This window comes from Amycolatopsis sp. NBC_01307 (assembly GCF_035975215.1).
GTDB lineage: Bacteria > Actinomycetota > Actinomycetes > Mycobacteriales > Pseudonocardiaceae > Amycolatopsis.
This window is the reverse complement of sequence record NZ_CP108403.1, coordinates 1650992-1881677: the sequence shown is the minus strand read 5'-3', so window position 1 is coordinate 1881677 and position 230686 is coordinate 1650992. Positions and strand designations below refer to the sequence as shown.

General features: G+C 70.4%; 211 protein-coding genes and 4 pseudogenes (2 of these 215 cut by a window edge). 112 read left to right on the top strand and 103 right to left on the bottom strand.

Features of this window, described 5'->3' with window-relative positions; genetic code table 11:
• The 15 genes from OG439_RS08075 to OG439_RS08005 form a co-directional block, all read right to left on the bottom strand.
• On the bottom strand, positions 1-894 hold the 5' portion of the coding sequence (locus tag OG439_RS08075; RefSeq protein WP_326948737.1) for a COG1470 family protein. The gene continues 468 nt to the left of window position 1, outside the view; only the first 894 of its 1362 coding nucleotides appear in the window; the start codon lies at positions 892-894; the stop codon falls past the left edge of the window.
• A 105-nt stretch (positions 895-999) separates the two neighbouring features.
• Positions 1000-2883, bottom strand: a complete 1884-nt coding sequence (locus OG439_RS08070; protein WP_326948736.1) for an NADase-type glycan-binding domain-containing protein — start codon at positions 2881-2883, stop codon at positions 1000-1002.
• The gene (locus OG439_RS08065; protein ID WP_326948735.1) at positions 2867-3415 is read right to left on the bottom strand and encodes a phage tail protein I; all 549 of its coding nucleotides are present in this window, start codon (positions 3413-3415) and stop codon (positions 2867-2869) included. Before OG439_RS08065 ends, OG439_RS08070 begins: the two co-directional genes overlap by 17 nt.
• Complete coding sequence (locus tag OG439_RS08060) at positions 3415-5361, bottom strand: putative baseplate assembly protein (protein ID WP_326948734.1); 1947 nt, start codon at positions 5359-5361, stop codon at positions 3415-3417. The genes OG439_RS08065 and OG439_RS08060 overlap by 1 nt, the downstream gene beginning before the upstream one ends.
• 9 nt (positions 5362-5370) lie before the next feature.
• Positions 5371-5790, bottom strand: coding sequence for a GPW/gp25 family protein (locus OG439_RS08055; RefSeq protein ID WP_326948733.1), 420 nt, complete (start codon positions 5788-5790; stop codon positions 5371-5373).
• 10 nt (positions 5791-5800) lie between these two features.
• Complete coding sequence (locus OG439_RS08050; RefSeq protein WP_326948732.1) at positions 5801-7789, bottom strand: phage baseplate assembly protein V; 1989 nt, start codon at positions 7787-7789, stop codon at positions 5801-5803.
• 7 nt (positions 7790-7796) lie between these two features.
• Positions 7797-8609, bottom strand: a complete 813-nt coding sequence (locus OG439_RS08045) for a CIS tube protein (RefSeq protein ID WP_326948731.1) — start codon at positions 8607-8609, stop codon at positions 7797-7799.
• Between the two features lie 4 nt (positions 8610-8613).
• Positions 8614-9132 carry a phage tail protein gene (locus OG439_RS08040; RefSeq protein WP_326948730.1) on the bottom strand — a complete coding sequence of 173 codons (519 nt, stop codon included), beginning with the start codon at positions 9130-9132 and terminating at the stop codon, positions 8614-8616.
• Between the two features lie 3 nt (positions 9133-9135).
• Entirely contained in the window at positions 9136-9597 is a 462-nt protein-coding gene (locus OG439_RS08035; protein WP_326948729.1) for a phage tail protein, read from the bottom strand.
• A gap of 23 nt (positions 9598-9620) precedes the next feature.
• Positions 9621-12311, bottom strand: coding sequence for a DUF4157 domain-containing protein (locus OG439_RS08030; protein WP_326948728.1), 2691 nt, complete (start codon positions 12309-12311; stop codon positions 9621-9623).
• A 38-nt stretch (positions 12312-12349) separates the two neighbouring features.
• Positions 12350-12505, bottom strand: coding sequence for a DUF6760 family protein (locus OG439_RS08025; protein WP_326948727.1), 156 nt, complete (start codon positions 12503-12505; stop codon positions 12350-12352).
• Entirely contained in the window at positions 12502-12900 is a 399-nt protein-coding gene (locus OG439_RS08020; protein WP_326951507.1) for a phage tail assembly protein, read from the bottom strand. Before OG439_RS08020 ends, OG439_RS08025 begins: the two co-directional genes overlap by 4 nt.
• An 11-nt stretch (positions 12901-12911) precedes the next feature.
• A complete protein-coding gene (locus OG439_RS08015; protein ID WP_326948726.1) occupies positions 12912-13373 on the bottom strand; it encodes a phage tail protein in 462 nt (153 codons plus the stop codon).
• Positions 13374-13380: 7 nt separating this feature from the next.
• Positions 13381-14913, bottom strand: a complete 1533-nt coding sequence (locus tag OG439_RS08010; protein WP_326948725.1) for a phage tail sheath family protein — start codon at positions 14911-14913, stop codon at positions 13381-13383.
• Positions 14914-15087: 174 nt separating this feature from the next.
• Positions 15088-17568 carry a hypothetical protein gene (locus OG439_RS08005; protein WP_326948724.1) on the bottom strand — a complete coding sequence of 827 codons (2481 nt, stop codon included), beginning with the start codon at positions 17566-17568 and terminating at the stop codon, positions 15088-15090.
• A gap of 213 nt (positions 17569-17781) precedes the next feature.
• Between OG439_RS08005 and OG439_RS08000 the strand changes: the two genes are divergently transcribed.
• Genes OG439_RS08000 through OG439_RS07990 form a run of 3 tightly spaced genes read left to right on the top strand, consistent with a single transcriptional unit; the run spans position 17782 to position 20616 of the window.
• A complete protein-coding gene (locus OG439_RS08000) occupies positions 17782-18450 on the top strand; it encodes a Pvc16 family protein (RefSeq protein WP_326948723.1) in 669 nt (222 codons plus the stop codon).
• Positions 18447-19643 (top strand): lytic transglycosylase domain-containing protein, encoded by a 1197-nt coding sequence (locus tag OG439_RS07995; RefSeq protein WP_326948722.1) that lies wholly within the window; start codon positions 18447-18449, stop codon positions 19641-19643. The genes OG439_RS08000 and OG439_RS07995 overlap by 4 nt, the downstream gene beginning before the upstream one ends.
• Before the next feature lie 13 nt (positions 19644-19656).
• Positions 19657-20616 (top strand): hypothetical protein, encoded by a 960-nt coding sequence (locus OG439_RS07990; RefSeq protein WP_326948721.1) that lies wholly within the window; start codon positions 19657-19659, stop codon positions 20614-20616.
• On the opposite strand, the gene OG439_RS07985 is transcribed toward OG439_RS07990, so the two are convergent.
• Together OG439_RS07985 and OG439_RS07980 are read right to left on the bottom strand one after the other, a co-directional pair.
• Complete coding sequence (locus tag OG439_RS07985; protein WP_326948720.1) at positions 20613-22223, bottom strand: PucR family transcriptional regulator; 1611 nt, start codon at positions 22221-22223, stop codon at positions 20613-20615. The genes OG439_RS07990 and OG439_RS07985 overlap by 4 nt on opposite strands.
• A 187-nt stretch (positions 22224-22410) precedes the next feature.
• Positions 22411-23439: a C40 family peptidase gene (locus OG439_RS07980; protein ID WP_326948719.1), complete on the bottom strand. Its 1029-nt coding sequence runs from the start codon at positions 23437-23439 to the stop codon at positions 22411-22413.
• Positions 23440-23685: 246 nt separating this feature from the next.
• On the opposite strand from OG439_RS07980, the gene OG439_RS07975 reads away from it, so the two are divergent.
• The 7 genes from OG439_RS07975 (at position 23686) to OG439_RS07945 (ending at position 29476) form a co-directional block, all read left to right on the top strand.
• Positions 23686-24378 (top strand): class E sortase, encoded by a 693-nt coding sequence (locus tag OG439_RS07975; protein ID WP_326948718.1) that lies wholly within the window; start codon positions 23686-23688, stop codon positions 24376-24378.
• Between the two features lies 1 nt (position 24379).
• Positions 24380-24538: a hypothetical protein gene (locus OG439_RS07970; RefSeq protein WP_326948717.1), complete on the top strand. Its 159-nt coding sequence runs from the start codon at positions 24380-24382 to the stop codon at positions 24536-24538.
• 27 nt (positions 24539-24565) lie between these two features.
• Positions 24566-24898 carry a DMT family transporter gene (locus OG439_RS07965; protein WP_326948716.1) on the top strand — a complete coding sequence of 111 codons (333 nt, stop codon included), beginning with the start codon at positions 24566-24568 and terminating at the stop codon, positions 24896-24898.
• A 38-nt stretch (positions 24899-24936) separates the two neighbouring features.
• A complete protein-coding gene (locus OG439_RS07960) occupies positions 24937-25176 on the top strand; it encodes a cold-shock protein (protein ID WP_326948715.1) in 240 nt (79 codons plus the stop codon).
• Positions 25177-25210: 34 nt separating this feature from the next.
• Positions 25211-27376, top strand: a complete 2166-nt coding sequence (locus OG439_RS07955; protein WP_326948714.1) for a hypothetical protein — start codon at positions 25211-25213, stop codon at positions 27374-27376.
• A 140-nt stretch (positions 27377-27516) separates the two neighbouring features.
• Positions 27517-28959: an LCP family protein gene (locus OG439_RS07950; RefSeq protein ID WP_326948713.1), complete on the top strand. Its 1443-nt coding sequence runs from the start codon at positions 27517-27519 to the stop codon at positions 28957-28959.
• 130 nt (positions 28960-29089) lie between these two features.
• On the top strand, positions 29090-29476 hold the full coding sequence (locus OG439_RS07945) for an STAS domain-containing protein (RefSeq protein WP_326948712.1): 387 nt from the start codon (positions 29090-29092) through the stop codon (positions 29474-29476).
• Between the two features lie 17 nt (positions 29477-29493).
• Here the strand turns inward: OG439_RS07945 and OG439_RS07940 are convergent, their stop codons facing one another.
• From OG439_RS07940 to OG439_RS07930, 3 genes are all read right to left on the bottom strand, one after another.
• Positions 29494-30936: a putative adhesin gene (locus OG439_RS07940; RefSeq protein WP_326948711.1), complete on the bottom strand. Its 1443-nt coding sequence runs from the start codon at positions 30934-30936 to the stop codon at positions 29494-29496.
• Positions 30937-30997: 61 nt separating this feature from the next.
• Entirely contained in the window at positions 30998-33586 is a 2589-nt protein-coding gene (locus OG439_RS07935; RefSeq protein WP_326948710.1) for a hypothetical protein, read from the bottom strand.
• Between the two features lie 173 nt (positions 33587-33759).
• Positions 33760-34938: a hypothetical protein gene (locus OG439_RS07930; protein WP_326948709.1), complete on the bottom strand. Its 1179-nt coding sequence runs from the start codon at positions 34936-34938 to the stop codon at positions 33760-33762.
• A gap of 259 nt (positions 34939-35197) precedes the next feature.
• Here OG439_RS07930 and OG439_RS07925 point away from each other — a divergent pair, with 259 nt between their 5' ends.
• The 4 genes from OG439_RS07925 to OG439_RS07910 all read left to right on the top strand — a co-directional run bounded on the left by OG439_RS07925 (position 35198) and on the right by OG439_RS07910 (position 39553).
• Positions 35198-35719: a hypothetical protein gene (locus tag OG439_RS07925; protein WP_326948708.1), complete on the top strand. Its 522-nt coding sequence runs from the start codon at positions 35198-35200 to the stop codon at positions 35717-35719.
• 93 nt (positions 35720-35812) lie between these two features.
• Entirely contained in the window at positions 35813-36166 is a 354-nt protein-coding gene (locus OG439_RS07920; RefSeq protein WP_326948707.1) for a Sec-independent protein translocase TatB, read from the top strand.
• 612 nt (positions 36167-36778) lie between these two features.
• Positions 36779-37996: a serine hydrolase domain-containing protein gene (locus OG439_RS07915; RefSeq protein ID WP_326948706.1), complete on the top strand. Its 1218-nt coding sequence runs from the start codon at positions 36779-36781 to the stop codon at positions 37994-37996.
• Between the two features lie 9 nt (positions 37997-38005).
• Positions 38006-39553, top strand: a complete 1548-nt coding sequence (locus OG439_RS07910) for a hypothetical protein (protein WP_326948705.1) — start codon at positions 38006-38008, stop codon at positions 39551-39553.
• Positions 39554-40211: 658 nt separating this feature from the next.
• Here the strand turns inward: OG439_RS07910 and OG439_RS07905 are convergent.
• On the bottom strand, positions 40212-40622 hold the full coding sequence (locus tag OG439_RS07905) for a hypothetical protein (RefSeq protein WP_326948704.1): 411 nt from the start codon (positions 40620-40622) through the stop codon (positions 40212-40214).
• Positions 40623-40642: 20 nt separating this feature from the next.
• Positions 40643-42292, bottom strand: coding sequence for a putative adhesin (locus OG439_RS07900; RefSeq protein ID WP_326948703.1), 1650 nt, complete (start codon positions 42290-42292; stop codon positions 40643-40645).
• A gap of 199 nt (positions 42293-42491) precedes the next feature.
• Here OG439_RS07900 and OG439_RS07895 point away from each other — a divergent pair, with 199 nt between their 5' ends.
• The 3 genes from OG439_RS07895 to menE all read left to right on the top strand — a co-directional run bounded on the left by OG439_RS07895 (position 42492) and on the right by menE (position 46126).
• Positions 42492-43799, top strand: coding sequence for a phosphatidylinositol-specific phospholipase C domain-containing protein (locus tag OG439_RS07895; RefSeq protein ID WP_326948702.1), 1308 nt, complete (start codon positions 42492-42494; stop codon positions 43797-43799).
• A gap of 265 nt (positions 43800-44064) precedes the next feature.
• On the top strand, positions 44065-45003 hold the full coding sequence (locus tag OG439_RS07890) for a 1,4-dihydroxy-2-naphthoyl-CoA synthase (RefSeq protein ID WP_326948701.1): 939 nt from the start codon (positions 44065-44067) through the stop codon (positions 45001-45003).
• Position 45004: 1 nt separating this feature from the next.
• On the top strand, positions 45005-46126 hold the full coding sequence (gene menE / locus OG439_RS07885; protein ID WP_326951506.1) for an o-succinylbenzoate--CoA ligase: 1122 nt from the start codon (positions 45005-45007) through the stop codon (positions 46124-46126).
• A 9-nt stretch (positions 46127-46135) separates the two neighbouring features.
• On the opposite strand, the gene menD is transcribed toward menE, so the two are convergent.
• Positions 46136-47767: a 2-succinyl-5-enolpyruvyl-6-hydroxy-3-cyclohexene-1-carboxylic-acid synthase gene (gene menD, locus OG439_RS07880; RefSeq protein ID WP_326948700.1), complete on the bottom strand. Its 1632-nt coding sequence runs from the start codon at positions 47765-47767 to the stop codon at positions 46136-46138.
• 1 nt (position 47768) lies between these two features.
• Positions 47769-49001 (bottom strand): isochorismate synthase, encoded by a 1233-nt coding sequence (locus OG439_RS07875; protein ID WP_326948699.1) that lies wholly within the window; start codon positions 48999-49001, stop codon positions 47769-47771.
• A gap of 166 nt (positions 49002-49167) precedes the next feature.
• Between OG439_RS07875 and OG439_RS07870 the strand changes: the two genes are divergently transcribed.
• The 3 genes from OG439_RS07870 to OG439_RS07860 all read left to right on the top strand — a co-directional run bounded on the left by OG439_RS07870 (position 49168) and on the right by OG439_RS07860 (position 52816).
• Complete coding sequence (locus tag OG439_RS07870; RefSeq protein ID WP_326948698.1) at positions 49168-50208, top strand: methyltransferase; 1041 nt, start codon at positions 49168-49170, stop codon at positions 50206-50208.
• Positions 50205-51425, top strand: coding sequence for a 3-deoxy-7-phosphoheptulonate synthase (locus tag OG439_RS07865; RefSeq protein ID WP_326948697.1), 1221 nt, complete (start codon positions 50205-50207; stop codon positions 51423-51425). Before OG439_RS07870 ends, OG439_RS07865 begins: the two co-directional genes overlap by 4 nt.
• A gap of 374 nt (positions 51426-51799) precedes the next feature.
• A complete protein-coding gene (locus tag OG439_RS07860; protein WP_326948696.1) occupies positions 51800-52816 on the top strand; it encodes a DUF3592 domain-containing protein in 1017 nt (338 codons plus the stop codon).
• 268 nt (positions 52817-53084) lie between these two features.
• Here the strand turns inward: OG439_RS07860 and OG439_RS07855 are convergent, their stop codons facing one another.
• Positions 53085-54038, bottom strand: a complete 954-nt coding sequence (locus tag OG439_RS07855; RefSeq protein WP_326948695.1) for a hypothetical protein — start codon at positions 54036-54038, stop codon at positions 53085-53087.
• 37 nt (positions 54039-54075) lie between these two features.
• Positions 54076-54681, bottom strand: a complete 606-nt coding sequence (locus tag OG439_RS07850; protein ID WP_326948694.1) for a hypothetical protein — start codon at positions 54679-54681, stop codon at positions 54076-54078.
• A gap of 217 nt (positions 54682-54898) precedes the next feature.
• On the opposite strand from OG439_RS07850, the gene OG439_RS07845 reads away from it, so the two are divergent.
• On the top strand, positions 54899-55549 hold the full coding sequence (locus OG439_RS07845) for a hypothetical protein (RefSeq protein WP_326948693.1): 651 nt from the start codon (positions 54899-54901) through the stop codon (positions 55547-55549).
• Positions 55546-55995: a hypothetical protein gene (locus OG439_RS07840; protein WP_326948692.1), complete on the top strand. Its 450-nt coding sequence runs from the start codon at positions 55546-55548 to the stop codon at positions 55993-55995. Before OG439_RS07845 ends, OG439_RS07840 begins: the two co-directional genes overlap by 4 nt.
• Positions 55996-56725: 730 nt before the next feature.
• Here OG439_RS07840 and OG439_RS07835 read toward each other — a convergent pair.
• On the bottom strand, positions 56726-58282 hold the full coding sequence (locus OG439_RS07835) for a hypothetical protein (protein ID WP_326948691.1): 1557 nt from the start codon (positions 58280-58282) through the stop codon (positions 56726-56728).
• A gap of 365 nt (positions 58283-58647) precedes the next feature.
• Between OG439_RS07835 and OG439_RS07830 the strand changes: the two genes are divergently transcribed.
• The 6 genes from OG439_RS07830 (at position 58648) to OG439_RS07805 (ending at position 64229) form a co-directional block, all read left to right on the top strand.
• Positions 58648-59865, top strand: a complete 1218-nt coding sequence (locus tag OG439_RS07830; RefSeq protein ID WP_326948690.1) for a serine hydrolase domain-containing protein — start codon at positions 58648-58650, stop codon at positions 59863-59865.
• 462 nt (positions 59866-60327) lie between these two features.
• Entirely contained in the window at positions 60328-61125 is a 798-nt protein-coding gene (locus tag OG439_RS07825; RefSeq protein WP_326948689.1) for an ABC transporter ATP-binding protein, read from the top strand.
• The gene (locus OG439_RS07820) at positions 61122-61961 is read left to right on the top strand and encodes an ABC transporter permease (protein ID WP_326948688.1); all 840 of its coding nucleotides are present in this window, start codon (positions 61122-61124) and stop codon (positions 61959-61961) included. The genes OG439_RS07825 and OG439_RS07820 overlap by 4 nt, the downstream gene beginning before the upstream one ends.
• Complete coding sequence (locus OG439_RS07815) at positions 61958-63004, top strand: ABC transporter substrate-binding protein (protein WP_326948687.1); 1047 nt, start codon at positions 61958-61960, stop codon at positions 63002-63004. Before OG439_RS07820 ends, OG439_RS07815 begins: the two co-directional genes overlap by 4 nt.
• Before the next feature lie 25 nt (positions 63005-63029).
• A complete protein-coding gene (locus tag OG439_RS07810; protein WP_326948686.1) occupies positions 63030-63977 on the top strand; it encodes an amidohydrolase family protein in 948 nt (315 codons plus the stop codon).
• A 93-nt stretch (positions 63978-64070) separates the two neighbouring features.
• Positions 64071-64229: a hypothetical protein gene (locus tag OG439_RS07805; RefSeq protein ID WP_326948685.1), complete on the top strand. Its 159-nt coding sequence runs from the start codon at positions 64071-64073 to the stop codon at positions 64227-64229.
• A gap of 23 nt (positions 64230-64252) precedes the next feature.
• Here the strand turns inward: OG439_RS07805 and OG439_RS07800 are convergent, their stop codons facing one another.
• Entirely contained in the window at positions 64253-65272 is a 1020-nt protein-coding gene (locus OG439_RS07800) for an AraC family transcriptional regulator (protein WP_326948684.1), read from the bottom strand.
• A gap of 142 nt (positions 65273-65414) precedes the next feature.
• Between OG439_RS07800 and OG439_RS07795 the strand changes: the two genes are divergently transcribed.
• Together OG439_RS07795 and OG439_RS07790 are read left to right on the top strand one after the other, a co-directional pair.
• Positions 65415-65783, top strand: a complete 369-nt coding sequence (locus OG439_RS07795; RefSeq protein ID WP_326948683.1) for an STAS domain-containing protein — start codon at positions 65415-65417, stop codon at positions 65781-65783.
• Between the two features lie 317 nt (positions 65784-66100).
• Complete coding sequence (locus OG439_RS07790) at positions 66101-67177, top strand: iron-containing redox enzyme family protein (protein WP_326948682.1); 1077 nt, start codon at positions 66101-66103, stop codon at positions 67175-67177.
• Positions 67178-67383: 206 nt separating this feature from the next.
• On the opposite strand, the gene OG439_RS07785 is transcribed toward OG439_RS07790, so the two are convergent.
• Positions 67384-67692 carry a putative quinol monooxygenase gene (locus OG439_RS07785; RefSeq protein ID WP_326948681.1) on the bottom strand — a complete coding sequence of 103 codons (309 nt, stop codon included), beginning with the start codon at positions 67690-67692 and terminating at the stop codon, positions 67384-67386.
• A 141-nt stretch (positions 67693-67833) separates the two neighbouring features.
• Positions 67834-69522 carry a PucR family transcriptional regulator gene (locus tag OG439_RS07780; protein ID WP_326948680.1) on the bottom strand — a complete coding sequence of 563 codons (1689 nt, stop codon included), beginning with the start codon at positions 69520-69522 and terminating at the stop codon, positions 67834-67836.
• A gap of 268 nt (positions 69523-69790) precedes the next feature.
• Between OG439_RS07780 and OG439_RS07775 the strand changes: the two genes are divergently transcribed.
• The 14 genes from OG439_RS07775 (at position 69791) to OG439_RS07710 (ending at position 82681) form a co-directional block, all read left to right on the top strand.
• Positions 69791-70258, top strand: coding sequence for an Hsp20/alpha crystallin family protein (locus OG439_RS07775; RefSeq protein ID WP_326948679.1), 468 nt, complete (start codon positions 69791-69793; stop codon positions 70256-70258).
• Between the two features lie 10 nt (positions 70259-70268).
• Positions 70269-70787, top strand: coding sequence for a general stress protein (locus OG439_RS07770; protein WP_326948678.1), 519 nt, complete (start codon positions 70269-70271; stop codon positions 70785-70787).
• Positions 70787-72670 (top strand): molecular chaperone DnaK, encoded by a 1884-nt coding sequence (gene dnaK / locus OG439_RS07765; protein ID WP_326948677.1) that lies wholly within the window; start codon positions 70787-70789, stop codon positions 72668-72670. Before OG439_RS07770 ends, dnaK begins: the two co-directional genes overlap by 1 nt.
• A 9-nt stretch (positions 72671-72679) precedes the next feature.
• A complete protein-coding gene (locus tag OG439_RS07760; protein WP_326948676.1) occupies positions 72680-73219 on the top strand; it encodes a nucleotide exchange factor GrpE in 540 nt (179 codons plus the stop codon).
• Positions 73220-73225: 6 nt separating this feature from the next.
• The gene (locus OG439_RS07755) at positions 73226-74161 is read left to right on the top strand and encodes a DnaJ C-terminal domain-containing protein (protein ID WP_326948675.1); all 936 of its coding nucleotides are present in this window, start codon (positions 73226-73228) and stop codon (positions 74159-74161) included.
• The gene (locus tag OG439_RS07750; RefSeq protein WP_326948674.1) at positions 74161-74457 is read left to right on the top strand and encodes a chaperone modulator CbpM; all 297 of its coding nucleotides are present in this window, start codon (positions 74161-74163) and stop codon (positions 74455-74457) included. The genes OG439_RS07755 and OG439_RS07750 overlap by 1 nt, the downstream gene beginning before the upstream one ends.
• Positions 74448-77078, top strand: a complete 2631-nt coding sequence (gene clpB / locus OG439_RS07745) for an ATP-dependent chaperone ClpB (RefSeq protein ID WP_326948673.1) — start codon at positions 74448-74450, stop codon at positions 77076-77078. The genes OG439_RS07750 and clpB overlap by 10 nt, the downstream gene beginning before the upstream one ends.
• Complete coding sequence (trxA, locus tag OG439_RS07740) at positions 77075-77557, top strand: thioredoxin (protein WP_326948672.1); 483 nt, start codon at positions 77075-77077, stop codon at positions 77555-77557. Before clpB ends, trxA begins: the two co-directional genes overlap by 4 nt.
• Entirely contained in the window at positions 77554-77817 is a 264-nt protein-coding gene (locus OG439_RS07735; protein WP_326948671.1) for a ubiquitin carboxyl-terminal hydrolase 14, read from the top strand. Before trxA ends, OG439_RS07735 begins: the two co-directional genes overlap by 4 nt.
• The gene (locus OG439_RS07730) at positions 77814-79505 is read left to right on the top strand and encodes an FAD-dependent oxidoreductase (protein WP_326948670.1); all 1692 of its coding nucleotides are present in this window, start codon (positions 77814-77816) and stop codon (positions 79503-79505) included. Before OG439_RS07735 ends, OG439_RS07730 begins: the two co-directional genes overlap by 4 nt.
• Positions 79505-79954, top strand: coding sequence for a DUF1931 family protein (locus OG439_RS07725; protein ID WP_326948669.1), 450 nt, complete (start codon positions 79505-79507; stop codon positions 79952-79954). Before OG439_RS07730 ends, OG439_RS07725 begins: the two co-directional genes overlap by 1 nt.
• A gap of 13 nt (positions 79955-79967) precedes the next feature.
• A complete protein-coding gene (locus OG439_RS07720; protein WP_326948668.1) occupies positions 79968-80546 on the top strand; it encodes an STAS domain-containing protein in 579 nt (192 codons plus the stop codon).
• A gap of 41 nt (positions 80547-80587) precedes the next feature.
• Positions 80588-81487 (top strand): PrsW family intramembrane metalloprotease, encoded by a 900-nt coding sequence (locus OG439_RS07715; RefSeq protein WP_326948667.1) that lies wholly within the window; start codon positions 80588-80590, stop codon positions 81485-81487.
• Between the two features lie 75 nt (positions 81488-81562).
• Complete coding sequence (locus OG439_RS07710) at positions 81563-82681, top strand: hypothetical protein (RefSeq protein WP_326948666.1); 1119 nt, start codon at positions 81563-81565, stop codon at positions 82679-82681.
• 196 nt (positions 82682-82877) lie between these two features.
• Here OG439_RS07710 and OG439_RS07705 read toward each other — a convergent pair whose 3' ends face one another.
• The 6 genes from OG439_RS07705 to OG439_RS07680 form a co-directional block, all read right to left on the bottom strand.
• Positions 82878-83249 carry an STAS domain-containing protein gene (locus OG439_RS07705; RefSeq protein WP_326948665.1) on the bottom strand — a complete coding sequence of 124 codons (372 nt, stop codon included), beginning with the start codon at positions 83247-83249 and terminating at the stop codon, positions 82878-82880.
• 275 nt (positions 83250-83524) lie between these two features.
• Positions 83525-84085, bottom strand: a complete 561-nt coding sequence (locus OG439_RS07700; protein WP_326948664.1) for an ATP-binding protein — start codon at positions 84083-84085, stop codon at positions 83525-83527.
• Positions 84086-84802: 717 nt separating this feature from the next.
• Complete coding sequence (locus OG439_RS07695; RefSeq protein ID WP_326948663.1) at positions 84803-84940, bottom strand: ANTAR domain-containing protein; 138 nt, start codon at positions 84938-84940, stop codon at positions 84803-84805.
• A 239-nt stretch (positions 84941-85179) separates the two neighbouring features.
• Positions 85180-86082 (bottom strand): TIGR03619 family F420-dependent LLM class oxidoreductase, encoded by a 903-nt coding sequence (locus tag OG439_RS07690; RefSeq protein WP_326948662.1) that lies wholly within the window; start codon positions 86080-86082, stop codon positions 85180-85182.
• Between the two features lie 27 nt (positions 86083-86109).
• Positions 86110-86733, bottom strand: coding sequence for an NADPH-dependent F420 reductase (locus OG439_RS07685; RefSeq protein ID WP_326948661.1), 624 nt, complete (start codon positions 86731-86733; stop codon positions 86110-86112).
• Positions 86734-86988: 255 nt separating this feature from the next.
• Positions 86989-87723, bottom strand: a complete 735-nt coding sequence (locus OG439_RS07680; RefSeq protein WP_326948660.1) for an SDR family NAD(P)-dependent oxidoreductase — start codon at positions 87721-87723, stop codon at positions 86989-86991.
• A gap of 124 nt (positions 87724-87847) precedes the next feature.
• Here OG439_RS07680 and OG439_RS07675 point away from each other — a divergent pair, with 124 nt between their 5' ends.
• Entirely contained in the window at positions 87848-88441 is a 594-nt protein-coding gene (locus tag OG439_RS07675; RefSeq protein WP_326948659.1) for a TetR/AcrR family transcriptional regulator, read from the top strand.
• Between the two features lie 320 nt (positions 88442-88761).
• Here the strand turns inward: OG439_RS07675 and OG439_RS07670 are convergent, their stop codons facing one another.
• Positions 88762-89769, bottom strand: a complete 1008-nt coding sequence (locus OG439_RS07670; protein WP_326948658.1) for a YncE family protein — start codon at positions 89767-89769, stop codon at positions 88762-88764.
• A gap of 15 nt (positions 89770-89784) precedes the next feature.
• Entirely contained in the window at positions 89785-90339 is a 555-nt protein-coding gene (locus OG439_RS07665; protein WP_326948657.1) for a hypothetical protein, read from the bottom strand.
• Positions 90340-90451: 112 nt separating this feature from the next.
• Between OG439_RS07665 and OG439_RS07660 the strand changes: the two genes are divergently transcribed.
• A complete protein-coding gene (locus OG439_RS07660) occupies positions 90452-91399 on the top strand; it encodes a LysR family transcriptional regulator (protein WP_326948656.1) in 948 nt (315 codons plus the stop codon).
• A 174-nt stretch (positions 91400-91573) separates the two neighbouring features.
• Here OG439_RS07660 and OG439_RS07655 read toward each other — a convergent pair whose 3' ends face one another.
• Positions 91574-92707, bottom strand: coding sequence for an IS110 family transposase (locus OG439_RS07655; RefSeq protein ID WP_326948655.1), 1134 nt, complete (start codon positions 92705-92707; stop codon positions 91574-91576).
• 383 nt (positions 92708-93090) lie between these two features.
• Positions 93091-93669, bottom strand: a complete 579-nt coding sequence (locus tag OG439_RS07650) for a TetR/AcrR family transcriptional regulator (protein WP_326948654.1) — start codon at positions 93667-93669, stop codon at positions 93091-93093.
• 106 nt (positions 93670-93775) lie between these two features.
• Between OG439_RS07650 and OG439_RS07645 the strand changes: the two genes are divergently transcribed.
• From OG439_RS07645 to OG439_RS07635, 3 genes are all read left to right on the top strand, one after another.
• A complete protein-coding gene (locus OG439_RS07645) occupies positions 93776-94477 on the top strand; it encodes a CPBP family intramembrane glutamic endopeptidase (RefSeq protein ID WP_326948653.1) in 702 nt (233 codons plus the stop codon).
• A gap of 74 nt (positions 94478-94551) precedes the next feature.
• Complete coding sequence (locus tag OG439_RS07640; protein WP_326948652.1) at positions 94552-94737, top strand: hypothetical protein; 186 nt, start codon at positions 94552-94554, stop codon at positions 94735-94737.
• Positions 94713-95351, top strand: coding sequence for a DedA family protein (locus OG439_RS07635; protein ID WP_326948651.1), 639 nt, complete (start codon positions 94713-94715; stop codon positions 95349-95351). Before OG439_RS07640 ends, OG439_RS07635 begins: the two co-directional genes overlap by 25 nt.
• A 48-nt stretch (positions 95352-95399) precedes the next feature.
• Here the strand turns inward: OG439_RS07635 and OG439_RS07630 are convergent, their stop codons facing one another.
• The 4 genes from OG439_RS07630 to OG439_RS07615 form a co-directional block, all read right to left on the bottom strand.
• A complete protein-coding gene (locus OG439_RS07630) occupies positions 95400-96179 on the bottom strand; it encodes a transposase family protein (RefSeq protein WP_326948650.1) in 780 nt (259 codons plus the stop codon).
• A gap of 1262 nt (positions 96180-97441) precedes the next feature.
• A complete protein-coding gene (locus OG439_RS07625; protein ID WP_326948649.1) occupies positions 97442-97945 on the bottom strand; it encodes a hypothetical protein in 504 nt (167 codons plus the stop codon).
• A complete protein-coding gene (locus OG439_RS07620) occupies positions 97899-104327 on the bottom strand; it encodes an RHS repeat-associated core domain-containing protein (protein ID WP_326948648.1) in 6429 nt (2142 codons plus the stop codon). Before OG439_RS07620 ends, OG439_RS07625 begins: the two co-directional genes overlap by 47 nt.
• A 78-nt stretch (positions 104328-104405) precedes the next feature.
• Positions 104406-108605, bottom strand: coding sequence for a LamG domain-containing protein (locus tag OG439_RS07615; RefSeq protein WP_326948647.1), 4200 nt, complete (start codon positions 108603-108605; stop codon positions 104406-104408).
• 822 nt (positions 108606-109427) lie between these two features.
• Here OG439_RS07615 and OG439_RS07610 point away from each other — a divergent pair.
• Positions 109428-109853, top strand: a complete 426-nt coding sequence (locus tag OG439_RS07610) for a hypothetical protein (protein ID WP_326948646.1) — start codon at positions 109428-109430, stop codon at positions 109851-109853.
• A gap of 701 nt (positions 109854-110554) precedes the next feature.
• Here the strand turns inward: OG439_RS07610 and OG439_RS07605 are convergent.
• The 4 genes from OG439_RS07605 to OG439_RS07590 all read right to left on the bottom strand — a co-directional run bounded on the left by OG439_RS07605 (position 110555) and on the right by OG439_RS07590 (position 113685).
• The gene (locus OG439_RS07605; RefSeq protein ID WP_326948645.1) at positions 110555-110944 is read right to left on the bottom strand and encodes a hypothetical protein; all 390 of its coding nucleotides are present in this window, start codon (positions 110942-110944) and stop codon (positions 110555-110557) included.
• A complete protein-coding gene (locus tag OG439_RS07600) occupies positions 110941-111420 on the bottom strand; it encodes a hypothetical protein (RefSeq protein ID WP_326948644.1) in 480 nt (159 codons plus the stop codon). Before OG439_RS07600 ends, OG439_RS07605 begins: the two co-directional genes overlap by 4 nt.
• 448 nt (positions 111421-111868) lie before the next feature.
• On the bottom strand, positions 111869-113176 hold the full coding sequence (locus OG439_RS07595; RefSeq protein ID WP_326948643.1) for a hypothetical protein: 1308 nt from the start codon (positions 113174-113176) through the stop codon (positions 111869-111871).
• A gap of 35 nt (positions 113177-113211) precedes the next feature.
• Positions 113212-113685 (bottom strand): hypothetical protein, encoded by a 474-nt coding sequence (locus OG439_RS07590; protein ID WP_326948642.1) that lies wholly within the window; start codon positions 113683-113685, stop codon positions 113212-113214.
• 384 nt (positions 113686-114069) lie between these two features.
• Between OG439_RS07590 and OG439_RS07585 the strand changes: the two genes are divergently transcribed.
• The 5 genes from OG439_RS07585 (at position 114070) to OG439_RS07565 (ending at position 122516) form a co-directional block, all read left to right on the top strand.
• Positions 114070-116766, top strand: coding sequence for an NACHT domain-containing protein (locus tag OG439_RS07585; protein WP_326948641.1), 2697 nt, complete (start codon positions 114070-114072; stop codon positions 116764-116766).
• A gap of 707 nt (positions 116767-117473) precedes the next feature.
• Positions 117474-119258, top strand: coding sequence for a DUF6531 domain-containing protein (locus OG439_RS50035; RefSeq protein ID WP_442792289.1), 1785 nt, complete (start codon positions 117474-117476; stop codon positions 119256-119258).
• Between the two features lie 65 nt (positions 119259-119323).
• Positions 119324-120589: an RHS repeat-associated core domain-containing protein gene (locus tag OG439_RS07575; protein ID WP_442792325.1), complete on the top strand. Its 1266-nt coding sequence runs from the start codon at positions 119324-119326 to the stop codon at positions 120587-120589.
• Between the two features lie 764 nt (positions 120590-121353).
• Positions 121354-121827, top strand: a complete 474-nt coding sequence (locus tag OG439_RS07570) for a hypothetical protein (protein ID WP_326948639.1) — start codon at positions 121354-121356, stop codon at positions 121825-121827.
• A 65-nt stretch (positions 121828-121892) separates the two neighbouring features.
• The gene (locus OG439_RS07565) at positions 121893-122516 is read left to right on the top strand and encodes a helix-hairpin-helix domain-containing protein (protein ID WP_326951505.1); all 624 of its coding nucleotides are present in this window, start codon (positions 121893-121895) and stop codon (positions 122514-122516) included.
• 22 nt (positions 122517-122538) lie between these two features.
• On the opposite strand, the gene OG439_RS07560 is transcribed toward OG439_RS07565, so the two are convergent.
• The gene (locus OG439_RS07560; RefSeq protein WP_326948638.1) at positions 122539-122799 is read right to left on the bottom strand and encodes a hypothetical protein; all 261 of its coding nucleotides are present in this window, start codon (positions 122797-122799) and stop codon (positions 122539-122541) included.
• Positions 122800-123031: 232 nt separating this feature from the next.
• On the opposite strand from OG439_RS07560, the gene OG439_RS07555 reads away from it, so the two are divergent.
• The 3 genes from OG439_RS07555 to OG439_RS07545 all read left to right on the top strand — a co-directional run bounded on the left by OG439_RS07555 (position 123032) and on the right by OG439_RS07545 (position 125060).
• Entirely contained in the window at positions 123032-123595 is a 564-nt protein-coding gene (locus OG439_RS07555) for a TetR/AcrR family transcriptional regulator (protein WP_326948637.1), read from the top strand.
• A gap of 101 nt (positions 123596-123696) precedes the next feature.
• Complete coding sequence (locus tag OG439_RS07550; protein WP_326948636.1) at positions 123697-124641, top strand: NAD-dependent epimerase/dehydratase family protein; 945 nt, start codon at positions 123697-123699, stop codon at positions 124639-124641.
• 2 nt (positions 124642-124643) lie between these two features.
• Entirely contained in the window at positions 124644-125060 is a 417-nt protein-coding gene (locus OG439_RS07545; RefSeq protein WP_326948635.1) for an organic hydroperoxide resistance protein, read from the top strand.
• A 737-nt stretch (positions 125061-125797) separates the two neighbouring features.
• Here OG439_RS07545 and OG439_RS07540 read toward each other — a convergent pair.
• Positions 125798-126154 carry a hypothetical protein gene (locus OG439_RS07540; RefSeq protein ID WP_326948634.1) on the bottom strand — a complete coding sequence of 119 codons (357 nt, stop codon included), beginning with the start codon at positions 126152-126154 and terminating at the stop codon, positions 125798-125800.
• A gap of 332 nt (positions 126155-126486) precedes the next feature.
• Between OG439_RS07540 and OG439_RS07535 the strand changes: the two genes are divergently transcribed.
• From OG439_RS07535 to OG439_RS07530, 4 genes and pseudogenes are all read left to right on the top strand, one after another.
• On the top strand, positions 126487-129288 hold the full coding sequence (locus tag OG439_RS07535) for an arabinosyltransferase domain-containing protein (protein ID WP_326948633.1): 2802 nt from the start codon (positions 126487-126489) through the stop codon (positions 129286-129288).
• Positions 129289-129540: 252 nt separating this feature from the next.
• A pseudogene (locus OG439_RS50030) lies at positions 129541-129750 on the top strand (ATP-binding protein); the annotation flags it as partial.
• Positions 129665-130078 (top strand): annotated as a pseudogene (locus OG439_RS50025) (ATP-binding protein); the annotation flags it as partial. The pseudogenes OG439_RS50030 and OG439_RS50025, both read left to right, overlap by 86 nt.
• Before the next feature lie 124 nt (positions 130079-130202).
• Complete coding sequence (locus OG439_RS07530; RefSeq protein ID WP_326948632.1) at positions 130203-130403, top strand: hypothetical protein; 201 nt, start codon at positions 130203-130205, stop codon at positions 130401-130403.
• A 383-nt stretch (positions 130404-130786) separates the two neighbouring features.
• On the opposite strand, the gene OG439_RS07525 is transcribed toward OG439_RS07530, so the two are convergent.
• Entirely contained in the window at positions 130787-131359 is a 573-nt protein-coding gene (locus tag OG439_RS07525) for a nuclear transport factor 2 family protein (protein ID WP_326948631.1), read from the bottom strand.
• A gap of 143 nt (positions 131360-131502) precedes the next feature.
• Between OG439_RS07525 and OG439_RS07520 the strand changes: the two genes are divergently transcribed.
• A complete protein-coding gene (locus tag OG439_RS07520; protein ID WP_326948630.1) occupies positions 131503-132663 on the top strand; it encodes an amidohydrolase family protein in 1161 nt (386 codons plus the stop codon).
• Between the two features lie 21 nt (positions 132664-132684).
• Here OG439_RS07520 and OG439_RS07515 read toward each other — a convergent pair whose 3' ends face one another.
• Positions 132685-133122 (bottom strand): MarR family winged helix-turn-helix transcriptional regulator, encoded by a 438-nt coding sequence (locus OG439_RS07515; protein ID WP_326948629.1) that lies wholly within the window; start codon positions 133120-133122, stop codon positions 132685-132687.
• Between the two features lie 283 nt (positions 133123-133405).
• On the bottom strand, positions 133406-133726 hold the full coding sequence (locus tag OG439_RS07510; protein WP_326951825.1) for a hypothetical protein: 321 nt from the start codon (positions 133724-133726) through the stop codon (positions 133406-133408).
• Here OG439_RS07510 and OG439_RS07505 point away from each other — a divergent pair.
• Both OG439_RS07505 and OG439_RS07500 read left to right on the top strand, forming a co-directional pair.
• Positions 133667-134101, top strand: a complete 435-nt coding sequence (locus tag OG439_RS07505; protein ID WP_326951504.1) for a single-stranded DNA-binding protein — start codon at positions 133667-133669, stop codon at positions 134099-134101. The genes OG439_RS07510 and OG439_RS07505 overlap by 60 nt on opposite strands.
• Before the next feature lie 370 nt (positions 134102-134471).
• Positions 134472-134624: a hypothetical protein gene (locus tag OG439_RS07500; RefSeq protein ID WP_326948628.1), complete on the top strand. Its 153-nt coding sequence runs from the start codon at positions 134472-134474 to the stop codon at positions 134622-134624.
• A 44-nt stretch (positions 134625-134668) separates the two neighbouring features.
• Here the strand turns inward: OG439_RS07500 and OG439_RS07495 are convergent, their stop codons facing one another.
• The 5 genes from OG439_RS07495 to OG439_RS07475 all read right to left on the bottom strand — a co-directional run bounded on the left by OG439_RS07495 (position 134669) and on the right by OG439_RS07475 (position 137246).
• Positions 134669-135910, bottom strand: coding sequence for a hypothetical protein (locus OG439_RS07495; protein WP_326948627.1), 1242 nt, complete (start codon positions 135908-135910; stop codon positions 134669-134671).
• On the bottom strand, positions 135910-136083 hold the full coding sequence (locus OG439_RS07490) for a hypothetical protein (protein WP_326948626.1): 174 nt from the start codon (positions 136081-136083) through the stop codon (positions 135910-135912). The genes OG439_RS07495 and OG439_RS07490 overlap by 1 nt, the downstream gene beginning before the upstream one ends.
• 157 nt (positions 136084-136240) lie before the next feature.
• On the bottom strand, positions 136241-136459 hold the full coding sequence (locus OG439_RS07485) for a hypothetical protein (RefSeq protein WP_326948625.1): 219 nt from the start codon (positions 136457-136459) through the stop codon (positions 136241-136243).
• Between the two features lie 108 nt (positions 136460-136567).
• The gene (locus OG439_RS07480; protein ID WP_326948624.1) at positions 136568-136774 is read right to left on the bottom strand and encodes a hypothetical protein; all 207 of its coding nucleotides are present in this window, start codon (positions 136772-136774) and stop codon (positions 136568-136570) included.
• Between the two features lie 70 nt (positions 136775-136844).
• Positions 136845-137246, bottom strand: a complete 402-nt coding sequence (locus tag OG439_RS07475; RefSeq protein WP_326948623.1) for an ATP-binding protein — start codon at positions 137244-137246, stop codon at positions 136845-136847.
• Positions 137247-137481: 235 nt separating this feature from the next.
• On the opposite strand from OG439_RS07475, the pseudogene OG439_RS07470 reads away from it, so the two are divergent.
• A pseudogene (locus OG439_RS07470) lies at positions 137482-138260 on the top strand (transposase family protein).
• 75 nt (positions 138261-138335) lie between these two features.
• Here OG439_RS07470 and OG439_RS50020 read toward each other — a convergent pair.
• Together OG439_RS50020 and OG439_RS07460 are read right to left on the bottom strand one after the other, a co-directional pair.
• Positions 138336-138638: a hypothetical protein gene (locus OG439_RS50020; protein ID WP_442792324.1), complete on the bottom strand. Its 303-nt coding sequence runs from the start codon at positions 138636-138638 to the stop codon at positions 138336-138338.
• A 403-nt stretch (positions 138639-139041) separates the two neighbouring features.
• Positions 139042-140160: a zinc-binding alcohol dehydrogenase family protein gene (locus OG439_RS07460; RefSeq protein WP_326948622.1), complete on the bottom strand. Its 1119-nt coding sequence runs from the start codon at positions 140158-140160 to the stop codon at positions 139042-139044.
• A gap of 94 nt (positions 140161-140254) precedes the next feature.
• Between OG439_RS07460 and OG439_RS07455 the strand changes: the two genes are divergently transcribed.
• Positions 140255-140821: a TetR/AcrR family transcriptional regulator gene (locus OG439_RS07455; protein ID WP_326948621.1), complete on the top strand. Its 567-nt coding sequence runs from the start codon at positions 140255-140257 to the stop codon at positions 140819-140821.
• A gap of 478 nt (positions 140822-141299) precedes the next feature.
• Here the strand turns inward: OG439_RS07455 and OG439_RS07450 are convergent, their stop codons facing one another.
• Positions 141300-141500: a hypothetical protein gene (locus OG439_RS07450; RefSeq protein WP_326948620.1), complete on the bottom strand. Its 201-nt coding sequence runs from the start codon at positions 141498-141500 to the stop codon at positions 141300-141302.
• A gap of 379 nt (positions 141501-141879) precedes the next feature.
• Positions 141880-142062, bottom strand: a complete 183-nt coding sequence (locus OG439_RS07445) for a hypothetical protein (protein WP_326948619.1) — start codon at positions 142060-142062, stop codon at positions 141880-141882.
• A gap of 48 nt (positions 142063-142110) precedes the next feature.
• Here OG439_RS07445 and OG439_RS07440 point away from each other — a divergent pair, with 48 nt between their 5' ends.
• The gene (locus tag OG439_RS07440) at positions 142111-142410 is read left to right on the top strand and encodes a hypothetical protein (protein WP_326948618.1); all 300 of its coding nucleotides are present in this window, start codon (positions 142111-142113) and stop codon (positions 142408-142410) included.
• A 50-nt stretch (positions 142411-142460) separates the two neighbouring features.
• On the opposite strand, the gene OG439_RS07435 is transcribed toward OG439_RS07440, so the two are convergent.
• On the bottom strand, positions 142461-144275 hold the full coding sequence (locus OG439_RS07435) for an eCIS core domain-containing protein (RefSeq protein WP_326948617.1): 1815 nt from the start codon (positions 144273-144275) through the stop codon (positions 142461-142463).
• A 621-nt stretch (positions 144276-144896) separates the two neighbouring features.
• On the opposite strand from OG439_RS07435, the gene OG439_RS07430 reads away from it, so the two are divergent.
• Complete coding sequence (locus OG439_RS07430; protein WP_326948616.1) at positions 144897-145121, top strand: trypco2 family protein; 225 nt, start codon at positions 144897-144899, stop codon at positions 145119-145121.
• Between the two features lie 288 nt (positions 145122-145409).
• Here the strand turns inward: OG439_RS07430 and OG439_RS07425 are convergent, their stop codons facing one another.
• Together OG439_RS07425 and OG439_RS07420 are read right to left on the bottom strand one after the other, a co-directional pair.
• On the bottom strand, positions 145410-145712 hold the full coding sequence (locus OG439_RS07425) for a CoA transferase (protein WP_326948615.1): 303 nt from the start codon (positions 145710-145712) through the stop codon (positions 145410-145412).
• A gap of 42 nt (positions 145713-145754) precedes the next feature.
• Positions 145755-146075, bottom strand: a complete 321-nt coding sequence (locus OG439_RS07420) for a hypothetical protein (RefSeq protein ID WP_326948614.1) — start codon at positions 146073-146075, stop codon at positions 145755-145757.
• A 263-nt stretch (positions 146076-146338) separates the two neighbouring features.
• Here OG439_RS07420 and OG439_RS07415 point away from each other — a divergent pair, with 263 nt between their 5' ends.
• Complete coding sequence (locus tag OG439_RS07415; RefSeq protein WP_326948613.1) at positions 146339-146626, top strand: three-helix bundle dimerization domain-containing protein; 288 nt, start codon at positions 146339-146341, stop codon at positions 146624-146626.
• Positions 146627-146662: 36 nt separating this feature from the next.
• Here the strand turns inward: OG439_RS07415 and OG439_RS07410 are convergent, their stop codons facing one another.
• Positions 146663-147124 carry an SRPBCC family protein gene (locus OG439_RS07410; RefSeq protein WP_326948612.1) on the bottom strand — a complete coding sequence of 154 codons (462 nt, stop codon included), beginning with the start codon at positions 147122-147124 and terminating at the stop codon, positions 146663-146665.
• A 69-nt stretch (positions 147125-147193) separates the two neighbouring features.
• Here OG439_RS07410 and OG439_RS07405 point away from each other — a divergent pair, with 69 nt between their 5' ends.
• Entirely contained in the window at positions 147194-147655 is a 462-nt protein-coding gene (locus tag OG439_RS07405; RefSeq protein WP_326948611.1) for a MarR family winged helix-turn-helix transcriptional regulator, read from the top strand.
• A gap of 218 nt (positions 147656-147873) precedes the next feature.
• Entirely contained in the window at positions 147874-148536 is a 663-nt protein-coding gene (locus OG439_RS07400; RefSeq protein WP_326948610.1) for a hypothetical protein, read from the top strand.
• A 448-nt stretch (positions 148537-148984) separates the two neighbouring features.
• Here the strand turns inward: OG439_RS07400 and OG439_RS07395 are convergent, their stop codons facing one another.
• Positions 148985-149209, bottom strand: coding sequence for a hypothetical protein (locus tag OG439_RS07395; RefSeq protein WP_326948609.1), 225 nt, complete (start codon positions 149207-149209; stop codon positions 148985-148987).
• Positions 149210-149652: 443 nt separating this feature from the next.
• Entirely contained in the window at positions 149653-150027 is a 375-nt protein-coding gene (locus OG439_RS07390) for a dihydropteroate synthase (protein WP_326948608.1), read from the bottom strand.
• 121 nt (positions 150028-150148) lie between these two features.
• Here OG439_RS07390 and OG439_RS07385 point away from each other — a divergent pair.
• A pseudogene (locus tag OG439_RS07385) lies at positions 150149-150844 on the top strand (transposase); the annotation flags it as partial.
• Positions 150845-151055: 211 nt separating this feature from the next.
• On the opposite strand, the gene OG439_RS07380 reads toward OG439_RS07385, so the two are convergent.
• Entirely contained in the window at positions 151056-151520 is a 465-nt protein-coding gene (locus tag OG439_RS07380; RefSeq protein ID WP_326948607.1) for a DUF1707 SHOCT-like domain-containing protein, read from the bottom strand.
• A gap of 160 nt (positions 151521-151680) precedes the next feature.
• Here OG439_RS07380 and OG439_RS07375 point away from each other — a divergent pair, with 160 nt between their 5' ends.
• The 6 genes from OG439_RS07375 (at position 151681) to OG439_RS07350 (ending at position 158378) form a co-directional block, all read left to right on the top strand.
• A complete protein-coding gene (locus tag OG439_RS07375; RefSeq protein WP_326948606.1) occupies positions 151681-152379 on the top strand; it encodes a response regulator transcription factor in 699 nt (232 codons plus the stop codon).
• Between the two features lie 10 nt (positions 152380-152389).
• Entirely contained in the window at positions 152390-153787 is a 1398-nt protein-coding gene (locus OG439_RS07370) for a HAMP domain-containing sensor histidine kinase (protein WP_326948605.1), read from the top strand.
• Positions 153788-153842: 55 nt separating this feature from the next.
• Positions 153843-154466 carry a DUF998 domain-containing protein gene (locus tag OG439_RS07365; RefSeq protein ID WP_326948604.1) on the top strand — a complete coding sequence of 208 codons (624 nt, stop codon included), beginning with the start codon at positions 153843-153845 and terminating at the stop codon, positions 154464-154466.
• Positions 154463-156478, top strand: a complete 2016-nt coding sequence (locus OG439_RS07360; RefSeq protein WP_326948603.1) for a glycosyltransferase family 4 protein — start codon at positions 154463-154465, stop codon at positions 156476-156478. The genes OG439_RS07365 and OG439_RS07360 overlap by 4 nt, the downstream gene beginning before the upstream one ends.
• 104 nt (positions 156479-156582) lie before the next feature.
• Positions 156583-157131 (top strand): hypothetical protein, encoded by a 549-nt coding sequence (locus tag OG439_RS07355; RefSeq protein WP_326948602.1) that lies wholly within the window; start codon positions 156583-156585, stop codon positions 157129-157131.
• Between the two features lie 38 nt (positions 157132-157169).
• Positions 157170-158378: an alpha/beta hydrolase gene (locus tag OG439_RS07350; protein WP_326948601.1), complete on the top strand. Its 1209-nt coding sequence runs from the start codon at positions 157170-157172 to the stop codon at positions 158376-158378.
• Positions 158379-158383: 5 nt separating this feature from the next.
• On the opposite strand, the gene OG439_RS07345 is transcribed toward OG439_RS07350, so the two are convergent.
• From OG439_RS07345 to OG439_RS07335, 3 genes are all read right to left on the bottom strand, one after another.
• Complete coding sequence (locus OG439_RS07345; protein ID WP_326951503.1) at positions 158384-159214, bottom strand: undecaprenyl-diphosphate phosphatase; 831 nt, start codon at positions 159212-159214, stop codon at positions 158384-158386.
• A 124-nt stretch (positions 159215-159338) separates the two neighbouring features.
• On the bottom strand, positions 159339-159788 hold the full coding sequence (locus OG439_RS07340) for a DUF1707 SHOCT-like domain-containing protein (RefSeq protein WP_326948600.1): 450 nt from the start codon (positions 159786-159788) through the stop codon (positions 159339-159341).
• A gap of 98 nt (positions 159789-159886) precedes the next feature.
• Entirely contained in the window at positions 159887-160588 is a 702-nt protein-coding gene (locus tag OG439_RS07335) for a response regulator transcription factor (protein ID WP_326948599.1), read from the bottom strand.
• 137 nt (positions 160589-160725) lie between these two features.
• On the opposite strand from OG439_RS07335, the gene OG439_RS07330 reads away from it, so the two are divergent.
• A complete protein-coding gene (locus OG439_RS07330) occupies positions 160726-162057 on the top strand; it encodes a sensor histidine kinase (RefSeq protein ID WP_326948598.1) in 1332 nt (443 codons plus the stop codon).
• On the opposite strand, the gene OG439_RS07325 is transcribed toward OG439_RS07330, so the two are convergent.
• From OG439_RS07325 to OG439_RS07315, 3 genes are all read right to left on the bottom strand, one after another.
• Positions 161973-162983 carry a phosphodiester glycosidase family protein gene (locus tag OG439_RS07325; RefSeq protein ID WP_326948597.1) on the bottom strand — a complete coding sequence of 337 codons (1011 nt, stop codon included), beginning with the start codon at positions 162981-162983 and terminating at the stop codon, positions 161973-161975. The two genes, OG439_RS07330 and OG439_RS07325, sit on opposite strands and share 85 nt — an antisense overlap.
• A 107-nt stretch (positions 162984-163090) precedes the next feature.
• Positions 163091-163720 (bottom strand): DedA family protein, encoded by a 630-nt coding sequence (locus OG439_RS07320; RefSeq protein ID WP_326948596.1) that lies wholly within the window; start codon positions 163718-163720, stop codon positions 163091-163093.
• A gap of 83 nt (positions 163721-163803) precedes the next feature.
• Positions 163804-164256, bottom strand: a complete 453-nt coding sequence (locus OG439_RS07315; protein ID WP_326948595.1) for a hypothetical protein — start codon at positions 164254-164256, stop codon at positions 163804-163806.
• Between the two features lie 114 nt (positions 164257-164370).
• Here OG439_RS07315 and OG439_RS07310 point away from each other — a divergent pair, with 114 nt between their 5' ends.
• Positions 164371-164754 (top strand): phosphatase PAP2 family protein, encoded by a 384-nt coding sequence (locus tag OG439_RS07310; RefSeq protein ID WP_326948594.1) that lies wholly within the window; start codon positions 164371-164373, stop codon positions 164752-164754.
• A 1-nt stretch (position 164755) separates the two neighbouring features.
• Here the strand turns inward: OG439_RS07310 and OG439_RS07305 are convergent, their stop codons facing one another.
• Positions 164756-165385 (bottom strand): transglycosylase SLT domain-containing protein, encoded by a 630-nt coding sequence (locus tag OG439_RS07305; RefSeq protein ID WP_326948593.1) that lies wholly within the window; start codon positions 165383-165385, stop codon positions 164756-164758.
• Between the two features lie 101 nt (positions 165386-165486).
• The gene (locus OG439_RS07300) at positions 165487-166101 is read right to left on the bottom strand and encodes a phosphatase PAP2 family protein (RefSeq protein ID WP_326948592.1); all 615 of its coding nucleotides are present in this window, start codon (positions 166099-166101) and stop codon (positions 165487-165489) included.
• A gap of 135 nt (positions 166102-166236) precedes the next feature.
• Here OG439_RS07300 and OG439_RS07295 point away from each other — a divergent pair, with 135 nt between their 5' ends.
• The 7 genes from OG439_RS07295 to uppS all read left to right on the top strand — a co-directional run bounded on the left by OG439_RS07295 (position 166237) and on the right by uppS (position 171185).
• Positions 166237-167283 carry a hypothetical protein gene (locus OG439_RS07295; protein WP_326948591.1) on the top strand — a complete coding sequence of 349 codons (1047 nt, stop codon included), beginning with the start codon at positions 166237-166239 and terminating at the stop codon, positions 167281-167283.
• A complete protein-coding gene (locus tag OG439_RS07290) occupies positions 167280-167984 on the top strand; it encodes a polysaccharide deacetylase family protein (protein ID WP_326948590.1) in 705 nt (234 codons plus the stop codon). The genes OG439_RS07295 and OG439_RS07290 overlap by 4 nt, the downstream gene beginning before the upstream one ends.
• Positions 167985-167993: 9 nt before the next feature.
• Positions 167994-168377 carry a BlaI/MecI/CopY family transcriptional regulator gene (locus OG439_RS07285; protein ID WP_326948589.1) on the top strand — a complete coding sequence of 128 codons (384 nt, stop codon included), beginning with the start codon at positions 167994-167996 and terminating at the stop codon, positions 168375-168377.
• A gap of 3 nt (positions 168378-168380) precedes the next feature.
• The gene (locus OG439_RS07280) at positions 168381-169301 is read left to right on the top strand and encodes a M56 family metallopeptidase (RefSeq protein ID WP_326948588.1); all 921 of its coding nucleotides are present in this window, start codon (positions 168381-168383) and stop codon (positions 169299-169301) included.
• A 79-nt stretch (positions 169302-169380) separates the two neighbouring features.
• Entirely contained in the window at positions 169381-169677 is a 297-nt protein-coding gene (locus OG439_RS07275) for a PadR family transcriptional regulator (RefSeq protein WP_326948587.1), read from the top strand.
• On the top strand, positions 169674-170396 hold the full coding sequence (locus OG439_RS07270) for a hypothetical protein (protein WP_326948586.1): 723 nt from the start codon (positions 169674-169676) through the stop codon (positions 170394-170396). Before OG439_RS07275 ends, OG439_RS07270 begins: the two co-directional genes overlap by 4 nt.
• 12 nt (positions 170397-170408) lie before the next feature.
• Positions 170409-171185, top strand: coding sequence for a polyprenyl diphosphate synthase (gene uppS / locus OG439_RS07265; RefSeq protein ID WP_326948585.1), 777 nt, complete (start codon positions 170409-170411; stop codon positions 171183-171185).
• Between the two features lie 439 nt (positions 171186-171624).
• Here uppS and OG439_RS07260 read toward each other — a convergent pair whose 3' ends face one another.
• Positions 171625-172047, bottom strand: coding sequence for a hypothetical protein (locus tag OG439_RS07260; protein ID WP_326948584.1), 423 nt, complete (start codon positions 172045-172047; stop codon positions 171625-171627).
• 396 nt (positions 172048-172443) lie between these two features.
• On the opposite strand from OG439_RS07260, the gene OG439_RS07255 reads away from it, so the two are divergent.
• The 3 genes from OG439_RS07255 (at position 172444) to OG439_RS07245 (ending at position 174940) form a co-directional block, all read left to right on the top strand.
• On the top strand, positions 172444-173688 hold the full coding sequence (locus tag OG439_RS07255) for a sensor histidine kinase (protein WP_326948583.1): 1245 nt from the start codon (positions 172444-172446) through the stop codon (positions 173686-173688).
• Positions 173676-174326 (top strand): response regulator transcription factor, encoded by a 651-nt coding sequence (locus OG439_RS07250; protein ID WP_326948582.1) that lies wholly within the window; start codon positions 173676-173678, stop codon positions 174324-174326. The genes OG439_RS07255 and OG439_RS07250 overlap by 13 nt, the downstream gene beginning before the upstream one ends.
• A 116-nt stretch (positions 174327-174442) precedes the next feature.
• Positions 174443-174940 (top strand): N-acetyltransferase, encoded by a 498-nt coding sequence (locus tag OG439_RS07245; protein ID WP_326948581.1) that lies wholly within the window; start codon positions 174443-174445, stop codon positions 174938-174940.
• Positions 174941-175229: 289 nt separating this feature from the next.
• Here OG439_RS07245 and OG439_RS07240 read toward each other — a convergent pair whose 3' ends face one another.
• Entirely contained in the window at positions 175230-178883 is a 3654-nt protein-coding gene (locus tag OG439_RS07240) for an nSTAND1 domain-containing NTPase (protein WP_326948580.1), read from the bottom strand.
• 196 nt (positions 178884-179079) lie between these two features.
• Between OG439_RS07240 and OG439_RS07235 the strand changes: the two genes are divergently transcribed.
• On the top strand, positions 179080-179604 hold the full coding sequence (locus OG439_RS07235; protein WP_326948579.1) for a hypothetical protein: 525 nt from the start codon (positions 179080-179082) through the stop codon (positions 179602-179604).
• A gap of 307 nt (positions 179605-179911) precedes the next feature.
• Positions 179912-180313, top strand: coding sequence for a hypothetical protein (locus OG439_RS07230; RefSeq protein ID WP_326948578.1), 402 nt, complete (start codon positions 179912-179914; stop codon positions 180311-180313).
• A 145-nt stretch (positions 180314-180458) separates the two neighbouring features.
• Here OG439_RS07230 and OG439_RS07225 read toward each other — a convergent pair whose 3' ends face one another.
• From OG439_RS07225 to OG439_RS07210, 4 genes are all read right to left on the bottom strand, one after another.
• A complete protein-coding gene (locus OG439_RS07225; protein ID WP_326948577.1) occupies positions 180459-180761 on the bottom strand; it encodes a hypothetical protein in 303 nt (100 codons plus the stop codon).
• Positions 180758-181579 (bottom strand): hypothetical protein, encoded by an 822-nt coding sequence (locus OG439_RS07220; RefSeq protein ID WP_326948576.1) that lies wholly within the window; start codon positions 181577-181579, stop codon positions 180758-180760. Before OG439_RS07220 ends, OG439_RS07225 begins: the two co-directional genes overlap by 4 nt.
• Positions 181576-182367, bottom strand: coding sequence for a hypothetical protein (locus OG439_RS07215; protein ID WP_326948575.1), 792 nt, complete (start codon positions 182365-182367; stop codon positions 181576-181578). Before OG439_RS07215 ends, OG439_RS07220 begins: the two co-directional genes overlap by 4 nt.
• Before the next feature lie 91 nt (positions 182368-182458).
• Positions 182459-183715, bottom strand: a complete 1257-nt coding sequence (locus tag OG439_RS07210) for a hypothetical protein (protein ID WP_442792288.1) — start codon at positions 183713-183715, stop codon at positions 182459-182461.
• Between the two features lie 903 nt (positions 183716-184618).
• Here OG439_RS07210 and OG439_RS07205 point away from each other — a divergent pair.
• Complete coding sequence (locus tag OG439_RS07205; protein ID WP_442792287.1) at positions 184619-185851, top strand: cytochrome P450 family protein; 1233 nt, start codon at positions 184619-184621, stop codon at positions 185849-185851.
• A 395-nt stretch (positions 185852-186246) separates the two neighbouring features.
• Here OG439_RS07205 and OG439_RS07200 read toward each other — a convergent pair whose 3' ends face one another.
• Positions 186247-186936, bottom strand: a complete 690-nt coding sequence (locus OG439_RS07200) for an ABC transporter ATP-binding protein (RefSeq protein ID WP_326948573.1) — start codon at positions 186934-186936, stop codon at positions 186247-186249.
• Positions 186933-188015 carry an ABC transporter permease gene (locus tag OG439_RS07195; RefSeq protein WP_326948572.1) on the bottom strand — a complete coding sequence of 361 codons (1083 nt, stop codon included), beginning with the start codon at positions 188013-188015 and terminating at the stop codon, positions 186933-186935. The genes OG439_RS07200 and OG439_RS07195 overlap by 4 nt, the downstream gene beginning before the upstream one ends.
• Before the next feature lie 166 nt (positions 188016-188181).
• Here OG439_RS07195 and OG439_RS07190 point away from each other — a divergent pair, with 166 nt between their 5' ends.
• The 3 genes from OG439_RS07190 to OG439_RS07180 all read left to right on the top strand — a co-directional run bounded on the left by OG439_RS07190 (position 188182) and on the right by OG439_RS07180 (position 190501).
• On the top strand, positions 188182-189381 hold the full coding sequence (locus OG439_RS07190) for a sensor histidine kinase (protein WP_326948571.1): 1200 nt from the start codon (positions 188182-188184) through the stop codon (positions 189379-189381).
• Positions 189378-190013: a response regulator transcription factor gene (locus OG439_RS07185; protein WP_326948570.1), complete on the top strand. Its 636-nt coding sequence runs from the start codon at positions 189378-189380 to the stop codon at positions 190011-190013. The genes OG439_RS07190 and OG439_RS07185 overlap by 4 nt, the downstream gene beginning before the upstream one ends.
• A gap of 275 nt (positions 190014-190288) precedes the next feature.
• The gene (locus OG439_RS07180; RefSeq protein WP_326948569.1) at positions 190289-190501 is read left to right on the top strand and encodes a hypothetical protein; all 213 of its coding nucleotides are present in this window, start codon (positions 190289-190291) and stop codon (positions 190499-190501) included.
• 54 nt (positions 190502-190555) lie between these two features.
• On the opposite strand, the gene OG439_RS07175 is transcribed toward OG439_RS07180, so the two are convergent.
• On the bottom strand, positions 190556-191158 hold the full coding sequence (locus tag OG439_RS07175) for a hypothetical protein (RefSeq protein ID WP_371827507.1): 603 nt from the start codon (positions 191156-191158) through the stop codon (positions 190556-190558).
• A 217-nt stretch (positions 191159-191375) separates the two neighbouring features.
• On the opposite strand from OG439_RS07175, the gene OG439_RS07170 reads away from it, so the two are divergent.
• The 3 genes from OG439_RS07170 to OG439_RS07160 all read left to right on the top strand — a co-directional run bounded on the left by OG439_RS07170 (position 191376) and on the right by OG439_RS07160 (position 193414).
• The gene (locus OG439_RS07170; RefSeq protein WP_247050492.1) at positions 191376-191951 is read left to right on the top strand and encodes a dihydrofolate reductase family protein; all 576 of its coding nucleotides are present in this window, start codon (positions 191376-191378) and stop codon (positions 191949-191951) included.
• Between the two features lie 43 nt (positions 191952-191994).
• Positions 191995-192621 (top strand): alpha-ketoglutarate-dependent dioxygenase AlkB, encoded by a 627-nt coding sequence (locus OG439_RS07165; RefSeq protein WP_247050490.1) that lies wholly within the window; start codon positions 191995-191997, stop codon positions 192619-192621.
• A gap of 481 nt (positions 192622-193102) precedes the next feature.
• Positions 193103-193414, top strand: a complete 312-nt coding sequence (locus OG439_RS07160; protein ID WP_326948568.1) for a hypothetical protein — start codon at positions 193103-193105, stop codon at positions 193412-193414.
• A 63-nt stretch (positions 193415-193477) separates the two neighbouring features.
• Here the strand turns inward: OG439_RS07160 and OG439_RS07155 are convergent, their stop codons facing one another.
• Entirely contained in the window at positions 193478-194755 is a 1278-nt protein-coding gene (locus OG439_RS07155) for a cytochrome P450 (protein WP_326948567.1), read from the bottom strand.
• A 53-nt stretch (positions 194756-194808) separates the two neighbouring features.
• Positions 194809-196467, bottom strand: a complete 1659-nt coding sequence (locus OG439_RS07150) for a peptide-N4-asparagine amidase (RefSeq protein WP_326948566.1) — start codon at positions 196465-196467, stop codon at positions 194809-194811.
• Positions 196468-196611: 144 nt separating this feature from the next.
• Here OG439_RS07150 and OG439_RS07145 point away from each other — a divergent pair, with 144 nt between their 5' ends.
• Entirely contained in the window at positions 196612-197607 is a 996-nt protein-coding gene (locus tag OG439_RS07145; RefSeq protein WP_326948565.1) for a LacI family DNA-binding transcriptional regulator, read from the top strand.
• Position 197608: 1 nt separating this feature from the next.
• On the opposite strand, the gene OG439_RS07140 is transcribed toward OG439_RS07145, so the two are convergent.
• On the bottom strand, positions 197609-198451 hold the full coding sequence (locus OG439_RS07140; RefSeq protein ID WP_326948564.1) for a 1-aminocyclopropane-1-carboxylate deaminase/D-cysteine desulfhydrase: 843 nt from the start codon (positions 198449-198451) through the stop codon (positions 197609-197611).
• Positions 198452-198679: 228 nt separating this feature from the next.
• Here OG439_RS07140 and OG439_RS07135 point away from each other — a divergent pair, with 228 nt between their 5' ends.
• Positions 198680-199888 carry an MFS transporter gene (locus OG439_RS07135; protein WP_326948563.1) on the top strand — a complete coding sequence of 403 codons (1209 nt, stop codon included), beginning with the start codon at positions 198680-198682 and terminating at the stop codon, positions 199886-199888.
• Positions 199889-199900: 12 nt separating this feature from the next.
• On the opposite strand, the gene OG439_RS07130 is transcribed toward OG439_RS07135, so the two are convergent.
• The 4 genes from OG439_RS07130 to OG439_RS07115 form a co-directional block, all read right to left on the bottom strand.
• Positions 199901-200557, bottom strand: a complete 657-nt coding sequence (locus tag OG439_RS07130; RefSeq protein WP_326948562.1) for a DUF6193 family natural product biosynthesis protein — start codon at positions 200555-200557, stop codon at positions 199901-199903.
• 90 nt (positions 200558-200647) lie between these two features.
• The gene (locus OG439_RS07125; protein WP_326948561.1) at positions 200648-201541 is read right to left on the bottom strand and encodes an ROK family protein; all 894 of its coding nucleotides are present in this window, start codon (positions 201539-201541) and stop codon (positions 200648-200650) included.
• A complete protein-coding gene (locus OG439_RS07120) occupies positions 201538-204432 on the bottom strand; it encodes a glycosyl hydrolase 2 galactose-binding domain-containing protein (protein WP_326948560.1) in 2895 nt (964 codons plus the stop codon). Before OG439_RS07120 ends, OG439_RS07125 begins: the two co-directional genes overlap by 4 nt.
• Positions 204429-205871 (bottom strand): APC family permease, encoded by a 1443-nt coding sequence (locus OG439_RS07115; RefSeq protein WP_326948559.1) that lies wholly within the window; start codon positions 205869-205871, stop codon positions 204429-204431. The genes OG439_RS07120 and OG439_RS07115 overlap by 4 nt, the downstream gene beginning before the upstream one ends.
• Positions 205872-206018: 147 nt before the next feature.
• On the opposite strand from OG439_RS07115, the gene OG439_RS07110 reads away from it, so the two are divergent.
• On the top strand, positions 206019-207191 hold the full coding sequence (locus tag OG439_RS07110; protein WP_326948558.1) for an ROK family transcriptional regulator: 1173 nt from the start codon (positions 206019-206021) through the stop codon (positions 207189-207191).
• 34 nt (positions 207192-207225) lie between these two features.
• Here the strand turns inward: OG439_RS07110 and OG439_RS07105 are convergent, their stop codons facing one another.
• Positions 207226-207456, bottom strand: coding sequence for a hypothetical protein (locus OG439_RS07105; RefSeq protein WP_247050471.1), 231 nt, complete (start codon positions 207454-207456; stop codon positions 207226-207228).
• A gap of 122 nt (positions 207457-207578) precedes the next feature.
• Between OG439_RS07105 and OG439_RS07100 the strand changes: the two genes are divergently transcribed.
• The 4 genes from OG439_RS07100 to OG439_RS07085 are packed head-to-tail and all read left to right on the top strand — an operon-like array spanning position 207579 to position 210994.
• Positions 207579-208394: a class I SAM-dependent methyltransferase gene (locus tag OG439_RS07100; RefSeq protein ID WP_326948557.1), complete on the top strand. Its 816-nt coding sequence runs from the start codon at positions 207579-207581 to the stop codon at positions 208392-208394.
• 48 nt (positions 208395-208442) lie between these two features.
• A complete protein-coding gene (locus OG439_RS07095) occupies positions 208443-209927 on the top strand; it encodes an MFS transporter (RefSeq protein WP_326948556.1) in 1485 nt (494 codons plus the stop codon).
• Between the two features lie 2 nt (positions 209928-209929).
• Positions 209930-210487 carry a TetR/AcrR family transcriptional regulator gene (locus OG439_RS07090; RefSeq protein ID WP_326948555.1) on the top strand — a complete coding sequence of 186 codons (558 nt, stop codon included), beginning with the start codon at positions 209930-209932 and terminating at the stop codon, positions 210485-210487.
• 21 nt (positions 210488-210508) lie between these two features.
• Positions 210509-210994, top strand: a complete 486-nt coding sequence (locus OG439_RS07085) for a DUF3592 domain-containing protein (protein ID WP_326948554.1) — start codon at positions 210509-210511, stop codon at positions 210992-210994.
• On the opposite strand, the gene OG439_RS07080 is transcribed toward OG439_RS07085, so the two are convergent.
• On the bottom strand, positions 210991-211788 hold the full coding sequence (locus OG439_RS07080) for an FkbM family methyltransferase (RefSeq protein ID WP_326948553.1): 798 nt from the start codon (positions 211786-211788) through the stop codon (positions 210991-210993). The genes OG439_RS07085 and OG439_RS07080 overlap by 4 nt on opposite strands.
• Positions 211789-211942: 154 nt before the next feature.
• Here OG439_RS07080 and OG439_RS07075 point away from each other — a divergent pair, with 154 nt between their 5' ends.
• Positions 211943-213019, top strand: a complete 1077-nt coding sequence (locus OG439_RS07075) for a DUF2235 domain-containing protein (protein ID WP_326948552.1) — start codon at positions 211943-211945, stop codon at positions 213017-213019.
• Here OG439_RS07075 and mftD read toward each other — a convergent pair whose 3' ends face one another.
• From mftD to mftE, 4 genes are all read right to left on the bottom strand, one after another.
• The gene (gene mftD / locus OG439_RS07070) at positions 213020-214195 is read right to left on the bottom strand and encodes a pre-mycofactocin synthase MftD (RefSeq protein WP_326948551.1); all 1176 of its coding nucleotides are present in this window, start codon (positions 214193-214195) and stop codon (positions 213020-213022) included.
• Positions 214192-215622, bottom strand: a complete 1431-nt coding sequence (mftF, locus tag OG439_RS07065) for a mycofactocin biosynthesis glycosyltransferase MftF (RefSeq protein ID WP_326948550.1) — start codon at positions 215620-215622, stop codon at positions 214192-214194. Before mftF ends, mftD begins: the two co-directional genes overlap by 4 nt.
• Positions 215619-216404, bottom strand: a complete 786-nt coding sequence (locus OG439_RS07060; RefSeq protein ID WP_326948549.1) for a mycofactocin-coupled SDR family oxidoreductase — start codon at positions 216402-216404, stop codon at positions 215619-215621. The genes mftF and OG439_RS07060 overlap by 4 nt, the downstream gene beginning before the upstream one ends.
• 61 nt (positions 216405-216465) lie before the next feature.
• Positions 216466-217155, bottom strand: coding sequence for a mycofactocin biosynthesis peptidyl-dipeptidase MftE (gene mftE / locus OG439_RS07055; RefSeq protein WP_326948548.1), 690 nt, complete (start codon positions 217153-217155; stop codon positions 216466-216468).
• Positions 217156-217247: 92 nt separating this feature from the next.
• On the opposite strand from mftE, the gene mftR reads away from it, so the two are divergent.
• The gene (mftR, locus tag OG439_RS07050; protein ID WP_326948547.1) at positions 217248-217877 is read left to right on the top strand and encodes a mycofactocin system transcriptional regulator; all 630 of its coding nucleotides are present in this window, start codon (positions 217248-217250) and stop codon (positions 217875-217877) included.
• Here the strand turns inward: mftR and OG439_RS07045 are convergent.
• Positions 217863-218537: a GntR family transcriptional regulator gene (locus tag OG439_RS07045; RefSeq protein WP_326948546.1), complete on the bottom strand. Its 675-nt coding sequence runs from the start codon at positions 218535-218537 to the stop codon at positions 217863-217865. The genes mftR and OG439_RS07045 overlap by 15 nt on opposite strands.
• Positions 218538-218606: 69 nt before the next feature.
• Positions 218607-219200 carry a hypothetical protein gene (locus OG439_RS07040; RefSeq protein ID WP_326948545.1) on the bottom strand — a complete coding sequence of 198 codons (594 nt, stop codon included), beginning with the start codon at positions 219198-219200 and terminating at the stop codon, positions 218607-218609.
• 264 nt (positions 219201-219464) lie between these two features.
• Here OG439_RS07040 and OG439_RS07035 point away from each other — a divergent pair, with 264 nt between their 5' ends.
• From OG439_RS07035 to OG439_RS07025, 3 genes are all read left to right on the top strand, one after another.
• The gene (locus OG439_RS07035) at positions 219465-220424 is read left to right on the top strand and encodes an ArsR/SmtB family transcription factor (protein WP_326948544.1); all 960 of its coding nucleotides are present in this window, start codon (positions 219465-219467) and stop codon (positions 220422-220424) included.
• A gap of 96 nt (positions 220425-220520) precedes the next feature.
• Positions 220521-221408: a polysaccharide deacetylase family protein gene (locus tag OG439_RS07030; protein ID WP_326948543.1), complete on the top strand. Its 888-nt coding sequence runs from the start codon at positions 220521-220523 to the stop codon at positions 221406-221408.
• The gene (locus OG439_RS07025) at positions 221405-222571 is read left to right on the top strand and encodes a M20 family metallopeptidase (RefSeq protein ID WP_326948542.1); all 1167 of its coding nucleotides are present in this window, start codon (positions 221405-221407) and stop codon (positions 222569-222571) included. The genes OG439_RS07030 and OG439_RS07025 overlap by 4 nt, the downstream gene beginning before the upstream one ends.
• A 68-nt stretch (positions 222572-222639) precedes the next feature.
• On the opposite strand, the gene OG439_RS07020 is transcribed toward OG439_RS07025, so the two are convergent.
• On the bottom strand, positions 222640-223146 hold the full coding sequence (locus tag OG439_RS07020; RefSeq protein ID WP_326948541.1) for a type VII secretion system-associated protein: 507 nt from the start codon (positions 223144-223146) through the stop codon (positions 222640-222642).
• Positions 223136-230686, bottom strand: partial view of a hypothetical protein gene (locus tag OG439_RS07015; RefSeq protein ID WP_326948540.1) — the 3' portion only. The gene runs 5544 nt beyond the window's last position; 7551 of the gene's 13095 nt are visible here — the last part of the coding sequence; its start codon lies beyond the right edge, outside the window — the gene reads right to left on this strand; the stop codon is at positions 223136-223138. The genes OG439_RS07020 and OG439_RS07015 overlap by 11 nt, the downstream gene beginning before the upstream one ends.

The window sequence follows — 230686 nt, the reverse complement described above, 5'->3', positions numbered from 1 at the left end:
GACCAGGGTGGCGCTCGGTGCCGTCGAACTCGCGCCGCCGGCGTCGTCGGCGTGCGCGGCCTGTTCCGCCTGGCTCGCCTTGGCCGCCGCCTCCGACACCTGGGACGAGAGCGCCGCGTTCTGCTCGGCGGCGGCGGTGCGGGCGGTGGAGGCGAGGACGGGCTTGAAGAGCGTGAACCACAAGACGGTGAGCACGATGGCCGCCGTGACCAGCAAGGCCACCAGCGGGATCAGCCACTTCGGGATCATCGCGTCCTGCACGAGCGCGCTGTCCACGGTGATCGGGTCCGCCCCCTGCGGGAGCACGTCGACCTGGTAGGGCAGGGTCTTGGTCGCACCGCGCAGGAACCGCTTGTGCGGCCGCAGTTTCAGCAGCACCACCGTGGCGGTGCCGGGTGCGGTGCGCAGCGCCGGGGTGGGCGTCCGGCCGGCCAGCTGGTCCTCCGGATCCACGATCCGGACCTCGACGGGCACGTCGTGGTTGCCCTTGTTGTCGATCACCAGCTGCTGCCGGCCGGCGCGCGAACCACGGGCCGTCCGCGGCACGAGCTCGACCTCGATCTCGGAGTACTCCTCGACGAGGACCGTGCCCTCGTGCACCGTCGACCCTTCGGTGTCCTCCGAGGACATCACCCGCACCGCGAACGGCACCTCGCCGGCGAGCACGTCCGGGGACTTCGGTGGCGAGAACGTGATCGTGGCCGTTTCGCGCTCACCGGGGAACACGCTGACCGAGCCGGGACTGACCGTGACCCAGTCGGTGGCGTCGCCGACGACGTCGAGGAGGAACCGGTCCACCACCTGGCCGTCGTTGTGCACCTCGATGTCGCAGGTGACGCTGTCGCCCGGGGCGACCGACACCTGTTCGTCGGGCAGCGATGTAGTGGCTCCCATGCTCCCAGCCTTTCAGTACTGTGCGCCGGTCCCGACGGATCGAGAGCTACCTGATCGGGCAGGACCGCTGCCCGATCGGCGCGGGCACCGGCCCCGCCCGGGACCTCACTGTTCGACGAAGAACTCGATCTCCGACAAGCGGACCTCGGTCCCGCGGATGGCCCGGTAGGGCGTCTGCAGGTGGATTTCCGCCTGGGTGATCCCCTGGCCGTTCTTGAACGACACGTTCTGCTCGTCCGGCTGGTCGGTGAGGGTGATGTCCTCGGTCTTCCCCGTGGAATACACCACGTGCAGCACCCGGACCCGGTCCTGCGCCTGGAAGTTGTCCGGCGAGCCGTTCCGGACGATCGCCTTCGCGAGGTCCACCGGGTGGTCGAAGGTGACCTCCAGCGTCGGGTCGGGGATCGTGCTGGCCGCGGCCCAGTAGGTGTTGGTGAAGCCGTCGGTGGCGTCGGTCCCCTCGTGCCCGGCGACTTCGCTGGTGGCGATCACCTGGACCGGGCGCACCGGGTCGTACTGGGCCGTGAACAGGCCCACGAAGGACTGTTTGGCGGCGTCGACCCGGCTGTCGACCGCTTGCCGGAACGGCATGACCAGGCCGTACAGGATGCCGAGCAGCACCATGACGATCGCGACCGGCACCCGCACGACCTTGACGATGCCGAGCAGCGACAGCCCCCGCTTCTTCTTGACGCCGTCGCGGCCCGGTCGTTGCCCGGCCTTCAGCACCCGGTTCGACCGCCGGTAGCGCAGCGCGTGCCACCAGCGTTTCTTCGCGACCTCCGCGGTGACCAGCGAGGTGCCGCACCGGCTGCAGAACTTCCGGGTCCGCACGTTGCCTTCGCCGCATTCACCGCAGATCAGGTCTCCGGGCTCGAGCCGGCGCGTCGGCTTGGTCTTCGTGATCACCGCGGCCTGCTTGACCTTCTCCTGCGGCGCGATGGCGCCGGGCTGCGCCTCCGCCGGCTGAACCTGCGCGCCGGCCGCCACGAGCACGGGTGACTCGTCCGGATCGTCGCCGGCCGGCGGCAACGGAGCGACCAGCGCGGCGGCCGACGCCGTGGGCAGCCGCGGCGGTGGCGAGCCGAACGGCTTCGGCAAGCCGCTCAGGACCGAGGGCTTGGGCAGCGCCGCACTCCCGAAGCCGTCGTCGTCGCTGTCGTCGTCTTCGTCTTCGTCGTCGTCGTCGAGCGACGGCAGCTTCGGCAGGCCACCCAGCCGGGGAGGCTCGGGCAGCAAGTCGTCGTCCTCATCGTCATCGTCGTCGTCGAGTGAGGGCAGCTTCGGCAGGCCTCCCAGCCCCGGTGGCTTGGGCACGCCACCCAGCCCGGGCAGTTTCGGCAGGCCGCCCCTTCCCCGCGGCTCCTCGTCCTCGTCCTCGTCATCGTCGTCATCGTCGTCGTCGTCGTCGAGGGACGGCAGCTTCGGCAAGCCGCCCAGCCCCGGCGGCTTCGGCAGCCCGCCCAGCCCGGGCAGTTTCGGCAACCCACCGGCATTCGGCTCGTCGTCCTCGTCGTCGTCCAGTGACGGCAGCTTCGGCAGGGCGCCGAGGCCCGGCGGTCTGGGCAGCCCGCCGAGTCCCGGCGGTTTGGGCGGGCCCCCGAGGCCGGGCGGCTTCGGCAAGCCGCCGAGGCCGGGCGGTTTCGGGGGCCCGCCGAGGCCGGGTGGCTTCGGCAGGCCACCCGCTCCCCCGGCGGCACCGCCCGGCGCGCCCGGACGACCCCCCGGTCCGCCCAGGCCGCCGCCCATCCCCGGTTTGACCGGCCGCTCGATCGCGTCGCGCTCGCCGACGTCGAGGTAGAGCACCGACTGGATCTTCGAGATCAGCCCCTGCTTCGGTTTGCCGGCCTCCTCCTCGGCGGCCGCGAGCACCTCGGCGTCGACCTTCCGCTCGACCTTCTCGCCGGTCCATTCGAGGAAAGTCCCGCACGAACCGCAGAAGGAGTCGGAATCGACGTTCTTGAAACCACACTTACGACAGACGATCATCCTGGGTCACCTCCAGCGTGTGCGGGACGTGGGCGGGTTTCGCGGCGGCGATGACGTCGTCCAGCGACCGCCGCAGCGCACTGGTCGGCCGGTCGACGAAGACTTCGACGCGCAGGTGGGTGCGCGGGGCGGGGATGGCGCCGGTCGGCACGCGCGACCAGGTGACGCCGCCGGTGTCCTCGACCTCGACCCGGCCGCCCGTGACGATCTCGAGGTGGTCGCGCAGGCCGCTCACGGTGCCGCGGCTGGAGTGCAGGGAAACGGCCGAGGCGATGACCGAGCGCCGCCGGACGGCGGGCCAGTTCTCCTCCGGGTCCACCCCGACCCACATCGCGAGCCACTCGACGAAGTCCGCCGGGGCCACCATCGGGTCGATGTAGGCGTGCAGGCAGTCCAGCACGGACAGCACCGGCGCGAGCACCTCGTCGAGGCCGCCGGTGAAAGCCATGGCGAACTCGTCCTCCTGGTACACCGCCGGCAGGAAACCGCCGAGCGGATGGGGATTCGGGATCCCGGGGACCATGCCGCGCATCAGCTCTGCTCCACTCTGACCTGGTGTTCGTAGGAGAAGACGAGGCTGGTCGGCTCCAGTTCCAGCCGGCTGGTCGCGCCACCGCGTTCGCCGGTGAGCGGGTTGGCGCCGAACAGGCGGACCTGCTCCACCATCTCCACCCCGCGGATGCGCTGGAGCACGCCGTAGACCTCGCCCTCGTGCACGGCGCGGCCGAACGGCCAGCCCCGGCCGTCCGGGCCGCCGCTCAGCGGGTTGAAGAACCCGTACAGCGCGGTCAGCGCCTCGTCGTGCACCCGGTCGACGTCGATGCCGTGCCGGGCCGCCACCGTCGCCACCACCGTCACGCCGCGGTAGAGCGGCGGTTCGATCCGGATGCGCGTGCCGATCACCCGCGCGGTGTCGAGCCTGCTGCTGATCGAGCGCAGGCTCGACTCCTGCGGCAGCAGCTCTTCGAAGGTGATCCGGCCGTCGCGCTGCGCCGCGGCCGGGACGACGAGGACCTTGACCGTGTTGGTGGTTTCCTGCTCCCCCACCGGGACGCAGCGGACGCGGGCGATCTCCGGCGCGGCGTCGCGGATCAGCACTTCGTAGTCCTCGGCGGTCACCGCGCGGTTGCGGGTGCGGAGCATGATCGGCCCGCGCAGCCGGGCCTGCTCGAGGGTCTCCCCTTCGACACCGCCCTGGGCGGCGCGGCGGTTCTCCACGCGGGTGACGAACGGGATCGAGGTGTGCAGCGTGCTGATCGCCCCCCGGCCGACGTTGCCGCGGGTGCCGCCGCCGGTGAGGTACTGCCGGAGCCGCACCATCGCGTACTGCTCGGGAACGGCGCCGTGCTGCTGCAGCTCACCGCCCGGCGTCCGGACCGCCGGCCCGAACTCGACGACGCCGTTGACGGCGTCGAGCACGAAGTGCCGGTCGCCGGGCCCGCTGTCGGCGAAGTGCTCGACGCGGTCCCAATCCTGCCAGCCGTCGTCGGTGCTGACCTGCACCATGGCCCCTTCGAGCGGTTCGAGCACCGGCCTGCTCCGCGCGGTGAACTGCTGACCCGCGACACCTTCCGACTCACCCAGCAGCTCCGCCTCGACCACTTCGGCGTGCACGCTCGGCGTCGTCGCGCCGACGGTGCAGGCGCCGAGCCCTTCGATGATCGGCGAGGCGCTGTAGCTCGCGCTGCCGGGAGCCGGTTCGACGAGCCGCGCCCGCAGCCAGCCGGCGCGTTCGCCGCCCAGGATCGCGGCTTCGTGGCCTGGCGGCACGTGCAGGACGATCGCGCCCGGCCGGTTCAGGCCGCCGGTCTCGTCGCGGCTCAGCTCGCACCCCGTCCACTCGGTACCGTCCCAGGACTCCCAGACCAGCGGCGGGCTCTCCGGGTCGACGCCGATGCCCTCCACCCGGCACCCGACGTCGAGCTGCACCGCGCAGCCCGGCACCGCCTCGCTCAGGCCGACCAGCAGTGCGTCACCGATCTCGGGCGGGTCCCCGAACGCGCCGAACCCGGTGCCCCGCTTCAAGGCGTCGGTGCGGTCCGCGGGCTCGCCGCCGGCCGGGCGCGTCAGCACGTGGGCGACCGAACACGGGACGATGACCACCTTCTCGACGGTCGCGAACCGGATCGGCTCCTCGTTCTCCGCCCGCGGTGTCCCGGCGCGGGTCCCGCTCTCGACCACGACGGGGTTCGTGGTGGGCGCCGACAGCCAGAAGGTCAGCGGAGCCCGCGCGGGGACCGGGGGCAGCAGCCGGAGGCCGATCATCTCCAGGAACTTGAGGTAGAGCCGGTCGGGCACGCGGTTCACCCGGAACAGCAGCTGGTCGACCATGAACGCGAACGTCTCGATCAGCGTGACGCCGGGGTCGGACACGTTGTGATCCGTCCACTCCGGACTCCGGCGCATCACCATCCGCTTGGCGTCGTCCACGAGATCCTGGAACCGGCGATCGTCCAGGTTGGGCACCGGAAGCGCCATGGGTCCTCCTCAGTACTCGCCGCCGTCGTCGGGGATGGTGTAGAAGGGGAACACCAGGTTGCGCTGGTCGTTCGTCTCCTTCGGGGTGTACTGGATGTCGATGTACACGAGCGAAGCGTTGTCCGGGTCCAGGCGGACGCTCACGTCCTCGACGTCGACGCGCGGTTCCCATCGGCGCAGCGCGTGCCGCACGACTTCGACCAGGCCGCTCGCGAAGTCGACGTCGACGGTGCCGAAGACGAAGTCCCGCAACGGACAGCCGAACTCGGGGCGCATCGGGCGTTCACCGGGGTAGGTCGAGAGGATCAGCTGCATCGCCTGGACGAGTTCGGCGTGCCCCTCGGCCATCGCGATGCCGCCGGTGGGGCCGACACCGAGCGGGAACGCCCAGCCGCGGCCGATGAACTGGTCCACCACGGGCTCGGTCACGGGACCTCCATCAGTTGAGCTCGATCTGGCGGCCGTCGATCTTCACCGTGCCGCCGCTGGTGATGCTGACCCCGCCGGTGGCGTCGAACTTCAGCTGCCCGCCGGTGACGGCCACGTCCCCGGTGCCCGCGTCGATCCGGATCGGACCGTCGCCGGTCCGGAGGACCAGCTCCCCGCCGGCACCGCAGCTGATGGTCAGGGTGCCCTGGCCCGTCTTGTGCGTGCCAGGGTCGGGCGCGCAGGTCAGGTCCACCGAGCCCGCGACGTTGTCGATGACCAGGGCCAGCTTTTCGCCGAGGCCGCCGAGCACCACGCGCGACTTCTCGGCCGACTTCAGCGGCGTCGCGCCCGCGGCCGACGGCGGCAGCCCGTCCTGGAACACGAGCTGGGACCCGGTCGAGGTGTAGATCCCCCGTTCCACCACCGACCGCACCGAGCCGGCGTCGCCGAGGAAGGCGCGCTCCTCGGCGAACCGGGTCGAGGTGTTGTGGAGACCGCCCAGGACGTAGGGCCGGCGAGGATCGCCGAACTCGAACGCGACCAGCACCTCGTCGTTCACCTCGGGCAGGAACACCCCGCCGCCGCGGCCGCCGAGGCCGAACTGCGTGGTCCGGGCCCAGTCGGTGACGAACGCCGCCGCGAGCCAGGGCAGCGAGACCTTCACCCGGCCCCGCCCTTCGGGGTCGTCGACGTCGGTGACGATCCCGCAGACCACTCCGGGGATCCGGCCGACGCCGGACCCGCCGGAGGCGCCGGCGACCAGGCCCAGCGTCGAGCGGTCCTGGCGGCCGCTGACCACGAAGTGCGTGTGGTAGCCACCCTCTTCCAGGTCGAAGACGTGCCGGGCGTTGGTGATCGTCCAGACCCCGGCGAACTGGGCCGGCACGCCCTTGACGGTCATCCGGGTCCCCGCCTGGACGTCCGGGTTGCCGGCGACGGTCCCGGTGGCTTCGGCGAACGTGCTCGCGATCTGCTCGGCGAGACCGGCCGCCATCCGGTCCACCGACCGCTGGGTGTCGGCCCCCCGGGCGACGGGCTGGTCGACGACGGCGAACGTGTTCTCGCCGGCGCTGTCGGCGGCCAGGAGGGCCTGACGCTTCGCCGCCAGGCCGGGCTGACCGGATTTCGGCCGGGTCAGCGGATTCGGGGTGGTGGTGAACTGCTCGGCCAGTTCGCCGGGCCCCTGGTCCAGATCCGCCGTCCGGGTGCTCAGTTTCGCTTCGCCCACCACGGTCTTCGTCGTGTCCGGGTCCCAGACCCGCACTTCGACCTTCGACGGGAGGTTGGCCGCGGAGACCCGCGGCGCGAAGGACAGCAAGTCCTCCTTGAAGGTCGCGGTGACCTCCTTGGTCCCCGTGGCGATCGCCGCCAGCGCCGAGCCGACGCCGGCGGCCGGCCCAGCCGCTTTGCGGAAGTGGAACTTCCCGTCGGCGATGAGCACCTCGTGGCCGATCTCGCGGGCGCGCTGCTGGAGGAACTCCCAGTCGGTCTGGTCGGTCTGGGCGAGGTGGTCGTGGGTGACGCCGGTGTGCTCGATGGTGCCGATCTCGAGCCCCGCGGCCTCCGCGAGGGACCTCGCGATCCCCGAGTCGGAATCGTTGCTGAAGACGTGGCTGTGCTTGGCCCGCTGCAGCCGGTGCGTCTTCTCGTAACCCCGCGCGATCGTGTACATGACGGATTCGTCGCAGCGGGCCTCGAGCGCGGTGACCTCGCCGACGATCAGGACCACGTCCTCCGCACCGTCGCTGATCTCGACGGCCGCGCCGATCACCAGGCCGGCGTCGTCGAGCGCGGTGCCGCCGTCGGTGTCGTCGAGCAGGGTGATCTCGAACATGTCGGGGAGGTGCTGGTGGGTGTCGACGACCACGCGGACCGGCGGCTCGACGGTGTCCGGCCAGTCGTCACCGTCGACGGTGACGCGGGCCAGCACGGTCAGGGACAGCTCTTCGAGCCGTCCGGTGTCCGGGAGGAGCGAGGAAGCCGCGGCGGGCAGCGTCATCTCCGGATCACCGCCGTTCGCCGGGGTGGGGCAGGTAGAGCACCCGGCCGGGCCGGACCCGCAGCGGATCGTCGATCCCGTTGCTCTCCGCGAGTTCCCGCCACGTGCCGGGGTTGCCGTAGCGCTCGGTGGCGATCTGCTGCAGGTTCTCCCCCGCGGTCACCATGTGCCCGCTCCGCCCGGGCGGGCCGCCGGAGGTCGGGTTGGTCGGGTAGGAATCGATGAAGTTCGGTTGTTCCTTCAGGTCCAGGGAAACCTTGGCGCGGATCGGGATCCCCAGGTCGGTGAACCGGGTGTAGGAGATGGTGACGCTCTGCAGCATCACGGTGTAGAGGAACGCCGCGGTCGGCGGACCCCAGGAGAACGCCAGCATCGGCAGCCGGGTGGCGAGGTCCTGGCTGATCAGCCCGAGCTTCTTGACGTTGCGCGCCGACTTGTTCCGCGGGCCGTTGAGCGAGTTCTTGCCGGTGCGCCGCGCGACGTTGGCCGCCCCGCCCAGCGCGGCCCCCACCTGGCTGCCGCCCGGGCTGGCCCAGCCGAGCAGGGTGTCGCACCGCGGTTTGGTGTCCATCCCGGTGAAGGTGATGTCGCCGATGGTGATGGTGCTGGCCTCGCTCTTCTTGAACTGGCTGCCGGTGGCACCGCGCGGTTTGATCGTCCGCGGGCCCACCATCCCCCTGGTCTTCAGGTCGACCCGGCGTTGCAGCTGGATCTTGGTGGGATTGAAGTCGAACACGACCATGCCCGGTATCATCACGTCGAGGCTGGTCAGCATCGCCTTGGCCTGGCCGGCCCCGAGGTCGTCGAATCCTTCGGCCATCGGATCACCCTTCGCTGTGCAGGAAACCTTCGTGGACGAGTTCGAGGGCCTCGATCGCGAACTCGGCAGACTTCGCGTCCAGGTCCGGCCCCTTCCACGACTTGGGGAACACGTTCTGGAGAGTCCACTTCAGAACTTCCTGGTTCGACGCGTCGAACAACGTGATGGTCGCCGAACCGCCCCGGTACGATCCGTCGCCGTTGACCCAGTGGTCGACCATGTCCCGCAACCACCCCTGGACGGCCTTCGAGCCGTCGGGCGTCATCACGCGTTCGAGCCGGACCGTCTGGTACTTCAGCCCGTTCGGCAGGTACGCCTGGGTCTCGTAGTGCCCGCCGTCGACGACGTTCTCGGTCTCGAAGTCGACGGCGATCCCCTTGCAGCTGCGCCAGAAGCCGAGGTCGATCTTCTTCAGGTTGTCCTCGGTGACCACGCCGAAGCGCATCGTCATGCCGAGCGACGGGCCCTGGGCCTTGGCCGCGCCGGAGTGCCGGCCCGCCGGCATGAACAGATCGGACGCCACGGCTCAGCCCGCTTTCTGCTCGTCGTCGAGGAAGCCGAGGTGCTGCAGTTCCAGCGTCTCCAGGGCGACCTTGCTCGACCCGGCCTCGAACCCGGCGATGCTCCACTTGGCCGGGACGACGTTGCGCAGCTCCCACTCGGTGACCGCGTCGTTGTTGGCGTCGTACAGCTTGAGCGTGCCGGTGTAGAACTTCGGCTTGGTCGCGCCCTCGTTCAGCCACTTCTTCACCACGTTGGTGTCCTTGCACGCGGCGCGTTCCAGCTTGATCGTCTGGTACTTCGTGTTGCCCGGGTAGAACCAGCGGTGGTTCCACGAGTCACCGGCGCGGTACTCGGCGACGTCCCAGGTGACGTCCAGACCCGTGACCTTCGACCAGGAGCCCAGATCGTAGGAACCCTGGTCGATCACCACCCTGAACCGGTTCGCCATCCCGAGCAGCTGCTTGTCGTCACCCTTGATCGCCATCGCCTTCTCCTAGCTGCTCTCTCTCAGAATCGGATGTCCCGCAGCCAACCGTGCCGCTCGCGGTCGACCAGGACCTCGGAGTTCAACTTCAGCCTCACGAAGCGGTAGATCTGCGCGACCAGCTCGGCCGAGTCGATGTCCGCCGGGTCGATCTGCGGTCGTCCCGAATCGGTCAGCGTCCGGCCGGGCCCGGTGCGCACGACCGGACCGTCACCCCGGAGGCCGCCGAACAGGTACGAGTCGTCGTGCTCGTCGTCCGCGGTCTTCTCTTCGACCTTCGTCTCCGGCTCGGGCGGGAGGTCGAGGACTTCCCGCTCGGTCTTGCGGTCGAGCCGGAACCCGAGCATGCCGCCCCAGGTCTCGGCCAGGTCGAGACCGACCTCGCGGCCCCAGTGACCGAAGTCGTCGAGCTTGCGCTCGGCGCGTTCCCGCTTGGCCTCCTCGGCTTCTTCCTTCTCCGTGGCGAGCCTGCTCACCGACGACGAGCTCGCGATCGCGGGCAGTTTCCTGGTCGCGGTCGTCCCACCGGCGTCGAGCACACCGCCCAGACCGAGCGACGACTTGCCGGCTTTCGCGGTACCTCGCGAAGCCGGCGCGGCGCCCGGTGTCTCGGCGGCCTCGGGCGGGTCCGGGTCCTCTTCCCGCGTCCCGCCGAGGGTGAACCGGGGCAAGGCCGCCGGCTTCCCGGCGGCCGCGGCCGCCGCCGGATCGGCCGCTCTCCGACGTCCGGACGGCGATCCCGCCCCGGCGGGCGTCGCGCCGGCTCCGGGCCCGTCCTCGGCCTTCGCCGAGCGCTCCGTCTTCTCGTCGGCTTCCGGTGCCAGCCCGAGGATCTCGCGTTCGGCCTCCCGGTCGAACCGGAACCCGAGCATGCCGCCCCAGGTCTCGGCCAGGCCGAGGCCGACCTCGCGGCCCCACTGGCCGTACGTCTCCAGCTCCCGGTCCTTGCCGAAGACCTCCTCCCCGCTCGCCGACGCCGGATCGCCGAACACCGTGGCCTGCCTGGTCTCCCAGAGGTAGGCGGCGAGTTTCTCGACGCTGTCGTGGGACAGGACGGATCCCGGGTTGAGCAGGTTGTACTGCTTGGCGAGTTCGCCGAGCTCGTACTTGAGCTCGGTTTCGCTGGTGTTCTCCCACCTGAGCGGGACGAGGTCCTCGTTGGACGCCAGGAAGTGCGCCAGTGCCCTGGCCTGCTCCTCGGGTTCGAAAACCTGCTCGTTGCGGCGGATGTTGATGTCGCGGAACAGGTCCTTGAGCTCCGCCCGGGTCTCGTCCTCGTCGACCGCCGCGCGCTGCACGGAGTCGGTCAGCACCACGTCGGGCACGACGTCGCCGAAGACCAGTGTCGTGCCGTCCCGGTGGGCGATGCCGCGCCGGACGAGTTCTTCGGCGATGCGGTCGGCGTAGTCCTCCGGGTCGAGGACGTCCGCCGGTGCCGCGGCGGGCAGGCGCGGCGGTGCGGCCGGGTGCGTCATCCGGACGTCACCGCCGAAGTCGCGTTCGGTCTGCCGGGCCTGGTTCTCCAGCCGCCGTCCTTCGGCGCTGTGCTCGTGCGCGACGGTGGTCGTCGTGCGCTGCTGCACCACGTGGGTCAGCTCGTGCGCGAGCAGCGACCGGGCCTGCCGTCCGTCGATCGGCCCGGCTTCCGCGGGCAGGTACACCTCGCCGCGCGCGGTGAACGCGCGCGCGTTCAACGCCGAAGCCCGGTGCGAAACCTCGGGTCCGCGGTGCACCGGCACCTGCGTCACGTCGGTGCCGAACCGGCGCTGGAAGTGGTCGGCGATGTCACCGGGAACGCCCGAGGGCCGGACCGGCGCGGGCAGGTCCGCGGCGAACTGCTCCGGCCGCTCGGGCAGCCGCGCCGTGACGGGGTGGCCGAGGACCCGGTAGGCCGGGCGCGCGGGCGCGGTGACCGGCTCGGGCCGGGGCACGGGCGGCGGCGTGACCGGTTCGGGCCGCGGTTGCGCCGCCCGCGGCGGCGGGGGTGGCGGCTCGGGCTCGGGCGGGGTTTCGGGCGGCTCGCCGCCGCCGTCGTCGTCCGGGCCCTCGTCGCGGCCGTCGGCCGGGTGGACGGGCTCGGGCCCCTGCGGGTGGCTCAGCGACGGCTGGCCGAGCCCGACCCGCCGGCTCTGGCCGAGGTTGCGGCGCCGGGGCTGGGGTTCGCGCTCGGGCGGCGCGGTCGGCGACGGGTGCGTCAGGAACGCCGGGAGCGGGGCGCCCGCCACCGTATCCTCCGCCGGCGGTGGCGTGGCCCGCAGCCAGGCCGGTGCGCGGAACGGCTCGGCGGGCTCTCGTGCCTCCCCGACGTAGGAGTCCGTCGCCCGGGTGAGCACCGGGTGGGTCAGCCGCGGCGCCGCCGGCGCGGGCCGCACCGGCGGCCGGGCACCGCCGGACGGCGAAAGCCGCGACCCGCCGTCGTCATCGGGTTCCGCCAGGACCCGCGGCGTCGCCAGCCCGTGCACCAGTCCGCGCGCCACCGGCACGTCGTGCTCGACGACGTGCTTGCGCACGAGCAGCGGCCGGGTGGTGGCGATCTCGGGCTGCGCCTGCAGCCGCGTCCCGACCAGCGGCGCGGTGAGCGGGATGGTCGGGCGCAGCGGGGCGACGGCGGCCCACGACGGCCGGGGGGCGGCCGGCGACGGCGGACGGGGGGACGGCGGTGGCTCCGGGACCACGGATTCGGTGGTCCGGCGCCGGAACGGCCAGGACGGCATGGGTGCTTCCTCGGTCTGCTGCCTGGGCGGGTGGCCGCTCAGCCGGCGTTGATGGCGTCGTGGATCTTCGAGATCTCCCCGATCACGGTCAGGCGGTGCGCGTGTTCGAGGTCGAGGATCGTCTCGAGCGGCCAGTGGAAGTAGTAGGCGACGTACGCGACCTCCTCCCAGAGGCGGTCGGCCGCGTACGTCACGATCCCCCCGGGGCATCACCTGCCACGTCGACCGCGAAGGCGTGCCCGCAGGAGGGACAGCCGACCTCGACCGCGGTGTGCCCCTCCTGGTTCACGCGGCGGTAGAGGTCCTGCAGGAACGCGAGGTCGGAGGCGAACAGGCTCTCGATGACGAACGAGTCGACCGCGACCACCGAACCCAGCTTCGTCACCGTGCGCTCGAGCAGCAGCACGGTCAGGTAGGCGGGGTTCTGCCGGACGCGGGGATCGTTCTGCGGTGCCAGTTCGTCGCGCGCGGTGGCCAGGCGCATGACACCTTCGCGGTGGACGTTGCCGGCTTCGTCGACGTACCCGCGCGGGAGCGTGAACGGGTACTCCGTGCGCAGCGTCCCGGTGTCGTGGTCCGGGCGGGGCATCGCCGCGGTGCTCACGGCGACACCCGCTGGAGGTGCTCGCAGACGATGGTGACCGTCTCCATCAGCACTTCGCTGCTGCCGGCGCGCAGGGCGCCGATCTCCAGCTTGGACGGCCACGCGTTCTCGAGGTAGTACCGGGCGACCGGCTTGCCGTCGAAGTTGTACATCACCAGCGAACAGCTCTTGCGCGCGGCGACGATGTTGCCCATCAGCACCGCCTGGTGCCAGGACCACAGTTCCATGCCCATCGTCTTGCCCCGCTTGAGCACGACCGTCGGCGGCTTCGCCTTGCCGGGCAGCTTCTTGAAGCTGATCTCCCGGTCCGAAGAGGACATGTAGTCGACGGGTTCGACCTCGGTGGTGATGCCCGACAGCTCCGAGAACGAGGCGACCTCGTAGCCGTCGATGGTGATGGAGAACCGCGCCGCGGTGAGGGCGTCCTGCGACTGCTGCGGTCCGAGCCCTGCCGTCATGCTGACCTCATTCCTCGAGTGACGATCCGTCGGAGAACTGCGAGATGCGGAAGACCACGAACTCGGCGGGCTTGACCGGCGCGATGCCGATTTCGACCGTCAGGATCCCCTGGTCCCGGGCTTCGGCGGGGTTGTTCTCCTCGTCGCACTTGACGAAGAACGACTCGTTCGGGGTGCGCCCGAACAAGGCGCCGTCGCGCCACACGCCACGCAGGAACATCGTGATCGTCCGTTTGACCGAGTCCCAGAGCTTGGGGTCGTTCGGCTCGAACACCACCCAGTTCGTGCCCTGCAGGATCGATTCCTCGACGAAGTTGAACAGCCGCCGCACGTTCAGGTAGCGCCATTCGGGGTCGCTCGAGAGCGTCCGCGCGCCCCAGACGCGGATGCCCTGCCCGGGGAAGGAGCGCAGGCAGTTCACCGCGATCGGGTTGAGCAGGTCGTGCTCCCCCTTGGTGATCGACAGCTCCAGCGAGATGGCGCCGCGGACGATCTCGTTGGCCGGTGCCTTGTGGACGCCGCGGGTGGCGTCGTTGCGCGCCCAGATCCCGGCGACGTACCCGCTGGGCGGCACGTGCACCGGCCGCCCGCCGACCGGGTCCATGACCTTGACCCACGGCCAGTACACCGCCGCGAACTTGCTGTCGTAGCCGGTGATCTCGGTGCGCCAGTTCTTGACCTGCTGGGCGCCGAGCCCGGGCGGGGTGTCGAGGATGGCGACACGGTCGGCCATCAGCTCGCAGTGCGCGATCATGGCCAGCTGCACGGCCTTGACGCCGTCGAGGTCGATCGCGCCCTGCTGGTGGCTGGCCATGAGGTCGGGCACGCACAGCATGGTGATCTCGTCGATGGCCTCCAGCCCGGCGAACCCGGTGCGCTCGGCCGCGTTCCCGACGTAGTCCTGGGCCCCGACGTCCTGGCTCTGCTCGGCCACCACCCCGGCGAGCGGGACCAGTTCGTTCTTCTGCGGCACCGCGACCGCGCCGGACGACTTGGCCTCCTCGATGGCGATCAGCTTGGAGCGCTGCTTGACCGTCGTGGCGACGTTGTTGCTGCCCCGCTTCATGGACACGTTGTCGAAGGTCTCGACGACTTCGCCGGCGCGCTTGACGACCAGCTTGAAGTTGTCGTCGGTGTTCTCGCCGGCTTCGCCGATCTCCACGGAGAGCTGTTCGCCGTCGGCGCCGGCTTCGATGGCGCGCACGGTGAAGGCGCGCTTGCCGTCACCGCCGATCGCCGGCACCTCGGCGCGAGCGGCGACGGGCTTGCTCTCCCCGTCGGACCCGACGCGCACGACGTAGGCGACGCCGCCGCCGTTGAGGAAATAACCGTAGACGGCCGGGGCGAGGTAGGAGCCGGTCACGAAGTCCCCGAAGACCTGGGTGAACTGGCTCCAGTTCGTCACCAGGGTCGGTTCGTCGAGCGGTCCCTTCTCGGCGAACCCGACGAACGCGCACACGGCGGTGCCGACTCCCTCGATGGGCCTCGAGCCGGACGCGACTTCCTCCATGTACACGCCGGGTGCGAGATAGCTGGGCATTGGGCCTCCCTGGGCTGACTTCCTACCGCTGGTCGAGCTTCACATCCGCGGAGACGATCAAGGTGCTCGGTCGGTACCGCGGACCGGGCAGCCGGCACTGCCTCTTCGGGCAGTGCCCGCCGGACGGCCGCGCCGGGTCCCCGGCCGGGGACCCGGCGCGGCCCGCCGCCGGGCTCAGGCCGCGTCGAGGGGGTACGGAACGCCGTGTTCGAACGAGTCGTCGGCGCTGTGGATCCGCCACAGCAGCCCGTCGCCCGGGCTGCGGGCGTGGCCGAAGTAGAGGGGCTCGTCGGGCACCTGCAGCGGGTCCAGGTGCTTCTCGGCCCACTCCTGGAGCCCGCTGTCCAGGAGGTCACGCCAGAAGTCCACCGGTACCTCGTCCGGAACGGGCTCGAGGGACAGCCGCTGCCAGAGGAGCACGGCGAGCGGGCTGCGCTGGTCCCCGGGCTCGTCGAGCGGGTGCGGGCCGTCGGAGATCCGGGCCCGGCCCTCCGCGCTGACGGCGATCCGGGCGTGCCCCAGCAGCACCTGGCGGCCGACGGTCGCGCGCACGTGGGTCTGGAAGTAGAAGTACCCGTCTTCGTCCCCCAGGAACTGCTCGGTGAGCGTCGCCACGGTCATCGGCAGGGTCTCGTTCCGCGGGCCGAGCGCCGTCAGGAAGTACTCGTCGACCTGGAACACCTCGCTTTCCCGTTCGAACGCCTTGACGACGAGTTCGGCGGCCCGGCGGCGGTCGTCCGGGGTGAACCGGCCGTTCCAGACCCAGCCGCGTTCGCCGTTCAGGTCGACGTAGAACGCGTCGTGGCCGGCGTCGTAGCTGTGCACCGTCACCTCGCGGTCCGGGTCCTCGCCGACCGCGTCGAGCTGGGACCAGGCTTGCTGGAGCGCGGTCAGCAGCCGCTCCCGCCGCTCCGGCTCGGTGACGCGCAGCTCCTTCGGGTTCAGCTGTTCGCCCCACTTCACGATCAGGCCGAGTCCCTGGATCACCTCGCCGACCACCGGCATCGCGGCGACGACCTTCATCTTCGCGGCGTCGTCCTTGAGCGTCTTGATCGCGGTCCGGGCGGCGACGTCCAGCACGCCCGGCAGACCGGCGGCCATGCCACCGGCGACGGCCGAACCGGTACCCGGTGCGCCGTCCTCGCCCGCCGCTTCCGCGGCTTCCTTGGCGTCGAGTTCCTTCAGCTTGGCGGCGTACTCCGCGCCGAGGTGCCGCTCGACCGTCTCCCGGTCGCCGGCCGCGGAGTAGGCCACCAGGCCCCTGATCATCTCGGCGACGATCGTGTGCGCCGCGCTGATCGCCGAACTGACCAGCGCCGTGACCTCGGGCGCCAGCGGGAACGCGGCCACGCCGCCCAGCCCGGCGGACACCACGCACATCCGCAACGTCCAGACCAGCGTTTCGGCACCGAGCAGGCAGCCGTTGACCACCGGGAAGGCCGAGGCGAAGTTCTCCTTGAGCTTGCCGGCGGTGCTCTTGCGCGCCCACTCGTCGCACAGCTTGGCGGCCCGCACGGTGGCGTCGCCGAGGTTCTCCAGCGCGGCGAGGTAGTGCTGCCAGGCCCGCCCGAGCTCCTCGTACTGCGCGGGACCGATGAGCGGCCCGGGGTCGTTCCGGGTGTCGCGGCCCGCCACCCGTTTCGGGTCGAGGCCCCGCAGCACGCCCGTCGTGCGGCGCAGTTCACCCTCGCACGACATGAGGGCGGTGTAGGCGGTTTCGAGGAGTTTCGTGGCTTCGCCACGGGTTTTCCAGCCTTCGGCCTTGACGTAGGCAGAGTAGGTCTCGGCGAAGACCGGCTTGAGTTCGGCGGTGGCCGCCAGCATCTTCGTCTCGACCGTGATCAGTCCCTTGACGTCTTCCGGGCCGAACCGCGCGACGCGGCCGGCGGTGTTCGCGCCCGCCAGGCGCCGTTCGGCCTCGACGCCGGCGTCGGTCTTCTTGGCGGCTTTCACCCGGGCGTCGATCTTCTCCCGCAGCTTCGCGCAGGTGTCCAGGAAGGCCGGGAACGCGCTGTTCCACGCCGATTCGTCGGCCTTGCCCAGTTCCTTGGCCAGCGCCGTGTAGCTCCGCCCGTGGTTCCGGAACCACTTGCGGATGGCCGTGAACGACTTCGCGCTGCCGGGGTCCTGGCCGGCGAGCCACGCCGTGAAGAGGTTCCGCCAGTCGGGGTTGTCGTGCTTCATCAGCTCGCGCAGGTTCTTCGGCCGGCTCTCCTCGACGACGAACCGCACCCGCATGTCCGGTGGCAGCCAGGAGAAGCCGCCGGAAAGCGTGCCGGCGGGCACCCCGTGGCGTTCCTGCTCGACTTGCTCGGCGAGGGCCGCGAGGTGGTCACGGATCTGCCCGCAGAACTCGCGGAACCGCCCGATCGTGCCGTTCCACTCCCGCTCGTTGGCCTTCGGCAGCTTCAGGTCCGGGTACTTCCCGGTCCGGTCGTAGGTCTCGGACATCTCCGCGAACGCCCGCGCCGCACCGGGACCGGCTTCGCCGGCGACCGTCGGCAGCCAGAGCGTGAACAACCGGCGCCACCGCCGGTCCTTGCCCAGCAGCTCTTTCAGGCTGTTCGGGCGGCTCTCGCGCACCACGAAACCGAGCGTGAAATCGGGCGGGAGGAACGTGAGGTCGAGGTCGGTGGCGGATTTCGGCTTCGTCATCGTCAGGCTCCCAGCAGTCCGGAGGACCGCAGTATCACGCCGGGCGAGCCGGCTCCGAGGTGGCTCCCGGCGAAGGCGGAAGGGCACCCCGGCGTGCTCTTTCGGGCAGGTGCACCACATTCCCGGCCGGCTGCCCGACCGGGCAGCACCCGTGCACTCGCCGGTGCGCGACCGCTCGTCGGCGGCGAGCCGCCCGCCCCGCACGCTGGGGCGGTGATCCGAGATGTGGACGACGCACTGAGCACGCTGCTGCGGCGCTCCCTGGACGGCGGCACGGTCGTGAGCCTCGGCCGGCCGGCGGGCGAGCCGGGCGAGCACGCGGTCCTGCACCTGGTGCTGCACAGCATCGCCGAAGCGGTCGAAGGCCGCGGCGCCGCCGAGTGGAGCGAGGTCCGGGACGACCGCGGTCAGGTCGTCGGGCGGCAGCCGCCGCTGCGGCGGTACCGGATGCAGTACACGGTCTCGGCGCGAGCGGCCACGCCCGAGGCCGAACACGCGGCGCTCGACGCGGTCCTCACCGCGTGCGCGGTCCACGACGTACTGCCCCCGGACGTCGTCGGCGACCGGCTCGCGGCGACCGGCTTCCCGGTGACCCTGGAGCTGAACGGCCTGGTGGCGGCGAACCCGAGTGAGCTGGGCAACGTACTCGGCGGCGCTTACCTCGTCCTGGACGTGACGGCACCGCTGCTGCCGCCGATGCGCACCGAGATCCCCGCGAAGGTCGAGCAGCTGCAACTGGAGGCCGGCGCGCGCGACGAGCGGACCCGCGACCGGACGATCGCCGGGCACTGGCGGTCGGCGCGGACCGCGCCCGATTCGCGCTGGTCGCAAGTGCGCGTGCGAGAACGCGTCCGGCCGGAGAACGACCGGGAGGCCGAATGAGCACGCCGGTGAAGCGCTACATCACCCGGGAACCGGTGGTTCCGGGACGCACGACCGTGTTCGGCTACCGCCGCCCGCTCGCGCTCGCGGGCGTGTCGGTGTCGATCGCCGCGCTGGTCGCGTCCCTGGCCCTGGGCTCCGCCCGCGACACCGTGCTCTCGACGGCCGCGCAGGACGAACCCGCGCCGGCCGGGACACCCGCGCTGCCGGTGCTGCCGGTGGTGCCGGTCCTGCCGCAGCAGAACGCGATCCCGGTCGTGCCGCCGATCGCGGCGCTGCCCGACGGGTCGCTCCAGCCGGTGGTGCCGGCGCTGGCGTCGGCCGGGATCCCGGCCGTGGCCCTGCAGGCGTACCAGCGCGCCGCGGCCTTGCTGGCCGGGGCCGACCCGGGCTGCGGGCTGAGCTGGACCGTCCTGGCCGCGATCGGCCGCGTGGAGACCAACCACGGCCGGTTCGGCGGATCGGCGTTGCGCGCGGACGGCGAGACCACCGTCCCGATCCGCGGGCCGCAGCTCACCGGCAGCCCGTTCGCCCTGGTCCGCGACACCGACCGGGGCGCGCTCGACGGCGACCCGGTCTACGACCGCGCGGTCGGGCCGATGCAGTTCCTGCCCGGGACCTGGCGGTCGCTGAAGGCGGACGGCAACCTCGACGGCCGCTCCGACCCGGACAACGTGTTCGACGCCGCACTGGCCGCGGGCCTCTACCTGTGCAGCGGTCCGGGCGACCTGCGCGACGACGCACAGCTGCGCACCGCCATCCTGCGCTACAACCATTCCGACGACTACGCGGACACCGTGCTGGCGCTGGCGAAGTCGTACGGGTCCGGGTACGTCACGGCCGCCGACGGCCCGGTGCCGCCGGTGCCCGCCGCCGCCGCGGCCCGCCCCGGAACCGGGGCGGGCGGTGCCGCCGGGGTGCCGGCACCCGCGCCGGCCGGCACGGTCAGCGGCCCGGGCGCCTTCATCCCGGACTCGGGTACCCCGGAGCCCGCGGCCACGGTGCCGGGCTCCGGCCCGGGGTCGCCGGTGGTGCCCCCGCCGGCGAGCACGAGCACGCCCCCGGTCACGACCCCGCCCGCGGAAACCACCACGGCACCCACCAGCCCGCCACCCGCACCGGCGGAAACCACGAGCACACCCCAGCCCCTGCTGTCACTGTCGCTGCTCGGCGTGACGGTGAAAGTGCCCTGACCGAGGAGATGTCATGACGCAACCGCGAGAGATCCAGTTCCCCGGCTGGTGGGAGAGCACCTTCACCCGCGACGAGAACGCCGTGAAATCCTTCGAATCCGGGTCGACGCTCGTCATGGGGCGCTACGCCGAGCTTCGGGACACCTTCGCCGGGCACAGCATCGCCGAAGTGGCGGAGCAGTGGTACGACGACGCCCGGAGCGGCTTGACGCGGCTCATCGACACGGTCGTCCGGGTCGTGCAGGACCGGACGGACGACGCCCGCCGGAGCATCCCGCGGGCCGAGCGGGCCAAGGCGGCCTACGACCGGGCCGAGAAAGCGAAGACGGCCAACCGGAACTCCGAGCTGAGCGCGGAACTGGAGCAGGAAGCGGCGGCGGCCCGCAGCGGCTACGACCACCTCGTCCGGGACTACGACAGCGCGGTCGGCGACGTCCAGCGCCTCGAGGGCTTGACCACCGAGCTCTACGAGCTGCTCACCGCGCTGGACGACGCGCGGGCCCGGTACGTGCCGGTGCCGGCCGGGCCCGCCTCGGCGGACCCGGACCGGGAAGCGCCCGGCACGGAGAGCATCCAGCTCGCCGAAGGGGAGGTCGGGCGGGTCACCGATCCCGGCGAGATCACCTTCACCCCGGTCTCGAGCTGCCTCACCGTCGTGGTGACGACCACGACGCCGGCCGGGGCCACGATCCGCACCGGTGCGCACCTCAGCCTGATGCCCACCGCCGACGGGTACGCCTCGGACGAGATCCTCGACGCCTTCGTCAAGAAGTTCAACCCTGACGAGACGTACATCGACTGTGAGCTCGAGGGCGATCTGGGGTCCTGGAGCGAGGCGTACCTGGAGAAGCCGCTGTGGAATCGCGACGGAACAGCCAACTACTCCGCCGAAGAGATCGAGAAGCTGCCCGCGGGCGACATCAGGGGCATGTTCCTGTTCCGTCTCAACGACGTCTGCAAAATGGACTTCTAGTGGGTCTCGTCGGTCTCGACGATGCGGCAGGCCATGGACAGCGCCAGCCGCTCGTCCGGGTCGTCGAGGTCGACTCCCAGCAGGTCGCGGATGCGCCGCAGCCGGGTGGTGACGGTGTTGCGGTGGAGGTTCATCGCGTCGGCGGTCAGCCCGATGGACGACCGGTTGTCCAGGTACGACCGCAGCGTTTCCAGCAGCTGACCAGACTGGACCCGGCGCAAGGGGGCCAGCACCGAGCCGGCGTAGGCCCGTAGGTCGTCCGAACCCTGCCAGGACAACAGGATCCGGGAGACGCCGAGATCTTCGACGTGCTTCACCCGGCGCACCGAGCGGTCCGTGCGCGCCAGGGTCGCCGCGTCCCTCGCGTCGCTGAGGGTCGACGCGATGCCGACGATGCCGACGTGCGGCCGGCCGATCCCGGCGAAGATCTCCCACTGCGCGGGCATGGCTTCGAGGGCCTTGCGCACCCGTTCCCCGAACTCGCGCTGCTGCACCATGGACGGCTGGTTGAACGAGGTCACCCAGACCGACCAGCCGTCCGGGCGTTCGACGAGGGTGCCCTCGATGCCGGCCGCCGTGAGCACCCGGCGCACCCGCTCGAACTGCATCAGCACGAAGTCACGGTCGTCGTCCCCGCCGCGCAGTCCGATGTGGACACCGGTGTGCCAGCCGTAGAGCCGCCACCCGGCGGCCACCGCTTGGTGGACGGTCTCCTTGCCGACGGACTCCCCGCGCTCCAGGAGCTCGGTGAGCAGCTGGGACCGGGACCGCGCGTTCTGCTCGGCCGCCAGCCGCTCCTCCGAAAGCCAGGCGGCCATCGACGGTTCGAGGATGGACAGCAGATCGGCGGCGTTCTCGATGACGTAGGGCCGGCTGGATTCGAGCCGCAGCGCGAGCCACGCGACGGTGCCGCGGGCGGCCGGCCCGTACACCGGCTGCAGCAGCAGGGTGCCGCCGGCGACCGGCAGCTGCTGCGGCACGGAAAGGTCGAGCCGGGCGGAGCCGGGCAGGGGCTGCGCCGCGCCCAGCAGGAGCGACCCGTCCCCGGCGAGCACCGTCGCTTCGAGACCGGCGACATCGCGCAACGCCCCCAGCACGACGTCCGGGGTCCGGCGCCGGGAGCGCAGCCGGCGCACGAGTGCCTCGACCTGCGCCGCCCGCGTCAGCTGGGGCGAGCGGAGCAGGACGGCCAGCGCGTGCGCGAACGACCGGGGCTCGTCGGATTCCACCGCGATCAGCGGGATCATCAGCCGGTCGGCCAGCCGGATCGTCGAGGAGATCAGGTGACCGTGGGCGCCGACGAGCAGGATGGCGCTCGCCGCACCGTCACTGGCCCGGCGCAGCCCCGCCTCCAGGAGGTAGGGCGGCAGCCCCTCGGCGCTCTCGTGGACGAGGACCTGGTCGGTGCTCTCGGGCAGTTCGTTGCCGTCCCACCACTGCATGTCCACGACCGGCCGGTCGGTGCCGCGACCGCCCGCGAGCACCCGGGCGTCCCGCAGCAGCAGGTCGGCCAGCAGGTCCTCGACGGTCAGCGAGCGGGCGCCGCGCTGGGTCGAGCCGTCGCCCGCCATGGGGGTCCGCGGCATCGGCGTGGTGTCGAAGCGCACCGGCAACCTCCATGGGTCTGGCCCCCCGGACGATGATGATCAGACACAGACAGTCACATGGCAAACGATCCCGTTCGGCCGTTCGGCCAAGTACTCTCGTCTATTCGTACCTCAAAAGTGAGACAAGCGCCAGACTTATGTCAAATTTGGTCACTCCCCGTTACGAGGGCGGCGGGACTGCGCGGACTCAGGGGAGCACTCTCCTGATCATCGTGATCGGGCCGATCGCGTCGATCGCCGAGATCTTGACCGGCTGACCGAAGGTCGGCGCCTGCACGGCCCGCGTCCCGTCCAGCGCCATCGCGACGTGCTGCACGGGGCGGTAGTAGAAGATCAGGTCCCCGGCCCGCACCTCGGCCCGGCCCACACCCTGGCCCACCTTCGCCTGGTCCGCCGACACGCGGGGAACGCGGACGCCCGCCGCCGCGTACGACGTCTGCACCAACCCGGAACAGTCGTAGGAGTCCGGCCCGGTCGCCCCCCACACGTACGGCTTGCCGAGCTGGGCCAGCGCGAACGTCAGGATCGTGCCCACCGCCCCGGCCGGCACGGCGACCGGGGTCGCGGGCACGGCGGCGTCGGTCTGCAGGAGCGACTTCTGGTCGGCGGGGATCCGGTCGAGGGCGGCGCGGACGGCCGAGATCTTCCCGTCCAGCTCGTCACGGCGGGTCCGGACCGCGTCCGCGGCGGCCTGGGCCGTGCCCTCGGCGGCCGCGGCGGCCTCCTCCCGGGTAGCAGCCTGCTCGCGGAGCGTGGCCGCTCCGGCGGCTTCGGCGTCGGCGTCGCGCAGCGCGGAGTCGTCGGTGAGCCCGGCCAGCAGGCCGGCGTCCGCCGCGGCCCGGAACCCGCCGACGTCCCCGGGGAGGAGCAGGTCGCGGAGCGGGTCGTCGCCGCGGGTAGCCGAGAGGAGGGCGACAAGCCGCTGCTCGGCCGCCGCTCGCCCGTCCGCCACCCCCTGCGCCTGCTGCCACCGCTGAGTGGCGGTGGCCGCGGCGGCGCTCGCGGTCCGCGCGGCCTGCTGGGCCGCCGTCAGGTCGTCCTGCGCCTCGAGCACCTGCTCGTTGACCGCTTCGGCCTCGTGCCCCAGATCCAGGTAGTGCGTCACCAGCCCCGCCACCGTGGTCGGCGCGTCTTCGGCGCGTGCGGGCAGCGCTGGTCCGACGAGCAGCAGGGCGGTGACGGCGAGGACCTTCACCGCCGGGGACGAAGACCGCATGCGCGCACTCTTTTCGGTCGGCGACGGCGAGCACCGCCGACGCTACGAGCGGGCCGCCGAAACCCCGCTCGCCTTCGGTGTGGCGGGTCGGGCACGCCGGGCTGCCCGATCGGGCCGCGCGCGCCGTGATCCGCTGCCGCGGGCCGAAAGGCTGCCCGATCGGGAGCGGTGCGCCGGACCGGCCGGCCGAGGGTGGAACCCACGGATCAGGATCGGACGAAGCCAGGAAGCCGGAAGGAGGCCGACATGGTCGCCACCGCGAGCACCCGCGTGTACCCACCGCCGCCGGCGCCCCTGCGCGTCCTGCGCACCGCCGTGGGGACACTGGCCGAGCTGATCCTCACCTTCGCGGTCGTCCTGGGCCTGCTGGCCGCGTGGGAGGTCTGGGGCAAGTCGGCCGAGTACCAAGCGGCCCAGCACGAAGCCGGCCGGCAGCTCGACCAGCTGTGGAGCGCGCCGGTGGCCGCACCGGCGGCGCCGGACCCGGGGGCACCGTTCTCGCGGCTGTACGCCCCGGCACTGGGAGCACAGTGGACGATCGTCGAAGGGGTCACCCAGGCGGCGCTGCGCAAGGGGCCCGGGCACTACCCCGGCACCCAGCCGCCCGGCGGGGTGGGGAACTTCGCGGTGGCCGGGCACCGCTCGCCGAGTGTCTTCTGGAACCTGGACCGGCTCCACGCGGGTGACGCGCTGGTGGTGGAGACGCGGACGACGTGGTTCGTCTACGTCGTGAAACGCAGCGAAGTGGTGCAGCCGACGCAGACGTCGGTGGTCGCGCCGGTACCGGACGCGCCGGGCACACCGCCGACGGCCGCCGCCATCACGCTCACGACGTGCAACCCGAAGTGGAGCAACAAGCAACGGCTGATCGTGTTCGGCGAGCTGGCGCGGACACAGGACAAGACGCAGGCCGGCAGGCCCGCGGAACTGGGGGCCTGACGTGTACGGCCGGCTGTGGCGCGTGCTTCCGGGCGGCGCCCTCCTGAAGACCGCCATCCTCGCCGTGACGGCCGCGTTGATCGCCCTCGGCCTGTGGTACTGCGTGTTCCCGGTCGTCGACCAATGGCTGCCCTTCTCCGATTCCACGGTCACGCCGTGACGTGCCCGTGCCGCTCGAGGTGATCGCATGCTGAAGTGGTTCCTGCTCGGACTCGCGGTGCTGGTCGAGGTGTTCGCGACGGTCTGCCTCAAGCTTTCCGACGGCCTGACGCGGTGGCTGCCCGCGATCGGTGTGATCGCGGGGTACGGGCTTTCCTTCTTCCTCGACGCGCAGGTCGTGCGGCTCGGGCTGTCCATCACGATCGTCTACGCGGTCTGGTCCGGCGGGGGCATCGCGCTGGTCGCGCTGGCCAACCGCGTGTTCTTCGCCGAACCGATCGGGCTGGGCATGGCGGCCGGCCTGGCGCTCATCGGCGCCGGCGTCGTGCTCGTCTGCACGGGCAGCCACGGAACCGCTTGACCCGAACCGGTTTCCCCGAGAATCGCCCAGGAGAAGAGATGCCAGAGAACAAGACCATCGGCAAGGTCAAGTGGTTCAACGCGGAGAAGGGTTTCGGGTTCATCGCCCGTGACAGCGGCGACGACGTGTTCGTCCACTACTCCGCGATCCTCGGCCAGGGTTACCGCACGCTGACCGAGGGCCAGGTCGTCTCCTTCACCGTGGTGTCCGGGGACAAGGGCCCGCAGGCCGGCGCCGTCGAGGTCGCGGGTGGGCACGCGCAGCCGCATCGGCGCTGAACCCCCGTCAGCCCGTACTCAGGAGGTGAGTCGCATGTCGACACCCGGTGTTCCCGGATCGGTGTTCCCGCCCGCCGAGCTCAAGCTGGGCAGCAGCTGGTGGACGAGACAGAATCCCGGCTCCACGGTGACGGCCGTCTACCAGTGCGCGGACTTCCCGGCCTTCCACATCACGCTGTTCCTCGGAACACCGCCGGACACGACGTCCTGCAGCCAGGTGCACGCCACCCCCAACCTGCCGGTGTTCCAGAACCTGCACGTCTGGTACGGCGGGGACCACAACTTCCACGGCGGCGCCGAGCACTTCCTGAAGCTGAAGAAGCAGCAGCGCGACAACGCCCACGACTGGTACAAGAGCCATCAACCGCACATCGCGGATCTGCTGACGACGGCGTACGAGAAGCTGTGGGCGGCGAAGAACGCCGCCTACCCGGTGGCGAACCCACCGGTGGTCACGGCGCAGACCGCGACGAAGCCGAAGGCCGAGAAGTGGGAGGCGGCGCAGAAGACCGCCGGGCAAAGCAGCAAGCAGCACCAGGCCGAGGTGCACCAGCGGAACGAGGAACTCAGGCAGGTGCGAGAACTGCTGGACTACGCCTCGGCGAACTTCCCGGACGCCGAACCGGCGGGGAAGACTGTCGAGTTCGTCTACGACTACCGCAAGTGGTCGGTGCCGCTGTCCAAGGTCGTCACGGTGTGGGCACCGAACAAGGACAAGCCGGGCCGGATTCCCCAGACGCCCTTCACATCATTGCTCTCCTCGTGCTCCGTGTCCGCTCTTTTCTTCCTCCACGGCGATTTGAAGGGCGCCGGGCGGGTCGCGTACGCGGTCGACCCCGGCCACTGCTCGGCGCTCGAGTTCGACGTGTCCACCACCGACCCGGTGACCGTGGCCCTCCGCCGGCAGCAGAAGAGGCTCGCCCACCTCGAGGACCACGTCGTCGAGCCCGCCGGGTACGCCGTCGACCACGTGTACCTGCTCTTCGCGGGTGGATCGGTGCCCGCGGAAGGCTGGTACGCGTTCGACCCCGGGCTCAGCAGCTCCACCGCCCACGATGCCGCGATCGGCTTCAAGGTGACCCACAACAAGCTGCCGCGGTGCGTGGTCCGGCTCGACCCGGACGGGACCGAGTTCTGCCCCGTCGAACTGCTCACGTTCGTGACCGCCGGATCGATGGACCGCAAGACCAGCGGAACGCTGGAATACCCCGTTCCGCAGAACGCGCTGACCGGCTGGGTGAAATCGCTGCCGCGGGCGACCTACGACGCGCACACCGGGACTCTGTCGGTCGGCGGTCTGCAGACCGCGTTCGGCCACCTGCAGACCGCGATCAACACCGGGAAAGTGACCTACAAGCCGGAGGAGGCGCGCCGGGAGTACCGGATGCCCGCGTACTTCGTCACCGGCGGCAAGAGCAAAGAGGCCTTCTTCGACCTGAGCGGCCTGAACCTGGTGCCGCCGGCCGCGGGCCCGGCGCCGAAGCAGGCGAAGCTGCCGCAGGCGAAGTACGACAGCGGACACGAGCTGCTCGTCTGGCCGGACACCACGAAGTTTCCGCTGCCCCAAACGGTGCTCCGGACACTACCGAAGATCTCGCCGGAGGACGCCTCGCCGGATCAGTGCGTGCGGATCGGCGATGCGGGCGTGGTCTACCTGCTCGACCTGTACGAAGCGACGCCGTCCTGCACAGTGCTCGGGAGGCTCGGCGACCTGATCGTCCTGGAGTGTCCGCGCGGCCTCCGTGTCGCGACGCACGTGCTGCCGGCCTGCGAAACCTGCGACGACGTGATGGTCATGGACGGTGGCTTCATCGGCTGGATCAACGGCACCGTCGCGTATCCCCTGCGCGAATACCTCCTGGAGCACGACCTCGTCATCACCGACGGCCAGAAAGTGGCCGACCTGACCGACGCCGACGGCCGGAAGTGGTGGCACGTCAAGGTGCAGGGCACCGAATGCTGGGTCGGCGAGCACGACCTCCAGCAGGTCGTCACCAGGGTCGGCCTCCAACACGACCTCCAGCAGGTCGGCACCAGCGGCGGCCTCGAAGACGACCTGCTGCTCTACGAGTGGGTGCAGCAGTCGCGAGGTGCCGGCATCGTGCTGATCGTCGACGACCACGCGCAAACCTGGCTGACGAACCCGGCCGCGCTCAGCGCCGCGGAACCGAAACCCGCGGAGAGTCCGTCCGCGAACTGAAACCGCGGTCCGATCGGCCTGGCCGGCCGGACCACCCGCGCCGGCCCGTTCGTGCCGGTGAGCTTGGTCACCGGGCCGGACGGCCAACCGCCGGACCGGACCGCGCATCCCCTGGGAGAAGCCGACCGAAGGGGAATCCCGTGCACCAGAAGCAGTGTCCGAACCGGACCCGGCGGCGCCGCCGCCCGTTGCTCGTGGCAGGCAAGGTGTTCGCCGGTGCGGCGTCGGCGGTGGTCCTGGTGTGCACCGGGATCGCGGCGACGACGGCCGGCAGCCTGCTCGACGGCGTGCAGACGTCCGAGGCCCTCGCCGGCGGCGCCCACTCCACCGGCGGTGCCCTGAACATCCTCCTGATCGGCCTGGACTCGCGGAAGGACCAGAACGGCGACATGCTGCCGCCGGAGATCCTGGACCAGCTCCACGCGGGCGACGGCACCGAAGGCGGGTACAACACCAACACGCTCATCCTGCTGCACCTGCCCGCCGGTGGCGGACGCGCGACCGCGGTGTCCATCCCCCGTGACGACTACGTGGCGGTCCGCGGCATTCCCGGGCGCGGCCACGCCAAGATCAAAGAAGCCTACGGGCTGGCGAAGTTCCACGCCGAGACGGCGCTGAGGCAGCAGGGGGTCACCGCCAAGACCGAACTGGAGTCCCGCGGCCGCGAGGCCGGCCGCCGGGAAACGCTGCAGACCGTCCGGGACTTCCTCGACGTCCCGATCGACCGCTTCGCCGAGGTCAACCTCGCCGGGTTCTACGACCTGGCCGACGCACTCGGCGGCGTGGAGGTGTGCCTGAACCACCCGGTCCGGGACAGCTACTCCGGCGCGGACTTCCCGGCGGGCCGGCAGGTTCTCGACGGCGCCCGCGCGCTGGCCTTCGTGCGCCAGCGGCACGGCCTCGCCAACGGGGACCTCGACCGGACCCGCCGGCAGCAGGCGTTTCTCGCGTCCGTGACGCACAAGCTCCGCGACGCGGGTACTTTCACCGACTTCGGAAAGCTCAGCGCGCTGATCGAAACTGCGCAGCAGGACGTCGTGGTGTCGGCGGGCTGGGACCTGCTCGCGTTCGTTCAGCAGGCCCGCGACCTCACCGGCGGGAACCTCGAGTTCTCCACGTTGCCGATCGAAGGCTTCGCGACGGTGGACGGTCAGGCCGTGAACGAAGTCGACGTCGAGAAGGTCCGGGCGACGGTGCGGCAGGTGTTCGAGCCGACGGCCGAAGCACCCCGATCGATCGCCGACGTGCTCAACGCGTCCGGCCGCGTCGGTCTGGCCGCGTCGGCCGCGGACGTACTGGGACAGCACGGGTTCCGGGAAGGCGCGGTGGGCAGCTCCCGGGTCCGGCGGACCACTGTGGACTACGGGCACGGTGCCGCGGCCGATGCCTTGCTGGCCGCGAAACTGCTCGGTGGCTTGCCGGTGCGTGCCACCGGATCGGTGGCGGCCGGGCACGTTCGGGTGATCCTGGGGGCCGACTTCGCACTGCCGGCCCCGGCGGACCGGGCCGATGCCGCCGTTGCCCCGGGCACCCGGCCGCCGGACGGCACCGTCGACGGCGGCGGCATTCCCTGCGTCGACTGATCGGCCGTCCCGGGCGCCGGATCCGGGTGACCGGCCGGACAGGCCGGTCGGGCCCGGCACGCGAAGCGATCGGCCACGATGACCCGGAACGCCTTGCCCGTGGCCGCGGAGCTTCGGCACAGTGCGTTCCATGACCGTTCTCGCCATCCCCCTCGAAAACACCGCACCCGCCGCGGATCCCGCGCAGCGGCTGGAGCTGAGCGTGCGCACCAGCGGGTCCGTCACGGTGGTGTCGGTGGCGGGCCGCCTCGACTGGGCTACCTGCCCGGCGCTGGCCGCCGAGCTCGAGACACTGCACGAGCGGGCGGCCGCGGTCGCGGTGGATCTGCGCGACGTGCTCGAGTGCGACGCTCTCGGCGTCAGTGTCCTGGTCGCGGCGCACGCCGCCTGCGCGGTCGCCGCCGTGCCGTTCGCGGTCGTCGCGCCGTCGGCACCGGTGCGGCGGCTGCTGCACCGGATCGGCATCGAAACCTTGTTCACGGTCACCGAGCGCGCCGCGGACCGCCCCGGCCGGTGAGCGGCCGGCCGGCGACTTCAGTCGACGAAGTCGAGCTTGTCGGCCGGGATCCCGGCGAGCTCGAGGTTCTCCGCGAACGCCGCCCGCAGGTGCGGCGGACAGCCCCGGACGTCGTACCCCGTCAGGAGGTTGCTCCGGAAGACGCCCTCGTACTCCATGCCCAGCGCGCGGACCCGGGCGAGGTGCTCGGCGGTGAAGTACCCGCCGGGTTCGAGCAGCACCACGGCGTCATTGGCCAGGAACGGGACCTCCTGGCCCCGCCACAAGTCGGCGAGCACCGCCTGGTTGCGCCGCGCCAGGTCGTCCCAGTCCCAGGTGTCCGGCCCGCCGGCGGCGCCGGGCGGGACGTCGAACCAGATGCTGGTCTCACCGAGATCTTCGAGCGCCTGGTAGACGGGACCGCGGGCGGCCGGTGGGCAGTCGATGACCACGAGGTGCGGCTGCTCGCCGACGACCGTGCGGTTGACCGCCGCGAAGGCGTGCTCCGGGTCGGCGGTGACGTACTCGATCACCGCGGCCGGGTGGTCCCCGCCGATGAGCAGCAGGCCGCCCGGGGTGAGCACGGCCTGGACCGGGTGGTCCGGCTCGAGCGCGGCGAGCGCCGCCGCGTTCCCCGTGGCGAGAGCGGCGAGGACGGCGGCCTCGTCGAGCGCGTCGTGCCCGGGTGCCCAGAACCGGGGGTCCTGGTTGTTCAGGACGGAGTCCGTGATCTCACCGGGAACGCGCAGCCCGTTTTCCGCGAGCCACCAGCGGAACGTGTCGTTGATCAGGAACCCCCGGCGGTCCTCTCCGGTCAGGTCCCTGGCGAACACCTCGCTCAGCGCGGCCGGCCCCCGGCGCGCGGCCGCGGCCAGGAACGCCAGCATGGTCAGGACGGATTCGGTCGGCTTGCCGCCGGACGGGTACGCGTGCTTGGCGAGGGCGTCGACGTAGCGCCCGTCCTCGGTGGACGGGTGGTAGTCGTGCCTCGCCCTGATTTCCGGGAGGAGGCCGGCGGTCGGCAGCTCGGCCGACTCACGCTGGCCACGGGAGGTGCCGTCCCAGCCGGTGTTGACCCCGACGGTGTTCCCGCCGACGGAGTTCAGCCGCACTGCGAGACAAGCCGCCCAGTGGATGACGCAGTCCGAGTTCGCGTCGTCGCCGAGGATGTCCGCGAGCCGCAGGTTCCGGTCGGGGACGAGCTGGCGGAAGAGCTGGTTGTCCGCGGCGATCCGGTAGACGTCCAAGCCGAACGGCGGCGCAATGGTGTAGTTGGGACACCACTCGCCGGCTTCGAACGTCCGCGTCGGATTGTCGAGCACCGCCGGGACGAGCTGCTCGATGTCCCGGCCCTTGGTGTCCGACAACAGGTGCAGTGGCTCCTGGTAGACCTTCAGCCGCTGGCCGGCCCCGAGCTCGACCCGCGGCGGCTGGGTCCGGGGATCGAACGAGCCGTGCCCGCTGACGATGAGATCACGCAACTTTCCGTTCCTTTCTGTCCGGCAGTGCCCCGGTCCGGCGTCGCGGTGCCGCCGGCGGTGCTCAACCCAGGTACTCCTCGATCATGTGCGCGTCGAGTGGCTGGTCGGTGTGGATCCGGACCGTGAAGCCGGCGTCGAGCACCACCGGCATGTCCACGTCCAGGTTCCAGTCGGACGTCCCGTCTCGCTCGTCCAGCGTGAAACAGCCGAGGGCGTTGCCGGGCACGGCGCTGGCGACGCCCACCACCGGAAGCGCGTAGTACAGCGTCCACGTGCCGGACGCCTCGTCGTACGTCGGGATTTCGTCACCGCGCAAGTGCTCCACCGCGTTCTTGTCCACCCCGTCCCAGACGCCGCACGCGGTGAATTCCCGGCTGCGCAGGACGAACCGGTCGTCGGAGCCGCCGGTCGCGGGAAGCCCGCCGCTGTGCCGCTCCTCGAAGTCCGCGAGCAGCACCTCGAAGATGGTGGCCACCGACGGGAGGGTGAACTCGGCCGGCACCTCATCCGCTTCGTCGACCTCACCGGTGATCAGCTCCGGTGCGCCGTCGGGGAACAGGACGGGCGGCTCGGCGTACTGGACCGTCACCTCACCCGTGTTCACGTTCTTCCAGGCCCAGCCCCGGATGTAGGCGAGCTTGCCCTTTTCCGGTTCCAGGATGCTCGTGGACGCGACAGCGGCCATCGGGTAGCAGAACCACCGTCCTTTGCGGATCGGCTTCGCGTCCGGCGGGAGGTCGACGACCTGGCCGGAGTCGGTGTCCCAGGCGTAACAGGCGCCGGTCACGACGCTGTACTCGAGGCTGCCCCGCGAAACGCCCTCCAGGTAGTCCTCCTCGACCTGCTCGAGGAACGCCTTGCGCAGGTCGCGCAGCGACACGGTCTTTCCGGCGGAGATCGATCGCGGCGTGAGTTCCGCTTCGGAAGTGACCCCGAGGACCAGGTCGACGTCGACACCGTCGCCCGAGCGCGTCGCCGGCACCTTCACCTCGGCGACGTGGTCGTCGTCCGTGGGCTCGTTCCAGACCGATCGGTCCCAGTCGAGGATGTAGGTCAGCTGACCGGTGCCGATCGTCATGTGCCGCTCGCGCACCTTCGCTCCGATCAGGTCCAGGGTTTCGAGCCGCCGGAAGCCGCCGTTTTCGTCGATGAACAGTTCCACGCCGTTCTCGGCCTTGAGCGTGATCCCGCTGCGGGCGATCGCGAGCACCTCGGCGTTCTCCAGCCGGACGCCGTTCTTGCGGGCCTGGACCGCGTCGGCGACCATCCGCACGAGCTGCTCGGCGCGCTGCGCCTGCGCCGAGGAAACCACCTGGTGCAGGCTCAGGTCCTGGGCCGCGGCGTAACTGCGCCAGTCCAGGATCGTGGCCCCCACAGCGAGCGCGGAGGTGATCCCCCCGGTCGCGTGAGCGACGCCGGCCGCGATGTGCCCCGCCGCGCTCACCGCTCCGGAGTGGGTCACGCGGTTGAGCAACGACGCTCCTTTTTCGAGCACCGTTCCGCCGATTTCACCCACGGTCAACGGAGCTTCACCGGCTTCGGCCACGGATACGGCGAGCTCTTCGTCGGTCTTGCCGCGGGCTTCCGTGAGCGCGCTGACGCGGGTCGCGCTGTCCCCGCGCCCCGACCGCTTCCGGGCCCAGCGGTTGACCTTGTCGAGCGTGAAGCCGACACCACCGGTGACCCCGGCGAGGACACCGACGGCCGTGGCAACGGGCAGGGCGGCGCCGGTGGCCGCGAGGATCCCGGAGACGACGCCGAGCCCGGCCGCGGCGGTCTTGATCGTCAGCACGATCCCGCGCGTCTGCGGGTACAGCGTCTCGAAGTTCTTGTCGACGTAGGCGTCGGTGCGGCTCGAGATCCACTTGTCGAGTTCGTCGAAGAGGTTCTTGAGCGCGACCACCGTGTTCTCGTACTGCTGCGCGTAGTTCCGCGCCTCGCTCAGCACGGCCTTGGCGGGGGCACCGAAGGCGCCCCCCTCGTCGCCGGGATCCTCCTTCGCGGCAGCTGCCTTCAGCCTGGCGCGCGCGGTGAGCAGGGCCGTGTAAGCCCGGTCGGTGAGTTCGAAGAGCCTGTCCTTCCCGGGGAACCCGTCAGCCGGCTGGAACGCGCCGACGGCCTGGCGCAGCGTCCCGATCGTGGTCGTCAGTTCCTGGTGGCTCTCGTCGATCCGGGCGGCCATCTCGCGCAGCGAGAGGTCCTGCGCCGAGGCCCGCTGGTGGACGCCGGCCTGGAACTTCTTGCCCTCGAAGCCCTTCCTGTCGGTCTTGGCCGCGCGCAGCACACCGTCGAGGTCGTCCAGGAACTTCTCGTCGTACCACTCGCTCAGCTGGCGGAGCAGTCCCGCGAGCCGGTCCGGTACCGCCGACCGGCCGCTCCCGTAACGGGGGTTCGCCGCCAGCCAGACGACGGCGTGCTCGTAGTCGTCCCAATCATGGTCGACGTCGGCGGCGAGCTGGGAGAACTTGACGGCGACCCAGCGCGCGAACAGGTTGTAGACGATCGCCCCGGCCGGGTCCGTGGGATTCAGCTGCCCGAGCACAGCGGGAACGTTGCGGTTGCGCCCCAGGCTGAGGGTGACCAGCTGCTGCGTGGTGATTTCGGCCGGAAGCCAGTCGAAAACTCCGCCGACGCCTGACATTTCCGACATGGGATCCCACCTTCTGTTCCTCGTGATCGGTCTGCGCTCGGGTGCCGGAACCCACCGCCCCGATCCGGTGCCGGCCGGTCCGACGTGTCCGGCCGCGTGTTCGACGTCCACCACTCTCCGGCGCCGCCGGGATCTCGGCGTGCCCCAAAGCGCAGGGCCCTGGGCAACGCTCCTCAGGGCGTGGCCTCCAGTTGCCGGCGCAGATTCGCCGGTAGCGTGTCCGGCGCCGCGCCGCGCCTGGCCAGTTCCGATCGCACCTTCGCGACCAGCTCGGGACATTCCGCGGCGATGGCGTCGACGAGCCAGGCGTTCCGGGGCGTCCCGGCCCAGTCGTACACCCAGCTCGGGGACTCGGTCCGGCACAGGCAGTCGCCGACCGCGTACCCCAGTTCCGCGCTGTGCTGGGTGCAATACGTCAGGATCTCGTCGTCGAGGGGGCGGATGCGGTCGCCGACGATCTGCCGGCCACCGGGTTGCCGGAGCGTCTCGAGCGCGCCACGAACGAAGTAGGCGGGGAAGTTCGCGATCTCCCAGAGGTGGTCGACGGCGGCGGCGGTGTCACTGGCCCACATGAACAGCGTGCCCGGCGACAGCGCACCGGACCGCGTCATGAGGTCGGACAGCGCGTTCCGGTACGACCAGCTCGCGAATTCCCGCTGCTCCATCAACAGGGCGTAGAACCGTTGCGACTTCGCGCTGGTGCCGGTGGCGGTGAGCTGTTGCCACGTCGCGTGGTCGGCGTTCTTGTAGAAGTCGGCCCATTCCGCCAGCAGGGAACCGAGAGCGGTGCCGTCCGCGAAGTCCTCGTCGACCGATTCCCACGGCAGCAGCCATTGGCCCTCGTCGGCCTCGCCGTCCGAGCCTTCGTCCTCGAAGGAATCGACGTCGTCCGGGGCGTCGCAGGAGAGCAGGTGGAGCTCGGTCTCGCCGTTCAGCAACGCGAAGACGCCCTGGCAGGTGTGGTGGGGCGGAACGCACGTCCCGGGAGCCGAGCAGAGCGCCATGTCCGGCAGGACGAGGCTGTCGGCCCAGCCGACGACGTGGACGCCCTCGGCCGCGACGGGTGGGCTCTCCCGCATGGCGACCAGGCCGGTCAGCTCGTCGGGATCGAGGGCCGCGAACGCGGTGTTGGCGATCATCCGGTCCGGCTCGTCAGCCGCCCATTCCTCGATCGTCTGCGACGGGAACAGCCGCAGCAGGCTGTCCGGTCCGCGCCCGAGGTCGTTGTAGAGCACCAGCTGCAAGTCACCGGTCAGCCGCCGGTCGACGGTGGCCGCGTAGCGGTGGACGCGCGTTCCTCGTTCGAGGAAGCACTCGCCGTCGGAATCACCGTGGCCGAGGATGACGAACATGGCTTCTCCTTGCCGGTCGTGGGCCGGTGCCAGCGTGCCCCCGCGGCGCCGCGGGGGCGCTGCCCGCAAGGCACCGCTGCCGGTGCAGCGAAGCTGCCCGTCCGGGAAGCGCGACGGACCTCCGGCGCTTCGGCGGGCTCCTGCCTCTTCGGCTGCGCGTTCGGTGCGACGGCGCCCGGCCGCCGGCCGCTACCGTTCACCCGCTGCGCCGTCCGCGACGGACCGGCTCAGCCCCCGACGACGAAGGCAGGACACGCCCATGACCAGCATCGAGAGCGAAAACTCGGACGATTCGTGGTCGGACTGGGACACCGTGCAGGATGACCGGCCCGGCGAAGCACCGGCCTCGGCCGAGCCCGCCGCGGAGGACGACGATCCGCACCAGTGGCCGGTGTCGTTCTTCGCCGACGGCCAGTGGACGGCGATCCCGGACTTCCCGACGTTCGGCCTGCTGATGACCTACCTCGCGAACGAGGTCGACCAGGTGTCGACGGCTGTCCTGTGGCAGGACGTGCTGGACCTCGCCCCACAGCACGTCGCCACGGGCACCGAAGCCGTCTCGCACGGCGACTGGGGCGGCTTGTCCTTCGTCCTGCGCGACCGCTCCGTCATGCTGGTCTGCGCCGTCCCCCCGAACGTCATCGCCGACCGCAACCGCGCGGCGCTGGCAGCGGGCGACACGACGTCGGTCTCGTTCGCCGGGATCGGGCTTCAGGGGGTTTCCGCGGACTTCCACCCGCTCCTCCTGCTCGCGCTCTTCGAGCTCGTCGAAGACGTGTGACGGCGGCGCGGCGAAGACTGCGGACCGCCGGCTCCGTCGGCCACAACCCTTCCGTAGCATGGGGAAGAGTGCGAGCCGGCCGGAGCGGCCGCGATGGAGGTGGTCGTGTTCGGCATCAGCCTGGAGCACGGGGTCATCCTGCTGCCGGCCGCCCTGTTCGTGCTGGGACCGGAACGGTTGCCCGGCGCGGCGCGGTGGTCGGCCGAGGTGCTGCGCCGGGCGCGCGAACTCGTGTCCGATGTGGAGCGCCGCCTCGAGACCGAGCTGGAACCGGAACTCCAGGAGTTGCGCAAGCCCCTGCCGGACCTGCGGACGCCGCGCGCGGGCAGCTCCCTCGACGCGCTCCGGAGTCACCGCCGCGCCGAGGCCGCACCGCCGACCGCGCAGCCCGCCCTCAGCTCCTCGCGGCCGGCAGGCCCACCGCCGATCGACCCGGACGCCACCTGAGCCGGAGCCGGGGCCTCGCACGGCCGTTCCGCCCTGATGTCGGCGATCCCGGCCTGCGCGGCCAGCAGCAGCAAGCAGGCGGCCAGGACGGCGGCGGTCTGCCCGGTCACCGGCCGGCGCGGGCGCGGGAACCGGACCCGGAGTGCGGTCGCCGGACGCGGCGAACCGCGCAGTTCATGGAGACGGATTGTCGGGCAGAGTACGTGGAGCTGGTGCATGGAGTCCTTTCGCCGTCCAGGGAGACGAAGCCGAGGACGGCGGAGTTGGTGCACCGGGCGCATGACGGGTGTCACAGCCCGATCTCCGGACCCGGCGGTCAGCCGACCGGCCAGGCCGATCGACCGTTCGCCCGGGTGAAGAACAGCCACTTTCCGCACGCCCGCCGGTGAATCGCCGCGGCGGGAAGTGCGCGGCCGCACCCGGCCCCGCCATCGAGCCGCCGGCCGCACCGCCCACCTCCGGCAGCGCGGGCGGGCCGATCGGGCTCCCCCGCCCGGTTCCCCATCGCGCAAGCTCCGCTGCCCCGGCGGCTGCCTGCCGCCCTCGGGCCGGGCCCGGCGCCACGTCGGAGGATGGCTGGAGTCAGCTCACGACACGTGGTGGGAGAGCCGGATGCGAACTCGAACGACAGGCGCACTCGCCGTGGTCCTGGTGCTGACCGCCGCCGGGTGCACGACACCCGCTGCCCAGGCCCCCGGACCTTCCGCGTCCGCTTCGCCGGCGCCACCGACCCCCGCGTTCGCCGCGCAGCTACGACCGAAGCTCACCGAAGCCATGGCGCGCCTCAAGCTCCCGGGAGCGATCGTCGAGGTCGACGTCCCCGGCAAGGGCACCTGGCTGGAAGCGCTGGGATCGGGGACGGCCGACGGCGCGACCCCGATCACGATCGACGACCACCTGAAGATCGGCAGTGTGTCGAAGACCATCACCGCCGAGGTCATCCTGCAGCTCGCCGACGAGGGCAAGCTCGGCCTCGACGACCCGGTGGCGAAGTACCTGCCGCAGATCCCCGGCGGGGACCGGATCACCCTCCGGCAGCTGCTGGACATGACGGCCGGTCTGTTCAACTTCACCGAAGACGACTACCTGAACCGGACGCTGGACCAGCGCCCGCCCCAGGTGTGGACCGTCGACGCCGTGCTGGCGACCGCGCTGGCCCACCCACCTTACTTCGCGCCGGGAACCGGGTTCCACTACTCGAACACCAACTACGAGGTACTCGGGCTGGTCGCCCAGAAGGTGGGCAACGCACCGCTGGGCACCCTGATGCACGACCTCGTGTTCACGAAGCTGGGCATGACGTCGACCACCTTGCCCGCGGTGGACGACGGCACCATCCCCCAGCCGCACCCGCACGGCTACATGTACGGCACGAACATCCAGGGCACCGACGCCTACAACGCGCTGGTCGCCGGAAACCTGGCCGAAGCGCAGATCAAGGCCGCCGACGGCACCAAGCCGAACGACGTCACGGACGATCCGGTCACCGGTCCGGCCAGCGGCGCCGTGATCTCGACCGCACGGGACATGACGATCTGGGCCAAGGCGCTCGGCACCGGGCAGCTGCTGAAACCGGCCACCCGGACCGCGCGCGCGAACTTCGGCACCACGCACTACGGGCTCGGCCTGCAGCAGCAAGCGGGCGGCCTGATCGGGCACAACGGGGCGGTGCCCGGGTTCCAGACCTTCGTCGGCTACCAACCGAGCACCGGCGCGACCGTCGTCGTGCTGACGAACCTCCTGCTGACCCCGAACATCTTCTTCCCCGACGCCCTGCCGGCCGACACCCTGGCGGGCATCATCCAGCAGAACTTGCTGCCCGCGGCCTGAGGGAGCGCGATGAAGTACGTGCTGTGCCACGGGAAGGTCGATGGAGCCAACGAGTTCCAGATCGGCGGGAAAGGCCAGCGGGTGGGGTTCTACTGCAACTTCAACGAGGGCCTCAGCCAGACCACCGGGCTCTACATCATCAGGCGCGCGGAGGAACCCGAACCCCGGTACACCCACGACTTCGACCGGCACGGCGCCAGGACGATCCCTGACTTGCGCCTGGCCCCGCTCACCGCCGAAGAAGACAAGAAGGCGCGAGAGTTCCTCCAGGCCGCCTACGCCGACGTCTACCTGGTGCCCACCGAGACCACGTTGAGCGAGCTTCTGCGGGCGGACGGTCCCGTCCGGGACAACCTGGCCGACCTGCGCATCGTGTGCTGCCTGTCTTCCGGCGACCACCCCGGCAAGCGCGTCCGCGAAACACCGGACGAACGACACACCGGCGGCACGGGCGAAACCCGCGCCGACGCGTTGAAGCGGTCGGCAGCGCGGGTGGTGCACGCCGCCCGGACCGGCATCCAGGCTGCGTTGGTCGTGCTGGCGGACCTTCCCGGAGAAGACAGAACCCTGCTGCAGGATTGGCCGATCATCAAAGCCGTGGTCAAAGCCGGCGAAATCAGCGAGACGACGATCGAGGACCAGGACGCCACCACCTGGCTCCGGCTGGTTTCCGACGTCTACCGCTCGAAGTTCGACGAGCAGACCCTCGCCTGGCTGCAAGAGCAGCCCGCGGTCATCGGCAAGATCCACGAACTGGCTTCCCTCTTCACACCTTGGAGCAGCTACCGGACGAACATCGCCGCGCTGCGCGACGCCGGGGAGAGCCCCGCCGCGAAAGCGCTCGTCCGGCTCCTCGCGTCGTACCCGGAGATATCCGGGCACATCGATGCCGAGAACCGGTGCGACGCCCTGGCCAGGTACGCCGGAAGAGTGGCCATCGGCGATCTTTCGACATGGGTCGCGTTCACCCATCGCTACGCGAGGCTGAAAGACTCCCCGGCACGAAACATGGCCCGGGAATGGCCGGCGGTCGAGAACGTGATCAAGGCGATGGTCACCCATGCCTCCGCGCAGAAGGATCTCGCGGCGTTCATCGCCGAGTTCGAGTTCGTGGATCGAGAAGCGGTCACCTTCACCCTGGCGCACCACAACCAGAAGCTGAGGGCCGCGCTGAGCGGCTCCGCCGGCGAGGAATCCCGCAAGCGCACACGAACCTTCGAGGCACTCGAACCCTCGGCGAAAGCCCCTCGCCTCGAGCACGAAGCCGCTGCGACCGCACCGGCGACCCCCGTGGAGGAGTTCCAGCCGAGAGCGTTCGACATCGAGAGCCCGGATGCCGAGTGGACCAGCGACGAGCACTCACTCGGCTGCTGCGTCTGCCACCGCCACTTGACGGTCTACGCCGAGCTCCGGACGACCGACTCCGGTCACCTGCCCGCGGACTGCGCCTCCTGCCGGGAGCCGGTCACCACGGACCTGGCCGTCCAGATCCTGTGCGAATCCACCTGCTACAGGTACTACACGCATCGCGCTTGCGCGACCACCAACCTCGGCTAGCTTGAGTTTCAACCTGTTCGGCGGGTCGTGGGTTGCTCGACTTGGTGTTCTTGCTGTACCTGGGTTTTCGGGTGTTCGTGCTGGTGACGGTATGGCGTGCCGCGAGCCGGTGATCGGCTGTCCCGGCGGGACGCCCGGGATCGAGGTGAGCCGCTGAGCTGGTCGGGGTTTCTCCCAGGGGCGGCGCAGGTCCGCTGTGAGGTCACGGACGAGACGCAGCAGGGTGTAGGCGGTCAGCAGCAGCCAGGTCCAGCGGTCGGCCGGCTCGGGCGAGCGAAGTTTCGGGGTGGTCCAGCCGAGAGTTTGCTTGAGCATGCGGAAGGTGTGCTCGATGTCGAACCGGCGCAGGAACGCCTGCCAGGCCAGATCGACCTCGGCGTGATCGAGGCCGGTGCGGGAGTGCCACAGCCACACAGGTTTCGCCGGTCGCGCCGGAGGGCAGGCGCTCGACCTGCAGCCGGATCACGGTGCCTTCGATGACCGGCAGAGCGCCGTTGTGGCCGGCCCAGGCGATGCGGTGGGTCAACCGTGGCTGCGGCGGGACCGGGCGGTGCGGAACCCGATATCGGCCCGCCAGGCACCTTCCGCCGGCACCCGGAAACGGCCGGGGCGGCGGGCGAGCGGCCGTGTCCGACCACGCCGGCTGGCGGAACATCCGTCAGAGCGGCACCACCTGCACGGCGTGGAAGCTCTGCGCGCCGTGGCTTCCGAGGGTCACGAAGGGATCGATGCCCTGGATCTGTCCGGGGTGGACGTAGTAGGTCGTGATGGCGCCCGGGTTGGCCGCGGCCAGGTTCGTCACCGTCGCCTTGCAGTCCTGCGCGCGGTGGGCGTCGGGGAAATCGTTGCTGATCACCTCGATGTGGGTGACCGGCGAATCGAGCTGATCGACCAGCCACCGGAAGGTTTCCCGGCAGTCGCCGGTGTCCGACATGAACGGCCAGTGGTAACAAGCGATCCTGCCGTTGCCCGCGAAGGCCATGACCAGCGCGCACGACGTCGTGCCGAGGCACAGCACCTGGTCGCCGACGTCCGCGATCACGTGGTCACCCTGTTCGATGGTGTGCATCAGCCCCTCCGTTGCCGTCGTCAGGCATCGCCGAACTCGAACTGCCACCCCGGCATGGCCGCCGCCACCGCGGCGTGGAGCAGCGGGGTCTCCACGAACGGGGATCTCCGGACGATCGTCTCGGTGAAGCCCGAGTAGGCCACCGTGAACGACTCGAGATCGCCGCTTCCGGGCTCCGCGTCGAAGACCAGCGCCCCGCTTTCGCCGGCCCGCAGGTACACCGGCAGTCCCGGCTGCTCGATGGCCGCCTTCAGGACCGTGCGGTTCTGCTCGGTCACCCGCTCCTGCTCGTCGTCGTCCCAGCCGAGCGAGAACTCCTCCGAGTCGTCCGCGTCGCTGTCTTCGGCCGCGCTGTCCTCGGCTTCCTGCCGTTCGTGAGCCAGCCGCAGCAACCGGGCGAGCTCCGGCTCGCCGGGACGGTGCGCCACCGGGTCGAAGCCGTACATCGATTCGATCTGCTGCCGGGCCGGCTCGGACGCCGAAGTCCAGATCGAGAACCGCTCGTCCGGCGGGAGGGCGGCGAACCGGTCGGCGACTTCGATGCACCGCCGGTAGGACTCCGTCTCCGTGAGCCCGTACTCGGCTTCGGACAGCTCCGGCATCCCCGCGATGGCGTTCCACGCCCGGGCCACGTCCGCCGAGTCCGCGGCGGCCCGGATCTCCCCCAGTGCGGGCAGGATCCGCTCCACCCAGCGGCCGGCTTCGCGGTACTCCGCCACCTCCACCCGGTCCTGTTCGGACAGAGCCAGCCACCCGTCGGCGCGCTCGTCGTCGTCCAGGACGGGGAAGCGCCGGAGGAAGTCGCCGACCCCGTCGCCGGCCGCGGACGGATGGGGGTCGATGCCGTTCGCGCGCAACGCCCGGGCGACTTCGAGCCGGTGGGCCTCGGGGATCGCGCCCAGCCAGTGCGTGAAGCCGCTCGGGGACATCCCCGCTTCCAGCTGTTCCCGCGCCGACGCCACGTACACCGCCACGAGCAGCTTGGTCCCGGCGTTCAGCAGCTTCGCCACGCGCGCGGGGTCCGTGCGCTCGGTGGCCCGCAACCACTCCATCGTGGGGCCGAGGTGGCCTTCTCCGGCCAGCGCGGCGGCCAGCCGCTCGGCCTCGGCTTCGAACGCCGCGAACCCGATGTCCCGGCCGGGCAGGTCGCGGGTGATGTCCGCGAGGCCGATCTCGTTCCGCGGCACGAGGCAGCAGACCAGCCGGATGTCGGTGTCCCGCACGCGGGTGAACAGCCCGGCGCAGCGGTGGACCCCACCCCAGCAGCTGGGCCGGCCGCAGCTTTCGTCCGCCTCACGAGAGCGTCCGTGTGCCTTGGCGCAGACGTGGACCTCGCCGTCGCACGTCGCCCCGGAGCACAGCCGCCCGGGGTCGATTCCGTCGCCGACGAACACCGTCGTCAGGCCCGGGTCGTAGACCGACACGAGGTGCTGGAGCTCGTCCGAAGAGAGGGGCTGCAGCTCGTAGTTCGGCATCAGGGCGATTCCGCCGTCGGCCGAGGTGTACTGCTTCCGCGACGTGCACGCCTCGACGCCCGGTGAGAGCACGGCCATGCCCGTGAACTTGTGGAGGTAGTCACCGTCCTCGGCGTAGACGTGCACGGTCGTCCCGGCGGGTACTTCGACGACGTTCCCGGAGTTGTTCCCGTGCCCGACGAGGTAGAGGGTCATGACGGCTCCGATCCGGTCCGGGGACGTTCCCCCACCGTCAGGATGACCGGCCCCGGGCGGAAACCGGTGCACTTCCGGGCACCCGGCCGGGCGCTGCGCCGATCGGCTGGCCGATCAGCCGATTGGCCGGAGTCGCCGGGCCCCCTAGCGTGCAACCCACGTTCCCACGTCGTTCGGAGGCACTGTGACAGCAGGGAAGATGGTCGCTTTGGTCGCCGGGGTGGTGCTGGGCCTGGCCCCGCAGACCGCGGTGGCGGCGACGCCCGGCTCGGATACCGTCGCGCTCTCCGACTGGATGGGGTCGCTGCCCGGTGTCGCCGACACACCGCTGAGCGAACTGCCGATCCCCGGCACGCACGACTCCGCGACGTCGTCGCTCACCGCGGACTCGCCCTGGTCGGAAGCCGGGCGGGCCGACTTCGGGGACGCCGCGCTGGCGTTCATCCCCAAAGCGGCGGCCGCCGCCTGGTCCCGGGCCCAGCCCGACTCGGTCGGTGCGCAGCTGCGGGCCGGGATCCGCTACCTCGACCTGCGGCTGACGCAGGAACCCGACCAGGACGTCTACCTGGAGCACGGCCTGCGCGGCCCGGCCCTGACGCCGGTGCTGACCGAGATCGGGGACTTCGCCCGCGCGCACCCGCGAGAGGCCGTGATCGTCGGGCTCGACCGGTTCAGCGCCTTCGACGACCGAGGCTACGGCCGGGTGCGCGACGCCGTCCGCGCGGCATTCGGCGACCGGCTCGCCCCGGCCGCGCTCGGCGCCGAGGTCACCCTGCGGCAGCTGTGGTCGGCGCAGCGCAACGTGCTGCTGGTCGACACGTCCGGCCGGCTCGCCGATCTCGGGGCCTACGGCGGTGACGCGGTCTACGCGCCGTGGCCGAACACCGCCGACGCCGGCGTCACGATCGCCGCGGCGGAGAAGACGATGGCCGGCCACGACCACGGCCGCTTCTCGGTCGTCGGCACGGCGCTCACGCCCGACGCCGCCACCATCGCGGGCGGCCTCTTCCGCGGCGTCGGCTCGCTGGCCGAGCTGACCACCCGGGACGGCCACCCGCCGATCGCGAGCTGGCTGCACGAGCTGGCGCCGGGACGGAACCTCAACGTCGTCACGGCGGACTGGTACGCGGACCCGGTGTGCGGCACGACGTTCAGCCGGCTGGTTCTGTCCAAGGTGGACGGTTCGGCGGTGCCCGCCCCGTGCGACGCCTGGACGTCCGGTTCCGGCACCTACTGGAGCTGGACCGACTGGACCGTGCACACGTGGGCCGATCTGGCCTGGACGCCCGTGTCCGGCGCGAGCGGGTACGAAGTCACTCTCGGCGGGGTGGCCGGCTGCGCGGGCGGGACGACCGAGACGGCCACGACCGCGTCGGTCCGGGTCGACCGGCCCAACCGGGCCGGTGGCGAGTACCTCTGCCGGGGCAGCGAATACGACCTCCGCGTCCGGGCCCGGACAGCCGCCGGGTGGCAGCCCTGGTCGGCCGTCCGGCGGATCCGCCTGTGACCCGCGGTCAGCCGGGCAGAAGACGACCACCCGGGTTCCACCGTCCACTTCGGTCTCCGGCGAGAACGTGCCGCCCAGGCTCTCCACCCGCAGTCTGCGGCCGGCCGGTCTCAGGTGGCCTGCCGCGAGCTTCGATCGCCTCCGCGAGGGTGAAATGGGCTCGTGCCTCATCAGGCACAGCCGTCGGTGCCCGGAGAGGCCGCGTCCCGAGCAATCACCTCAGAGGGCTTGCACGCAAGAACGGCGACCGGCTCATACTGCAGCCATGACCGGACCGATTCCTTGCCATTCCCGGGTTTCCGAGCTGTTCGATCCGGCCGCGTGGACCGAGGTCGAAGGTTTCGCCTTCACCGACATCACCTACCACCGCTCCGCTGAGAGCCGTGGCGGCAAACGCGTGGTGCGCGTCGCGTTCGACCGCCCTGAGGTCCGCAACGCCTTCCGCCCGCACACCGTCGACGAGCTCTACCGGGCCCTCGACCACGCCCGGCTCAGCTCCGACGTCGGCTGTGTCCTGCTCACCGGCAACGGCCCGTCGCCCAAGGACGGCGGGTGGGCGTTCTGCTCCGGTGGTGACCAGCGTATTCGCGGACGCTCCGGGTATCAGTACGCGAGCGGCGAGACCTCCGACACGGTGGACCCCGCCCGGGCCGGCCGGCTGCACATCCTCGAGGTCCAGCGGCTGATTCGGTTCCTGCCGAAACCGGTCATCGCAGTCGTTCCGGGCTGGGCCGCGGGCGGCGGGCACTCCCTGCACGTCGTGTGCGATCTCACCCTCGCTTCCGCAGAGCACGCGAAGTTCAAGCAGACCGACGCCGACGTCGGCTCGTTCGACGGCGGTTACGGCTCGGCCTACCTCGCGAAGATGGTCGGCCAGAAGTTCGCCCGCGAGATCTTCTTCCTCGGCCGCGAATACTCCGCCGAGCAGATGCACCGGATGGGCGCGGTCAACGCCGTCGTCCCGCACGCCGACCTCGAAAAAGAGGCCCTGGACTGGGCGTGGACCATCGCCGCCAAGTCGCCGACGGCCCAGCGGATGCTGAAGTACGCGTTCAACCTCACCGACGACGGCCTGGTCGGCCAGCAGCTGTTCGCCGGCGAGACCACCCGGCTGGCGTACATGCAGGACGAGGCCGTCGAAGGCCGCGACGCGTTCCTGCAGAAACGCGACCCCGACTTCAAGGACGTCCCCTATTACTACTGACCTGCTCCCCGTAGAGCTCGACGGCTCGCCCGCGGCGCTCGACGCGCTGAAGGGAGCCCTCGCGGACGCGCTGGGCGGCGGTCCGGCCGTGCTGCCCTTCACCGACCCCGCGCTACGCGACGCGATGACGCCCGGCGAGCCCGCGGAACCGGACACCGCCGTGGTCATCGCCACCTCAGGCTCGACCGGCGCGCCCAAGGGCGTGCTGCTCTCGGCCCGCGCGCTGACCGCCTCGGCCGAGGCGACCCACCGCCGCCTCGGCGGGCCGGGGCACTGGCTGCTGGCCACCCCCGCGCACTACATCGGCGGCCTGCAGGTGCTGATCCGGTCGCTGCTGGCCGGAACCGAACCGGTCTACCTGACCCGTGACGGCTTCCGCCCCGACGCGTTCGCCGCCGCAGCCGCGAAGCTAAAGGGCGGCCCGCGGTACACGGCGCTGGTCCCGACGCAGCTGGTCCGGCTGCTCGAGGACGGCGGCGCCGGGCTGGCCGCCGCGATGACGTTCGACGGGATCGTCCTCGGTGCGGCGGCGACCTCGGCCGCGCTGCGCGAGCGGGCCGCCGAGGCCGGCGTGGCGATCGTGCCCGCGTACGGGATGAGCGAGACGGCCAGCGGCTGTGTCTACGACGGCTTCCCGCTCGACGGTGTCCGCGTCGACGTCGCCGGAGACCGGATCCGCATCGCCGGTGACGTCCTCGCGCACGGCTACCGCTCACGACCGGACCTGACCGCGGAGTCCTTCGACGGCGGCTGGTTCACCACCTCCGATCGCGGGGTCCGGCACGCCGACGGCCGGATCGAGGTGCTCGGCCGCGCCGACGACATGATCAACACCGGCGGTGTGAAGGTGTCGGCGAACGCGATCGAGCGGTGCCTGACCGCGCAGCCGGGCGTGCGCGACGCGTGCGTCGTCGGCCTGCCGGACCCGGAGTGGGGCGAGGCGGTGGTCGCTCTCGTCGTCCCAGCCGGGCGCCACGGCGACCTCCGCGCCGCCGTCCGCGCGGAACTGGGCGGAGCAGCCACCCCCAAACGCATCGAACACGCCGCCGAGCTGCCGCTTCGCGGCCCGGGCAAGATCGACCGGGCGGCCGTGCGGGCCCGGCTTCTGGGGGCCCGCAGATAACCGGGCGCATCAAGCCGGGAAGGCGGTCAGCCGCCGGAGCGCTCCCGATACCGCCGCGCCGAGCCGTCGGTGCAGGTCACGGAGGTTCTTCCGGTCCGAACGGACTTCGATCACCCGAAGACCACTCGGCGGTCGAAGAGCCGCGGTGAAGGCATCCGCGGTCTCGACCGCCACGTGGTCGACCCGGTAGCCCGCGCAGAGGCTCGCGAGATCCGCACCGTGCGGCGTGCCGAAGATCCGCTCGAAGCTCGCGGCGTACTCGGGGGCACCCTGCTCCAGCAACGAGAAGATCCCGCCGCCGTCGTCGTTCAGGACCACGAGGGTCAGGTTCGGGGCCGGTTCTCCGTGACCTGTCGACAATCCGTTGAGGTCGTGCAGGAACGTCACGTCACCCACCAGTGCGTAGGCCTGCTCGTGGGCGATCGCCACCCCCACCGCCGTCGAGGTGTTGCCGTCGATCCCGGCCACCCCCCGGTTCGCGTACACGCGGACGTCATTCCTCCGCGGGGCCACGAAGTCGACGTCGCGAATCGCATTGGACGCACCCACGAACAAGGCGGCACCCGGCGGCAGCGCCCCGACGAGGTCGCGGGCGACGTGCAGGCCGGTCGGCCACCCCTCTTCCGCCAGGAATCCGTCGATCGTCTCTCCGGCCAGGTGAGCCGCCCGCTGCCAGGTCTCCTTCCACCGGAGGTCGACCGGCCCCTCGGGCAGCCAGGTCGTGGCCACCGCCGCGCTGAACTGGGTGTCCGCCCATTCACCGGCATCCCCGACCACGTGCACGAGCGGGGTGTCGCCGAGCAGCTTCCGCACACTGCGGGCCAGGGTGGGCCGGCCGACCACGACCACCGCGTCGGGGCGGAGCGCGGCGGGAACCGGGCCGGCCAGCAGGAGGGCCCCGCCGCGCAGGCCGCCCGCCGCGATCGGCTCGGCGATGACCGGCCAGCCGAGCTCCGCCGCGGCCGCGAGCCGGTCCGGCCGGTCGTCGCCCAGCACGACCAGTGTCCGGCCGGGCAGGTCGGCAGGCCGCCGCGCCACCGCCGTCGTCGTCGAGGAGGCCGTACGCGTCCACACGGGCCGCGAAGACGTCGGCCAGGTGTCGTCGCCGGGGACCAGCGGTTCGTCGAGTGGCACGTTGACGTGCACCGGACGGGCTTCCCGGGCGAGGGCGGCCGCCCGGCACACGAGCGAGCGCCACGTCGCGTCTTCGTTCCCGGAGCGCACGCGGGGCACTTCGAAGGTCGTGATCCCGAGCATGTCGTGCTGGTTCACGGTCTGGCTGGCGCCCGCACGAAGCATCTCGGCCGGCCGGTCCGCGGTCAGGACGATCAACGGCACCCTGCCGTAGGCGGCTTCGAGCACGGCGGGGTGCAGGTTCGCCACCGCGGTGCCGGACGTGCAGGCCACGATCGCCGGCACACCGGTGGCCTTGGCGATCCCGACGGCGAGGAACCCGGCGCTGCGTTCGTCGATCCGCACGTGCAGCTGCAGCTTCCCCGCCCGTTCCGCCTCGTGGAGAGCGAACGCGAGCGGAGCGCTCCTCGATCCCGGGCACAGCACGGCGTGACTCACCCCGTTGGTGATCAGCTCGTCGACGAGGATCCGGGCTTTCCCGGTGGCCGATCGCGGCTGGACATCCATGTCAACGCCCCTCGACGGCATCGCGCAGGGGCCGCATCTTGGCGCTCACTTCCCGGGTTTCCTGTGCCGGCTCCGACGTCGCGACAATTCCGCACCCGGCGAACAACCGTGCGGTGGCGCCATCGAACTGCGCGCACCGCAGGGCGATCCCGCATTCACCGTTGCCGTGGGCGTCCAGCCATCCCACCGGACCGCTGTACCTGCCCCGGTCCATGGCTTCCCACCGGTCGATCAGCCTCGTGGCCTCGTCCCGGGGAGCACCTCCGACCGCCGCGGTGGGGTGGACCGCCTCGACGAGGCGGAGCAACCACGTCGGCTCGCGGAGTTCCGCGGTCACATCGGTGGCCAGGTGCTGGACGTTCGGCAGCCGCAGCACGTGCGGCCCCTCGACCGACATCGTGGTGCAGAACGGCTGCAGGGACGAGACCAGCGACTCAGCCGCGAAAGCGTGCTCCCGGCGGTCCTTCGCCGAGGACAGCAGAGCCGCTTCGGTCTCGTCGTCGGACACACCTCGGCCCGGCCAGGCCGTGCCGGCCAGCACGCGTGACTCGACCACCCGCCCCGTCCGCCGGAGCAGCAGCTCGGGTGTGGCACCGACGAGACCGTCGACGGCGTACGTCCAGCACCGGGGGTAGTGCTCGGCCAGGTGCCGGAGCACGAACCGCTGATCGAGCGGTTCCTCCGCGACAGCGACCAGGTCGTGGGCCAGCACCACCTTGTCCAGGGTTCCGGCACGGATGTGCCGGACGGCCTCGCGCACGGCCCGTTGGTGAGCGGACGCGGGAAACTGCCCGTCGGTGTACCGGACGGCGGACGGCCGGCGCACGGGCCGGACCCGGGTGGCACGCGGCACGTTCCCGACGGTGGTGATCCAGGTGCGACCGTCGCGCCGGGCGACCACGACTTCGGGCACGATGACCAGTGATTTCGCCGGGTGATCGGCGAAGGCCATGCTCACGAACGCCACCGGTCCGCTGCCGGGTACCCCGACCGCGTCTTCGATGTCCAGTCGTGCAACGAAGTTCCGCCACCAGCGGTCGGCTTCTTCGAACCGTCCGGGGCCGCGGACCTCCAGGCGTGCCGCCTGCCCCCATCCGACGAAACCGGTGCCTTCACGGATCCAGGCGAGCGCGTGATCGGGGCCGGGCAGCAGCCCGAGCAGGTCGGCAGGGGCCACGTCCGCCGATCGGACGAGCAAGCGCGTGGCCGGTTGCGGCAGATGAGAGATGCTCACCAGCGGACGGTACGAGGCCACCGACGGTTGACACGTGCCCCAAAGGGAGACCGGTCCGCCGTGGGTGTTGCGCAAGAAGCTGCCCACGGACAACGTCCCGGATCAGGTGGTCCCCGGGCACCGTCTACTTGTCCGGAACCCAGTCCACCCCGGCCAGGAGGCCTTCATGCGACAGACCGCCGAAGCCGCGCTCGATCCGCAGCCGTTGCTCCGGCTCCTCCGAGGTTTCTGGGCGGCCAAAACCCTTGCGGTGGCCGTCCACCTGGATCTGTTCACCCACGTCGCCCGCGAGGCCGGAGCCACTCTGGAGACCCTGGGGGCCGCCCTGGGACTCCAGCGGCGGCCGGCGGACGCGCTGCTGACCGCCTGCACCGGCCTGGGACTGCTCGAACGGCACGAAAACCGCTACCACAACAGCGAGCTGACGCAGCGATTCCTGGTGCGCGGCAGCGAAGACTACTTCGGATCGGTGGTGGAGGCCGTCGATCAACGGAACTTCCCCGCCTGGATGAACGTCCTCGACGCGCTGCGCGACAACCGCCCGGTCAGCTGGGACCTCGGTAGCGGCGGAACGCTCTTCGACGGTGAAGATCCGCAGCTCGTCGACGGCGTCCGCAGTGGACTGAGACCACTCGTCACGGCGGCCGCCCGGGAACTGGCCCGTGTCGTCGACCTCTCCGGCGCCCGTCGGCTGCTCGACATCAGTGGCCACGGCGAGGCCTACGGCCTGGAGCTTTGCCGGCGATACCGGCAGCTGACCGTGACGGTGTACGACCAGCCTCTCCTGAGTTCGCTCGCGCGGGCCGAACGGGAGAACTCGCCCTTCGGGGACCGGCTGTCGGCGGTGACCGGTGACTTCCTCGCCGAGCCCGCTCTTCCCGCGGGCCACGACGTGATCCTCCTGGCCTCGGTGCTGTGCGACCTCGGGGAAACGGACTGCCGCCTGACGCTCGCGAAGTGCTACGCGGCGATGCCACCGCGGGGCCGGTTGGTCGTTGCCGACCTGTTCGTGGCCGATGACCGGAGCGGTCCACCCGAGGCCGCGTTGTCGGGGATGAACACGCTGGTCGAAACCATGGGCCGGACTTGCACGGCCGGCGAGTGCGGCACGTGGCTCGCCGAGGCCGGCTTCACCGGCGTCACCACCGCCGATTTCCGTGCGCCCACGGCGAACAAGGTGCTGACAGCGGAAAAGCCGGGCGCATGACCGCCACCGTGTCCGAGGAGGGCGCTCGCTGGCGGCCCGGCTCCTGGCGGGCCGCACCGACCGCGATGCAACCCCGGTGGCCCGGGAAGTACGACCTGGCAACGATAGCGCGGGACCTCGGCGAAGCCCCCGACCTCGTCACCGCCACCGAAATCGAGACGCTGGCCGACGGCATCGCCCGCGCCGCGGCAGGCGAGGCGCTGATCATCCACGCCGGAGAATGCGCCGAACGGTTCGACGCCGTCAGCGCGCCGGGGGTGGCGGCACGCATGGGGCAACTGCGCGAACTCGGGGCCGGGTTGACCGGAAGCCGGGTGCCGGCGGTGGTGATCGGGCGGATCGCCGGTCAGTACGCCAAACCGAGGTCGGCGGCGTCCCGGCTGCTGGTCCGCGGGTCGGGCGTGACGGAAATCGCCAGCTACCGCGGAGACATCGTCAACGACGTGTCCCCCGATCCGCTCTCGCGGACGCCCGACCCCCGGCGTCTGCTCCGCGCCTACCACCACGCGGCGGCGACCATGTCGCTGCTGCGAGCGCACGCAGTGGGGCACTCCGGTGTGAGCACAGGCGTCTTCACGTCGCACGAAGCGCTGCTCCTCCAGTACGAAGAGCCACTGACCCGGCTACGAGACGGTACGTGGCTCAACACGGGAACCCACCTGCCCTGGGTCGGCTGGCGGACCGCGGAGCCGTCCGGCGGACACATAGAGTACCTCTCGGGAATCGGAAACCCCTTGGCGGTCAAGGTGTCCGCCGGAACGAGCCCGGCGACGCTCGCCGACATCTGCCGCCGTCTCGACCCCGACCGGCGCCCCGGGCGGCTCCTGCTCATCGGGCGGTTCGGCGCCGACCGGGTGGCGGAAGCTCTCCCGGCACTGGCCGACGCGGTGCGCGGAGCCGGGCACCGCGCGGCCTGGATGTGCGATCCGATGCACGGCAACACCTTCACCGGACCGCACGGACGGAAGACGCGGCACGTGGAGGCCCTCCTGCGGGAGGTCGCCGGCTTCGTCCGGGTACTGACCTCGATGGACATTCCGGTGTCGGGCCTGCACCTCGAGGTCGCGACCGAGGCCGTGACCGAGTGCGTCGGCGGCCCGGGCGGCCCGGACCTGGAGGGCCTGAGCCGTCGTTACACGACGACGTGCGATCCGCGGCTGAACCCCCGGCAGGCGAGCTTCGTGGTCGCCGAGACCCACCGGCTGCTCTGGTCCTGACCGGAACCGGCACCCGTAGCGCCGACCGCACGCGACACGCGGTCGAGGTCGGCCTTCGACGGCGGCGGTGCGGTCTCGGCGTTCCCGACCGGTGATCCGCACGCCACCACGGTTCAGATGGGCTTGCTTACCGCAGCCGGGTATGTCGCGTTCCTTCTCGTCGGGCTGTCGGCCGGAGCGTGGATCGAATGCGCTTCGCCGCAGCACACGGATCCTGGGCTTGGCAGGCAGCATCGAAGAAGGCAGCCGGCGAGCGCGGCCCGTAGTCCGGGGTCTGCAGCAACTTGCACGTCTGGCGCGGCCGTCCGGTTGCCTCGCCGTCCTGTGCCGTTTCTCGCAGCATCGTTGCTGCTCAAGGCTTCTAAGCTCGGTTGATGGACCCCTTCGGCGGTTTCGTCAAGCGGCAGTGGGTGTGGTTCGCCCTCCCGGCGGCCGTGGTGGCCGTCTTCGCCTTTTCCCCGGAGGTGGTGGCGGCTTTCGGGCTGGTTCCCGCCGTTGCCGTGCTGGTTGCGGTGGGGTCCGGCGCCGCGGTCTGGTGCCTGCGGGTGTCGGTCCGGAACCGCGCTGCCGCGAGCGAGGACGGTTTCGGGGGCTGGCTGCCGCTGCCGACCGGCCACGACCACGACCGCCGGATCGACTTCGCGGCCGAAACCGGGCGGCTGCGCCGGGTGGCGCGTCGCGCGGCGGCGGTCGTCCTCGTCTGGATGGCTCTGGCCGGGGCCGGGGCGGCGGACATGGTCCTGCTCGACAAGGCCGCCGACGAGCTCCTCGCCACCGGCGCGCGGACCCCCGGCGAGGTGGTTTCCGTGCGGACGTTCACCCGGGGCGGGATGACGTTCGAGGTGCGCTTCCAGTCGCGGACCGCGAAGATCGTCCGCGACTCGAAGAACCCCTACACCGTCGGCGAGCGGGTCACCGTGATCTACGACCGGGCCGACCCGGATCGCGTGCGCACCCTGGTGGAAGAGAACAAGAGCAAGTTCCTCGTCAACCTCGGCTACGTCCTGCTCGTGGCCGGCTCGCTCGGGACGCTGTTCGCCGTCTGGGCCGCGGTGGGCTGGCGGGGCCGGGCCCGCGCGGTCGCGGCCACCGGGTGGCGGAACGCGACGGTCGACATCGTGCGCGTCTTCGCCCGCGACGGCCGCTCACTGAGGCGGCCGCCGCCGGAGATCCACGTCCGCTACCGCGAGGGCACCGGCATGGTGCTGAAGGCGGTGTCTTCGACGCACGGGGCCAATGCGCTGGCGGACTTCACCGACCGGCTCGCGTGGGTGGGCGGCTGGGGACGGCACATGGTCGTCCTCTTCCCGAACGGCCCGCGCCGCCCCGGTCCGTACGTCGTTCCGGCTTTCGCGTTGAACCTGCGCACCGAGGGCGGGGGCCGCCGGTGACCGGCGGGCGGCGTGGATGGCCGGGTGCATCAGCCACCGGGCCATGCGCGGCGGCAAGCCGCGTCCACGCCGGTGTTCCTGCGGGCAGCCGAACGGGCAGCGGGCCGGAGCATGCACGCCGACGGACCTTTCGTCGATCCCGGCTGCCGTGCCGGGTCCGTGGCGGCCACCCCTCGGCACGGCCAGAGGCTCACCTCCGGCAGCCGGCCCGGATCTTCGTCGTAGCCACCGGCATCGCCCTGAACGCGCTCGCCCGGCCCGGGGTACCTCACCGGTCCGGGTCGGCCGCTTCGGTGATCCGCCGGAACAGTGCGGGCAGCAGATCCTGCACCACGACCTCGCCGACCCGGCCGACCCGGGCGATGGCCCGCCGTTCGATGCCGCTCTCCCGGCGCACGTGGTGCAGCCGCAGGCCGGAGAAGTCCCGGAAGACGACCAGGCCGCCCGTGTCCTCCGCCTCCCGTGCGTAGGGATCGAACGTCACGCACAGGGGCAAGGTCGCCTTGGCGGCCGCTTCGTCCCATCGGAAGAACCGGGGGTCCCGCAGGTGCAACCGCGCCCCGAAGTCCTCCAGCGCCTCGACCACGCCGCCGAGCGCGTCGGAGACCTGGTCGGTCACCTCGGCGATCCTGCCCTGCGGCAGCGCGCCGCTCACGACGGCGCCACCCACCGCCGCCAATCCGCCGGCCACGGCTTCCACCGCGTCACCGCCGCCGCCCAGCGAGTCGTAGGGCCTGGCGCCGACGGCGTCGAACTCCACGGGGAACACCCGGACGCCCAAGGTCGTCGGCGGATCCGACTCCGTGCCCTCACCGGCGAGCAGGAGGCCCTCCCGGCCGTGCTCCCCGAACCACTCGACCAGCTCGTTCCACGTCCCGCGGACCTTCCGCTGCGAGTTCAGCGTGGTGACCGTCACGGACACGTACTGCCCCGCGGAGTCGCGGTAGTCGACCTCGGTGGTCCCGGCGGCCCGGTCCACCGCGTGCGGCCGGATCATGGTGGCAAGCGGGCCGGACGAGACGATGACGTCCTGACCGGACGGCGTCCACAACATCCTCTTGCGGGCGTTCCAGCCTTCGGCGACGTACACCTGGAGCCGCGGCGCGCCTGCCCGGTCGAGCACCAGCCGCGTCTGCGCGGACGCCTTCCCCTTGGCCTTCGTCGCGGCCGCGGCCAGTGCCGAGAGGATCGTCTCCCGCACCGGGTCGTCCGGGTTCGTCACGGCGTCTCGCCTCCTTCCGGCGGTCGTCGGCACGCGTTCACGCGAGGACCGCGCCGGTGATCGTCTCGGCCACCTCGTCGGCGGGGATCGCGGCGACGAGCGCGGCGACTTCGGCGGACGACAGGCGAAGCCGCCGTGCCAACGCCGGCAAGGCGGCGGCAAAGCGCTCCAGCACCTCCGTCAGAAAGCGGTCGAGCACAGCGGCTTCGTCCGGATCCGGTGCCCCGGTGCCCGCCGGCTCGACCGGCACCCAAGCGGTCCGGCTTTCGTCGAGCTTCCAGTACCCGTCCTCGGTGACCTGGCGTCGCCAGGCGTCGCCTTCCCGGACGAGCCATTCGCCGCGTTCGCCGTCCCAGTGCCAGTCGTCGGCCGGACCGTGTTCGCCGGCCAGGACGCCCGGGCCGATCCGGTCGAGCAGCAGCAGGACTTCTTCCGGGCTCGCGCGGTCGAAGAGCCCGGCCAGGAAGCTCTCGACGTCGGTCGCGGCGAAACCGTGCTCCCCCGCCAAGTCCGGCAGCCGCTCCGCGAACGACGCGAGATCCGCTTGCTCCCAGGCGGCGAGCACGACGGCGAACCACAGCTCGGCGCCGGACCGGTCGCGGCCCGCCGGAACGGACGTCAGCAACCACGCGCGATCGTCCATGCTGCGTTCCTCCCGGTCCGGAGTCGGCGAAGTCATCCCGAAGGTAAGCCGCGGGACACGGATTTCTTCAGGCCCGCCCGGGCAGACCGCGTGCCCGGGCGGGCAGCCGCGCCGGCCGGTTCCGCGGGCAGGGCTGCCTTCGAGACTGCCCGGTGTGCTCGGACCGACCGGCCGCGGTCGCCGATCATGGTGCTGGCCGACCACGACGGGAGACGAGATGACCAGCACCGAGAACGACGACTACAGCTGGCTGGACGGACCGGTGGAGCCCGACTCCGAAACCGTGGTGGTGCTGCACGACGTGCCCTCGTTCGGGATCGAGCAGGAACAGGCCGGCTACTGCTACGCGGCCGTCGAGCAGATCCTGCGGGGCACGCTGGCCGGTGACTGGGTGAGCCAGGACCAGATCGCGCACGAGTTCTGCCGCCGGAAGCATGCCGTCGGCCTGGCCGGCGCCGCCGGCGGCGACCAGTACATCGCGAACTACAACGCCGCCATCGACCGGCTGGTGGCGGACTTCGGCGTCGCGGAGGACTGGGACTCCGTCCGCGTCTACCTCGAAGACGAGCAGATGCGGAACACCGTGGAAGCACTGCACCACAGCTGGGGGCTGCCGAACCTGGGCCTGTTCCCCGGCCGGCCCGGGCACGGCCTGGACGTCGATCTGCTCTGCGGAACGATCGACGGCGGCGGGCTGATCGCCGTGATGCAGGAGATCCACTACCAGGTCGTCTACGGGTACCGGCGCTCCGTGGTCGACGGTGCCTCGACCTGCTACGCGCTCGTGTACGACCCGATGGACAAGAAGTCCGCCGAACTGGAACCGGGGTCGTTCGCCAACTGGGACCTGGCTTACCTCGAGCGGTGACCGGTGCCGGCCGCGCGTGTCACAGGCGGATCCGGCGGATCGCCGACCAGGTCCGCGGGGCCGTCGCCGGTGTACCCACGCACCCGGACGTCGTACCCGGTCCGATCACCCGGCGCGGCGCGGGCAACTTCGTGCAGCCGCGCGAAACCCGCGTCGTCGAGAGCGGTGAACCGGTTGAAGGCGACGACGACCGCTTCCCGTGGGTGTGCGCGGGCGAAAGCGCCGATCTCCTCGAGCCGAGCGCCGACGGACTCGGGCCGGGCAAGGACAGCTCGGTGAGCGGGGCGTCCGCGATTCCCGGCAGAATCCCCATCCAGTCGCCGAGCGGAACGGAGGAGGAGTCCACAGGTGACGCGTCCGCGGGCCACTCCTGCCCGAACAGCAGCAAGACCGCCACGACGATCACCCGCAGTACACCTGTTCCGCCTCCGCTCACCGAGCCGTGACGAGCACGTTACGGGCAGTTCCCGGTGGACGGATCCGCCGATCGGACAGCCCGATCGGCCCGACTTCGCCGACCGCTGCCGGTGATCGTCCTTGCCGCGCCGGTTGCCCGATCGTCCGTGATCTCGACCTCGGGGAAGGCAACTGATCACCACGACGGTCGCGGCCCGGTGAAGACCGCGCAGAGGTGATCGGGCGGGTCGTGACCACCGCGGTCGCGGACCTGCTCGCCGCGCCGGAGGAGCCGGCCCCCCTTACCGACGCGCGTGCCGGCCGGTGCCGCACAGCCGCCCCGTACACCTCGCGCGGCGGCAGACCGGGAGCACCGGCCGCTGCGTCCGGTCCGCCACAGCCCGCCGGGCCGAGCCCGCTTCGTGGCATCGGATCCTCGCGACCCGGTGCCTGCCCGCGGGTTGCGGTCTGTGGCCGTCCGTTGCAGCAGGGCTTGCGCCGGCCGGACCGACGGCGGGTACGGCGCGACCGACGAGGTCGCCCGCAAAGCGTTCCTGCGCCTGCCGGAAGCGCTGCCTGCGGCCGTGGGGAACGGCGAGTCGTGCCTGTGCCTGCTGGTTTCCGCCGTCCGGGGGCCGAACTCGCGAGGCGGGGCCCGGCCGAAGCGCTCGGCTGCGCGCCGGACGAGCCGGCCGACCTGATCGCCGCGTCCTGAGCCCGGGCGCGGCGAGGGGCTTGGAGCGAGTCGGGACGAAGGAACTCACGCAGGGCCGGGCCGGGTCACGACCTCCTGGCCCCGATGGATCCGGTCGTGATGCCGTCCTCTGAGGTGTCCGCGCCGGACGCGTCGGACGCGTCGGACGCGTCGGACGCGTCGGCGTCCACCAGGCCCAGCGCCGCCGGGTCGAGCAGGAATCCCGTGGCCTCCTCCCCGCCCGGCGCCGAAGCCTCGGCCGGCTCACCGGTCGAGGACGGCTTCTCCGCGCCGGCCATCTCGGCTCTCTTGGCGAACTTCCGGGTTTCGGCCCGGTAGTTCCCGGTCGCGTCGGCGGCATCAGGAGCCGCACCGGTGCCGGCAACGAGCTTCTTGTCGGTGATGCGGGCCATGGCCGCGCGGAAGGCCGGCTCGTCGTGGGCGTTCCAGTAGGTGATCCGGCCGGGATTGCCCGGCCGAGGTGACTTGGTGACGACCAGCACCCCCAGGGCTCCGTGGTCCCGCAAGTGGTCGGCTTCCCCGAGTTCGTGCGTGCCGTTGGTCCCGGGCACCAGCACGTGTTCGCGCAGCTGGTAGAACGCGAGCAGCGCGCCGTCGCCGGCGCTTTTGAGGGCGGCCTGGGAAAGCCGGCCGATCTGCTTGCGATCGAACCTGAATTCGACCGCGCCCGTCTCGCCACCGGGCTCCACGTCGAAGTGCCTGACCACGTGGACCACTCCGCGGTGGTCGGTGACGACCAAGGCCCGGCGGGCGCGCGCGAGCTCCTCCGCCGGGTTCCGACGGCCCCGCGCCCGGCCGGAACCCCCGTCCCGCTCGGCCACGGCGCGGTTTTTGCGCCCGACGCGATCCGCCGGCGCGCGGGCGTCCAGGCCGATCGCCTCGGCCCAGGCTGCGAGCCGGCCCAGCTGGGCGCCCCAGTCCGTGAACCACTCCTGCAGCCAGTCCATCGCCACGTCGGCGAGTTCGGTCAGCACCTCGGGCGGGACTTCCTCCCGGCCGGTCGTCCATTCGACGAACCGGGAGTCCACGTCCGCCTCGCGCAGCAGCGTGGTGAGAGGCCGGACCCGCATGTGCTCGTCGAGGCCGGCGTCCGCGAAGAGCTCCCAGTCCGCCGCCGACATGCCCTCGACGGCGAGCCGCTCTCGTTCCGCCAGCTCGGTGAAGAGAACACCCAGGGCGGACACGATCACCTGGCCGCTGCCGCCGCCGAACCGGGCCACGACCTCGACGACCCGGCGGACCGTCGGCGTCGCGGCCAAGAGCGCCTCGGCTCCTTCCGGATCGTCCTGCCAGAGCACGCCGAGCCGGTCGGCCGCCCCGGAGCCGTCGCCGGAAGCGAAGGCGCAGCACAGCAGGAAGGCGTGCGGAGCCCAGGCTCCGACCGCGTCCGCGTCGTCGAGGTACCCGGCGAAGAGCGCGCTTCCGCGGTCGGCCTCACCCAGCGAAACGAGCCCGGGCAGCGACGACGGCGGCTGGCCGTAGCGCACCTCCCACGCCGCGTTCCGGACGTCGTCGGGGGTGTCGTCCGCCAGGCAGTACGCCGTGGGTTCCCCGTCCCGGGTCTCGAGGACGTCGCAGTGTGCCCAGATGGCCGCAGCCAGGTTCTCGAGCCAGCTCGTCATGGGAACTCCTGGTGGTCTTCCGTCGAGGTGGGCCGTGCGCTCACCGCCCGGCGCGGCAGCGGCGCGAGGGTGGCCGCCCGGGCGTAGGCGGCCACCCTCTCCCCTGCCGCTCCGGAGCGCGGTCCGCTGCTCCGGAGCTCGTGGGCCGACGGCCGGGCGATCCGCCGTCCGGTGTCACGATCCCCCGGGCAGGTGCGCCGGTCCCCGTCCCTTCGGGCAGCTTTCGGGTCCCCTCCGGCCGCACCACCCCGGCTTCCCGATGGTGCACACAGCCTGCCCGGGCCGCTGCCTGCCGCACGGGACCCGGGCCGGTCATCACCTCGGAAGATGACCCTCAGCCGGACCGGTCACGGGCAGGAGACCCCATGCGAACACGAACTCGAGGCGCGCTGGCCGCCGCGCTGCTCCTGCTCGTCACAGGATGCACGACGACCACCGCCCCGGCGGCCGGGCCCGCCACGCCGGCCACGCCACCGCCGCCGGTTCCGGCGTTCGCGGCCCAGCTGCGGCCGAAGCTCACCGAAGCCATGGCCCGGCTCAAGCTGCCGGGCGCGATCGTCGAGGTCACCGTGCCCGGGCAGGGCACCTGGCTGGAGGCGCTGGGTTCGGGCTCGACCGACGGGCGGACCCCGATCACGATCGACGACCACATCCGGATCGGAAGTGTCACCAAGAGCGTCACGGCCGAAGTCGTGCTGCAGCTGGCCGACGCCGGCAAACTGCGGCTCGACGACCCGGTGGCGAAATACCTGCCGCAGATCCCGGACGGTGACCGGGTCACCGTGCGCGCGCTGCTGGCCATGACGGCCGGGCTGTTCAACTTCACCGAAGACGACTACTTCAACCGGACGCAGGACGAGCACCCGCCGAAGGTCTGGACCGTGGACGAGGCGCTGGCCACCGCGCTCGCCCACCCGCCCTACTTCGCGCCGGGCGCCGGATTCCACTACTCGAACACCAACTACGAGGTGCTCGGGCTGATCGCGCAGAAAACGGGCGGCGCTCCGCTGGGCACCCTCATGCACGACCTCGTGTTCGCGAAGCTGGGCATGTCGTCGACCACGCTGCCGGCCGTCGACGACGGTGCCATCCCGCAGCCGCACCCCCGTGGCTACATGTACGGCACCAACGTCCAGGGCAACGAGGCCTACAAGGCCGCGGTCGCGGGGAACCAGGCCGGCGCCCGGATCACCGTCCCGGACGGCGCCGGGCCGGCCGACGTGACCGACGACCCGGTGCCCGGCCCGGCCAGCGGCGGCCTGATCTCGACCGCGCGGGACATGACGATCTGGGCCAAGGCGCTCGGCACGGGAGAGCTGCTGAACCCGGCGACGCAGGCCGCGCGCACGGATTTCGGCGACAACCACTACGGGCTCGGCATGGAACAGGCAGCCGGCGGCCTGATCGGGCACAACGGCGCGGTACCGGGTTTCCAGTCGTTCGTCGGCTACCAGCCCCGCACCGGCGCGACCGTCGTCGTCCTGACCAATCTGCTGGTGGCGCCGAACACCTACTTCGGCGAGGCGCTGCCGGCCGACACGCTGGCGGGTGTCGTCCAGCAGACTCTGCTCCCCACCGCGTGAGCCCGGACCCCTTCCGTGGCAAGGGATCCAGGCGCACGAGCTTTGCGCTGCCCGCGCGCAGAATGACCCCGCTCCGGGCGACCTCGAGCACCTTCGCGTTCTCCAGCCGGACGCCGTTGCTGAGAGCGCTTCGTCGGTTTCCGGGCGAGCAGCCGTCAGGGCCTCGATCCGCGTCCTCCGCCGCGGCCGCGACCGACGGCGGATGATCGGACGACGTGGTGGACGATTTTCGTTTCGTTGTCGACGAATCCGCGGCGGACGCGAGGCATTGCGCCTCTTCGGGCAGAGTTCGGAGTCACAGCGGTGCCCCTCACCCCAGCCCGTGCGTCATCCCTACGGGCCGTGTCGTGGCCCTGCCGGGCACATGTGGGACAACTGCCTTTCCGCGGCCGCCCGGGACGTGTTCCATGAATTTCCGTCACCGGCATGGGCCGGAAACCACCTGAGGAACGGAGCAGGTACATGGGCGCAACCGCCTTGGCCGCCGCCAACCTCAACCACACCTATCCGGCACGCGGGCGCGGGCCGGCGCTGCCGGTGCTCGACGACGTCTCCGTGGCCGTCGGCCAGGGCGAGGTCGTCGCCATCCTCGGACCGAGCGGCTGCGGCAAGTCGACGCTGCTGAACCTCCTGGCGGGCCTGCTCACCCCGGATACCGGCAGCGTGCTGCTGAACGGCAGGGACATCGCGGGCATCTCGGGTCACCTGGCCTACATGATGCAGGACGACCTCCTGCTGCCGTGGCGGACGGTGCTGGACAACGTCGTCCTCGGCCCGGAACTCGCCCGGTCCGGCCGGCGTGCCGCACGCGAGCGTGCTCTCGGTCTCATGCCGACCTTCGGGCTCGCCGGCTTCGAAAACTACTTCCCGCACGCGCTTTCCGGTGGCATGCGCCAGCGCGCCGCGTTCATGCGGACGGTGCTGTGCGACCGCGACGTCATCCTGCTCGACGAGCCGTTCGCCGGGATCGACGCGCTCACGCGCAACGCCCTGCACGAATGGTTTCTCGGCCTGTGCGAGCAGTTCGATCTGACGACCCTCGTCATCACCCACGACCCGGAGGAGGCGGTCTTCCTCGCCGACCGCATCTACATTCTCTCGCCCCGCCCGACCTCCGTCCGCGCCGTCGTCGAGATCGACCTGCCGCGGCCGCGGCACCGGGAGATCGTCACCTCCGCGGAGTTCGCCCGGCTCAAGGGCGAAGTGCTGAGGCCGCTCTGGGCCGACCTCGCCGACCCGGTCGCGACGGAGGTCCGATGAGGACTGCAAGCCGTGTGCTCCTGCGGAGCACGGGTGTGCTGGCGCCACTGGCACTCGCCGTGGTCGCGCTGGCGCTGTGGGAGCTGGTGGTCGACCTCGCGAAGGTCCCGGACTACCTGCTGCCCGCACCGTCGGCCGTTCTCGCTTCGCTCGGCGAGAGCGCTCCCCTCCTGCTCGGCAACGTGCAGACCACCGCCGTCGAGGTCGTCGGCGGCTACTGCCTCGCGCTGCTCACCGCCGTCACGCTGGGCTCGGCTCTGGCGTACTCCCGCGTGTTCCGCCGGGCGGCGATGCCTCTGGTGATCGCGTGGAAGACGGTACCGACCATCGCCGTCGCACCGCTGCTGGTGATCTGGTTCGGCTTCGACGTGCTGCCCAAGCTGCTCATCACCGCACTCGTCTGCTTCTTCCCGATCACCGTCAACACCGCCGACGGGCTGCTGTCGGTGGACCCCGGCCGCAAGCAGCTGTTCCGGGTGCTCGGCGGGAGCGGCTGGAGCCGGTTCACCAAACTCGACCTGCCCGCGGCGCTCCCGCACCTGCTCACCGGGATGAAGGTCGCCGTCCCGCTGTCGGTCATCGGTGCCACGACCAGCGAATGGGTGGGGGCGGGCGCCGGCCTCGGCCGGCTGATCCTCGACGACCTCAACCAGCTCGACACGACCCGCGTGTTCGCCGCCATCCTCCTGCTGTCGCTGCTCGGCATCGTCCTCTACGGCCTGGTGGTCCTGCTCGAACACACCACCACGTCGTGGCAGCGCGCCGCCTTCCGCGTACAGCCGCGCTCATCCCGCCTTCGAAGCCCACTGATCCATCGACCCGAGGACAGGCCATGACCACGATGACCGGAAGACCCGCACTCGCGCTGGCCGGCGCCGCCCTGCTGCTCGGCACCCTCACCGCCTGCGGTGGGTCCGCGGGCACCCCGGCCGCGGGCGATCCGCCGACCAAGATCCAGTTCACCGCCGGATTCGCACCCAACGCCACGACGACGAACATCGTCGCCGGGGTCGATCAGGGCTTCTTCGCCAAGCAGGGGCTCGACGTCGGGCTGATCACCCCGGCCAACGCCGCGGACGCCACCAAGCTGCTCACCGGCGGGAGCGTCCAGTTCGCCGTGATCAACTCGTTCAACCAGATCATCGCCAAGTCCCAGGGCGTCGGGCTGGTCTCGGTGGCCGCGACCGTGCAGAACGCCAACCACGGCATCATGTCCCGCGCGGACGCGCCGATCACCGACCCGAAGCAGCTCGAGGGCAAGACCGTCGGCATGACCGGGTTCGTCGGCAACAAGGTGATGCTGAAGGACATCCTGCGCCGCCACGGCGCCGACCCCGACAAGGTGAAGCTGGTCGACGTCAACCTCAACGGGCCGGCACTGCTCGCCCAGAAGAAGGTCGACGCGCTCGGCGACGCCATCGACTACAACGTCCCGACCTCGTACAACCAGGCGATCCACAAGCCGCTCGACGACAAGTCGAGTTACACCTTCCTGCCCTTCCACGACCTCGGCATGTTCCCCTACGAACTGGCCAATATCGCCGTTTCCCAGGACTACGCCCAAGCCCACCCCGACCTGGTCCGCCGATTCCTCACCGCCTGGCAACAGGCCACCCAGTGGTCCATCGATCACCCGGAGGAAGCCGTCGCCGGCACGGTCAAGCGCTACCCCAACCTCAACCAGGCGACCGTGCTCGCGCAGTGGCGGGTGCTCGCCCCGCAGATCCAGAGCCCGGACACCGCGGCCCACGGCCTCGGCTGGCAAACGCCGTCGAAGTGGAGCTCGATCGACGAGCTGTTCACCACCGCCGGGGTCACCAAGCACAGCGCGGACCTCAACGCGCTGGTGAACAACACCTTCCTGCCCGCCAAGCCCTGACCGGCCCGATCCCGAGGAGATCCGCATGCCCCTCATCGCACTCGAAGAACACATGCTGCCCGCCGACCTGGCCCGCACGGCGAAAGCGAAGCACGCGGACGTGCCGCGGATGCGTGACGCGCTCGACGAAGTCGGCGAGCAGCGCCTGGCCGCGATGGACGCCGCCGGCATCGACATCCAGGTGCTCTCCATCGGCGCGCCCGGCGCCGCCGCGCTCCCGCCCGAGGCGTCGGTGCCGATGGCCCGGCAGCTCAACGACCGGGTCGCGGCCGCGGTGACGGCGCACCCGGACCGGTTCCGCGCCATGGCCACCCTGCCCACGCCCGACCCGGACGCCGCGGTCGCCGAGGCGTACCGCGCGGTGCGGGAGCTCGGCTTCTGCGGTGTCATGATCAACGGGCACACCAACGGCGAGTTCCTGGACGAACCCCGGTACGACCAGATCCTCGGAGCCGTCGCGGAACTGGGCGTGCCGCTCTACCTGCACCCGACTTTCCCGCCCCAGGCCGTGCGCGACGCCTACTTCCACGGGTTCGACGCGGTCACCAGCCGCACGCTGTACACCGGCGGCTGGGGCTGGCACGCCGAAACCGGGCTGCACGTGCTGCGGATGGCGGTGGGTGGGGTGTTCGACCGCTACCCGGACCTCCAGGTCGTGATCGGCCACATGGGTGAGAATCTGCCGTTCTCCCTCATGCGCGCCGACAGCCGCCTCGCACTGGAGCGCCCGGACCTGCCGTCGGTCGCGGAGACGATCCTCTCCCACGTGCACCTCACGATCTCCGGTTACACGACGGTGCCGCCCCTGCAGTGCGCGCTCGCGGTGTTCGGCGCCGATCGCATCATGTTCGCCGTGGACTACCCGTGGTCCGACTGCGTGGAGACGGCCGAGTTTCTCGCGGCCGCACCGCTGAGCCCGACCGACCGGGAGAAGATCGCGCACCTCAACGCGGAGCAGCTCTACAAGCTCTGATCGGTCACTCCGCCGCTTGTCTCCGTCGGCTTGACCGTGCCGGCCACGACCAGCGCCGCGTGCGGGAGCCCGTCCCAAGCCAGGAGTACGGCGGTGTTCCCGGCGTCCGGTCCGCTGCGTCACCTCGAACTCCCACCGGGAGTCGACACAGCGGCCGGCCGCCTGGTCGAGCCCGAGATCTACGTTCCCGACCCCGCCGCCCCGGGCGTACTCGGTGAACGCGGCCGGCTGATGCTCGACGGCGACCGGTGACAGCGCGCACCGCATCCGGCCGTTCACAGGCCCCCGTTCGTCCCCCTCACCGGGTGACGGCCGTGCAAGGTCTCCGAGGGCAGGACGCCGAACTTGCGGCGGTAGGCGGCCGAGAACCGGCCGGCGTGCAGGAAACCCCAGCGAGCGGCGACCGCGGCGATCGTCGTGCCGTCGGGGTCGGCCGTCGTGAGCTCGTCGTGCACCCGGGTCAGGCGGACATCCCGCAGGTAGGCCATCGGCGGCAGCTCGAACCAGCGCTGGAACCCTTCCTGCAGTGCGCGGACGCTGACCGAGACTTCACGGGCCAAGGTGCTCGAAGTCCACGGCAGCCCCGGCTCGTCTTCGATCAGCTCGACGGCCCGGCGTAACGCCCGGGGCGGGACCGGGGCCGCCGACGCGTGCAGGTGGTCGCTGTAGTTGTTCGGCTGGGCCAGGAGCAGACCGGCGATCACCAGGCTCTGCAGGTGCGCGGCGGCCGCGGGGTGGTGCGTGATCCCGCCCGGCCGGTCCGCCTCACGCTCCAGCAGAGCCAGCACTTCGAGCCACGACCGCGCCGCCGGGGCGTCCAGGTCCATCGCGGTGGCGAAGCGCAGCCGCTCGCCCGGTGGCCGCCCGAGCTGGCGCTCCAGCTCCAGTTCCAGCTCGTGCCGGTCGATCATGAGGCAGAGCTGGGCGCACGCGGCTCCCCACCGCAGGTCGGCCGGATAACCCGGCACGAACACGGCAGCCCGCCCGGGTCCGGCGAACACCGGTTCCCCCGTACCGCAGCGCTGCTCGCTACGTCCGGTGACCGGGATGTTGACGTGGTAGTTGCCGGCGTCGACCGTGCCGAGCCGGACGGCGCTCCCGTAGCGCAGGTAGCCCGCGGTCACCGCGCCCAACCGGACCGCGTTGAGCCGCATGTCCAGGTCGATCGCACCGTCCAGGACTTCGATCCGATGAGGCAGGTACGTCCGGGCCACCGCTTCGTGCGCTTCGTCGACGTCCATCGCGCGTGCGACCGGATGCCCGGGCAGCAGCTCCGTTTGAGGCAAGCCCGTCACAAGCCGAACAGTAATCGTCTCGTCACGCTCACGCCAACGCGGGTAACGGACAGTGTGCCGCGTGAATCGGCTGTGCCGGAGCAGTGCCGGGCACTTCACTGGAGCGGCTGGGAGAACTACCGCGGGGAGAAACGTGCAGGTGATGGATCCGGGCCCGTCGATGACGGAGTCCGTGCAGGTCGAGCCGCTGGACCACCTGAGGCCGGGAGCCCGTCTGCTGCGTCCACGCGGTCATTTCCACGCGCGGACCGGGATCGAGCTGATGGCCGTCATCGACGGGCAGCGAGCACACGCCCTCGACCTGCTGATCCTTGACCTGACCCACCTGGCCACCTTCGGCCCGGTGGCCCTCCAGATCGTCGTGCAGATCGCGACGGAGCTCCACCGCGTCGACGTCGGGCTGCGGCTGGTCGGCTCGGAACAGACCGTCGGCTCACCCTTGACCGTGGCCGGCGTGCGGTCCCTGTTCACCCTGCACAGCACGGTCGGCGAAGCCCTCGGAGCCCGGTGACCGCCCGGACGTCCACCTGATCTCAAGCGACGACGGCCTCGCCCTCGACCGGCTCCGCGTCGGCCACACCTTGCCGCTGGTGCTCGACCCCACCCACCGCGCGCACGAACTCGACCCGGACCGCCGATCTGTCAGGCCCTGAGCGAAACCGCTTCCACGGGCAGCCCCGCCATGCCGCGAACCAAGGTCTGCACGTCCGCGTAGGCGTCCGCCGCGCCGATCCGGGCCGAACACGTGTTTCTCACCCTCGAGCGTCGACTGTGGAGTGAAGCCAGTTCGGGTGGGTACCCGGAGATTCCCGCACTCCAGGAGGATTCATGCGCTTGCCCTGCCCCCGCGGGCCGATGAGTTCCGCGGCCACCGCCCGGCTCCGCTGTGCGCCCGATGACGTGGCCGCCGGCCCGGTCCCGGCCGCCACCGGCCTTCCGGTGCTGCACGACGAAGACCTCCAGCTGACCCTGTGGATCTGCTACGAACTGAGCTACCGCGGCTTCGACGACGTCGACGCCGGCTGGGAGCACGCACCGATGATCACCGGACTGCGCCGGCAGCTGGAACACCGCTGGGTCAACGGCCTCCGCGACCTCGTCACGCCCACCGCGGTGGAACCCGACGCCGTGCCGCGGGCCTTGGCCGATCTGGTGCGCGCCGACGAAGGGCCGCCGCTGGCGAAATTCCTGCAGCGCCGCGCGTCCGACGCGCAGTTCCGCGAATTCGTCACCCACCGGTCGGTGTACCACCTCAAGGAAGCCGACCCCCACAGCTGGGCCATCCCCCGGCTTTCCGGCGCCGCGAAGGCCGCGCTGATCGAGATCCAGGCCGACGAGTACGGCCAAGGCCGCCTCGAACGGATGCACTCCGAGCTCTTCCGCGCCACGATGCGGGCCCTCGGCCTGGACGACGGCTACGGCACCTACGTCGACCGCGTACCCGCCGTGACCCTCGCGGTGAGCAACCTGATGTCCCTGTTCGGGTTCCACCGCCGCTGGCTCGGCGCCACCCTCGGGCACCTGGCGGCGTTCGAGATGACGTCGTCGCTGCCGAACCGCCGCTACGGCAACGGGTTGCGCCGCCTCGGCGGGGACCCGACGGCGACCCGGTTCTACGACGAGCACGTCGAGGCCGACGCGGTCCACGAGCAGATCGCCGCGCACGACCTGTGCGGCTCCTTCGCCCGGGAGAACCCGGCCGCCGCGGGCGATGTCCTGTTCGGCGCGGCGTGCGGACTGGCCGTGGAGGCCGAGTTCGGCCGGACGTTGCTTGCCCACTGGGAAGCAGGCCGGACGTCCCTGCGCCTGGTGGATGCCGGCGCCGAAGGGTTTCAAGGTGGGGATCCCGAATTGGTACAACGCGCCGAAGCCGTGGCCGGGATCGATGACCTCGCCGTCCGCTGAACGGATCTCGCCGCTGACCGTCGGCGTCGAGGAGGAGTTCCTCGCCGGCTACGAGACCTGCGGCTGCCGCACCGGAGCGACCGGAGCCGAGCGGCAAACCCGGGTCGCGGACCGGCACGGCCACGCCGCGGTCGTGGACGCCGCTGCCGGCGCCGTCTCATGTGATGGGCGCGACGGATGCCGCCCGGGCGCCCGGCGAGTGACGGTCAGGGCAGTTTCGAGGCCACGACGTCGACCCTCCGGATGTCGGGGGTGCCGGCGAAGAGATCGGGTGCCTGGGCCATCAGGGCCTCGGCCACCTTGCCGTTCAGGTGTGCCTCGCGTCCCGGCTCGTCGGGGAACACGTCGTAGATCCCGAACGTCGTGTCACCGAGACGGAACGCGAACCAGGCGGTGGTCGCCGGCTCCTCGTCGACGAGCGCCCGGCCCGACTCGAGGAACTTCTCGACGTCACCCTCCCGGCCCGGCTTGGCCTCCATCGTCACGAGCAGCCCTACAGTCGGTGCCTCAGTCATGAGTTTTCCTTCCCAGCTGTTGTCCTGCGTGCCGGATTTCGTCCTGTTTGGACGCGAGCACAGATGACGGTAGCCCCGTCCCGACCGTGGCGCCAGGACACTGACGAGGGGTCTGGCCGCGGTTCGTCCGTCCCCTCCCGCTCACATCGGGCCCCCCAGCACCTTCCAGGCCCGGGTGGCCACGTGCAGGTTTAGCCGGCTTTCCACGTCGTTGAGGTCGAGGTCGGTGATCTCCCGGATCCGGCCCAGCCGGTAGCGCAGGGTGCTGCGGTGAATCACCAGCGCGGAAGCGGTTTCGTCGTAGTGCCCGCCGCATTCGAGGTACTGCGACAGCGTCCGGACCAGGTCCGTGTTCTTGTGTTCGTCGTAGTCGAGAATCGGGCCCAGCCATTCCCGCACGAACGCAACGATTTCGCCGCGATTCACTCCGTTGTCCAAAATACGATAAAGGCCCAGGTGGTCGAAGATTGTCGCGCCATCCGGCGACCTTGATTTCCGGCGGATGTCCAAAGCCCGCATCGCTTCCGCATAGGATTTCGGAAATTCGCCGGGGCGGTCGCAGCGCCCGCCGACGCCGAGCGCACCGCCGCTTCCGAGGTTCTCCGAAAGCAGGTGGTACAGCGTGTCTCCGTCCGGGCGGCCGCCGACGAGGAGCACCACCGCTCCCGAGCGCCGCGAGATCATCGAGCTCAGCTGAAGGGAGGCGACGGCCCGGCTCGCGGCCTCGGCGACGGCGTCGTCGGGCTGCCTCCCGCCCCACCGCACGACGATCACGCGATGAGGACCACGCAGGTCGTGCCCGACCGCGTCGGCGCGAGCGTAGGCGCTCTCGTCGTCGGTGCCGGTGATCAGGTCGTCGACCAGGTCACGATGCAGGCGCAGCTCGACCTCGGCGAGGTTGCGCAGGTGTGACAGCTCCAGTGCCAGCACCGTCGTCCCGTATTCGAGCGCGAACATCTCGTGGCTTCCCACGGTCTTGCGCGGGTCCACGAGCGCCACGACGCCGAGGACCTCGTACCGCGGCTTGACCAGCGAGATCAGCCGGTCCTTCTCCCGGACCGGATGGGGAACCGCCGCGGCGCGCCTGAGCAGCTCCTCGCGCCGGTGGGCTTGGGCCTTCGGGTACGGGTCGGGCTTGCCGGGGCCGGCCCACGCCCGCAGGTTGCCGAACCGGTCTTCGATCGCGACCGGCAACGATGTCAGCTGGTGCACCGCATAGGCGATGCCTGGCTCACCCGCACCGGACACGGAGATGTCGCTGAGCACCTCGTGCACGTGGGTCTGCTGCTCGAGCCGGGCCACCGAGGCGGACAGCCTGCCGTTGACCTCCTGCAGTTCGACCGCCTGTTCGCGCTCGCGCAGGTGGAGCGAGGCGTTCGCCAGTGCACCCGCCGTCTGCCGGCCCAGCGCTTCGAGCAGGAAGAACTCGTCCTTCGGCGGCTCCACCGCCGCGTGCACCACCAGGTAGCCCCTCGGCCCGCTCAGCCCACCCAGCGCGAAGCCCCAGCACCAGCCGCCGCCGGTCAGGACCAGCGGGCCGCTGTCTCCGCCGAGGAGACGGACCTGCCGGTCGAGTTCCGCGTCCGGCTCCGCGCCGTCACGACGGCTGAGCGCGCCGTCGATGATCAGGTACACCGCCTTGACGCCGCAGCCGCTCAACGACGGTACCGAGGTGGCGGCCAGCCGGACGATGTCGTCGGCTTCCCGGCCGTCGAACATCATCGTCGAGACGACGAAAACCCCGTGCGGACTCGACAACTGGTCACGCCACCAGCTGTCCGGCCTTTGTGGAGTTTCGTGGGCTCGGTCGCCCGCCGCCGCGGGTGTCATCGGGACCTCCGACCGCCGACTGGCCAAAACCCTACACGGTTGTTCCTGCTCTGCCGGGTCGATCGTTCGCGCGAATTTCGACCTGCCAGGCGCACGCGCCGGGACGGCCGTCCTTGCCACTGTGTGGTTATCCCGAAAGGTCACTGCAACAGTCCCGATTCTGCCGGTATCCGCAGAACTCGTGTCCGACCGGAAACCGCGTCGCAAAGTCGATTCGACGCGGTAGATCTCTTCGCGGCACGTACCCGGGCGAAGAATGAGGAGAGTCATGACCTTGATGCGTTTCGACCCGTTCCGCGATCTCGAACGCTTGACCGAGCAGGCCGTGGCCGGCACCCGCGGCCCGCGGGCGATGCCCATGGAAGCCTTTCGCCGCGGTGATCGGTTCGTCGTCGCCCTGGACCTGCCGGGAGTGGACCCCGGCGACGTCGACCTCACGGTGGAACACAATGTGGTGACCGTGCGCACCCGCCGCACCCCGCTGCGCCGTGAAGGTGACGAACTCCTGGTCGACGAACGACCGCAGGGTGAGTTCAGCCGCCAGTTCTTCCTCGGCGACAACCTCGACAGCACCCGGCTGTCGGCGGAGTTCGACCGCGGTGTGCTCATGCTCGGTATCCCGGTCGCCGAGGCCAGCAAGCCTCGCAAGGTCGAAATCGGCACCGGTTCCGAGACGGCCGAAGAGAAGCCCCGCATCGCCGAACAGGTTTCCCGAGAAGAACACGCGAACGTCTAGGAGCCGGACGATGACTGCGCAGCCGGGCGCCACGGCGCCACCACCGCGTCACTCTTCGGACCCCCACGCCGCGGGACAGCGCCGCGCGATCGGGTCCTACGAAAACTACAGCGAGGCCGAGCGTGCCGTCGACTACCTGTCGGACAACGGTTTCCCCGTCGAGCGGGTCGCCATCATCGGCTCGGACGTCAAGCTGGTCGAGCAGGTCGTCGGACGCCTCGACCACGGCGGCGCCGCACTGCGGGGGGCCGGCTCGGGCGCCGTCACCGGGCTGCTGATCGGCTGGCTGTTCGGGATCTTCAACTGGTTCACGCCGTTGCTGGCGGCCTTCACCATCGCCGTTTACGGACTCGTGTTCGGCGCGGTGATCGGCGCGATCTTCGGCCTCGCCGCGCACGCGCTCCAGCGCGGACGCCGCGACTTCGCCTCGGTCCGGGTGATGACGCCGACCCGCTACGAGGTCGTCGCCGACGACGCGGTGGCCGACGAAGCCAAGACCCTGCTCGCCAAGCTGACCGGAGGTGTGTGATGGCCAAGGCAGTCGGCATCGACCTGGGCACGACCAACTCGGTGATCGCCGTCTGGGAAGGCGGCGAGCCCACGGTCATCGCCAACTCCGAAGGCGCGCGGACCACCCCGTCGGTGGTCGCGTTCACCGAAAGCGGTGAGCGGCTGGTCGGCCAGCTCGCCCGCCGGCAGACGATCCTCAACCCGAAGGGCACGATCTATTCGGCGAAGAGGTTCATCGGCCGGAAGTACGGCGAGGTGGACGACGAGGCCAAGGCGGTCGGATTCGACGTCGTCGAGGGTGAGGGCGGTGTCGTCCGGTTCAAGGTCCGCGACAAGCTCCACTCGCCGGAGGAGATCAGCGCGCAGATCCTGCGCAAGCTCGCCGACGACGCGGGCAAGTTCCTCGGCGAGCGGGTGACCGAGGCCGTCATCACCGTGCCCGCGTACTTCAACGACGCCCAGCGGCAGGCCACCAAGGACGCCGGCAGGATCGCCGGCCTCGAGGTCCTGCGGATCATCAACGAGCCGACCGCCGCCGCGCTGGCCTACGGGCTCGGCTCGAAGGGCCACGAGACGGTCCTCGTGTTCGACCTCGGCGGCGGTACCTTCGACGTGAGCCTGCTCGACGTCGGCGACGGCGTGGTCGAGGTCCGGTCGACCGCCGGGGACACCCACCTCGGCGGGGACGACTTCGACCGCCGGATCGTGGACCACCTCGCCGATCGGTTCAAGCAGGACAACGGCATCGACCTGCGGTCGGATCCGCAGGCGCTGCAGCGGCTCTTCGAAGCCGCGGAGAAGGCGAAGGTCGAGCTCAGCTCGGTCAGCCAGACGAGCGTGAACCTGCCGTTCATCACCGCGGGCCAGGACGGCCCGAAGCACCTCACGACGACCGTGATGCGCTCGGTGTTCGAGCAGATCACCGCCGACCTGGTCGACCGGTGCCTCGGCCCGGTCAAGCAGGCGATGGCCGACGCGAAGGTGAGCGCGAACGACATCGACGAGGTCATCCTGGTCGGCGGATCGACCCGGATCCCGGCCGTGCAGAACCTGGTCCGCAAGCTCACCGGGGGCAAGGACCCGAACATGAGCGTCAACCCGGACGAGGTCGTCGCGCTCGGCGCGGCGGTCCAGGCCGGGGTGCTCAAGGGCGAGGTCAAGGACGTCCTGCTGCTCGACGTCACCCCCCTCTCGCTCGGCGTGGAAACCCGCGGCGGCGTGATGACGAAGATCGTCGAGCGCAACACGACGATCCCGGCGCGGCGGACCGAGGTGTTCTCCACCGCGGAGGACAACCAGCCCGCGGTCGACGTCGTGGTGCTCCAGGGTGAGCGGGAACGGGCCGCCGACAACCGGGTGCTCGGGCGCTTCCAGCTCACCGACATCCGGCCGGCACCGCGCGGCGAACCCCAGGTCGAAGTGACGTTCGACGTCGACGCGAACGGCATCGTCAACGTCACCGCGCGCGACAAGGACACCGGCACCGAGCAGGGCATCACGATCAGCGAGAGCTCGAACCTCGACCAGGCGGAGATCGACCGCATGGTCACCGAAGCCGAACGCAACCGGTCCGAGGACCAGCGGCTGCGCGAGGAGATCGATGCGCGCAACCTGCTCGATTCGGCCGCCTACCAGGTCGAGCGGGCCATCACGGACACCACTCCACCGCACGAGAAGGCGCGGGCGGAAATGCTCGTCCAAGACGCTCGCGAGGCCGTGGCGGACGCCGCTCCGATGGACCGGGTGCGGTCGCTGACCTCGGAGCTGCAGCAGGTGCTGGCCGGGCTCAACGCGCCCCGGGCGAGCGGCGGCAACAGTGAAAGCGGCAACGGCGACGGCGGCGGCCCCCGGCACGCCGCCGACGAGGACGACGTGATCGACGCCGACTTCGATCGGGCGTGAGGCAGCGCGATGGCCACCACAGGAAGGGCCGCGGAGCAGGGAGAACCCTCCGCGGAGGTCGCCGGGGCGGGCACGGATTCCCGCCCCCAGGAGGTGCCGGCCCCGGCGACCGGGGCGGAAGAGAAGCTCGCCGAGCTCGAGGACCGGTGGCGCCGCGCCGCGGCCGACCTCGACAACGTGCGCAAGCGCCAGGCCACCGAACTGCGACGGGAAGTCGAAGCCGAGCGGGCGAGGGTCGCGGCGGCCTGGCTCCCGGTGCTCGACAACCTCGAACTGGCGCTCGCGCACGCCGAGGCGGACCCGTCGGCCATCGTGCAGGGTGTCCGCGCGACCCGGGAGCAGGCCGTCCGGCTGCTCGCCGGGCTGGGGTACCCGCGTGACGACGAAACCGGCGTCCGGTTCGACCCGAACCGGCACGAGGTGGTCGCGGTCGTCGAGGACCCGGCCACCGAACCGAACACGGTGACCCACGTCGTGCGCCCCGGCTACGGCACCGACCGGCACCAGCTGCGGCCGACGGCCGTCGCGGTGTCCAAGTCCCAGGGGTGATCGCGGGTGGCCACCGACTTCTACGAGGCGCTCGGGGTCGCCAAAACGGCGAGCACCGACGAAATCCAGCGGGCGTACCGGAAACTGGCGCGGCAGCTCCACCCCGACGTGAACTCCGACCCGGGCGCCGAAGAGCGCTTCAAGGAGGTCAGCGAGGCCTACCAGGTGCTGTCCGACCCGGAGCAGCGCAAGAAGTACGACCGGTTCGGCGCGGACTTCCGCCGGGCCCCCGACGACTTCGACGAGCGGGCGTACGCCGGTGCCGGCGGGCGGGGCGGCGGCCGCGTCCGCCACAGCCGGGCGAGCCCGGGATTCGGCGGCGCGTCCGAGGGCTTCGAGGGCTTCGAAGGCGTCGACATCGAGGACCTGCTGGGCGGCCTCTTCCGGAGCCGGGGTGCCGGTGGGCCGATCGCGGGCGCCGACCAGGAGGCCGAGCTCGAGCTGACGGTCGAGGAGGCCTACCGGGGCGGGCGACGGCACTTGAGCATCGCCGGCGCGGGCGAGCGCGGTTACGACGTCGACATCCCGGCCGGGGTGCTCGACGGGCAGCGCATCCGGCTCGCCGGTCAGGGCGGGCGGGCGTCCGGCAACGCCGCGTCCGGTGACCTCTACCTCGTGGTCCGGATCAAGCCGCACCCTCGCTACCGCCTGTCCGGGCGCGACCTCACGGTCGAGCTGCCGGTGTCGCCCTGGGAGGCGGCGCTCGGCGCCACGGTTCCCGTGCTGACCCCCGGTGGCGAGGTGAAGGTGCGGGTCGTGCCCGGCTCGTCGAGCGGACGACGGCTGCGGCTGCGCGGCGAGGGCCTGCCCAACCCCAGGGGCAAGCCGGGCGATCTCTACGCCGAGGTCCGCGTGCTGGTGCCGAAGAAGCTCGGCAAACGGGAGCGTGAGCTCTTCGAAGAGCTCGCCGCGGTGTCCGATTTCGACCCGAGGAGGACCTGATGGCGCAGTACCTGCTCGCCCGTCCCGTCCGGCTCAGCCTCGACACGGCAGCCGCGCGAAGCGGACTGCACCCGGAGCTGATCCGCCGGTTCGTCGCGCTGAGCCTGGTGGACGGCACGACCGATACCCACGGGCGGGTGTGGCTCGCACCGTCCGCGGTCGCCACCCTCGCGCGCATCCAGCGCCTGCGCGCGGGCCTTTCCCTCAACTACGCGGCCATCGGGCTCGTGCTCGACCTGCTGGACCGCATCGACGTCCTCGAAGCCCAAGTCAGGAGCCACCGGCGATGGACATGAGCAAGCTGACCCAGAAGTCGCAGGAAGCGCTGCAGGAGGCCCAGAGCGTGGCGCAACGCCACGGCCACACCGAAACCGACGGTGAGCACCTGCTGCTCGCCCTGCTCGACCAGGCCGACGGCCTCGCGCCCCGGCTGCTCGCCCAAACGGGCGCGGACGTCGACGACCTCCGCGAAGCCGTCGAAGCGGAGCTCTCGCGGCGGCCGAAGGTGACCGGCCCCGGCACCACCCCCGGGCAGGTGTACGTCACCCGACGCCTCGCCGGTCTGCTGGACGCCGCCGAGCGGGAAGCCAAGCGACTCAAGGACGAATACGTCTCCGTCGAACACCTCGTGCTGGCCCTCGCCGACGAGGGGGCGAAGTCGGCCGCGGGGCGGCTGCTGACCCGGTACGGCGTGACGCGCGAGTCGTTCCTGACGGCGCTGACCAAGGTCCGCGGCAACCAGCGGGTCACCTCGGCGACCCCCGAAGGCGCCTACGAAGCGCTGGAGAAGTACGGCCGGGACCTGGTCACCGACGCGCGGTCGGGCAAGCTCGACCCGGTCATCGGCCGCGACGCCGAGATCCGCCGGGTGATCCAGATCCTGTCGCGGAAGACGAAGAACAACCCCGTGCTGATCGGCGACCCCGGCGTCGGCAAGACGGCGATCGTCGAGGGCCTCGCCCAGCGGATCGTACGCGGCGACGTGCCGGAAGGCCTGCGGGACAAGACGATCTTCTCGCTCGACATGGGCGCGCTCGTCGCCGGGGCGAAGTACCGCGGCGAGTTCGAGGAACGCCTCAAGGCCGTGCTGGCCGAGGTCAAAGCCGAAGAGGGACGCGTCCTGCTCTTCGTCGACGAGCTGCACACGGTCGTCGGAGCCGGCGCCGCCGAAGGCGCGATGGACGCGGGCAACATGCTCAAGCCGATGCTGGCCCGCGGTGAACTGCACATGATCGGCGCGACGACGCTCGACGAGTACCGCAAGCACATCGAGAAGGACGCCGCGCTGGAGCGCCGGTTCCAGACGATCGTCGTCGACGAACCCACCCTCGAGGACAGCGTCTCGATCCTGCGCGGGCTGCGGGAGCGGCTCGAGGTGTTCCACGGGGTCAAGATCCAGGACGGCGCGCTCGTCGCCGCCGCGACCCTGTCCCACCGCTACATCACCGACCGGTTCCTGCCGGACAAGGCGATCGACCTGGTCGACGAGGCGTGCGCGCGGCTGCGCACGGAAATCGACTCGATGCCCGCCGAGCTCGACGAGCTCACCCGGCGCGTCACCCGCCTGGAGATCGAGCAAGCCGCACTGTCCAAGGAATCCGACCCGGCCAGCAAGGCGCGGTTGACCGACCTCGACCGGGAGCTCGCCGATCTTCGCGCCGAAGCGGACTCGAAGAACGCGCAGTGGGAAGCCGAACGTCAGGCCATCCGGCGGGTCCAGGAGCTGCGGTCCGAACTGGAACGGCTGCGCCACGAAGCCGAGGAAGCGGAACGGAACTACGACCTGAACCGCGCGGCCGAGCTGCGCTACGGCGAGATCACCGAAGCCGAGCGCCGGCTCGCCGCGGAGGAAGAACAGCTGGCGGGCAAGCAGGGCCGGAAGCGGCTGCTGCACGAGGTCGTCACCGAGGACGAGATCGCCGAGATCGTCGCCGCGTGGACCGGGATCCCGGTTTCCCGGCTGCAGGAAGGCGAACGGGAAAAGCTGCTGCGGCTCGACGAGATCCTGCACGAGCGGGTGATCGGCCAGGACGAGGCCGTCCGGCTGGTCGCCGACGCGGTCATCCGGGCGCGCTCGGGGATCCGCGATCCACGCAAGCCGATCGGGTCGTTCATCTTCCTCGGCCCGACCGGGGTCGGGAAGACCGAACTCGCCAAGACCCTCGCGGCGGCCTTGTTCGACAGCGAGGAGAGCATGGTCCGGCTCGACATGAGCGAGTACCAGGAGCGGCACACCGTCTCGAGGCTGCTGGGCGCTCCCCCGGGTTACGTCGGCTACGACGAGGGCGGGCAGCTCACCGAAGCCGTGCGGCGCAAGCCCTACTCGGTCGTGCTGTTCGACGAGATCGAGAAGGCGCACCCGGACGTGTTCAACACCCTGCTCCAGGTCCTGGACGACGGCCGGATCACCGACGCGCAGGGCCGGACCGTCGACTTCCGCAACACGGTGATCATCATGACCTCCAACATCGGCTCGCAGCACCTGCTCGACGGGGTCACCGCCGCCGGCGAAATCAAGCCGGACGCCCGCGACGCCGTGCTGGCCGAGCTGCGGCACCACTTCCGGCCGGAGTTCCTCAACCGCGTCGACGACATCGTGCTGTTCACCCCGCTCGGGCACGCCGAGATCGAGCGGATCGTCGACCTGCAGTTCGACGAGCTGCGCCACCGGCTGGCCGAGCAGGGCATCGCGATCGAGCTCACCGCGGAGGCGCGGAAACTCATCGCCCGGCACGGGTTCGACCCGGTGTACGGCGCCCGGCCGCTGCGCCGGTACATCTCCCACGAGGTCGAGACCAAGATCGGCCGCACGCTCCTGCGCGGTGAACCGACCGAGGGACTGGTGATCACCGTGGACGCCAAGGACGGCGAGCTCGTCGTCACCTACAGCGGGGGCGAAGGGCGGTCCGCGACATGAGCACCGGCACCGGAACCACCACCACGGTCGTCTGCGAACACTGCGGGCACAAGAACCGCGTCCCGGCGGCCGCCGCGGGCAAGCCGAAGTGCGGGAACTGCCAAGAGCCGCTGCCCTGGATCGTCGACGCCGGCGACCCCGACTTCGCGGAAGTCGCGGAGCGGGCCACGCTGCCGGTGCTGGTCGACCTCTGGGCCACCTGGTGCGGACCCTGCCGCCAGGTCAGCCCCGCGCTGGCCCAGCTGGCCCGGGAGCGGGCCGGGAAGGTCAAGCTCGTGAAGGTCGACGTCGACAAGGCACCCGGGCTGTCCCGGCGGTTCGACGTGAAAGCCGTGCCGACGCTCATGGTGCTGCGCGGCGGCGAGGTCGTCGCGCGGCAAGCGGGCGCCGCGCCCGTGCCCGTGCTGCGCGACTGGCTCGACCAGGCGCTGGCGCGGTCGGAGAACACCCCCGAGACCAAGGAAGGTGACGTGCGATGACCAGTGTCGTCGACCGGCATCTCGCGCTCGTGCGAGACGTGGTGCCGCGAACCCCGCAGGGTTGTGAGGAGTGCCTGGTCGCCGGCACGCCGTGGCTGCACCTGCGGCTGTGCTTGACGTGCGGGCACGTCGGCTGCTGCGACTCGTCGCCGATGAAGCACGCCGGCAAGCACGCGCACGCCATCGGGCACCCGATCGTGCGCTCGTTCGAGCCCGGGGAGACCTGGCGCTGGTGCTACGTCGATCAGACATTCGTATGACCGCCCTGGCGGGGATCGACCTCAGCGGGCCGCTGACCGAGACCCCGGACCCGCACGGAGCGTTCCCCCGGCTCACCGACGAGCAGATCCGCACCCTCGGCGGCGGCGGTGAACGCCGTCCGGTCCAGCCGGGTGAGGTGCTGTACACGGAGGGCGGCCGCCCGTCCGAGTTCTTCGTGATCCTGCGCGGCAAGGTCGCCGTCACCGAAGGAACCGGGGACGACGCGAAGGTCGTCCGGGTGCACGGGCCGCACCGGTTCCTGGGTGAGCTCGGCCTGCTCGAAGGGCAGCCCGCGTTCGTCGGCGCCGTGGCCGCCGAATCCGGCGAGGTGCTCGCCGTCCCGATGAGCACGGTGCGGCACCTGGTGCTCGGCGATCCGGTGCTCGGCGACCTGATCCTGCGGGCCTACCTCGTGCGGCGGACGCTCCTCATCGGCGCCGGCAACGGGCTGCGGATCGTCGGCTCCTGCTACTCCCCCGGCACCAGGCGGCTGCTGGAGTTCGCGGCGCGCAACCGGCTCCCGTACCGGCTGGTCGACGTCGACAAGGACCAGCAGGCCGAAGCGCTCCTGGAACGCTTCGGCGTCGCCGTCGCGGACACCCCGGTGGTCGTGCTGAACGGCACCGAGGTGCTGCGGAACCCGAGCACCGCCGAGCTGGCCGGGAGGATCGGGCTGCGGCCGCCGGAACCGGAACGCGGGGTGCGGGACCTGCTCGTGGTCGGCGCCGGGCCCGGCGGCCTGGCCACGGTGGTCTACGGCGCTTCCGACGGGTTGCGGCTGTCGGCGTTCGACGCCATGGCCCCGGGCGGCCAGGCCGGGACGACGTCCCGCATCGAGAACTACCTCGGCTTCCCGCCGGGGATCTCCGGGGCGGAGCTGGCCGAGCGATCGGTGATCCAGGCGGCCAAGTTCGGGGCCCGGGTCGCCGTCCCGGCCGAGGCGCGCACCCTCGAAGCACGCGACGGCCGCTACGCCGTCGGCTTCGACGACGGCATCGAGATCGTTTCCCGCACCATCGTGATCGCCACCGGCGCCCGCTACCGCCGGCTCGCCGTACCCGGCATCGAGAAGTTCGAAGCGTCCAGCGTCTACTACGCGGCGACGCTGCACGAAGCGCGTCGCTGCCTGGCGTCCCCCGTGGCCGTGGTCGGGGGCGGCAACTCGGCCGGCCAGGCGGCGGTGTTCCTCGCGGAGGGTTCGCCGGTGGTCCACCTGCTGGTGCGCGGCGGCGATCTCGCCGCGAACATGTCCCGCTACCTGGTCGAGCAGGTCGAACAGCACCCGCGGATCACCGTGCTCGGGCACACCGAAGTCCGCGAGCTCGCCGGCGGGGACCGGCTCGAATCCCTGCTCGTCGAGAACAACCGCACCGGCGAGCGCCGCGTCCTCGACGCCCGCGCGCTGTTCGTCTTCATCGGGGCTTCCCCGCACACCGCCTGGCTTTCGGGGATGGTCGCCCTCGACGAGGACGGGTTCGTGCTGACCGGGGCGGACGCCGAGGAGTTCCGGGACGCCGATGTGTGGCGCGGGGTACAGCGCCCGCCACTGGTGCTGGAGACGAGCAGGCCGGGTCTGTTCGCGGTGGGGGACGTACGCCACGGCTCGGTCAAACGGGTGGCCTCGGCGGTCGGGGAAGGCGCCATGGCCGTCCGGTTCGTCCACGAACATCTCTCACAGGAGGCCTGATGCCGGTCATGGGTGCGGCGAGGTTCGAACGGTTCTTCCGGACGGCCGCGAGCCTGGACGTCGACAAGAGCGACCTGAAACGGTACGACGAGTTCCTCGACCGCAAGATCTATGACTTCTTCGTGGTCGCCAAGGCCACGGCCAAGGCCGGCGGGCGGGACGTCATCGAGCCGAGGGACCTGCCGATCACCAAGGGGCTGCAGGAGCGCATGCGCGAGTTCCGCAAGCTGGACGAAGACCTGGAAGTGGTGCCGCTGCTGGAGCAGCTCCTGGCGCGTCCCCCGCTCGGGATCGCCCTCTCCGAAGAAACCGAGGCCCGGCTCCCCGCCGTCGCCGGCGGTCTCAGCGTGGCGCTCGCCCACGCGTTCAAGATCATCGACCCGCGCGTCAAGAACCCCGGCTCCGCCGAGTGGGACCAGGTCTTCCGGATGCTCGAACTGCTCCTCTGAAAGGACGTCAGGCATGGTCAACGGACTCGCACTCAACCTCGATCAGCCGGCGTACGCGGCCGCGTTCGCCGAGCTGCACCGCCTCACCGGGCAGCCGCGCGGTGTATCCGGCGCCACGACAGATCTCACGGTCACCTCGACCTTGCGCGACGACCACCACACCGTCGTCACGGTCGGCGGATCGATCGACGCGCGGGCACTCCACCTCTTGGCCGCGCACTTCGCCGGCCTGCTCCACGCCGGCACGCGGCACCTGGTGGTCGACCTGTCCCGGGTCGAGCAGGTGGACGACAGCCTCTTCGCACTGATGCACCGGGTGGAGGACCGGCTGACGGCGCTGGGCGGCCTGTTCGAGCTGACCGGGCTCGCACCGCCCGTGCTGTACGCGATGGACGACGCCCTGCTGGCCGAGGTCTTTTCGTGGTACCGAGCCGTCGTCGCCGACCCGGAACCGCGGGCCGCGCTGTGGTCGGCACTGCGCTGCCCGCACGGGCTCGAGGACGTCGCGGAGCCCGGGTCCGCGGACCGGTACCGGACTTTCATCGACACGGCCGCCCACGGCCGCGGCGAGCGATGGGGGAAGCGCCGGTGAGGGCGGTCACCGAACGACCGAAACGACGGACGTGGCTCCGGATGTTCGGAGCCGGTCTGGTCTTGTGGATCCTGTCCGCGGTCGTCACCTACCTGACCGGGAACCCCAACCTCATCCCCACCTTGGTGCTGCTCGGCAGCTTCCTGGTGCCGGTGACGTTCGTGGCGTGGGCGTTCGAGCGCCGGGACTCCGGCGAGCTCACCGCCGAACTCGTGTTCCGCACGTTCGTCGTCGGCGGGGTGCTCGGCGTGCTCGGGGCGTCGGTCCTGGAGACGTACCTGCTGCACCCGTCGCCGTGGCTGTACGTCGGCGTCGGGCTCATCGAGGAAGCGGTCAAGCTGGCCGCGCTCGCCCTGATGACCCGGCACCTGGCCGTGAAGTCCCTGCGCGACGGGTTGATCCTGGGTGCCGCCGTCGGGTTCGGGTTCGCCGCCTTCGAGTCGGCCGGGTACGCGCTGACCGCGCTGTTCACCCCCCAGGGGCTGTCCCTGACGGACCTGGTGACCACCGAGCTGCTGCGCGGGCTCCTCGCCCCGGTCGGCCACGGGCTGTGGACCGCCGTGCTCGGCGGGCTGCTGTTCGCGTGGAGCACCCGCGACCACTTCCTCCTCACCACCCGGCTCGCACTCGCCTACCTGGGCGTATCGCTGCTGCACGCGCTGTGGGACTCGATGTCCGTGATTTCCCTGTACCTCACGCTGCTGCTGACCGCTCAGCCGTGGCAGTACGAGCTCCTGGTGCGTGGCCTGCCGGCCGCGCCGACCGGCGCCCAGGTCGGGCTGTACACGACGCTGACCTGGGTGGGCCAGGGCCTGATCGCGGCGATCGGGGTGGTGTGGCTGCTGGTGCTGGTCGCGCGGGCGCGCCGCGAACGGCGGGAAACGCCACCGGCACGGGCTTACCGCGTGGCGACGTCCCGGCATCCGGCTCTTCCGCTCTGACCCTCGACGCCATCCGGTGGTTTGGCCGGTATCCCCCCGGGAACCCGACGAGATTCGACGAGCGAGGTGAGCCAGATGAACGCCCCACCCCAGGTGGTCGTAGGAGTGCTGGCCGACGAAGGTCTGCCGGAGCAGGTGATCGCGTCGATCGCCGATGACCTGCCCGGGATCTTCACCACCCGGGTCAGCGGACAGACGCGGTGGCAGGTGGACCACGAGGTGGACCAGCTGCCGCTGGACGAAGACGGTGACATCCCGATGCGCACGCTGTCGGAGCGCCACCGGCAGGACCAGGGCTGGGACGTGCTGGTCCTGGTCACCGATCTGCCCCGGCGGGCGGGGACGAAACCCGTCGTCGCGGGCGTCGACGTGGAGCACGGCGTCGCGATGATCTCGCTGCCCGCGCTCGGCGCCGTCCTGGTGCGGCGCCGGGTCCGGGCGTTGCTGGTCCGCGTGGTGCGGCAACTGGTGTCGCGGCGGCTCGGGCTCGACGGGGACCAGCACCGGCAAGGGACGATGGCACGGTTGCGCGAGGCGCTGGCCCCGACGCAGCGGATGTCCGGCGAACACCAGTCCGCCGCTACCCACCTGGCTCTGGTCGGGCTGCGCGGCCGGCTGCGGCTGCTGGCCGGGATGGTGCGGGACAACCGCCCGTGGCAGCTCGTCCCGCACTTGGCGGGCGCCACCGCGGCGGCGGCCGGCACCGCCGCCTACGGCGTCATCACCAGTTCGTTCTGGAAGCTCGCGGACGCGCTGTCCCCGCTGCGGCTGGCGGGGATCACGGTGGTCACCGTGGTGATCATGGCGGTGTGGTTGATGGTGTACAACCACTTGTGGGACCGGCCTTCCGTGGGCGTCGAGCGACGCAAGGCCGTGCTGTACAACGTGTCCACGGCGGCCACGCTGGCGATCGGGGTGGCGTGCATGTACGCGATCCTGTACGTGGTCGCACTGCTCGCGGCGGCCGTCGTGATCGACAGCGGCTATTTCGCGCAGACCCTGGGGCACCCGGTCGGTATGGGTTCGTACCTGAACCTGGTGTGGCTGTGCAGTTCGGTCGGGATCGTCGCCGGTGCGCTCGGGTCGAGCCTCGAGGACGAGGAGACCGTCCGCAAGGCGACCTACAGCCGCCGCGAGCGGGAACGCCAAGAACGAAACCAGCACCGAGTGGACGACGGCGTCAAGGTTCGATGATCACGTCCTCGTGGCCGCGACCATGCCGCGCGGACTTCCCCGAGGATCGCCCGCGCCCAGTCCGCGACCGCGCGGCCACCCGCGTGCCGGTCCCGCCTGCTTCGCCCGTCACCTCCCCGGTCGCCGACAGCCGCGTCCGCAGGAAGCCGCGAGCACCGCCTCGAATCCGCCCTGCACCGCTCCGGCGGTCTCGCCGTCAGTACTCGATACGCGGTCGCGGCGCCATCGTCGCCAGGAGAAGCGCACCGAGATCGTCGCTGTCCGCCAGCACGTCGAGTACACCGGCAAGCTGCAACACGCGACGGACTCCGCCACAGGCGTGGCGAACCCGGTAGGACGTGCCGTGGTCGACAGCGGTGGTGTAGCCGAACATCAGCGCATGTACTCCGGCACTGCTCATCGCGGTTACCTGCGCCAGGCTGATCAACAGCACCTCGGCGCCCTCGACGACGATCAAGTCGGACAGCTGCGATCGCAGCGGGCCGGACGCTGCCTCCAGTACCTCGCCCACCAGGTCCAGCTCGGTGGTCGCGCGGCTGTGCCTGCGAACGTTCATCACGAAAGCCACCGCCTGCCTCCTACCGCCGATGTCGACAGTACGGAAAGGTGGATTTCGAGCAAGTCCGCGCATTCACGACGGGGCAAGCCGACACGAGGTGCTCGCCTTGGCGCCCTACCTCCCCCGCCGCCCGGCTCGGAGTCCCGTGCGGAGCGAATCCGCCGCGCGCAACCGGTGATCGCGCAAGCAGTCACGGTTGCACTGCCGGATCTCGACCGTGCGGGCCAGGGTCACCAAGTCCGGGTCAAGCACCAGCTCGCCGCGCCCGAGAACCTGCCGGAGAGCTACCCGTCATGCCGGTCGCGACGGCCGGTGGCCAGCACCGCCCAGACGATCTTGCCTCCGGACCAGCGTGGGCTGCTGCCCCACACCCGCGCCGCGTCGGCCACGATGCGCAGACCGAGCCCTGGCGAGGTACTTCCGGCTTGTCCCCTCAGCACCGCGGGCCGCGGGCTGTCGTCGGAAACGGCGATCGTCAGCATCCCCGAACGCAGTTCGAGATGGATCTCCGGACAGAACGTGGTGTGCTGGATGACGTTGGCGACCAGTTCCGTGGCGATCAGCGTGCCGTCGTAGACCAGCTCGGGCACTCCCCACCGCTCCGCCCGTTCCCGGACGAACCCTCGAGCGACGACCGGGGCGTCCTCGGAGCGGGACAGGACACGCTGGGCGAACTGCCGGACCGGCACAGGTTGCCGCTCCGCGGCCTCGACGTCCGGGTGGACCGGCACGAACCGGTCGACACCGTGATCGTGCAGCGCCCGCACCTGAACACCCTGATGGGTGACCAGGAGGAACGGGATACCCGGCCAGTCACCGATGCGCCGCGCGACCAGCGGGAACACCGCCGCCGGCGAGTACTCGCCCACCACGAGGCCGTTGATGTCGGCGATCAGGCACGGCGGGGTGTCCGCGGCGACCTTCAGCAGCCCGTCGCGGAGGAAGGCGTATCCGGAAAAGGTCGAGCTCCCCGGTCACGGTGACAAGGGTGCTCGCGAGCCGATGAGTCAGCTCGATCGTGATCCCGACAGGCACAACGACCCGTCACAACCATCTTCGACGCGCAACCGGCGGAGCACGGGTACCACGATGACGCGACCTGCCAGATGACTTCACCAACCGACCGTAGCCACGGCGGACCGCTGGTGATACCGCGCAACGGCCGGACTTCCGGCGTGCCACGGCAGGCCCGCTCGATCGAGGTACCGGAACCGAGATCGTCTCGCCGGACGGGTAGGGAACAACCGTGTCCAAGCCCAGGACCAGTAGCTTCTGCCGGACGTGTGGCGAGGCGCCGAACTCGACAATCCAGCCCCGGACACGGTCCCTCCTCGATCGAGCCGCACGACGGCCCGGTCATGAGCGGAGCGGGCGGTCCCGCCGCCGAAAAGTGGTGGCCCGGCCCTGACAGCAGCGGACGGGGAGCCCACGACGCCTCAGCTCGAACACAGCCGAGCCACCACGCCGTTCTGGTACCCGCGGACCGGCCGGGCAAACTCGACCCGCGCCGATCGGGCCCGTCCGAGTCCACAGTAGACTTCACGTGCGGCTGGTCACGGACGTCACGATCCCAGGACGCGCTTCACCACCTGTTCGGCCACCTCTCGCAGCTTCACGTTCTGCCGCTGCGACTCCTCCACCAGTACGGTGAACGCGGCTTCGGCGTCGACCTTCTGGATCGCCATCAGCCCGGCGTCCACGTCGGATCTCTCAGTTCCCACTTGACCGAGCTGCGCGGCATCCTCGGTCGCGGCCGGGCGCCGTGGGTGGAGGACGTCGCGCTCAAGGAGATGGACGTCGTCCTCCGTCAGCGCAACGACCCCCACTGGATCGCCGAGCAGCAGGCGAAGGCCGAGCAGCGTGCGGCCGCGCAGGCGGCCACCGAGGCCGAACTGCTCCGGCTGGGCCGGTCGAAGCTGGGCGGCGCCGGCTCAGGTGGTCACAACCGGCCGGTACGCGCGATCACCTGGCCGGCGAAGTCGAGCATCCGGTCAAGGCCGGTGAACACCGCGAAGGCGTCGAAGTATGCCTCATCAACACCGGACTCGACGTACCGCAACAACTTGTCCGCGACCGAGCCGACGGACGTGCCCGGTTCGAGGTTGATCCGCATGGCCGTCTTCAGCGCATCGGGATCGCGGCCGGCGTCCTGCGCCGCTCGGCGTGCTATCGACCACAGGCGATCGGCGCCCTCGTCCTGACTGTTGATCGACGCGGCGGGCGCCGGCCCGTCGACCCCGAGCCAGCCGACCCCGCTGCGGCCGACCCGGCGCATCGCGGCCTCGCTGGCACCGCCGATCCAGATGGGTGGCCCGCCCACCTGGACCGGACGCAAGTCGGCGTGGACCGGCGGCAAGGTGAAGAACTCGCTGTCCCAGGACACGGGATTGGTCGTCCACCACGCTTGCAGGAACGCCAGCGTGTCATCGAGCATCCTGCCGCGCCGGTGCCAGTCCGCGTTGCGGGCGATGTCGTACTCCTGCTTCATCCACCCCAGCCCCACACCGACGCCGAGGCGGCCGTCGCTGAGCACATCGAGCGTGGTCAGCGTCCGGGCGAGGTGCGGCGGCTCGTAGTAGAACGTGCTGAGCGTGCTGGTGACCAGCCGCATCCGGCTGGTCGCCGTCGCGGCGACTGTCAACAGCAGCAACGGATCCAGGTACCGGCCCATCTGCGGCCCGCGGGTCAGGTAGCTGCTGTCCGGATCGACCGGGGTGATCAGGCGATCGCCGATCCACAGCGTGTCGTAGCCGAGGTCCTCGAGTTCGCGGCAGAACGCACTCAGGCCGGCGGCGCCGCTGACAGCGGGCCCGACCACGGGAAGAGTGATGCCGAGTTTCATGGTGGGGATTCCTCCGGTCGGTGCGGTTCAGCTCGTGAATTCGTCGACGCCGAGGGCGAAGTCCCCGTGGCCGACCCCGTTACCGGCGAGGCTCACCGTGATCAGGCCCATTCCTTCCAGCCAGTGCGCCATTTTCAGGCCACCGACGTCGAGCGGGCGCAGCCCGAGACTCTCGATGAATGCCGCCACGCCTGCCTTGGCCTGCGCGTTGTCGCCGGCGAAGAAGACGTCGGGCCGGCCCTTTTCCAGGACACCACGCAAGATGGTGTTGAACGCCTTCACCACGCTGGCGCCGGCCGGGGCCACCTTGGCGGCTTCCTGCGCGATCGAGGTTTCCTCGCTGTGGGCCAGTCCGTCGAACGCGGCGTTGAAGGGGTTGCTGATGTCGACGATGACCTTGCCCGCGAGGGCGTCTCCGTATTCGGTGACAACCGGGACGACACCGTCGTACAGCAGGGCCGTGATGACGATGTCCCCGGCCGGGACGGCACCCCACTCGCCCGTTGTCGTGCCGCGGCCCAGAGCGTCGGCCAGGTCGTCGGCCTTGGCCCGGTCGCGGCCCATGACTTCGACGGTGTTGCCGCCCGCCACCGCGAGCGTGCCGATGGTGCGGGCCATGTTCCCCGTGCCGATGAGGGTGATGCTGCTCATGAGGTGTGCTCTCTTCCTGTTTTGAGACGGCTTGCCGATCGCCCTTGACGCGCAGTTCTCAGCGCTGCGGCGAAAGGTTCCCCGGCAACGGTGTCCTCGATCTGCAGCCGAAAGAATGCGGCGTGGTGGGTCTCGCCGCCGAGAACCTCTTTGCAGGTGAGGTCCGCCGCCACCGCGGAGACGCTCTGGATGGCTCCTCGTCGCGTGTGGGACCCGGCCGGCCGGCCGGGCGACGCGGCATTCCGGGCGTGTGGTTCAGATGGCGGTGACGCCGCCATCGGCGACCAGTTCCAGGCCGTTGACGTAACTGGAATCGTCGGAGGCGAGGAACAGGGCCACAGTGGCGATTTCTTCCGGGTGGCCCATCTCCCCGCGGGGAATGAGGGACTCGAACGCGTCCTTGGTCGCCTCGTCGAACAGCTCTTCCTGCTTCGCGGTGGCGACCTGGCCGGGGGTCAGGACGTTGACCCGGATCTTGCGGTCGCGCAGTTCGTTGAGCCAGACGCGGGCCCAAGCCTGCTGGACGGCTTTGCTTCCCGCGTAGATGCTCCAGCCGGGGAAAGCACCGAGGGAGGCGTTGGACCCGGTCATGAAGATCGAGCCGTTGTCGTTGATCAGCGGCAGTGCCTTCTGCACGGTGAAGAGGGTGGCGCGCGCGTTGAGTGAGAAGGCGCGGTCGAACTGTTCCTCGGTGATCTCGCCGAGGACGGCGGGTTCGCCCATCCCGGCGCTGGCCCACAGCACGTCGATCGAGCCCTTTTCCTTCTTGACGGCGTCGTACAAGCGGTCCAGGTCGTCCAGGTCGGACGCGTCACCCTGGACGGCGGTGACGTTGCGGCCGATCAGCTTGACGGCGTCGTCGAGTGCTTCCTGCCGGCGGCCCTGGATGAAGACGTGCGCTCCTTCCTCGACGAACAGTTTGGCGCCGGCCAGTGCCATGCCGGTGGATCCGCCGGTGATCACCACCACCTTGCCTTCGAGCTTTCCCATGATCACTCCGTTTCACTGCCGAGTCGGCGTTATGTACACCAATCTGTGTATGTAACGTAACCGAAGGTCGCTCGGAGCGCAAGCTATGTACACCGGTCGGTACCGAACGGTGTAGGCTCGAGGCATGACGGAGTTGGAGATGGGCCCCCAGGGCCGGCGCCGCGGCCGGGGCGCGCGTGAGCGCATCCTCAAAGCGTCACAGCAACTGTTCCGCGATCAAGGCATCAACCGCACCGGCATGGACCAGCTCTGCGCCGCGGCCGAGGTGTCCAAGCGCACGGCCTACCAGCACTTCGCCGGTAAGGACGAACTCGTCGCCGAATACCTGCGCCGATTCGACCCCGACGTCATGCCCGGCGTGTTCGACCGCGCGGACCTCACGCCCCGCGAACGGCTCCTCGCCGCCTTCGAGATGCCCGCGTCCACGCCCCTGTGCCCCTTCATCGCGGCAGCCGTCGAACTCCACGACCCCCAGCACCCCGCATCTCGATACGCCCGCGAATACAAGACCGCCATCGCCGCACGGCTCACCGAAACCGCCCGCGAAGCCGGCGCCACCGACCCCGAACAACTCGGCGAACAACTGGCCCTGCTCATCGACGGTGCCGCGGCCCGCACCCGGGTCCTCGACAGCGACTCCTTCCCCACCGCCGCCACCATCGCCGCTGTCCTCATCGACAACGCCATCCCCGCGTCACCTCCGGCAGCCCAGCGATAACCGCGGAACCGCCGGGTCTGCTTCGGTTCCGACGGGAGGCCGATGACAGCCTGATCACGCCTCGCCGACGCGGCGGTCACCGACACAGCCGATCGCGGGCCCGCACTTCCAACCCAAGACGCATTTTCGGAGTGCCCCGCCGGGAAGTCCGGTTCCCGGCCGAGTTGATTTGTGGCGACAGACGTCATTGCTGCTGCCGTGGACCCTCCTGTCCGGTGCCGCGTTCGTGCCGCCGAGCAAGCCTTCGATGATCGAGACGGTCGGGGGCGTGCCGGACCGATCACCTGGGCGGCCGCGGCCCTCGGGCGGACCACCACGTTCTAAGCCGGGATGTAGGCCAGGCCGTGGGCGTGGGGGATTTCGAGGGTGTCGAGGACCGTGGGCCGCGCCGGGTTCCCGACGTCGAGGACGGTCACCGTCGAGCCGAACACGGCCGCGACGTACACCAGGGTGCCGTCCGGCGACGACCGGATCGTCAGGGGGAAGGCGCCGACGTCCGCCTGCCCCACCAGCTCCACCGAGACCGGCGACGTCCCCGTCCACACCGACAGGCGGCCGGCGCCGTCGAGCAGTTCACCCACCAGCAGCAGGCCGGTGTCCGTCCAGTGCACCGGGACCACGGGAAACTCGGTCGGCAGGGTCCGGACGACCTTGGCGGTCCGGGTGTCGATCAGCCGCACCCCGGGTTGCGCGGCCGACCGGCCGTCGGCCTTCGGTGCGGCGACAGCCACGACCGAGCCGTCCGGACCGGCCGCGATCCCCTCGCTCCCGGGCACGGCGACCTTGGCGACCAGCTCACCACTCGTCAGGTCGACCACGGAGACGAACGGCGCCTCCTTGTTGGCCGCGTAGCCGTGGACGCCGTCCGGGTCCGTGACGAACCAGTGCGGTCCGGGCGCTTCGGTGTCAACGCGGCGGAGCACCTTCCGGGTGGCGGTGTCCAGGACGACGACGCCGCCCGGGCCCGCCGGACCGGCTTCGACGCTGACGTACAGCATGCCGCGGCAGGCGTCGAGCGCCATGCCGTGCGGACCGTGCTCCGGCGAGATGTCGAGCACGTCGACGATCTCCCCGGCGTCCGGGTCGATCACGGTGACCTGGTGGTTGCGGCCGTCGTTCTCGTCGTAGTGGCCGTGGTGGTACGCGCTGGTGCAGTACAGCAGCCGGTGCGCGGGGTCGAAGCACAGCTCGTGCGGCTCGGCGGGCACCGGCAGCACCGCCCGGACGCGGTGGTCGACGGCGTCCAGCAGGGTGATGGTGGAGCCGCTCTGGTCGACCACCGCCAGCCGGTCGCCGGGACGCGGGTAGGCGGTCACGGGTTCTCCCATCAGAGGTAGCTGCTTTCAGAGGTAGCTGCCGAGGTCTTCGGCGAGGGTCGGGCCGCTGGGCGTCCAGCCGAGCAGTGAACGGGTGGTGTCGCTCGCCGCGGCCATGTCGGCCCCGGCGAACTTGCTCAGCCAGCCGAAGTGCGCACCGGCCTGATCTTCCGGCACGGAAGCGGCGGGTACATCCAGCCCGCGGCCGATCGCTTCGGCGATCGCGATCGAACTCCACATTGTGGACTCAAAGCGGCTGTTGGCCGCCAAGAGGTCGTCGCGGGTCACGACGGACTTCAGGTGGGCGCCGCCGGCGGTGGCGAACGCGATCTTGGCGCCCGCAACCACGATCGCGACGAGCAAGAGCTGCACGTAGGTCAGCCGGCCGAGCCAGTAGGCCAGCGGGATGGTGGCCATCGCAACGAACCGCAACAGGTGCACGGTGATCGTCGCGGGACGTTCGCGGCGAGTCTCGGTCCACGGGCCGGTCGGGACAGCGACGAGAGCGCCGACGATAAGACTTGCCGACGAGAGCGCGGAAACGCTAGTAGGACTGGAGCGCAGGACGCTGATGGCGATCAACCGAAGACACCGAACCCGAGACCGGAGCCCTAGGCGCTGACCTCGTACGCGGCCCACGCCATCCGATCTGTCGGCGCGCCACAACTCTCCGCTGTGTCTCTAGGGTGGGGGTGTGGACCTCGACGCGGTGCGGACCTTCCTCAAGGTCTCGTCGGAAGGGCGGTTCCAGAGCGCGGCCGACGAGCTCGGCATCACCCAGCAGGCCGTCTCGAAGCGCATCGGTGCCCTCGAGCGTGAGCTCGGCGTGGTTCTCTTCGCCCGCGGGCCCCGCGGCACCACGCTGACGGTCGACGGCCACGCGTTCCTGCCCCACGCCCACGAGCTGCTCCAGGCCGCGGACCGCGCCCTCGCCTCGGTGATGCCCGGACGCCGAACGCTGCGAGTCGACGTACGGAACCGGCGGACGGCGCCGGCCACGCTCCTGCACGCCTTCTACCGGCAACGCCGCGGGCGCGACCTGGACGTTGTCGCATTGCCCGACCTCACTCTCGAGGCGACGCTGGCCGCTGTCGCGGGCGGCGCCGTGGACGTCACGTTCCGCGGTCTGACCGACCCGAGGAGGCAGCTCTCCGGCACGGGACTCTCCAGCGCCCTGGTCATCGAGGACCGCCACGAGCTGCTGGTCGGCCCGAAGCACCCGCTTGCCGATGCTCCGTCTGTGATCCCACGCCAGCTCGCCGAGCACCCGATCTGGATGCCGGGGCTGCCCAGCGGGGACGAGGTCGCGGCCTACTACGCCGAGCTGGGCGCCACGTTCGGGATCACCATCGACGTCCTGGGCCCGGCGTTCGGGGCCGAGGTGCTGATGACCGAGATCGCCGAGTCGGCGACGCTCGCCAACCTCGTCGGCGAAGGCTCCCGCTACCTCTGGCCCGCGCACTACGACCTTCGACGCATCCCGATCGTCGACCCCACACCGGTCTTCCCGCTCTGGGTCATCTGGCGCACCGACAACCGGCACTCCGACCTGGCCGAGCTGCTCGCTTTCCTCAAAGCCGACTTCGCCGGCCGGCAAGGTGGCGACAAGTGGCGCCCGTCCTGGGCACGCCACAGCCACTAGTCACAGCTGCCGCGACTCAACGGGAACTGCCCGACGGCGTCGAACGCCGCCTCCGCCCTCAACGACGATGCAGACAACCAGCCGCCATCCAGGATGCGCAGACCGGGTCGACCGGTCCGAACGCACGCTCATGGCTCCCCTTTATGTCAAGGGGCGGCCGTGGCCGGGGGTAGGCTAGTCGTTGGCAGGTTCGGGTTGTGGCTTGTCCGAAGGGCCGGTGTCCGGGGTCAGGCCGGTCACGCTGGATTGCAGAGTCGTCCCCGAGTGCCCTCCCGGGCCTGCCGCCTCACGTCGCTTCTGATCGGCGAGCATGCGGGCGTAGACGACGTTCGATAAGCGTCGTTTGAGGGCCCGCATCGCTTCCATCGACGTCTTGCCCGCGGCTTTCTTGCCATCGAAATAGACGCGACCCGCGGTGGAATTACGGAGCTGGACAACGCCCATGATGTGCAGCGTCCGATTGATCCTGCGATTACCGGCACGAGACAACCGATGCCGTTGCTGCTCGCCGGACGATACGTCCAACGGTGCGGTGCCGTTCCAGGACGCGAACCGATCCCGGTTGGCGAACCGGTGGATGTCGCCGACGTCGGCCAACAGCCGCGCGGCGCCGGAGGGACCGATGCCTTGGAGGTCGATCAGCGTGGATCCGCGGGCGATCACCAGCTCGCGAAGATCCTTGTCGGCGGCCTTGGACTTCTTGTCGATCGTCTCGAGCTCTGTGATCAACTCGACGATCAGACGGCGGCGGGTCTTGCCCACGATGTCCCGCGGTCTGACCGTCGCCACGAGCGCACGGGCCTGTGACGCGGACAGGAACTTCTTCGCACCGCCGGGAAACAGCTCCAGCAGCAGCCGGTGAAGACGGTTGACGGTCTGAGTCCTGGCGCGGCCGAGCTCGTCACGGCGATCGACGAGCATGCCCAGTACGACCAGCTCAGGATCGGCCTGGACTCGGACCAGGTTCGGTGCGCGCAACGCGGCCAAGGCGACGGAGTGCGCGTCGACGGGGTCGGTCTTGCGGCCGTTGCCCGTGGCGAACACCCGCACCTGCGCCGACAACTTCGCCGGCACGTCCAGCACCGTCTCACCGTCATGGACCAGCCGGTGGGCGATATGCCGGCCGACGCCGTTACAACCTTCCACTGCCCATACCCGCTCGGTGAACCGCCGCCCGGCCGACAGCATTTCCGTATAGCCGAGCTGGTCAGTGCCGAACTTCCCGACCGTGACCATGTCACCGCGTTCGTTGATCACCTCGATCGTGGCTGAACGCTTATGCGGATCCATCCCGATGATCACCGACATGCGGTTCTCCTTTGCCTCGACGTGACGATGTCAGCAAGGAGGGCACCGCTACTTCGAGCAGAACAGACCCCTTTTCAGCCACTCCTCGCGCGGCTCGGCGAGACGCATGCCATGAGAGAGCCACGCCAATGCCACCGGCGGGCAGCCGCAATGTGGGAGCGACTCACCGAGCACCTGAACCAGAGTCTGGCCGGACCTGGTCCTGTCGCCCAGTCTTAAGTAGCCGATGTGAAACCCCGGCCCCGCGACCCCGGACGGGCGCGTCAGCGACGGAGCCGGCCCGCGCCCTGGAGTCCAGCCGTGCGGTCACTCCACTTGTTCTGCGCGCAAAACAAGATGGGGATGGCGTCGTCGCACGGACCGCCGCCCGGCGTTGTCGGCATTCACCGTGCCAGCAGCTGGTGGACGTACCACCGCAGCAGCCGCCGCTCGCGTGGCAGGTCGAAACGTTCGGGCTCGATGACTGCGCACAGATGCAGCCCGTTGATCATCGCCAGCACATAGGCCGCATGGTCGTCGATGTCCTCCTCTGCCACATGACCTTGTCCGGCGAGCACCATCAGCCAGCGGCGCACCGCGGCCGTGGACGCCCCGTGCGCGCTGCGCAGGACGTTCTTGAGTGCCGGCGCGGCATCCGGCGCCAACGCCGTGCGGTAGAGATCGAACCAGTGGCCCCGCGACGAGATCTCCCGGCTGGGCTCGGGCAAGAACTGCTCCAGGCAGTCGTAGAGGCGCACGGCCGGGTCTTCGGTGTCGTCCTCGATCGCCAGATCCTTGAGCACCGAGGTGACCAGCTCGGTCGACAAGGCGTGATGGAGAGCGGCCTGCGTGGGGAAGTAGTGCCGCAACGTGGTCGCACCCACGCCGGCCTCGCGGGCGACCCCGCGGACGCTCAGGGCACCGTAGCCACTCTTGCGCGCCAAGCGAACTGCGGCCTGGACCAGCTCATCCCGGGTAGACATCCCTTGAGTGTACCGGCACGAATACAATGATCGTACCAGCACACTTGACGCGGGTCGTGCTAGTACATATTCTCAGATCGTACTAACCGAGTTGAGGGAGGTCGTCATGACAGAACCACTGGTGGAGGCGCCGACCGCGCGTCTCACCCGTCCGGGATGGCCGGAGGTGCTGACCGCCGGTGTCACCTACGCCGTGGCCTACCTGGCCGGGCCGCCGCTGATCGATCAGCTCGCGGGTGGTTCCGGCGTGGCGTCGGGGCTGTCCTACGCCGCCCTTTCGGGGGTCATGGCCCTGCTGGCGTTCGCCACGGCTTTCGTGATCCGGATCCGGACGTGGCCGGCTTTCGGGGTTCGTACCGTGGCCGCGCGCTGGTGGCTCATCGCCGCGGGCCTGGGCCTGGGCGCGATCGTGCTCACCCAGATCCTGTCCATCGCCGTGATCGCTGTGCTGGGGAACCAGGTCTCCGATGTGCAGGGGGGCTACCGGGACGCCGCGGCGGCGGGGCCGATCGCGCTGGTGCTGCAACTGCTGTTCCTCGCCGTGCTCACGCCGCTGGGCGAAGAGTTCGCGTTCCGCGGCGTGCTGACCAACGCCCTGTCGCGGTACGGCGTGTGGGTCAGCGGCGTGGTGAGCACCCTCGTCTTCGCGGCGGTGCACGGCCTCAACATGGCGCTGGTGCCCGCGTTCGTCGTCGGAAGCATCAACGCCTTCCTTTTCCTACGCACGAAGTCGGTGTGGCCCGGCGTGCTCGTTCACGCCCTCAACAACGCGTTCGTCACCGTCCTCGCCGCGCTCGCAGCAGCGTAGAAGCTCAGTCGCGCCCGCCTGTGAGCGTCACCGAGAGGTCCTGACACACCCGTCCCCTGCCGTGCGGAGAAGACATGACCGGGATGCCCGGAACCAACGAGGACGACACACCGATCGTCACCGGACAAGCGGAAGCACCCACCGAGGACACGTCGCCGCGCCGGCCCTGGCGGGGCCGCACCTCCAGTCCGGAGGAGATCGACGCCGCCAAACAGCAGTGGCGCGAACTGCGGCCGTGGAGCGGGCCGACAAGGTGCTGATCGGCGTGCTGATCGCCGCGATCGTGCTGTCGCTGGGTTCGCTGCCGCTGCGCCCGTTTCTCCTGGGGTCGCATCCGATCGCGACCGCGGCCGTGACGGGCAGTTCGTCGGCGATCGGCGCGGGCGCCGCGTTCGCCCGGCTCGGGCAAGCGGACCTGTGGGTCGTCATCGTCGCCGGGATCATCGGCAAGATCAAGTTCGATTGGCTGTACTGGTGGGCGGGACGCCGCTGGGGCCAGAAGGGACTGCAGTTCTTCGTGCCGACCGAGCAGGCGCGACGGCTGGCACCGCGACTGCGGTCCTGGCCGGCGTGGGGGAAGTTCGGCCTCGTCGTCGCCTCGTCGGTGCCGGGTGTGCCAGCGATCTTCACGTTCCTGCTCGCCGGGTTGACCGGGATGTCGCTGCCCGCGTTCCTGCTGGCCGATGTGCTTGGCGCCGGCCTCATGACCGGACTGGTCGCCGGCCTGGGCTACAGCCTCGGCCAGCAGGCCGTCGACGTGGTCCTGCTGATCGACCGCTACGCACTGTGGATCACCCTGGCCTTCGCCGCCCTCATCGCGATTCAGGCCACACGCGCACAGCTCGCCCGCCAGAAGAAGCAGCAGGCTGCCTAAGGGATGTCTCGTAACTGATCTTGTGATTGGTGGTGCTGGTGTTGCGGATCAGTCCGCGAGGAGGATGTTGTGCAGGTGTGCGATTCCGGACACCGTGTCGTTCAGGGTGCCGGCGGCGCGACGGTAGTCGCGCAGGATCTTCCAGCACTTCATCCGAGCCAACGCGTGTTCGACGCGGGCGCGGATCTTGCGGTGGCCGGCGTTGAGGTCTTCTTTCCAGTCCGGCAGATCGCTGCCGTCACGGGGTTTGCGGTAGGGCATGATCACCTCGGAGTTGCCTTGGTAACCACCGTCGGCCATGACCGGGCGTCCCGCCAGCTGGTCCTCGATTCCGGAGTCGCGGTAGACGGTGCAGTCGTTGCGGTTGCCCGGGTGGGCGTCGCCGGTGGCGATCACCAGGCGGGTGTCAGCGTCGATCGCGACCTGCACGTTCGCCGAGTACCGGTAGTTCTTCGACGGCGCCGCCAACCGGTGATCCCGCGTCGGCACCAAGGTGCCGTCGACGATCGCGATCGCGTCGATCCGGCGTTTGCGGACCGGTGCGAGCGCCAGCAGCGGTCCGACGGTGTCGATCACCCGGTGCGCCGCGGAGTGCGACACTCCGAACAACGGCCCGATCTGGCGCATCGTCAGGTTTGTCCGCCAGTACGTCGCGACCAGCAGCACACGACCAGCCAGGTCGAGGCGCCACTGGCGGCCAGGTCGGCCATCGGCGATCTCGTCACCGCCACGGTTCGCCACGATCCGCACCAGCTTCCGGAACTGACCTGGTTCCAGCCCCGTGAACGGGGTAATCCACTCCGGTCGCGATGCCGAGATCACCTGCACCACACCATGATCGACTACGTGCACGGCCAGACCCACACCGGGTTACGAGACATCCCTTAGGCGATCCGCTGAAGCGGGCACCCGAAGCCAAGCCTGACGTCCTCAAAGACCATAACCTGGTTGTGCTGGTCAGGACCTGGCAGTCAGCCCTCAACGCCTCCTCCAAACTCGGCTACGACTTCAATACCGAGGCCTGGGTCGCCGTACCGCGAGCAACAATCGCGGAGCTAGACCTCAGCCCAGACGACTTTAGACACTGAGCCCGCACGATCTCTCAACGCCCGAGCAACACGGTGGGGGGACTTGAACCCCCACATGTGGGATATCTCCCCTGTCTGGGGAGATCATGTCGGAAGTGTAGCGCAGAGCCACCGGGAAAGACGCCCAGCCTGGCCCACTTGGTCGACCACTGCAACACCCAGGCGCTCTGCGAGCAGTTGATCGGAAGGCGGGGTCCGCTGTAGTGAACTAGCAGGTCGACTGCAGAGGGTGGCAAATCTAGGGACACGCGCCGACACCACGACCGCCTGACCGCCCCATCAGAGGCGAGGAGCTCGTGCGACTGCGGGAGTGGCACAAGATCGCGAAGTCTGTTCGAGGACCCGCAGCCCCGGCGCCCTCATCATCGTACCCGGGTCCTGGCCATCGTCCACGGCGTGTCGATGCCCTACACCGTCGCCTGAAATCTCCCGGCCGAGGTCCTGCCCGGCTGACTGGCCACGCCCTCACCCGGCCGCCACCGCCGCACCGGCCCGCAGTCGTTCCGGTGTTGCCAGCGAGCAATCGCCGAGTCACCCGCCTACGTCCAGGCCGATCTCCACCGGGTGTCGCAACGTCGCCACCGCCAGAGAAGGCCTCCGTTACATCGAGGTCTTCACCGCTGAGGCGCTCGGGGAGCGGCTGAGCAACGGGTGGATCAGCGCAGCCGCAGTCACCGACCACCTCACCGACACCGCACGCCACCATCTCGGCGTCGCCGACTTCGACTGGCACGAACTGAGCACGACAATCCACGATGGCATCGCCGCCGACCGCGAACACCACCGCATCCGTCGACCGCGCTGCACCCCCTACCTCGACCCTTCATCGCTTGACAGGAGAACCATCGCCATGTCAGGGCACACCCACCGAATTCCTCCGCGCCGAGCACGTCGAATCTCGTTTTGCTGTGGCAGCAGCGACCGGGCAGCTCTGACCTGGAACGGTTCTCGTCCCGCCATGCGGTCGCAGTCGCAAGAATTTGCTGCACACTGGCAAGCCGATCAAACATGCGATACGAGAAGCTCTCCTCCGTAAGATCGAAGTTCAACAGCACCCTTATCGAATTCAATATCGACACCGCTTAGCGCACCGACCTCGTCAAAAATTTCCTCGACGCGCACGATGGTTATACTACCAATGGAATCGTCCGGGAAAAGAGCCTGAACTGCATAATCAGAGGCTGGCCACAGATACCCAGGAATGCCACTATCGCGCCGAACCTCAACTCGCAGCGACCAATCCGTCCACACCGTAAACGAAATCATAATACCAGTATTCAGAGTAATATGCAGCTCGACCGTGTCGCCACTGCGACCAGTCACTTGACCTACCGATTTAACCGGAATTCCAGCCAGCTCCTTCAGGTTGACCTCGCCCGGATCTGAATCTGACAACTCGCAGCCCACCTTTCCGCCATCCTGGACGTAAATCCCCGCAAGAATCCATCGTACTACAGCATCATCCCACCTTGGAAGCAGCATTCCACCAACTGTTTCCACCTGCATCCATAGGGAACATGGTCACGAACTCGCCATCAGGCTTTGTCAACACCAGGTCGTTGTCTTTTTTGTAGAACCAGTAACCGTCGCCGCCTCCCCTATTGGGGTTCCAAGCACCCCGACGAATCTCATCAGATCCGTTGCGAACGTCTTGGATCCTATTGGAAAACCACTCACGCGCAGCTGGATCACCAGGATTCAGGCCGTAATCCTTCGAATGCTTCCCCCACTTGCTCCCAAACTGCTTTCCACTGGTTCCGAAGAGTTCTGGACCTTCCGCTCGGGCCGCATCGGCAGCGACCTTCGCTGCCACGAGCGAAGCACCGCCGTAGTCCCCTAACGCACCCGCGCCAACGCCGCCCGCGATAGCGCCGCCAGCCTCGACCGAACCCTCCATCGCGGCAATCGAACCGAGCACGACCTCGCCGCCGAGCTTGGCCAGGAGACCAACCGCTCCCCCAGACGCGAGAAGCGCAGCCACCTCGAGGGTTTCCTCGATACTGGGTGACGAGGGGTCACAGGCACGGACGTCAGGGAACTCGTCGCAGAACGCGGCAGCGAACTGGTCGTAATCCGGCGGCCGCCGGTCCGGCGGCTGAAGTGACCAGTTCGCGAACTGCGTCTCCCAATGCGCCCGGCGTTCCTTCGGCGGCATCAGATGGTTCTCTTTGCCGACGAACAGCGGATACGTCGGTCGAGTTTTGTGCGTCACCGCGTTGGCCCAGTTACTCCAAACGCCGACGTTATAGCGGTACGCCCGCTCCCTGTTCGCGGAGCTCATGGCGCTGATCGCAGCTGTCCCGATGTAGGCGGGACGACCGTCGATCTGCAAGACCATGCCCGTAGGGTCGCTGAACGATATCGGGCTGTTGTTGCCGTAGCTGTAGGCGTTCAATGCCTGCGGATTGCTCGTGTCGAGCACCGGGTCCGCCGTCATGAAACGACCAGCAAGCGGATCGTAGTCGCGGGCATCGATGTGCGTCACGCCTGTCGTGTTCTGATAGCCGCCGAGGAAGCCGTGCTTGTCCGGCCAGGTCGACGGCGGGGTGCCGCGGGTGGTGCCGTACGGGTCCTGCCAGCGCCTGGTCACCGTCATAGAAGAACCGGAGTCGACCGTGGCGTAGGTCGTGCCGTGGTGATCAGCCAGCTTCCAGCTGAGGGTGCCCGTGCTGGTGCGGGTCGCGATGACCTGGCCGTTGTAACTGTAGAACCGGGTGCCGGAGGCGAAGCTCCCGCCGGTGGGGACGAACAGCTCCGTGTCACCGATCGACAGCGTCATGCCGCCCGGGTCCTTGGTGATGAGAAGGTTGCCGTCCGCGTCGTAGAGGTAACTACTGTCCCCGCCGCTCGCCTCCTTCGCCGTCGCGACCCGGCCCTCGGCGTCGTAGGTGAACGTCTGCGCCGAACCCGTCGGGCCGCGGGTCTTGGTGCTCCCGGCGTCCGTGTAGTCGTAGTTCGTCTGCGTCGTCCCGCTCGGACCGTCGGTGGTGACGGCCTGGACGGCGTGCGGTCTGGACTGGCCGGCGTCCGGGTAGGTCGAGGTGCTCGTGATGTCGCCGGTGGTGGTGTGCTGGACCTGCGTCTTGCGGTTACCGGTGTCGTCGAGGGTCCAGGACGTCCAATACGGAGCCGCCCCGCCGATCCCGGCTGTGGTGGGCTGGGCCGCGCAGTCCCCGGACGTCGGGGTCCAGGCTTCGGTCAGCCGCTGCAGGTAGTCCTGACGGAAGCACTGGGTGTCCGCCGGCAGTCCTGGCGGGGTGTCGGCGATCTTCGTGATGTTGCCGACCTGGTTGTAGGTGTAGACGCGGTTGGCGATCCAGAAGTCGGAGGTCGTCGAGCGCTGGGTCTGCATCGTGGCGAGCCGGTGGGTGCCGTTCTCGTAGGTGTTGCTGACCGCGACCTGGTACGGACTCGTCGGGTTGTTGAACTCTGTCCGCAGGACCTGGCCGAACTCGTTGTAGGCGGTTTTAGCCACCAGCTGGGTACCCGTGCTGGAGGTCAGGGTCTTCGGTGCTCCTTGGGGGAAGTACCCCAGAGACTGCTGCTCGCTGGGCAATCCCCCGGCTCGCGGGCTGCTGACCATGCTGACCGCGCCCGTGTTGGGGTCGTAGGTGGTGCCGAAGCTGTAGCTTCCGGAGAGCCCTTGGATACCGGCGGGAATGGTGACCTTGCTGCCCGTAGGACGCCCGGCGCTGTCGTAGCCGGTGGTCTCCTTCTTGTAGGCCTTAGCGTCGACGTAGCGGGTGGAGCTCGTGGGCTGCCCGGCGAGCAGGGTGTCGTACGTCCAGTCGGCGAGCTTGGTGCCAGTGACGGCGGCCCCGTCGTACTCGGCGGTCTTGCGGCCGAGGTTGTCGTAGGTGTAGCTGATGAGCCGCTTGCGGGCGTCGGTGGTGGTCAGCAGACGGTCGACGGCGTCGTAGGTGAACGTCGTCGTGCCGGTATCCGGGTCCTTCGCCGAGATCTTCCGGTCCTTCAGGTCGTACTCGAAGGACCAGACGTTCTTGCCGGTGGTGTCGGTGACCGTGGCCTGCTGGCCGCTGCGAGTGTAGGTGTAGGTCGTGGTGTCGGCCGGGGATCCGGCGGTGTACTTCGTCGGGTCCTTGTACTGCAGGAGCTGGGTGGCCTGGCCGAGCCCGTTCGTGATCGTGGTCGTCGCGGTGCCGCCGCCCGGCGGGATCGTGGTGGTGCGGTCGCCGTCCGGGATCGTCGTGGTGCGCCACTGCTCGACGTCGTTCTGACGGTACGCGCTCGCTCGCGCGGCGCCGGTGCTGTCGAAGGTGGTCAGCGTGGTGTTCGGAACCGAGGCGTCGTTGGTGACGTAAAGCGTCGCCGACGGTCCTGAAGTGCTGTTCCAGTAGGGGTTGTGGGTTTTGTACGCCCGGCCCTGCGAGTCGAAGTAGGTGTCGGTGATGATCCGGCCGGCCCCGTCGTCGGTGCGAGGTGCCTGGGTCTGGATGGTGCGGCCGAGACCGTCGTAGAGCGTGTACGAGGTGGCGTACTGGCCGCTGGCGAGCAGTGTCTGCGCGGCGACGTTGCTGACCCCGCCGCTGTTTCTCACGTTGTAAGTGAAAATGGCGTCGGCCGGCGCGTTCTGTGCCTTGCTGTGGCCGGGTTTCCAGACGGAGATGATCCGGCCGAGCGCGTCCTGGGTCGAGTCGGTCCGCAGGCCGCTGCCGTCCTTGCCGGCGATCGAGATGCCGGAGACCGGATCGAGGTACTTGGTGGAGGTGAACTTGGGCGCGTTGGGAGCCGCGGTGACCGGCGGAGAGGTGGTGTCGACCTGGGTGAGCGGGCCACCTGAAGACGGCGTGTAGGCGGTCGTGGTGGTCAGGCCCAGTGCGTCGGTCGAGCTCGTCGCGCGGCCGTAGTTGTCGTACACCGTGGTCGTGGCCGGCTTGGTCAGCTTCTCGGCGCCACCGGCGGGCCAGTCTTCGAGGGTGTCGACCTGGGTGACGTTGCCGCTTGTGGGCGCGGCGCCGAACGCCTGCGTGTCGTAGTAGCTGCGGTTGTCGCTGATGATGTTGCCCGGCCCGGGCGGGTTCGTCGTACCGTCGCAGATACCCGAGACCTTCTGCACCTGGCTCGGGAAACTCACCAGCCACGCAGTGGTGTTCTCCAAATACTGCGTCAGGGTGCAGCTGGTCTGCTTCGGGTCGGTAGTGTCGCCCTCGGTCTGGACGCTGGTGGCGAGACCGTACTTCCCGTAGACGCTGTGGGTACGGGAGATCCGCCAGGACTTGCTGGTGTCGAGCCAGGTGCGGGTGCGGCTGGTGTCGGTGTCGACGTAGGCCGACGTCCGGCCATAGGCGTCGGTCCCGGTGGCGCCGGACACCCACGGCTCGTTCAGCGTCCCGCCGATGACGGCACCGTCGCGGTAGGTGACTGTCTCCCGGACGAAGCCGGCGACCTCCTTGCGGTCGACGATCGACTCGTGCCAGTTGTCACTGGTCACCGTCGCGCCCTCCATGCCGCGGAGGTAGTACGACTCGGTGACCACCGGAGGACCGGACGGATCACCTGCCGCCGGTCCGAGACCGACAGTGGTCTTCACGTCGCCGTAGCCGCGCCACTGCGACCAGGTGCGGTACTTCGGGTCGGTGAACGGGTCGTCGTCGTAGTGCCAGGCCGCACCGCCGAGATAGTCGTAACTGGTGACCGTGTGCTGTTCCTGACCCGTGGTCTTCGCGTCTTCCTCGACCAGTTTGACCTGGAACTTGTTGAAGTAGTCCAGGACAGGGTCGTTGGCGCCCGGTGGAGTCCAGTAGACCGGGTAGCAGGAGAGCTTGTTGTCCTTCAGGTTGTTCGGATCGGGCATCTTGACGCCCGTCACGCACTCGGGATCGGCGTAGGTGACGGAGGTGAGTCCGCCCTGGGGGTTGGTGATGGCGTCGATGCGTTCCCGGGTCAGCGCTGTGTACTGGATGTTGGCGTTGACCCGGTTGGCCATCGCCTTCGCGTGAAACGTCGTCGGCGGCAACGTCACCGAACTGCCGACAGTGTTCGGACTCGCGATCTTCCCGGTCTCGGTGACCGAGTCCAGCCACAGTGCCGTCTTTTCCCCGTCTTTGGTGGGCGGGAAGGACTGGCCGAGCGCCCACTCCCGGACCGGCTTCCAGCCAGTGCCACCGTCGCTCACCTGAGTGGTGATCTTGGTGTAGCGCTTGCGGGAGAAAAAACTCGGTGAACCGTAGGTGCAGACGGCGCCCTGAGCACAGATCGTCTCCGACGGCACGTCCGGCCAGGACGTCGCGGTTCCGGAGTTCAGCTGTCCCGGGTCGCAGGTGATGGTTCCGCTCGGGACGCACCGCTCGGCGGTGTCGAACAGGATCTGAGCCGGTGCGTGGCTGAACGTGTCGGCGACCTTGGTGTTGAAGCCGTACTCGACCTTCTGCAGGTAGCCGCCCCGGGTGTAGGAGGTGCCGGGGTTGTTGGCCGTGGAGGCGTTGCGGTTGAGTCCGTAGTAGTTGGTTTCGGGCTGGTAGTAGTAGGAGATGGCGTTGCCGCGGGGGTCGACGACGTAGTCGAGGTTCCACCGCCAGGCGCGGTTGCACCAGGACGCGGCGTAGGTCGTGGCGTTGCACGGCTCGTCGGTGTTGTTGCCGAACACCGGAACGGTCCAGGTCGACTGGGTTTCCGCCTTGCCCGACGCCCAGCCGGGCAGGTGGTTCAGGCCGAAGAAGTACTGGACACCGTCAGGCGTGGTGACCTTCCAGTACTCGCCGAACTTGTCGCCGTTGGCGCCGCCGGTGAGGCGTTCGACGCGGGTGCCGTCGTCGTCCTTCGGGTGCCACTTACCGGTGGCCTTGTCAAGGATGAGGTCGCCGTTGGCGCCGGAGAAGGAGATGGTGGCGTTGTCGTTGTACCAGCACAGGTCGCCGGTCTTGGTCTGGTTGTTGTTGCCGCCCAGGTCCTGGCCACAGCCCTTGTAGCGGCGTTCGATGAAGCCGCTACCCGAGAGGTTCCAGCCGTCACCGATGCCCGAGGCCTGGTTGTTGGTGGCCGAGGTGAGGCCGTCCACCGCGCTCGAGGAGTAGTTCAGGCTCACTGCCGGGCCGGTGCCGCCGACGGCGGAGGGTGTGCTGATCGGGTACGAGTAGGAGAAGTCCGCTGAGGACGTGCCGGCGGTCCAGGCGCCGGCGGGCTTGAGGTCGGTGGCGGTGAAGTCGCCGCCACCGCTCTTGGTGTCGGATTGCGCGGCGACCAGCATCGACGTCGCCGCCGGCGTGGCAGTGCTCCGCCGGTCGGCGGCTGGTGCTCCCGGCAAGGTGACGTCGGCGGTGACGTGCTGGGTCTTGGTGTTGTTGTCGGACTTCAGCGGGGTGCCGACGTGGCACTCGGGCTTGTCCGGCGTGGTCAGCAAGCAGGACGGGTACTGCACCAGGTGCAGGCGGCCGCCGAAGTCGCCGCCGTAGGCGTCACCGAACGAGCGGTAGTCGACGTCGATCGTCACCGGGCCGCTGGTGTCGCCGCGAACAGGCTCGGCCTTGACGAGCACGCCCTTGACGCCGGCCTTGGCCGCCGTGGCTTGGTCCAGGGTGCTGATACGAACCTTGCCCGCGGCGTGCCGGGCATCGGCCTTCGCCTGGGAGCGTGACACTGCCACCGACCGTCCGGCAGGCACTTTCGCCGCACCTTCGGTCGGCAGGTCGACTTCGGCGGTCGCCGCGGCCGGCCAGGTCACCGGGGCCGGGGTGTAGGTGCCTGCCGACGGAGCGGGCGGTGTCCGAAGGCCACCGTCGGCACCGTTGACCGACTGTGCTTGTTGCAAGGGTGGGAGGTCCCAGCCCAGCCCATGCCAGCCGCCGGTCGCCGCCTCCGCGGCCGACTGGCCGGAGCCGAACAGCACCAGCGTGATACCGAGCGCGACGAACCGTCTGCTGCGGTCCATCCGGAAGAGCCCACGTCTGCCCGTCATAGCTACCTATCCCCTGGTGAAACGGCGCCGCGCGCCGGAAGCCGAACTGAGCTAGTGAGTGACGTCGAAGAGATTGCCGGGGTCGTCGAGAGCCCGGTCCTGCTGGACGCCGGCCATGTCCCGTAGACCCGCGTAGACCCGGACTCCGGCCAGGCCGCCGTACCAGGTGTCGCTGCGCTGTCCCGTCCACACGCCGTGGCCGAGGACGAGACCGCCGCTGGAGTCCCGAGCCACGACCCCGCCGCCGTCGGGTGTGTTGACGTAGAAGTTCTGCTTCGTCCCGTTGACGTAGAGCGCCATGAAGCCGGTGGCGACGTCGTAGGTGGCGACCAGGTGCGTCCAGGTGTTGTCCGCGGCGTCGGCATCACTCAGCACGATCCGGCTGTCGTTGCCGGTCGCGGACGGCGACAGCAGGAAGCTCCACTTGGCGTGCTGCTTGCCCGATGTGTCGGCCCACGGCCGGTAGCCGAGCAGCAGTGGCGAGAACTGGGTGTCGGTGGTGCTGACTACGGCGCGAGGCGACGGATCGACCGGACCGTTGACGGACGCGTCCGACGTGGTCCAGGTGTGTTTGACCCAGGCCTCGACCGTGAACGACTTGTCGGTCCGCAAGGTGGCGGGCTTGGTCGTCGTGACCTCGCCGCCGTTGACGGTGAACTGTGCCGCGCACGCCAGCGGACTACTCCCGGTGTCGGTCTCCATACCCAGTGAGACGCCACCTGAGGGTGTGCCTTCGCTCTGCCCGATCGAGTCGTAGTAGCCGGACGGCTGCATCGCGGCGATCTGGTCGTCGGTGAGGACGCTGTCCCACACCCGGGCCTGGTCGAGGATCCCCTTGAAGAAGTTCTGGCCGCCCCGCTCGGCCCCGAGGAACAGACCGCCGTTCGCTGTCCATGTCTGCGACACCGGAGAGTCGGCTTGGTGCCGTCCGTTGACGAACAGGCTCAGCCGCATCGCCGACTGGTCGAACGTACCGGTGAGCAACGTCCAGGTACTCGTTTGCGGGGTGGTCGTACCGACTGCCCAACTGGTCGTGGCCCCGGCGCTGTCGGACGGGGTCATGCCGAAGGCCCACCGGTTCAGTGCCTTGTCGTAGCGCAGCACGAACGCTGAGGTGTTCGCGCCGGCCTGGGCGAGCACGCTGTAGTTCGCGTTCAGGTCAGCGGGATTGACCCACGCGGATACGGTGAACGAGTAGGCGGTGTCGATCACGGGCCTAGTGGTGGTGCCGTAGCCGGTGGTCCCGTCCAGTTGAAGGCCGCCGCCGCTGCGTCCGGGCACCCAGGTGTGGCCACCGGTCAGGGTGAAGTCGTTGCCGTGCTGGGTGCCGTCCTTGGCCAGGTTGCCGCTGGTCTCGCCCAGCGACCAGGCGGACTGCAACGACGGCACTCGCGACGTCGCCGAAGTGATCTCGGGTCCACAGCCCTCGGCCAAGCCGTACGCGGCCAGCGGCGCCGCCGTGTTCGCCAGGTCGTGTGCTTCCGTCGCGGACAGCGTCCGTTGCCAGGCTTGGACGTCGTCGATCGAGCCACGGAGGTAGTCGGCGCGGGCGCCGGCGTTCTTCCCGGCTCCAATGACGAGCGACCCTGTCGCGGCCCACGGGTGCACTACGGCCGTTTGCTGTTTCGCGCCGTCGACGTACAAGGTGGCCACGTTGGTGGACGCGTCATAGGTCGCGACGAGGTGTGTCCAGGCACCCGCCTTGGGCGGGCTGCTCGAGAGCACTTTGACTTCATTGGGTGCTGCCTGATCAGCCGCGGTCACGCGAAGAGCCCAGGCATTGCTGTCCTTGTTGTATTGCAGCACGAATGGACTTGCCTGGGTGCCGTCCTGCGCGATGACGGTCTGCGAACGGGTCGTGTCGGTCAGCTTCGCCCACGCGGCCACTGTGAAGGATTTCGACGGGTCGAGGACACGATCCGCGGTCTGGGCGTAGCCGCTGGTGCCGTCGAGACTGATCGCTCCCTTGACGCCTTCGCTGTAGCCGCTGGTGTCGGGGTGGGTCCAGCTGTTGCCGTGGTTGTAGCCCGGCTGCCGGGTCGCGCCACCGGACAGCGTCGCCGCGTGTGCGGCGAGTCCCGTGTTGCCCGGCGTGCCGGCGGCGGTGTCGGCGAGAGATGTCCCCGACGGCTCGTCCGCGCTCCACGCGGCGACCAGGTTCTTGCTCGGGGTGAGCGGCTGGACGTGGTAGGAGCAGGACGGGCCGTCCAGCGCGGGGTTGGAGTTCGGGATGACCAGGCAGATCGCGTTCGGGCTGGGCATCCCGGCCTTGTTTACCGACTTCACCTTGACCAGATTCTGATTGCCGTTGACCGCGATCGTCTTCAAGCTCGCGGTGGCGACCATCTTGCCGTTGGCGTCAGTACTCTGCACCGCCGGCGTGACCGGTGAACCCTGAGGTTGCGGCTCGGAACCGTCGGTGGTGTAGATGAAGTGGTCGATGTCGTAGAGGCCGTCGGTGGCCATGTAGGTCCACACGCTGAAGTCGGCCGCGTCACCCTGCACCTTCGGGTCCGTCGACGACGCCATCGCGACGTTCGGCGGCAACGGGACCTTGCTGTCCACTGTGAACTCGCAGTTGCCGACCCAGTTCGACCAGAGCTCACCGTCGTAGGCCTGCATCGACCAGTTGTAGATCCCGTCCTCGTTGATCCACCCGGCCGGGACCGCGGCCAGCTGCGCGGTCGCCTGCTGGTTCGGGCCGGCCGTCCCGACCGGCACCAGGTTCGCGCCGTTGTCGTGGGTGTAGACGTTGTGGCCGAGCGCGCCGTACGCGACCGCGAACTTGCCGTAGACGGTGCCGCCGTCCGGGTCGGAAACCCGGCCCGCGATCTGTGGCGTCTTCGTGTACACCCACGGCCGGTTCGGACCCGAGGTGCACGGCAGCTGGCCGTTCTGCATCGACAGGCTCGCCGGCGGGTTCGGGTAGGAGTCGTAGTTCACCTGGAAGTACGGGTTCAGGTCGAACCGCCGCCAGGCCACCATCCCGTCACCTTCGTTGGCGGCACCGAGCGCGAACCACGTGTTCTGCCAGTAGTTCGCGGCCGCGTCCTTCGCCGCTCGGGTGGCGTCGAACTGCCCCGTCACGCCCGCAGCGTCATGACAGTTCGCGACGTTCATCGTCGACACCTGATACACCCAGCCTGGCTGCGCACCCCACGTCGTGTTGGGGTCCGCCGGGTTGGACAGCCACAACCCGGTCGCCTTCGGCGAACAGCTGTAGCTGTGCTGGATCGTGGTGTTGAGCGACGCACTGTGCACCACCGTCCCACCCAGCCGAGCACTGTTCATCTGGATGTAGGACCGCGACGTCCCCGCACTGTCGTAGTTCTGGTAGCCGGCCTTGAGGTTCGACAAGTCCCCGGTCGACGCGTTCCAGTTGTGCGCACCCGGAAAGCCGGACTGGACCACCACGTGCGACTGGATGCCGCACGAGTCGCACCAGCTGTCCGGGTCCAGCGACACCGGGTACCGGGTCGCAGGGTCGTTCAGGAACGCCTGGTCCGGGGTGATCGTCACCGTGCTCGGTGTGAGAGCGACGTCCATCATCGCCTCACGCCGGCCGCCACCCTCACCGAGCTGCTGCTCGGCCTGCGAACCGTCACCGGTGGAGTCCCACATCCGCGACGCGTCACCGGAGAAGACCACCTGCCCGGACGTGTCCTTGACCTCGAGCCCATCGGTCGGGCCGGCCTGGGCCGGAGTGCCACGGCCTTCGCCTTCCGCGACCGAGACGGTCGTGTTGCGGGTGTGGAGCCCGAACGGGATCTCCCGCAGCTTCGGGTTCTTCGCCGCCTCCGGCGTCTTGATGACCAGATTCTCCGTGAACCCCTCAGCGACCGCCTTCACGGTCAGATCAACGCCAGGCAGCACCTCGGCGTAAACGGCCGTGTCACCGTTCAGCGCCGGTGCCGGCAGGTCGGCGGTCCACTTCAGACCGACTTCCTTGTTGTCCTGGCCCGCTTGCACGATGGGCTGCGACGCCGAGCCGGCGCCGCCGGGGTTGAGCTTGACGTCGACGGTGATCGCCTTCGGCCCGACCGAGCCGTCCGCCCGCTGCACCAGGGTCGTGTCGACCGGCGCCCACGTCGCGCCCTGCTTCACCCGGACCGGGTGGACGTACTGCGTCATCGTCCACGAGCCATCCGGATTGGCCAGCGTCTGCGACGTCTCGGTGGTCTCCGACGCCACCTCGACCTGCTTGTCACCCTCACGCGCATAAGACGCGGCCGTGACCTCGTCCGGAGCCACATTCGGGACTACCACAGGTGTTTCGGCGTGAGCGGGTGTGACCGTCACCACGGTTCCGACACCGATAGCAGCGCAGAGCAAAAGAGCGCGCCAACGCGCACCAGAAAAACGCACGAGATCCCCCTCGTCAAAAGCAACCAGCACAGTGCTAGGCCCCCGACGAACCCGCGACCACGATGCCAAACCTGGCGAAGATCCGAAATAGGCCGTTCAGGGCAGTCGCAACCGGAAGGCGAATCGACGAGTTACGGAACGATCTCAGCAAGAAGGTACAAATAAGACATACGTGATCAACTTGCCGAGGCGTGTCGCTGTCAATGGCACGCGAGAGGACCGTCTTGACCCCCTCAATCCACGCGCGATCATCTGCGCCGCCGCCACCGAAAGATCCAGTCCACGGTCGTGATCCCCGCTGGAGAGCCGTCCGATCAGCCAGCATGTCCATGCAGGTCACCACGTGTGTCGAAGATCTACACCACACGATCCAAATCCCAGCGCAGCTGCCACGACAGCTCACGACATGACCACACGCACGAAACCCGCTCGGCAGCACAGACGTGAAGTTCACAGTCACGGCGCCATGTATGCAAATGCCTAACAACGAATCGGCGAGAGACTTGTCAACCCGCCGGAAGATCACCCTCTCGGGTGATCAAGACGACGCCCATACTCAACGGATTGCCTCGACCATCGCGAAATGCCCGCGTAGTCCTGAGCCGATCAGGCGAACGCCCCACAGCTGCAGACATACAGTGACCCGGGGTTCCGTAACACCACACGTCGTCGCGGCGATGCCCGCCAGGACCTAAAGAGCCACTTGCCATGACGAAGAACGACGCCCAGCGGCCGCAGACCGCGGCGGCGGCGCCCCAGCGAAACCGCGCCCTGCGATACGCAGCTATCGCAGCAGCCGTCCTCGTCGTCGCCGTCGGCACCATCCTGCTCGTCACCCATCCCAACGACCCGCCACCGGCTGATTACCATGTCGCCGTCACCGGCAACATCAGCGCAACCTGGGTCTCCGACAACAGCGACGGCACGCTCGACCTCACTAACGGCGGCAACTCCGAGAAGATCCGAGCCGGCTCGCTCACACTCACCGTCCAGTCGGCCCTGCCGAGCGGCGCCAGCTGCACCATCGTCGACTCGAACGCCAACATCATCGACACCAAGGACGCACTACCGACCCGCGGCACCAGCGGCAAAGACGCCTTGACCACGGTCACCTGCAGCACCACGAAGCCCTGATCGGCAACCTCGCCCTCCAGCGAACTCTGGCCAAACGACGTTCGTCCGCGCTTCACAGCGGGTTCATCGTCTACCCCATCCGTCGAACGACGTTGAGAAAATGGTCAGGCCGATCAAGAACTAGCCAGATCCCGAGATCACATTTCGCGACCCGTTGTTTAATGCCGCGTCCGACTACGCCGGGGTATAGATGTTCACTCATTGCCATTTGCATATCCGACAAGACAGCGATTACGGACCGGTTGCGGAAATACGACAACGACGCGAAGCGCCGCTGCATAGGACGTTATACAGACGTCGGCAGGTCCTGACTGCGCTGATCGGATGAACGACTCGAAGGCCGCCGTCATGACCGGGCGGCCGCGACATCCGTCCATCGTGACCCCACCCCACTCACCCCCGCCTCAAGCGGCCGACCCCGCCGCCGGCACGACCGACCTGCTCGCACAGTGGATGACCACGGGCAAATCCACTCGCACCTCTCCCCCAACGCAAGTCAGCAACGGGTTGCGGTTCGTCTTCTACGGCCGCACCTCGACCGTCCGTCATCAAGACCGCGTGTCGTCACAGGGCTGGCAGCGCGACATGGCCGACAACCTCATCAGCGGTTACGGCCAGATCGTCGCCACCTACTTCGACGCCGGCACCTCACGCCGCGTCCCATGGGCACAGCGACAGTACGGCCCGGCCCCCTCGACAGATCAACTGCGGCAGCCTTCTGCACCATTCCCGCCAAAGGCATTGAGCCACTGCTGCGCTCGCTGCGACGTGAGAGCGCCGGCAACCTCCGGGGTTGCCATTTCGAAGACGAACTCGGTCAACTCGTCTTCGAAGCCCTGCTCGCGGCCGACATCGTCACGCACCTCGAGCGCTTCCGCCCAACGCTGTGCCTCCTCAGCGGTCAGCGCGCCGGACAGGTAGCCCCGAAGCACGCGTGTTGCGTCAGCACGAGTCAGGTTGACCAGTTCGACGTCGCTGTCCCACTTGTACCCAGCGAGTACGGCGACCGCATCTCGGACGGGCCTCCGGCATTGCACCAGGTCGCGGAGCGCGTCCACTCGCTGTTCCTCGGGCGAGGCGTGCTCGTTCATCTCGGCATCTTGTCCTTGATGTGGGCAATGGAGCCATCGAGCAGTCTAGTTGTTTTCGTGTACCCGACCGTCGAGCCGACCTCGGCGACCACCTTCGCGTAGGTGGCCGACGAGCCGGGCACCCGGCCGGGAACTCGACTTTCGAACTGGATCGCCCCGTCTTCAAGCTGGGCGATCTTCGTGGTCTCCGCTCCTGCCGGAAGCTTCTTCCCGTAGCGGCCGAGGTTGGCCTGCTGACTCGGCGACAGCTCATGCTGTGCGACCGGCTTCCCGCCGCCACTCGAACCGCTTGTCGCGCCGTCTCCGTCGCCCCCGCGGTCGGTCCTGAACAGCTCTACATGATCCTCACCTGCGGCATTCACCGCCATCTTGGCGAGGCCCTGTGCCGCCAGGCCAGCGCCGACAGCCATGCCCGCCGCAGAGACGGCGTTGACCGGAACACCCGCGACAGCGCCGACACCGGTCGCGTCGAGCACAATGCCGAATCCTTCTCCGGCCGAGCTGACGATGGTGAGTCCGATGCCCGCTGCGGCCTCGATGAGATCACCGGGATGGTGGAGAATCCGGCTCGGCGTTCAAGACGGCGACGGCCACACCACGCTGGAGTCAACTCGGACACGAAGCAGCCGCGTCGCGACAGCACTACGAGGCTTGGGATAGTTCATCGTCTGCGACAACGCTGGATGGCGGCTGAAGAAGATCGATTCGAGCTGAGCCACGATCGGCCCAGCTTCAAGATCGCGTTTCGCGATCCGTGGGGTAATACTGTGTCCGAGGACCGAGCCGACCCATAACCCCACGCTCACGTTCGCCACCGACCTGCAGCTCAGTTAAACGATGTTGCGATCAAGAGCGCACCGACAGCGGTACAGTCCGGGTAGGGAATCTGCGACCTCTCCAGTCACCAGCACGACGCCCGCCGGTCTACCGCTCCAAGCCGAGATCAGACTCGTCGGCGTCAACATATCCCCACGCCCGCGCCAGACGGGTAAGCGCCGTGACAGTCAGTTGACGGCGGCTCTCATGATCGAAGCCGACAGGTGCAACGACCGTGAGCGCCCCCTCCCGAGCGAGAGTGTCCGCGGATGTGCCAAAGACAGACAGGTCGACCACCTTCGTCAAAGTCACCAGGCGAAGCAGCTCGCCCGGGCCGTACTCCCTGGGATCGTCGGACTTGACCTGCAGCTCCACCACCGGCGGGGCCATCAACGGAACCGCGGCAGGATCATCGACCAACACACCCGGCACGACCACCACAGCCGCCTCCCAAGCGGCCTGCCACAGCTCGGCGATCTCGGCTGCCGTAATCCGGAAATCCGCAGCGCCCGTCGCCGACGCCAGAGCCACCTGCCAGGTCTCGAGGTTCACCTGGAACTCAGCGAAAACACGCACGATCCGTTCCCGGCCCGCAGGCAGGATCAGGCGCACCGACGTACGCGCAGCGACCTCGCCGTGGCGAGTCGTCAATACGCTGTCATAGAGGGCTGCCCGGCCCGACTGGTGAACGCCGAACCCTGTCGGGCGGATCCAATCCAGGGCAGCGACGCTGCCGCCGCGCCGGCTTGACAGCAGGGGCAACATGGTGCCCAGCTTCATCCGCGGCAGGGCCCGCTCGAGCCGCCGCCGAATCTCCCGGGTGATTTCGAAACCGTCCTCGGCGAGGTCCCATGGCAACAACGCGATCGCTCGCACCGTGAGGTCGGCGACCTCCACCGGCGGCATCAGCCGCGCCTGGCTGGCCTCCATGACGACGCGAGGCCGTGGTTCCCAGCGAACCTCGGGGCGCACCACGAGCCCACGACCCCATTCGCCGCCGCCCACCTCAACCGCCGTGGCATCCGCCGGAATGTAGTCGGTCTGCGCGAGCGGGAACCCGACAGCCTGGAGTCCCTGGAACGGGTGTCCCGGCACGCTGACGACGTCGTCCCACACTGCCTCCGAGACGGCGACGGCCTTCTGTCCATACAGGGCGCAAATGAGCACCGACCCGTCTCCGGTGCCCGTGAAGCACTGGATGCGTCCGAGCTCGTTCTCGGCTACCAGTGCGATCGGCCGACCCAACCTGCCCTCGCCACCGGCCCGTCGGAACGCCTCCTCGAACTCCCGTCGGGTCCGCGAATCGGTACCCTCCCCGACCTCGACAGGGCGCTCTGTCGCGGTCGGAACAGCGTTGTTGATCGTCAACGAGCCGTTGACGGTGTTGACAGCCGTCCCCTGGCGATCCGCACGCACGCCGGACGGTACGGGCGAATGCTCGCCGGACGCGGTCAGCCCTGGTTCCCGCCCGGCACCTGAGGGTCCGGCGGACGCGCGATCGAAACATCGCCGCCGGTCACCCCGCCGATCGCGACCGAGCCACGATCCGCGTTCACCCCACCCGAGATCGCAATACCCAGTCCCCCAGCAACCACACCGCCGGCCTGCCGCTCGACGTCCTGCAAGTACTCGACCAGCGCCGTCAGCTCTGTAGCGAAGGTTTGGTCACCCTCGACAGCATCCTCGAGGGCCAGCTGCACCCGCTGCTGCGTGCGGCTCGACGGCTCCCCTGCCCGCTCGACCTCCGCGGTCAGCTTGGCCAAAGCCGGATCGGCGCCGAGCTTGCCGGAGACCAAGTCGTGCAGTCGGTTCAGCCCGGCATCCAGCGCACGGTCGACCTCGACGTCGACGCCCTGGCCGACCCGCCGCAGCTTCCGGACCGCCCAACCCACGAGGAACCCCACGGCTATCTCCAGTCCCGTCATCACCCCTCGCTCCCCTTGAGACCTACCAAGTCCCCGCATAGTGTCATTCGCCGGCCGACGGGCGCGTGAGGGACACGTCTTCTGCACGTTGCTGGCAATTAATTCAGTCGCGATCAGCACCCATGCTCTCGATCTGCGAAGAGGCATTGCCGTCTATCGAGGGGTATTCATTGCACGAGACAACGCTGATTCCGGGAGGTCGGATGCACAGCCTCTTGCGCCGCCGATCGCCACGGATCAGTACACGCCGTCGTCAGGCACCGACATCGAGATCGGGCGCACATCGACGTGACGGCTGAAGCGCCCCGGCGGGTGTAACGCCCGGATCGGTCGGCGCGACCGGTTGGGGAGTGGGAACCGCTTGCGGAGGAGACCCGATCGCCTGTGTCTGAACGCACTCCGCGTCGTCGCGCCTGGCGCGTCCCGGTCGCGATCGCAGCCGCCGCCGTGCTTGGTGTGACCGTATTCTCGTTGGCCGACGCCTCGCTGCAGACCAACGACTCGCTCAGCAGCGTGCTGGCGGGCGTGATCGCCCTGGTCGGGGCGTTCACCGCGGTGATGAGGTGGTTGGGCGAGGGCGTCAAGCCCATCGATCACGACCAGGAGGCCGCCCTGCTCGCCGGAGCGCTGCTGCGCCGGTGGAAGCCGGAACTGGAGCACCGGGCGGGCCGCGGTGACGGGCGGACCATCCCGCTGCGCTGGCGGCAGCGCGAGGATTCGGTGGCGGCCCCAGCCGCTGAAGTGGTGGGCAGCGAACTGCGCGTGGCCGTGCACTTGGACGGCGAGCTGAGCGGAAACCTCGATCGGGCGGCGGCTGAGCTGGCCGCGGGCTTCGACGGAGTCCCCAACCATCGGCTGGTGCTGCTGGGCGAGCCGGGGTCAGGCAAGTCGTTCCTGGCGCTGGCGCTGACTGTCGGTCTCCTGCGGTCCAGGGTGGCGGGCAAGCGGGTACCCGTGCTGCTATCGCTGGCGTCGTGGGACCCGGTAGTGCAGAGCCTGGACGCCTGGATGGTGCGCAGCCTCGCCGAGGAGAATTACGCGGGCGGCGGCGCCGTCCCGGCCGCGCTGCTGGCCGCTGGGCTGATGCTGCCGGTGCTGGACGGCCTCGACGAGCTGCCCGAGCACGTGCGCCGCCGCGCGGTCGGCCGGATCAACGACACCCTGCGCGGACCTCGCCCGATGGTCCTCACCTGCCGCTCCGCCGACTACTCCGGCGTGCTGGCCGCAGGTGCTCCGGTGGTGCTGCGGGCGCCGGTCGTCCAGGTGCAGCCGCTCACCCCCGAGGACGTCGCCCGCCACTTGCGGAACGCCGACGACCGTCCGGCTTCCTGGACGGCAGTGCTCGACCACCTCGAGACCCACGCGAACAGCCCGCTCATCACAGCGCTGTCCACGCCGCTGATGCTTTCGCTGTTCACTTCGGGCTTCCGGACCACCGATCCTGCGCTCTTGCTGAGCGATCCTGAGCTAGACAACCGCCTGGCGGTCGAAGACAGGCTGATCGACGTGCTTGTCGACAGCCTCGACGAGAGCACGCCGGGCGAGAGCCGCCGATGGCTGACTTACCTGGCCAAGCAGTCGCACGCGCACAAAACCCCCAACCTGTCCTGGTGGCGGCTCACGAAGTGGAGCCCGCCGCTGGCGGAATACGCGGCGATCCTGCTCGCGGCTCCGATCCTGGGCCTGGCCGCCGCGGTGGCGGCCCCCGCGCTAGCCACCACCGAACCCTCTCTCCTGGACATCGTGCCCAGCATGCCGTGGCTGGTCGGTGCGGGCGCGTTTTTCGCGCTGCTCATCGCATCCTTCGATACCGGGCACCTCCCCGCCTCTGCACCACGGGAGCCGGGGGTCGCGCGCCGGCGATTCGTGCGGACTCTCGCCGCGAGCAACGTAGTAGCGGTGGCCCTCGGTGCGGGGGTAGCGGTGTTAATAGGTATGGCCGGAGACGCGAACGCGGAGGTGACCACCGGGGTCGGCGCGCTGATCGGCATCGCGGCGGGGATGGGGCTGGTCATCGGCTTCGGCGTGGGTCTGCACGGCTATTGGGCCGCGCGCGGGCACAGGCTCGCCGTCACCACTCCGCGCGATCTGCTGCGCCACGAGCGCTCATCCAGCCTGGTTGCCGCCGCGGTGGTCGCGATGGTGGTCGGCGTGGGCACGCTGCCCGCGGCGGTCTGGGGCGGTACAGTGGGCGGCCACCTGGGACAACAACTGGCGCAATGGCGCGGCCAGCCGGTGGTGCTCGACCGCGGTTTCCCCGGCACACCCGCGCACGTTCCGTGGGTGGTCGACGGGGCGCACCTACCCGCGCTGATCTGGGTCAGCGTTCTGGTCGGCCTGGCCGGGGGCGGAGCCGCGCTGTTGGCCCGGCCGTGGGCCCAGTTCGGGTTCACCAGGGTGAACTTGTCCGTGACACGGCGGCTGCCGCTGCGGCTGATGGCATTCTTTGAGCGGGCGCACGAGCACGAGCTGCTACGGGTGAGCGGGGGCAGCTACCAGTTCTGGCACATCCGGCTGCGGGAACGGCTGGTTGCCACCGCCGGCCCGGAACCGGCGTCGGGCAAGCTGCGGAAGGGGTGGCCCGCGATCACCTCCGGCGTGGTGTCGGTGGCGGCGATCGCAGCGTTGATCATGGTCGGGATCGCGCAGCCACGGTCCTGCCCCAGTACCGGCATCGGTGAGCTGGACCGGGTGACGTCGCGGGTGGCTGCCGGGCCTGCGTCGGCATGCCTGGGACTGGTATCGGACGCGGCCGTGCTGGGCCTACCACCCGGAGGAACGGGGAGCGTAGAGACCTATCTCGTCGTGGGCGAGTTCGATCGGATGACCCCGCGGCAGCGCGCCGAGCTTTCGGTAAAGCCGGGGGACTCCGGCGTCACGGTCACCTACATCGAACTCGTGGACCCGATCCCCTCACCAGACGTCGTTCCGATGCTGGCCGGCGAGGTGCTGGCCGCCACCAGTGACGAATACCGCGCACGCGTGACGGTCGGCTTGGTCTCCGGTATGACGGCCCTGGTCGAGGAGAACGGGCAGGTACGGGTCACCCAGTGGCGGTTGCCACCTAGTAGCAGCAGGTGACAACCGCGCGGGATACCTCGCAAGGCTCGCAGTGCGGCCGCAGCTGGCGGCGGCGCAGCGCGCGGATGAAAGTCGAGTAGCCGCCGCGGTAGCCCCCATCGATGGATCGATATCAGTAGCTCGGCAGCCAGACGTTACCTGCAGTCTGCGGCCTCGCCGTCGCTCCCCAGTGCTCCGCGCCGTCACTCGTTCATTCGTGGGTAAGCCCGAAGGGTTCGAAGGTACGACTCTTCCCGTTGTTGTTGAGAACGATCGATCAGCCAGCTCGGCCGGGCTCTCAGCTCGGGCCCGCGCGAGCGGTTACCGCCACGGAACGACGCTCCGGGTGTCGGCCCCCTCGATGTAGGCGCTAATCGCGCCCTCCCAACAGTCCACTCCGCAGCCGCTTCCCCATTCGGGAACTGGGAGCTCGGCGAGAGCCGGCCGAGCCCGCACCGCGCTCTGCCACACCGGCGGGACCGGCAGAACTGGAGGGGCCAGCGAACTCCGGCATGAATAGAGCGGTCAGGAAGCGTCGCGTGCAGGAGGTGTTGACGGGTCTGCTCGACGGCGCGCGACGCGGCCACGCTGCTTGTGCAGCATCCGGGTGAATCACCTGCCAGAACGTCAACCGTCCCGCTCCTCCGGGCGTGAGCCGACCGCGCAGGCACGACCTTTCCTTGATCGAGGCAATGGGAGTGCCGAATCTCTGACAACGAGGAGTCAGCTTGTCCACGCGAAGAACGTCATGCCGTCGTCCGGCCCTCGTGGTCGCAACCACGTTGGTGCTGTTGTCCGGCGGTTTGCTCGCCGTGACGCCGGCCGAGGCCGGTCCCGCCGCGGTGCTGACCCCGACCTTGACCGGGGCTCGCCCGTCGGCGACCCGGATCCCGTTCCCGATCTCCGACAAGGTGTCCGCGTCGGTCGACGTCGGCACCGGCAACCTGCTGGTCACCACCTCCGAACTGGCGCTACCGGGTATCCAGGCCGATCTTCAGCTCGGGCTGACCTTCAACAGCCTGCGTCTCGGCTCGGGCGCCGCGCTGCCGTCCGGATCAGCGGGTGCAGGTTGGGCGATGCGAGTCGGACAGGACACCAAGGTGATCCTCAACTCCGACAACTCCGTGCTCTACCTCGCGCCCGAAGGCCGCGAGGGGCTGTTCCAACCCGCCGGTGGAACGGCGTACACCGCGCCGGCCGGGTTCAAGGTCGTCATGGTGAAGACCGCGTCGGGCTGGACGATCACCGACCACGACACCAACGCCGTATCGACGTTCGACTCGACCGGGCAACTGGTGTCGATCAAGGACCGCAACGCCCAGACGTCCGCGTTCACCTACGCCTCCGGGAAGCTGTTCCAGGTCACCTCGACCCGCGGCGGCGCGGGCGCCCGGACGGCGAACCTCACCTGGTCGGGCACCGTGGCCACGATCGGCCAGACCGGCGACGACGGCACCGCGCGCAGCGCCACCTACACCTACACCGCGGGCAAGCTGACCAAGATCACCGACCCGACGTCGAAGGACACCCAGTTCGGCTACGACCCGACCACCGGTGACTTGACCACGATCACCAACGAAGCCGGCAAGCAGACCGCGATCCAGTACGACGCCTCGCACCGTGTCAAAAAGGTGACCCAGGAGAACCCGGCCGGCGGCGCGGCGACCCGGTTCACCTACTACTCGGCCGGCGAGACGCTGGTCGCGAGCCCGAACAACACCGAGGCCATCCCCGCCAACGGGCCACAGACCGACTACTTCCTCAACGCCCAGGAGCTGGTGACGTCCGTGGCCGACCCGCTCGGCCGGGGACGCGCCAAGACCTACACCCCGTTCACCGACGTCGCGACCTCGACCAGCGGCACCGGGGGTGTGACCACCTTCGGGCACGACCCGGCCGTGAACGCCGGTGAGTCGCTGACCGGCGTCACCGCCCGACCGGGGCGAAGGCGACCGCGACCTACGCCAACACCGGCGCGGCCAAGTACCTGCCCTCCGGTGGCACCGACGGGCAGGGCAACGCCAAGCTGTTCACCTACGACGGCGCCGGCAACCCCCTCAGCTCGGCCAACACGGCCGCGACCGCGACGTCGAAGGTCGACTACAACGCCGACGGCACCCTCAACACCTCCACCGACCCGCGCAGCAACGTCACCGACTACACCGCGAACACCGATCACCAGATCACCGACGTCGCCCCGCCGGCCGGCTCGGGCCTGGCGGCGATCGCCATCTCCTACGACGGGTTCGGGCGGCTGCACGCCGTCCGCGACGGCCGCGGGCTGCGCACCATCTACGCCTACGACCGCGCCGACCGCGTCAAGACCATCCAGTACTCCGACGGCACCCCCGACGTGGCGTTCACCTACGACGGCGCCGGCAACGTCCTCACCCGCACCGACACCTCGGGCACGACGACCTTCACCTACGACGCGCAGAACCGGATCACCTCGCGCACCGCGAACTCCGGCGGCGGCACCCTGTCCTACGGATACGACAAGGCCGGGAACCTGACGTCGAAGACCGACGCCCGCGGCGCCACCACCTACGGCTACGACGCGGCGAACCAGGTCACCGAGATGACCACCCCGAACGGGCAGAAGACCGCGTTCGCCTACGACGACGACGGCAAGCGCACCGACACCTGGTTCAACACCAACCCCGCCCGCACCACCTTCGCCGCCCACACGAAAACCACCTTCGACAAGAGCGGCCGGATCTCGCGGACCTGGACCTCACGCGCGTCCAACGACGCGACCAAGACGTTCGACGCCGGGTTCTGCTACTCGCCCCGCGTCGCCGGGCAAACGTGCCCGTCGGCGTCGGCCACCACCGACACCGGGTTGATCAAGTGGTCGACCGACAACCTCTCCGGCGCGGTGTCGCTCTACAGCTACGACACCTCCAACCGGGTCACCGCGGTCTCGAACTACGGCGGTCACGACTACGCCTACACCTACGACAAGGCCGGCAACAGGCTCACCGCGAAGGTCGACGGGACCACCACGCAAACCCTGACCTACAACGCGGGCAACCAGATCTCGAACGCCGGCTACAGCCACGACGCCGCAGGGAACCGGACCGCCGACCCGGCCCAGGGCACCTTCACCTACAACGCCGCCGGGCAAACCACGACCCACACCGAAGGCTCGTCCTCGAGCACCTACACCTGGGCCGGCGGCGACCAGAACGAACTCGTCTCCACCACCACCGGGGCGAACACGACCAGCTACGTCCACGGGCGCAACGACACCAACGGTGTCCCGGTGCTCCAGTCGTTCACCAAGAACGGCCAGACCAGCTACGTCGACGCCGACCCCACCGGCATGCCGCTCATCTTCCAGCGGCCTGACGGCACCACGCACTACTACGCGCTGGACAACCAGAGCAGTCCCGTCACCCTGATCGACAGCAGCGGCGCGGTAACGGCCTCTTACACCTACGACCCCGCCGGAAAGCAACTCACCGCTTCCGGCGCAGCCTCTGCGGCCAACCCCGTCCGTTACGCCCAGGGACTACTGGACGAGACCACGGGCTGGCTCAAGCACGGCGTCCGGTGGCACGACCCGACCACCGGCAACTGGACCGCCCTCGACCCCATCAGCCTGGTCCTGGAGCCCGACATGGCAAGCCGATACGCCTACGTCGGCGGCAACCCCGTCAACCGGATCGACCCCACCGGCCTGAAGGCCGACACCTCGAAGGCGTGCCTCGGAGGCGCCGCCGCCGGTGCCATCGGGGCTCTGTCCGGGGTGGCCACCGCCCCCGGGGTAATCCCCGCTGCCGCCCTCGGATGCATCGGCGGTGTCGTGGGGAACTGGATAATCAACGGGTTCGGCGATTGATCCCATCAACCCGTGCATAAAGCCGGACGCCGCCGGCCAGTACGTCTACGTCGACGGGAACCCTGTCAACCGCGGCGGCCGGGGCCTGGGCACCGCGCCGGCCGTCACTGGCGTGCCGGGTGCTGGCTACCTGTTGCCGTACTCCTTCGACAGCACAATCGACAGTTGTGACTGATAGACCGGCTGCCACACCCCTCGAAGGGAGGAACCACCGTGCGGTGAACGTAGGCCCGGTCGGCGCGAATCCAGCCGGGCCTACGCACGGGACAAAGTGCCACACCACCCACGTCGATCATTCGTTCCGCCGGCACGAACCTCCCCGGTTAGCTCTCGGCCGCGAGCTTCTCCCAGGTGTCCACGCCACGACTCAGGACCGACGCAGTGAGATCGCGACCGGCCATTTGTCCTTGTCACGCAGCAGGGCGAAGGTTCCGTTAGCTCACCATTAACGGACGGTCTCACCGTCGGCAAGGACATACCAACGATCACCCAGGTCGCCGCCCTTCACCGCATAGACCTGCCGCATCCACGTCGACATTACGTCGGCCTGTAAACAGCCTTAAGCGGCATCCTGCTGTGCAGCCGGAGGCACGCGACGACGCACATGACATTCCTGAAGTGGCCCAGATTGCGGTTCAGTCGATCAATCCACCATTCGGCCGCTAGCGAACAACAAGCATTATCGGTACCTTCGCAAGGAACCTACATACTTTACCATCGAGGGGATCTTCGTGAAACGAACATTGACCGCACTATGCCTTGGCATGACCATACTTCTCGGCATATTCTTCACTGCGTCGGTGGCCGCCGCCGAAAGCGTTACCGCTTCGAGAAGCAGCTCGTCGCAATCTGATTCCAACGGAATAATGAGTTCGCCGAAGTGTTCCGGCACGAGCGGATACGGGGTGATCCGCTATCAGGTGTGTTTCCGTTACAACTGCGACAGCAACAGTTGCAATGTTCTCGGCTACCTGGGCTTGATCAACACGGCGACGACCGCGCGGACCGTGGCGTGGGATATGGACTATCGACTGCAAACCACCGGAACACTGAAGCACGATGACGACGGCTTCGCCACTCTCTCCGCCGGAGAACAGCGGACAATCTATTCCGACAACCCTCAAGTGTCTCCAATTTGCGGAGGTCACGTTCAGTGGGTCCAATACTTGGTGGTCAAATACGGCAGCACCGACTGGAGTTCGCAGATATCCACGCTCGACACTCTATTCTGCGCGTAATCGCTCAGGCTTGCAGATGGCGACGGCTCGGTAGCGTTTGATGCCGCACTCCACAGCGCGGCGTTCTGCGCGGGGTTGCCGCGGGCGCAGCCGATGGGGTTCTACAGCCCGCGGTCGCTGGTCGCCGACGCCCGCCGCCACGGCGTCCTGATGCGGGAACCCGACCTCAACGCAGGTCTCGCCCACACCACCCTCGGACCGAACCGGACAGCACCGGCGGTGTCGCGATCCGCCTCGGTCTCGCCGGCGTCCGAACCGTCGGCGAGACCGTCGCCGACACGATCGTCGCCGAGCGCCAGGCGCACGGGCCGTACACGAGCATCGACGACCTCACCCGTCGAATCCAGCTGACGAAGACCGCCGTCGAAGCCCTCGCCACCGCGGGCGCGTTCAGCCGGTTCAGCGGGGACCGGCGCCCGGACCTCCAGGCCGCCGGCGTGGCCGCCACACGACCCGCCCCGGGCATCTGCCCGGGCTCGTGCCCGACCTCGACGCCCCCCGCACTGCCTGGCATGACCCGGTTCGAGGTCACCGCGGCTGGCCGAATCTGGCAGTGTCGACCACGTATTCGAACTCGTCTCGGTCGGTGTTGCGAGCGAGAAGTGTCAGTCCAGGCGCTGGCGTACTCGTCAGCCGCCACCCAGTGCAGGTTGTGCAACGATGTCTCGTCTTCGCCCTCGGCGATGTAGACACGGTCGGCATGCCGCCAGATCAGGATGTGCCAGCACTGGTCAAGATCGCAGTACGGATGGCTGACGTCGCCCAGGGGGACATCGGCCAGGTCCACGTCCGCAGATCGCGGCAGACGTCGTCCCACCACGGGAAGCCGGCGATCGGCTGACCCTGGCCGTCCGTGAACCGCAGCGCCGTGCTGCTACCGCGCGCGAAAAACTCGATTTCGAAGCCGGCAGCCCGGGTGAAGAGGCCGCGGTTGCGCTCGGCAACCAGCTCCTGATCGCTCAACTCGTGCACGAATCCTCCAGCTCACTCCAGCCGCATCCTCACGTGTCGGAGTCACCAACCGCAACCATGACCACTCCCAGCGAGCGACTGATCAGCGGCAGAAGCGGATGTTCGATGCGGGTCCAACCTCAGTTTCACGGCCGACCGGCTCGTGGGCGGTCGTTGGTCCCGCGGATCGGGGCGGCCTGACGGGAAGCGCCGAGAGGTTGACACCGGAAAGTGTGAGTGGATTATTACTCACATGGCAGCGACGGGACGGGTGCTCAGCACCGCGGAGGAACGCAGGGAAGTGGTGCTCAGCACCGCGGTCAGCAGCTTCGCGGCCCGTGGCTACTACGGCACCAACACCACCGAGGTGGCGAAGCGGGCGGGCATCTCGCAGGCCTATGTCTACCGCCTGTTCCCCAACAAGGAGGCGTTGTTCGTCGCGGTCGTCGAGCATACTTTCGACCTCGTGCGGGACAGCTTCGCCAGGGGGGCGGCCAAGGCGCGCGGCAGCGAGCCGCACGAGGTGCTGATGGCGATGGGCGACGAGTACGCCCGGCTCATCGCCGATCCAGACCTGCTGCTGGTCCAGGTGCACGCCCAGGCGGCAGCGGCGTCCGAGCCCGCGGTGCGCGAGGTGGTGCGGCGCAGCTACGCCAGGACCGTCGAGTACGTGCGCAGCGTTTCCGGCGCGGATGCCGGCGCGGTCCAGGACTTCATGGCCAGGGGGGCGTTGTGTCACCTGGTGGTGGCGATCGGCGCCACCGAGGTCGACGCGCCGTGGGCGAACACGCTCTCGGCGGGCCTGCGCCACTACTGAGCTCCGTCGCCAATCGAGTTTCGCCGCGAGAACGGCCGCGTCGTGCGGCCTTTCTTTCACGCCAAGTGTGAGTGGTTAATCACTCAGTTAGAGGAGAAGTCATGACCCCGAAACTGCACGTCGTCCTCGGCACCGGACCCGTCGGCCTGACCCTCGCCGAGCGGCTCGTCGCCCAGGGCAACCGGGTGCGCACGGTGAACCGGTCCGGCGGAGGGGAACAGATCGCCGGTTCGGTGCGGGTCGCCGCCGACGTGACCGACCGGGTCAAGCTCGCCGAGATCGTCGAGGGCGCCGACGTCGTCTACAACTGCACGCACGTGCCGTACCAGCTGCAACCGCAGGTGCTGCCGGTGATCCAGGACGCGCTGCTCGACGTCGTCGGCCGCAGCGGCGCGAAGCTGGTCACCGTCGAGACGCTCAACCAGTACGGCCCGACCGGCGGGGTGCCGATGACCGAGCGAACGCCGCTCGCCGCGCCAGGCCCCAAGGGCAAGACGCGCGCCGCGATCACCGAACGGTACCTGGCCGCACACGAGCGTGGGGACGTCCGCGTCGCGCTCGGCATGGCGGCCGACTTCTTCGGCCCACGCGTTCTGCTGTCCTCGCTAGGCGTGTCGGTGTTCCCGGCCGCGCTGGCCGGCGCGACCAGGCTCGGGCTGGGCGACATCGACCTGCCGAAGAGCTACACCTACGTGCCTGACCTCGCCGCCGGGCTCGCCGTGCTCGGCTCCGACGATCGCGCACTCGGCAGGCTGTGGCACCTGCCCGTCGACGGCCCGTACACGACCCGGCAGATCCACGACATCATCGGCGACCTGACCGGCGAGCCGACGCAGATCACGGTGCAGCGCGAGGCGGAGCCGTTCGGCCCGTACGACGAGGAGTTCATGGCCGAGTACCGCGAACTCTTCTACTGGCACACCGAGCCGTTCGTCATGGACGACTCGCTCTACACCAGCACTTTCGGTGCCCGCGCCACCCCGATGCGCGACGCGCTCGCCACAACCCTCGACTGGTTCGCCCACTCCGTCCAGAAAGGACAGTGACCGTGCAGACCCTGTACACCACCGAAGTGACCTCCAGCGGTGACGGCCGCAACGGCAAGGTCCGCTCCAGCGACGGCCTGCTGGACACCGCACTCGCGCTCCCCAAGGAAGCGGGCGGCTCCGGCACGGCGACCAACCCCGAGCAGTTGTTCGGCGCGGGCTACTCGGCCTGCTTCCACAGCGCGTTGCGGCTGGTCGCCAGGGAACGCAAGATCAAGCTGTCCGGCGACACGATCCTCGCGCGGGTGAGCCTCGCCCAGGACGAGGCCGGGTTCCTGCTCGACGTCGAGCTGACCGCCTCACTCCCCGGGCTGTCGCAGGCGGACGCCGAGTCGCTGGCCAGGGACGCCCACGGGCGCTGCCCGTACTCACGGGCGATCCGCGGCAACATCGACGTCATGCTGCGCGTCGCTGTCTGACCGGCAGGCTCCGGCATAGCGCCCAACACACAGTGCGGCGACCGTCGCGTCGACGGTCGCCGCACTGGCATCTGTCAGAACCCGGCGCTTCCGGTCGGCTGCACGATGTCTGGCTCCCCTGTCCCGTCGGTCATCGTGGCAGGAGACGTCCGCCGGCCGACTCTGGCGCCGAACGTCCGCTCATCGGCAGAAGAGTGCGTTCCGTGGTGTCGGGCAACCGTCTTGCGGCCGGGCGCCGGTGCACCGAACGGGTATGGGCGGTGGCGGGTTGCAAGGGCGTCGGTCGGCACATCGCGCACCGGCTGGTGCATGACGGCGAGACGCGGCAGAGCGATCACGGCGATGGATTCGTCGCCGGGCCGCTACTCCCGCTGCAACCCTCACCGACGCCCGGTGTCGGGTCACGATCAGGGCCCTCACCGGTTCCGCCATCCGATTTGCGGAGGACGTTTCCAGCGAGCTCCAAGTCACGGAGCGAGGTGGGTGATCAGTTGCCGTCTTCGTCGCCGCGGTGGCTGGTGCACCGGGCTGAGATGTCTCGGAGGTAGAACCTTGCCGCCGGCGATGCGGAGCCCGGCGTCGTCGAAGGCGGTGATCCAGTTGCCGGCGATTGCCTTCTGCGCTGTGGCCGGCGGGATCAGGCCGGAGCAGGCGGCACTGTGGAGGTTTTCTCGATCGCGTCTTTCGGGTTCGGGATCTGGCCCGGCTCGACCGCGGCAGTCGCGGGTGTTCTCGTTTCATGACAACCTTTCTGTATCACGCAGGGCGAGCCAGGTGCACAGTCCGGCCAGGGCCAGTTCCGGGACCGCGCAGACGAGCGCCTGGGTGAATTCGGCGCCGGGCCGGGCGGTGAGGACGTCGAACCAGGCGTCCATCCCCATGAGCGCCGCGACCGCCGAGGCCGACAGGCGGGCGCGGGCATCGCCCCGGTGATACCACCGCGCCGTCGTCGCGCAGCCGAGCGCCATGGCCAGGTCGAGTCCGATCCACACGGCAGGCCAGTGCCGCACCTGGGTCGTCTCGGGCAGGGTCCGGCCCAGCACGAACACCCACGGCACCATCCCCGCCGCCACCGCGCCCAGCACGCCAGGCACCCACCTGGGCCGGGCACCCGGCGGCCGCGGCGACCTGTGAACACATCTGGCTGATCAGCGCCGGCCTGGCTACCTGACTGTCTGGTGTTTTCCCGGCGCCCGGGCCTGCATCGTGGGTGAGTATCCCTTGATGCAGCCGAGGAGACGTCATCGTTCACTCGCCCGCAGTTCTCGAACCGCGTACGACAACACCGATGGCGGAGCCGCCCACCCGGCCACCGCGGCGCCGGCTGAGAGCGCTGGCGGCAGGCGCAGGAATCCTGACCATCCTGTGTGCGCTCGCACTGCCGCTGGCGCCAGTCGCGGTCGACGATCCTTCGGTTTCCTGGCCGGTGGATCCCACCGCGCCGCAGTCCACTCTGCTCGCGCTCGAAGCCGGCAAGCCGCTCGGGCTGACGGCCGGTTTCTCCTGCGCCACCGTGGACGCAGCGGCCGCCGCCGACGCCGATCGGGCGTCGCACATCCTGCTCGCCACCACCGATCCCGACCAGCCCACGGCCGCCGAGGGGCTGCGGGTGACCGCCGAAAATGGCTCTCTCACGGCGTTCCTCGGCCCGGCCGTCGTCTTCCGCGAACCGATCACGGCGCAACCCTGCCAGTACCGGATCCGCACCGAGGACCAGAAGCTGTTCTACACCAAGGACGGGCGGACGCTGGGCACGTCGGCGCTGCCGGACGTGGACGCGTTGATCACGGCGATCACCACGCTGCCCGGCCGGGACCTCGACGTCACCGTGCGGGTCGACGACCGGTTCGCCTCCGCGCCGACGCCGGTGAAGCTCGTGCTCCTGGCGGCCGTGGTGGCCGGGCTGCTGGTGTGCGCGGGCTGCCTGATCGTGCTGTACCGGCGGCCCGGCCGGCGGAAGCGCTTCCGCCCCCGCGCCGCGGACGTCGTCGTCGGCGTCACGCTGCTCGCGTGGCTGTTCCTCGCGCCGCGGACGAGCGACGACGGCTGGATGTACGCGATGGCGCTCAACCGGGAACACGCGGGTTATTTCGGCAATTACTACATGTACCACAACAATTCCTACGTCCCGTTCACGTGGCTGTTGCAGCTCTACGCGTGGTGGTCCGAACTCGGCACGGCTCCCGTGCTCCAGCGGGTGCCGTCGCTGTTCTTCGCGATCATCACGTGGCTGGGGGTCCGCGGCGCAGTCGGCCCGGTCGCCGTGGGGAAGCGCCTGCTGGTCCCGGCGCTGCTGTTCCTCACCTGGTGGCTGCCGTTCGGCCTCGGCACCCGCCAGGAGGCTTCGGTCTCGGCCTGCCTGACGATCACCGTCTGCGCCATGCTGCTCGCCCGCCGCCGGCAACGGGTCGGGTACCTCGGCCTCGCCGTCGGCGCGGCGTCCCTCGGGCTCATCGCGCACACCGCCGGCGTCCTCGTGCTGCTCCCCCTGGCGCTCGGGGCGAAATCGGCGGCGCAGCTGATCCGCAGGACCGCGCGTTCGACGACGGACGCGGTCGCCGCGGTGCTGTGCGTGGTGTCGTGCGCGGCGATCGCCGCCGTCGCGGGGTTCGCCGACGGCTCGCTGAACGACTTCCTGCGCGGCAGCTCGTCCTTCGGCGGCGGCCTCGACACCGGTCCCCCGGACCCGCTCGGCGACGAGCTGGACCGGTACCGGCTGCTGCTGGGCGACCAGTCCACCGGCAACTTCGCGCTGCGCGCACCGGCGCTGCTGCTCCTGCTGATCGTGCCGTTCTTCGTGCTGCTGTGCGTCCGCGCCCGGCAGCGCCGACGGCCGTTGCCCCGGCCGCTGTGGCTGACCGGCTGGACCTGCACGCTGGGGCTCGTGCTGCTGGTGTGCACCCCGTCGAAGTGGCCGTGGCACTTCGGGGCGTTCGCCGGCGTCGCGACGATCTTCCTCAGCCATCTGGCCCTGTCGGCGCCGGACTTGGCCCGGCGCTACCTCGGCACCCGCCGCCTGACCTTCGTGGTCGGCTCCCTGCTCCTGGCCGGGTCGGGCGGCTGGATCTGGCTGGCCGCCCAGGGCCGCAACACGTGGGCCGACGACGTGCTACCCGGCGTCCCCCTGGCCGGCGAGCCGCTGCCGAGTGCAGTGGCGCCGGCCGTGGTGCTCGCCGGAGCCCTCGTCGTCACGCTCGTCCCGCGCCGGGACGCCTTCACCGCGATCCACCTCGCCCGGGCGATCGCCGTCTGCTTCCTGGTGGGAGAGCTGGCTTTCCTCGTCGGCGGGTTCGCGCTCGCCACGGTGCGGACCCGGGATTCGTGGTCGCCGTGGGCGGACGCCGTCGCGGACCCGCTCGCCCGCCGCTGCGGGGAGGCGCGGGTGCTGCGAGCCGCCGACCCGGGCTCCGCGCGTCCGGTCGCGGTGCTGGCGGGCGCGCCGGCCACCGACGGCTTCGACCGCGACGTCCGGGCGCCGGGCAGCCCGCCCGAGCCGGGCCCCGCGACGGCCGAGGTCTACGGCAGCCTGACCGCCGGACCGGCCACCATGACCACGCCGTGGTTGCGGCTGCCCGCCGACCTGTCGGCGGACAAGCAGCTCATGACGACCGTGAGCGGCGTGACCGGTGCGGGCAACACCCTCACCGCCGAGTTCGCGGCCGCGTCCGACGGCGGGTACCGCGTGGTCGCCCGCTCGGACTTCGCCGCGCCGGAGGACAGCCTGTCCTGGCGGGACGTGGCGATCAGCGACGGCACGGCCCTCCCCGCGGGCACCACGGCCTTCCGGCTGACCGCGAAGGTGACGCAGGACTGGCTGTCGTTCGCGATGCCCACGGTGCGCGACGTCGTCCCGGTCGGCGACTTCCTGCCGCGCGACGGGCACACGCTCGTCGACTGGCAGCTGAACTGGCTCTACCCCTGCCAGGGCCAGCCGGTCATCGCGAACGGCATCGTGGCGCCGGTCTCCTACGCCATCGGGTTCGGGTTCGGTCCGGACGGCAGCGAGCACAGCGCCACCGCGGGCGGTTCGTGGAGCCCGGAAGTCGGCGGGATCCTCGGCGCGCAGAACCGCGTCTCGACGATCACCAGGCTGTACACCCGGCTCGACACCGAACCGGCCACTCCGATGCGGACGGTGTACCGCCTCGACCGCCCGTACGCCGACGCCGCCTACCGGCTGAGCCGCGAAAGCCACACGGTGACGGGCTGGCGGACCCTTCCAGCGTAACGGGACGCCGCTCCGCGCCGAGCTTGTTCGCCACGATCACCCCGACGAACCGATCACACTGCTGTTCACGGACGTCAAGATCGAAGACAGCGACCTCCACCGCTTCAACGCCGACGCCTCCACCCGGCTCGGGATCCCGATCACCCGGGGTTTGCGACGGCCGGACCCCCTCCGGTCCCGCGGCCCGAATCGGGCGAAGGGGTATCGTCGACTACGCCGTGGGCTCCCGAAGCCTGGGCCCGGCTGGCGCCCATGGCGGTCCGGGCTGCCGCGGCCGCGGCCGCCGGCGGTCACCACACCTTGCACGTCGCGGCTCCCGGCACCCCGGTCCTCCTGCTGCCGCGGTCGATCCGGACGTTGATGGCCGACCTCACCGATACCGAGGCGCTCGAGGTCAGCACGTGGCACTTCCCGGTCGGCGAACCCTGGCCCGACAACGCAGCGCCCACCCGGCGTTTCCCTGCTCCCCGACGACACGATCGCCGCGATAGCCGGATCCCTGAGTCGGCCGGGGTTGCTGACGCTGGCCCACCGCGGTGTCCTGACCGTCGAGGACCTTCCCGAGTTTTCTGCCCGCTCCGTCGAGGTGCTGCGTCCGGCGCTGGAGAACGGCACGATCGGCATCACCGCCTCGGCAGGTGCCGAATCGGGCCCGGCCGGAGCACGCGTCGTGTTCACCGCCCGGGACTGCCTGTGCGGCAGCGTCCGGACCGAGGTCTGCCGCTGCACCCCGGCGCAGCGTGCGCGCTACCTCGCTCGGACACCGCTGTGGTTGCTAGACCGCGTCGACCTGTTCGTCCGGCAGGTCACCGCCCCCGAGCCCGGATCCGTCGCTGCCGTCACTGGAGTCGTTGCGCAACAGCGTCGCCCGAGCCCGGGAACGCGCACGCTACAGGCGGGGGTGCCGCATCGCGATGCGCGCCTACCAGCGCGGCGACGGCACCAGCGCGCGGATCGCACTCGAGAACACCGACCCCGAACAGCCCCTGACACGACTGCTCACGAGCATGCTCGGCCACGCTGTCCCGCCGTCGACGGTCCGCGACCTGGTCCAGAAGACCAGCGCCGAGGCTCGCCGCGCGCTGCTCGGCGAGCCTCCGGCCGACCATGCCTGACGCTCGCTTCCCCACACCGGTCGCGCTGACTGCCGGAAGGCTCGGCGTGGTGTCGCGCGGCGAGCCAGCCCGTACCTGCTCGGAGACGTCCTGGGTGACGGCGGAGGGCATCCCCGGCGGTGGGCACGCCCGGCTTGACGGGTCGTGGATCGCCCGAACGTCAGCACACCCCGGCCAGGCGGTGCGTCCCTGAAGCACGGCCCGATACCCGGGGTGAACCAGCCCCGTCACCCATCGCACGCCTGTCCCGGTCACCTGCAGACCGGTTCACGGCCAGGCGGATGAGACCGGCCGGGGACGTCACCTGATGGCGCCCCCGGCCTGCTATGTCGTGTCAAGCCGCCGCGAGGTTGGTCGACGCCTCACCTTCTTGACGGGCCTGGTCAGCGCGGCAGGCCGGCCCACGCGTAGGCGTCGTCATACAGCGCGGTGAGGTCGGTGGGCCGGTCGACGCCGTGGCGATCGGCCGGGACCGTGTACCCGCGCTCAGTCATCCACAGGCTCAACATGCGATAGGACGGCCGCGTGCCCTGAAGGTCGCCCGGATTCAGCGTCAGGGCAATGCCGGGGACAGCGGAGGTCATCGTGTCGTGGTCGAAGATCGCGACCGACGCGGCCAGCCGCCAGCCACCGGCTCCCCTTTCGGCGCGGTGCAGCATCCGCAGGTACGCGACGAGGTCGGTCTCGACGCCGCGGAAGGTGCCGCGCATCTCGATCGTCACCGGCACCTCGGCGATCGCGCGGGCGCCGTTGATGTCGACGACGGGCAGTCCGAGGCGATGGGTGGACGGGGTGTGGTCGAACACTCTCTTGGACACCTCGATGTACTCCACCGCAGTGCCGTCGAACCAGCTTGTCCGGATGGTCGCCTCCGGCGTGTAGCACCGCTCGAGGCGGGACCACCAGCCCCGGTCACGCGCCTGCCGCTCGTGGGCGATCAGGTCCAGCACGCTCATCACGTCTGCTTCATTGTCGGACATGGGTAGCTGCACACCTTCCTCTGCTCGGAACGAAGTCGTACCGCCTCATCCATGAGTTAGTATATACGAACACGTATACAGGAGGATTCATGACACGATATGTCATCGAAGGTGCCCGGGTGTTCGACGGCGAGCAGCCGATCGGCGTGCGCACCGTGGAAGTCGAGGGAACACGGATCGTCGCGGTCGGCGCGGCGGCCCCCGCGACGGCCGAGCGGGTCGACGGCAACGGCGCCACCCTGCTCCCCGGCCTGATCGACGCCCACACCCACGCCGACGTGGAGACACTCGGCCAAGCCCTCCGATTCGGCGTGACCACCGAGTTCGACCTGTTTTCCTTCCCGCACACGATGCACCCGGTTCGTCGCGCCGCCGCCGAACGAACCGACATCGCAGACGTCCGCTCGTCCTCAGTGGGACTGACCGCACCCGGCGGGCACCCCACCCAGCTCCACGGCGGCCTGAACGATCCGGAGCTGCCGACGGTCACCCGGCCCGAAGACGCCGCGCGTTTCGTCGACGAGCGGATCGCCGAAGGCGCCGACTACATCAAGGTGCTCATCGAGAGCGGCAAAACCCTCGGCAAGACCGTCCCTGTCGTCGAGGAGCGCATCGTCAAGGCGGCAGTGGCCGCCGCGCATGACCGCGACCGCATGGTGATCGCCCACGCTCTGACCCTCGATGCGACCTGGCAGGCGCTGGCCGCCGGGGTCGACGGATTCGCGCACCTGTTCATCGACGGCCCGGCCACGCCCGAGCTGATCGAGGCGTTCCGTGCGGGAGGCGCGTTCCTGACGCCGACACTGAACCTGCTGGCCTCACTCACCGGCCGGCACCTCGGCGCCGTCCTGGCGGGCGACAGCCGGGTCACCGGTCGCCTGCCGCAGCCCTGGACGGACAACCTCAGCCGTGAATTCAACACGCTCCCGGCCGGCAATTTCGACGACGCACTGGCCGCGGTGAAGGCGATGCACGAGGCGGGTGTACCGATCCTGGCCGGGTCGGATGCCAACCACCACTTCGGCGCCCTGGGCATGGCACACGGGGCGAGCTTGCACGGCGAACTGCAGCTGCTCGTGCGGGCCGGGCTCACTCCGACCGAGGCGCTGCGGGCCGCCACCAGCGTGCCCGCGACCACATTCGGCCTGCACGACCGCGGCCGGATCACCCCGGGCGCGCGCGCCGATCTGCTGCTGGTCGACGGCGATCCCACCAGCAGGATCAGCGACACCCTGTCGATCAGGGACGTGTGGCGCAGCGGCACCCGGGCAGTTCAATGAGATCCCCGGTGCCCGGCCTGCTCACGTCGGGAGTGCGGCCTCAGCGATCGACTGCAACGAGATCTGCAATGCCCGGCGGCTCCGATCGGGCAAACCGTCGAGCAGCTGGGTCATCACCTGCTCGACGATCGTGTCGCAGCGCCGCACGAGCTCCTCGCCCTCAGCAGTGAGGCGGTGCAGGATCGCCTTGCCGACGCCCGGCCGGCGTTCGAGCAACCCGCGCTGTTCCAGACGGGCCACCACCGCGCCCGCGGACTGATCGGACTGGCCGATGAACAGGGCCAGCGCATGGGTCGAGGAATCCGGCTCGGCCGCGACGGCGTACAGCATGCCCCACTGCGGCAACGTCACCCCGACCTCGGCGAGCGCGGTTTCGCAGGCCATCTGCTTGCGCAGCTGCGCTCGCCGCAGCTGCATCGCGATATCGACACCGCTGGGCACGTCCTGATCAGCCAGCATCCTGACACGATATAACAACACATGTACTCGGGCCTGGAGAAGCTCGTCCGATCCCTCAGGCGGCGCTCCCAAGCCCGCTTGCCGGATCGACCGTCTCGGCCAGGAGATCACCGTCCCCGATGGTCCGGGGCCTGCGGACCTGGCCGGCCACAACCCAGCGTGAGAACTCTTCGAACCGCACACCTCTCACGAGACCCTCAGCCCGGCGATCTGTTGCACTCGGGTTCAAGATCCATCGGAATGTCGCCGTGGGGCGTCCGGCTCCGCTGATCGGCAGGTCGACTCACAACGCGTGCACGGACACGTTCCCGAACGAGGTCTTCCCCGTCGCCGTCGAACTCTGCAGGCCTACGAAGCTCTCCGTCGGGACCAGCGTCGGGTCCACCACCGACAGTACTTCCCGGCCGCCGTCGTAGAGGGTCAGCTTCGAGCCTTGGACTGCGAAGCGCAGTACGTGCGTCTCTTCCGGCTTGATGTCCGCCGCCGCGCCGGTACCCGCCAGCTTCGTGTCGACCCCGGCGTCCACGACGCCGATCGCGTACTTCTGGCCCCAGGACGCGATGCCCGCGTAGTAGTAGCTGTCGCGGGTGGTGAACCTCGTCATCAGGACCGCGTCACGGTCGTTCAGCGCCGTGCTGTGCGCTGCACGATCTGGCGGCAGGCGGCCGAGAACGTCGCCGAGTCCCTGGCCCGCGGCGCCCGCGGCGTCGTCCAGGGCCTCAAGCAGCGCTCGTTCCAGACCAAGGAAGGCGAGAGCCGCACGGTGGTCGAGCTGGATGTCGACGAGATCGGCCCGTCGCTGCGCTACGCCACCACCACTGTCACCAAGAACGCGAAGAACGCGCCCTCAACGGTGAACCCGGACCTGATCACCAGCACACCCGCAGGCCCGGCCGACGACCCGTGGGGTCCGGCCGGCGATCAGGAACTGGTCGGCGCGGGCGCCGGGGCCGGAGCCGGCGACAAGCCGCCCTTCTGATGAACCCGTTGTCCCGCCGGCCTTCCCCGCCGGCCGGACAGCGAGCACGTCGGAACCCACGATGCGCCCGCTCGGATCGCGCACGCGACCGATGAGCAGATCAGCCGCTGGCAGCAGATCGTCACCACGCACCTGCCCGACGCCCCGGTGACCGATGAGCGGTGGGGCTGGCTCGCGCCGCTCGGTGCCCGCCCCGACGATGCCGCGCTTGCGCGACAATGGGACCAGGTCATCGGGCTGGCCGCGGCGTATCGTGAAACGTACGGAATCACCGCCGCCGACGTTGCCTCCCCGCTCGGCTACCCAATCCGCCGGCAACGACCTTCGGGCCGACGCCTGGCGTGACATCACCCGGCAATGGAGGCATTTGATGATCACACCCGATCCCGAAGACGCTGCATCGGACGTGATGCTGACCCGCGAATCACTGCGCGACGCGCAGCGAACCGAGTTGGAGGAGGAACTGGTCGACGGCCAGGGTCGTGGTTACGGCGAAAGCGCCCACCGCGGGCTCAGCTACTGAGCCACCCGCCGACGACGTCCGGCGAGGACGGCCGAGATCACGTTTCAGGGCGTTCCGGGCACGCCGAGCTTCCAGAACACGAACGCCGGCTCCTGGTTCACCTTGGCTTCCCGGCGCAGGCCGTCACGGACGGCCGGGCCGAAGCCGAGGAGGCTGGAGAGGGCACCGAAGATCGTCGCCGCGGGTGGTGCGGCGCCGGCCATCCCGCCGGCGACGGCGAAGCCGGCCGTAGCCAGGACGAAAGGCAGGTCACGCAGCAGAGTGTTGCGCCGCATGGCTTTCTCGATGACGCGGATGTTCGGCCGGAACACCTCGTCGAAGACCCGGGCGACGTCTGCGGGGAACTGCTCATCGTCCGGATCGGAGCCGATCAGGTCTTCGGTCAGGGCGAGGTGCCGCCGGAAGGCGTCGAACGCGTCGTCGTTACCCCGGATCGTGAGCAGGGCCGGCGTCGGCAACTGTTCCAGGACCGGCCGGGTGAAGGTGTCGACGAAGGACAGCAGCCTCGTCCCGGGATGCAGGCCGTTCATCGCGTCCCGGGCCAGCCGCCAGTACGCGTCGGACGTGCTCCAGAACGTCCCGTCGACCGCTTCCGCGTGCAGCAGCCCGTTCCACGTGGTCAGGGACTGCAGGGTCAGGCGCGGCTCGACGGTGAAGCGGGCTATCTCGGCAGGACCCATGCCGAACTCCGTCCACAGCTCACGGTCCAGCTCGATCTTCGCCTGCTCGGCCAGCAACGGCAGCCGGTACTCGACCCACTGCGGATAGCTGTGCACGTCGCAGCCGAGCATTTCCAGGTGGTCGCCGAGGTGGTCGGTGACCGCGCGCTCCACCGCAGTCACGGTCTCCTCGGCCGCCATGCGCAGCGGCCGGAACACGACGAGCCCGGCCCGTACCAGCGGCAGCACGTCCCACATCCGCTCGAGCTGGGTAGCCAGGTGGGCCAGCAGCCGGGTGCCGGTCCGCTTGCCGAAGGTCCGCCGGTAGAAGTGGGCGAACCGCTTGATGTGGTCCTGCACGTACAGCAGCGGGTCGTCGCAGATCACCAGGTCCGCGACCAGCACCGCGCTCTTGACCTCGGCGGACCAGTCGCGCCAGGGATCGAGGGCGATGACGGCGACCCGGCCCGGTTCCGGCCGCAGCTCCTGGCCGGGCGCGGGCAACCCCGCGTAGTAGACGCGGAGCCGCTCCAGCACCGCTTCGGCATCTTCACGCTTGCTCAGCGACAACTCGAGTTCGGGGAGCAGTTCATCGAGGACCCGGCTGTACTCGCTGTCGGCGAACATCAACGACCCGGGGCGTAGCCGGTCATGATGCGGGCAACTTCGCCCGGCGAGGGCGTGCGCGCGTACACCCCCTCACTGGCAGCGAAACGCACCTCATTCCCGGCGACGGCCGCAAGGAGGATCAGCGGGTAGGTGTGGTCGGCCGGCACCAGACTGCTGAACAGCGCACGCATGCCAGCACTCTACGGCGGGAAAACGCGTTGGCGGGCAAGTCCGGGTGACCTTACGATCCGCCGGGGTCTGCCCCCGGCCGCGCCACGCCGTGACCACCGCCCAGGCGGAGCGAATCTCCGGTTTCGAACGAGCGCGCGTCCTCGGACTGGCCTTCGATCACCCGGACCATGGTGTCGAGCACCTGCCACAGCGGGCGTCGGTGACGACCTGTTCCAGCAGGGCCCGGTGCTCGGCGCTCACCCGCTGCGCGTGCTTGAGGTCGGTGGTCTCCACCCCGAGCACGGTGATCCCTACGACGTTGCCGGTCCTGTCGCGGCGCGGGTCGTAGGTGAAGTCGAAGAAGGTCTCCCGCGTCGTCTGCCCGGTTCCGAGCACGATCCGGGCGTCGCGGGCGGTGTAGGGCGTGCCCGATCGGTAGACCTCGTCCAGCAGCGCGAGAAATCCTTGGTCAGCGAGTTCCGGAAGGACCGTCTCGATCGGCGCTCAGATGTACCCGGCGGTCATGCCGACGGTGGCGCGGAAGGACGGGTTCGCGGTCTCCACCAGGTGCCGCGGTCCCGACAGCACCGCGAAGACCATCGGCAGCCGGCCGAACAGTGCGGCCAGATCGTCGTCCGGCGCGTCAGGCCGGTCGTGCCGTGAGTCCCTGCCCGCCGACCGGAGCGCGCGCTCAGTGTGAGACTCGTGCATTCCCCGTCTGAGTGCTCGACACAGCCTACGGTGGCCGGGCTCCTTGATCGATGCCGCCAGGTGACATCGGTCAGGCGAGCGGTCCGGGCCAAACCATTCGGACGGTGGTGCCGCCGCCGGTGCTCGTGACGCTGGCCTGCGGAGCGACCGCGCGGATGATCGGGATCCCCCGGCCGCCGTCGCGGCCGGGGTCTTTGTCCTTTCGCCAGCAGCCGATGTCGCTGACCGTGACCGCGACCTCGCCGGATTCGTCGCGGGTCGCGATGACGGTCATCAGGCCGATCGTGTGGCGCGGGTAGGCGTGCGCGACGACATTCGCCATCGCCTCGTAGACCGCCAGCCGCAGGTCTCGCACGAGGTCGGCGGTCAGGCCCCAGCTGGTGGCCCAGTCGGCCAGGACGTCACGCATCATCGCCGCGTGCGCGGCCACCGCCGTGACCTCCCGCATCAACCGGGCAGGGAACTTGGGCACCGATTCGTCCTCGGCGTCGGGCACCGGCACGAGGACCTCACTCTCAGCTCACCACCATTCCCGTACCCGGACAGCTGGGTGAACCAAACGTGCGCGATACCTGGGCAGGTGGGAACGGCTGGTACACGTTCGGAGGCGGCCGTGTTCGGTCGCGAGTCGTATTGGCTCCGGCCTAAGGGATGTCTCGTAACCCGGTGTCGGGCTGACTGGGGCGATAGTTGATCATGTTGTTGTGGTGCAGGTGATCACAGCGTCGCGGCCGGAGTGGATTGCCCCGTTCACCGGGCTGGAACCAGGCCAGTTCCGCAAGCTCGTGCGGCTGGTCGCGAAGCGAGGCGGGGACGAGATCGCGGACGGCCGCCCGGGCCGGCAGTGGGCGTTGCCGCTGGCAGACCGGGTGTTGCTGGTCGCGACGTACTGGCGGACGAATCTGACGATGCGCCAGATCGGGCCGCTGTTCGGGGTGTCGCATTCCGCGGCGCACCGGGTGATCGACACGATCGGCCGCTGCTGGCCCTGGCCCCGGCCCGCACACGCCGGGTGGATGCGGTCGCGATCGTGGACGGCACCCTGGTCCCGACCCGCTATCACCGACTGGCGACCCCGTCGAAGAACTACCGCTACTCGACCAACGTGCAGGTCGCGATCGACGCCGAAACCCGGCTGGTCATCGCCACCGGCGACCCACAGCCAGGCAGCAGCAACGACTGCACCGTCTACCGCGACTCGGGCATCGCCGAGCAACTCACCGACCGGCCGGTGATGGCCGATGGCGGCTACCAAGGCAACCCGGCGATCGTCATGCCCTACCGCAAACCTCGCGACGGCAGCGAGCTCCCGGACTGGAAAGAGGATCTCAACGCCACCCACCGCAAGGTCCGCGCTCGCGTCGAACACGTCCTGGCCCGGATGAAGAACTTCAAGATCCTCCGAGACTACCGCCGCGCCGCCAGCACGCTCGCTGACACGGTGTCCGGAATCGCGCACCTGCACAACGTGCTCCTCGAAGCCTGACACAACACCAGCCCCACCAACCACGCCCTCAGTTACGAGACATCCCTTAGTGGGCGGCAGGCGGATGGACGCGACTCAGGGGGCGTCAAGATCGAGATAGACCGTCGTGTTCTCTTCTGGACGAACTGGGAGGGCTCGGGACGCCAGTGGGGCCTCGAGCCCTCCCAGTCTCCCAAGATCGATATAGTGCGCCGCGCCTTGCGCGGTGGCGGCACGGGCCGCCTGTGTGGCGGCGAGGGGGTGCAGCATCACGAAGTCGTGGATGATGCCGTCGTAGCGGGTAGCGGTCATGGGTACACCGCAGAGCTTGGCGGCACATGCCTCACCTTCGTCGCATAGGACGTCGGCTTCGCCGTTGATGACAAGGGTGAGCGGCAGGCCGGGCCTTACAAGATCGACATGTCAAGCTCGGAGAGACCCCACAGTACTGGCAGTCAGATTGCCGGCGCGGGTCCTGGTGCTGCCGAACGTGCCGAGTTGTTTCTCGCAGGCGCCTGCGGCTACTGGCTCCGCGCCGAGCCAACCAGGTACGAGCCTCGCCACGGCAGTTCCGAATCATGTTCCTCGTGCAGGCCCCGCCCGACGTAGGCGAGATCGACGGTGTGCATGAGCGTTTCTCCTCAGTACATCGACATCACCAGGTCGAGTGATCCGTTCGTGTTGCACTCCCCCGGCTTCGACACGTGCTGAACGAGCGTGACGCGTAGCCGACAGGTGCAGTCGACCTCACCCAACGCCGATGGCTTTCCTCACGGGAATTCCAGAAAATCCGGCTGGCTCGTCAAGACAGAGTGACGACGACTTTCTCCGCCGAGACGCCCTTCAGCTGGATGCCCATGGCGTGCTGGAAGTCGTGAACGCCGTGCCCGACGATCAACGGCTTCGGCACGGCGACATACCGGCCATCGGCGAGGGCGCCGGGCAGGAAATCACGGTAGATGGCCGTGCTGACGTCGTTGGTCTTCAACGTCGTGCCGAAGATGAACTTCGTGGCGACCCTCTGGAACCGGGACCGGATCTGCAATGCCACATTGGAAGTGATGATCTTGAGGATCAGCCGTGGGAGCTCGAGCCGTCCGTGCTCGTGGGCGAGGCCGGCGAAGGAGACCGCCGGGCTGGCCATCGACACGAAGCGCCGGCCGGTGCACGAGCCGGCGATGCGCACGCACGCGGCCGCAGAGGTGGTGCCGACAGCGAGCGCGCCGGCGAGTGTGCGGCCCTGGAGGGCCTTGCTGATGTCGGGTACGACGCTGGGACTGTTGTAGTCGAAGACCTGTGCGGCCCCGAGCGAGGTGACGTAGTCGAAGTTGTGCGGTGAGGCCGTGGTGACGACCCGGTAGCCCGCCGCGACCGCCAGCTGGATGGCGTTGCTGCCGACGCTGGTCGACCCACCCCACACCAGGACGGTCTCGTCGATGGGCTCGGCGTTCACCGACGGATGGCGCAGGCCCAGCTGATCGGTCTGGAACAGCCCGCACGCCGCGGTCGAGACGGCCAGCGGGAGCACGGCGGCTTCGTCGACGGGAAGGTCGTCCGGGATCGGGCAGGCCATCCGCTCCAGTGCGACGCTATAGAGCTGGAAGGCACCTTCAGCTGCATTGTTGGCGTCTTTGTCAGTACCGACCACGTGAGCAAGCACCCGGTCACCCACGCGGAAGCGGGTGACGTTCTCGCCCACTTCGACGACTTCGCCGGCGACGTCGGAGCCCAGCACCGCCGGGTAGCGAAGCCAGCGGTAGGCCAGGTTGCCCGCGGCCTGGATGATCCAGTCCAGAGGGTTGATGGCGACGGCCTGGTTGCGAATGACGATCTGGTCGGTCCCCGGCGAGGTGTAGGGCGCGGGGCCCACCTCGAGCCGAGCGTGCCTGCCGTTGATCCAGGCGGCGGTGTTGGTGGTCATGCGGACCGCTCCTCTATCGATGATTGCATCAAGTGCAATGACCACTGTGCCACAGCATTTCACCAAGTGCAATCACTGGGGTACGCTGGACGGCATGGGACGGTGGGAACCGAACGCGCAGGAGCGTCTGCAGCACGCGGCCATGACCTTGTTCCTCGAGCGTGGCTACACCGAGGTGACGGTGGCCGAGATCGCCGAGCAGGCGGGCGTGACCAGGCGGACGTTCTTCAACCACTTCACCGACAAGAGAGAAGTCCTCTTCGCCGGCGCGCCGGCCTTTGAAGACCGCGTTGTCCAGTACCTGGCCGAGGCCGATGACGGCCTCGACGCCATCGACGCGGCCGTCATGGCCCTGACCCGCGCCGGCACGGACCTGCTGGCGAACTACGTCGAGTACGCCGACGTCAGGCGCAAAGTGATCGCCGCTTCGCCGGAGTTGCACGAACGTAACCTGATCAAAATGTCATCCCTCGCCGCGGCCATCACCAGAGCCCTGGACACCCATCGCGAGTCGAGCAGGACGGCGGCGTTCGCCGCACAGGCAGCGGTCACGGTGTTCACAGCCGCTTACGACGACTGGACCGAAGACACCACCGCAGAATTTGATGCCCTGATGCAGGAATCGTTGACCTGCTTGCGCAAGGCCGTCCACCCCACCTGAGAAGGTGCCGGCCACCTGCGCGCCGGGCTTCAATGTCGGCGGTCGTGATGAGCGCGCACAGCCTGACCGAACCAGGTGAACACCGGTCCCGGATCCGGTAAAGGCGTCCAGCCGCCAGCTGTCTCCGAGGGGTCCTACGTCCAGCGGAACGTATAACCGCAGCTAGATGCCAAACAAGACACACATCTCGTGCTTTCTTGCTGGGCATGCGATTCCCAAGCATCCACGGGCACGTCTGGCCTGGCCGAGCAGATGGGGGCCTCGATGGACGCCCGACGGCACGGCGCCTTTCAATGGTTCGCCGACCGTTGCGCACTCCTGGTCGGCCGGACCGACCACACGATGGCATCGGCGTCCGCGCCGCCGCTCGAACGCTTCTCTCACCGCCGCGTGAATGCCCGAGCGGTGTGGTTCATGACGGCCGGTTTGCCGGACCGGCTCGGTCGCCGAAGGAGGTCGACGGACGACCGGTCGGCGGTCAGGCCTTGTCGGGTGGCTCCTCGCGGGCATAGGTCAGCGAAGCCTCGGGTTCTCCTGGATCCGTAGGTTCGTTCTGGAGCAGCAGCATCAGCTTCGCGTTCCGGTGACGCTCCTGGTGGGTGGTCCGCGGCCGGGTCAGTCCGAGGTGCCGGTACAACGCCAACCGGTCGAGATCGATAATTTCCGATACCGCGGTCATGAACTCGTCAGCCGCCGAGTTGCCGTGCAGGTAGGACAGCAGATTACCCAGGGCGGGTGATCACATCGACTGTTCGCCCGAGCCGCGAGGAGGGGACGTCTCCGTGGCGGATGTCCAAGTGCGGACGTTCACGGCAGCGTGGTCGACCATGGAGGGAAGCGCATCGACTCCCATGCAGTCGAACCGTTTCGCGAGGCGGTCGAGGTCACGGCCGGTCCCGCAGCCGAAAATCCACGAGTGTTCGGGCGTTGGCCGGCCCGAAAGTGTCGACGAGTTCTTCGCAGGTTGTCGCAGCTGTGTGCTGAGGGTCTGCCTGCACCTGGTCGTACAGCCGTGGATGGCGGTAGAAGAGATTGGATTCAGTGAGTTCCTTGTCCGTTCAGCCTGTCGTTGCGGTGGCGGGGTGTGCCGCGTTGCGCAGTGTCTGGACGCCACGTTCGACGGCGATTGCGTCGCAGAGTATCGAGGGGATCGTGTCGGCCGTTTTCGCGGCCTGCCACGCCGCGTGAAGTGCTCGCCGGTCCAGGTACCCCGCGTCGATCAGGGTGGATTCTTCCAGCATGCGTTACGAGCGAGCCGTCGCTGCCCCGCGGATCCGCTAACCCCTGGCATGCGCGTCCCGAAAGGCCGCAATGCCCTGCCGAGCGCCACCGCGGCCTCGATCCACTGGAACCCGCCGGCGGCCACGGGCGACACCCCGGTGCCGGGCCACCTGATCACCGTGTCCGACAGCCGCACCATCCCGGTCACCGGCCGGGACGCCCTGGTGACCCAGCCGACGGTCAAGGGCATAACCCGGGTGGTCGACACCCTGAAGCTGGCCAAGGCGTACGCGTTCACGATGGCCGCGGTGACGGCGACGAGCGCCGGCCCGGCGGCGACCTTTACCGCGACGACCGCGGCGGACTGAGGGCCGGGCGGAGAATCCGGCCCTCAGTCCGCGGAACTCGCGAGTTCCGCCTACGCCACGATGCCGTTGCGCGCGTTGCGGGTGGTGGCCTGGGCCAGGAAGTCCAGGCCGAGCGTCCGCCAGGCGGCGACACCGTTGTAGAAACCGGGGAAGTTGCGGAACTCAGCGACCAGCCCGCCGCGGGAGTTGGCCCCGCCCGGAACCTGCGCGATGGCCTGCACCGCGGCGTTTCCCGTGCGCCAGGCGCCGAGGTTGGGCGGGTTGAGGACGGGGGTGCCCGCCAGCGGCACGCCGACGGCGGCTTCGTCGGCCAGCTGGTTCAGGTTCAAGCCCGCGGGGTTGGCGGCGAAGACCGGGATCCCCGCCAGCGGCCCGGCGATGGCGGGACGTCCCAGCTGGGCCATGATCTGGTTCAGGACCGCGTTCTTGTTCCCGGTGTAGTACGCCATTTCCGCGGCGGTGAACCCGTAGGTGGTGAGCACGTTGTTCGGGCTCTTCACCAGAATGGGGACGAGGTTCTTCGCGCTGCCGCCCAGGACACCGGGTCCGATCATGCCGCGTTTCAGGTAGAGAGCGAGGTGGGTGATCCAGCCGCGCAGGCCGCGGAAGTTCCCGGCCTGGGCGCGCTGAGCGGCGGTGTGCGCGGCAGAGATGGTCGCGGTGATGGTCCGGCCCGCGTTGACGGCGTCCCGGATGTCGTCCTTGATCTGGCTGTACATCGGTTGTTCGGCGGCCGGGGCGTTCGCGCTGGCGGCGTAGTTGGAGTTGGCGTACCACTTGAGGAGGCTCTGGTACTCGCGCAGGTCGATGTCGATGTTGACTTGCACGCTGCCCTGGAGGTTGTGGTGGGGCAGCTTGACGGCCAGCGGGTGGCCCTGCGCCGTGAAGTCCATCGGGCCGATGCTGATGTCGAACAGTCCCCCGGGTAGAGCGACTCCCGGGAAGGCGTTGACCCACCGGGTGGTCAGGTTGTTCGTGTTCGCGTTGATGTTGCCGATGAAGCCCTGCACGTGATTCATGACGGTGGTGAAGGCGGCCGCGGTGCCGACGGGGGGTTCGGTGACGATCTCCAGGATCGAGTCGTACCCACCCTCGCGGATCGGCGGGTTGCCCGGGTTGGACTTGACGCGGTTGTCGTGGTCTGCGTCGATCCGGTAGCCCGCTCCCGGAGCCACGCCCACCACCGGCGCGTTCGCGATGATGCCGTACGGCACGCGGCCGTTGGCCTGGGTGGCACCCAGGGTGTTGGCGTGGGTGCCCGCGGCCACCCAGCCCTGGATCTGGACCAGCTGGGCCGGGGTCAACCGGTCGATGGGGATCGGGATCTCGACCTCCAGACCGATCCCGCACTGCAGCAGCAGCCCGCCTGCGCGACCGGCGGTCACCGGATCGCGGTCCGCCTGGCCCGCGCGGTGCGCCGACGCGCACACGAGGTCGTGCTGGGTGAGCAACCGGCGTTCGACCGCCAGCGCCGCGCGTTCCGGCGCGCCGTCCACGGCCCCGACGAGCACGCCGGTCCGGACCGTCGCGCAACCGCGCGCGAACGTGGCCTGCTGCAGCACGTGGGTGACCTCGTGGGCGAGCAGAGCCAGGCCCGCCGGCAGGTCGGGGCGGTACTCACCGGAGCGGAAGTAGATGTCGGTGCCCGTGGTGACCGCCCGCGCGCCCAGACTGCGGGCGAGGTCGTCGGCGTCGGAACCGAGGTGGACCCGGACGGCGGAGAGATTTCTTCCGAAGAACCGCTGTAGAATACGCCGCGCATCGGCGTCGAGTCGTTGCCCCTTCCCTCGTGAATTGCGAATCAGTGCCGCCGACCACTCGGGGGCAGACGGCGTGCGGTGCGATTCATGTGCGGTTTCGATCATGTGGGCGTCCTCTGCGGTTGTCGCGCGCGATTGCTCTCGATCGATGGGAAACGAGTTAATGGCGGAGGTGTCGCCGTGCTCGTCGTCACCCCAAGCGCACCCCCGGTTGATGTCGCTACCCGTCGTCGCGGCGTTACCGCATTCGCGGCGGCAGCGATGCGCAAGCGCGGCGTTATCACGCCACCCGAGATGTCCATGTGCATCCGCTCGCCACGGTTTGCCGCAATCGGTAGCCACCCGGTTGAGTTGAATTCCCGCAACTACCTGGTCCCATCTACGACAGCCCCGCGTTGGCCACCGGAAACAACCACGTGCATATGTGGTGACCATCGATCGCTCCCCGTCGCCGAAGCTAAACGGACGGACCAGAATGGCCACATGTCAGTGACTTACCGTCAAGTGTTGCGGGTAGGCGAATTCCGCGCGCTCTTCCTGAGCATGATCGTCTCGGTCGCCGGCAGATATATTCTGCCGTGCGATATTCGCCGAAGACCCACCGGTCAACACCGGCGATGACTGGTGGCCTCGGCTATTCGGCACGCAGGCCGCCTGTCTGACCGTGCCCTTGCTTCTCCCGCCGGGGCGTGTTGCAAGTCGTGCCCGACCTGCGACTGTGGAGGCATGGAAATCGAGTTGGTCGAGATGCGCCGGGACGCCAAAGTGAAGGCCGGGTTCAAAGCGTGGCTGATCTCCGCCGACGCCGAAGGCGGGCTAGCACAGGGTCGCACGCACAAGGTCAAGCTGACCCTCACCCCGAAGAAGCCAGGCGGCGGGGATCTGCTGGTCGCAGGTGATCAAGCTCGTCCGGCGGGGCCGGGTGACGTATCCGGGCACGTCGAACGTTGAGAGGACCGTGCTGTGTGGGAGCGGGTCCGCGGTCACCGGCCCGGGCGGCCCCGGCTCGGGCTACGACGTGGCACCGCGACTGGTGCTGACCTCGGCGGAGCCTCCCCCGACACATCAGGACGATGATCCGAGGCGCATCGAGAGCAGGTAGCGGAGGACGCGCGGTCGCCTCTCCCCCGGTCGTTGTCCCGTATCGGCTAGCTCAACCGGACGGAAGGTGATCGCCGCCGCGGACTGCGTCGGCCAGCGCGAGGTACGGGAGGGAACCCTCTGGGCACGCGCAGTGCGTCAGGCCGTGGCCTCGAGCATCGAGACCTCGATCGTCACGCCCTCGCCGGTCCGCCAGCTCCGCAGCAACGCCGCAAGGATCGCCTGCGCGCGGTACACGCCGGACAAGATGTCGGCCGTCAGGATGCCGATCTTCGCCGGGACTTCGGGGCTGCCGGCGATGGCGATGGCGATGAGCTCGGCTTCGGCCCAGAAGGCCTGCGACCCTGTCTGCCGGCCGGCCGCCTCCAAGCACGAAAGTGCTCGCACCGCAGGGGACGAGCACACGTCGATTTCGACCGGGCCGACCTCACTATCGACCACGAACCCACCGTCGCGTCCTCGACCTCTGCTACGGGTGCAGAGCTAGGGCTGCGAACCCGTGCCGTCAGCGCACACACGGTCGATCCAGTCCACCGCGGCCGCGCACATGTCGACCTCGCGCCCGCGAGCGTGACCGACCACGTCTCCGTCACACCAGACGATCAAGGCGACGTCTTCGTCCGGCGCGGGCGTCAGCCCCACCACCCAGCTGCGGCCCTGACGCTCGAGATGACGCTCCACGGTGGTCCAGCGCCGCCCAGGGGTCGTCGTGACGTGCCACTGCGGGTCGGCAGCGAGATCCGCGACGCGCAACGGCGCCGCCGAGACGAGAAACCGGCTCACCGCGATCGGGTTACGATCCACACCGCCCAACCTCGCACACCCTGCCGAACTGTCCCCCGCAGGGCAAAGACCGTTGCGCAAGCGACAGCTACGGTCAGTCATTGGTCGGCTGAGTGCCGGGCAGGGCGTCACCGCGCTCCGCTCGGCGATACCCCGACACGACCAGCGCCGCGTGCTCGGTTCGCCCGGCGTGGGCGCTCAGTGACGTGCACTGTTCATGTCTGGACCCGGTCGAGCCCAGGAAGGAGTGGGAAGCTTGGGTTCTCCTAGCGAAGGCAGTGACGATGCGCATCCACGAACCCGGGCTGACGATGGAGCACGCCGCATCACTCGACGAAGCCGACGGTCGGCTGAGCCAGGCCGTGGAAATCGGAGAGATCACCGCACGGCTTCGGAAGCGCTACCCACCCAGCGAAATCTCGCCCACCGACCTAGCCGAGCGGGTCCGCGTCTACCACCACCGATTCGACACCGCCAGGATCCGCAGCTACGTGCCGATCCTGGTGGAGCACCTCGCCCGCCGCTCCATCGACACCCCGTCGTTCCAGTCGGCGCTCCACGAGCGCGACTGACGGAGCCGCGCGTCAGCGTGAAGGGAAAGCCGCGTTTCAGTGGCTCCGGATCGCACCGGCGGGCGTGGCCGACTCGAGCAACCGCGCGAGAGCGCGCAAGTTCGTTTTCATGCCCTGCTTGAAGAAACGTTCGGCGAGACCGCCGAGGCGACCGGCCGGACCGGTCAGCCCTTCCGCGCTGATCCGCCCTTCGAGCGTCAGGCGAGTACCGGTGGCCGTCGGCGCGAACCGGTAGCGGTACCGGAACGGGGTGGGGCCGGCCACGGACACGAAGGTGATCTCTTCGTCCGGCACCCAGGTGACGACTTCGACGTCGTTGTGCGCCGGGCCGGCGGGCAGCGACCGCACCATGCGGAACCGGGCTCCCGGACCGACCGGGTCGGCGGGCTCGACCCGGACCACTGCTTCGTACCAGCGCGGCATGGTCGTGACGTCGGCGACGAACGCGAACACCCGCGCCGGCGGCCGGTCGATGTCCTGCGTGATCTCGAAGCTCATCAGAGGTCCTTCCCTCGGTCCACCCGGTCGATAGGTGTTACGACATCTGATGACGTGTAATCTATTCCCGTGCGCATCGCCGAAGAGTTACGGTTCCTGATCCTGGCCGCGCAGCGGGAAGGTAACCGCGTGCTCGCCCAGGCCCTCAAGCCGCTCGGGGTCACGCCGTCGCAGGCCGAGGTGCTGCGGCTCCTGCAGGAGCGCCAGCCGCTGACCCTCAACGGCCTGGGCGCCCTGCTGGTCTGCGAAAGCGGCAGCAGTCCCAGTCGGCTGGTCGACCGCCTGACCACCACCGGCCTGATCGACCGCCTCCCCGCCGACCACGACCGCCGCCAAGTCCGGCTCACGCTCACCCCCGAAGGCGCGCGCATCGCGACACGTATCGCCGAGATCGAGGACGAGCTCTACGACCGGCTCGACACCGCCGGCGCCGGGAGCGACACCGGCGAGGTCATCTGCTTCCTGCACCGGTTCGTCGACGGCCTGCCGGCCGGCCGCGCCCTCGCGCACCGCAAGGAGACCGGCGCCTGATCATGCCCCATCGCACAGCGGCCAACCGACATCCATGCCTCGACGTCGTCGTAAACGAGCATTGCCGCTGCCGCCCTCAACTTGAAAGTCAGTACCTTGTTGAGATCGACCTTCAGGTCGGCTGTCGAAGCCTGGCCTCGATCGTGGTGTAATCCACTTGCGACGCAGTCCTGACCAGGACGCTGCGCATACGTCCTGGGGAGGAAGCAAGCAGCGCGATGCCGGTCGTCTGCCCCACCCGGGCGATGGAACGCTGGACCGTCCGGACCGAGGGAACCGAGGCCGTCTTCAGCTGCGCCCCGCTCGTCGAAGACCACACTGCCGCCCGCGCGCTGCCTCGGGTGTGGGCAGGACGAGGCCTGGGAGTGTCCGACGTGGACCTGTCCGGGCTGATCGCGGCGCTGGGCGAGGTCATGAAGACGCCGGCCTACTGGTGGTCCCGCCCGCCGGGCAGCCACCACCCCGAAGCCACGATGACATGGTCACAACCGCGACGAGACCACGATGACGGCTTCGTCTACCTGACCGGACCCTGCGGCTATGACACCGTCGAAGCCGGTTGCCGGCCTGTCGTCAGCTTCTCGATCGAGCTGGCTTCCGTCCGTGACCTGCGGATCCACACCTGGACGATCACCAGGACCGGCCCCAAAGGACACTGGCAGACCGCCGAACGCACGATCATCGCCGAGGGCCGCCACTGGACCGTCGGCCTGACCCCGATGACCGGCGACACCGTCGCGCTGATGCTGTGGTCGGGCAACGACGTCGCCGCCCACCTGCGAGGTCCGGAACCGGACGTGGTGCGCACCGCCTACAGGTGGGCCACGAATCTGCTGAACGGCAGGCCCTGGACGGCACCACAGCCTGGCCACGCCCGCTGAATCGCTCAATCGCAATTGTCATTCTCAGCCCCCGGCGATGGGTGACCAGATGGCCCCCGCGAACTCCTTTCAGGTCAACAGGTTCGGCCGACTCAGCGCCGGCTCCGCCGGTCGGGCGCGCTCCCGCGTCCGCGACCCGCTCGGCAGTCGCGCGGGCCGATGCGTCGAGCAGTACCGAGAACCGGGGATCGATGCGGATCTCGTGGTGCCAGGCGACCTGCGTGAAGACCTGGAACGGCCCGGTCCACGGCACCTCGACCAGCCAGCCGTCGGCCAGCTTGCCCGCGACGCTGAGCCGGGGCAGCAGCGCGATGCCCAGCCTCGCGGTCAGCGCGCAGATGTCACCCGGTATCGGCGCGGCAAGAACCTTGGCTGCGGCACCCGACGTCCGGCAACTCGCCGGGTCGCCGGGCGCCGCACTCACGTTGATACGACAACCGGCCGCGTGTCAGGCGTAGCCCCGTTTGAGCATCATGCCGGCGGCCTTGTCGAACTCGGCGTCGGTCGGGATGGCGAAGCCCAGCGCGTTGGCATACCGGGTGACGATGTTGAACACGGCCGCGACCGCGGCCGCATCGTCGAGTCGCTCAGCGCCACGGTCGCTTTCTGCGCGAGCGCCATCACCACGAGCATCGCGACCAGTAGCAACGGAAAACGCCACCTGTGCGCCCACGCCGGCGCCTGACGGCCTCTTGTCGTTTCGGTTGAAGGGAAAGTCATGAAACGGCTCCCAGCTCAGATCGGTGCACCCACCACCGGGGACACGCGAGGGTTATCAAGCTGGGGAGAAAGTAGACGAAGAGCCGTACCTGCGAGTCACCCTGGCATGGACGGTGGCGAGTAACCCTCACGGGGGACATCCGAGCGCTGTGACGTCGTTCGCCCGGCGAGCACCGGGAAAGGCGGCGCGGCAACCCGGTGCCGGAGAGCGCTCGAATCGGAGTACTTCGCCGGCACCACCTCGTCCGCCTCACTGGCCGCTGTCGTGGCACCCTGTCCTCGACAGCGAGGTCTACACCCTCGCCTGCCCGGCACGCTGCCACCAGGCCGCGGCCTGGCCCGGCACCCAGAGCTGAGATCAGGCCGGTCGGCCCCAGACGGCCTCGAGCATCGCAATCACGTCCCGCGTTTCCGCACGTCGTGTACCCGGATGACGTCGACGGCGGCCGACCACGCCGGGGCGACCAAGGCCAGCGAACCGGCCAGCCGGTTTTCGACGTCGCGGCCCGTAACCGCGCCGAGGAACGACTTGCCGCTGACGCCCAGCAGCACCGGCGCTCCCGGGCCACACAGCTCCGGCAGGCGCCGTAGCAGGCGCAGGTTGTCCTCGACGCCCTTGCCGAAGCCGGTACCCGGGTCGATCCACACCTCGGTCGAACCGCCGGACCGCGCTGACGCGGCGACGTCCAGCAGGTGAGCGCTCACCTCGGCAACAACGTCGCCGTACTCCGGCTGCACGCCCGCCCGCACCGGGACCGTCGTCGAGTGCATGCCCACGTAGCCGACACCGAGGCGCGCAGCGACCTGGTGCAGCGAGCACCTCCGGGTACATGGTCAGCACCGAACCGATGGCGACGCGTTGCTGCTGCCCGCCCGAGAGATGATCTCGGGTGTGGTGGATCGTTTGTCGTTGCGGTTGGTGCCGGATGAGCTGTGGCCCCTGACGGAGCCGTTGATCCCCGGGTTCGAGCCGCGACCGCAGGGTGGTGGGACGGCTCCGGTGGACGCTCGTGCGGTGTTCACGGCGATGTGTACGTGCTGAGCAGCGGGTGTGCGTGGCGGGATCTGCCGCCGTCGTTCGGTGCGCCGTTCCAGACCGCGCACCGCCGCTTCGGCCAGTGGACCGAAGCCGGGCTGTGGCGACAGTTGCATCACGTGCTGCTGGACGAGCTCGGCAGCCAAGGCCACTCGACTGGAGCCGCGCGATCCTGTCCGGCCGCTCCGGCCTGTCGCTTTCGGTCGCCATGTCCGCCGCGAACACGAACGACTCCTACGCGCTCAAACCGCTGGTGATGGCGATTCCGGCGATCCGGTCCCGCCGTGGGCCGCGACGGCGTAAGCCGGCCAAGCTGCACGCTGACAAGGCCTACGACCAGACCGACCTCGGCGCTGGGTCCGCGACCGTGGCATCAAGGTCCGGATCGCCCGTAAAGGCATCGAATCCAAGGATAAGCTCGGCAAGCACCGCTGGGTGATCGAACGAACCATGGCCTGGTTCACCGAATACCGGCGCCTGACCGTGCGCTACGAACGCAAAGCCGGCAACTTCCTCGCCTTCCTGATCCTCGGAGCCAGCCTCACTTGCTACGTGGTGGGCGGCGGTCAAGTCCCTGATGTGACGATAGAAGCAGACACCCTCCCACCCCGCGACCACCTTGCATCATCCGATGCCGTCAAGAGCCGCCCCAGCTCGCCGATATCGGCCCCACCGGAGTCTGGCGGGGGCCGGCGATCGGCCAGCAACAACACTGGTAACGCATCTGCGTCAATACTTCAAGACATTGGCGCGTCGGTAGCGCTTAACCACCAGCGTGCTCGCCGGCGTCGATCCCGTAGGGTTCGAACCCGTCCGAGCCGAACCCGTGCACAGCCGCGACGACGATCGCCACCGTGAACAACAGTCCGATGAGGACAGCGACGATCAGCAGCAACCTCCGTCGGCCAGGTGTGGATTCCGGGGCTCGGCCGAGCAGCACCGCGAGGTCCGCGGCGAGGTTACGACGGGCACCCGCGACGATCGGACGCCAGCCGTGCGCCACATCCGGTGAAGTGACGGGCAGATCCGCGGTCACGTCGGCGAGTTCGTGACGGAAGCGGATTTCCTCGATCCGCGCCAGGCGTTCCTCGACTTCGTCCATCGTCAAGCGACCTTCGCCCGCCGCCGCGTAGAGCGCGGCCCGGACCTGCTCACGTTCCGCATCCGAGCAGCGGATCCCGTCCGTGGTGTCCGCAGGCAGCGTCGAACCGACCGGATTCTCGCTCATCGTTTCCTCCTTTGTGGCGGAACAACCCTTGTTGTGAGATTAACCGCGGAAACCGTGCCCGGCCCGGTCGAACGTTAATGTTCGATGAGAGTTGGGCGGCCCCGTCCGGACCTCGACTACAGTTACGGTGTGTCATCGAGCTGAGTGAAGGGACGCGAGGGTGCACCTGGTGATCGTCGACGACGAAGCTGCCGTGCAGGACTCGCTGTCGCGGACGCTGCGGTTCGAGGGCTACACCGTCTCCGTCGCCGGGGACGGCGTGGCCGGGCTCGAGCTGATCCGCGCCAAGGCGCCCGACGGTGTCCTGCTCGACGTCACCATGCCGCTGCTCGGCGGCCTCGAGACCTGCCGGGTGCTGCGGGCCGAGGGCAACCCGGTGCCGATCCTCATGCTGACCGCGCGCACCGCGGTCACCGACCGGGTCGCCGGCCTCGACGCCGGGGCCGACGACTACCTGGCCAAGCCGTTCGCCCTGCAGGAGCTGCTCGCCCGCGTCCGCGCGCTGCTGCGCCGCACCGAGTACAACACCCCGACGCCCGCGGTCCCGTCGTCGACGGCGTTGCGGTTCACGGACGTCACCCTGGACCCGGCGACGCGGGAGGTGTTCCGCGGCGACCGGCCGGTACACCTGACCCGCACCGAGTTCGCGATGCTCGAGACCTTCCTGCGGCACCCCCGGATCGTGCTGACCCGCACCGCGATGTTCGAGCACGTCTGGGGCTACGACTTCGGGACCGCGTCCAACGGGCTCGACGTCTACGTCAGCTACCTGCGGCGCAAGCTCGAAGCCGACGGTGAGCCCCGGCTGCTGCACACGGTGCGCGGCGTCGGCTACGTCCTGCGCGAGGAGCCACTGTGAGAGAGCCACTGTGAAACGGGTCCGCTGGAAGACGCTCTCGCTGCGGGCCCGGCTCGGGGTGCTCGTCGCGGCGGCGGTGGCCGTCGCCGTCGTGCTGGTGTCGGCGATCTCCTGGAGCATCACCCGGGCGGATCTCTACGACCAGTTCGACGCCCGGCTGCAGTCCTACGCCCAGCTCGCCGCGAAGACGTCGTCGCCCGCCGAAGCCCTCTCGACGCTGACCTCCACCGCCAACCACGGCCCGGACTCCGGCCACGGCGGCGGCCTGACCGTGCAGTTCCTGTCCGCCACGGGCGAGATCACCGGCACGGCGGGCGCGAAGCCCGTCATCCCGGTACTGCCGCCCGACGCACCCGTCGCGGCCGGGGAACTCGACCGCACCTCCGACGTCCGCCGCATCGAAGGCGACCGGTTCCGGGTGTGGACGGCCCAGCGCGCCGGCGGCGGCGCGGTCCAGGTCGCCCAGGACTCCGAAGACGTCGAAGACACGTTGGCGCGGCTGGGGATCTGGCTGCTGGTGGTGTCCGTGGCCGGGGTGCTCGGGGCGACGCTGGTGGGCCGGGCGATCGCGCGGTCGGCGTTGCGGCCGGTCGACGACCTGACCGCGGCGGCCGAGAACGTCGCCCGGACCCAGGAGCTGTCGGCGGCCATCGACGTCGCCGCGTCCGGCGAGATCGGCCGGCTCTCGACCGCGTTCAACGCGATGCTCGGGGCGTTGAGCCGTTCCCGGGATGAGCAGCGGCGGCTGGTGGAGGACGCCGGTCACGAGCTGCGCACGCCGTTGACGAGCCTGCGCAACAACATCGAGCTGCTCATCCACGCCGAGGCGAACCCGCAGCGGCAGTTGCCGGCCGAGGATCGCTCCCGGTTGCTGGCCGATCTCGACACCCAGGCCGTGGAGCTGACCGCGTTGATCGGTGAACTGATCGAGCTGTCCACCGGGGAACGGCCGAGCGAGGCGGAGGAGCGCGTGGCGCTGGCCGACGTCGTCGGCTCGGCGGTCGAACGCGCTCGGTCGCGGTGGCCGGCGGTTTCCTTCGACGCCGAGCTGACCGGCGCCGACGTGCACGCCCGGCCTTCCGCCCTGGAGCGGGCCGTGCTGAACGTGCTCGACAACGCCGCGAAGTGGTCGCCGTCCGGTGGGACCGTCCGGGTGACGATGGCGGTGACGTCCCTCGCGGTCCGGGTTCGCGTCGATGACGAGGGCCCGGGGATCGCCGAAGCCGACCTCTCGCACGTGTTCGAGCGGTTCTACCGGGCGGACGCCGCCCGCGCGCTGCCCGGCTCGGGGCTGGGTCTGGCGATCGTCGAGCAGGTGCTGACGCAGCACGGCGGCCGTGCCGAGGCCGCGCGCGCCGACGGCGGGGGCGCCCGGTTCGATCTGGTGCTCCCCCTGGCCGCTTCTTAAGGAAACCGCGCGCGATCTTCATCGAACTCTCATGCGGGCCCAGCAGCTTTGAGGTGTGACTCCACGGTCCACGCTTTCGCCCACTCCGCTGGCGACCCTGACGCTGGTGATGGCGGCCGTCGCCCAGGCCATCATCGCCGGGCTGACCCTCGGCTTCGCCGGCCACGTCAGTCCCTGGCGCGACCCGGTCAGCGACTACGCCTGGCACCGCGGCGGCCGGCTCCTGTTCGCGGTGGCCGTCGTACTCCTGCTCGCGGCCGCCGCCGCGCTGGCGGTCGCCGCCCACCTCGCCGCGCTGCCCCGGACACCGCTCGTGAGCAGCCTGTTCCTGCTGTGGACGGCCGGGCTCCTCGTGGTCTTGCTGTTCCGCAGCAACCTCAGCACCGCGGACCCGACGGCGTCCGGGGAGATCCACCGCGCCGGCGGGGCCGTGCTGTTCGCCAGCCTCCCGCTGGCCGCGTGGACGCTGAGCACGCGGCTGCGGACCGACACCCGCTGGCTCGTCGCCGCGGCCACCCTCCGGCGCGGCGCGGTCGCGGGCGTCGTGACCGCGGCGGCGTTCGGGCTGGCGCAGCTCGTCGGCTGGCTCCCGGCCGGCCTGCTCGAACGCGTCGCGCTCCTGGCCGAGTTCCTGATCATCGCCACCATGGCGACCGCGCTGCGGCGGGCCGTCCGATGACCGCCCTGGCCGTCGCCTGCGCCCTGCTCGCCGCGGTCCTCTTCGCCGCGGCGGCTACCCGGCAGCACGACGAGGTCGCGGGCCTGGCGGTCGAGGGCACACCCCGGCTGCGCACCCTGGCCCGGCTGCTGCGGTCGCGCGGCTGGTGGACCGGGACGTCACTGGCGACCGGCGGGAGCCTGCTGCACGTCGTCGCCCTGTCCCTCGCTCCGCTTCCGGTGGTCCAGCCGCTGGGCGTGTTCAGCCTCGTCCTCACGGTCGTCTTCGCGCGCCGGGCCCGCGATCGCCGGGTCCTCGGTGCCGTGGGCCTGGTCCTGCTCGGCGTCGCGGGTTTCGTGGCGCTCGCGGCGTCCGCCACCACGGACCCGGTGGTCAGCTGGGGAACCGCCGAGTCGGTCGCGGTGGCCGGGTTCGCGGTGGCCGCGGTCGTCTGGTTCGCCCGCGCGAGCTGTGCCGTCCTCGCCGGGGCCGCGGCCCTCCTCTTCGGACTCGGCTCCGCGGTCGTGCACGCCGCCGTCACCCAGCCGCTCGCGGCGGCCCTCCTGCTCGGTGCCCAGGCCCTGCTCCTGCTGGGCGCCGGCGGGGTGGTCCTGCACCGCGCCTACGCCGCCGGGCCCACCGCCGTCGTCGTCGGGACCACGACCGTGCTCGACCCGCTGACCGCCGTCACCGTGGCCGCCGTGGCCTACGGCGAAGCACCCCATCTCACCGCGGCCACCGCGGTGCTCGCGGCCGCGGCCGCTCTCGTCGCTCTCGCCGGTGTGCGTGTGCTCGCCGGTGCCCTTCCGCGGAACCCGTCACCAGTCAAGGAGATCCCCGTGCCCTCGTCCGGCCTGCGCGTCCTGATCGGCGCCGACACCTTCCCGCCCAACGTCAACGGCGCGTCGTTCTTCGCCGAGCGGCTGGCCCGGGGCCTCGCGCGGCGGGGGCACGACGTCCACGTCGTGTGCCCGTCCACCGGCGGTCCCTCGCACACCGAAGAACGCGACGGCTACACCGTCCACCGGGTCCGGTCCCGGGCCATCCCGTTCCACACCGACTACCGGTTCTGCACACCGGGCGGCGCCCGCGCGGAAGTCGGGCCGTTGCTGGACCGGCTGCGCCCCGACGTCGTGCACGTCCAGGCCCACTTCGGCGTCGGCCGCGCGCTGCTCGAGGCGGCGGCCGAACGCGAGCTGCCCGGCATGGCCACGAACCACTTCATGCCGGACAACCTGCTCGGCTACACGCCGTTCCCGCGGCGGGTCAAGGATTCGATCGCCCGCTGGGCCTGGCGGGACCTGGTGCGCGTCTACCGCGACGCGCGGATCGTGACCACCCCGACGCCGCGGGCCGCCGAGGTCCTCGCCGGGATCGGTCTCGACCGCCCGGTCCAGGTCGTCTCCTGCGGGATCGACCTCGCCCACTACGCAGCCGGCGGCCGCCGCTCCGACGGGCCGATGTCGGTTCTCTTCGTCGGGCGCCTGGACGCCGAGAAGAACATCGACCAGCTGCTGCGCGCACTGGCTCCGCTGCCGCACGTGCGCGCGGACCTCGTCGGCGACGGCACCCGCCGGCGGGACCTCGAAACCCTCGCCGTGGACCTGGGCATCACCGACCGCGTGACCTTCCACGGCTTCGTGCCCGACGCCGAGCTCGTCCGCCGGTACGCCGAAGCCGACGTGTTCTGCATGCCCGGCACGGCCGAGCTGCAGAGCCTCGCCACGATGGAAGCGATGGCCGCCGGGCTGCCCGTCGTCGCGGCCGACGCGCTCGCCCTGCCGCACCTGGTCCACCACGGTGGCAACGGTTATCTGTTCGAGCCCGGCGCGATCACGACGATCTCGCGGTGGCTCGCCGAGCTGGCGGCCGATCCCGCGTCCCGCGCGCGGATGGGCGGGGCGTCCCGCGCCATCGTCGCCGGTCACGACATCGACCGCGCCCTGGACGCTTTCGAGGGCCAGTACCGGATCCTGCTCGGGCTGCCCGAAGCGGCCGTCGCAAGCGAACCGGCGGTTCCGCAGATCGCGTGATCAGGGGGCGGAGGGTAAGCGTTCGGCCAACGCCGGTTGCCGAGCGCTTACCGGCTCCGTGTGACAGTGCGGTGTCCGTGCCGCCGTGACATCGGAGAACCGCCATGCCCGAACGCAGTCCCCTGCAGGCGGGGAAGCTCTCCGACTTGGCCGATCGGGTGGCCGCCCAGCTGGGTCCGGCGATGCTGGCGGAGGACGCACCGGAGCCCGATCCGCTGGTCGTGGCCGCGTGGCACGCGATGAACGCCTTGCAGCGCGTCGCCGAGCTCCTGCCGGGCGGACAGCTCGCGGGGGAACCCGATACCCGCCTGCGCAGCTTGAACGACCTGGCCTCCCGCGGGGAGCACATCGTCCAGGCGGCCATGGAAAGCCTCATCGCCGAGGGCCACGACGCGCCCGTCGTCGAGCGGTCCGGCCCACCGGACACCGCGAAACTCGAGACCGCCACCCTCCACCTCACCTTCACCGGGGACCAGGCACTGTTGCTCGAACTTGAAGGCTGCGCTCAGCCCGGTGAGCCGGTGCGCCTGGCCGGCCGAAGCACGTCGGCCCTGCGGCAGCTGGACTCCCTCGCGCGGCAGGCCGTCACCGCGGCGGTGGCCGAAATCGCCCACGTCCTGGTCTCGGCGCTGTCGGAAACCCCGCGAATGTAGTACGTGTCGCGTAGTACGCAGCGTGTACTATTCGCGCCATGGCTCGCACGCTGCGGATCCTGCTCGTCGTGGCCCTGCTGATCGTCGTGGGGCTCGGCGCTTACGTCGGTTACGCCGCGATCCGGGCGGCGCAACCGGTCACTCTGCCCGCGCCGACCGGCCCCTACCCCGTCGGCCGCACCATCACCGAGTGGACCGACCACGCCCGCCTCGACCCGCTGGCACCGCAACCCGGTTCACCACGGCGGCTGTCGGTCTGGCTCTGGTACCCCGCCGCTCCGGCGGCCGAGGCCGGAACCGCTCCGTACGCGCCCGGAGCGTGGGCGGGACTCCATCTCGACGGCGCACTGGCGTGGAGCGAGACCGGCTTCGACGACGTCCACGTCCACGCGGTCGCCGACGTCCCGGTCGCGGCCGGCCGGTTCCCCGTCGTCGTGCTGGAACCGGGTCTGGGCTTCGCCGCGCCGCAGTACACCGCGATCGCGGAGAACCTCGCCTCCCACGGGTATCTGGTCGCGGGCGTCACCCCGACCTACAGCGCGAACCTGACCGTCCTCGACGGCACCGCCGTGCCGTCCGACGAAGCGGGCAACCCTTCGGCGTTCGACACCGCCGACCTGCACGCCGGGCAGGCGCAGGTCGCGGGTGACCGGCTGGTCGGCGTCTGGGCGGCCGACGCTCGCTTCGCCGCGGCGCAGGTCGCGGGACTTCAGGCTCGGGGCCGGTTCGCCGGTCACGTCGACACCGCCGCGACGGTCTACATCGGACATTCTTTCGGCGGGGCCGCGGCCCTCGAAGCCTGCCGGTCCGACCCGCACTGCGCCGGCGCCGCCGACCTGGACGGCACCCAGTACGGCGCCGTCGTCCACTCCGGACTCACCAAGCCGCTGCTGCTCATCGGCAGCCAGGACTCCTGTGTCACGGGAACCTGCGAGCCGAGCGCTCCGGGTGACCAGGCCGACCGGGACGCGGCCCGGTCGCTGGTGAACGCCGGCACCGGTCCCGTCTGGTGCTACCGGATCCGCGGGGCCGAGCACTTCGACTTCACCGACTACGGCGCCTACTACCTCGCCGCACCGGCCGGGTTCCTGCTCGCGCTCGGCCCCATCGACGGCGACGTCGCGCTCGCCATCGTCAACGCCCACCTCGGCGCGTTCGTCGACCACGCCGTCAGCGGACGCCCCGCCGCGCTGCTCGCCGCACCTTCGCCGTACGCGGAGGTCGAGGTGCAGCGCACGGCCCCCTGAGCCGGTCAGCTGTGGAGCACGCCGGTGCTCAGCAGGCCCAGCAGCGCGACTCCGACGATGACCCGGTAGACGACGAACGCCGTGAAGGTGTGGCCGGCCACGAACTTCAGCAGCCACGCGATGGCCCCGTACGCCACGGCGAACGACACCACGGTCCCGACGACCAGCGGTACGACGTCGATGCTGCCGCCCACGGCGTCCTTCAGCTCGTACAGCCCGGCGCCGGTCAACGCGGGGATCGACAGGAAGAACGACAACCGCGTCGCGGCGACCCGGTCGAGGCCGCGCAGCAGGCCCGTCGAGATCGTCGCGCCGGATCGCGAGAAGCCTGGGAAGAGCAGCGCCAGGATCTGCGACGAGCCCACGAGCATCGCGTCGGGCAGCGTGACGTCGGCTTCGGCGCGCCTGCCCGTGCCGAAGCGGTCCGCGAGCCACATGACCGCGCTGCCGCCGATCAGCGAAGCCGCGACGACCCACAGCGAGGCCAAAGGGCCCTTGACCAGCGACTGGAACAGCAGTCCGGCGACCACGATCGGAATGGTCGCGAGAATGACCCACCAGGAGAACTTGTAGTCGTGTTCCTGGCGGGCCTCGGCGTTGACGAGCCCGCGGCCCCACGCGCCGGCGAACCGGGCGATGTCGCGGAAGAAGTAGACGAGCACGGCGGCGATCGCGCCGACCTGGATCACCGCCGTGAAGCCGACGACAGACTGGTCGTCGACCGGAATGCCGAGCAGTCCTTCCGCGATCTTCAGGTGGCCCGTGGACGACACGGGCAGGAATTCGGTCAGCCCTTCCACGACGCCGAGGATCACGGACTGGCCGATGTCGATCACGCTCAAGGAGTTGTTCTTTCTGAGGAGGAGGGCGGACACCCGGGTCGTGGGGGGTCGGTCCGGATGTCCGCCCGGTCTGGTGCACGATCCGCAAAGGATCGCACGGGAAGCAGAGTGCCGGGCCTCAGCCTCGCCCGAGTTCGTGGTGGTCGAGCCCTTCGTCGCCGAATCCGTGCACCGCGGCCAGGACGAGCGCTGTGAAGATCAGGGCCACCGCGACCGCGGCGACGAACACCGCCCAGCGACGTCGCCGGCTCACGACCACCTGTCCTCGGCCGACGAGCGCCGTCGCGTCCGCGCTCAGCTGCCGTCGTGCGGTGGCCAGGATGGGCAGCCACCCGGCGGCCGCACCTGGTGGCCTTTCCGATCGGGGAAGGTCGGCGGCGACCGCGTCCAGCTCGTGCCGGAACCGCGCCGCGGCGACGAGCGCCAGGCGGTCGTCCAGTTCCTCGACCGTGATGCGCCCTTCCCCGGCGGCCTGGGCCAGCCGCGACCGGGTCTGTTCGCGTTCTCCGTCCGAGCAGCGGATCGCCCCGGGTGGGGCGCCCTCGCCCGCTGAGACGGGATCAGCCATCGCACGTCCTCGAGCTGGTGGTCCGGATTCGTTGCCTCACGCTATAAGGGCGGAAGTTTCCGGCGCGCTAGGGAAAGGTTAACGTCCGGCAAGAACAGTCACGTCCCCTGCGGAACCGGCTGCTCCAAGCGGTAGCCATAGCCCCGCACGGTGGTGATGACGGGCAGCGCGCCGGAGTCCGCCGCGGCGGCGGCCAGCTTGCGCCGGAGCGCGACGATGTGCACGTCCAGCGTCTTCGTCGAGCCGTGCCAGTGCGTGTCCCACACGTCCGCCATCAAGGTGACCCGGCTGATCGCCGCACCGGGCTCCTGTGCCAGCCGCAGAAGCAGGTCGAACTCCTTGGGGCGCAGGGAAACCTCGTCGTCCGCCAGTACCACGCGGCGGGCGGCGACCTGGACCACCAGCTCCCCCACCCGCAGCGGCATTGCGTTGGACGAATATCCTCGGCGCAGGTGCGCGTGCAGCCGCGCCAGCAGCTCCCGTAGCCGGATCGGCTTGGTCAGGTAGTCGTCGGCGCCGACCTCCAGCCCCACGACGACGTCCATCTCCTGCGTGCGGGCCGTGATCATGATGATCAGCGCGTTCGGCGTGATCACCCGCGCGCGCCGGCACACCTCGATCCCGTCGAGGTCCGGTAACCCCAGATCGAGCAGGACCACGTTGTACTCGTCGAGCTTCATCCGGCGCAGCGCGTCGCCCCCGGTGTGGGACCACATCACGTCGTAATCGTGCATCCGCAGGGCCGACTCGAGCAGGCTGCCGATGGTTTCGTCGTCTTCTACGAGCAGAACCGCGGCCATGGGGAAATGCTACCGGAATTCCGGGGGACCGATCTCCGGCCGGAGAATTTACCTCGTTGAGGTGAACGCTAACCGTGGGCTAACCTTTCCCTCGCCGAAACTTCGCGATCAGCGGATTGTCACGGCAGACTTGCGTCATGCGCAGACGGATCATTCTGCTTGCCGTCGCCGCCGCGCTCCTGGCGACCAGCCTTTTCGGGATCCCCCTCGCGGTCGGTGTCGCGAGCTACTTCACCCAGGACGAGCGCACCGAACTCGAGCGCACCGCCGACGCCGCGGCCCTGTCGATCGCCGGCGACGTGCTCACGCACCGGAGCCTGCCGGAGTTCCCGGGGTCCGAAGAGGACACCACCGGGCTCTACAGCCCGGCGGGTGTCCTCCTGACGGGCAGCGGCCCGGCGCAGGCCGATCCCGTCGTGTCACGCGCTCGCGGCGGCGCGGTGGCCACCGGCGAGGTCGGCTCGGAACTCGTCGTCGCCGTGCCGATCCTGCAGGACGACCGGATGAGCGGCATCGTGCGCGCGTCGACGCCCCGCACCGACGGCTACCAGAAGATCGCGCTCTCCTGGCTCGCCATGGCCGGGCTGGCGGCCGCCGCGGTCGCCCTGACGTGGCTGCTCGCCGCGCGGCTGGCGGCACGGGTCGCCGGCCCGCTCGAGCAGCTGTCCGCGGCCGCCGGGCGGCTCGGGGACGGCGACTTCGGCGTCCGCGCCCCGATCAGCGGCATCGGCGAGATCGACCAGCTGGGCGGCGCCCTGGACGGGGCGGCGGCGCGGATCGCCGACGCCTTGGACCGCCAGCGCGCCCTCGCGGCCGACGCGTCGCACCAGCTGCGCACCCCGCTGGCCGGCCTGCGTCTGCAGCTGGAGTCGGCCCTCGACCCGCCAGGACAGGACCTCGAAGCGGCCGTCGTGGCGGCGATCGCAACAGCGGACCGGCTGGAGACGACGATCGACGACCTGGTCACCCTCGCCGTCCGCCCGCCGGAGGACCGCGGGGTGATCGAGCCGGACGTGCTGCTGCGCGACGTCGTGGCCGGCTGGCGGAACCTGCTCGCCACCCAGGGACGGCAGCTGGTCATCTCCCCCGACGCCGACGGGCGTCCGAGAGCCGCCGAGGCGGCGGTGCGGCAGATCGTCGGCGTCCTGCTCGACAACGCCGTCATCCACGGCGTGGGGATGGTGACGATCACGACCCGCGACAGCGCCGACGCGTTCGCGATCGACGTCGCCGACGAGGGCCGTGGCACGAGCGACGGCCCGGACCTGTTCACCCGGGGCCACAGCGGCGCCGGGGGGACCGGGATCGGCTTGGCGCTGGCCCGGGACCTCGCCGAGGCCGAGGGCGGCCGGTTGTGGCTCAGCCGGCCCGCCCCCGATGACGTTCACCCTGTTGCTGCCCCCGGCGCCCGCAGCGCACCGGAGCGCGCCGTGATCGCGAAGAAGTCGCGCTGGTCAGCGGACAGGTAGCGATCCGGCGCGGTCGGCATGCTCGGGACCAGCGTCCGGGGCGCCGAACCCGCGACGTCGGGGCGGAACAGGTTGCAGCTCACCATCCCGCCGTGGATGTCCAGCTCCATCCCGCGGACGACGCCCGCCGCCGTCAGCGCGCTCGCCATGGCGGTCAGGGTGAGCTGGTTGCCGGCCACGTAGACCAGCCGGCCCTCCGCGTCGACCCCGACGCCCGAGCGCCAGGTGAACTGGAACTGGTTGCGTGCGCTCCCCCACTGCCCCGCCGGGTTCCCCGACAGCCCGGGGACCGGCTTGCCGCCGTCGACGATCAGCTCGAGGTTCTGGCGCACCGCGGCGACCTGCGGCGTCATCTGGGCGTCGCGGCCCCACAGCGCGACGGTCGCCACGCCGGACCGGTCGACGACCAGGGAGGCCATCCCGTTCTTCAGGGGCTTCCCGTACTGGCCGTCGGCGTAGAAGCCGCCGTCGGTGTCGCGGAACTTGAAGCCCGAGTTGAACGTCGCGAGCAGCGACGGGCGGAGCGCGTTCGGCACCTGAGCCTGCTCGGGCCAGCTGCCGCCCGGCTCCTGACCACCGGCCATCCGGGCTCCAGGGATCCACAAGCCTTCGCCGGGCAGGGCACCCGGGAGAGTCGTCAGCGCCGCGGGGGCGTTCGCCTGATCCCCGGCCGGCTCCGGGACCGGAACGGGCAGAGCGTCGGTGCTCGGCGCGCTGTTCGCCGGGGGATGTCCGGTGTAGTACCAGTTCTCGAGCGCGTTCACGACCGGGCCGGCGCCCATCTGCCGCGCCCAGTCCGCGCTCCAGGCGGTGAAGGTCGCCGCTCCGGGTGCGGTGAGCGCCTGAACGTAGGTGACGGCCGGGTAGATGATCAAAACCAGGAACACGACGAGCAACCGCCGCAGTCGTTTCTTACGGCGTTTCACCGGCGGACGAGGAAGGTTCGGAGTTCCGGTTCGGCTCGCTGCGTCGACCATATTTCACGGTAACGACGCCCGGGTTCGCCCCAGTGCAGCGAAGTGCTGATGAATGGCTAAGAGTCGCTGACCTCGTCGCGCTGTTTGCGGTTCCGGAGGAGTTCGAGGCCGAGCGGAATGAGCGACACGATCACGACGAGCGCGATGATCGGCAGCAGGTACTGGTCGATCCCGGGGATGCTGGACCCGAGGACGTAGCCGGCCAGCGTGATGCCGATCGACCAGAGCAGGCCGCCGAGGACCTGCCACACCGCGAAGGTGCGGGCGGGAACGGCGAGGATACCGGCGAGCGGGTTCAGGACGGTGCGGACCACCGGGATGAACCGCGCGAGGACGATGGCCTTGGCGTGACCGTAGCGGCCGAAAAGTTCTTCGGCCCTGGTCAATCCCCGATGCAGGTGCTGGTTGCGGGTCCGGGCCAGCAGGGCGCGGCCGCCGCGCCGCCCGATGAGGAATCCGGTCTGCGCGCCCAGGAGCGCGCCCGCGACGGACGCGATCAGCACCAGGGGCAGCGAAAGGTGCACAGCGGCCGTCGCACCGGTCGTGCAGAACAGGCCCGCGGTGAAGAGCAGGGAGTCGCCGGGCAGGAAGAACCCGATCAGCAGGCCGGTTTCGGCGAACAGGACGAGGAACACCCCGGCCGCGCCGAGGCTCGACAACCACGACGTCGCGCTCAACGGGTTCATCGGTCGGACCGCCTTCCGTCTTCGACACGTACGTAGTATTTCTACACCCATGTCGTATTAAGCGGCCACCAGCCCACCTCCGCTCAGGGCGCGGTCACGTCACCACTCAGGGCGCGTTCCCACAGCCGGGCACGGTGCTTGTCCAGCAGACGACAGCCGATCAGGTAGACCCCGCCCAGCACGGCGAGCGCGGCCGATTCCCACAGCACCCCACCGAGGACGGCGGTGATGAACACCTCGGAGCCGCTCAACGGCGGGGCGACCGTCGCCCGACCGGCGGGCACGGGGATGTCAGGCCGGAGACTCGCGTTCACCACGTGGCGCGCACGGGCGTCGGCGGCCGCCGACGCCGCGAGTCTGCCGTAGTCGACCACCGAGAGCACCCCGACGACCGCGGCCGACCCGGCCGCCAGCAGTCCCAGCAGGGCGATGACCCACGCCTCCAGCCGGTCCGGCATCCGGCCGGACCGGGAGACCATCGGCTTCAGCAGCCGCAGGCGCCTCGGCACCGCACTCGATCCCCGCACAACCCTCATGAATTCAGCGTGCGCCCCCGGCCAGAGCCGGGGCACGGCCGTTAACCGGGCCTTTGCCCGTCGCTGGCAGATGCTTACCCGGCACCGGGCCGCGAGCAGCGACGTCGAAGTATCATGTCCGCTTTGCCCGTTCCTAATGTTTGGCTAACACTTGGTCGGCGACTTGGATTTCAGGTCGCGCGACCACGTCCGCCCACGGCGGATCGGGTCGTCCAGGCCGGCGGACTGTCCTTCCCGTCGGGGCACACCTCCGACGCCGCCCTGGCCGCGGGCCTGATCGCCTGGCTCGTCGTACGCCGGTTCACCGGCCGCGTCACTGCGCGGGTGGTGTGGCCGATCGCCGCCGCGTATGCCCTGCTGATCGCCTGGACCCGCGTCTACCTCGGCGTCCACTGGCCCACCGATGTCCTGGGCAGCTTGGCGTTCGTCACGACCTGGCTGTCCGGCGCGCTCGTCCTGCAACGCCTCGACGAGCGTGAGACGAGTCATCGGGCCTGATTCAGGGCTTTCCCACCGCCGCGCCTGCTTTCGCCCACGTGGCGCGCAGGTCCGTCAGATAGGTCTGCACCTGCGCGCCGGGCTTCGTGCCGCGCGCGAATGCTTTCATATTGCCCGGCCCGGCGTTGTAGCCCAGCGCGAGCAGTTCGTCGGTCGTGTACTGGCCGCTGTGTTTCGCGGGCAGCTGAGCGGCCAGGTCGTGTAGATACCAGGCTTCGGCCTGAATGGCGAGGTCCGGGTCGTCGGGCAGTTCCTGCCAGTCGCGGCCGGCGAACGGCCGGCCGCGGCGGCTCTGCTCGTACGTCGCGCGGTGCATGTTCGCCACCCCGAACGCGGCGTCCAGCTTGAGGTTCTGCCAGGCGCGCTCGAGCTGCGGATCGTGCGGCTTGTAGTTCTCGTTGTAGAGGATGGCCAGCACCAGCTGCGGGTCGACGCCGGCTTCGCGGGCGCGCGCGATGACCTGCGGCGCGAACTTCGCCGGATCGGGGTTCACCGCGGCGTCCTGGGCCGATGTGTTCGTGACGGGCGCAACCGGGGTGGCCGACGTCGCGGGAGCGCTGGACCCGGGAGCTGCGGAGCAGCCCGCCAGCGCCAGCGCGCAAACGGCCGCGAGCACACGATACGGCCGCATGAGTCCTGCCTTCGTCGGGTGAACGCCACTGTACGGCGTACGGCCGGTCGAGCGCGTCGGCTCCGCACGACGCCCTCATGAATGTCCATAAAGGACTCACATCAGCGGGCCGCGACCGTGGTTCGTTCGCCGGTCCCGGTCAGCGGCCGCAGGGCTCCGTCCCGCAAGTAGTCCACGAGGGCCTTCATCGGACGTCGGAGCGGCAGGCCCAAGCACGCCACCAGCGCGCCGAGAACAGCTCCGGCAAACACGTCGTGCGGGTAGTGCGCGCCCAGGTACATGCGCGAAAACGCGACCAGCAGGGCCAGCCCGAGCGCGACCAGGCCGGTGCGGCGCGCGGCGAACAGCAGGGCGACGGCCGCGGCGACGGCGAGCGTGACGTGGTTGCTGGGGAACGAGTAGTCGGTGACGTAGTCGCAGGTCGCCACCGTCGGCACCGCCGGGTACCGGATGCACGGCCGCGGCTCCTGGACGAGGACCTTCACGAGGTTGCTCAGGCCGTAGGCCAGCGCGACGGCGAGCGGCACCCACAGCGCGGCGGCCATGCGAGCCGCGTCGCGGGGACGCATCCGCCACCACGTCACCACGGCGAGGAGGGCGAGCAGGACCAGGCCCACGTTGGTGTAGAGCGCCATGAACCCCTGCAACCACGGGGTTTCCCGGGCGAACCCCAGCACCGCGAGGTACCAGCTGCCATCGATTGCCCCGCCGTCCACGCGAGTGTCCCCTTCCGTCGTACATCTACAGTCTTCTAGAAATTCTACTTCAGTGTAGATGCAGTCGCCGCCTCTTCTTGCCACCCGTTAATCTACATGCATGTAGAACTTCGACATCGAGTCGAAGGAGGAGGCATGGCGCGCATCGTGATCGTTTCGGCCCGGTTCGGCGCCGGGCACGACCGGGCCGCGTACGCCCTGGCGGACCGGCTGAGCGCCCACGAGGTCGAGGTCCTCGACTTCCTGGACCTCCTGCCACCCGCGCTGGGCGGCCGGCTGTGCCGGCTGTACCGGCGCCAGTTGCAGACGGCTCCACGCAGCTGGGACTGGACGCTGCGTGCCCTGAACGGCCCCCGCGCCGCCGGGCTGGCGAGCCGCGCCGCCACGCTCGCCTGCGGCGGACTGCGCGAGGCGCTCGGCGACCGGACGGAACTGGCCGTCTCCACCTACCCGCTCGCGTCCCACGCGCTGGCGCACCTGCGCGGACGCGGCGAGCTGACCGCCCCGCTCGGGGTGTACCTGACCGACCCCGCCGTGCACCGCATCTGCGTCTCCGGCGCCGCCGACCTCCACATCGCGCCGAACCACCTCGCCCGGCAGCAGGCCCGCACCCTGGGTGCACGTGCGGCCGCGGTCGCGGCGCCGCTGGTCGCGCCTGCCTTCCGGCCCGCGACGCCACCCGAACGGCAGCAGGCCCGGCTGGCGTTCGGACTGCCCACGGAAGGGCGGCTCGCACTCGTCACCGCCGGCTCGTGGGGCGTCGGGCAGGTCCGCCGGACCGCCCACGACGTCGCCCGGTCCGGCATAGTGACCCCGGTGGTCGCCTGCGGCAGCAACACCGGCCTGCGCGACCGGCTGCGAGCCGAAGGCCTCGCGCACGCGTTCGGCTGGGTCGAGGACATGCCCGGCCTGATGCGGGCCGTCGACGTCGTCGTCCAGAACGCCGGCGGGCTGACCAGCTCGGAAGCCCTCGCGGCTCGGTTACCCGTGCTGACCTACCGCTGCCTGCCGGGCCACGGGCGCGCGAACGCCGCTGTACTCGACCGGCTCGGCCTCGCCCGCTGGATCCGCGACCCCGCCGAACTGCCCGCCGCGCTGGCATCGGACGACTGCCCGCCCGCCACGGCCCAGCCGGCCGAAGACCCGATCCCGCTGCTCGAGAAGCTCCTGGACCGCGCATGAAAGCAGCTATCGGGCTCGCGGGACTCGTGGCATTGGCCCACGCGGCACCCGCCGCGGCCTTCCTTCCCGGCCCCCGGCGCACCTTCCTGCCGCGGCTGGCCGGGATCGGCGTCCCCGGGCAGGTCGCCCTGACCTTCGACGACGGCCCGTCGCCGACGTCGACCCCGCAGTTCCTCAGCGCCCTCGATCGCCACGGCATCAAGGCGACGTTCTTCCTGCTCGGCGCCCAGGCCCTGCGCGCCCCGAAGCTGACCAGGGCCATCGCCGAGGCCGGGCACGAGATCGGCGTCCACGGCTGGGACCACCAGTGCCTGCTGCGCAAGCCCCCCGGCCGCACCCACCGGGAACTGCTCGGCGCCCGCGACCTCATCGAGACCCTCACCGGCGTCCGGCCCCGCTGGTTCCGGCCGCCCTACGGCGTCTTCAGCGGGGCGTCCCTGCTCTCGGCCCGGCGGCTGGGGCTCACCCCGGTGCTGTGGAGCACGTGGGGCTTCGACTGGACGGAAGGCTGCACCCCGGCGTCCATCCACCGCAAGGTCATGCGGAACCTCGGCGACCGCGGCACGATCCTGCTGCACGACAGCGACGTCACCACCGGCAACGGCGCCTGGCGAGCCACCCTGGGCGCGCTCCCGTCGATCATCGGCGACTCCCGCCGCCGCGGTCTCCACCTCGACCGGCTCAGTACGACACTTCTGTAGAATGCGGCCATGAGGATGCAGCGGGACGAAAGCGCACGGCGGGCTCCCGGCGCGCTGGAGGCGGAGGTCCTGGCGATCCTGTGGGAAGCCGACGGGCCCCTCGCCCCAGCGGAAGTCCAGGAGCGCCTCGACGGCGACCTCGCCTACACCACCGTCGTGACGATCCTCTCCCGCCTGCACGACAAGGGCGTCGCCGCCCGGGAAAAGCAGGGCCGGTCGTTCCGCTACCACGCCGTCGAAGACGAACCCGGCCTGGCCGCGCGGCGGATGACCAAGGTGCTCGACAACGAACCGGACCGCCGCAGCGTGCTCGCCCGCTTCGTCTCGAACCTGTCCAAATCGGACGAACGCGAGCTGCGCAAGCTCCTGGGCAAGCCCGGCACCGGGCGATGAGCCGTGGACCTCGACGTCTGGATCCCGCTGCTGCTGCCCTTGGTCGCGTGGCCCTTGGCGCGTCTCGTCGCTCCCCGGCTCGCACCCCGTGAGGCCGGCTGGCTGCTGACCGCCGGCTGCCTCGTGCTGGCCGCGGGCAGCACCATCACCCTGGCTCTGCAAGCATTCGCCGGTCTGACGCTCATCCCGGCGGTCGCGCGCGCCGGGCACTGGTCCCCCGAGGTGCTGCGCGGCCTGGACCCGATCAGCCTCCCGCTCTCGGCCGCCTGCGGGCTGCTGCTCCTCGTGCTCGCCGTCGCGTTCGCCCGCGCCACCATCGGTTACACACGCTGGATCCGCGACCTGACCCGGGAACTCGACGACCACAGCCGCGAACCGGGCGTGGTCATCCTGCCCGGCGCCGAGCCCGTGGCGTTCGCCGCACCCGGACGCGGCGGCCGGATCGCCATCTCCAGCGGCATGCTCAGCGCGCTCTCCCCGCGCGAACGCACCGCCCTGCTCGCCCACGAACGCGCCCACCTCCGCCTGCGCCACCACCACTTCCTCGTCGCCATTACCCTCGCCGGCACACTGAACCCGTTGCTGCGCCCGCTGTGCGCGGCCGCCCGGTTCGCCCTCGAGCGCTGGGCCGACGAGGCCGCCGCCGAGCACGTGGGCGACCGCACGGTGGTCGCCCACGCCGTCGCCAAGGCCGCCCTCGCCGGGCAGCCCCGGCCGACGTTCGCCCTCGCCGCCACCGGCGGGCCGGTCCCCCGCCGCGTCAAGGCACTGCTGACGGCCCAGCACCGCCGGCTCCCGGCCGCACTGCTCGCGGCCACGGTGGTCTTCGGCATCACCGCGTGGTCCGCCGAGACCGCGCTGGACTCCGTCACCGACCTGCACAGCACCATCGAATCGGCGCAGGCGGGGCACGGGTCCGGCTGACGTCCCGAAGTCCGGCAGTACGTTGCACGTACTACTTGACGCGTAGTAGCGTGCGGTCGGTCCACCGAAGGAGACGCGGATGCCGAACGACGCCCAGATCCTCGTGCTCTACGCCCTGACCGACGGGCCGCTGCACGGTTACGCCGTCAACACCGCGATCGGCGAGCTGACCGGCGAACGGCTGGGGCCGGGCAGCCTCTACGGCGCCCTCGCCCGGTTGGAGGCGAAGGGGCTGATCGAAGCTCTCGAAGGTGAAGGCCGCCAGCGTCCGGTGCGCATCACCGACCAGGGACGGACCGTCCTGGAGCGCGAACTGCTGGCCATGGCCAGGGTGGCCGACGCGGGACTCCGGCGGCTCGGCGTGCGGCCGGCATGACCGTCGCCCAGGGGCTGGTCCGGCTTTATCCGCGAGCGTTCCGGGACCGCTGGGGCACGGACCTGGCGGTGGAGGTCCGCACGAGCGGTCCGCGGTCGTGGCCGAACCTGCTCGCGGGCGTCGCCGACATGTGGCTGCACCCCGCCGCCTGGCCCGCACGCTCGGCCGCCCAGCGCCAGGCCCGGGTCGTCGCGATGGCGGTGATCGTGACGGGCATCGGCTGGTTCGCCGCACACCTGATGGTCGAGGGCACCCGCGGGCTTCCCCGGATGCTCGACGTCAGCGCGGTCGCGGTGGTCGCCGGTCTGCTGCTCGCCGTGCCGCGCCCGGCCCCGGCCACGCTGACGGCCATCGGGCGGCGGCTCTTGCGCCGGCTCGCCGGACCGGCCGTGCTGGGCGTCGCCGTCGTCGCCGTCGTCCACGAGACCGGCGGTTCCTTCGTCCCGCCGATCCGGCTCGCCGTGCTCGCGTGCTGGTGGGGTTCTTGGGGCTGGGCCGTGATCCAGATCGCCAGGACCATCGCCGGGGTGGGTTCCGACCCGGCCGTGCCCCCGCGGCGCTTCCGGTTCGGCGTCCGGGTCCTGGCCGCCGCGGCCGCGGCCACCGGTGCGACCCAGCTGGTCGCGGCGGTCACCGATCCGGCGCCCGGTCCGGCCGCGCTCGGCCTGTGCCTGCTCGCGGCACCACTGTTCCTCCGGCCCCCGGCCACCGCGGCCTGAAAGGTGAAGACGATGCGCGTCACCGCGCCCCTCTACGCCCTGTACGCGCGACGCCTGCGCAGGCAGCTCGACGGCACCGCCCTGCCGGGCCACGTCGGCCTGATCATGGACGGCAACCGGCGCTGGGCCCGGCAACAGGGCATGGCCAACCCCAGCCTCGGGCACTGGTACGGCGCCGAGCACGCCGAACGCGTGCTCTCCTGGTGCGAGTCTCTCGGCATCCGCTACGTCACGGTTTTCTTGTGCTCCACGGAAAACCTGACCAGCCGCGCCGACGGCGAGGTGGCGTTCCTCATGGACGTCGTCGAACGGCCCGCCACCGACCGGCTGGCCCGGCCGGGCGCCCGGTGGCGAGTCCACGTCGCGGGCGCCGTCGACCTGCTGCCGGCGTCCACGGCACGCGCCCTGAAACACGCCGCCGAAGCCACCAGGGATTGCCCGACCGGCGCCCACGTCACCCTGGCGATCGGCTACGGCGGCCGCCAGGAGATCGTCGACGGCCTCCGCGACCTCCTCACCGAGCGTGCCACCTCGGGCAGCACACTCACGGAGGTCGCGGAAACGCTGACCGTCGACGACGTCGCCGCCCACTTGTACGCGCCGGAGCACCCGGAACCCGACCTGATCATCCGCACGAGCGGCGAGCAGCGCCTGTCGAACTTCCTGCTCTGGCAAGGCGCCTACGCGGAACTGCACTTCTGCGACGCCTACTGGCCAGCCTTCCGAGACATCGACTTCCTCCGTGCCCTGCGCAGCTACGCGAGCCGGCAACGCCGGTTCGGCGCCTGACGCCGCGCCGGATTATCTTCGTCGGTACCGCGTCGCGGCCCGATTCTCTTCCCACCGTTGAAGGGAACGGGCCGAGACGACCGGTCCGCGGATGCGCCGCACTGACGGACGCGCTCAGCCAAGTCCAGGTCGATCGAGCAGTGGGCACGTGAGTCTGGAGTCGCAGACAAGGGCACCCTCGTTGACAACCGACCGGCATCTCTTCGGCCCCACGCCGGGCGAGGTTCGTCACACAATGCGCGTTGGGCGCGGCATGCCAGGCATCGTGGATCCACACACCACACGTGGGCCAGTTCGGGTCGTTCCATTGTCGTACTGCAACGAACCGACCGGGTAGCGCTGATCGGCCTGTTCGCCGCCGACAATGGCCTCGCTTGTTCCCGGAACACACATCACTGCGGCGAAAACGCATACCGCCGCAGTCGCGGATGTTCTCGTTTCATGACAGCCTTTCTGTATCACGCAGGGCGAGCCAGGTGCACAGTCCGGCCAGGGCCAGTTCCGGGACCGCGCAGACGAGGGCCTGGGTGAATCCGGTGCCGGGCCGGGCGGTGAGGACGTCGAACCAGGCGTCCATCCCCATGAGCGCCGCGACCGCCGAGGCCGACAGGCGGGCGCGGGCATCGCCCCGGTGATACCACCGCGCCGTCGTCGCGCAGCCGAGCGCCATGGCCAGGTCGAGTCCGATCCACACGGCAGGCCAGTGCCGCACCTGGGTCGTCTCGGGCAAGGTCCGGCCCAGCACGAACACCCACGGCACCATCCCCGCCGCCACCGCGCCCAGCACACCAGGCACCCACCTGGGCCGGGCACCCGGCGACGTCGCCGTGCATGGCAGCCAGGGCATCGTCTGAACGGTCATGAAATTCCTCCGCTGAACGTCGTGCTGCTGCTGCCGACGCCGGTGCGGGGCAGCCCTGCGGCAGAACTTTGCCGCCGGAACCGGCCGAGATCAGTAGCCCGTGGTTCCGACTTCGTGGTGGTACCTGCTACCGCACCGGTCCGGGTGGCTGCACGATGGTGGTGCCGGTCCCGGCTCGATTACCGTCGGATCATGGACACGGCGCCCCGGGCGGGAACGACGCATCGCCGGCTCTCGGGTTCGGCCTGCACCAGACCGACGTGAAGTTCGCCAGGGACATCGCCTCCAGCGGGGTGATCTTCACTGCTGACCGCGGTTCAGGTGAGCCTAGGTTCACCATGAGATCGGGTCCAGGTTTCATGGCACCGTGCTCCTGCGGTGCCCTAGCGTCGTGCCATGACGATTCCAGCCGGACTGAGACGCACGGTCCTCCGGGCGCGGCGGGACACCGGCTTTCTTGCCGCTGGTGTGCTGCCGCACCTGGCGCTGGTGCCCGTGTGGTCCTGGGCGGCGACGACTACCGCCAAGACGGGGAACTGGCTCCTCACGGTTTCCGTGTCGGCCGCCCTGGTCCTGCTCGGCACCCCGGTGCTGACGGCCGTTCAGCGGGCTCGCCACCGGGCACTCATCGGGGTGGACATCCCCCGGCTCACCCCCACCGCGCCGGAACAATGGACGTGGGCCTCGACCGCCCGGTGGCTCGCGGCTACACGACCTTGGCGCAAGATCTGTTACCACCTCCTGCTGGGCCCGCTGCTCGCGCTGCTGGAACTGCTGGTGCTCGCGGTAGCGGTGACGTGCCTGGCGGGCGTCACCGCCTACGCCTGGTCATGGGCGCTGCCGACCGGAATCCGCCACGACGGGTTCGGCTACGCGACCCAGCTACCGGCTTACACAGCGGCTGGGCTCCTCTTCCTGTGCGCCCTGCCCTGGACCGCGCGGGCAGTAGCCCGGGCCGAGGCGCGGCTGGCGTCGGGCCTGCTCGGGCCCAGCCGGACGCAGCGGCTCCAGGAGCGGGTCGATCAGCTGGCCGTGAGCCGGACCGACTTGATCGAGGCCGTCGACGCGGAGCGCCGCCGGATCGAGCGCGACCTGCACGACGGCACCCAGCAGCGGCTGGTGTCCCTCGCGGTCAACCTGGGTCTGGCCATGGCCACCCGCCCGGACCTGCCGAGTGATGCCCGCGAGGTGATCGCTAGAGCGCACCTGGAGGCGAAGGAGGCGATCGCCGAACTCAATGACCTGGTGCGGGGGCTGCACCCGGCCGTGCTCGACGACCGAGGTCTGGACGCGGCGTTGTCCGGGCTGGCTGCCCGCACGCCCGTGCCGGTGCGGTTGCGGGTCGATCTGGAGGAGCGGGTGGCGCCCAATGTGGAGTCGGTCGCGTACTTCGTGATCTCCGAGGCGTTGACCAATGCGACGAAGCACGCCAACGCGATGCGTGCGGAGGTGCTGGTCCGTCAGGTCGGCGAGGTGCTGCGCGTGCGCGTTACCGACGACGGGCTGGGCGGTGCCGACGCCGCCGGCACGGGACTGACCGGGCTGGCCAAGCGGGTCGGCTCCCTCGACGGGGCCTTCCACGTCAGCAGCCCCGTCGGCGGGCCCACCACCATCACCGCGGAGCTGCCGTGCGCGCGGTGATCGCCGAGGATTCGGTGTTGTTGCGGGTAGGCCTGATCAAGGTGCTGGAGATGGGCGGGTTCCAGGTCGCCGCGGAAGCCGGCGACGCGGAGGGGCTGTTGGCGGCGGTGGCGGAGCATCGGCCCGAACTCGCCTTGATCGACGTCCGGATGCCGCCCGGCTTCACCGACGAGGGAGTGCGGGCGGCGATGGAGATCCGTCGGCGCTGGCCGGGGACGCCGGTGGTGCTGCTTTCGCAGTACGTGGAGGAGCGGTACGCGGCTGACCTGCTGTCTGCGAACACCAGCGGTGTGGGCTACCTGCTCAAGCAGCGGGTTGCCGATGTCGCCGAGTTCGTGGCGGCGGTCCGGCGCGTGGCGGACGGGGGCACGGCCTTGGATCCGCAGGTCGTCGCCCAGTTGCTGCTGCGGCGCGACAGCGACCCGCTCGCGCGGCTGACCCCCCGCGAACGGGAGGTGCTCGGCCTGATGGCCGAGGGGCGCTCCAATGCCGGCATCGCGCAGGCGCTGGTGGTCAGCGAGAGCGCCGTGGCGAAGCACATCAACAACATCTTCGCCAAGCTTGACCTGCCCGTGGTCGACGCGGACCACCGCCGCGTCCTGGCCGTGCTGCGGTTCATCGGAGCGTCCCGGGCCTGACCTTCCCATCCGTGATCACGATCTACGGCTGATGATGCCTCGGGCAGGATCTGATCGGCCCGTTGAAGGATGATCACGCGGATGCCACGGTGGCCAGGTGTGTAGCGTCGGCTGCTATGAGCTGGCTGCCTGACGATTTCGTCCACCCCGTCTACACGCCCGTGCTCGACACCGGGCTTCACCTGCGGCCGATCCGGGAGACGGACACCGCTCTCGATTACCCTGCCGTGATGGGCTCCCGGGAGCGCTTGTGGGGAATCTTCGGCCCGGCCTGGTCTTGGCCCAGGGAGACGATGACGTACGAGGAGGACCGCCTCGACCTGTTGCGGCACGAGAAGGAGATAGCCGCGCATCAGTCGTTCAACTACGCACTGCTGGACGAAGAGGAGACCGCGATCCTCGGCTGCGTATACATCGACCCGCCCGAGCGCACCGGTTCCGACGGCGAGGTGGCGTGGTGGGTGGTGGACGACCTCGCCGGCAGCGACGTGGAGCGTGCGCTCGACGCGCTGGTGCCGCGGTGGATCGCCGCCGACTGGCCCTTCCGCCGGCCCCGCTTTCTGGGTCGCGACATTGCCTGGCAGGATTGGCTCGCGCTGCCGCCCGTCTCATGACACGTCCGAAGCGACAGCTGGATCGTGTCCCTTTTGAAGTTCCTCTCATCGTTTGTGTGGCGGAGTCGAGCTAGGGCCGGAATCCCTGACGTAAGGGCCAAGCGTGGTCAAGTTGCGTGTCGCATTGGTCAACTAGGCTGTCGCTCGACACCGCAGGCGTAAGCGGGGATGGCGACAAGCTCTCAGGCGCGTGTTCGAACACATATCCACGTCGCGATCACCGGCAGCTTGGGAACGGTTTCCTGTCGCCGACTCGGTCGCGTGGGTAGCAGGGGGCCGTACTCGGCCATTACCCGCACGTCTCGTGCTCCGGCGCCCGAGTGAAGAACTGCGCCAGCTCCTCCGTAGTCAGGTTGCGCTTCAACGCACCGCAGATCTGAGCGATCGCCTCCTCCGGATCAGTGGTCCAGGTGATGACCTCGCCGGTCAGGCTGCTGCTGGTCACCTCACGATCATCGGGGCTGAACGCGACCGAAGTGATCGCCCCGTGGTGCCCGGTGAGCGTGGCCAGCCTCGTGCGCGTGGCCACGTCCCACAGAACAGTCGTCCCCTTGGCATCGCCCGTCGCGAGCATCCTCCCGTCGTGGCTGTAAGCGACGCCCGTCAGCGTTTCGCTGTGCCTCAGCGTCGCGGTGCGCGTCCGGCTCGGCACGTCCCACAGGGTCAGGGTGCGGTCGATGGACGTCACGGCGAGCGTCCGGCCGTCGGGGCTGAACGCGGCCTTGCTGACCACTCCGTCGTGGGTCAGCGTCGCCACCCGGGCGCCGTCGGGGACGCTCCACAGCGTCGCGGTCCGGTTGTTGCCGGAGAGCGACATCAGCGTCCGGCCGTCCGGGCTGAACGCGACGGTGTTGAGCGTGCCGCCCGCGTCGAGGCTGAGCACCTCCGCCCGGCGCCGGAGGTCCCACACCTTCACGGATTCGTCGCTGCCCGCGCTGGCCAGCAACTGCCCGTCGGGGCTGAAGGCCACGGTCTTGATCCGGTCGGTGTGTCCGCGCAGCTCCCCGATCTGCACCGGCGCCAGCCGGTTCGTGACGTCCCAGACCGTCAGCATCTCGTCGAGGCGGCCCGTGCTCTGTACGGCCGTACCCCCGCCGATCACCATGGTCCGGCCGTCCGGGCTGTAAGCGACAGCGTTGACCGGCCCTCGCAGCCCGGTGATGACGGCAGTCCCGGCACCGCGGTGCGGGGTCTGCAACCGGACGCTCCGGTCCTCTCCGCCGGTGGCCAGGGTCTTCCCGTCCGGGTTGTAGGCAACCGCGTTGACCGGGCCCGTGTCACCGGCCGGCGGTACGCGCGTGGTGTCCCAGAGGATCATCCGCCCGTCCTCGTCGGCGGAGGCCAGCAGCGGGAGCCGCGGGTGGAAGGCGACCGAATAGATGTTGTCGGTGTGCCCGGTCAGGTGGGCACGCGCCTGCCGCGTCCGCACGTCCCACAGGATGACCTGGTAATCGTGCCCGGCGGAAGCGAGTGTGGTCCCGTCCGGGCTGAAGGCGACCGTCCGGACTTCACCGGTGTGCCCGCTCAACGTGGCCGGCGCGACATGCCTGGTCACGTCCCACAGCCGGACGCTCAGGTCCGGGCTGGCCGACGCGAGCGTCCGGCCGTCAGGGCTGAACGCGACATCATCGACCGAACGGGTGTGCCCGGTCAGGACGGCTGTCCTCGCTCCGGTGCCGGCCGACCAGAGGCCGATCGTGCCGTCGGCACCCCCGGTGGCGAGGGTTCGCCCGTCGGGGCTGAATGCGACCGCCTGTACCGCGCCGGTGTGCCCGATCAGCCGGAAGCGCTCAGTGCGGCGGTCCAGGTCCCAGACGATGACGGTGCCGTCCGCACCTGCCGAGGCGACGGTGTGCCCGTCGGGCCCGAAGGCGATGTCGTCGACCCGCTTCGCGTGCCCGGTCAGCGTGGCGACCGGCCTGCCCAGCCCGACGTCCCAGAGCATCACTTTCCCGTCATCGCCTCCGGTGGCCAGGGTCTTGCCGTCTCCGCTGAAGGCGACGGCGCGCAGCCAAGCAGGGTGGTCGCGGTACACGGCGCGGCGGGTGTGGTGCACGCGGTCCCACAGCACGAGCGTCCGGTCCTTGCTCACGGTGGCGATCGTGTCGTCGGCCGGGCTGAAGGCGACCTTGCTGATCGCGTCGCTGTGCCCGGTGAACTCCGCCTGGTAAGCCTGGCGATTCGCCACGCTGAGCAGCGCGCCGCGGGCCTCGGGGGTCGGCGCGGCGCGGAACGCCTCCACACCGAGCAGCATCGCCGTGCCGGGCCGGGAGTCCGCCAGCCCGAGCGCTTCCGCGGCCAGCTGGCGGGAGAGCGAGACCTTGCCGGCGGCCACGGCTTCCTGGTACTGGCCGATCGCCGTCACCCCGACCCCGACGGCCGCGAACAACGCCACCGCCAACCCGATCGCGAGGTACCGGATGCGGCGCTGGCTGCGCACCGAAGCCGTGCGCTCGCGGTCGGTCGCCTCGACGCTGGCGTCGACGAACGCGCGCTCGACCGGGTTGAGATCCGCGGCCCGGCCACCGTGCTCGGTCCACTCGCGAGCGACCGTCAGCCGGGCACCGCGGTACAGCGCGCCGTGGTCGTGGTCCAGTTCTTCCCAGCGGCGGGCGGCTCCGGTCAGCTCGCGGTGGACGCGCAGCCACTCGTGGTTCTCGTCGATCCAGTCCGCCAGCCGCGGCCACGAGGTGATCAGCGCTTCGTGGGCCAGTTCGGCCGTGTCGCCGTCGAGCGTGATCAACCGGGCCGCGACCAATCTCGCGAGGACGACTTCGGTGTCGTCGTGCGGCAGCGGCGTGGTGACGAGCTCGGCGCGGTCGGCGGGCCGACGGGTACCGTCGTCCGGCGCGACGAGGCGCAGCAGGATCCGCTGCGCGAGCACCTGCTGCTGCGCGGTGAAGCTATCGTGGACGCTGTCGGCGGTCTGCGCCATCGCGCCGTGCAGCCCGCCCGAGGCGGCGTACCCCTCGAGGGACAGCGTGCGGCCACGTCGGCGACGCCAGGTTTCGAGCAGCACATGCGACAGCAGCGGCAGACCGCCCGGCCGGTTCAGGACTTCCTCGATCAATCGCGTGGTCAACGCGCGCTCGACGACCAGCCCCGCCACCGCCGCAGGTTTCACGATCACGTCCCGCAGTTCGTCCGCGGTGAGCGGGCCGACCAGGATGTGCGCCCGGCCCACCGCTTCGGCCAAGGCCCGGTCTTCCGCGCACCGCCCGTAGAAGTCGGCCCGGATCGCGATGACGACCCGCAGCGGGTGCTCCGTCCGGGCGGCCATGGCCGGCAGCGCACCGAGGAAAGCGCTGCGCTCCGCCGGATCCGTGCAGAGGGTGAACACCTCCTCGAACTGGTCCACGACCAGCAAAGTCTCCCCCTGCGATGCCGGGATCCGGGCGAGCTCCGCCATGGGGTGCGGGCCGGGGGTGATCACCCGGATCTCGCCGAACCGCGGCGGGTCTTCGTCGCGCAGCCGGGGCAGCAGGCCGGCGCGCAGCACGGACGACTTCCCACTTCCGGACGCGCCGACGAGAGCCACGATGCAGCTGTCGCCCAGCAGGTCCGCCAGCTCGCCAATGAGGCGGTCCCGCCCGAAGAACCGGTCGTGGTCCTCGGTTTCGAACCGGGCCAGACCGAGGTACGGCGGCTCCTCGGCACCGTCATCGACGGGCTGGGCGGCCGCATCACGCGCCGCCTCCCGCCAACGCGCCTCCCACTCGTGGACGTCCTCACCACACGCGGCGACGTAGGCCAGCGTCACCGCAAGAGACGGCAGCCGCACCCCGGCGGCGGCCTGCGACAGCGCGGGCGCGGAATAGCCCGAATGGGCAGCCATTGCCCGGTACGTCGGACTTCCGGCGCGTTGCCGCAGTTCCCGCAACTCAGCAGCGAACTCTTGCGTCGGACCCGCGTCGGGGTCCAGCTTTCTTTCCCGGCGTCCCATGCCTCCCCCTCCGCGACCAGCCTCGCAGAGGCACGATCGGCGCGCAAGAATTGATAAGCACCGCGCTGACCATTGCTTATCAACCATTTGGCCGGTTGACTCGCCTCCGGATCACAGTGATCCGCGAATTGCTGCAGCAGCAGAGTCAGAAACGCCCACTTCCGAGGAGAATTCTTTGAGAAGCAAGGTCCGAGCGATGCGACTGAAGCGTTTCGCCGGCGCGATCGTCGCCCTGGTCGTCAGTTTCACGCTGGCGAGCGTGACCCCGGCCAGCGCACAGCCGGCTCCACAGGGGGACTACTGCCTCCAAGCCCTGGAGGGCGGGCCGGCGACGTGCTTCGCCTCCGAGCAGGCGCTGGCGTCCTACCAGAAGGCCGTCGCCGTCTCCCCGCTACTCACCGTGTTCGACGATGTCAACTACACCGGTGGGTACAAGAACTACTACAGCGCCTACGGCCGGGCCTACTGCGACGACAGCCTCACCCCCAACGAGGCGTCCGACGGCGACCTGAGCAACGACTACTTCGACACCGGCGCCACCGTGGACAAGGACATCAGCTCGTTCGTGATCCTGCCCGGTTCAACGTGCCTGGTCACCTTCTACGACCAGACCGGGTTCCACGGCAATCACGTCACCAAGGGCGTCAACTGTCCTGACATGAGGACCTGCTTCGCCAGCGGGAACTGGAACAACCGGGCACGGTCGCTCGCCGTCACGTAACCGCCCGAGCCGGGCCTGGACTGGCGCAACCAGCCCCAGCAACTTTCCGCAGGTCAGCGGCAAATCCTGTGAGAGCGGACCTGTCCGGTTCCGGACAACCCATGAGCGCTACCGAGAAGGGCAACCGGAGTCGAGGGGGCTCCGGTTGCCCTTCGGGACCACCTCGGTAAACGACCGGATCGACCTGCGGGCGGGTACGACAGGAATGCAGCCGGCTTCGCTCGCTGAACAGCCCTCGACACGTCGAGCTCGGTGTAGTCGGTTGACCACGCGGCTCAGAGCCGTGGATCTGAAGGGAGGAAGCCGGATGCGGTCAGTGATCAGCAAGTCCGGTGCCGTCGCGGCAAGTATGCGCGTGGCCAGGGAGACGGCAGTCGTCGGCGCCGTCGTCGGGTTGGCCATGACCTTGGCCGGCACAACCACTGCCGCGTCGGCAACAGGGAACTCTGTTCAGACGCCGGCAGGGAGCGCGTGCCGCACCCACAATCCGCCGGGAGGCGGATCGATCACCGTGTGCCGGACGTGGACATCCGACGGCAGGGGTGCTTACAACGGTACGTGGAGGATCACCGCGCAATCCGGCGAAGCGTTCGCTCAGGCACGACTCGACGGCCCGATCGCCACCCTGTTCACCACCAGCGGGACCTTCACTCACGTCAAGAGCTTCGTCACCCGCGGCTGCAATACCGGCTGCACAGACTGGTCGTAACCGGCTACGGCAATCACCAACGACGGGTCGATGATATCGCCGCGCCAACGTTCCGCCGAACACGGCTGACTCAGGTCGGAACCCAACCGGGGCGGTGCCCTTCGCCGCCAGCGAAGAGACCACCGCCCCTCTCCAGCACCGGCACTCACGCCACGACGTTGCGAACCGCAGTCTTCGCGGTCGAACTCGCGGTGGTGATGTACTCGCGTTCGTGCCGCACCCGGCCAGCGGGGTGCTGGCGCTCTTGGTGCACGCCGAAGCCGACCTCGCTCGCCGATGGAGACTTCGTCGCATGTCTCGGCGCCATAGCACCCAAACCGCAGTTACACATCGGCCGTCTCACGGCGAACAGCGCGGTCAGCTGCGGCGTGGCCGCCCCAACTCGCGGGCCACGCCGCGCCGGCCACCTCAGCGCGGGCCCTTCCTCCGCCGACGTCACGTCGATCATCGGGCCTCCCTCGGCGGTGACCAGTCGACCGGAGTGCCCGGGTCGTGGACCGGCGGTGTGCCGTAGTGGCCCGGTGGCAGAGTGCGGTGCCGGCGCAAGTTCACAAAGCAGCTGACCACCTGGAGGATCACGACCGCCACGACGTAGCCGGCCACCCAAGACGTGAACGCCGGCGGCCGGCGGTTCCCCAGCAGCAGGTCCGATACCAGCGGGAAGACCACCAGCACCGGCGTTCCGACGACGAGGTGCTCCGTCCGCATCGCCCGGGCGACGGCCAGGGACGTGGCGTCTTCGGCGACCAGCGGCCGGCGGAGCACGCCGGCCAGCACCCAGCCGGCGTAAAGCGCGCTCAGGACGAGAAGAACCAGCCAGTTCACCGCGTACGTCCGGGCCGACGTCGTGAAGTAGATGGCACCGGCGAGCCCGGCCCCGCCGGCGAAGGCGAGCACGAGAGCCGCGATGTACCAGCCGCCCAGCACTCGCCACCATGGATCCGGCGCGTGCGTCGACGGCACCTCCTCACGCAGTTCCCGCTCCCGCAGGCGAATGCCGTCGCTGAACGAGAGTCCGAGCGCGAAGTAGACGAAGTAGCCCTGGAAGATCCCGGTCATCCAGGGCTCGAACGGCAGCGAATACACCCTCGCCGCGGCCGCGGCGACCACCGCGTAGACGATGAAGCGCCAGAAACGACGGCCTTGAAACGGCAGTCGCGTCGCGATCAGTGCCGTCACCAGCGGTGTCGGCCGGCCGACCGGTTGGCCGCGCCTGGCCAGCCACCGCCGGGCCACGTCCTGCTCCGCGGCGGTCACCATGATCATCTGGCCACCGCCAAGGTGCCGTAGTCGCCCGCCGGGAGCTTCCGGCGCCGGTATTGCGTGTAGAGGCCGATGAGCATGGTCGCGTAGGCGAGGACGACGTAGCCGACGAGCCACAGTGTGAACTCGTGCGGCTGCGAGCCCGACGTCAGGACGTCGAAGAGCACCGGGAGCGAGAACAGCGCGGGCATGGCGAGCAACGGGTCTTCGGCCCGCACCACGCCGTCGATCACAAGCGACGTCTCGTCCTCGGCGATGACCGGTCGCCGGAGCACGCCGATGAGGACCACCGCCACCACCGCCGCCCCGAATGCGAGCAGGGCGAGCCAGCCCACCGCCCAGACCCACTGCGACGTCGTCACGCACATCACGACGGCCAGGAGAGCGCCTCCGCCGAACGTGATCACCAACGACGCCAGGTACCAGCCGCCCAGCGACTTCCGCCACGACGGCCGTGGCACGTCCAGGCGCCGGTCGCCCAGCCAGGCCGCGGCCCGGCGGTCGGCCCGCCGTACTGAGCTCCGGACGAGCAGCAACCCGCTGGCGTTGCCCACGAAGAGCACACTGCCCAGGGGCGTGTGGAGCCAGAGCGCCAGGAACTGCAGGACAATGCCCGCGAGCACCACCACCACGATCAGCACGACCGCCCACGCCCAGTACCCCGGCGGCCGCGCGCCGCGGCGGGCGCCCAGCCGCAGCGCCAGCAGCGTCCTCGGCTCGGCCACTGTGACGCCGCGCTTAGCCAGCCACTTCCTGGCCGCTCCGACCTCGGCCTTCGTCGGTCCTTCCACGTCTCCCCCTCGCCTCGAGGAGTACACGCACGAACGCACCGAAAGGTTGGCGCGAACCTAGGTTATCGGGCCCTCGTGGCGCCCAGGCGTTTCAGGGCTCGCCGTCGGATCTGCAGGTTGAGGTCGATACAGGTTGACCGGACAAGCTCAGCGCACGAAACTGCTTCCGTAGCCGCCACAGCGAGAGCGCCGGCGCCCTCGTCAGCGAGCTTGTGAGCATCCCGCCACCACGAACGGTCCTCCAGCTTGGCGAGGCCGCTTTCCACCTGATGACTGTATTCACTGTCGACCAGGTACAGGGCGTCGAACACCCGCTCGCTACAACCCGCGAGGGAATTGACATCCATCCTTTCGAGCGCATCAGCGAGAACCCGGTGGCGGTGAACGTCCCGACGACATCGGTGTGCTGGTCCACGAACGCGAACGCCCCGGTGCCGCCGGAGGCGACGCCGACCAGTCCGCCACCGGGATCGCGGCTGTAGGTCGACGTGCCGTCCGAAGCGATCATGTTGCCGAGGCCCGAGAACGAGAACGCCGTCGTCGCGCCCGACGCGATCGTGGTGTCGGTCAGGTTCCGGCCCAGTCCGTCGTACCCGAAGTTCTGCGTGCCCTGCACGATCATCTGCCCGAAGGCGTCCGACGCGGACACGAGGGTGCCGGTCGTGGACGCCCGCTCCCGCAGGGTGCCACGGGCGCTGTAGCTATAGGTGTTCGAACCGTCGGAGGTCAGCTCGTTGCGCGCGTCGTAGGTGTAGGTGTTGGCCGCCGACCCGGCGAAGCCCGCGGTCGTCTTCGACGTGAGGTTGTCGTTCGCGTCGTAGCCGTAGCCGACCGACGCGATCGACGCTCCCCCTGCCGTCGTCAGCGCGTCGCCGGTCAGCCGGTGCAGACCGTCGTAGCCGAACGTCCGTGCGTTGCCAGTGCCGTACTTCACGCCACTGACCTGGTTGAGCGCGTTGTAGCTCAACGTCTGCGAACCGCCGGTAGCCGCGTCGGTGATACTCGAGAGCCGATCGGCGCTGTCGTAGCCGTACGACGTCGTACCCGCCGCGTCCACACGCGACGCCATCAGCCCGTCGGTGTTGTAAGCGAACGACGACGCCCCGGCCGAACCGCTCGCCGTGAGCAACGCGCCGCGGTCGTTGTAGGTGAACGTTTCGCTGGACGCCGCCTGGTGGTCGGAATGCCCGGTCACTCCGGCCTCGGAGGTAGCGGTCGAGGTCATCCGCTCGCTCGGGTCGTAGCCGAACGTCCGGGACGCGGTCGCGGCGTCGGCGCCGCCTTCGACCGGGTCGACCGAAAGGAACCGGCCCAGCAGCGGGCTGTACGGCCGGGCGCCCATCTGCACCAAAACAGGCCACAGGCGTGCTCGTAGGCCCGCTGGTGTTCACCGAGCCAGCCGTAGTCCATCGAGCCAGGCGAGTTGTCCGGCACGTTCTGCGGGTCGACCGCGCCGTCCGTCTTGAGCGGCCGGCCGTACGGGTCGTACGTCCGCAGCTCACCGGTCTGGGGACCGGAGGCGTCGGTGGACAACACCAGGTCACCGCGGACCGAAGGGTGGTCGAACGACGGGGTGAAAGCGCCGTCCGAACCGGCCGCGCTGGTGTAGAGCGCGGACCTGACGTCGGCACCGCGCTTGAGCGAAGGATCCGACGGCGTGAACGCCCAGCACAGAGAGAGTTCCCTGCAGCTTGCTCCGCACGGTAGCTGGGGCGGGCGGAAACTCGGACTGCCCCGTCGAGAAACCGCATTGGTCACCCATCGTTCACCTGATCCGGGCGCCAATATCCCCCACGCGGGTGACTTCACTGGGATGGCAGATTAGAGCCGGTCGCGCGTCATTTCACTCGTTGAGGGCACGCGAGCCGAGTCCTCGCGGTGGCACAATTATTAATGCTGTCTTCCGGGCGATCGTTGGGGGGTGAAACCATAACGGGAAACCGGAAGGCTACGTGCTGGATCACTGCAGTGCGGGGTCTAAATGCACTTTGTTCAGTGAATCCCACCGGTGGGGTCGCGCCTTGAGGCGAGTCTTGGAACAGAGTCTCGGAACAACTGCGGCTCATTCGCCGCCGCGCCGTTCTACGGCAACCCGTGAGTCGGCGGCGGCACGGTCGCGGTCCGCGGCAACGCCGGAAACACCGGTTCGCAAGGGAGTGACCGTGATCTGCATCCTGGACACGCACTGATCCGCAGCCAGTATCCCGTATCCGAGTTCGGCCGGGTTCATGCGAGAACCGGCGGGGGGAGAATGAGAGTGGAACAGCCGATCACGCTCGACGTCAACGCCTTCGACGTGCACGCCGAAGGCGCCCGGCTGCGGGAACGGGGTCAGGTCACCCGGATCGAACTGCCCGGCGGCGTTCCGGCCTGGGCTGCTACCGGCAACGACGTCCTGCGTCGGCTGCTGGCCGACCCCCGGGTATCCAAAGACGCGGTGAAGCACTGGCCCGCGTTCACTAACGGGGAAATCGCCGAAGACTGGCCGCTGCGGATCTGGGTGTCGATCCGGAACATGTTCACCGCCTACGGCGCCGACCACCGGCGGCTGCGCTCCCTGACGGCCGCCGCCTTCACGGCCCGCCGCACCGAGGCGCTCCGCCCGAAAGTCGAAGAAATCACCCGGGACCTGCTCGACGCCATCGAGGCAGATCCCGGTGATACGCCCGTCGACCTGCGGGCACGGTACGCCTACCCGCTGCCGATCGAGGTCATCTGCCGGCTGTTCGGCGTCCCGGGCGACAAACAGGCCGGGATCCGCGAAGTAGTAGACGGCTTCTTCGACAGCGCGATCACCGCGCAACAGGCGCAGGCGAACGTGGCGGTGGCGTACGCCCTGTTCACCGACCTGATCGCGCAGAAGCGCGCCGCGCCCGCCGACGACCTGACCAGCGCCCTGATCGCCGCGCGCGACGACCGGGACGGCGCGCTGACCGAAACCGAGCTCGTCGACACGCTGATGCTGATGATGACCGCCGGCCACGAGACCACCGTGAACCTGCTCGACCACGCCATCACCGCGCTGCTGACCCACCCTGATCAGCTCGCCCTGGTCCGGTCCGGGCGACGGTCCTGGACCGCCGTGGTGGAGGAGACGCTGCGCTGGCAGGCGCCGATCCCGTACACGCCGCTGCGGTACGCGGTCGAGGACATCGAGGTGGACGGCACGATGATCCGGCGCGGCGACGCGATCCTGGTCGGCTTCGGCGCCGCCGGGCGCGACCCCGCCCAGCACGGCGACACCGCCGACGAGTTCGACATCACCCGCGCGGCCGCACCACACCTCACCTTCGGCTACGGCGTGCACCGCTGCCCGGGCGCGCCGCTGGCCCGGCTCGAAGCCGAGGTGGCGCTCCCGGCGCTGTTCGACCGCTTCCCGGAGCTGTCCCTCGCCGTGCCACCGGAGAAACTGACCACCCTGCCCACGTTCCTGTCCAACGGACACACCAGCCTGCCCGTCCACCTCCGGCCCGCACCTCGATGACACCGGAACCGGCCCTCCACCGCGGGCGCGGCCCGAGCGTGTCCGGTTCATCCCTCGGTTCGAGCTCCGCGACACCGCTACCGCGGACGAGCCGTTGTCCGGCCGGCTGCCTGCCGTCTTACCCGATCTGCTGGAGCCCGCCTCCACCGCGCCCGCACGCTACGCGCCGCACACCAAAGAGCAACGCCAAGCTGCTGACCCCTACCACCCTCACCTTCGACGACGGCTTGCGGCGCTGGCTCTCCGGCCCTCTGTCGGCGCGGTCGCTGGACCAGCTGGCCACCGCCGTGGCCGCCCTACGCCGAAACATGGAACAGGAACAGGCGGGCGTGCCGACCGGGTGACCGGCGCGAACCCGCACAGAGCGACCCGGCTCTGACGCACCGGGGCCGACATCAGCCGGCGTTCTCGGCCGCGGGGACGGCCAGGCGTCCGTCGCGGACTTCGGCGATCCGGTCGACCGCGGTGAGGTGGCCGCGGTCGTGGGTGACCAGCACGGTGGCCGTCGCCTGCTGGTGGGTGAGCCGGGTGATCAGGTCGACGATCGCGGCGCCCCGGTCGTGGTCCAGCGCGCTGGTTGGCTCGTCGACCAGCAGCACACCCGGGGTGTTCACCAGCGCGCGAGCGACGTTGACGCGCTGCCGCTGACCGCCGGAGAGCTGGTGGGGACGCCGCCCCGCCAGGTCGCTCAGCCCGACGGCGGCCAGCAGGTCCGCGGCCCGTTCGCGGGCCTGTGCCGGTGACCGGCCGTCGAGCCTCGCCAGCACCTCCAGCTGCTCTGCGGCGGTGAGCGACGGCAGCAGGTTCGGCTGCTGAAAGACGATGCCGACCTTGCGGCGGCGCAGCGCAGCCAGCTCGCCCCGGGACAGCCCTGCGGTGGCGACGCCGTCGACGACGACCGTGCCGGTGTCCGGGGTGATCAGCGTGGCCGCGACCGCGAGGAGGCTGGACTTGCCGGAGCCGGACGGCCCGAGCACGGCGGTCACGGTGCCGGCGGGCACGTGGAGGCTGACCCGGTCGAGCACGGTCAGGCGGGAGTCGCCGTCGGGGTAGGTCAAGGTGACATCGGACAGGTCGAGGCTCATCGCGCACTCCCCAGGGCGGTCAGCGGGTCGACGGAGGTGATGCGGCGGACGGCGAGGACGGCGCCGAGCGCGCCCAGGGCGATCAGCACGGCCGCGGGGACCAGCACCGTGCCCGGGTCGAGCCGGAACGGTACGGCGGAACCGGCGAGGGCGGCGCCGAAGCCCACCGCGAGGCCGGTACCGATCAGCGTGCCGCCGGCCAGGAGGACGACCGCCTGGCCGAGGGCGTCCTTCACGAGCGTGGCGGTGCCGGCGCCGAGTGCCTTGAGGATCGCGACGTCCCCGCTGCGCTGGATGGTCCACACGGTGAAGAACGCCCCGACGACGAGGGCGGAGATGACGAACAGGAAGCCGCGCATCAGCTGCAGCGAACCGTTTTCGGAGGTGTAGGACCCGATCGCGGACAGCGAGTCGCCGGTCGCCACCGTCCTCGTGCCCGCCGCGCGATCTGCGGCCGCGGTGTCCACAGTGTCCACATCGGACGACGTGGTCAGCGCGAGGACGGTCGCGGTCACGTCGCCGGCGGGCGGCACCAGCGTCCGCCAGGTCCCGAGGCTCGTCCAGATCACCGGCAGGTGACTGAACGAGGCGTCGCCCCCCACCGCGGTTACGGCCAGCTCGTGGCCGCTGAGCGTGACGTGGTCGCCGGGGTGCAGGCCCAGGGCGTCGGCCGCCGGCCCGGACAGCACCACCGAGCCGTCGTCGAGCTTTCCGCTGTCCGGCGCGAGACCGGAACCGGGCTCGACGCCGAAGGCGGAAACGCCGGTGCTCTTGCCGCCGGCGGCGGCCTTGACCGTCGTGATACCCAGCGGTTCGGCCGCGGCGACACCCGGGGTGGCGGCCCACTGCCGCTGCTGCCCGGCGGTGACGGCCGAATCGGCGTACGAGAGCTTCTCCCCGCCACCGCCGAACACGATCATGTCGGCGGGCAGCCCCGTGATCGCCGAGACGTTCTGTTGCCCCAGGCCGGCGGTGAGGCCGGACAGCAAGCCGACCAGCAGGGTGATCAGCACGACCACGGTCCCCATCAAGGCGAACCGCCCCTTGGCGAACTTCAGGTCCCTCCAGGCGACGAACACAGGAGACTGTCCTTTCACGACGGAAGCGATGTGCCTCCACCGTCGCCTCCCGGGACGTTCCGCGGCATCGCGCGCAGGACGGCACTTCACGAGCCGGAAGGCGCCACGCCGGTTGTACCTTTCGACAGAGGCGCCCCGGCGCCGGCTCGCTTAGGCTGGGCGGACCGTGCACACGACCACTCCGCCGCCGACCCCGACGACCCAGGCCCTCGCCTGGTGCCTGCACCTGCTGATCGTCGGCCTGCTCGCGCTGGCCGCCGTCCGGGCGGTGACGGGTGACCATGCCTCCGCCGGGGCGACCGTCGCCGCGGCTTCGGTGTGCGCTCTGGTGTACGCGATCGGCCCGCTGCTGCCGGTGATCCGCCGCTCCCGCTGGGCGGCGGCCGGGTGGCTGGCCGCGGTCGGCGTCGCTTGGCTGGTGCTGCTGGTCTTCGCCGCCGACGGGGTCTGGGTCGCCTTTCCCCTGTACTTCCTCCAGCTCCACCTGCTCCCCCGCGCCGCGGGACTTTCCGCCGTGACCGCCACCGCGGCGGCGGCGATCACCGCGTTCGCCGTCCACCAAGGCGGCTTCACTCCGGCCGCGGTGATCGGCCCGGCTCTCGGCGCCGCCGTGGCCGTCGCCGTCGTCCGGGGGTACCAGACCCTGTACCGCGAGAGCGATCGACGTCGCGAGCTGATCGCCGAGCTCACGGCGACCCGCGCCGACCTCGCCGAGGTGCAGCACGCGGCCGGCGTGCTGGCCGAGCGGGAGCGGCTGGCCCGCGAGATCCACGACACCCTGGCCCAGGGGCTCTCCAGCATCCAGCTGCTGCTGCGCGCCGCCGAACGGGCCCTGCCCGCCACCCCGGAGCACGCCGCCCGGTACGTCGTCCAGGCCCGCCAGGCCGCTGTGGACAACCTCGCCGAAGCGCGCCGGTTCGTCGCCGCGCTCGTCCCGCCCGCGCTGGACGGCACGACCCTCGGCGGCGCGCTGGAACGGCTGTGCGCCACCACTTCCGCGCGCCACCCGATCACGGCGCGCTGCCACCTCGGCGGCGTCGCGGTCCCCCTGCCGACCGCGCACGACGTCGCCCTGTTGCGGGTCGCCCAGTCCGCACTCGCGAACACCGTCCAGCACGCGCGCGCCGGCTCCGTCGACGTCACCCTCGGCTACGGCCGCGACGACGTCACCCTCGAAGTCGCCGACGACGGGACGGGCTTCGACCCCGCTGACGCTCCCGAAAGCGGTGGCTTCGGCTTGGCGGCGATGCGCGCCCGGCTGGCCTCGCTCGGCGGCGAGTTCACCGTCGAGTCCGCCCACGGCCACGGCACCACCCTCCTGGCCCGGCTTCCCTTCCCCCACACCGACCCCGAGGCACCCCGGTGACCGGCACGCCCATCCGGCTCCTGCTGGCCGACGACCACCCCGTCGTCCGGGCCGGGCTGCGGGCCGTGTTGGAGACCGAGCCCGGCATGGTCGTGGTCGCCGAAGCCGCCACCGCCGAGGCCGCGGTCGCCCGCGCCGCCGCGGGCGACATCGACGTCGTACTGATGGACCTGCAGTTCGGCGCGGGCATGGGCGGCGCCGAGGCCACCGCCGCGATCACCGCCCGGCCGGGCGCGCCGCGGGTCGTGGTCGTCACCACCTACGACTCCGACGCCGACACGCTGCCCGCCATCGAAGCCGGCGCCACCGGCTACCTCCTCAAGGACGCCCCGCCGGACGAGCTGGCCGCCGCCGTCCGCACCGCGGCCGCGGGCCGCACCACCCTCGCCCCGTCGGTCGCCGAGCGGCTGATGGCCCGGCTGCGCGTCCCCGGCACCGCGCTGACCCGCCGCGAGACCGAGGTCCTCGCCCTGGTCGCCGACGGCCTGTCCAACCAGGCCGTCGCCGCCCGCCTCCACCTCACCGAAGGCACCATCAAATCCCACCTGGCCCGCATCTACACCAAGCTCGCCGTCGACTCACGCACGGCGGCCGTCGCCACCGCCGTGGCCCTGGGCATCCTCCGCCGCTGAGTCGCGCCGGCCGCCGCAGGGAGGTGGTCACCGAACCGAGCGATGGTGTGCGGCGACGACCGCGAGCAGCTCGATGAGCACGTGGCCGAAGCCGCAGGCCTGGAGCAGACAGCGGACGCCAAGCGTGGCACTGTGGCTTCCTTCAGGTGATCGATAACGTCCTCGCCCGCGGAACAGCTCCTGGTCGCGGAGCACGACGACCGCGCACCGCGAAACTGCCGCCGCTCGAACCAGCCAAGCTCGACTACGTTAGGCGACGGGACGGGATGCACGGCATGAGGCACTTCTACGCATCGATCGCACTGGCGTCGGGGGTGTCGGCCAAGGAGCTTGCCGAGTACCTCGGTCACCACGACCCGGGCTACACGCTCCGGATCTACACCCACTCGGTCCCGTCGAGCCACCGCCGGGCGCGCGAAGCAGCCGACGGGATCTTCAAGCCACGCCACACCGGGGCGGCACGGCTTGAAGATCCCGAGACGGCCTAGCGACGGCCCGACCAGATCAACAACTACAAAACAGCAGTTCAGGCCCCATTTCGCCTACTTGTGCCAGAACTTGACGCCGCTCCACGTCACCGTGATCGGGCCCGCGCCGCTCGAGGTCCGGTAGCTGCCGAACTTGTCGTAGTAGCTGCCGCTCGGGCTCGAGATCGTCTGCTTCAGCGAGCCGTTCAGGTACACCTTGTGCGAGCTGCCCACCTGGTTGATCGTGTTGACCTTCACCGACGTGCCGACGGTCGCGCCGCTGCCCAGCGTCGCCCCGCCCTCCACGGCGTACATCCGGCCGCCCTTCTCGACCGCCAGCAGGAAGTACGGCCCGGAGTCCGAGCCGTCCCGGAAGGTCTGCTTGAGACTGATCCGGGTGCCGGTCATGCTGGTGATCTTGAAGGAGCCCTCGAACTGGTGGGTGCCGCCCGTGTAGGTGTCGTAACGGCGTTCCGCCCGCTGCTCACCGCTGCTGCTGGAGCAGGTGAGCTTGAAGGTGAGCCCGGACGTCGAGCCGCAGCCGACGTTCTGGGTCTTGTAGCCCGGCGAGTCCGAGGTCCACGTACCGCCTCCGACCTGGGCTTCCGCCGTCGGGGCGAGCACCGCCAGCCCCGCCGCGACCGTCACGAGCACTCCCGCACCGCGAAGTCTGCGCACCGTCCAACCTCCTGTGTGACGAGAGGCGGCGGTGACCGGTCACAGGTTCAGACCTTTGCCCGGCTGAGGAAGACTGTACGAGCCCGGGCGGCCCGCGGACAAGACCCACTTCCACCCGGAAGGGTGCGTCGGAAGTTTTCGGGCGCGGCTTGTCGAATCCGGCGTCCGCCGTTCGACACACTGGCAGAAGCAAGATCGGAACCCCGAGGAGCACCGCATGCGCACCCTGATCTCCACCTCGTTCGTCTCGCTCGACGGCGTCGTCGAAGGACCCGGCGGCGAGCCCGGCTACCGCAACTCGGGCTGGACCTTCAAGGACGTCGAGTTCGACCCCGCCGCCTACGAGATCAAGGGCAGTGAGCAGGAGGAAGCCACCGCCCTGCTGCTGGGCCGGGTCAGCTACCAGGCGTTCGCGCCGGTGTGGCCGGGGATGACCGTCGAGTTCGCCGGCTACAACGCGATGCCGAAGTACGTCGTGTCGACCACGCTGCAGGAGTCCGACCTGGTGACGAACTGGGGCGAGACCACCATCCTCCGCTCGCTGGCCGACGTCGCCGCGCTCAAGGAGACCGAGGGCGGGCCGATCATCGTCAACGGCAGCGCCGCGCTGAACCAGGCGCTGGCCGACGCCGGCCTGATCGACCGCTACCACCTGCTGGTGTTCCCGGTCCTGCTCGGCGCGGGCAAGCGGCTGTTCAGCGGGACCGACAAGGACAAGCAGAACCTCAAGCTGGTCAGCAGCGAGGCCTACGGCAACGGCGTCCAGAAGCTCGTCTACGACGTCGCGCACTGAGATTCACTAGAACAGGTGTTCGATCTTGGTGTAAGGTGAGGTCATGAACCCGGGTCTCCAGTCTTCGCTGTTCGGCACCCAGGGCTCGATTTCGCTGCGCCCGCTCGCCCCGGAGCGGACCGACCTCGGGGCGGGCGCGTGGGTGGACATCCAGCCCGGCTGGCTCGAGGGTGCTGACGAGCTCTTCGCCGCGCTCGTCGAAGGCGTGCCGTGGCAGGCCGAAAAGCGCAAGATGTACGACCGGGTCGTCGCCGTGCCGCGGCTGCTGAGCTACTACCGCGAGAACGTGCCGCTCCCCCACCCCGCGCTCACCGCGGCGCGGGACGCGCTGAGCAAGCACTACCTGCGCGAGCTGCGCGAGCCGTTCCGCACGTCGGGCTTGTGTTACTACCGCGACGGCCGGGACAGCGTGGCCTGGCACGGCGACCGCATCGGCCGCGGCGCCCGCGAGGACACGATGATCGCGATCCTCTCGGTCGGCGCGGCCCGCACCCTGGCACTACGCCCACGCGGAGGCGGCGGCAAGACCCTGGCACGCCCACTGGGCCACGGCGACCTCCTGGTGATGGGCGGCAGCTGCCAGCGCACGTGGGAGCACTCGATCCCGAAGACGGCCAAGCCGGTCGGGCCGCGGATCAGCGTGCAGTTCCGGCCGCGCGGGGTGAACTGAGGGTCCTGTCGGCCTCACTGCCACCCTCCCGGGGGAGGCCGCCGGGGGGGTCGCAACGCGCGCCTCGCTCGGCTGAGCGAGCCCGATGCAGGACTGATGCTCTTACGGAGGCGAGGTTTTCCGGGCCGCGGATACCGCCGCGTGGTGTCGCGCGATCCGCATCCACGCCTCAGCGGCGGCCTGAGCGCGTGCCGTGGCCTGGGTCGCCCCACACGGTCTCGCCCGACTCACAACCACGTCTCCGCAGCGGCTTGGTCGCGTGCCATGGCCTGGTCGCTTCGCACGGTGTCGCGCGACTCGCCTCCGCGACAACCTGTGCGTGTGCCATGGCCTCGACCACCCGACCCCGAGGCGCTCGCCGACAGCCGGCGGCGGCTCGGTTCGGCACGATGCGGGTGTCGATCCGCCGTGGACCGTAACGAGCCCGGCCGGCTCGGAGACTGCCCGGGCGAGCGCTCCGGAGCGTCGAGGGAGGGTGACCGTGCCGCACATTCACTACGGGACCACGCCCAGGTCCGGCTACATGGAGGTCAAGTGCACCAGGGAGGAGACGGCGAAGATCGCCGATGCCACGGCCAAGGTCGGTGACTGGATCTGGATCTTCTCTCCGGTCCTGGGCCCCTGGCCGATCACCGTCATCCGCGGGTCGGCGGCGCTGCTCGGCTGGAAAGCCCGGCGCTGCCTCGAACACGGCAACTGCCTGGCCTTCACCTTCGCCGGCTTGGTCGCCATCCCGTTCGAGTACGACCCGGACGTACCCGACACCCGCCCCACCGAGGGCAACTGGACCTGACGGCGGCGACCATCCGAGCCCCCGGCGGCCGGCACGATCCACAAAGGACGGGCGGGCAGGGGCTCAGTCCACCAGGACCGGGAGTTCGTCCAGCCCGTACACAATGGACACCTTGCGGAACGCCAGCTCCTCGGCCGGCACGGCCAGGCGCAGGTTCGGGAACCGGCGCACCAGGGCGGGGTACGCCGTGCGCAGCTCCATCCGGGCCAGCTCGGCGCCGATGCAGCGGTGGATGCCGTAGCTGAACGCCAAGTGCGATGTCGGCTCGCGGGTGGCGTCGAACTTCTCCATGTCCGGGCCCAGCTTCGGGTCGCGGTCCGCGACCGACAGCGACACCAGCACGATGTCGCCCTCGGCTATGTGGACGCCGCCGATCTCCATGTCCTGCTTGGCGAACCGTGGGAACGCCATCTGGACGACCGTCAGGTAGCGCAGCAGCTCCTCGACGAAACGGTGCACGGACTCGTCGTCGCCACGGACGGCGTCGAACGCCTTCTCGTCGCGCAGCAGCACCAGCGCGCCCAGGGCGAGCATGCTCGCCGTGGTCTCCAGGCCGCCGGTGAGCACGCCGTCGGCGAGCCCGGCCAGCTCGCGGTCGGAGATCTCGTCGCCGTGTTCCTTGATCAGCATGCCGAGCAGGCCGTCGCCCGGCTCTTCGCGCTGCTTCTTCACGATGTCGAGCAGGTAGGTCAGCGACTCCGTCATCGCGCCGAGCGACGCGCTGGCGCCGCCGAACAGGTCGAAACGGGCGGTGCTGAGCCGCTGGAAGTCCTCGCGGTCCTCGTAGGACACGCCGAGCAGCTCGCAGATGGTGAGCGACGGGATCGGCAGCGCGAACGCCTGCCACAGATCGACCGGGCCGTCGGTGGCGGCCATCGCGTCGAGCTGCTCGGCGACGATCTCGTCGATGCGCGGGGTCAGCCTGCTCAGCCGGCGCATGGTGAACTCGGGCGTGAGCAGCTTGCGCAGCCGGGTGTGCACCGGCGGGTCCGCGAACCCGAGGCCGCCCGGGTTCTGGTCCTCGGTCACCCCGGCGCTGCCCACCAGGTTGGTGAAGTCGCTGGAGAACCCGGTCACCTTGCCGAGGACGGCCTTCGCCTCGTCGTACCCCGTGACCAGCCAGGCGTTCATCCCGAACGGCAGGTCGAGCTTGCTGATCGGGGCCTCGGCCCGGGTCGCGGCCAGCTCGGCGACCGGGTCGAGACCCTCGCGCTTGAGCGGCAGCAGCGCCGAATCCGGCAGGAAGGACGACATCTTCTCGAGGTCGAAGCCCTTTTTCGACTGCCGCGCGAGGTAGCGTCGGCCGACCCAGCCCAGGACCCGTGAGCGGAGACTCCCCATGTCTCCGACAGTACCCCACTAGCCCGATCGGGTGAGCGGCAGCGAGACGGGGTTCACCTTCGCGGCGGTAGCTCCCGGTTTTCGGTGATCCGTCCGTGTTGGCTGGCGATGTAGTGCAGGTACGGCCGGCCCGCGTCGTCGGCTCCCGTGTAGAGCGTCTTGGACTGCCCGTCCGCCTCGGTGTTGACGCCGTTCGTGCGCGCCAGCACGCCGGACGCGGACAGCCACTCCCGCGACGCCCGCACCGGGCGCCACGACCGGCCGTCGCCGGTCAGGTCGCCGAGGATCTTGGTCATCTCGGCGGCGCCGGAGATCCGCAGGTTCTGGTCGTCGGTGATGTTCGCGGTGGCGTCGGTGGTCAGCGGGTAGGACCAGGTGTGCCGGTCCGCAGTCCGCACCCGGCCGTCCACAGTGGACGTCGAGGTCTGCTGGCCCGCGTCGGCCTGGACGACGTGCTGGGTGAAGCCGCCGCCGGTGACGTCGTCGCTGTTGCGGTAGTCGCGGGTGCGCTCGACGCGGGTGTAAACGCGCCCCGCCGACGTGTCGACGTAGCCCGCGGTGACGTCGCGGCGCTTCGCGGTGACCGTCGCGTTGACGCCGCCGGCGATGTCCTTCACCGTCGTCTGCCGGACCGGCGCCGCCGCGACGTCGTCCTGGGTGAGCGCGCCGGACGTCCGCGCGGCGTGGTCGTCGGTGTAGAGCAGCAAGGTGGGCACGACCGTCCATTCGCCGCCGATGTCCGGCACGGTGAACGACAGGTCGTGCGCGCCGCCGTCGACGAGCCTGCCCACGAACGGCGTGACGTCGTAGGTCTCGGCGTGCAGGCTGAACGTGTCGATCGCCACGATCGGCCGCCACAGCTGCGGGACGATGCCGCCGGAGTAGATGTGCGGGAAGGTGAACGCCGAGCCGGCGGCCGTCCCGTCGATCGCGAAGTTCGCCTCGCGGTAGGGCCCGTGGCCGCACATCCCCGCCGCCGGGTACTTCGCCGAGACCTCGTCGGGGACGTCGTCGAACCACTGCTCGTCGCAGGCGTGGCCTTCGAGCGTCACCTCGAGCTGCGCGCGGGTGATGTTGCGCGGCAGGTCCTTCGCGGTGAAGTGGACGGTCGGCGCCGCGGGGGTCGCGTCGGCGTGGCCCATCCCGGCGACGTGGTCGGCGACGTCGGGCGCCGGGTGCTTCCGGTCGGCGCGGTAGTAGGTGAGCGTGACGGTCTGGGCGTAGACGCCGGTGTAGACGTCGGAGGTGAAGTTCTCGATGCCGCCACGGAAGGGCTGCGGGGTGCGCAGCAGCGCGGCGTACGGCGTGAGGTCCTTGTCGAAGTGGTAGGTGATCGGGCGGTTGCCCTCGCCGCTGGGTTCTTCGGTGGTCCCCCACCAGACCTCGGCGTCGCCGATCTTCAGGTCGCCGATCCGGTCGTACTGCCGCCCGCTGACGGTGACGGTCTGGTCCATCACGACCTTCGCCCACGGCCCGGCGCACGCCTTCGGCGGCGTGAGCGTTCCTTGGTAGAACTGCGAGGTGCCGTCGGCGGCGTTGGAGCGGAAGGCGTCGGCGAGCGTGACGGTGCAGTGCTGCGTGTCCGGCCGCGTCACCGCGGGCGCCGCCGGCACGGGATCGTCGGTGTCGTGCTCGAGGACGGGATCGGCCGAGGCGACCCCCGACATCCCGGTCATCAGCACCAGCGACAGGACGATCGTGAAGATCCGCACCCGGACTCCTCCCAGTGGCAGGAACGCGAGACGAATCCTAGTACCGCGATCATGCGACGAACGGTGGGAAATGACCGGGGTGAGACATTCGCTGAAACGTTTCATCCGCGTGCTAGGCTGACCCTTTCTCAGCGAGGGGGTTCGGTGGTCGGCATCAAGGACGTCGCCAAGCAGGCCGGCGTCTCGATCGGCACGGTGTCCAATGTGGTCAACCGGCCGCACGTGGTCGCGACCGCCACCCGCAACCGGGTGCTCTCGGTCATCGAAGAGCTCGGGTACGTCCGCGACGAGTCCGCGCGGCAGCTGCGCGCCGGCAGCAGCCGGATCATGGGGCTGCTGGTGCTGGACCTCGGGAACCCGTTCTTCGTCGACGTCGCCCGCGGGGCCGAGCAGGCCGCGCACGCCGAAGGCCTCAACATCATCACCTGCAACAGCGGGCAGCGCTCCGACCTCGAAGCGTCGTACCTGGCGATGTTCGCCGAGCAGCGGGTCCGCGGGGTGCTGCTGAGCCCGGTCGGGGCGACGAGCGAGGCGCTGCACGCGTTCCGGCGCAGTGGCACGCCGTACGTCTTCGTCGACCGCAAGGCCCCGACGTCCGAAGCGAGTTCGGTGGCGGTGGACGACATCGCCGGCGGCGCGCTCGGCGCCCGGCACCTGCTGGAGACCGGCCACGAGCGGATCGCGTTCGTCAACGGCCCGGCCATCCTCGCCCAGTGCCGCGACCGCGAGCAGGGTGTTCACTCGGTGCTGGGGAGTTCGGCGGCGGAGCTGACGGTGCTGGAGGGGCTCGGCCTGGACGTCGCATCGGGGCGCGACGCGGGTTCCCGGCTGCTCGGCATGAGTCCCCGGCCGACGGCGGTGTTCTGCGCCAACGACCTGCTCGCGCTGGGCGTGCTGCAGGCGATGGTGGGCGCGGGCGTGCGCGTCCCGGAGGAGATGGCGATCGTCGGCTACGACGACATCGAGTTCGCCGGCGCGGCGGCGGTCCCGCTGACGTCGGTCCGGCAGCCGGCGCAACGCCTCGGGCGCACCGCGGCGGAGCTGCTGCTGGCCGAGACGGCGGACACGAAGACGGAACGGCAGGCCGTGGTGTTCACCCCGGAGCTGGTCGTCCGCGAGTCGACCCGCGTGCGCCGCTGACCTACCCGGCGACGACGGCAACGATCGTCGTCCCGGGCGCGAAGCCGCCACGGCGGATCCGCTCCAAGAGGCCGTACACCATCTTCGCTTCGTAGACCCAGTTGAGCCGAAGGCCGTGCCGGGCCTCGAAACCGTCGATGAACGCGTCGAGGTCCGGCGCGCGACGCGCGAAGCCGCCGAACGCGAAGTCCGCGTCGATCGACCAGTCCCCGCGACGGCCGCCGTAGGTCTCGGTCTGCAGGCGCGTGACGTCGGCGTCGAGGAAGCCGCCTTTCAGCGCGGAGAAGCCGAGGGCGCGCTGCCCGGGTGCGAGGGCGGCGGCGATCCCGGCCAGCGTCGTGCCGGTGCCGCACGAGCAGGCGACGACGTCGAACGGGACGTCGATCTCGGCGACCAGCTCCGCGCAGCCGCGCACGCCCGCCGGGTTCGCGCCGCCTTCCGGGATGAGGAAGAACTCGCCCCACCGGCGGCGCAAGGCGGGCAGTGCCTCGGTCTTCGCGCGGTACGCCGTGCGGTCGAGGTAGGTCAGCGCCATGCCGTGGGCGACGGCCGCGGCCAGGACGTCGTTGAGTGGCCGGTGCTCCTCACCACGCACGACGCCGATCGTCTCGAAGCCGAAGTGGTGCCCGGCGGCGGCCGTGGCGAGCAGGTGGTTGGAGTAGGCGCCGCCGAACGTCAGCAGCCTCTTCGCGCCGGCCGCGTCGCGGAGGTTGTGCTTGAGCTTGCGCCACTTGTTGCCGGGCAGCTCGGGGTGGATCAGGTCGTCGCGCTTGAGGAAGACGCGCACGCCGAGGCCGGGTTCCCGCAGCTCGACCAGCGGCGATGGCACCCGGAGCTGATCCACGGTGATCAGCCTAGGCACTACCGGAGCAAGTCACGCTCGCGGTCTTCGCGCCCAGGCGGCCCCTGACGGCACGGGCGGCCCGCCCGAGTACAACCCCGGTACGAGGGCGACCCGCCCGCACCGTCAGGAACCACCTGGATCACGAAGCCCATCGAGCAGACTCACTCCGGCAGCGCCTAGAGCGTAAATCGCTTGGGTCGGGCGCGATCGTTAGGCAAGGTAACGATCATGACCAGCAGATGGGTGCGGCTGCAGGCCGTCGCGGTGTCCGGTTCGGCCTGTGAGGGACTGTTGCTGGCGGCGCTGCCCCTGCTGGCCGTGTCGATCACCACCGATCCGCGCGAGGTGTCGCTGGTCAACGTCTTCGGGCAGGCGCCGTGGCTGCTGTTGTCGCTGTTCGCCGGGGTGCTCATCGACCGCGTCCGGCGGACCACCGTGCTCGCCTGGGCGTACGCCGTGCAGGTCGGGACCGCGCTGGTGCTGGGCGCGATCACCACGGCCGGGGCGCTGACGCTGCCCGCGCTGCTCGTCATCGCGTTCGTCATCACCTCCGCGCAGGTGCTCGGCGACGGCGCGAGCGGCGCGCTCGTGCCCGAACTGGTCGCGCCCGACCGGCTGGCCCACGCCAACGCGCGGCTGACGGTGATCGACCGGGGCGTGGTGCAGTTCATCGTGCCGCCGGCGACCGGGTTCCTGATCGCCGTCGGCACCGGGGCGCCCGCGTGGCTGGCCGCCGCGTTCGCGCTGGTCGCGCTGGTACTGGCGCGACGGATCCCGTCCGAGTCGATCGTCGCCGCGCGGACGCACCCGCTGCGTGACCTCTCGGCCGGGCTCACCCACCTGGTCCGGACGCCGCTGCTGCGGTCGATCACGATCAACGTCGCGCTGGGCTCGTTCGCCGCGAGTGCCAGCAGCTCCATGCTGGTGCTGTACGCGACGCAGATCCTGCACGTCGGCTCGGTCGGGTACGGGCTGCTGCTGGCGTGTCTCGCGGTCGGCTGGGTGCTGTCGTCGTTCGTGGTGCAGCGGATCGTCGACCGGCTCGGCTACTCGTGGTCGATGCGGCTCGCGCAGGGCCTGGGCGCGGTGTCGCCGCTGCTGCTGGCCGTGCTGCCGCCGTGGCCGCCGCTGATCGGGGCGGTGCTGGTGTTCATGACCTCGACGGTGCTGGTCTGGAACGTCTGTTCGCAGTCGAGCCGCCAGCGTTTCACGCCGGCCCCGCTGCTGGGCCGGGTGCTGACGAGCCACCGCGCGCTGGCCTGGGGCCTGACGCCGCTGGGCGCGTTGACCGGCGGTCTGGTCGCGGCCCACTGGAGCCTGCGCGGGGTGTGGGTGATGGTCGCGGCGATCCAGGCGATGAGCGCGGTCCTCGTGTGGTTCCAGCTGTCGCCGGAGGCCTTCCGCCGCACCGAAGAACTCGCGGCGGCGGCGGCCTGAGAACGACGGCGCTCAGCGCTTGTCACAGTCCAGCGCGGCCACGCACACCCGGACCGCCTCCGCGGCGTCGTAGGTGACGGCGGGATCCTCACCCCGGGGCTCGACGATCTCGAACCGGCCGCCGCCGGCCGGGCGCACCCACGGGCCGGGCGACCGGGACCACGCTGTGGTCGGCTGGAACGACATCGTGTCCACCGACTTGACCGGGTACATCCGCCGCAACCTCGGCTCCCGCATCGCCGCCTCGACGAACCCGCCCAGGCCGTCCTGGTCGTGCGCGCGGTACAGCTGCCACTTGAGTTCGATCGGGTCACCGCTCTCGTACGCGTCGGCGACGGCGACGAAGTCGGCGAACGGCCACGCGGCGGCCAGCTCACGCGCGGTGGCGCCAGAGAGCCAGACCGCGGTGGCGCCGGTGACCTCCGCCAGTCGGGTCGTGGACAGCCGGCTCAGGTCCTGCCCCCGAACCTGGTGCCGGACGCGAAACAACCGCCGGTAGGCGACTGGGATGACGTGGACGGCGCGGTCACCCTTGCTCACCTTTGCCGTGAAGCCGCCGAAGGCTCCCGGAGCGTCGCTCATCTCGATGTCGCAGCCGGGACACGCGGCCCGCAGCACGGCCTCGAGGCCACCGGCATCGGCGAGTTCCTGAAACGGTGCTTCCCCCATGTCACCCAAGGTACCCACGGCACCCCGACGGAGGCGACGAGTGATACCGGGTGGCGTGCCGGGTCGGGGCACCGGCACGCCACCCGGTCGTTACTGATCCCCCAGGGCCAGGGCGATCGCGCCCAGCAGTGCCGCGTCCTGGTCGAAACGCGCCGCCACCAGTTCCGGGGGGAACGGGACCGCGTGCGCCAAGCGGGACGCCAGTGCCGGCAGCAGCACGTCCGCCGAGCGGACCAGGCCCCCGCCCACCGCGATGCGCTGGGGGTCCAGGGCCAGCGCGAGGTTCGCCACGTGCATCGACAGCTCGTCGAGCGCCGCGGTCACCAGTTCCTTGGCCTCGGCGTTCTCCTTGGCGAGGGCGAACAGCTCGCCCGCGGTGACCGGGCGGCCGAGCAGACTGCTCGCCCGGCCGCCCAGCCCACGCCCACCGACGGCTTCCTCCAGCGGCGCCGCTCCGCTGGCGAAACCCTCGGTGTCCTGCGGTGAGAGCAAGTTGTACCCGATCTCACCCGCAGCTCCGTTGGCGCCGGTCAGCAACCGGCCGCCGACCAGTACCGCCGCGGCGATACCGGTGCCCAGCGAGAGGAACACGGCCGGATCGGTCCCGGCCAGCGCGCCCCACCGCCATTCCGCGAGTGCCGCCGCCTTCGCGTCGGTCCCGACCGAGATCGGCACGTCCGGGAACTCCGCCGCCACCAGCTCCGCCAGGTGCAGCTGCTCCCAGCCCGGCACGTTCGGCGCGAGCAGGATCCGATCCGGCAGCACGATCCCCGGACTGACGACGCCGATCGCGGCGGGCACTGCGCCCGCCTCGGTCAGGAGCGAACGAGCCCCGGCGAGCGCCCGCACGACCACCTGGTCGGCTCCCGCCTGCGCGTCGGTGTCCAGCCGGCAGGTGGCCAGCAGGTTCCCGTCGTCGTCGGCGAGCCCCAGCGCCACTTTCGTGCCGCCGAAGTCGATCCCGAGAATCCGGTTGTCACTCACTCCCTGGTCCCCTCGATCTGCGGCGGCACCGCCGCGTCCCCGTGGTGGCCGTGCCCGCCGGCCGCCCCCACCACGATCCGGCCGGTGTTGAACCCGTCGACGCTGATCACCGGCGCGGCGCCACGCAGGTCCGACGCCTTGTAGGTGACGGTCAGCGTCTGCGACTGGCCCGGCCACAGCGTGATGTCGTTGTCGTCCCAGGTCGCGGCCGCGAGCTGGTTGTCACCGCCCGCCTCGTGCCCGTCCGGCGTGCCGCGGCGGACGTCGGCCCGCAGGAAGAAGCCGACCGCCGGGGTCTTCGACGTGTTGGTGACGGTGACCGTGGTGACGGTGTCGTCGCCGTCCGGCCCGCGTCCCGGCTTCGTCGAGGCGACGGCGCTGACCTGCGACTTCGGCAGGTCCTGCAGCGCCTGCAGGTTGCTGTACTGCGACAGCGTGGCCTGCGGGTTGCCGAGCGTCTTGCCCCAGTCGACGACGTCCTTCTGCGTGGAGAGCCAGTAGACGTTCCGGTCGACGACCTTCCCGCCCTGCTTCACCTGCAGCTCGACGAAATACACCTTCGCGGGAGCCGGCGCCTTCGTCTCGGCGGGCACCTTCGGCTTGAGGACGCCGGTCTTGACGCCCTGCGAACCCAGCGAGAGCCCGGACGCCGTCTGGTCGTCCAGCACCTTGCCCGCGGTGTCCAGCACGCGGGCCTGCACCGAAAGGCCGTTCTGCGTACCGGCGCCCAGGTTGTCCAGGGTGACGGACCCGTTGTCGTAGCCGTAGATCGCGTGCAGCGGCTTGTTGGCCTTCTTGGCGCCGAAGAACGCGCCGGCCTGGTCGCCGTCGTCGTTGTAGAGCGACCACAGCAGCGTCGGCCAGCCCTTGTTCAGCTGCCAGTAGACGACGCCCGTCGCCGGGTTGTTCTTGTCCGTCGAGTGGTGCAGGAAGGACTCGAACTGCGAGCGGGCGTTCTCGTAGTTCGCGATGTTCGCGAGGTCCACATAGGACTTGAGCGAGTTCCACTTGCCGTACCGCTGGGTGATCGACTGGTCCAGCGTGTACAGCGTGCCGAACGCGTAACCGCCGTGGTCGGGCTCGAAGTTGGCGTGGTACTGGTTGTACGCCGGGTCCTGCCACAGCTTCGCCTGCTCGGTCGGCGAGAGGAACCGCTTGATCGAGTCGAGCGTCGGCACGGTGTGCCCGGCGCTCTGCTCGCTCGCGAAGCCCCACGAGCCGCCCGCGTTGGTCCGCGAGGAGTCGTCCGCGTCGAAGTGCGACGTGTCGTACCAGTAGGACGGCGGGACCCAGTCGTACGGGCCCTCCTTCTCCCCCGAGTTGCCCAGCGTCGGTGTGCTCTTGTACTCCGCCGAGGCGATCACCGGCACCTGGAAGTCGGCTTCCTTGAACGCCTTGAGCGTCTCGCTCTCCTGGCGCGGCACCGGCTCGTTGTCGCTCCAGCCGTAGTTGAAGACGCTCGGGTGGCTCCGCTCCATCTGCCCGATGGTGTAGGCCGAGTCGTGCATGATCCGGTAGTCGCGCTCGGTCAGCGTCGAGGCGTCCTCGGGCTGCCAGGCGTCACAGCAGATGAACCCGCCGATCACGAGCAGCCCGGCGCGGTCGGCCTGGTCGTAGAAGTCCTGCGGCATGTCGTGGCCCTCGAGCCGGACGCCGGACAGGCCCATGTTCTTGATCAGCGCGATCTGGTGGGCGGTGTCGGCCTTGTCGTAGCGCAGGAACAGGTCCGGCGCGAAGCCGCCGCCGCGGAACACGAAGTCCTTGCCGTTGACGGAGAACTGGCGCGCGCCCTCGGGCAGCGGCACCGACTTCCCGACCAGCCGCGAGGTCACCGTGCGGATGCCGAAGGTGCTCTTCGACGACGTCGACAGCGTCCCGTTCTGCGAGACCGCGGTGGTCAGCGTGTACAGCGGCTGGTCGCCCATCGAGTAGGGCCACCACACGCGCAGCTTGCTGATCTTCACCGGCGCGAACGTCACGGTCCGCTTGGTGTTCGCCGGGATCGTCGCGCGCTGCTTGACGACGATCGGCGCGCCCGAGGGCGGGGTGATCGTCGCGGCGACGTCCCCGGTCTGCGCGGTCGCCGCGTTGTTGGTGACGTCGACCTTCACCGTCAGCGAGGAGCTGGACAGGTCGGCCGCGTTGTCCTGCACGACGTGGGCGTTGTCGCCGGTGAGCGCGTCGGACACCTGCAGGGTCGGCGGGAACTGGATGCCGGTGTTGTTGTCCGGCGGGATCTGGCCCCAGTCGACCTGGTCGAGGGTGTACATCTTCGACGGGTCGTTCGGGTAGACCTTGATCGCCAGGGTGTTCTTGCCCGGCTTCACCAGCTTCGAGACGTCGAAGGTGTGCCCGGCGTACGCGCCGCTCACGATGTCCTTCGACGCCACCAGCTTGCCGTTCACCCAGACGTCGCCCTCGCCGACGATGCCCGGGATGGTCAGCTTCGCGCTCTGGCCGGCGTGGAAGTCCGGGGTGAAGTCGGTGCGGTACCACCACGGGTCGGAGAACGGCTTGGTGACGACGGGGCCGACCGAGGTGACGTACCCGAAGCACTTGCGCATGTTGTCCGAGACGAACACGTCCGGGCACTTGCCGTTCTGCACCAGCGCGTTGATCTCGGTGCCGGGCGCGCCGGCGTCGTCGGGCTTCACCGGCAGCCAGCCGCGGGTGGCGTACCCGGGCGTGGAGACCTTGTCCCCGCCGTCCTTGACGCTCGCGGTGGTCAGCACCTGCCAGCCCTGCGCGCCGAGCGTGCTCAAGCCGTGCGGCCTGGACGTTTCCTGCTGAGCGGGTTCTTGAGCGGAGGCCGGCGCGGCCACGCTCAGCACCCCGGGCACCAGGAGCAACGCCGTGACGGCGGCGATCCTGGCCTTGGGCGACTTCGTCATGCGTGAGCCCCTTCGGTGTCGGCGAACGCTTCCTTGATCTCCTTGGGCCCGAACGGCCACGTCTTCTCGGTCTTCGCGTAGATCAGGTAGGCGATCCCGCCGAGGACGAGCCAGCCCACCGACAGCCCGATCGAGAGCCAGGTCGCGGAGATGTAGATGTAGACCCAGCCGACGAGCGCGAGGATCGTCGGGAACGGGTAGAGCCACTGGCGGTACGGCCGCTTGAGGTCCGGCTGCCGGCGGCGCAGCACGACGATCGCGGCGACCTGGGCCAGCGACTGGATGATCACCAGGGTCGCGACCGCCGCGTTGATCACGTCGGTCAGGGTGAACAGCGAGCCGACGATCGTGATGGCGCCCATCGTGAGCACGCCCGCGGTCGGCAGGTTGAGCTTCGGGTGCAGCTTGGCGAAGACCGACAGGAACACCTTGTCGCGCGCGGCTTCGAACGGCACGCGCGAGCCGCCGAGCAGGCCGGCGAACACCGAGCCGACGGCCGCGATCACGATGAAGACGGTCACGATCTTCGCCGTGGTGGTGCCCCAGGCCTGTTCGAGCACGGTGGAGGCGACCGACGTCGCGTTCTTCAGCTCCTCCAGCGGGATCGAGCCGAGCACGCCGACCTGGAGCAGGAAGTACAGGGCCATGATGCCCACGATCGAGAAGATGATCGACCGCGGGAGCGTCCGGCCCGGCGTGCGGACCTCGCCGCCGAGGTAGGCGCTGGTGTTGTAGCCGAGGTAGTCGTAGATCGCGATGATCAGGCCGGCGCCGAGGCCGCCCCAGAACGTGCCGTCGCCGGCGGAGCTGAACGCGCCCGGCGTGAACGCGAACGCCTGCGAAGCGCTGAAGTGCGTCGCGGCCGCGACGATCGTGGTGAGCACCGCGATCAGCATGACCACGAACAACACCGTGGTCAGCTTGCCGATCTGGCCGATCTTGCGGAACAGCGCCAGCACGATGAGCAGCGTGACGCCGATGCCGATGATCTTGCCCAGCGCGGTGACCCCGCCGTCGTCGGTGACGCCCGGGATCAGGTAGCCGAGGTACTGGACCAGCCCGATGATGCCGGTCGACATGATCAGCGGGATGAACAGCACCGCGCTCCAGACGAACAGGAACGGCATCAGCCGCCCGGTGCGGTACTGGAACGCTTCGCGCAGGTAGATGTAGGTGCCACCGGCGCCCGGCATCGAAGCGCCGAGTTCGGCCCAGATGAGCCCGTCGGCCAGTGCGACGATCGCCCCGATGACCCAGCCGAACATCGCCTGCGGGCCGCCCATCGTCGCGACCATGGCGGGGATCGTGACGAACGGGCCGATACCGCACATCTGGGTCATGTTGATCGCGGTGGCCTGCAGCGGGCCGATCTTGCGTTCGAGGGCGGGCTGCGGGGAAACCGCGGCCCCGGAGTCCCCTGAACGAGTGGGTGAACTCACGACGTGCCTCCGTCCGATAGTTAGTAAAGTTTCTTAACATAAAACGTGCGGGGTCGAAAGAGGTCCGTGGGTAAACTTGCGGCAACGCAGACAGGAGATGGGGACTTGGTGGGCCAAAACGGGCCGCAGGTGGGGACTCCGGCCAGCATGCGGGCGCTGAACCAGCGTCTTGTGCTGGAAAGGCTTCGCGCGCACGGGGAAGCGACGCGACCGCAGATCGCGGCCGACACCGGGCTGTCGAAACCGACCGTGGGGCAAGCCCTGCTCGACCTCGAACAACACGGCCTGGTCCGGGCGACGGGGCGCAGCCTGGCCGGCCCCGGGCGGGCGGCCGTCGTCTACCAGGCCGCGCCGGACGCGGGCCACGTCGTCGGCGTCGACATCGGGCGGCGCGTCATCCGCGTCGCCGTCGCGGACCTCGACGGCAGCATCGTCGCGCGGCTCGACGAGCCCAACCGGTGCCGCTCGGCGAGCGCCCTGGTGCGCACGGTGAGCGAAGCCGTCGAACGCGCCGTCGCGTCGGCCGGGCTGGACCCGCACGAGGTCGTCTCGACCGTCGTCGGCACCCCCGGCGTCCCGGACCCGGCCACCGGGACGGTGCACCGCGCGCCCAACCTGCCGGGCTGGGAGCGGCGCGGGCTGCTGCACGAGCTCGTCGCCGGGCTGGCCGGGGCGGGCTCGGACGTCGTCGTCGAGAACGACGCGAACCTGTGCGCGGTCGGCGAGCACGCGCTCGGGGCCGCGCTCGGCGTCGACGTGCTGGTGTGCCTGACCGTCGGCACCGGCATCGGGATGGGGCTGCTGGTGGACGGCAAGCTGTTCCGCGGCGCGAACGGCGCGGCGGGCGAAATCGCCGACCTGCCGTTCGGTCCGCTGCCCACCGGCGCCGACGCCGGCCGTCCCGGCCCGGTGGAGTCCGCGGCGGCGGGCCAGGCCGTGGTCGACGCGGCCCACGAGCACGGGCTCACGAAGGCGCGGTCGGCGAAGGACGTCTTCCGGCTGGCCCGCGCGGGCGACGAGCGCGCCGTGCGGGTGGTCGAGGACGAGGCGGAGAAGCTCGCGTACGTGGTTTCGGCGGTGACGGCGGTGCTGGACCCGCGCCTGATCGTGCTGGGCGGCGGCATCGGCGGCAACGCCGACCTGCTCGCGGAACCGATGCGGCGGTCACTGGCCGCGACGATCCCGGTGGTCCCGGAGATCGTGGCCGGTCAGCTGGGCGAGGACGCGGTACTGGCGGGCGCGATCGCGACGGCGCTGGGCACGGCCCGGGACCTGGTGTTCGACCGGCGAGGCCTGCGGCGCGCGGCGGGCGAGGCCTAGGGTCGCACAGCCGGGCGTCCACTTCGGACCGGCGTCAGTCCGAGCGGCCGCGCAGGGTCAGCACCACGCGCAGCACGTGCTCGACCGCCGCCGGGAACGCGGCCCCGCGCAGCTCGCCGCGATCGGCCAGGTTCCGGGACGCGAACTCCAGCTCGCGCTCCGGGCCGCCGCGCCGCACCACGAGCGCGGCCAGCTCCTCGAGGTCGAGGTCCGGGTGGTCGAGGCGCGTCAAGGCGAACTCGACGATCAGCTCCTCCTGCGTCACGTCCGCCTCCTTCCGCTGGTTCCAGCGTACCCGCGCCGCGCGCCGCGGTAGGGCCATCCGGCCCGGAATGATCAGGCCGTCCGGCCGATCGCGGCGGCCGCCGCCGCGACGCAGACTCGATCATGCGCACGACCCCACTTGACCAGGCGAAACGACTCGCCCGGCACACCGAAGAACTCGTCCACCGGTCCCTGGCGACCCTCGGCGCCACGCAGTCGCAGCGCCGGATCGCGGCCGACGCCCAGGACTACTGGCACCAGCCCGCCGGCGACCGGTGGCGCGCGAACTCCCACTGGCGCGACGCCCCGGTCTTCCAGGAGAACGACCTCTGGTCGGCGATCGGCCGCGACCACCTGGAGCTGTTCGAACGCGGCGCCCGGATGACCGGCTTCACCCGGTCGTGGGACCGGATCGTCGACTGGGGCTGCGGTGGCGGCGCCAACGCCGTCGCGTTCGCCCCGCGTGCCGAGCACTACATCGGCGTCGACATCTCCGATGAGACGCTGAAGGAGTGCGAGCGCGAGGTCGCCGACGCGTGCGCGACGCCGTTCACGCCGGTCTCGATCGACGTCGACGAGCCGGAGGCGGCGCTGCGGCAGATCACCGAGCCGTGTGACGTCTTCCTGAGCTTCTACGTCTTCGAGCTGATCCCCACGCCCGAGTACGGCGAGCGCCTGCTGCGCATCGCGGCCCGGCTGCTCGCGCCCGGCGGCCTGGCGCTGATCCAGATCAAGTACGACCCGGGCAGCTGGCGGACCCGGCCGCGGCGGCGGAACTACCGCTCGGGGCTCGCGGAGATGACGACCTACCCGATCGCGGCGTTCTGGGAGCTCGCCGAGCGGTGCGGGCTCAAGCCCGAGACCGTCCAGCTGGTGCCGCACAACGCGCTCGACCGGCACTACGCGTACTTCTTCCTGTCCAAGCCCGGCGTGGTGTGACCGGTCTGACCTGGCTCACTGTACCGTCCAGCCGGTACAGTAACTGGCATGACCACGTACGCGCCCACCTCCGCACCGTTGAGCCACCGCCGCCGCTGGGCCGCGCTGAGCGTGCTGGTCGGCGCCGTGCTGCTGCTCGCCGTCGACGGCACGGTGCTCTACCTCGCCGTGCCGTCGCTGACCCGCGAGCTCTCCCCCAGCGCCACCGAGATCCTCTGGATCGGCGACGTCTACTCGCTCGCGCTGGCCGGCCTGCTCGTCACCGCGGGCAACCTCGCCGACCGGTTCGGCCGCAAGAAGGTGCTGCTCATCGGCACCGCGGCGTTCGGGGTGGCGTCCACGCTGGCCGCCTTCTCCCCCACTGCGGGCGTGCTCGTCGCGGCGCGGCTGCTGCTCGGGATCGCGGCGGCGACGATCATGCCGTCGACGCTGTCGATCATCCGCACCCTGTTCACCGACGCCCGCGAGCGCACCCGCGCCATCGCGATCTGGTCGGCGGGCTCCGGTGGTGGCATCGCGCTCGGCCCGCTCGTCGGCGGCGTGCTGCTGGAGCACTACTGGTGGGGCTCGGTGTTCCTGATCAACGTGCCGATCGTCGTCGTCTTCCTCATCGCCGGCGCGTGGCTGCTGCCGGAGTCGCGTGACCCGAACCCGGGCCGCTTCGACCTGCTCTCGGCCGCGTTGTCGATGGCCGCGATCGTGCCGCTGGTCTACGCGGTCAAGCACACCATCGGTTCCGGCGTCGACGCGCAGGTCGTGCTGACGGCCGTGATCGGGCTGGTCTCGGGCGTCCTGTTCGTGCGCCGCCAGCGCCGGGTGGCCGACCCGCTGATCGACGTGACGCTGTTCCGCAACGGCGCCTTCAGCGGCGCGGTGGTGGCGAACTTCGTCGCGGTCTTCGCGCTGATGGGCCTGCTGTTCTTCTTCTCGCAGTACCTGCAGCTGGTCCGCGGGTTCAGCCCGCTGCAGGCCGGGCTCGCGGAGATGCCCGCGACGCTGGCCTCGATCGTGGTCGTGGCCGCCGTCGGCGTGGTCGTCACGCGGCTCGGCCGGGGCCGCGCGGTCGCCGTCAGCCTGGCCGTCACGGCCGTGGGGCTGCTGCTGGTCGCCGTCACCGAGCAGGCGCCGCAGTACATCTGGCTGGGCCTGACGCTGGTGCCGGTCGGCCTCGGCGTCGGGCTGGCGCTGACGCTGACCGTGGACTCGGTGCTGTCGGCCGTCCCGCGGGACAAGGCGGGCTCGGCGTCGGCGATCTCCGAAACCGCGTACGAACTGGGTGCGGCGCTGGGCATCGCGCTCCTCGGCTCGCTCGTGACGCTCGTCTACCGCGGCCTGCTGCCGCCGGCGGTGGCGCCCGAGGTCCGGGAGTCGCTGGCGGCCGCGGTGACCGTGCTCGACCCGGCGTCGCCGGTGGCCGAGAGCGCCCGCCAGGCGTTCACCGGCGCCATGCAGGTGACGTCGGTCGCGGCGGCCGTCGTCACCGCCGTCGCCGCGCTGATCGCCTGGCGTACGATCCCGTCCGGAAAGGACTGACGATGCCTCGCAAAGCCGGGCGCAGCCCCGAGGAAACGCGCCGGGCCCTGCTCGACGCGGCCGGGAAGACGATCCGCGCCCGCGGGGTCTCCGCGTCGCTGGACGACATCGCCCGGCAGGCGGGGGTCTCGAAAGGCGGGCTGCTGTACCACTTCCCGGCCAAGGACGCCCTGGTGCGCGCGCTCGCCCAGGACCTCCTCGACGCGTTCCGGGCGGAGGTGTCCGCCGCGCTGGACCCGGCGGACACCGCGCCGGGCCGGCTGACCCGCGCGTACGTCCGGGCGTCGCTGGACACGTCCCAGGACGAGGTCGCGATCCGGGAGAACATCGCGCTGATCGCCCAGCTGATCTCGATGCCCGAGGTCGCCGAGCTGGCCCGCGCGGACGCCGAGCGGTGGGACGCGGACCTGCACGCGGACGGCCTGCCGCCCGACGTGGTGACGCTGGTCGTCGCGGCGGCGGACGGCGCGAGCACGGCGCCGCTGTGGGGCGTCGGCATCGACGTGCCCGCCGCCCGGCGGCTGGAACGGCAACTGCTGGACCTGACCCGCGAAGCGTGATCCTTCGTCCATACTGGACACATGAGCGAACCCGAGCCGGTCCCCGTCGCCTGGGTGCGACGGCGTCGCGAACCCGCCCCGGCCCGGCCGCGCCGGGCCGCCGGCTGGATCCTCGTCCCCGGGCTCGTGCTCGCCGTCGCCGTCGCGCTCGGGGCCGTCGCCGTGCAGCGGACCGAGAGCCGGTTGCGGGCGTCGGGCCAGGAAGCGCCGGCCACGGTCACGGCGGTCGTGCCGACGAAGTCCAGCTACAACGTCGACGTCCGGTTCACCACCGCGGACGGCCGGGAGATCACCGCCCGGCTCAAGGACTTCCCGCGCGACCCGGGCCTGGCGACGGGCGACCGGCTCCGCGTCGGCTACGACCCCGAACGCCCGGACGCCACGCTCTGGGACGTCCGGGACCCCCTGGCCTTCACCGGCGCCACGATCTTCCTGGCCGCCCTGTCGGCGGTACTGGCGGCGGCGTCGATCGTGACCTTCGCGCTCCTCCGCCGGCGGCGCGGCTAGCGAACCGCGAACACCATGCCGATGTCCGCGGCTTCCTGCACCGGGTCCTGCTCCGCGCTGACCGTGAAACCCTTGCCCGCGAACACCTCCCGGATCGTGTCCCGGTTGCGCCGCCAGCCTTCGACCTCCACCACCGCCTGCCGGACCAACGGCCAGTGCCGGTCCTCGATGCCGTGCAACACGTCCAGCTCCGCGCCCTCGACGTCCACCTTCAGCAGGTCGATGCGGTCGATGGCCTGCTCGTCCAGTACCGGCGACAGCGGCCGGACGCGGACCCGGTGCGTCTCCAGTTCCCGCATCACCCGGAGCTTGCGGCCGACGATTCCCCGCAGCACCGGCGCCGGGACGCGGCGGGCCGTGGCACCCAGGCCGCCCCGGCGGATCATCTCGACGATGCTGGCCGTGACGCGCTTGCGCTCGGCTTCGACGTTTCCCGCGTCCCGCAAGGAAGACGAGAAGATCGTCGCGGCCGGGAAGTAGCTGAAGTCCAGCTCGTCCTCCGCCGAGGACAACCCGAACGGCAGCGCGGTCAGCCGGCCGCCGAAGAACTCGCGGGCGTTGCGCTCCAGCGTCTCGTAGAGCGGCGGCAACGGCTCGAAGGCGAAGATCCGCACGTCGCCGTCCAGCCGCTCGTAGACGGCCGCCGAGAAGACGCCGACGTTCGCGCCGACGTCGAGGACCGTGGCGCCGGGTGCGAACTCGATGCCGTGGGCGAAGTAGCCGGCCACCTCTTCGCGCAGGAACGACACTTCCCACGGGTTGATGCTGTGCAGGGCGATCGCGTCCATCGTCATCCGCGAAGGATTACCAGTCCCGGGGGCCGGTGGTCCAGACCCGGACGTCGGGAACGGCCGGCCGCGGCTACGCCATCCGGGTGACGTGTCCGATTCCGCGTAACCAGGCCTTCGCTCCTGCGACCCGTTGGGGGAAGCTCCGGAGAGGGGTGCCATGAAACGTCTCGTGATCTGCTGCGACGGCACGTGGAACACACCGGACCAGACTTCCGGCGGAACGCCGTCCCCCACGAACGTCACGAAGCTGGCCCTGGCCGTCGCCGGCGAGTTCGACGGCGTCCCCCAGCGCCTGTACTACCACCGCGGTGTCGGGTCCTACGGCCGGGCGCGGCTGCGCGGCGGCGCGTTCGGGGTCGGCGTGGCCCACGACGTGCTCCGCGCGTACCGGTTCGTCGTGGAGAACTACGAGCCGGACGACGAGATCTTCCTGTTCGGCTTCAGCCGCGGCGCCTACACCGCGCGCAGCGTCGCCGGGCTGATCCGGAACGCCGGAGTGCTCAAGCCGGCCGCCGTCGAGCGGCTCGACGACGCGTACGCGTTGTACCGCGCGCGGTCGATCAAGCCGCGGGACATCGAGTCGGAGCTGTTCCGGCGGTCCTACAGCCACGAAGACACCCGGATCCGGTTCATCGGCGTCTGGGACACCGTGGGCGCGCTCGGGATCCCCACGATCGGGCCGAAGTTCCTGATGGACCGGATCAACCGGCGGTTCGCCTTCCACGACACCGAGCTGAGCAGCCGGGTCGACGTCGCGATGCACGCCGTCGCGATCGACGAGCGGCGCAAGGCCTTCCGGCCGGCCCTGTGGACGCGGCACGACGACGCCGGCGACCAGGTGGTCGAGCAGGTCTGGTTCTCCGGGGTGCACAGCGACGTCGGCGGCGGCTACCCGGACTCGTCCCTGGCCGACATCGCCCTCCGGTGGCTGGCGGGCCGCGCGGCGGAGCACGGCCTGGGCCTGCGGAACGGCGCGTTCACGACCGAAGCCGGGTGGGGCGTCGAGAACCTCCCCGCGGTGCACGCGAACCCCCTCGGCGAGATCCACGAGTCGCGCAAGGGGATCTACCGCCTGCAGCGGCCCCTGGCGCGGCTTCGCCTCGACCTCCGCGAAGCCGTCGCCATGTCCGTCGCGTCGAGCGCGGTCCGGCGGCGGCACGACGCCGGCGCCGCGTACTGCCCGCCCGGGTTCGACGAACTCGCCAAGGCAGTCCCCGAGACCGACGTCGGGTGATCAGCCGACGGCGACGCCGAGGTCGGCCTCGAATCCCGTGGGCACCAGCACGTCCGACCGGGTGAGGTCGTGCACGCTCCGCTTGCCCAGCGCCAGCAGCGTCGAGTCGATGCCGCCCCGCAGCACGTCGAGAACGTTCTCGACGCCCGCTTGCCCGTCCGCGGCCAGGCCCCACAGGTACGCGCGGCCGATCAGCACCGCGCGAGCGCCCAGAGCCAGGGCCTTCACGACGTCGCTGCCGCGGCGGATTCCGCCGTCCAGCAGGATTTCCACCCGGTCGCCGACCGCCTCGGCGATCGCCGGGAGCGCGCGGATAGTCGCCGGGGTGCCGTCGAGGTTGTTGCCGCCGTGGTTGGACACCGAGATCGCGCTGACGCCCGCGTCCACCGCGCGGCGGGCCTCGTCGACCCGGATGACGCCCTTGAGCAGGAACGGGCCGTCCCACTGCGAGCGCAGCCAGGCGACGTCCTCCCACGACGGCGGCGGCGTCTGCATCCACTGGCCGTACGCGCCGAAGAACGTCGGCGACGGCTCGCCCGGCTGGGCCATGTTCGGCACGCCGAGGTCCGGCAGCGCGCGGGTGCGCACGTAGTCGAGCAGCCACCGCGGGTGCGTCAGGCCTTCCGGCGCGAACCGCAGCAGTTCGCGGAAGGTGAGCCGTTCCGGGATGTGCGGGCTGCCCCAGTCGCGGCTGTGCGAGAACGACCAGTCCAGGGTCAGGATGATGCCGACGGCCCCGGCCGCGCGGGCGCGCTCGAGACGGCGCTGGATGTCCTCGCGGGTGCCGGTCCAGTAGACCTGGAAGTAGGTGTTCGGGTTGGCCGCGACAACCTCTTCGATCGGCTTGCTGCCGAACGAGCTGAGCCCGATGGACGTCCCCCGCGCGGCGGCGGCGCGGGCCACGGCCACTTCGCCGTCCGGGTGCACCGCCTGCACCCCGGTCGGGGAGATCAGCACCGGCAGCGCGACGTCGCGGCCGAGCACGTGCGTGCTCAGGTCGCGCTCGCCGTAGTGCCCGGCGGTGCGCGGCGCGAACCGCAGCTCGTCGAACGCGCCGAGGTTGTCGGCCAGCGTCAGGCCCCTTTCGGAACCGGCGATCAGGGCGGAGTAGACGGAACCGGGGAGACGCTTCTTCGCGCGTCGCTGGGCTTCGGCGACGGACTCGAACCAGGTCATCGTGTTCCCTTCGGGTCGATCTTCAGCGGGCGCCGCACGACGGCCGGGCGGACCGGCACCGTGGTGCGCTGCGCCAGGCAACCGGCCCAGACGCCGGCGCCGTACGCGATGTCGTCGGCGATCGCGGCCGCGGTGTAGCGGACGGGATCGAGCTCCGGCCGCCGCTGCGCCCACGCGGTCAGCGGGGGGCCCAGCAGCAGCGAAGCGACGGCGGCGCGGCGGCTCCAGCGCCGCCGCCCGCCGGGGACCAGCAGCGCGGCGAGGAGCGGGGCCGCGAACTGGGTGCCGTAGCGGCCACACCCGAGCCAGGTCTGCCGGACGGCGGTGGCCATCGCGCGCACGACCCCGGCGTCCGGGACGTCGTGGGTGCGCAGGAGCCGGACCATGCTGCCCACCGAGCCGCCGAACGCAAGCGCCGCGAGCGCCGGCCGGCGGGCCAGCAACGCGCCGACGGTCAGCGCGGGCCAGGGGTGCAAAGCCAAGGGCGCCAGCGCTTTCGGGTGCCGCAGCGCGAGCGGTGCGGCGGACGTGCCGTAGCGGGCCCGGCGGCCCAGCAGGTCGCGCCAGGTCTCCGGTTCGTGGTGGTCGACGGCGACGTCCGGGGCGTAGCGGACGCGGAAGCCGGCCTCGTGCAGGCGCCAGACGAGGTCGACGTCCTCGCCGACGCGCAGCGCCGGATCGAAGACCGCGCCGTCGACCGCGACCGACGTCAACGCACTACGCCGGACCACAAGCGCGGCGGTCGGCACGTACGACACGCGCGTGCCCGGCGCGACCCGCGCGGGCCGGTCGCCGAGGTCGAGGCTGCCCGCGGCGCGGGTGTAGCGGCCGGCCCAGCTGTCGGGCGCCAGCGCGCGGACGCGGGGTGCGACGGCGGCGAGCAGCGGGTCGGCGAAGTGGGTCGCGAGGCGGTCGGCCCAGCCGTCGGCCGGGACGCAGTCGCTGTCCAGGAAGGCGATCAGCTCGGTGCCGACGTGGTCCAGCGCGGTGTTGCGCGCGGCGCCCGGGCCGCCGTTGACGTCGCGGCGCACGAGCTTCGCGCCGTGCGCGGCGGCCACGGCCGCGACGGCGGCGGGGTCGTCCGAACCGTCGTCGACGACGAGCACGGGGTGCTTGTGGTCGAGCCCGGCCAGGCAGCGGCCGAGCAGCTCGGCGCGGTCGCGGACCGGGACGACGACGGTGACGTCCGCGGGTGCGTCAGGCTCCGGCGGCACGGGATGGGCGAGACCGGCGTCGGTGAGGCGGCGGGCGAGCGTGCCGGTGGCGGCGGAGGTGACCGGGCCGTCGCCGAGTTCTTGCCACGCTTTGCGTCCGGCCCCGGTCAGCCGCAGCACGCGGGCCGGGGAGCCGCCGAACCAGAGGCCGTCGGCGAGTTCGCGGGTGTCCGGGTCCAGCGTGATGCGAAAGCCGGGTGGCAAGGGCGTCATAGGGCCAGGCCTCCGTCCACCGGCACGACCGCGCCGGTCATCGCGCCGCTGTCCGGCCCGGCGAGGAACGCCAGCACGGCGGCGACTTCCGCCGGGTCGAGGAGCCGGCCGGCGGGCTGCTGATCGGCGAACGCGGCCGCCTCGGGCAGGTTGTAGAGCCGGGCGCTCTCGGCGAGGATCGGGGTGTCGGTCGAGCCGGGGCTGACGGCGTTGGCGGTGACGCCGGTGCGGCCCAGCTCGGCACCGAGCGCGCGGATCAGCCCGGCGACGCCGGCCTTCGCGGCGCAGTAGGCCGCGAGCATCGGCAGGCCGCGGGTCGCGGCGGCCGAGGCGACGGCGAGAAACCGGCCGTCCCGCGGTTCGAGCCGACGCAGCAACGCGGGCACGGCGGCCCGGGCGAGATGGACGACGCCGTTGAGGTTGACCTCGAGAACAGCCTTTTCCCGCGCCTCCGGGACTTCCCAGAGCGGCACTCCCCCGGCGATCACGCCCGCGGCGGCGATCGCGACGTCGAGCCCGCCCCAGCGACGTTCGGCCTCGGCCACGGCGGCGGCCAGGGCGCCGGGGTCGCGGACATCGGCGACGAAGGCCGCGGCGTTGTCCCCCGCCTTCGCGACGACGGCGGCCAGCTCGGCCGCGGTGCCCATCGGGTACGGAAGGGCCGGATCGTCGGCGGCGACGTCGACGGCGAGGACGGCGTAACCCTGCTCGGCCAGCCGAAGGACGGTCGCGGCGCCGATCCCGCGCGCCGCGCCGGTGACGAGGGCGATGCGCGGGGTCATGCCGCCACCACGCCTCGGGTCGGGTGTCCACAGGGGACACCGGCGCCGGGTGCAGGCGCCGTCATGCGACCACCGCCGGGTGCCAAGCGTCCACATGGGACACCAACGCTCCGGTCAACAGCGCCAGCAGCTCCCGGCCTTCCGCCGCCGTCGCCGACGTCGGGTCGCCCAGCACCCCGGTCGCCGTCACCGCGCGGACGCCGCCTTCGCGCAGCAGCGGCAGCACCTCCGCCAGTGGCCGCGTGTCCCCCGCGACCGCGCGGTCCATCCGGACCCCGCTCGGCCGCAACGCCAGCTGAAGCGCCGTTTCCGGGCGGCCGGCGTGCGGATCGCCGGGCCAGCGCGGCTGGAACACCTCGACGTCGCGCGACTCCGCTCGCAGGCGGGCGACGGCCCGGGCGACCGGGCCCGCGTTGCCGCCGTGGGCGGAGACGAACAGCAGCCTGCCGAACGTCTCGGCCGCCGAGCGGCCCAGCTCGACCAGCAGCAGCTCGGTCGCCTCCTGGCCGATCGACAGCGTCCCGGCGAAGCCCGCGTGCTCGCCGCTGGAGCCGTAGGCCACCGCGGGCGCCACCAGGACGTCCTGGCGCGCGGCCGCGAGCCCGTCGCACAGGGCCTTGGCGATGTCGGTGTCGGTGGTCAGCGGCAGGTGCGGGCCGTGCTGCTCGGTCGCGCCGACCGGCACGGCCAGGATCGCCCCGGCCGCCGCGCGCTCGGCGACGTCCGGCGAGGACAGTTCCGCGAGCCGCATGATCGACCTCTTTTCGGCACCCTGTGACGAATATCAGGCAGAGTAATGTCACCCAGTGTCAGAAACAAGCCTCACGAACGAACGGCACACGGATGACCGAACCGACCCCCGCCGCCCGCCGCGGCCGCCCACCGGGCACCAGCGCCCGTGAGCTGGAGGTCATCGCCCTGCGGCTGTTCACCGAACGGGGCTTCCACGAGACGACGGTCGACGAGATCGCCGCGACCGCCGGGGTCAGCCGCCGCACGTTCTTCCGGTACTACGACGCCAAGTCCGACGTCCTGTGGAACGAGTTCGACACCGAGGTCGAGACGATCCGGAAGCTGCTCGCCGACGCGCCCGCCGGCCTGCCCGTGATGGACGCCGTCCGCGCGGCCGTGCTGGCCGCGAACCACTACCGCGCCGAGGACGTCCCCGAGCTGCGCAAGCGGATGAGCCTGCTCAGCTCGGTCCCCGAGCTGGCCGCGAGCGCGGCGATCCACTACGACGCCTGGGAACGCGCGGTCAGCGCGTACGTCGGCACGCGGACCGGCCAGCCCGCGGACTCGCTGTACCCGCTGGCGGTGGGCCGGGCGGTGCTGGCGGCGTGCCGCGCGGCCTACGAACGCTGGTCGGCCCGGGCCGACGCGGACCTGACGGTCTACCTGGACGCGGCGCTCCGGGCGCTGACCGCGGGCTTCGCGGACGCGGCGCTCACGGCCGAGCCGTCACCGGCCGGCTGAGCCGCCCTTGCCGGTGAGGATGTCGAACGCGTGCCGGCGGTGGGTGGCGAACAGCTCCAGCGCGGCCTCGCGGTCACCGGCGCGCAGCGCGGCGGCCAGCTGCCGGTGCTCCTCCGGGATCGCCGCGAGGTAGCCGTCGGCCTCGACGCCGACGCGCGTCAGCAGGAACAGGTGCACCTGCGAGCGGATGGCCTCCCACGCTTCGAGCAGGCGCCGGTGCCCGGCGGCGGCGTACACGGCGTCGTGGAAGCCGATGTCGCAGCGGACCATCTCGTGCTCGTCCGCGGCACGCGCCATCCGCCCGACGGCCGCGTCGACCGCCGCCAGCCCCTCGGCCGGCGCCCGCTCGATCACCAGCGCGACGGCGAGCTGCTCGAGGGCCGCGCGCAGCGTGTCGAGCTCGGCGACATCCGGCTCGGTCAGGGCCGTCACGGTCGCGCCGCGGTGCCACTCGCTGCGCGCCAGGCCCTCCCGTTCGAGCCGCAGGAGGGCTTCCCGCACCGGCCCCCGGCTGACGCCCAGCGCGGCGGACAGCTCCACCTCCCGCAGCTGGCTGCCGGGCGGGTAGGCGCCGTCGAAGATGGCGTCCCGGATCCGGTCGGCGACCTCGTCGGCCAGCCCCCGCCGCCGCGCGGGCACCACCCGGCCGGGTTCGCTCATCGCTGTCCTTCCTCCAGGCTTGTCCCAAAGTTAACATCGCCGGCCCGGCAAACCGTGCGCGACGGCCACTCACAGGTCCGACGCGCGCCGGAAAGCCCGGCCGAGCAGCAGGACGGCGGCGAGCCCGAGCAGCCAGCCCAGCAGGAAACCGACCGTCAACGGCCACGGCACCGAAGTCCGCCACCAGCGGTAGCCCGCGGACAGCAGCCCGGCGGCCAGGCTGAGGAAACCGACCCCCTCGAACGCCAGCCTGGTCGGGTGCAGGAAGTTCCAGCCGGTGACGCTGAACCAGCCGCGGGTCGTGGGCGCGGCCAGCGCCGACGTCCGCCACGACTCCCACCGGACCTGCCCGCCGAGCCGCTGCGCCAGCGACTCGCGAACGTAGCGGCGGATCAGCTTGAGGTGGAAGTCGTGCAGGATGTACCGGCTGCCGAGCAGGTACGCCGCGAACGGGACGAGCAGTAGCAGGGCGAAGTTCGAGGACGAGATCGCCACGCTGGAGATCGCGCCCGCGGAGGCCAGCTGGAGGGCGAACACGTTCCACTGGACCGTCGCTCGCCGCTCGGTCTCGGTCCGGAGCGCGTTGTACTCGGCGAGCAGGATCTGGGTGCGGGCCGCCGGATCGACCTCGCTGTCCGGTGGGGGTTCGCCGGGCTGCGTCATGCGACCAGGATCGCACGGCGGGCATCCGGATACCGCCTGTTCGAGCGTCGCCGGCCCCTGGTCACCGGGCGTGCCCGCAGCCCTCCCCCAGCCGGCTGCGGGCACGTCCCGTCGAGCAGAACCTGCCAGCGCCGCGCGAGCGGGTCAACGGGCCCGAAAACGTTTCGCGCCCGGCCGAAACGTCGCCCGGCGGGAATGCCGGGCGCCCCGGCGGAAACCGCGTCCGACCAGCGCTATTCTCGCCGGGAAGGGGGTGCGCCCGGCATGTTGGAAATTCACTTCACGGACGCGGACCTGGCGAAGCTGACCATCGCCGAGGACGCCGACCCGATGTGGGAGCTGCTGATGAGCAGCTACCGGATCCGGCGACCCGAGGGTGAGCCGTTCTTCGGCCGGTGGCGCCGGGGGTCACGTTCCGCGGTCCCCGAGTCCGGGCGGCTGCTCATGGCCGCCGTGCCGCCGTACGGCTACTGCCCGGACTTCCTCACCCCGCCCGGCGCCCGCACGGTCGGCGACGGCATCGCCGCCATGCTCGAAACCCCGCCGCGGGTCCTGGCCGCCGACGTCGCCGAGCTCGCCGCGCAGGGCACCCGCGTCCCGCCGTGGCTGCGCCGCCTCGGCGACGGCGAACCGCGCGAGCTGCGCCGGCTGGGCACGGCGCTGCACGACTACTACCGCCAGTGCCTCGCCCCGGACTGGCCGGCGGTCCGCCGCACCGTCGCGCGCGACCGCCGCCGGCTGCAGTCCGGCCTCGAGCGCGGCGGCCCCCAGCTGCTGCTCTCGACGCTGCACCCGGACATCACGTGGAACCCGCCCGTGCTCCACGTCCGCTTCCCGGTCGACCAGACGCTCCACCTGGCCGGCCGCGGCCTCCGGCTGCTCCCGACGTTCTTCGCCCACGGCATGCCGACGACGTACAAGGACCCGGGGCTGCCGCCGGTGCTCGTCTACTCGATCGGCCACACAACCCTCGACAGCGACGCCGAGCCCGGCCCGTCGCTGGCCGCGCTCCTCGGCCGGACCCGCGCCCGCGTCCTCATGACGGTGGCGATCACCCGCTGCAACACGAGCGAGCTGGCGGAGCTGACGGACATCGCCCTGGCCACGGCCAGCCAGCACGCGTCGGTCCTGCGGGCGAGCGGGCTGATCACCAGCACCCGGGCGGGCAAGTCGCAGATCCACGAGATCACGCCGCTGGGCCTGGGCGTGATCCGGGCCGGCTGACTCTTCCGGCCCCTTGCCCTCGACGTTTCCCCGCGTTCAAGATGCGGTGGTGGAGAACGAGGTCGAGACGCGCAAGCCCGCCGCCCTGGAGGACGCATGACGGAACAACCTTGGCGGTGGGACGAATCGACGTGGCGCGGGCACGTCGAGCACGTCCGGGCGGGCCGCTCGCTGCGGCCCGCGTCGTGGCCCGGCGGCGCGAAGGTGGCCGTGACGCTGTCGTTCGACTCCGACCACGAGACGCCCGCATTGCGCGACGGCGACGTGCTGCCCGGCAAGCTGGCGCAAGGCGAGTACGGCGCGCGCGTCGGCGTGCCGCGGTTGCTGCGGCTCCTCGAGCGGTACTCCGCGCCGGCGTCGTTCTTCGTGCCCGCGGTCTCGGCGTTGCTGCACGACGGCGAAGTCCGGTCCTATGTGGACAACGGGCACGAAGTCGCGCTGCACGGCTGGATCCACGAACGCAACACCGCTCTCACCGAGGCCGAAGAGCGTGACCTCGCCTTCCGCGCCGCCGACGTCCTGGAACGGCTCGCGGGCACCCGGCCGGTCGGCATCCGGACGCCGTCGTGGGACTTCTCCGCGCACACCCTGGCCATCACGCGCGAGCTGGGCCTGAAGTACGACTCGTCGCTGATGGCCGACGACGACTGCTACGAGCTCCTCGAACACGGCGAGCCCACCGGCGTCGTCGAGCTGCCGGTGGAGTGGATCCGCGACGACGCGCCGTACTTCATGATGGACCGCTTCGCCGCCCTGCGGCCCTACACGCCACCGCGCGGGGTGCTCTCGATCTGGCGCGACGAGTTCGACGCGGCCTACGCCGACGGCGGCCTGTTCCAGCTCACCATGCACCCGCACATCATCGGGCACCGCTCGCGGATCGCGATCCTCACCGAGCTGCTCGACCACATCACCGGCCACGACGGCGTCTGGTTCGCCACGCACGCCCAGGTCGTCGGCCACGTCCTCGGGGAGCTGCCGTGACGATCCTGCACGAGTGGGTGCGCGCCCACCGCGACGAGCTGCTGGCCGACGTCGCCGCGTACGTCGGCATCGAGACTCCCAGTGACGACAAGGAATGCCTCGCCCGGGGACTGTCCTGGGTGGACGGCTGGCTGCGCGAGCGGCTGGGCCCGCCCGCGTCGGTGCGCGACGTCGACGGCGGCGTCCACGGCGACGTCAAGGTCTACGACTACCCGGGTGCCGGTCAGCCGGTTCTCGTGCTGGCCCACTACGACACGGTGTGGCCGCTCGGGACGCTCGCGGACCGGCCGTTCACGGTGGACGGCGACCGCGCGACCGGGCCGGGGATCTTCGACATGAAGTCGGGCCTGGTCCACGCGGTGTGGGCGCTGCGTGCGCTCGACGCGGCCGGGCTGCCCCGCCCGGCCGTCCGGCTGGTCCTCAACGGCGACGAGGAGATCGGCAGCCCGGCGTCCCGGCCGGTGATCGAGGAGGCCGCGGCGGGCACCCGCGCGACGCTGGTGTTCGAGGCGAGCGCGGCCGGCGCGGTGAAGACCGCGCGCAAGGGCGTCGGCCTGTTCCGCGTGCGCGCCACCGGCGTCGAGTCCCACGCCGGGCTGGACCCGGCGAAGGGCGCGAGCGCGATCGACGAGCTGGCCCGGGCGGTCCTGGCCCTGCACGCCCTGGCCGACCCGGCCGCCGGGACGACGGTCAACGTCGGCGTGATCACCGGCGGGACCAGGCAGAACGTGATCGCGGGGGCGGCGTCCGGCGAGGTCGACGTGCGCGTGTCGAGCGCGGCGGAGGCGTCCCGCATCGACGCGGGCCTCGCGGCGCTGACGGCCCACGACCCCCGCGCGACACTCGTGGTGGAGGGCGGCTGGAACCGCCCGGTGATGGAGCGTTCCCCGGCAACGGCGGAGCTGTACCACCTGGCCCGCGCGACGGCGGCGGAGCTGGGCGTCACGTTGGCTGAGTGCTCGGTGGGCGGAGCCAGCGACGGCAACTTCGTGGCGGCGCTGGGCCACCCGGTCCTGGACGGCTTCGGCGCGGTCGGCGACGGCGCGCACGCGCGGCACGAGCACATCAGCGTCGAGGGGATGCTGGAACGAACAGCCCTGGCGGCCGCCGTCCTGCACCGCCTCGGCGAAAGCCCGGTGACCCCAAGCGGTCCGGCGGACTAGGCCAAGTCCGTGAATGCCACATTGAGAGACCTAGTGTCCCTCGATGTGGCATTCACGGACTTCGGGCGTCACGGGCGCGAGGTGAGGTCGTGGACCGTCGCCGCCGGCAGGCGGGTGCAGCCGACCGCGCCCGGGTTGAGCAGCAGGTCCGTGCCCGGGCGGTCCGCCAGCAGCGCCGCCAGCTCCGCCGCGTCCACCGCCCGCCAGCCCGCCGTCCGGACCCGGTGGCGGTGGGCGGGCGCCGTCGCCACGAGCAGGCACGGGACGCCGTCGGGCGAGGGTGCCGTCAGGGGTACGCCCGACGCGTCGAGCGCGACCGCCGTCTTGACCTGGCGGAACACCGACGCCACCTGGGCGAACTCCGCGTCGCCCACGGCCAGCAGCCGCAAGACCGCGTCCAGCGGGTCCGCCGGGCTGTCCGGGCCCGACGGCACGTACTCCGGGTTCGGCTCGAAGTCGCCGATCGAGCCGTCCGCCGCGGCCGGCCAGCCGCCGACCACGTGGGTCCGGTCGGGCGCCGACGGCTCCGGGGGCCACGCCGGGTCGACCAGCAGCACCCACTTCTCAGCCGTCATCACGCACCCCTCCCACCGCGGCCGTCAACCGGGCCGATCGTTCCGACGCCGCCTTCTCCTGTTCCTGATAGCGTCGCACGCCCTCCGCGATCCGCCACCGGTAGAGCCACGCGAGGTTCGTGACCCGGAACCGCCGCATCAGCCACAACGCGCGCCGCGTGGGCTCGGGGTCGTCCACCGCGCCACGCACCGCTTCGCGCATGACCCCGATCGGCAGATCCCCCTCGGCCAGTTCCCGGATCACCGCCGCGACCGCGCCGGCCCGCGTCTCGACGTCCGGCGACGCCAGGACGGCGTCCATCGCGACGGCCACCAACCCCGGCCGCAACGCTCCGTGCCGGGCCAGGGCGTCGATGGCGTCCGCGGCGGCGCCGACGTCCAGGCCGCCGGCCACCCGGGCCGCGATCTCCAGCACGTCGTCCCGGCCGACGACGGTGTCGGTGACGCCGTGCAGCTGCAGCAACGCGAACTCCTCGGCCAGCCCGGCCACGGCCGCGGCGTCGGCCGGGCTCAACGCGCCATCGAGCACAAAAGGCGCGGCACCCGGCGGAGTCAACACGATCAGTTCACTTTGGACATCAGCCATCAGCGCGTCCGGAACAATGGGCGCGGGCAGGCCGTCGCCGAGACGCTCCACAATAGACTCGGCGAGCGTACGAGGCGTGTCCACAACAGAGGCACTCGGAACCAAAGGCCGATACACCAGGCCGTCCCGCCACTCGCCCTTGCCCACACCCGGGAAGAAGTCCCGAATGGACGGTCCGACCGGCTTCCACTTCCCGGACGCCGGATCGAACCGCCGGTCGACGACGTGCGTGACCCCGTCGAACTCCGATGACGTCGCCACCTGAGCCAGCACCGACGTCCACAGTAGACCGGGATTCTCGTTCGACTCCACGACGTCCGCGACACTGTCCAAACGCAACACCGGCAGCCCCGACCGGAGCTGCCCGACGATCTCCCCGACCGCCGGGTCGATCCGCAGCCGCGTCGAGGCGAAGGAGATCTCGACGTGCCTGCCGTCGCCGCCACGGATCTTCACCGGCACGCGCGCCAGGACGTCATGCGCGAGGGCCTCGCCGAGGTGCCCGGCCAAGGCCTTCGCGACCGAACCGGCACCGGTGCCGGTGACGCTGATGGCGGGCAGCGGGCCGTCGCCGGTGTCGGCCACGAGCACCGCCCGCGCGAGTTCACGCGCCCCCGCGGCCAGGCCGGTGTCCCGGTGCCCGAGATGCCGGTCGACGACCGCGCGGACGACGTCGGGCTGTTCGTGCTGCGCCAGCACCGGCGCGGGGTCGCGCAGCGCGAGGGTCGTCGCGACGGCTTCCCGCACCACCTCGAGAGTCCGGGCGCGATCGGCCAGCGACACCAGTCCTGAGGCAGGCTCCGGGCGCGCGTACTGCCAGTCCTTGCCCAGCGCCTCGGCCAGCTCTTCGACGACCGCCGCGGTGTCGACGGGCTTCCCGAACGTCGTCCAGTGCCCGCCGCGGACGACGGCCGTGAACGCGTCGTCGGTGGCGCCGAACAGCGGCGCCGACGGCTCGTCGTCACCACGGCGGTTGGCGAGCACCGAGTCCGTGGCCGCGTGCACCGGCAGACCGGAAGCCGCGTGGAAGTCGAAAGCGACCCCACCCGGCCCGGGACGACGTCCGGCCGCGCACGGGAAGAGCGTCACCGATTCCGGTCGCGCGGAACCAAAGGAAGACGTCACCAGCCGAGCGAGAGTGGCGCCATCGACGAACACCGCACGACGCTCGCCGTCGACCCGGGCGAAGACCTTGGCGCGGGTCTCCTCACCGTGCCCGGTGACGAGGAACGTCTTCCCCCGCGCCAGTTCGTCGGCCCACGGCGCGCGGACCAGCACGCCGCCCTCGCCCGGCCCGCGACCGCGCAACGCCGGCTGCGCGCCCGACGCGAACTCGCGCATCTCGTCCGGCGCGGCCTCCACGATGAGGTTCTCGCCGGTGGTCTGCGACAGCCAGGCCTGCACCTTCGCCGCCTCGTCCGGCTCGAGGAAACTGACGCCGCGGACCTCGCCGGACGCGTCCAGCAGCGGCGTCGCGGCAGGCGCGTCGAACTCGACGGTGGTCCCCGGCTGATCGGCCAGTTCTCCCCTGAACCGCTCGCCGAAGGTCGCGAAGTGCCCGCCGTCGGTCACAGTCGTGAAGCCTTGCGTGGCGCCGGTCGCCTGGCCCAGGGTCGCCGACGGGCGGCCGAACAGCGCCGGCTCGGTCGGCGCGTGCACCTGCAGCGGGCCGCCCAGCTCGGACAGCGCCCGCTGGAAGTCGTGGGCGACACCGCCCGGGCCGTCGAGCTTGCCGGTGGCGCACGCGATGAGCGTGATCGACGGCCGCGCGGACCCGGCCGCCTGCGCGAACGGTTTCGACGCGGCGAGGATCTTCGCGAACGACGCGCCGTCGACGCGCACGGTCCGCCCGCCCAGCAGCGTGAGCTTCACCGACTGCGGCCGGCCGTGCGCCATGACGAACAGCGTGCTCGAATCCCACGGCGCGGGGCTCTGCGACGCCCACTCGCCGAACGCGCGCCCGTCGAGGTCCGGCTTCGCGCCGTTCTCCCGGGCGTCACGCAGCAGCGGCGCGGTCCGCTCCGGCGTCGCGCCGTCGGGGAGGGAGCCGACGGTGTCCGAGTGGTCGTCCGCCCAGTCGCGTTCGATGTCGGCGGTGTGCTCGGCGGCGGGCAGGAACGACACCGCGACGACCCGGCCGGACCGGTCGGTGACCGGGCGCGCCTCGATCTGGGAGACGTCGAAGTCGTACGGCAGGCCGGTGCCGGTATCGACGCCGGTCACGGTGTCCTGCGCGAGCACGGCGTCCACAGTAGACGGATCGAACGCGTCGACCTGCCGGTCCAGCTCCCGCTTGGCGTCCCACCAGGCCTGCCGGGCGTCATCGGCCTGACGGCGAGCTTCGACGACGTCGTCGAGCGCGGCGTCCCGGCGGGAGATCTGGTCGGCGCGGTCGTTGCGGTGCTCGTCGAGCACGGCGGCGAGCCGTTCGGCCCGGTCCTGCGCCGCACCGCGCGTCCGGGTCAGCTCCGGCTGCGCGGCCCGGATCGCGGCCGCGTTCTCCAGGGCCCTCCCGCGCGTGGCGAGGAAACCCCGCTGCTCGTCGGAGCCGGGTTCGGCGGCCCCGGCCAGGGTGAGCGCCTGATCGGCGACGTCGTTCAGGCGCGAGATCTCCGCGTTGCCCGCACGCAGCCGCGCCCCGGCGTCACGCGCGTCGGTCTCCGCCGCGGCCAGCGCGTCACGCAGGGCCTGGACGGCGTCGGTCGAGGTGTCGACGCCGAGCGCCGGGCCGTCTTCGGCCAATCGACGCGCGCCTTCGCGCTGATCGAGCCACCGGTCGTCGGCACCACGTTGCGCCTGGTCGACGGCCTCTTCGGCGGTGCGCCACGCCTCGGCGGCGTCCTTCACCGCGTCCTGGGCCCGGCTCAGCGTGTCCGGCAGCTTCGCGTTCAGGAACGCCTCGACGTCGGCGTCGGTCATCCGCACCAGGGCCGACGACGGCACCTTCACCTCGACCGCCGCGGTCCGCCCGCCGCCGAGGTCGGCGACCACGCGGTACTCGACGTCGAAGCCGACCAGCCCGGTGCGGCCCTTCGGCTTGCCGGTCACCGACCGGTCGCCGGCGGACGTCGACGACGTCGGGTCGGTGCTCGCGTCGGGCGAGCGGGTGTCGAGGCCGCCCCACGAGTGCGCGTTCTGCCCGGGGTCGGTAACTCCTCCGCCGCCGAGGTTGTGCTGCTGCTCGGAACTCGACGAGGCCTTGGCCTCGCCGGTGAAGGTCGCCGTCTCGGTCGCCGAGTGCTCCAGTTTCACGCTGTCGCTCAGCCCGGCGAGCTTCGGGTTGACGACCCGCGCGTAGACCTTGACCGTGCCGTGGCCGTTGCGCAGCACGGCGGCTTCGTGCAGCTCAGGGACGTCCAGAGGGCCCTTGACCAGGTCGGGCAGGTTCGCCTGGAGCATCTCGTTGGTGACGGCGGACGCGAGCGTGGTGTTGGTGATCAGGCCGTCGCGGGCGCCGGCGGTCCGCAGGGCCTGCCGGGCGGCCGCGCGCACCTCGGCGGCGCCGCGCAGGCCCTCCGTCGTCGCCGACGCCGGCAGCGCGCCGTGCCCGCCGTCCTGCCAGGTCTTCAGGTCGGCGTCGGTGAAGGTCTTGACGTTCGTCGCCGCCGCGTTGTGGTCCTTCGGCGCGGACCCGGTGGTGATCTTCTGGTCGTCGGCGGCGGCCCGGACGACGAGGTCGGCGTCCTGCGAGGTGACCGGGAACGTCCTGTCGCCGCGCGTGACGACCAGGTCGAACGTCACCTTCGCGCGGTACCGCACCGCGGGCCCGCTCGAGGACGCCGTCTTCGACGTCGTCTTGGTATCGGTGGCGGTCGTCTGGTCGGTCCTGGTGCGGGTCCCGGACACTCCCTTGTAGACACCGTCGTAACCGCTGACCTTCGCGTGGCTGTCGGTGAAGAGGCCGCGTCCGGCGCCGCGGAACTGGCCGCCGTAGGACGAGCCGCGGCCCGCGTTCTCCTTGGCCGTCGCGGTCGCGCTGACGGCGTGGTCGATCTCGCTGCCGTCGTGCGCGACGTCCAGGAACCCGGTCTCGGTGACGCGCGCCTTGAGCAGCACCTGGTAGGTGTCGGTGGTGACGACGCCCGGGTCGTGCAGGACGAGCGGCACGCCGCCGTCGAGCGCACTGTCCACAAGGGACGTCACGCTCTCCGGTGACGCCGCGTCCAGCATCCGCTGCAGGTTGTTCATCGAGTCGTCCAAAACGGACTTCGGCAGCAGCCGGTCACCGGTCTTGCCGAGAGTCGCGCGCGCGTCCCGGATGAGTCCGCTGAGGTCCGGCGCGTCCTCGACGACGGCCGCGCCCAGCGCACTCGACGTGCCGCCGACCAGGGCGGGCGCGGTGAGCGTGCCGGGCGCCGGTGTGCGCGGCTCGACCGACGGGAGCAGACCCTGCTCGCGGGCCTGGTCCTCGGTCATCCGGACGAACACCGCGCCCGGCAGCTTGACGTCGGCCCCGGCGCGGGACTTGCCGCCGTTGACCACGCTCTCCTGCCGCGTCTCGGCGACGAGCCGCACGTCGGCGTCGTACTGCACGAGCACGGTCCGGCTGTCGGACGGCGCGCGGCGGACGTGGTCGACGCTCGCGCTCAGCTCGGCCGACGTGCCCTTCGTGCGGCTCCACGGGCTCCACTTGGCCGAGGTGTACAGCTGGCCCTGGCCGTGCGGGTCGCTGCCGTCGGCCCGGATGGTCATGCCGAACTGGGCGTTCGCCTCGACGGCCTGCTTGCGGGACTTCTCGTAGCCCGCCTTGGTGCCGCCGGCGAACGTCGTGTCGCTGCCGCCCGCTTCGGAGGTCATGACGAGCTTCGGGTTGCTCAGCTCGACGTTCATCCCGAGCCCGCCGACGCGGTCGGCGACGCGGCGTTCGTAGCGGAACCCGCCCGAGCGCGCGCCCTGGCGCAGGAACCGCGGGAGGCCGGAGCGGAACGTCTGCGGCGAGAACATCCGGTCGATCCGCTTGCGGGCTTCGCCGCCGGGCAGGCCGAGGACGCCGTCGCCGCCCGCGGCGCGGCCGAGCTGACGGACAGCTTCGTCCCGCAGGGCTTCGGTGTTCGCGACGGCTTCGACGTGCAGGAACTTCGGCGCGGGCGGCCGGTCGGCTCCGAGCAGCGCGTCAAGCTTCGGAGCGATCTCCAGGTCGACGGCCGTGGGTTTGCCGGGCGCGAACCGCGTCGGGTCGGTCTTCGGCGCCGAGCCGTCGCTGACCCAGAGGTCGACCTGGCCGGCGATCTTCGGCAGGCCGTCGCCGGTCTTGGCCACTGTGGACACTCGTGGCGTCTGGCGGAACGGCGATCCGGGCGTCAGCTTCTTCACCCACGGGCGGTGGCGGGTGTGGCTGGTGATCTCGACCTCGAACTCGACGTCGTGCTCGAAGACCTGCGCGTCCGGGCTGCCGCCGATACCGGTGGTCGTCGTGGTGGTGGGGCCGCCGGAGTTCTTCCAGGTCGTGGTGTCGGAGTACTGCACCGGCGTGACGGTCGGGCTGATGCCGAGCGACGTCAGCGGCGTCGTCTTCGGGATCATCATCCGGCCTTCGAGCCCGACGCTCCAGCCCTTCTCGGTCGTCGTGCTGCTGCTCAGGGTGGGTGACGTCGCGGTGCTGCCCTTGACCGACCGGCCGGTGGCCTGACCGAGGTGCCGGCCCAGCGACAGCTTCGCCTTGACCGTGACGCTCAGGTACTCGTCGGTGAACAGGCCGCGCCGCTTGAGCTGCGTCGACACGCCCGGCCCGAGCAGATCGTCCATTTTGGACCGCAGCGCGGCCGGCGAGAAGTTCGCGGTGATCTTGCGGAGGTTGCCCAGCCGTTCGGCGGTGCCGGCGCCGGAGCCCTTCGAGACGTCGCGCTGGAGCTTGTCGAAGCGCGGCAGGAACTTCGCGAATCCCGGGCGTTCACGCAGCGTGTTCTCGATCTGGGCCTGGACCTTCGTCGCCGGGGTGAAGGTGCCCGCGCGGACGTGCCCGGCCGCCGCGGCCGCGGCGAGGTACGGCGGCTCGAACCGCTTCTCCCCCGGCGTGACCTTGTCGCGCGTGCCGTCCGGCACCGGAAGGCCTTGCGCCTTCGCCTCCGGCAATCCCATCCGGACATACGCGGTGGCCGGCACGGTGACGGTCTCGCCGCTCGACGTCGTCACCGCGAGATCGACGGTCACCTTGTACAGCCCGATGTCGCCCTTGGCGTTCAGGTTGGTCTTGGTGGTGACGCTCGTGCCGCTCTGCGACGTCTGCGTGACCTTGGCGGACGCGCTCGCGCTGACGCCGGCGACCCCGCCGACGGCGCCGGGGATGTAGGCGCCGCCGCCGAAGATCCCGTTGACGTCACCGCCGGACTTCGAGGCCGCCGACGTGCTCCCACCGGCGACGGCGGAGTCCGTGAGCTTCACCTCGGAGTCGCCGGGCACGGTGCCGAGCAGCTCGACGCCGGTCGGCTTCGCCCGCAGCTCGATCGCCTCGCGGTAGCTGCCGTGCGGGCTGGCCAGGTCGTTCGACACCACGGGCGAGCCGGACAGCGCGGTGCCGAGCACCTGCCGCAGGCCGCCGCCGCTGACGAACTCGCGCAGCGCCGTGCGGCCCGGCGCGCCGAACTTCGTCACCGACGGGTGCAGCTTGCCGCTGACCTGGTCGAAGAACGCCTGCTCGTCGAGGAGCACGGCTTCCGGCGCGAGGAACTCGACGCGCTCGGCCCAGTCGTCGCGCGGGGTGGCGTCCTTGGTTTCGTGCGTCTCCAGGCCGGTGAGATCGGTGGGCACCAGGAGCCGGACGCTGCCGTCCACTTCGGACCCGGTCTGCCCGCCGGTCTGGGTGGTGACGGTGATCCGGTACTTCACCGGGACGTCGGCGTTCCGCAGGTCACCGGCCGAGCGGATGACCCGCTGCTCGGTGCCGGTGCTGGTCGAGGTGTGCTCGATGGCGGGCGACGCGAGCTGAGCCGACGCGCCGACCGAGGCGTACGGCCC

Coding starts and splice junctions, on each gene's coding strand:
- OG439_RS08070 (WP_326948736.1), bottom strand. CDS start 2,883: ATGATCGTCTGTCGTAAGTGTGGTTTCAAGAACGTCGATTCCGACTCC.
- OG439_RS08065 (WP_326948735.1), bottom strand. CDS start 3,415: ATGCGCGGCATGGTCCCCGGGATCCCGAATCCCCATCCGCTCGGCGGT.
- OG439_RS08060 (WP_326948734.1), bottom strand. CDS start 5,361: ATGGCGCTTCCGGTGCCCAACCTGGACGATCGCCGGTTCCAGGATCTC.
- OG439_RS08050 (WP_326948732.1), bottom strand. CDS start 7,789: ATGACGCTGCCCGCCGCGGCTTCCTCGCTCCTCCCGGACACCGGACGG.
- OG439_RS08045 (WP_326948731.1), bottom strand. CDS start 8,609: ATGGCCGAAGGATTCGACGACCTCGGGGCCGGCCAGGCCAAGGCGATG.
- OG439_RS08035 (WP_326948729.1), bottom strand. CDS start 9,597: ATGGCGATCAAGGGTGACGACAAGCAGCTGCTCGGGATGGCGAACCGG.
- OG439_RS08030 (WP_326948728.1), bottom strand. CDS start 12,311: ATGCCGTCCTGGCCGTTCCGGCGCCGGACCACCGAATCCGTGGTCCCG.
- OG439_RS08020 (WP_326951507.1), bottom strand. CDS start 12,900: ATGCCCCGCCCGGACCACGACACCGGGACGCTGCGCACGGAGTACCCG.
- OG439_RS08015 (WP_326948726.1), bottom strand. CDS start 13,373: ATGACGGCAGGGCTCGGACCGCAGCAGTCGCAGGACGCCCTCACCGCG.
- OG439_RS08010 (WP_326948725.1), bottom strand. CDS start 14,913: ATGCCCAGCTATCTCGCACCCGGCGTGTACATGGAGGAAGTCGCGTCC.
- OG439_RS08005 (WP_326948724.1), bottom strand. CDS start 17,568: ATGACGAAGCCGAAATCCGCCACCGACCTCGACCTCACGTTCCTCCCG.
- OG439_RS07995 (WP_326948722.1), top strand. CDS start 18,447: ATGAGCACGCCGGTGAAGCGCTACATCACCCGGGAACCGGTGGTTCCG.
- OG439_RS07990 (WP_326948721.1), top strand. CDS start 19,657: ATGACGCAACCGCGAGAGATCCAGTTCCCCGGCTGGTGGGAGAGCACC.
- OG439_RS07980 (WP_326948719.1), bottom strand. CDS start 23,439: ATGCGGTCTTCGTCCCCGGCGGTGAAGGTCCTCGCCGTCACCGCCCTG.
- OG439_RS07975 (WP_326948718.1), top strand. CDS start 23,686: ATGGTCGCCACCGCGAGCACCCGCGTGTACCCACCGCCGCCGGCGCCC.
- OG439_RS07965 (WP_326948716.1), top strand. CDS start 24,566: ATGCTGAAGTGGTTCCTGCTCGGACTCGCGGTGCTGGTCGAGGTGTTC.
- OG439_RS07960 (WP_326948715.1), top strand. CDS start 24,937: ATGCCAGAGAACAAGACCATCGGCAAGGTCAAGTGGTTCAACGCGGAG.
- OG439_RS07955 (WP_326948714.1), top strand. CDS start 25,211: ATGTCGACACCCGGTGTTCCCGGATCGGTGTTCCCGCCCGCCGAGCTC.
- OG439_RS07945 (WP_326948712.1), top strand. CDS start 29,090: ATGACCGTTCTCGCCATCCCCCTCGAAAACACCGCACCCGCCGCGGAT.
- OG439_RS07935 (WP_326948710.1), bottom strand. CDS start 33,586: ATGTCGGAAATGTCAGGCGTCGGCGGAGTTTTCGACTGGCTTCCGGCC.
- OG439_RS07930 (WP_326948709.1), bottom strand. CDS start 34,938: ATGTTCGTCATCCTCGGCCACGGTGATTCCGACGGCGAGTGCTTCCTC.
- OG439_RS07925 (WP_326948708.1), top strand. CDS start 35,198: ATGACCAGCATCGAGAGCGAAAACTCGGACGATTCGTGGTCGGACTGG.
- OG439_RS07920 (WP_326948707.1), top strand. CDS start 35,813: ATGGAGGTGGTCGTGTTCGGCATCAGCCTGGAGCACGGGGTCATCCTG.
- OG439_RS07915 (WP_326948706.1), top strand. CDS start 36,779: ATGCGAACTCGAACGACAGGCGCACTCGCCGTGGTCCTGGTGCTGACC.
- OG439_RS07910 (WP_326948705.1), top strand. CDS start 38,006: ATGAAGTACGTGCTGTGCCACGGGAAGGTCGATGGAGCCAACGAGTTC.
- OG439_RS07905 (WP_326948704.1), bottom strand. CDS start 40,622: ATGCACACCATCGAACAGGGTGACCACGTGATCGCGGACGTCGGCGAC.
- OG439_RS07900 (WP_326948703.1), bottom strand. CDS start 42,292: ATGACCCTCTACCTCGTCGGGCACGGGAACAACTCCGGGAACGTCGTC.
- OG439_RS07895 (WP_326948702.1), top strand. CDS start 42,492: ATGGTCGCTTTGGTCGCCGGGGTGGTGCTGGGCCTGGCCCCGCAGACC.
- OG439_RS07890 (WP_326948701.1), top strand. CDS start 44,065: ATGACCGGACCGATTCCTTGCCATTCCCGGGTTTCCGAGCTGTTCGAT.
- menD (WP_326948700.1), bottom strand. CDS start 47,767: ATGGATGTCCAGCCGCGATCGGCCACCGGGAAAGCCCGGATCCTCGTC.
- OG439_RS07870 (WP_326948698.1), top strand. CDS start 49,168: ATGCGACAGACCGCCGAAGCCGCGCTCGATCCGCAGCCGTTGCTCCGG.
- OG439_RS07865 (WP_326948697.1), top strand. CDS start 50,205: ATGACCGCCACCGTGTCCGAGGAGGGCGCTCGCTGGCGGCCCGGCTCC.
- OG439_RS07860 (WP_326948696.1), top strand. CDS start 51,800: ATGGACCCCTTCGGCGGTTTCGTCAAGCGGCAGTGGGTGTGGTTCGCC.
- OG439_RS07850 (WP_326948694.1), bottom strand. CDS start 54,681: ATGGACGATCGCGCGTGGTTGCTGACGTCCGTTCCGGCGGGCCGCGAC.
- OG439_RS07845 (WP_326948693.1), top strand. CDS start 54,899: ATGACCAGCACCGAGAACGACGACTACAGCTGGCTGGACGGACCGGTG.
- OG439_RS07835 (WP_326948691.1), bottom strand. CDS start 58,282: ATGACGAGCTGGCTCGAGAACCTGGCTGCGGCCATCTGGGCACACTGC.
- OG439_RS07830 (WP_326948690.1), top strand. CDS start 58,648: ATGCGAACACGAACTCGAGGCGCGCTGGCCGCCGCGCTGCTCCTGCTC.
- OG439_RS07825 (WP_326948689.1), top strand. CDS start 60,328: ATGGGCGCAACCGCCTTGGCCGCCGCCAACCTCAACCACACCTATCCG.
- OG439_RS07820 (WP_326948688.1), top strand. CDS start 61,122: ATGAGGACTGCAAGCCGTGTGCTCCTGCGGAGCACGGGTGTGCTGGCG.
- OG439_RS07815 (WP_326948687.1), top strand. CDS start 61,958: ATGACCACGATGACCGGAAGACCCGCACTCGCGCTGGCCGGCGCCGCC.
- OG439_RS07810 (WP_326948686.1), top strand. CDS start 63,030: ATGCCCCTCATCGCACTCGAAGAACACATGCTGCCCGCCGACCTGGCC.
- OG439_RS07795 (WP_326948683.1), top strand. CDS start 65,415: ATGGATCCGGGCCCGTCGATGACGGAGTCCGTGCAGGTCGAGCCGCTG.
- OG439_RS07790 (WP_326948682.1), top strand. CDS start 66,101: ATGCGCTTGCCCTGCCCCCGCGGGCCGATGAGTTCCGCGGCCACCGCC.
- OG439_RS07785 (WP_326948681.1), bottom strand. CDS start 67,692: ATGACTGAGGCACCGACTGTAGGGCTGCTCGTGACGATGGAGGCCAAG.
- OG439_RS07780 (WP_326948680.1), bottom strand. CDS start 69,522: ATGACACCCGCGGCGGCGGGCGACCGAGCCCACGAAACTCCACAAAGG.
- OG439_RS07775 (WP_326948679.1), top strand. CDS start 69,791: ATGACCTTGATGCGTTTCGACCCGTTCCGCGATCTCGAACGCTTGACC.
- OG439_RS07770 (WP_326948678.1), top strand. CDS start 70,269: ATGACTGCGCAGCCGGGCGCCACGGCGCCACCACCGCGTCACTCTTCG.
- dnaK (WP_326948677.1), top strand. CDS start 70,787: ATGGCCAAGGCAGTCGGCATCGACCTGGGCACGACCAACTCGGTGATC.
- OG439_RS07760 (WP_326948676.1), top strand. CDS start 72,680: ATGGCCACCACAGGAAGGGCCGCGGAGCAGGGAGAACCCTCCGCGGAG.
- OG439_RS07750 (WP_326948674.1), top strand. CDS start 74,161: ATGGCGCAGTACCTGCTCGCCCGTCCCGTCCGGCTCAGCCTCGACACG.
- clpB (WP_326948673.1), top strand. CDS start 74,448: ATGGACATGAGCAAGCTGACCCAGAAGTCGCAGGAAGCGCTGCAGGAG.
- trxA (WP_326948672.1), top strand. CDS start 77,075: ATGAGCACCGGCACCGGAACCACCACCACGGTCGTCTGCGAACACTGC.
- OG439_RS07735 (WP_326948671.1), top strand. CDS start 77,554: ATGACCAGTGTCGTCGACCGGCATCTCGCGCTCGTGCGAGACGTGGTG.
- OG439_RS07730 (WP_326948670.1), top strand. CDS start 77,814: ATGACCGCCCTGGCGGGGATCGACCTCAGCGGGCCGCTGACCGAGACC.
- OG439_RS07725 (WP_326948669.1), top strand. CDS start 79,505: ATGCCGGTCATGGGTGCGGCGAGGTTCGAACGGTTCTTCCGGACGGCC.
- OG439_RS07720 (WP_326948668.1), top strand. CDS start 79,968: ATGGTCAACGGACTCGCACTCAACCTCGATCAGCCGGCGTACGCGGCC.
- OG439_RS07715 (WP_326948667.1), top strand. CDS start 80,588: ATGTTCGGAGCCGGTCTGGTCTTGTGGATCCTGTCCGCGGTCGTCACC.
- OG439_RS07710 (WP_326948666.1), top strand. CDS start 81,563: ATGAACGCCCCACCCCAGGTGGTCGTAGGAGTGCTGGCCGACGAAGGT.
- OG439_RS07690 (WP_326948662.1), bottom strand. CDS start 86,082: ATGAAACTCGGCATCACTCTTCCCGTGGTCGGGCCCGCTGTCAGCGGC.
- OG439_RS07685 (WP_326948661.1), bottom strand. CDS start 86,733: ATGAGCAGCATCACCCTCATCGGCACGGGGAACATGGCCCGCACCATC.
- OG439_RS07680 (WP_326948660.1), bottom strand. CDS start 87,723: ATGGGAAAGCTCGAAGGCAAGGTGGTGGTGATCACCGGCGGATCCACC.
- OG439_RS07675 (WP_326948659.1), top strand. CDS start 87,848: ATGACGGAGTTGGAGATGGGCCCCCAGGGCCGGCGCCGCGGCCGGGGC.
- OG439_RS07670 (WP_326948658.1), bottom strand. CDS start 89,769: ATGGGAGAACCCGTGACCGCCTACCCGCGTCCCGGCGACCGGCTGGCG.
- OG439_RS07655 (WP_326948655.1), bottom strand. CDS start 92,707: ATGTCGGTGATCATCGGGATGGATCCGCATAAGCGTTCAGCCACGATC.
- OG439_RS07650 (WP_326948654.1), bottom strand. CDS start 93,669: ATGTCTACCCGGGATGAGCTGGTCCAGGCCGCAGTTCGCTTGGCGCGC.
- OG439_RS07645 (WP_326948653.1), top strand. CDS start 93,776: ATGACAGAACCACTGGTGGAGGCGCCGACCGCGCGTCTCACCCGTCCG.
- OG439_RS07640 (WP_326948652.1), top strand. CDS start 94,552: ATGACCGGGATGCCCGGAACCAACGAGGACGACACACCGATCGTCACC.
- OG439_RS07625 (WP_326948649.1), bottom strand. CDS start 97,945: ATGCAGGTGGAAACAGTTGGTGGAATGCTGCTTCCAAGGTGGGATGAT.
- OG439_RS07620 (WP_326948648.1), bottom strand. CDS start 104,327: ATGGACCGCAGCAGACGGTTCGTCGCGCTCGGTATCACGCTGGTGCTG.
- OG439_RS07610 (WP_326948646.1), top strand. CDS start 109,428: ATGACGAAGAACGACGCCCAGCGGCCGCAGACCGCGGCGGCGGCGCCC.
- OG439_RS07605 (WP_326948645.1), bottom strand. CDS start 110,944: ATGAACGAGCACGCCTCGCCCGAGGAACAGCGAGTGGACGCGCTCCGC.
- OG439_RS07590 (WP_326948642.1), bottom strand. CDS start 113,685: ATGACGGGACTGGAGATAGCCGTGGGGTTCCTCGTGGGTTGGGCGGTC.
- OG439_RS07575 (WP_442792325.1), top strand. CDS start 119,324: ATGACCACCCCGAACGGGCAGAAGACCGCGTTCGCCTACGACGACGAC.
- OG439_RS07570 (WP_326948639.1), top strand. CDS start 121,354: ATGACCATACTTCTCGGCATATTCTTCACTGCGTCGGTGGCCGCCGCC.
- OG439_RS07555 (WP_326948637.1), top strand. CDS start 123,032: ATGGCAGCGACGGGACGGGTGCTCAGCACCGCGGAGGAACGCAGGGAA.
- OG439_RS07550 (WP_326948636.1), top strand. CDS start 123,697: ATGACCCCGAAACTGCACGTCGTCCTCGGCACCGGACCCGTCGGCCTG.
- OG439_RS07530 (WP_326948632.1), top strand. CDS start 130,203: ATGCGCGCCTACCAGCGCGGCGACGGCACCAGCGCGCGGATCGCACTC.
- OG439_RS07525 (WP_326948631.1), bottom strand. CDS start 131,359: ATGAGCGTGCTGGACCTGATCGCCCACGAGCGGCAGGCGCGTGACCGG.
- OG439_RS07515 (WP_326948629.1), bottom strand. CDS start 133,122: ATGCTGGCTGATCAGGACGTGCCCAGCGGTGTCGATATCGCGATGCAG.
- OG439_RS07510 (WP_326951825.1), bottom strand. CDS start 133,726: ATGACGAGGTTCACCACCCGCGACAGCTACTACTACGCGGGCATCGCG.
- OG439_RS07500 (WP_326948628.1), top strand. CDS start 134,472: ATGATCACACCCGATCCCGAAGACGCTGCATCGGACGTGATGCTGACC.
- OG439_RS07495 (WP_326948627.1), bottom strand. CDS start 135,910: ATGTTCGCCGACAGCGAGTACAGCCGGGTCCTCGATGAACTGCTCCCC.
- OG439_RS07490 (WP_326948626.1), bottom strand. CDS start 136,083: ATGCGTGCGCTGTTCAGCAGTCTGGTGCCGGCCGACCACACCTACCCG.
- OG439_RS07480 (WP_326948624.1), bottom strand. CDS start 136,774: ATGCACGAGTCTCACACTGAGCGCGCGCTCCGGTCGGCGGGCAGGGAC.
- OG439_RS07460 (WP_326948622.1), bottom strand. CDS start 140,160: ATGACCACCAACACCGCCGCCTGGATCAACGGCAGGCACGCTCGGCTC.
- OG439_RS07455 (WP_326948621.1), top strand. CDS start 140,255: ATGGGACGGTGGGAACCGAACGCGCAGGAGCGTCTGCAGCACGCGGCC.
- OG439_RS07450 (WP_326948620.1), bottom strand. CDS start 141,500: ATGACCGCGGTATCGGAAATTATCGATCTCGACCGGTTGGCGTTGTAC.
- OG439_RS07445 (WP_326948619.1), bottom strand. CDS start 142,062: ATGCTGGAAGAATCCACCCTGATCGACGCGGGGTACCTGGACCGGCGA.
- OG439_RS07440 (WP_326948618.1), top strand. CDS start 142,111: ATGCGCGTCCCGAAAGGCCGCAATGCCCTGCCGAGCGCCACCGCGGCC.
- OG439_RS07435 (WP_326948617.1), bottom strand. CDS start 144,275: ATGATCGAAACCGCACATGAATCGCACCGCACGCCGTCTGCCCCCGAG.
- OG439_RS07430 (WP_326948616.1), top strand. CDS start 144,897: ATGGAAATCGAGTTGGTCGAGATGCGCCGGGACGCCAAAGTGAAGGCC.
- OG439_RS07415 (WP_326948613.1), top strand. CDS start 146,339: ATGCGCATCCACGAACCCGGGCTGACGATGGAGCACGCCGCATCACTC.
- OG439_RS07410 (WP_326948612.1), bottom strand. CDS start 147,124: ATGAGCTTCGAGATCACGCAGGACATCGACCGGCCGCCGGCGCGGGTG.
- OG439_RS07400 (WP_326948610.1), top strand. CDS start 147,874: ATGCCGGTCGTCTGCCCCACCCGGGCGATGGAACGCTGGACCGTCCGG.
- OG439_RS07390 (WP_326948608.1), bottom strand. CDS start 150,027: ATGCACTCGACGACGGTCCCGGTGCGGGCGGGCGTGCAGCCGGAGTAC.
- OG439_RS07380 (WP_326948607.1), bottom strand. CDS start 151,520: ATGAGCGAGAATCCGGTCGGTTCGACGCTGCCTGCGGACACCACGGAC.
- OG439_RS07360 (WP_326948603.1), top strand. CDS start 154,463: ATGACCGCCCTGGCCGTCGCCTGCGCCCTGCTCGCCGCGGTCCTCTTC.
- OG439_RS07355 (WP_326948602.1), top strand. CDS start 156,583: ATGCCCGAACGCAGTCCCCTGCAGGCGGGGAAGCTCTCCGACTTGGCC.
- OG439_RS07350 (WP_326948601.1), top strand. CDS start 157,170: ATGGCTCGCACGCTGCGGATCCTGCTCGTCGTGGCCCTGCTGATCGTC.
- OG439_RS07340 (WP_326948600.1), bottom strand. CDS start 159,788: ATGGCTGATCCCGTCTCAGCGGGCGAGGGCGCCCCACCCGGGGCGATC.
- OG439_RS07335 (WP_326948599.1), bottom strand. CDS start 160,588: ATGGCCGCGGTTCTGCTCGTAGAAGACGACGAAACCATCGGCAGCCTG.
- OG439_RS07330 (WP_326948598.1), top strand. CDS start 160,726: ATGCGCAGACGGATCATTCTGCTTGCCGTCGCCGCCGCGCTCCTGGCG.
- OG439_RS07320 (WP_326948596.1), bottom strand. CDS start 163,720: ATGAACCCGTTGAGCGCGACGTCGTGGTTGTCGAGCCTCGGCGCGGCC.
- OG439_RS07315 (WP_326948595.1), bottom strand. CDS start 164,256: ATGAGGGTTGTGCGGGGATCGAGTGCGGTGCCGAGGCGCCTGCGGCTG.
- OG439_RS07310 (WP_326948594.1), top strand. CDS start 164,371: ATGTCCGCTTTGCCCGTTCCTAATGTTTGGCTAACACTTGGTCGGCGA.
- OG439_RS07305 (WP_326948593.1), bottom strand. CDS start 165,385: ATGCGGCCGTATCGTGTGCTCGCGGCCGTTTGCGCGCTGGCGCTGGCG.
- OG439_RS07295 (WP_326948591.1), top strand. CDS start 166,237: ATGGCGCGCATCGTGATCGTTTCGGCCCGGTTCGGCGCCGGGCACGAC.
- OG439_RS07290 (WP_326948590.1), top strand. CDS start 167,280: ATGAAAGCAGCTATCGGGCTCGCGGGACTCGTGGCATTGGCCCACGCG.
- OG439_RS07285 (WP_326948589.1), top strand. CDS start 167,994: ATGAGGATGCAGCGGGACGAAAGCGCACGGCGGGCTCCCGGCGCGCTG.
- OG439_RS07275 (WP_326948587.1), top strand. CDS start 169,381: ATGCCGAACGACGCCCAGATCCTCGTGCTCTACGCCCTGACCGACGGG.
- OG439_RS07270 (WP_326948586.1), top strand. CDS start 169,674: ATGACCGTCGCCCAGGGGCTGGTCCGGCTTTATCCGCGAGCGTTCCGG.
- uppS (WP_326948585.1), top strand. CDS start 170,409: ATGCGCGTCACCGCGCCCCTCTACGCCCTGTACGCGCGACGCCTGCGC.
- OG439_RS07260 (WP_326948584.1), bottom strand. CDS start 172,047: ATGACCGTTCAGACGATGCCCTGGCTGCCATGCACGGCGACGTCGCCG.
- OG439_RS07255 (WP_326948583.1), top strand. CDS start 172,444: ATGACGATTCCAGCCGGACTGAGACGCACGGTCCTCCGGGCGCGGCGG.
- OG439_RS07245 (WP_326948581.1), top strand. CDS start 174,443: ATGAGCTGGCTGCCTGACGATTTCGTCCACCCCGTCTACACGCCCGTG.
- OG439_RS07240 (WP_326948580.1), bottom strand. CDS start 178,883: ATGGGACGCCGGGAAAGAAAGCTGGACCCCGACGCGGGTCCGACGCAA.
- OG439_RS07235 (WP_326948579.1), top strand. CDS start 179,080: ATGCGACTGAAGCGTTTCGCCGGCGCGATCGTCGCCCTGGTCGTCAGT.
- OG439_RS07230 (WP_326948578.1), top strand. CDS start 179,912: ATGCGGTCAGTGATCAGCAAGTCCGGTGCCGTCGCGGCAAGTATGCGC.
- OG439_RS07225 (WP_326948577.1), bottom strand. CDS start 180,761: ATGATCGACGTGACGTCGGCGGAGGAAGGGCCCGCGCTGAGGTGGCCG.
- OG439_RS07220 (WP_326948576.1), bottom strand. CDS start 181,579: ATGATCATGGTGACCGCCGCGGAGCAGGACGTGGCCCGGCGGTGGCTG.
- OG439_RS07205 (WP_442792287.1), top strand. CDS start 184,619: ATGAGAGTGGAACAGCCGATCACGCTCGACGTCAACGCCTTCGACGTG.
- OG439_RS07200 (WP_326948573.1), bottom strand. CDS start 186,936: ATGAGCCTCGACCTGTCCGATGTCACCTTGACCTACCCCGACGGCGAC.
- OG439_RS07180 (WP_326948569.1), top strand. CDS start 190,289: ATGAGGCACTTCTACGCATCGATCGCACTGGCGTCGGGGGTGTCGGCC.
- OG439_RS07170 (WP_247050492.1), top strand. CDS start 191,376: ATGCGCACCCTGATCTCCACCTCGTTCGTCTCGCTCGACGGCGTCGTC.
- OG439_RS07165 (WP_247050490.1), top strand. CDS start 191,995: ATGAACCCGGGTCTCCAGTCTTCGCTGTTCGGCACCCAGGGCTCGATT.
- OG439_RS07155 (WP_326948567.1), bottom strand. CDS start 194,755: ATGGGGAGTCTCCGCTCACGGGTCCTGGGCTGGGTCGGCCGACGCTAC.
- OG439_RS07135 (WP_326948563.1), top strand. CDS start 198,680: ATGACCAGCAGATGGGTGCGGCTGCAGGCCGTCGCGGTGTCCGGTTCG.
- OG439_RS07130 (WP_326948562.1), bottom strand. CDS start 200,557: ATGGGGGAAGCACCGTTTCAGGAACTCGCCGATGCCGGTGGCCTCGAG.
- OG439_RS07120 (WP_326948560.1), bottom strand. CDS start 204,432: ATGACGAAGTCGCCCAAGGCCAGGATCGCCGCCGTCACGGCGTTGCTC.
- OG439_RS07110 (WP_326948558.1), top strand. CDS start 206,019: ATGCGGGCGCTGAACCAGCGTCTTGTGCTGGAAAGGCTTCGCGCGCAC.
- OG439_RS07100 (WP_326948557.1), top strand. CDS start 207,579: ATGCGCACGACCCCACTTGACCAGGCGAAACGACTCGCCCGGCACACC.
- OG439_RS07095 (WP_326948556.1), top strand. CDS start 208,443: ATGACCACGTACGCGCCCACCTCCGCACCGTTGAGCCACCGCCGCCGC.
- OG439_RS07090 (WP_326948555.1), top strand. CDS start 209,930: ATGCCTCGCAAAGCCGGGCGCAGCCCCGAGGAAACGCGCCGGGCCCTG.
- OG439_RS07085 (WP_326948554.1), top strand. CDS start 210,509: ATGAGCGAACCCGAGCCGGTCCCCGTCGCCTGGGTGCGACGGCGTCGC.
- OG439_RS07080 (WP_326948553.1), bottom strand. CDS start 211,788: ATGACGATGGACGCGATCGCCCTGCACAGCATCAACCCGTGGGAAGTG.
- OG439_RS07075 (WP_326948552.1), top strand. CDS start 211,943: ATGAAACGTCTCGTGATCTGCTGCGACGGCACGTGGAACACACCGGAC.
- mftD (WP_326948551.1), bottom strand. CDS start 214,195: ATGACCTGGTTCGAGTCCGTCGCCGAAGCCCAGCGACGCGCGAAGAAG.
- mftF (WP_326948550.1), bottom strand. CDS start 215,622: ATGACGCCCTTGCCACCCGGCTTTCGCATCACGCTGGACCCGGACACC.
- OG439_RS07060 (WP_326948549.1), bottom strand. CDS start 216,404: ATGACCCCGCGCATCGCCCTCGTCACCGGCGCGGCGCGCGGGATCGGC.
- mftE (WP_326948548.1), bottom strand. CDS start 217,155: ATGCGGCTCGCGGAACTGTCCTCGCCGGACGTCGCCGAGCGCGCGGCG.
- mftR (WP_326948547.1), top strand. CDS start 217,248: ATGACCGAACCGACCCCCGCCGCCCGCCGCGGCCGCCCACCGGGCACC.
- OG439_RS07045 (WP_326948546.1), bottom strand. CDS start 218,537: ATGAGCGAACCCGGCCGGGTGGTGCCCGCGCGGCGGCGGGGGCTGGCC.
- OG439_RS07040 (WP_326948545.1), bottom strand. CDS start 219,200: ATGACGCAGCCCGGCGAACCCCCACCGGACAGCGAGGTCGATCCGGCG.
- OG439_RS07035 (WP_326948544.1), top strand. CDS start 219,465: ATGTTGGAAATTCACTTCACGGACGCGGACCTGGCGAAGCTGACCATC.
- OG439_RS07030 (WP_326948543.1), top strand. CDS start 220,521: ATGACGGAACAACCTTGGCGGTGGGACGAATCGACGTGGCGCGGGCAC.
- OG439_RS07020 (WP_326948541.1), bottom strand. CDS start 223,146: ATGACGGCTGAGAAGTGGGTGCTGCTGGTCGACCCGGCGTGGCCCCCG.